Below are 230,686 nucleotides of genomic sequence, written 5' to 3'. Positions count from 1 at the left end.
CTCTTCCACCGAAACGAGAATACCCCAATATGGAACTTGAAATATAGAAAGAAAAGACTCTAAAGGTTTGTTAGGTAGCCATGCCTTTAAAACTTCCTGCATAGATTGCTGTTCAGCTGTTTGTCCTGATGCTAAAAATACAACAACAAGTAAAAGTAAAAGAGGTATAAGTTTTTTCATATACTGACATTAGCATAAAAATGAGGAATTTTCATGTGTGAAATTGTTGTTACAGTTAGCGAGATGGCTATGGTACACTGGTGGTAAGTGAATAATTTTCGCAGGGAAAAGGTGCTAACTTGTTAGCTTAATTTGGGAATTCGGTTAAAATCCGAAGCTGTTTCCGCAACTGTAAATGCTGATGAAATAAGAAAAATACCACTGTTGATTAGTCAATGGGAAGGTTCTTAGAGTAAATGGATGCATGAGCCAGGAGACCAGCCTTTTCTTGAACGTATAGATACTCTTCGGAAGTTAAGGGATTGTACGGCACGTTTCTATTTTTCTTTTTTATTTTCTCGATAAATAGGTATCACGCCGCCCTAATTTGGGTGGCGTTTTTTTGTGCTGTTAACTAACTAAGTATTGTATGCCGGAAAGTTCACAAACGAGAGGAGAGGAGGAAAAAAGATGAAAAAAGATATCCGCTATATTTGTTATCCATTTATGCGTGAGACAGCTTCTACTGTAGATTTTGAAATTCGAACAGATTCATTGACTACACGAATTGGATTAGCGGCATCTTTGACCAAGGATGTACCAAAGGTTTACGAGGATCTAATGTATTTGGCGCCAATGGCTTACCATTTAAACGGGTCCGTTCGAGGTAAGGTTGCTATAACAGAAGGTGATTTACAGTTTCTAAGTGATATGTACGACTTCTATGTGGAGGAAGTAAAAGGAAGAGTAGATATATTTGTACTACCACAAGGAACAACTGCAGCTTGTGAATTACACGTTTGTAGAAGTGAAGCAAAGAAGTCAGTTAGAGCTCTACATAAAGTTTCATTAGAAAGGGAAGTACCTGAGATTTTATTTGACTATGCACAGTTATTGGCAAACGTGTTGTTTGCTATGGCTGTTTATGTTAATAAACATCATGCTGTGGAAGAAATTCAATTTGTCAGTAAGTCGTATCCAATGAGAAAAAAGAAGCAAAAGGAGGAATAATAATATGAAGAAAAGTCATGTATTTAATTGGTTAGCAGTGCTGCTATTTTCGTTCTTACTTGTTGGCTGTTCTGCAGAAGAAACAACAAATGTAGAGAAACAAGAGGAAGTAGTAGATGAAGTAAAAGAATACACAGTAACTGATGATGCAGGTAATGAGGTTGCATTTAAAGAAGTACCCGAAACGATTGTTTCTCTTCAGCCAAGCAATACAGAAATTCTTTTTGCGTTAGGAGTAGGGGATAAAATTGTAGGTGCAACAGAATATGATACATATCCAGCGGAAGCGCTTGAAATTGAACGAGTATCTGATTCAGTTGCATTTAATGCGGAACGAATTACAGAACTGAACCCAGACGTAGTAATCGCTTATACAATCGGTCAAGAAGAGGCTTTACAACTATTAGAGGAAGCTGGATTAAAAGTCTTTGTTATTGAGTCTGCGACTTCTTTTGAGGATGTATACGGAGATATCGAGCAGCTGGCTACAGTAATGGGAGTTGAGGAAAAAGGGCAGGAAATTATTTCTTCAATTCAAACTACTATTCAAGAAGTTCAAGAAAAAGTGGAAACTGCTGCCTCATTAAAAAAAGTATATTATGAAATTAGCCCATCGCCAGATATTTATACAACGGGAAGTAAAACATTCCAGCAAGAAATTTTAGCTGCAGCATCTGTCGACAATGTGTTTAGCGATCAAGAAGGATGGATTAGTGTATCAGAAGAAGATGTTATTGCCAAAAATCCAGAAATTATTTTAACAACTTCAAATTATATAGAAGATGCAACTGGCGAGATTAAATCTCGTGCAGGTTGGGACAAGATCCGAGCTGTACAAAGTGATTCAGTATTTTTAGTAGACGGTGACGTTATATCTAGACCTGGGCCGCGTATTGGTGAAGCAGTAGAACTGGTTGCTAAAACAGTGTACCCGGAATTATTTAAATAACATTTTAAACTTGTCCTAAATTTGCAACAATTTTTTTTAGGAAATGAGAACTATATAATACATGGAAACCCGAGGGATTTGTGCTCCTCGGGTCTTTGTTATTATTTAATCGGTATCCAAATTTCTGAATAACAGTTTGGGCTAGTAGGGTCGTCAGTAGAATATACTTCTAACTCTGGTGTTCCTGCTGGCTCATATGGATTGGATGGAAACCACTCGGAATATATTTGTTTCCATGTATTTTGCATGGCATCTGGCATCGCACCGTGTACCTCGAACACAACCCACTTAGATGCCGGAATTGTAATAGCTGATAAATTTTCTGGTACTTCGCCAACATAATCTGCTGCAATCCAATAATCGATTAAGCTATTCTCTTGATATGCTTCGTCTGCAACGCAAACACCAAGTACACCTTTAATTGCTCCGTTGTTTAATTGGAATAGCAAATCATCTGTTCCGTCCGCATTTACATCATCCCAAAACAAAGGAATACCTTGTGTATTTTCTCCGTTCTTACAATTGTATCTTCTTTTCACTCCAACAGCTTGAAAGCTATCTTTTTCTAAAATTTTGTACTTCATTGGCTCAGCTCCTTTTAAATTTACCTGAATAACAAGGCGGTTATAGGAATTTATTTTCCCTATATTTTTTCGTGCTTCACTAGGCGTTATACCGTGTTGTTTACGGAATGCTTTAGTGAAAGATTCAGGAGTGTCATAGCCGAATTTGTAGGAGACATCGATAATTTTATTGTCTGTATTCAGCAGTTCTTGCGCAGCTAAAGTGAGTCGTCTTCTTCGAATATAGTCTCCGAGGGACATATCCGTTAAGATGGAAAACGTCCGTTGGAAATGAAAAGCAGAAGAATTAGCTTCCTTAGCAATTTGTTCTATTGATAAGTCTTCTAGTAAATGATCTTCCATGTAACTGATTGCTTGTTGAATCGACTCTACCCATCCCATTGGCTTCACTCCTAATATGTATTTTAGTGGAAAACAAAGAGGTAAGCCTGTCATTTTGTGCGGTTATTGGACTGCTTAGACCTCTGTAATTAGCTCGATGATTTCTTTAGGACGTACATCCAGTGAGGATAGATCTTTAATATCTAACCAAATCGGTTCATAACCGCCTCTTTGAGGAGATGAATCTGTATATTCTTCACCGACTCCGGGTCCAAATTTTCCTCCTATTATATCTGCTAGAAAAAAATGTTGAGTACCACTTTGTTCAAGAATCTTAAAAGGACGCTGGATTCTTACATGTACGCCTATCTCTTCATATGTTTCGCGAATCGCCGCTTGCTCTGGAGTTTCTCCTTCTTCTAATCCTCCCCCTGGAAACACATAATACGTCATATGAGGTTTTGTTCGTTTAATGAGTGCTACTTGGCCGTTTTCAATAATTATGGTTGCTCCACGATCTCTAATTTTTCTCACCATCCTACGGAAATAAAGGTATCTTATATTATATAGCGAAATAAGATAAAGAAGTTATAAAAAGGGGTGCTAATATGGAAATTTTAAATATCCAAAATGAATCTGATTTGTTTAATGAATCAGTGGAAATATTTTGGGGGCAATGGGGAAATGAAACGAACTATGATTTTTACAAGGATTGTATTAGACATTCAAGTAAAGATAAGGATGCTATACCAAGATTTTATATTGCTATCGAGGGTAAGGAAATCATTGGTACTTATGCGTTGCTTCGAAATGACATTAATAGCAGACAAGATTTGTTCCCTTGGTTAGCCTGCTTATATGTGAAGCCGGAGTATAGAGGAAGGTCAATTGGTAAAAGTCTCTTAGAACATGGATTGAATGTGAGTGCGCAGCTAGGATATGAGAAACTTTATTTATCTAGTGATTTAGAAGGGTACTATGAAAACTATGGTTGGGTAAATTCAACGATTACTTACGGACCTTCTGGAGGCTCTATTAAAGTTTATGAAAAAACGACTAGTGAAAAAGTAGGTTTAGAAATTTAACTTATTTGAATCAATTTCATAAAGAATATTATATAGTTAAATCCGAACAACGCTGATTTCCGCTCTAGGCGGAAGCTTTCCGCGGGCACGGCTTCAATCTCCTCGTTACTACGAAAACATATGCTCCTGCGGTTACTCGTCGCAAAGACATTGGTCAAACAAAGTTCGACCAATGTCTTTCCTGCGGGGCTTTCAGCTCGCGCTGTTTCCGCTGGAGTCGCCGCCTGCCACTCCAATTTAAATGAAACAAGTAATTATGAAATTGACTCATTTATGAAATTAATTCGTTATTGCCGAAATAAAAGAGAACATGAGGAGTTATTTAAATGATAACTCCTCATGTTTTTTATGATCAATTATCAGTGCAGCTTAAAGGATATTTTCAATATTTGTCTAATAGTATGAGTATGAACTTATTGAAAAGGAGGGATTGGGTGGAGAAGAGTGAACTTCTTGAAAAGAGAATAGAGCAATTAGAAGAACGAGTTCGATTTTTAGAAGAGCAAATACATACTAAACCAAATATCTCTCAACCCGAGCGACTTGTCAAACAGCAACAACAAGTGAAACAGCCTGTTGAATGGGATGTACTAATCTTTCAGAAAATACTTCCTCCCTTATTTATTGTCGTATTTATAATGGGAATAATTTGGGGATTCAAAGCGGTGTCAGATTACGGTTTTTTACAACCGGCCGTAAAAGTAATCATAGGTTATGTCGTTGGTTTTGTATTAATCGCATTAGGTATATGGCAAATTAAAAAAAGTCGTAAGAATTTAGGGCATATGCTCCTTGGTGGCTCTATTCCAATCCTAATGTTGACAACTTTTGCGATGCATCAGCTTTATAATATATCCGGACCTACAGTAGCATTTATTTTCAATCTTATTTGGATTGCATTAGGATTATTTTTTACCTATAAGTATCGCTCACAAGGGATTGGAATTGTAGCTATAGTTGGGGGCGTATTTGTTCCATTTCTGATAAAAAGCACTTTGCCCAATATTCCATTGTTTTCTTTATACGAAACAGTTCTTTTTATAGTATTTCTATGGATCGCCTTAAAATATTCCTACAAGGCACTATATTATATTTCGGTCATTTTCCTACAGGTCGCAATATTAGTTTTCTTTATTTTTACAAATGTACCTGACGCATATAAATGGATCGCAATGCTTCCCGTATTCGCGCAGCATGTTGCTTTATTGGTTAGTCTTTTGAAGACAAAGCAGATGTTAAAGGAACAAGCGTATACGCTATTTTCAATTATGCTATTAACTGTCTTATGGATAGGTATAATATTCACGGACAAAGAAGCAACAGCTTTAATGGTAATTATTACGCTAATTTATGGAATTTGTTATTATGTATATCAAAAGGATTCTATTCGTACACCTATTTTTATCGCGAATGGATCAGTTGCTTTGTTAAATATAATGCAGCTTCAGCTAGATAATTTATTGTTTGAAGGGATAATCGGGTTGAGCTATATATACTTCTTTGTATATAAAAGTTTCAAACATATTTTACATCTAATTCTTTTGAGTATTAGTTATATCGTGGCTTTCTACTATGTGCTATCTTTTTCAATTATGAGTTGGATATCATGGGAAATGCTACACTGGATAGTATTTTTAGTAGGTACAGTTTATGGAGTTTATTTACTATCTAGAATTTTTATAGAGAAAACTGTCATAAATATTGGAGTATCATTTATCGCGAGTATGATTTTATACTTTTTGCATATGGTTGCTACTTTACTTTCAGGGGATATTGGTAGCAATGCCGAGCGAGTCATTACTAGTTCTTTATGGATTATAGTGGCTATCTTATTTATGGTAGTTAGTCGTTTTTCATTGCCTCAAGGTAAGTATGTCGGTGTCAGTATTCTGTTTGTGACGTTAGCGAAAATCATATTGTTCGATATTTCATTTGTATCTGTAGCTATTAAGGCATTCTTATTTATAGTTCTGGGAGTGGTTGGACTACTAGTGTCACGGGCTTATTATAAAAAGTAGTTATCGAAAGGAGTCAGAAAATGGCTAAATATGAAGCAAAGATGAAAGAGACAGATGCTAGTGTAATTGAATTTATAGAGGCAGTCGATAATACGAAGAAACGTGAGGATGCATACAGACTTTTAGAAATTTTTGAGCAGACCTCAGGCTATAAAGCTAAGATGTGGGGACCGAGCATTATTGGTTTTGGGACTTATCATTATAAATACGCTTCAGGTCACGAAGGAGATGCTCCTTTAGTGGGATTTTCACCGAGAAAGGCAAAGATTAGTTTATATATTACGACCGGGGACACGGCACGAGAAGAAGCTCTCAAACGCTTCGGGAAATATTCAGCAGGAAAATCATGCGTATATATAAACAAAGTCGAGGATATTAATGAAGATGTTTTAAAGGAAATGATTACAAAATCGATCGCATTCCTGCATGAATTATACCCAAATCAATAGTATATAAATGGAAGTTAATGTATTTATTTTGCTAGTTTATAAGGGTTTCATGTATAATGTTACAGTATAAAATTTAGCTTAGCGAAAGAGAGTGGGACTTATGGGTCGTAAGTGGAATAATATTAAAGAAAAGAAAGCTTCCAAAGATGCTAATACTAGCCGCATTTATGCGAAATTTGGTCGTGAAATATATGTTGCTGCAAGACAAGGTGAGCCTGATCCTACATCTAACCAAGCGCTTAAAGTAGTATTGGAACGTGCAAAAACATACAGTGTGCCTAAGCATATTATTGATAAAGCGATTGAAAAAGCAAAAGGCGGATCAGAAGAAAGCTTTGATGAGCTTCGTTATGAAGGTTTTGGACCGAATGGTTCTATGGTAATTGTAGATGCACTTACAAATAACGTAAACCGTACTGCATCCGATGTACGTGCTGCATTTGGTAAAAATGGCGGTAATATGGGTGTCAGTGGTTCAGTTGCTTATATGTTTGATGCAACTGCAGTTATTGGATTAGAAGGTAAAACTGCTGATGACGTACTAGAAATTTTGATGGAAGCAGAAGTAGACGCGCGCGACATTTTAGAAGAGGAAGATGCAGTAATCGTCTATGCAGAGCCAGATCAATTCCATGCCGTACAAGAAGCATTAAGAACGGCGGGGGTAACGGACTTCACAGTCGCGGAACTAACAATGCTTGCGCAAAATGATATTGCTTTAGATGCAGACGCTCAAGCACAATTCGAGAAAATGATCGACGCAATTGAAGATTTAGAAGATGTTCAACAAGTCTACCACAATGTAGATTTAGGAGAATGATAGATATGAAGGTTGTTTTAAAGTAGATTTCTGCTTTGAAGCAGCCTTTTTTTAAAATAAAACGTTAGTGGAACAGGGACGAAGTTAGAATGTCCGATATTCTATAGGGGTGATTATTGTTTGAATAGCAAAAAAATAATGCGTGTTGGTATCGTTTTTATTCTTTTTGTCCATATATTATTTCCTATTAAAACATTTGCAGATTGGTCATTTGCATTCGTCGTGTGGGAGGGTTCTGTGTATGTTATCACGGACGAACGGGTCAATGAGGTGGATAAAGAAATTGGACATGTTACAAAGTATTCGGATAAGGAAGGAACCTATTCTGGAAATTTCTCAAATTCCTATCAGAAAGGAACAAAGTATTTTTCTATCCAAGGAATAACCACAGATAAAGCGATTGCTATACAGGAGGAAGTTGGAACATATATTAAGGCCACAAGAGATGGGGAGTATGCTGCTAATAAATTTGGTACAAGAAATATAAGTACCCCAGTTTTTATTGGCTCAATTTTACTGGTTATCCTACTTGCTATTGTAGGAATTAATTATTATGGAAATAAAAGAATGGAATGAATTGGAGGGTACTCTAACAAAAGGAAAACTAATTACGACATCGGTGGTGATTGTTTATTGAATACAGCACTTGTAACTGTAATTCATGACCCAGAAGGGAAAAGTATTGAGCTTTTTAAGGAACATAAAAAAGAATTAGAACAAATTTATTCGAAACTTTTTATTGCTGTTAGTGAAGAAACTTCTAGAGGGTTAATTACAGAAATTGAAAAAAGTAAATTTAACGTTAAGATTATTCCTAAAAAAGGAGTAGCAAATGCAAGAAGGGAAGCATTGAAACTTGCATTTCGGGGGATTAGTGATTTCTATCATTACTGTGATTTTGATAGGATTTTAACATGGGTTAAGTGCTACCCAAAGGAATTAAGAGAAATAGTAGAGGACATACCTACCTATAATTATTTAATACTAGGAAGGACAGAAAAAGCTAAGAACTCCCATCCAATAGAATGGATTGAAACTGAAAAAATAACAAATCATATATTCTCCCTAGAACTAGGAAAAGAAGTCGACATAACTGCTGGTTCATGTGCTTTTTCGCATGGAAGTGCAAAATTTATAAATAGATATTCAAAAGCTATGATGACAGATGCAGAATGGGCAATGATTATTTGGAGAATGGCTAAAAAACAATTAGATTTCCGTGCCGTTGAAGGGTTAGAGTATCATGAAGACATAAATGGTTTGAATGGGAATGTTAGTGAGTCAGATAAATGGTTTAATAGTTTAAAGCTTAGTCTGATTATAAGTGAAACGGCAAGGGAAATAGGTAAGGGGTGAGAAGGAGTCATGAAAGTTCAAATGGGGGAGCTACGATTTCCTGCACTTTTCTCATTTTTTCTATTTAGATCCTCAATGCATCAATGGATTCGAAAACAAATAAACTGCCTTTCCTATTTAACAGGAAAGGCTATTTTCGTATTATATAAGCCAATTTTTAATATGCCTTTATAAATTGATTTATAAAGCTGACTTTTTTCTTCGATAGTTCCATTGTTGAAATTGGAATCGAACGAAACAGCCTATGCAAAACCCTGCTAATGCAATGGATGCAGCTAGACCGACCATAATAGCTGCTGTATTGAAAAGTATTGTCCAATTCAATAGAAAGCTGATGCTAGCTACTAACAAAAAGCTAACAGCAAGCCACTGATTGAACCGAAGTTGCGCATAGTCTTCTTGTATATACTGGTTGGCGGGTTTAGATAAAAACCTTTTGGCCACAACTAGTATAGGGTGGAATCCTATCAATAAACTTGATATATTTGCAACTAATGGGATTAGCAAAATCCATGCAGTTTGAGTTATAAGCGAGATGATTACAGATAATACAATTGTCCATTGATTTATCATCACGAGAGGTTTGGGGATTGTTCTCATATTAAAACCTACTTTTCTTATTAGATTTATTAGATTATAAAGTGATTACCATTGAAAAGTAAACAGGGTAACATACACTGACAAATTTCCCGGGAAATTGCCAAGATAAAATTTAAAACGACAAACTTTGAATAAAATAAAGGCAGTCCCTATGGAGGGGCTACCTTGTAAACTATCCCTTTTTTAATTCATTTATCTTCTTAGTTAATTCGTTAAATTGTACATCTAGCTTGTTATATTTTGGATCCTTACTCTTTAAGAAACTAAGTTCTCCAAGTACGGCCTGTCGTTCTGTTTCTAATGTTAAAAGTTCTTTTTCGAGATGTGATTCATAGTTTTTATGCATCCACTCGTTATAATTCATTTCCAACTTTCGAATTGATTTATTTTCAATTACAAGCAACTTGTTCGTTAGCTTTTCTAAAAAATATCGATCATGTGTTACGAGTAAAATGGTCCCCGGGTAAGTAGAAAGAGTTTTTTCTAGTTGCTCACGGGAAGGAAGATCTAAATGGTTCGTTGGTTCGTCTAACAGTAATACGTCCTTTTGATCGAGCATAAACTCCATTAGCTTCAGCTTCACTCTTTCCCCCATGCTCATAGTTGATATGGATCGCGACCAGTGTTCTTTTGAAAAGCCTAAATTTGTCATGAGTGTTTGGATACGTCCCCTTGCTTTAAAGTCGGTTGGTCCAAAAAATTCAAATGGCGTTTGATCTTCTGGTAAGTCGAAAACAGTTTGGCGTAAATAGCCAATATTCATAGATTCGGTTTTCCAAAGTTCTCCTTGAAAGCTTTCTTCCCCTAAGAGCATGCGAAAAAATGTCGATTTTCCACTGCCGTTTGAACCCAATAATCCTACGCGTTCTCCGGCTAGTATGGTGAATGAAGTATTTTGAAAGAGTGTTCTTTTCTCAAAGTCTTTCCTCAAATCTTTTACTTCTATGACACGTTTACCTTTTTTCTTGTTTCCCTCAATGGAAAACGACACTTCTTTTTCTATACCTGGTTTATCTATAGTATTTTTGGTGAGTTCCAGTTCAAGCCTTTTCTTTTTGGAGCGTATTTGAACGTCCATTTTCTTCGCTTTCACACGATAGTATTCTTTGTTGAATTCTTGCTTGGTGGATTCTGCATGTGCTTTGGAAGACCAGTTTTTCAGCTCGGTAATTTGATTCTCGACCTGCTGTATTTTCAATTGTTGAGCATCATATAGCCTTTGTTGGGTCAGTAGCCGCTCTGCTTTTTTATCCCTATAAGTCGAGTAATTCCCTGTGTATACCGTCAAGTTTTTGTTTTCAACTTCCCATATATAATCTGCTACCTCATCTAAGAAGTAACGGTCATGTGATACTAAAATACATGTGCCACTGTGGGAGAGGATTTGTTTTTGTAAGAAGGATAAGCTATCTTGATCCAAATGATTAGTAGGTTCATCTAGCAATAAAACTTGAGAATTCTCTGCAAACACACGAGAAAGTCTTCTTTTCATCTTTTCTCCGCCACTAAGATGAGCATATTCCCTCTCTTCTGGAACAGCCCATTTACTGAAATAGGATCTTTCATCATGTTCATATTCTGTTTGATCAAATTGCTCTTCTTCCTGCTTGAAGTAGCTGATAGAAGGGGATTTTCCAATCCATTCCACTTTACCAATAGTAGGAAGGGCTTCTTTAAAGAGAACGGTAAGCAGTGAAGATTTTCCTTCTCCGTTTCCACCAACGATTCCAATCACGGCATTTGCCGGTATATCTACATTTACGTTTTGTAATATTTCATTATCCCCAAATGTAATGCTAATATTATTTAGTTTTCCTAATAAAGTCATTCAAACAACTCCTCTATGGAGGAATAAAAAAATCCCTCCGAATTATACGGAAGGATGTTGCTGACCATGTAGAATATACGAAAAAACACTACACATTCACTGCAGTGTAGAGAATATCATTCGTACTTTTTTGAATAATGGGCAGACTAATCCTATTTCCGTTTGCGTTCTAAATATTTTGTTCTGCACGAAGCAGCAAATATTATGCAAGAAATAAGATTATTAAATCATTGTCCACCCATCATCCCTTCGAATTTGTTAATTGAATTGTAGCATATTCCCATTAATTTGTCGTAGAAATGTTACCTGTTAAACTTTGAAGTCCATAATCATCATCTGTTCGACGATGCTGTATGAACCAAATGGCTACAATTAATACTATACCTATTATAGTGGTAGTAATCTCGGGTAAGATAAGCATGATACCTGCTATAAAAAGAATAAATCTTTCCCAAATCTTTGAGTTTCGAATAAAATATCCTATCATCGAACTGCTGATAGCAGCCATACCAATAACCGCAGCAATCGCTGAGAATACTAGCATAACTGGTTCGATTTCTACCATTACTAGAATTGGATTGTAAATGAAAATAAATGGGACGATAAACGCAGCAATCGCTAATTTCACAGCAATCATTCCAGTCTTAAATGGATTTGCACCTGCTATCCCAGCTCCAGCATATGCAGCTAAACATACTGGAGGGGTTATGTCGGCGGCAATTCCAAAATAGAAGACGAACAAATGAGCAGCTATTGGCGCCACTCCGAACTCATTTATAAGCACGGGAGCTGCAATTGTTGCGGTCACAACGTAATTTGCTGTTGTTGGTAGACCCATTCCAAGAACAAGGCATGCAATCATAGTGAAGAATAGAGCAAGAATTAGATAACCATTCGAAAGTTCAATTACTCCAGCTGCAAACTTTGAGCCAAGACCTGTCATACTAACAACTCCTGCAATGACGCCAGCTGTTGCTACAGCAGCTATGACGGGAAGTGCTACTCTGGTACCTTGTTCTAGGACGTTTATAGTCTTTCTAAACGACATTCTTGTTTCTTGGCGAACAAGGCTAACTAAAAATGCAGTAATAATTCCAAAAAGAGCAGCTCGTTGGGGTGTGAAGCCATACATAATCGTTCCGATGATAACAATTAGTGGGAGTAGCATAAACCAGTTTTTTTTCATAAGTTTTCGAAAGGACGGTAATTGAGATTTTGGTAAACCGTGTATTTTTAATTTCTTTGCCTCAAAGTGCGTCCCAATGAAAATTCCAGTGAAATAAAGAATAGCTGGAATAAGTGCTGCCAACATTATTGTTCCATAAGAAACTCCTAGATACTCCATCATAATAAACGCTGCTGCCCCCATCATTGGTGGCATGATTTGCCCACCGGTAGATGCTGCTGCTTCGGTTGCACCTGCAAACTCAGGTTTAAATCCTGCATTCTTCATCATTGGAATCGTAAAGGATCCGGTTGCAACGGTGTTTCCGACAGAACTTCCGGATACAGACCCTTGTAATGCACTTGCTACTACGGCAGTTTTTGCAGTTCCCCCTGTATAGCGGCCGGTTAAAGCGAATGCTAGGTCATTGAAGAATTTTCCGATATTTGTTTGCACGAGCATTACGCCAAAAAATAAGAAGAGGAAAATAAATTTTGCTGAAATCTGTATCGGAGTTCCGAAAATACCACTTTCCTTATACCAGAGAGTGGTTGCTGTTCGATCAACTGAAAAACCTGGGTGTGAAAGAATTTGTGTAGGGACGAAATTTCCGTAAATTGCATACAAGATTGCTGCTGAAGCTACAATTACAATTGGGAGGCCAACTGTTCTTCTTGTAGCTTCAAGTACTAAAAGGATACCTAGTAAGGAAATGATTATATCTAGGGTGTTGTATCCTGAAATACGACTTTGTAGAATCGATTCATAAAAAATAATCTTATGATAGGTTACATACATTGCCAAGAAGGCTAGTGATATATCATACCAGGGAATTCTTTTTTGTACTTTTAGCATCCCTTTTTTAACGGGGTACAAAAGAAATATAACACCAAGGGCGGTACCAAGATGTACGGCCCCTTGCTTCTGGGAGGGAAGAGTGCCAAAATACGCTGTGTATAGATGGAACACAGTAAGAGATACACCTAAAAATGTGACAACCCATGCCCATTTACCGATATTTGTACGGAACTGATTTTCTTTATCGTATTTTTCTAAGATTTCCTGTGCACTAATAGGTTGCTTATCCTGCATTTTCCCACCTCACTTTTAAATTCATTGAGTTAAACTAGAAGTTTTATTTCAAATCATCAAAGCTTTTTATACCAGAATCTTCGCGTGTAACAATTTGAATGACTTCGGGATAAATATGACCAATAAAAGCGGTGTTTGGAACTTTGTGTCCTTCGAATGCAGCCTCCCCATTTATTGCTTGTAATGCTGGTACATGTACTGTCATCCCTAGATCCATATGTCCATCTCGGATACTAGATAAGTTTTCAACAGATGCTCCGGTTTCGGTGTTTGTCACGTTAAAATCATCAATATTTTTATTCCAAATGCTTGCCATTTCACCACCTAAAGGATAGTAAGTGCCACCCTGACTACCGGTACCAAGGATAAATTCGTTCTTGGCATCACTTACATCTGCACTAAGTTCAGCAACTGGGTTTTCTACTGTTAATCCTTGTTCTTCGTAATAGCGTTTAGCTCCAGGATGGATGGGAAGCCCTTCTGAACCTAATAGTGCATTTTCTAAGGTCATTTGTTTAGCTTGAGCATGTGTATTTTCACTTGCTTTTTCAATCATAACTTTTGTTAGATTATAACCAAGTTCTTCATTAATTGTATCTGTATTAGCCATGAGGATTGCATATGCAGTAACAGTTTCGACATCAGACTCGAGAAAATCGTATGTGTCCTTAGGAATTGTATGACGTCTATATCCGCTATTAGCTTCAATATGCTTGATGGCATTATCAGTAAGGCTAATCATCACAACGTCACCAGAGGAGGCTTGGAGGCTTTCAATACTTGCGGCTGGAAGTCCTAGAATTCCAATTGAAATGTCAATGTTTCCATCCTGCACACCGTCAGCAGCATCTCCAAATCCTTCTTGATGCTCATTATAATCTCCTTCTTCGAGACCGTAGGCATCCAAGATAATTTTTGAAACTGAATTTGTTTCACTGGCAGGAGGACCAATTGCAATATTTTTTTTGCTTTCACTACAAGCTGCGAGTAATAATATCATGCCGAGAAGTAAAGCTAAAAACCTGAATTGATTTTTCTTCAACTTTCTCACCCCAAAATAATTATTTCTCCCACTCAATTGAAAGTACCTACAAGAAAAAATGCTTAAAATTGTAGTACTTAAAAATAGAAGATTAATATTATTATATTATTAATCTGATAATTTACAACATGTTCTCTGTATTTTCTGATAATTTGATAATAATTGGTGAAATCTGCATAATACTATCTAGTAAGTTAAAAGTTATCGTGGAAGTTTATCATCAATAATATTTCACTAGCTTCAAAATAACTTACTGTTGGTTAAATTTTGAAAAATGAATTTTAATTCGTGATTTTTAATAAAAATTACTGTAGAATAGATACATATTTGAGGAGGTATGGAGAATGAAACAACTAGATGCAAACGAAATTATTTCATATATTCAGCATGCAAAGAAATCTACGCAGGTGAAAGTATACATAAAAGGAAACGGCATAAATCAGATTTCTTTCGGAGAACATACAAAAGTTTTTGGTGAAGGAAATTCCCTAGTATTATTTGGAGAATGGTCTGAAATCGAATCCGTTTTAAATGAATATAAAGATCAAATTGAAGATGTAGTAGTTGAGAACGAAAGTCGTAATTCTGCTATTCCACTTTTAGATTTGAAGGGGATAAATGCACGTATTGAGCCAGGTGCAATTATTCGAGATCAAGTTAGTATCGGCGATAATAGTGTAATTATGATGGGGGCACTTATTAATATTGGTGCGGTTATTGGAGAAGGTACGATGATTGATATGGGTGCAGTTCTGGGTGGCCGTGCGACTGTTGGGAAAAACTGTCATATTGGTGCTGGTGCAGTGCTAGCAGGAGTAATTGAGCCACCTTCTGCAATTCCTGTCATTATTGAAGATGATGTACTAATTGGTGCAAATGTTGTAGTTCTTGAAGGTTGTAGAGTTGGTAAAGGAGCAGTTGTAGCTGCTGGTGCAATTGTAACGAAGGATATTCCACCGTACTCGGTTGCCGTTGGAGCACCCGCAAAAGTGATTAAAGAAATTGATGATCAAACAAGATCAAAAACGGAAATCATGCAAGAATTACGTCAGTTGTAAGTTGGTAGCTGATGAAAACCTTACAAGATATTCGGAGAGATTTACATCGCATACCTGAATTAGGTTTTGAAGAAGTAAAAACACAAAATTATTTATTGGAGCAAATTCGTACACTTCCACAGGATAGACTGACAATTACTACTTGGAAAACAGGTATAGTTGTGAAAATAGAAGGAACCGAACCTACACAAACGATTGGCTGGAGAACGGATATCGATGGTCTTCCGATAACAGAGGTGACTGGGCTTTCCTTTGAATCCAGTCATCCGGGGAAAATGCATGCTTGTGGTCATGATATGCATATGACTGTGGCACTGGGGCTACTAAGAAAATTAGTAGAAAACCCTATAAAAGATCATGCAGTTATTCTATTTCAACCAGCTGAGGAAAGTCCGGGTGGTGCTCTCCCAATGCGTGAATGGCTGAAAGAAGAGCAACAAGCTTTGGTACCTGATAAAATATTTGCCTTTCATGTAGCACCAGAATTCCCTGTTGGTACTGTAGCTACGCGCCCAGGTTTGTTATTTGCCAATACATCTGAATTGTTTATCAATGTCATTGGTAAGGAGGGGCATGCAGCATTTCCGCATCAAGCCAGAGATATGTCTGTTGCGGCCGCTACGCTACTATTGCAACTTCAGACAATTGTAAGCCGTTCTGTCAATCCAATGGATCCCGCAGTACTTACGATTGGGAAGTTCACCTCTGGAACAGTACAGAATATAATTTCTGGACATGCTAGGTTAGAGGGAACTATTCGTACAATGGATGCAGGAACAATGACAATTATTAAAGAGAAGATCGAGGCATTTTGTCGAGCAGCAGAAATTGCTTTTGAATGCTCTGTTCAAATAAACTATGGTTCGTCCTATTATCAAGTTAAAAATGATGAGGTACTTGCGAACGAGTTTTTGGCATTTGCAGAAGCGCATCCTGCAACTAATGCCATTTTATGTGATGCGGCTATGACTGGCGAAGACTTTGGTTATTTCCTACAAGAAATACCGGGACTGTTATTTTGGGCTGGAGTTGAATCACCTTATGGATTGCATCATCCGAAGCTCAATCCAGATGAAGCGGTGATTGACTATCTTGTGCCATTTATAGATTCCTACTTTCGTGAAATTTCAAGTTAATACAAAAGAAGCTACTCTGTCTAAGGATTGAGTAGCTTCTTTTGTTTATTTTCCCATAATTATTAAGCGAAGATCTAACCTTCTTAACCATTTACTTGCTTTGGCATGCCAGTTACTTGCGTTCATCGGGCAGTTACTTGCTTTAATTCATAAGTTACTTGTGTTCGCTGTTTGTTTACTTGCTCTGGATGATGATTTACTTGCGGAAAGGGAAATTTATCCATCTCACGCATCTCTGCCTAGTTAGGAATACAAATCTCTTGAAGTGTGGCTGGAGTTTTTAATCCACCAGTTGAACATTATATTCCTTAAACCAAATATGCATTTGCACTAGATATGCAAGAAGTTGTGGACCAGACATTAACTGACCGAACCATGGTACTTTAAATGCTTCCCCATTCGATTCAACTAAATCAGCTAGACGTTGCTTTTGGAAAAGCTCATGCAGAATAGAGTTTTTATCTTGCAATTGCTCTTTTAACATATTACTTACAATCCCTGTGTAGACTGGATTATGGGTTTTGGGATATGGGCTTTTTTTGCGATAAAGTACATCATATGGCAAGCTATCTTGAAATGCCTTTCGTAGAATACCTTTTTCCTGATTGCCAACCATTTTGTATTCCCAAGGAATGTTCCATGCATACTCTACCAATCGGTGATCCGCAAATGGCACGCGGACCTCTAAACTAGCACCCATACTCATACGATCTTTTCTATCTAAAAGAGTAGTCATAAACCATGTCATATTTGTATAAAATAATGCTCGTCTTTTTGCTTCTATATCTGTTTCCCCCTCTAGCAGAGGAGTTTCAGCTATAGTTGTATCGTATGCATTTTGTACATATTCTTCTATTTTTAATTTACCTTGCCAACTATCATTTAATAGCTGAAAGCGTTCATTGGTAGATCGTATCCAGGGAAAACCTTTTTCTGCGTTTCCAACCTGATGGAACCATGGATAGCCACCAAAAATCTCATCAGCGCACTCTCCAGAAAGTCCTACTGTAAAATCCTGTTTAATTTCTCTGCAAAACCAAAGTAAAGATGAATCGATATCGGCCATTCCAGGAAGATCACGTACGTGAACAGCCTCTCTTAAAAACTCCGCTAATTTTTGTTGGGTAATAATAGAGAAATGATGTTTCGTTTCTAGATGGTTTGTCACCTTTTGAATCCAAGGGAGGTCGTTTGATGGCTGAAAGGTATTGCCTTTAAAATGATGGTCATTGTCTTGATAGTCAATGGAGTAAGTGTTCAGAGAGGATTTAGAATTATGTGAATAGGATTTGGCAGCGATTGACGTAATGATACTAGAATCCAAACCACCAGACAGAAATGTGCAAAGAGGTACGTCAGATACAAGTTGTCTTTCTACAGCATCAGTTACTAGGAAGCGAACTTTTTCGATTGTTTCGTCTAAAGAATCTGTATGCTCCTTACTTTCTACATTCCAGTAGCGCCAAGTACGGAGTCCTTTACTAGTTAAGCTTAGTGCGTGTGCGGGGCGTAATTCATGTATATCCTTGTACACGCCTGAACCAGGAAGACGAGATGGACCTAAACCAATAATCTCTGCAAGGCCATTTCTATTTATGATTGGAGAAATAGCAGGATGTGCGAAGAGCGATTTTTGCTCAGAGCCAAATAGGAAACCCCCATTTTTCTCAGTATAAAAAAGTGGTTTAACTCCAAGGCGATCGCGTGCAATAAACACTTTTTGTTCCATTTCATCCCAAATTGCAAAAGCAAATATACCGTTAAAGTAGTCAACGCATTTTTCCTTCCATTCAATATAAGAGGTCAATAAAACCTCGGTATCCGAATGGCCAGAGAAGGAATGCCCACGTTTCAACAATTCTGTTCTGAGATCCTCTGTATTATATAGCTCTCCATTATACGTAAGTGTATATTCACTTGATTGATAGTTTTTAGTCATTGGTTGTTTTCCACCAACAGGATCTACCACTGTTAGACGGCGATGTCCAAACACGGCGTGCGGAGAACTCCAAATATTATCGTCATCTGGACCACGCTTATTTAAGGTTTCCGTCATTTTCGAAACCGCTGATAATTCGTTTCGCAAATCTCTTTGAAAATGAATCCAACCAGTAATTCCACACATATATGCATCCCTTCTTTCATCCATTATTTTATGCAAGAAATCAAAAATTGTATCAAAAAAATAATCGCAAGGGTGGATACCTTCGCGATTATTTCTGTGAAATATATTAAGTTGTGACCTTTAAAACGGTTTTGATTTTTTGAATTATTCCCCCACTACTATAAGTTAAAACACTTCGTTTATAGAAGGATAAGCTTAATAGGAATAGAAGAATTACAGTGACGATTAGTATAGCCATGGACAGAATTGGTTCAAATGTGGATATATCTGTTGCTCCAATTCGTAGTGGCATTACCATACCTGACGTGAACGGAATATAAGAGAATACTTTAATCAGCAGCGTATCAGGACTTGCCATACCTGAGATTAAAACGTAAAATCCAATAATTCCTACCATCATCGCAGGCATCATCGCCTGACTTGATTCCTCAACCTTGGAAACTAAAGACCCTAATAATGCACCAAGTATTAAGTATAGAATGATTGTTATCAATAAAAATGCTACTGAGTATCCGATAAATGCAAGGGATAATTCGTTGGCAATTTCCTGGACAACATCCCATTTAGATCCTCCATCAATCAGTGCGAATAACAATCCTTGAACAAGTAATAATCCCGCAATTTGTGTCAATGCTAGGAGAAATGTTCCGGTTAACTTCGCCATAAAATGTGTAGCTGGCTTTACACTAGCGAGTAAAACCTCTAGAACACGTGAACCTTTTTCGGAAGCAACATCAGTTGTAATCATCGATAAAAATGTCATAACAAATGAATAAATTAAAAAGCCTATTAAAAAGGAAGCACCAATTCCTGCAGCCTTCTCATCCTCACTTTTACCTGAGGCAGATTGCTCATCAAGATTTTTCATCGTGATAGTAGTTTCGGATTGAAGAATTTTGTCAGCTTGCTCAGCTGTTAAATTTAGCTGCTGTACTTCATATATTTTCCCTGCATACTGTAGAGTTGAAGAAAGGCTTTGCTGATCATTAAATGTTAGTGGTTCAAAGGTGGCGATTTCTGCTGTCAATGAATTGTCCTGATCCTCAACGAAAATTACAGCGGCAAAGTCCCCGTTGACGACTTGTTCTTCTACCTTTTCTACCTCATCAGTTGGAAAGGTGAATTCTATGTCGTTAGTCGATTCAAATAAAGCCTCGATTTCTATATCTGTTTCGTTGATTAAAGCAATCTGTAAAGCTTCTTCTTGGAAAAACGCTTCTTTAATATCTGACCAGAACATAACTCCACTGATCACTGCAACATATAGTACGATAGAAAATATAAATGATTTCGCTTTTACTTTTTGAACATATAACTGCTTAACTAATAGCCAAAATTTAGACATGTGTACCACCTACCTTATCCTTGAAGATTTCATCTAATGATAAATAATCCAAACTAAATTTCTCTATATATTTTCCATTAGATACATAGTCGAAGATAGACTGCGCATATGATTCATCCTCAAGTGTTAATGTATAATGATCCTTTCCAACTTGAATATCCCTTACACCATGCAATCCAGCTAAGACTTCTCTTGGAATTTCTGTACGTATCGTTAATTTTGTTTTACCGTATTGTTTCTTTAAGTCCAATAAGCTTCCTGAAAACAAGGACACACCACGTTTCAGTAAGCATAAATGATCACAAAGCTCTTCAACATTATCCATTTGATGACTAGAAAATAATATAGTCGTTCCCTTGCGCTTTAAGTCCAGAATTGCTTGCTTTAGTAAATCCATATTAACAGGGTCCAAGCCACTAAAAGGCTCATCTAATATCAAGAACTCTGGTTGATGTATAAAACTAGCGATAAGTTGGACCTTTTGTTGGTTCCCTTTGGACAAGGTTTCCGCTTTTGATTTTCGCTTATCCTCTAATTCAAAACGATTAATCCAGTAATCTACTTCTTTTTTAAGATCTTTTTTTGTCTTCCCTCTTAGCTCTCCGAAGAAGTATAATTGGTCTTCCACTGTCATTGCAGGGAAGATGCCGCGCTCTTCAGGTAAATAGCCTAGAATGTCTCGGTTAATGGAGTTAATCTGCTTCCCATTCCACATAATATTTCCTTCAGTAGTCTCCTGTAAGTCTAAAATCATGCGAAATGTCGTTGTTTTACCAGCCCCATTCTGTCCGATCAATCCAAAGATTTCTCCTTTTTCAATTGTAAAGGACAAACTGTTAACAGCGACGAAGTCTTGGTATCTCTTAGTTACTTGGTTGATTGATAACGTCATATTCAAACTCCTATCTTTTTCTCTTTACACTTTATACGAATCAAATTAAAGAATGTTTCAAAAAAATTGTAACGTTTTTGTAAATAGGCCCGTCAAATGGAAAGAGAAGCAAAAAAAGGAGAGATTTGATGAAGAAAATTTTTGGAGTTTTCGCAATGATTTTAATGCTAGGGCTAGGATGGAGCCAAGGATCAGTATATGCGAAAAGTGACGATGCGAAAATCGAAGCAACTAACTTTGTAAAAGGTTCTGGGATTATAACAAATGTAGAAGAAAAAAAGGACACTGTTACATTGACGGTAGAAACAACTGGCAAAGAGCCACAGATCACTTTTTACACCGTAACGAGCGAAACAATGATATACAATAGCGGTTCAACGAAAAAGATGGAAAAAGTGGGATTCCAAAAAGGGCAACAAATAGATGCTTACTATGGTAAAGATAAACCGATGATCATGATATATCCACCGCAAATTTCTCCTGAATTAATAGTCGTACATGATGCTAAAACTTTCGGTTCCGTTAAAGTAGGGAAGTTTGATGAAGAACTGCGTAGTTTAGATAATAAATTGAATTTGAAAGTAGATGGTAAAACTACTTTCGAAAACACTGAAGGAGAAAAAATAGAACGACAAGACTTAAGTGGAAAAGAGCTTATTGTATTCTATACTGTGGCGACTAAAAGCATTCCAGCTCAGACAGCCCCAACTAAAGTAGTAGCAATTTCACCTGAAAAAGCTGAAGAAGCAGTTGAAGCTTCAAACTTCGTAAAATTTTCAGGTGTCATTACTGATATAACAAACGATAAAAATCAGGTTGCACTAACAGTAGTGACAGAAGAAGATGAGCCAACTACAACTATTTTCACACTAGATAATAATGTCCTTCTTTTAAATGGGACCAATGCTGAAGCGGTTAAAAAAGAATCCTTTCAAGTGGGCCAAAAAATAGATGCTTACTATGATAAAAACAAGCCAATGATCTTAATATATCCAGCAAGAATAACACCAGAGATTCTCATTGTTCAAGATAAAGAAAAAGTTAGCTTCTCGAAAGTGTCGAAGTTTGACCAAGATATGATTAGTTTAGATGGAGAGCTTAAATTAAATATTTCCACAGAGACTGAAATACTTAATGAAAATGGGGAAGTAATAACTAAGAAGGATTTAGAAGGAAAAGAGCTAATTGTTTTTTATAATATCACTACAAAAAGCATTCCAGCCCAAACAGTTCCAACGAAAATTGTTGCTGTAAACTATCTTTCAGCCGATCTGAAACAAATTATTAATAATGATCATTTTATACAAAATGGGGTAAAAATGATTCCGCTTCTTCAAGTGGCTGAACAACTTGGATATAAAGTGGAGTCTTATCCTGCCTCTTCACAAAAGACAGTAACACTTACAAAGGGGAATAGTTCTATTAAGGTTATACGTAACATGAATATTTACAGCTACAATAAAAGTCTGCGATTATTTTTAGAACGACCAGTGCTAAAAGATAAGAAAACATATGTATCAGAAGAAATTCTAGATATATTAAAATAATCATAACCCCATCCTTTTCTAGTTGAGAAGGATGGGGTTTATTTAAAGATAAGGAAGTATATAAAAATGTATCATGAACACTGAGTTTTCGACACTTTTAAGAGTGAATAATAGTGCTGACTTCTGTTTCGAGTGGAGGAACGAAGGATAAGAGTGTCACCTCAAATGGAGGGCAATCTAAATTCGACGCTTCCTGCAATTTTTGACCTTCAATAAAGTAATCTCCATAAATAAAAGGTTGCATATGCTTCCCAACCGGTCCAGTGCTGAGCCAGTTGCATAATTTCAGTCCTCGTAGGTTTAGTCGGTGAGCCAGTTACCTGTTTAATAGCATTATGTAGTCCTACATCATCAATAGGAAAAGCGGAAGGAAATCTTAAACAGCGCATTAATACATAATTAGCGGTCCACGGACCAATCCCTCGGATTTGAGTAAGAATCTTTTCAGCTCTTTTTACATCATTTTCTGCTAAGAGCATTTCTTTTGTCAGTAGACCTTTGTGGATTAAGTTTGCCACATCTATTAAGTACTCACATTTTTTTACGGTCATTTTTAGTCCATTTAAGTCATGTACGGTCAGATTTGCAATAGTATCAGGTGTAGGGAATAACCAATAATCATGACCTTCAAAATGAATAGAATGGCCATAAGTTTCCACTAAGCGACGCTTCAATGTATAGGCATAGGTAAGGTTAATCTGTTGACCTAGGATGCCCCATGTCATTGCCTCAAATAAATCAGGAATACCCATAATGCGTAGCCCTTCAAATTTTTGAGCTGCTTGTGACAATATTGGATCAGTGGAGGCTAATTTATAAAATTCCTGCAAATCCGCATTGAGGTCAAACCACTCAATTATATAGGCTACTATCTCTTCATTGCGATTTTTACCATCGGGACATGTATCATTTATAAAATTAATTGCTAGAATTTGATCTTTGTATTCGCTGATTTCTATTAATAGGTTGCAAGTTCCTATTGGTATTGCTTTTCGGATTTTATTGTTCTGAATATGAAATAAGCACTCATTAGTTGATCTGGAGAGATATTGAAGATTATTAGAAAAGTTAAATCCAGATGGAGTATGTAATAGTATTTTGTCGTCTATTTCTTCCCAAAACAAATTGCGCCACCTCCTTTATACGTTCTTAGTAATATTAGGAAAATGAGTTATGCTAAAAGTATACAAGAAGGAAGGTAGAGATGATACAGTGTGTATTAGACATTTACAAAAGAAAGTAGAGGAAATTACATGGAAATAAGACGAATAAATGAAGCATACCCAATAGAATTATTATTACAGGCAGATCCTTCTAAGAAGCTTATCCAGCAATATCTAGAGCGGGGGAAATGCTACATAGGCGAAGAAGGTGGAGAAATAGTAGGCGTATTTGTACTACTTTCAACTAGACCAGAAACCGTAGAACTAGTTAATATTGCTATAGAGCAGCAATATCGAGGTAAAGGGTTTGGGAAAGCGCTCGTAATAGGTGCTATAAATATGGCAAAGGAACAAGGATATAAAGTCATTGAATTAGGTACAGGCAATTCAAGTATTGATCAGCTAGCTCTTTATCAAAAATGTGGATTTCGAATTGTCGGTGTGGATATAGACTTTTTCACAGCTCACTATGAAGAGGAAATAATCGAAAATGGTATCCCATGTGTAGATATGATTCGCCTAAGGCAGCTACTATAAAAGGAGGGGAGTGCATCCCTCCCTGTGCTTTAGCTAATTCTGTCCAATATCCAAGAGCACTTCGCTTTTGTTATTGTGTATGGAGTAATTCTAAAATACGTTTAAGATCACTCGCTGGGATTTGACCAGGAGCAGATGGTGCTACACCAGCACCGAATGTTGCTGCAGAACCAAAAATTTCTCCAGCTAATCGACTTATGACACCAGTAGAATCCATAGACATGGAGATAATCGGACGGTCTGCATACAATGATTGCATGGTATACGTCGCTTCTAGCAATGTCAGAACATCTGCTGGATTGTTCGGCATTACGGCAATTTTAGTGATATGTGCATCCAATTCTTGCATTCTTCTAAGTCTCCACATGATCTCTTCCTTGGCAGGAGTCTTTTCGAAATCATGATTAGACATAATGGTAACGACATCACTTTTTTTGGCGATCTCCATAATTTCTGTCACTTTGGGTGAAAACAACTCTACGTCTACTAAATCTATTTCATCTGTTTTCATCACTTCCACAAGAAGGTTCTTGTAGTACGAATCTTCAATAGTTTTGTTGCCACCCTCCCGATGGGTTCTAAAAGTGAATAAGAGCGGTATAGAGTGTAGCTCTTTACGAATGATTGAGAGTGTTTGTTTTACCGTAGCCAAATCTTCAATATCCTCAAACAAATCTGCACGCCATTCGACGATGTCTAGGTTTATTTGTTTAATTGTTTTTATTTCCAAAAGGAGCGCTTCTAGAGTATCCCCCATTATTGGGACAATGACTTTTGGTATACCTTTTCCTATATGGATATCTCTGATAGAAACAACTTTCATAAAAGTATCCCCTCCAGCGTTGTTTTAGGTTATATTAACATACAAAGATAAAAGGAGGGCAATTTTATGAATTTTCAGCGTTATGAAAACGTAGATGCATTTGCAAAAATAGTAACACCCTTTTTGGAAGAAAATGAAGATAAATTTAGCCTGTTTCTAGGTGTTTTGAAGGGGATAAAAGCTGGTGCATACGAAAATCCGTACATGGCAACTATAGAAGAAAACGGTCAATTACTAGCAATCTTTCAAATGACTCCACCACATCCTTTAAACATTATATTTGTTGATGAAATTCAAATATCTACGTGCATAGATTTATGTATATCTGAATTAACCAAGCATGCCGTACCGGTAGCATCAATTATTAGTGTGAAGGAATGGGCTGTTCTGTTTGCACAAAAATGGCAGGAGAAAACCGATGGGAACTATTCTTTAATGATGGATCAAGGGCTATATAGACTGGACCAAGTAGAGGAATCACTAGAAATGAGTCCAGGGAAATGGCGTTATGCAACGATTAGTGACGCACAGCTTATAGAGAAATGGTGCAGTCAGTTTGAACAAGATACTGGGTTATCCGTTACAGCTCCAGAAGAAATAAAAAAACGTGTAAAAAATATGTTGGATGGAAAGGAAGTCTTCTTTTGGGAAGACCAAGGAGAGGTTGTATCCATGATGAAAAAGTCTAGGCCAACAACAAATGGGATAACAGTTTCACTTGTTTTTACACCCGCTGAAAAACGAAAAAAAGGGTACGGAAGAACATTGGTTGCAACAGTGAGTAAAGAGTTATTGAAGGAATTCGAGTTTTGTGTACTATATACAGATATGCTCAATCCAACATCGAACAAAATCTATCAAGAAATAGGCTATCAGAAGCTCGTAGATTCTGTTCATTTGAAATTGGAAACAAAATAGTAATACTTTTTTACGGTAAGATAAATGAAAGATACTTTATAAAAGGGGGTAGACGAAGGACGGGAAATAGCAACCCTCTTCATCTACCCTTTAGAATTACTTTATCTTCCTTCACCTTTTTTGTTATCCTCTATTTCTTCTAAAGAGTCTTGGTATTCCTCTTCAATATCGGTTGTTTTGTATATAAAAGGTTCATGGTTAAAGTCAGTCCGTTTTCCATAGCGAAGCATTTCATAAATAATCAGTCCGTTATTCGGCATGCCATTTACTGTTCTCATCGGAATAATATCAAACAAAACATAGTAAAAAGCATAAAATACAAAGCGATTCCAAAACGTTTTATGTTCTTCTAATAACCCGTTTGCTAATAATGCATTTAATAATAGAGCCACAGAAAGATTCATGAAGATCGGACCTGCGTAAAGACATATATATGCTAGCTTACTTTTCCTTTTTAAAGAATCATATGAAAACCAGCTAAATAGGTGATAATATTTTCGAACATCAATTATCCAAAACTTGAAAACCCGTGGTCCAGAACCGATAGTTAGTCTTGGATTCTTCACACCAAAAATCTCACTTGCTATCAAGTAACCTGTTTCTCGCAGAAATACAACTATAGGCAAAATGATAAATGCTGAAATTACCAAAGATAGTAAATCCGAAAATCCAAACATTTTATCGCAACTCTCTATAAATGTGATGTTGTCTATAAAATACCCGATTTATGTACGAACGAACCTTGAAATAATCACCAACTAATATTTACGTGAATTAATGCTAATTTTTGCTCCAACGTAATTTCATATTTCGAATCTAGCGTAACGATGCGGAATCGGATAGACGATTTCTACCGGTAATGTCCCTATTTTATCTTCCCTCATTATTTTCAAGTTTGAAGTAATTCCGAAGTAAGAATGCAACCCATTTGCAACTAGGATAGCTTTGAATATTTTTTAAAAGACCTTCTACTACAGCAGGGCTTAGAGAGGGCTCTAGTATATGTTGCTTTAGCAAGGTAAGCGATTCTTTTTCAAGTGGCTCCTCTACATCTTTTAAATTCTGCTCTAAGATTTCAAGCAGTTGATCAATCGTTACTTCCGTATGGGTCAACCGTTTAAACTGGAAAATTTCTTCGGTGATAAATGGAATTGTAGCGTGTGTCGCAAGCAGGTTTGTTTTTTCCACTAATGATTGCGCGAGCTGATCCAAATCTACTGGGACATTATTGAATAGAATTAATTCCGAATAAATACTGATGAACCCTTTAATACAATATACTAAATCATGTTTTGTGTTTTCGATCTTTTCCCCAAATAACCTTTCCATCAAAGTAAGGATAGTTTTCTCTAGTAATCGGTCATAATAATGAAATTTTATAACAAGCTCCTTATTAAATGATTGGGACTGTTCTTTCATCAAAATCTTTGCAAAATCGGAATGCTTTTGAGTGGATTGGAACATGGTAAAGTAAAATTCATATAATGTTTTCTCATCGTTTTGGGAGGTTGTGACCTGATAGTCAGTATCTGAAATCATTTGACTCATAAATTGGTCGATTAATGCTAATATCAATTCATCTTTTGATTTGAAAGACAAATAGAAAGCACCTTTAGAAATCCCACAGTGTTCAGTGATTTGTTGAACAGAAGTAAGTTCAAATCCTTGTTGTGCAAAAAGCTCTAATGCTTTTTCCATTATTAATTGTTTTTTACCCATCTGAAACTACCGCTCCTAGTTCATATTATTGACAACTGACTAATAAGTCATTATTATAAGTAATTGAGAAATTAAAGTCAATTAGGGGTAGGTGTAAGAGTGAAAGGTTTAGTTAATTTTGTCCTGCACAATAAATTAGCAGTATGGCTACTTACAATTATTATCACAGTATCCGGTATTTATTCAGGGACACGTATGAACATGGAAACAATTCCAGATATTTCAATACCGTATTTAATGGTAATGGATGTCTATCCTGGTGCAACACCTGAACAGGTAATGGAAGATGTATCCATGCCCTTGGAAAAAGTAGTAGAAAACCTTGAGGGTGTAAAATCGGTTTATTCTAATTCCAATTCGAATATGGCAAGTATTCAAGTGGAATATGAATATGGTGAGGATATGGACGAAGCAAATCGTGCATTAAAGTCAGCATTAGAGTCGGTAAAATTACCTGAAGGAGCACAGGAACCAATTGTCACTGCTCTTAGCATGAATATGATGCCAGTTGTAGCATTAAGTGTTAGTAGTAAGACAGAAGACATTGTGGAGTTAACTTCTACAGTTTCAGATCTATTAGTTCCTAAGATTGAGAAAATTGATGGTGTAGCTTCTGCAACTATTGCAGGACAGCATATAGAAGAAGTTAACCTTACGTATAACGAAGAAAAAATGACCGAGCTTGGATTGACAGAAGATGATGTAAAACAAATGATACAAGCAAGTGACTTAGCGGTTTCATTAGGTTTATACGAGTTTGAAGAAGGCGAAGAGGCAGTTTCAGTAGATGGTAAGTTCATGACATCAGATGAACTAAAGGAAATGCTTATTCCGGTAACACCATCCGCAGCGAACCCATCTCCATTTGTGAAACTTAGCGATATTGCTTCTATTGAAGAAGTTGGTAGAGTTCAATCAGTTTCACGTACAAATGGAGAGGATGCAATTTCTGTTCAAATTGTTAAAGGACAGCAAGCAAATACTGTTGATGTTGTTAACAGTGTCAAAGAATTAATCAAAGAAGAGCAGAAAAATATTGATGGTCTTGTTATTGATATATCGCTAGACCAAGGTGAGCCAATTGAAGAATCGGTCTTCACGATGATTGAAAAAGCATTATTTGGTGGTTTAATTGCAGTATTAATCATATTACTGTTTTTACGTGATTTTAAATCAACAGTCATCTCAATCATATCTATTCCAGTCTCTATTTTTATGGCGTTACTACTATTAAACTGGATGGATATTACGTTGAATATTATGACCCTTGGAGCTATTACAGTTGCGATTGGACGGGTAATAGATGACTCCATTGTAGTAGTGGAAAATATTTATCGTCGAATTCATCTAAAAGATGAGAAGTTATCGGGACGTGCGCTAGTACGTGAAGCGACAATTGAAATGTTCAAACCTATTTTGTCATCTACTCTAGTTACGGTTGCAGTATTTGCACCATTATTATTTGTAGGTGGTATGGTAGGAGAATTGTTTATGCCATTTGCTTTAACAATGACGTTTGCCCTTGGAGCATCATTGATCGTGGCTATCACAATCGTTCCAGCATTATCTCACTTCTTGTTTAAGAAGAAATTATATAGTAAAAAGAATGAGAGTAATCATAAAGAGGTTGGTAAACTAGCTAATGGCTATAAGCGTATATTGGAATGGACGCTTAACCATAAAATAATTACTTCTATAGTATCTATCGTTTTACTAGTTGGTAGCCTAGCTTTAACGCCATTAATCGGCTTCAGCTTCTTAGGAAGTGAAGAAGAAAAAGTTATGTATTTAACGTATACACCAGAAGCCGGTGAGCTAAAAGATGATACATTAGCAAATGTTGCCACGGTAGAAGAAGAGTTATTAAAACGTAAAGATATTGATATACTTCAATTATCAGTGACAGATAGTGATAGTGCTGATCCGGCAGTTGCAATGATGGGAGGCGGAGCAGGCGGTGCATTAATGTACCTTATCTTCGATCCAGAAATGGAAGACTTCCCAGGAGTGCGTGAAGAAATTGAAGAGTATGTATTTAATATTGGGCAAACAGGTGAGTGGAAGAGCCAAAACTTCTCCGCTATGTCAATGTCTTCAAATGAAGTTAGCTATACATTCTATAGTGAAGACTTAAACAAACTAAATGAAGCTGTAACAATGGTAGAAGATGTAATGAAGAAAAATGATGGTTTAGAAGACGTTTCTTCTAGTACTGAGGATGCTTATGTAGAATATACATTCAATGTAGAGCAAGATGAGTTACTTCAGTATGGTTTAACAACAGGCCAAATTGTCATGATGTTAAGTTCTTCAGCTACACAAGAAGTATTGACGACAGTTGAAAAAGATGGCAATTCGTTAGATGTAATTGTTCAGCAGGAAAAAGCACAACAACCAAAATCAGTAGATGATATTTTAGCTACAGAAGTACCTACAGCGTTGGGTACGACAATGCCTCTTTCTGAGCTGGTAACAGTAGAAGAAGGAACAACACTTAATACTCTTGCTCGTAGTAAAGGGGAGTACTATGCAACTGTTACTGGAACAATCCTTGGGGATGATATTTCAGTTGCAACATCAGAAGTAGATGAAGCAATTGATAAATTAGACTTGCCAAAAGGTGTTACAGTTGGTGTTGCAGGTGTTGCAGCAGATATGACTGAAACATTTACACAGCTTGGAATAGCAATGCTTGCGGCTATCGCAATTGTTTACTTTATCTTAGTTGTAACATTCCGTGAGGGTGTAGCACCATTTGCTATACTATTCTCATTACCGTTTGCAGTAATAGGTTCATTCGTTGGTTTATTGATCGCGAAAGAAACTATATCTGTATCAGTAATGATGGGTATGCTCATGTTAATCGGTATCGTAGTCACAAATGCGATTGTACTAGTAGACCGAATCATTCATATGGAACGTGATGGTCTGAGTATGCGTGAAGCAATTCTGGAAGCGGGGGCAACTCGTCTTCGTCCAATCCTAATGACTGCAATTGCAACTATTGGTGCATTGATTCCATTAGCTGTTGGTTCAGGTGGTGGCGGTTTAATCTCGAAGGGTCTTGGTATTACAGTAATCGGTGGTTTAACAAGTTCAACGTTGTTAACGTTAATAGTTGTACCGATTGTTTATGAAATCCTATCGAAACTATTCAAGAAAAACCGTAAGGAAATAGAAGAAAACTAATACGTACAAAATAGTAAAGTCCTTCAAGATGATTTGTCGTCTTGAAGGACTTTTTCTTAATTATAAGCTACTACTCTGCTTTTCTTTTCTACCGCTATTTTCCCATTATCCGATGAAAGTCGGACTTTGTTTGTTCCGTTTCCGAAAACAGTTCGAGTATTTTTCTCACCGAACACGCTTATTTTGCCAAAATCTACATTTGCATGAATAGATACGTCCGTTGGCACATTTTCCGTTTCTACTAAAATGCCCCCGTTGTCTGTCTCCAATTCAATCATTCGATCCAAGCTAGCAGTTAGTAACTCGATTCTGCCATTATCAGTTTTTCCTACAATACTTCCGTTTACGTATTGCATCATAATTCTCCCGTTATCTGTTTCCGTGTGAACTTGCTCGGCATCGATATTTCGAAGCTCAATTCTGCCGTTATCAGTTTCAGCAGTGAGCCTATCAGCCTGAATTTTATCCATTTCGATACGTCCATTATCGGTTTTTACTTCTAGAATGGTTGTAGCAAATTCTTTTAATCCAATACTCCCGTTATCTGATGTAGTTTTTATATTCTTCGCGAGTATTTTTTCAGCACGAATTCGTCCGAAAGTAGTTTTCATAATAACGGTTGTATATAGCTTTTTAGGTAGGGAAACGTTTACTCTTAGTTCTTTTATTAAGAACATGAAACTAAAAAGTTTATACTTTTTGGTTTTAAATTGAATGGATAATGTGTCGTTTATTATATCGACGGTCAATTGTAATTTATCATTTTCTCCAACTAGCTCTATAGTTGTTTCGTCTGTTTCCGAAGGAGTTACGTATAAAGAGCCGAATTCTATATCCATCATCACATTTGAGAAGTTCGCATGAGGGACTTTAATGATTTTATTGCCAGTTGTAACTTTCTCTGGAATTTGAACTTGGTTTTCGGAAAGCTCCTTAGCAATATCTCTTGGTGACCCTAAAGAAGCCGCAATTTCACTATCAGATTTTCCATCTTCTCGGCCATTTGAGAAGTACTCTTTAATATCAGAAAGAATATCATATCTCTCTTCAGCTGGAAGCCTCGTTAAAGCAGTTTCTAATTCATTTAAAAATTGTTGTTCAGTCATTTTTTACACCCTCTTCAATTAGATTATTTACACCAGTCGTAAAACTTTTCCATTCTTTCAATTGTTCATGTAAGTAGGAGCGACCTAAATCAGTGAGTTTGTAGTATTTCCGTGGGGGTCCTTCTGTGGACTCCTGCAGATATGTGGTAAAATAGCCTTCCTTTGTCAAACGTCTTAATAATGGATATACGGATCCTTCTGAAATTGAAATCTGATCGGATATTTTTTGTACAAGCTCATAACCATATCGATCTTGCTTATCCAATAAAACGAGCACACATAAGTTTAATACTCCTTTTTTAAATTGAATATTCATCTTTTTTTTCCTCCTTCCACTACTAACTAATGAACAGTACCTTAGATAGAATATATCATATGGTATTATCTTATGCAAGGTACTACATTAAATGCAATTATAATTTTATAAATTGTCAGTTATAATTAGAGGAAATGAAAGGGAGTTACGGGATGAATCCTTTTACTGAAAAAGTAATTCATATTATAAAGTCCATTCCATCGGGAAAAGTGATGACGTATGGACAGGTTGCAAAAGTTGCAGGAAGCCCTCGAGGAGCAAGACAGGTAGTTCGTGTTTTACATTCTATGAGTGCAAAACATAATATTCCTTGGCAACGTGTGATTAATGCGAAGGGCGAAATTGTAATGGCTGATGAAGAATCGGCATACTCTCAAAAAGCAATGCTAGAATCGGAAGGGGTCCACTTTCTTGCCAATGGATGTGTAGATTTAAAAAAGTCCCGTTATGATCCAAATATAATAGAAGAAGAGTGGATATAAGGAGAGGAAGTGAAGGCTGATGTTTAGCTGGAAAGGTGCAGCTGGTATTTGTGTAAATGATCAGAAGGAAGTATTAATGGTACTTCAAGCAGCACCAGGAGAAGATAAGAAATGGACAGTTCCTTCTGGGACGCTTGAAGAAGGAGAAACAATAGAAGAATGCTGTATAAGAGAATTTTGTGAGGAAACTGGATTCATAGTGAAAACGATTGACAAGGTACATAATAAAAGTGGAACTCTCAGTGAACACGGAATCTCTTACGATGTGGACTATTTTTTAGTTATAATAATAAGCGGTGAAATAACATTGCAAGACCCAGATGAATTTATTCACGAAATTGCTTGGATGTCATTCGAGGAAATCCAAGACTTGGATTTAGCTTATCCAGAGGATATCCACATAATCGAGAATGTATTACAAAATGGAAAGGACAAACTTCCAAATTAGTTAGGAGGTTGGAATTATTAAATCCGTATTAATAATAATTTGGGCTATTATTTTTCTTTATTTGTTAAATATCCTCGAAATAGAAAAGAGTTTGTCCAACTATATTATTGCCTTCTTTTTGTTATTGGTTGGTGTCTATGGAATCGATAAAATATACAAAGTGATAGTTAGAAAAAGCTAGAAGGTATGAGCCTTCTAGCTTTTTGTGTAAATAACAATTGCATCTCGTAAAAATTCAGTTGCACCTGATTGTACTTTATCATAATATGCAGTGAATCGTTCATCAGAGACATACATTTCTGCAAGACCTTCATGAGCTTCTTTAGAGTATTGATCCCAGTAAAAGCAAAGCCATTGTTTATGCAAATCTGCCGCTTTTTGAGCCTGTTCTCCGGCGGGATTTTCGGTATCCATTGCTGCTTTTAAATTCATGAACATTTGCTCCTCTAATTTCTGTATTTTCGCATACTCCTCTTCGGTCATGCCCTTTATTTTTACGTTGGATGCATTCACTGTATCTTCACCGTATTTTTTTCGAATTTCTTTTCCGTATTTCTTCTCATTGTCATCAACAAGTTTTTGTTTAAAGCCTTCAAACTTTTCCTTATCTGTCATGCTAATCTTCCTTTCTGTCTGTTTAATTGATTTATCCACGTTATTAATAAGTGCATCAAGTTGCACACGTTTTTCGAGCAGTTTATCACGATGATCTCGAAGCGCTTGTGTACCGTCAAATGCTGGGGATGTCATGATTTCTTTAATACTTTCTAAATTTACTCCAAGTTCGCGGTAAAATAGTATTTGTTGCAGCCGATTTACTTCATTTTCACCGTATATACGATATCCTGATGAATTGATACGTGTAGGTTTAAGTAGCCCAATCTCATCATAATATCGTAGTGTTCTTGCGCTAATACCAGCAAGCTGCCCAAGTTTTTGTACCGTGTATTCCAATTCATCACCTCCTTATATATTCAGCTTAAACCTTTACGTTGCGTGAAGGTCAAGCAATAATTGTTCAATTATTTTAATTTGATTATAATGAAACAATAAGTAAGGGGGAAATTACATGACGACGATAGGGTTTGTAAGACATGGTGTCACTGCTTGGAATAAGGAAGGTAGAGCTCAGGGGAGTACAGATGTGCCACTAGATGAAGAAGGAATTCAAATGGCTAAGCGTGCAGCGCAAAGAATGCAGTTCGAAGAATGGGACGTTATTTATACAAGTCCATTAATTCGTGCAAAGAAAACAGCTGAAATTATTGCTGAAAATCATTCGGGAGTCGACTTTATTCAAGACAAACGTCTTGGAGAAATTGGTGGTGGCTTAATCGAAGGAACGACTGAGGATGAACGAATTGCTAAATGGGGGCTGGATTGGAGAAACCAGGATATCGGCTTTGAATCAGAGGCTGATATTCTTTCTCGTGGGATGTCTTTTATAGAAGAAGTAAAACAAAAACATTTGGGAAAACGAGTGCTCGTAGTTAGTCATGGAGGCTTCATAAGTAGATTATTATATGCACTTGTTCCAAATGGAGAGTTTTCTCGTGATATCGGAAACACTTCCGTTTCAATTGTGGAGCTCAACGATCAAGGTAACAGTTGTCATTTATTTAACTGTATGAAGCATTTAGAAGTGAAGGAAGTGCAATGATATGGCAAACGCCCCTCCGTACTAATTACAGAAGGGCGTTTTAACTATTTCATTTATCTTTTTCAGTTTGTACAGTAACTGCATCAGATTCTTTTTTTGTAGACAGGGCAGTTAGGTCAATTAGCTCTATAACAGAATTACTTTCTTCTGCAGGTCCGCAAATTCCAGTTTCTATATCACATATCATAGCATCTTTATTAGACATAACTATTCCTCTTTTCAGTCGTTTTTATATTATTTTGGTTCAAATAGTACTATATTTGAGAAGTGAAAATATATCAAATATAAAGCTCTTTTTTTAGTTAGATTAAAGGGATATTGGTTAGGCTTATGGAAGTAGGGGTAAGATTATCATTTGTTTGGAGGTTTTATGATGACCAAAAAGGTAGTAATACTTCTTCTAATATTATTTGCAATTGCCGTAGTTGTAATGCTCAAAGATTCTAAGGAAGATAGCGATTCACAAAAGGAAGTGCCGATAGAAGTGTCTTCAGATGCGGAATCCTTTGTATCCCTCTTGTTTGACCTAGCAGAAAAAGGGCAAACGATTAATTCACCTTTTATCGTAGGAGAAACTACCATCCAAAAAGTGCATGAACTATGGGGAGCTCCAGATCGAAAAAGTAAGAATGCTAGTGCCATCTATGAAGAATTTCTATCGAACGATGCAACAGTGGGTCATCAATCTGAAGTTGTTTTTGATATACGGTCCAGTTCACCTGAAATCCAACAAATCCGTCTCGAGGATATTAAATCCATTAAAGGTGAAGCTGATAAAGTTAGAAGCTATCAGGATGACCAAGTAGACCAAACGATTTTTATATATGATGTCACAACAGACTTTCAATTGAAATGGATAATGCCTAAGCCAACGGAAGAAGAGCCAAATCCAGAAGTTCATCACATATCTGTATTCACAGAATTTGAAAAAGACTTCTCTCTTTCCGATTTAAGCCTAGAAGAAAAAGTAGGCCAGATGATATTTGCGGGTATAAAAGGGACGGATATTACAAATGAGACCAAGAAAATCATATCTACACATCAAGTCGGCGGTATTATTTTGTTCAAGGACAATTTAAAGAATGCCAATCAATCTGTTTCCTTATTGAATGCCATTAAACAAGAAAATACTAATAATAAAGTTCCATTGTTTTTAGGAGTTGACGAAGAGGGTGGTAGAATTTCTAGGCTCCCAGAGTTAACTAAGTTACCGACAAACGAAGAATTAGGAAAGCGAAATGATATATCTCTTTCTTATAATATAGGGAAGCTATTGGGGAAAGAACTAAGTGCATTTGGTTTCAATTTAGATTTTGCTCCTGTTCTTGATATAAACAGCAATCCCGATAATCCGATTATTGGAGACCGATCCTTTGGAAAAGATGCGGAGCTAGTAAGTGAGCTGGGGCTACAGATGATGAAAGGCATTCAAAGTGAGCAGGTTATTTCGGTTATAAAGCATTTCCCCGGACATGGCGATACTGCAGTGGATTCGCATAAAGAGCTACCAATAATTCAAAAGAGTTTAGAGGAATTACAAGCTCTTGAGTTAATACCTTTTAAGCATGCGGTAGAGCAAGGTGCGGATGTCGTGATGGTAGGTCATATTTTACTTCCAAAAATTGATTCTACATATCCGGCCTCCATATCAGAGAGAATTATTACCGATGTATTGAGGGAACAGCTAGGCTATGAAGGTATTATCATAACAGATGATATGACGATGAAAGCAATCCTAAATAACTTGGAAATAGGTGAATCAGCCGTATCTGCAGTAAAAGCAGGAAATGACATAGTGTTAGTAGCGCATAACTACGCAAATGTAAAAAAAACGGTAGACGCAATTCTTAAAGCAATAGAAGATGGAGAAATTACGGAACAAAGAATCGATGAAAGCGTGAAACGGATTCTCTCTATTAAGAAGAAATATAATTTGAGTAATAAACAAATAGATGGGGTAAACATAGAAGAGTTGAACCAATCAATTAATCAAACATTAGGGAGATGACTTAATGAAAACAATTAATACCAACATTGCTTACAAAGAGGAAGGCACAGGAGAGGTCCTATTACTCATCCATGGATTTTGTGGAAGCTCTGGTTATTGGGGAAAAGTAATACCAATGTTATCGGAAAAATATAGAGTTATTGCAATTGATCTTCCTGGTCATGGAGAATCTAAAGTGCTCGATAGCGTGAATGATATAGAACAATACGCATTAATTCTAAAAGACTTCTTAGAGGAACTAGGAATAGAGAAGGTGACCATGTTCGGTCATTCACTAGGTGGCTATATCACACTAGCTTTTGCAGAAAAATATAATCAATATTTAAGCGGTTTCTCTTTAATTCATTCCACAGGATTTCCTGATTCAGAAGAAGCTAAGGAAGGAAGAATTGCCTCAGCCGATAAAATAGAAAAGGCAGGAATCGATATATTCATCGATGGTCTTGTTCCAAAACTATTTGCTCCAGAAAATGTAGAAAGTCATAAACAATCGATGGAGGAAGTTAAAAAGATTGGATATGAAGTACAACCTCAAGGAGCTAAAAATGCACTTCTTGCGATGAAAAATAGAAAAGATCGTACGGAAATTTTGGAGAAGACAGAGCTACCAGTACTATTAATAGCAGGAGAAAGTGACCAACTTATCCCAGCTGACAAGACATTCACAGCAAGTGGAGATAATATCAAACAAGTAGTCATAGGGGATGCAGGTCATATGAGTATGTATGAGGCGCCGGATGAACTGGGTAATGCCATTCTCACTTATTTAAATCACGGATAAATAGAAGGGAGCTAAGAAAAGTGATTATGTCACATTTCCTCGCTCCTTTTTTGCTAAACACCATTTTCTTTTAAGCTAATATATAATGAGCCATTCGTTTGTAATTGTGCATAAAACACATCACTAACTGAATCTACTCCATGTTTTCTTAGCTTTTTCATTACCCATTCTTCTGTTAAATCTAATTCTTCCAAGTTCTTTTTTACAATTTTACCGTCGGATATTATTTCAGAGGGTATGAACAAAGGAAGAGTAAGGGGCACTTTAACGTCCTCTTTTGTAGCCTCCTGCAAACCAACCTTTTTCATGACGCTTAGTTCGCCGTTTGTTTCAAGGACTGCATAATGAACATCCTGGATAGAAAAAATAGATTGCTCTCTCAGCATCATTAATACATCATCCATATGTAAACGTGAGGATCTTAAAGACTTCACACTGATTTTACCGTCTCTTATAACAATTGTTGGTTCATCATCAATCCATGTTCGAGCTGTAGGAAATTTCAAAGATATATAACTCATTAATAAAGTGAGGGCCGTCCACCAAATAATTGCAATCAATCCATCTAGAAAAGGTGTTTCATGTTGAGAGGCAATTTCTGCGGCTATAGACCCAACTGTTATACCAGTTATATAGTGGAAAAAAGTGAGCTGGCTTAATTGTTTCTTTCCTAATAGCCTTGCTAATACAAGTAATACGATGAAGGAAAGGGTGGATCTCAAAATCATTTCCCAAAAGTTCATTTCGAAAAAGGTCTCCATATAACTCATATAACCCCATTTCATTATTGACGTATTGCTTAGTGTTGCCATGAACTTTGTTAGTATTCCATTCATAATGAAATACTTTGTCCAATTTGAGCTATAATAACTTTATTGGTGAAAATCTAGAAAGAATGTGAAAATATGTCCAAGTTTAATTCCGTCCATAAAATGGGTAATCCAGTATATCCCATAATGTTTGCTATAGGTGTATGTCATCTATTTAATGATACGTTGCAGGCGGTAATTCCTGCGATGTTTCCTGTTTTAGAATTGGAACTAGGTCTAACGTTTACCCAATTAGGTCTCATCTCATTTGTGTTAAATATTGTTGCATCGGTTCTTCAGCCTGTTGTAGGCTTTATAAGCGATAAAAAACCTATGCCTTATGCGTTACCGCTTGGGATGATGAGTTCCTTTGTCGGAATGGCGGGATTAGCCTTTGCACCGCAGTATTGGATGATCCTTATATCGGTAATATTTTTGGGATTGGGTTCGGCAGTATTTCATCCAGAAGGCTCGCGAGTGTCCTTTATGGCAGCAGGTTCTAAACGAGGTCTCTCGCAATCGATTTATCAAGTGGGGGGGAATTCTGGACAAGCACTTGCGCCTCTTATAAGCGCATTTATATTAGTACCATTAGGTCAAAAAGGTGCAGCTCTTTTCTTAGTAGTTGCTGCGGTGGGAATATTTCTGCTATCGAAGATTTCTGCATGGTATAAAAAACAGTTGGAGTTAGAAAAGCTATCCAAAAGAAAGAGGACGCTTCTTTCTTCACTCCCAGCTTTATCTAAAAAACAAGTTGGCGTCGCCTTAACTCTTTTGATGGTGTTAATTTTCGCCCGCTCTTTTTATGTTACTAATATGACCAACTTTTATATTTTTCATTTGATGGAGAATTACGGTATGACTATTAAAGAAGGGCAGTTAATTATCTTTATCTTTCTGGCACTGGGGGCAGTAGGGACATTTTTCGGTGGACCAATGGCGGACCGAATGGGAAGAAGAAATGTTATTATATTGTCGATGGCGGTTCCAATCCCACTAAGTCTACTACTACCTTACGTACCTGTTTGGGCAATTATATTGTTGCTCATCGCAATAGGATTTTTCATCATGTTAAGCTTTTCGGTAACCGTTGTATACGCACAAGAACTCGTACCGAGTAAAATAGGGACGATGGCTGGGTTAACTGTAGGTTTAGCATTTGGAATGGGAGCAATTGGAGCAGTTGTGATCGGTATATTAATGGATTATGTAGGTGTTTATACGACAATGATTGTTGTGTCGACGCTACCAATAATAGGATTAGTAGGATTGGGATTACCCAAGGACCGTAAAATAACGCTGTCAAATTAATGAACATCGAGTGATTATCCTTTCAGGCGTGCTTTTAATTTAATAAAGTAATAATAAAAAGGAAACTCTAAGAGTTTCCTTTTTTCTATTTATATGCTTTTAAGCTACAACCATCAGGTACTTGAGACGAATCGGTAACTAGGTTATCTTGGATATGAACCTGGTGCATTTTATTGTTATGCATAAACTTGAAAATACCATTATCAAAATCTGTACCAATTTCTTTGAAGAAAATACCTTCTTGGCACATATTCTTCGCACAAGTGAAGGACACTTTATAAGAATCTCCATCTACTACTAAATAAGCACGGACTCCTTTTTCGAAAATGCCATCTTCTTCATCTTTAATGTAGCGGGCAACTGAAACAACATGGAAGTCCACAAAAGGAATTTCTTTTAATAAGACATTCATGAAGGAACCTTTTGTTATTTCTTCCCATCTACTTTGTGCAGTTTGTCCTATAATAATTTGAGTTATATTTAATCCATGGGCAACTTCTTGAATAACTTTTGGTGAAGAACGTTTTTCGTTATCACGAATGATAAACTCTTCAACCTCTAATTCTTCTGCTAAAGTCTTCCACTGTTCGATATACTGGGATTTCTCAGCATCGAATGCATCATATGGAAGTGGATCGACTGTAAGAATATACAGTGGACAATCAAGCATACTTGCCATTTTATGTCCTCGTCTAATTAGCCGCTCTCCATTTGGTCCGTAGTATACGCAGACAAGTATACTTTCATCCATTCGACCTTTTACGCGTTTCACGTTTATACACCTCTTTTTTGTTTTCCTATATATATTTCTCGTGTAATTTTCTATAAATAATGCTTCAAGACACTAAAAGTGTGTTGTACCTTTCTTTCATGTATAATTATTAAATGCATGTAAAGTAGTACAATCACTTCAATTCTATACATAATATGCATTAGCTATTAATACAAGCAAGTTATATATCCTAAATCCTAGTGTATTTTGAAGGGTCTCATATGGAATCCTATTATGCTACTAGTTGTTAGGATAGTCAAGTCTATAGTTTGAAAAAGTAATTTAACCCTCATAACTGTCCAATCCTAATTCTACTTAACCAATAGGAGGTTAAAATTTGTTTTCCGTAAATTTAGTTATATTAATCCCATTTATTGTAGCTGCACTCTTACCTTTTACATATAGGCGATTTAAAAAGACTCATCTCGGTTGGTTTGTATTAATCGTACCTATAGCTTTGTTTGTCATACTTGCTAGGCTAATTCCCTCGGTAGCAAGTGGTAAAACTTATGTCCATACATATGAATGGATTCCCACATTAGATTTTAACTTCACGACATATTTAGATGGTCTAAGTATGATTTTTGCTCTATTAATCACAGGTGTTGGAAGTTTAGTTATTTTATATTCTATTTTTTATCTTTCCTCTAAAGAATCCTTACAGCATTTTTATTGTTATTTATTACTATTTATGGGTGCCATGCTTGGAGTTGTTTTTTCTGATAACTTGATGGTGTTATACGTTTTTTGGGAATTAACGAGTGTTTCTTCATTCCTGTTAATCGCCTTTTGGAATCATCGACAAGCTTCCAGATTTGGAGCGCAAAAAGCTATGCTAATCACTGTAAGTGGTGGTATTGCTATGTTAGTTGGTTTTATCATGTTACATACGATGACTGGTTCTTTCAGTATTCGAGAAATAATTTCGAGTATGAGTGAGTTCAGTGACCACGCGTTGTTCATGCCTGCGATGATTTTAGTATTGCTAGGAGCATTTACGAAGTCAGCACAATTCCCTTTCCACATTTGGCTACCGGATGCTATGGAAGCGCCAACCCCTGTAAGTGCTTATTTACACTCGGCGACGATGGTAAAGGCTGGTATATATTTGGTGGCGCGTTTCACACCAGTTTTTGGTGCGGATGAAGTATGGTTTTGGGTAGTAAGTATAGTTGGGATGATTACTCTATTTTGGGGTTCGTTTAATGCTGTCAGACAAACAGATCTGAAGGCATTACTAGCTTTTTCTACTATTAGTCAGTTAGGACTTATCATGAGTTTGCTTGGTTTAGGTTCGATAGCGCTGCAGTTTGGCTATTCAGCTGATTCAGTTCTGTATACTCAAGCCACATTTGCCGCTTTATTTCACTTGATAAATCATTCAACCTTTAAAGGTGCATTGTTTATGGTTGTAGGGATTCTCGACCACGAGTTAGGGACAAGGGATGTTCGAAGACTTGGTGGATTAATGACCTTCATGCCATTTACATTTACAGTTGCACTAATAGGAAGTTTATCGATGGCTGGTTTACCTCCGTTCAATGGATTCCTTAGTAAAGAAATGTTCTTTGCAGCGACTGTACATATTATGGAGGTAGATATTTTTTCTTTGCCATCTTTAGGAATTATTTTCCCAGTTGTAGCTTGGATTGCTAGTGTATTTACATTTGTTTACTGTGCAGTTATCGTTTTTAAAGCATTTCTTGGTAATCCTCAGCCAGAGAAATTGGATAAACCTATTCACGAAGCTCCAATTGGAATGTTAATATCTCCAATGATTCTTGCCACTTTAGTTGTTGGTATATTCTTCTTCCCGAATCTATTAGGGCACTATATATTACAACCAGCTATGAGTAGTGTTTATCCAACTTTTGGGGAAGCAGTAGATTTGACGCCAAAAGTATCGGCTTGGCATGGAGTAAACCCTGAATTGCTCATGACTATAGGGGTTATTATAGTAGGTGCTATTCTTTTCAAATTTCTTAAATTTTGGAAACCGATTTATGGATTGTTTTCTTCACGTTTCACATTTAATGCACTTTATAGTAACTTATTGGCTTCTTCGGTAAGCAAATCTAACACAATAACTAATCGTTATATGAATGGATTATTACGACATTATTTAATATATATATTTGTATTCTTTATAGTGACCGTGGGTGGTTACTTGTTTTATTCAAGAGCTTTCTCGTTTGATATTTCTACAAATGCATCGTTCAGAGTCTATGAAGTTTGTTTAGTTGCTATTATGGCAGTAGCGGCTATGTCCATGTTATTTGCGAGGTCTCGAATGACAGCGACATTATTGAATGGAGTATTAGGATACTCTATTGCAATCTTTTTTGTCATTTTCCGGGCTCCAGATTTAGCCCTAACACAGTTAGTCGTAGAATCTGTGACTACTGCATTATTTCTACTAGCTTTTTCTCATTTACCGGATTGGGAGAAGGAAAAGCTTCCAAAAGGAACAAAAGTAGTCAACGGAATAATATCAATAGCGGTCGGATTAGTAGTTGTTTTAGTTGGATTATCAGTAGTAGATTTCAATCAGTTTGAACCTGTTTCTAGTTATTTTGAAGATGCTTATGAACTAGCTGGAGGAGCCAATATAGTAAATGCTATATTGGGAGATTTCCGTGGTTTTGATACGATGCTCGAGGTGGTTGTCCTATTTATAGCTGGTTTAGGTGTGTATTCCATGATTAAGCTAAGAACTAAAAAGGAGGATGAAAACATTGAAGATTAATGATGTCATACTCCGGACAATTAGTAGGATTGTTGTATTTATAATTTTGACATTCGGTGTGTATTTATTTCTTTCGGGTCATAATACACCCGGTGGAGGATTTATAGGTGGATTAGTTCTAGCAAGTGCAATTGTATTGCTATATTTGTCCACGGATATTGAAACGGTAAAAAAGAGTCTTCCTTTAGATTTTAAATATGTTGCAGCGATTGGTGTGTTATTAGCTACATCCACAGGTTTTGGGTCAATAGTATTCGGAGTTCCATTTATGTCTCAAACCTTTGCCTATTTTGATTTGCCGGTTTTTGGAAAAACAGAACTGACAACGGTGACTATTTTTGAAGCAGGTGTAGCCTTGACAGTTGTAGGTGTACTAGTAACAATTATTTTAAGCATTAGTGAGGATGGTGGATAAACAATGGAAACATTAATCATTATGTTAATAGGTATTTTAGTTGCTGTTGCCACGTATCTAATCCTCTCCAGAAATATAATTCGAATAATTTTAGGTACTGCTGTGTTTTCACATGCCGTCCATTTGCTCATATTAACGATGGGGGACTTAAAGCAAGGCAATGTTCCCTTGTTAAAAGAAGCAGATGCGCCTTATGCAGATGCTTTACCACAAGCACTAATATTAACTGCTATCGTGATTAGTTTTGCTGTAACAGCTTTCATACTTGTGTTAGCCTATCGTACTTATCAGGATGTTGGTACGGATGATCTCGATGAATTGAGAGGGGCAAAAGATGAATAATTTAATTGTTTTACCGTTGATCATTCCAATTATAGTTGGGATTATACTGGTATTTTTACGCCCATATGTGAAATGGCAACGTGTAATTAGTTTAATAACGATGATTGGTATTGCGGGTATAAGTTTATTTATCTTAAATAGAGTTCAGACAGATGGAATTATACGATTAGATTTTGCGGGATGGAAACCACCATTTGGAATTCTGTTTGTGGCGGATTCCTTTGCGATGTTACTCGTGCTTACGGCAAGTATAGTTACCGCAATTTGTCTAATCCATGCTTTTTCTTCAATAGGAGATAAACATGAGAAAATGTACTTCTACCCATTTGTGTTGTTTTTAGTTGCAGGAGTTAATGGATCGTTTTTAACAGGGGACCTATTTAACCTGTTTGTCTGTTTCGAAGTAATGTTATTGGCCTCATATGTATTAATTACATTAGGGGGGACTAAGCCGCAGCTGAGGGAATCGATTAAATATGTAGTGATAAATGTGCTTGCTTCATGGTTCTTCTTAGTAGCCCTTGCCTATTTATATGGTACTGTAGGTACTTTAAACATGGCTCATATTTCAGAAAGAGTGGCGGAATCAGGACAAGGACCGCTACTTACTACAATAAGTATTTTGTTTTTAATCGTATTTAGTTTAAAAGCCGGGTTGTTGCTATTCTTTTGGCTACCTGGATCCTATTCAGTGCCACCAACTGCGGTTGCCGCATTGTTTGGAGCGTTACTTACAAAGGTTGGAATATATGCTCTTTTCCGTACATTTACACTCATATTCTATCACGAGCCATTAATATCACACGCGGTAATAGGAATAATGGCAGGAATAACACTAATTGTCGGATGTATCGGGGCAATTGCTTTTAAGGATGTCCGGTTAATTGTTTCTTACAATGTGGTAATTGCTGTTGGGTTTATAATGATTGGTCTTGCGGTGGGAACTGAAACTTCTATTGCTGGATCTATATACTACGTAATTCATGACATGATTGCAAAAGCAATGTTATTTTTACTAGCTGGTACGATGATTTACTTAACTGGGAAATCAAAGATAGATGAAATGAGTGGGCTAATTCGAAACTATCCTGTATTTGGATGGATGTTCTTCCTTGTCACTTGTTCATTGGCAGGTATTCCACCATTGAGCGGATTTGTAGGGAAAATACTAGTTGGACAAGGTGCTATTGAATCAGGATCTTACATACTATTAGCGCTGGCCTTTATCTCCAGCATTGTTGTGCTGTATTCGCTTCTTCGAATTTTCTTAAATACTATATTTGGGGAAACTATTATAAGTCTAGAAGATGAAAAACCGATGGAAATGGGAATGATTATTCCCATTGTTTTGTTGGGAATTGCAACGATTTCTTTAGGTCTAGGAGCAGAGGTTATCTCCAGTTATGTCACGGACGCAGCTCATACTCTATCTAATCCTTCCGTGTATATTGATGCAGTAATGGGTGGAAATAAGTGAAGGGAGAGGTGAGAAGTATGCCGGCACAATTTTTACTAAACCTATTCATCGCATTTTTGTGGACAACATTAAAGGACGAAGATGAACTTAAGATGACGACATTTTTTAGTGGTTTCATCGTAGGGATCTTCATAATATTCTTAATGCATCGCTTTTTTGGGACTCAGTTTTATTTGAGAAGATTACTTTCCATTATTAAGTTAATTTTCATATTCATATCAGAGTTGGCTCAGTCGAGTATACTTATAAGTAAACAAATATTAAATCCTCGCTGGGACCTCAAGCCTGGAATTTTCACCTATAGAACAGAACTAAAAGGAGACTGGGAGATTACCACGTTAGCAATGCTGTTAACTTTGACCCCTGGTTCCGTAGTTATGGAAGTAAATCCAGAGGGAGATATGTTTTATATTCATGCAATGGATATAGAGCAGTCTAAAGCCGATGTATTAAGATCAATAACTAAATTTGAAAAAGCAATAATGGAGGTGACTCGATAATGATAGAAAAAATACTGTTGGTTTCTTTAACTTTATTTGCTATTTCAATTGCAATAGCTCTTTTTCGAATCATTAAGGGACCTTCTATGCCCGATAGAGCAGTAGCGTTAGATATGATAGGTGTAAATCTCATATCAATGATAGCCATTATTTCGATTGTATTGAAGACAAAGGCATTTTTAGAGGCGATTCTAATACTAGGTATACTTGCTTTTATAAGTACGATTGCCATCTCCAAGTATATTGAGAGGGGGGCTATCATTGAGCACAAGTCAGATAATTGAGTTCGTAGCGGTTATTATCATTTTTTTAGGGAGTATCATGAGTGTGATTAGTGCCTTCGGTATTATTCGCCTTCCAGATGTCTATACACGTTCACATGCGGCTACAAAAAGCTCAACGGTAGCAGTACTGTTGTCTCTAACTGGTGCCTTTATACATTTTTGGGTAAGTGAGAATTTTATAAGCGTTCGTCTTATACTAGGTATATTATTTGTGTTTTTGACTGCCCCTGTTTCTGGGCACTTGCTAACACGTGCAGCGTATCGTTCGAAAGTGAAGCTTACCGAAAATTCCTCAGATGATGCTTTAAAGGAAGTATTATTTCCAGAGAAGAAATAACAAATGAAAAGCTATATGATTGGATTTTTCTCTAATTGTATAGCTTTTTGTTATATTCAAAATGAAATGAGTTTCATAATAGATTGTTATATAATCAATTTTTGTTAATTACATAATTACCATTTTTATTGGAAAAAGCGAATGTTTAAGTTGTTTATCAACTGATTATTCGCCTTTTTAAATTCGGTTTTTTTTATTGGATTGGGAGAAGGTGAATCCAATGGGAACCTCACGAGCTATATGTACTTTGGTGAACTCTAAAGAACAAAGGCTAAACGTCGCTCCGTGAGTTAACTTTGGCCAATTTTCTTTTGGTCCAAGAAGATTGAAGCAGTGTTGAGCGGAAATCATTCTTCTAGAGAAAAAACAAAGTTGTTCGGATTTTACTATATACTGTGCTTTTATAAAATTGATACATTTGTGAAAATAAAATAAATGTTCAATTAATTTCGTCTAATATATTGCATTCTACCAATTTCCATAGTATTATCAACATTGATATATTGCATACGGCCGTGATTAGAGGAAATCATATGTATAGCATTCATAACAAGCATCGAGAAAACATAAGAAATGATTATTTCTAATATCACAGGAGGAACTACAAGATGAAAAATAAATTATCATTTTCTAATCATTTAGTGATTGGAGTTATGCTATTTGCATTATTTTTTGGTGCGGGGAATTTAATATTTCCAGCAAGTTTAGGGCAAAATGCAGGGACACAAGTTTGGATAGCCACCATTGGGTTTTTACTGACAGGAATTGGCTTGCCGTTTTTAGGTACTTTAGCGATGGGATTCTCGGGAAGTAAAAATTTACAGGAGCTTTCTAGCAGAGTACACCCTATTTTTGCAGTTATCTTCACTTCGCTCCTTTACTTAACAATAGGACCATTTTTTGCTTTGCCAAGAACAGGGGCAGTTTCATTTGAAATTGGAATTCTTCCATTTATTGATCAAAATAATGCTCAACTTGGTTTGTTAATATTTACGATTATTTTCTTTGGAATCACGTTATTGCTTTCTTTGAATCCATCTAAAATTGTAGACAATGTTGGAAAATATCTTTCTCCTGGAATTATAATAGGATTATTATTCTTATTACTGTTTGTTATTATTAGTCCGATGGGAGACTTTCAAGAGCCACAAGGAAGCTATGTAGGAAACGCCTTTATGACTGGATTTACGGAAGGTTATAATACGATGGATGCATTGGCTTCCTTAGTATTTGGGATTATCGTGATTCAAGCTATCCGATCTATGGGTGTAACTTCTACTAAGGGGATTTTAGTTGCCACAGCTAAATCTGGCGGGATAGCAATTTTGTTCTTAGGTTTAATTTATGCTGGGATCGCCTACCTAGGGGCTACTAGTGTGAACATATATGGATTATTTGAAAATGGTGGACCAGTATTAAGTGCTGCTTCAGAGCATTACTTCGGGTCATTTGGAGCTATACTTTTATCAGTTATCATTTTCTTAGCTTGTTTGACAACGAGCATTGGCTTAACTACTGCTTGTGGTGAGTATTTCCACACATTAATGCCAAAGATTAGTTATAAAGCATTTGTTATTTTCTTTAGTGTTTTCACTTGTATTATTGCGAACTTTGGATTATCTAATATTATTACGTATTCCATTCCAGTATTAATGTTGCTATATCCTTTAGCGATAGTATTGATATTCTTAACCTTTTTATCACCATTATTCAATCATGCAAGATTAGTATATGTTAGTGTGATGTTTGTAACCTTCTTAATAAGCTTAGTAGATGGCTTTAAAGCTCTTTGTGGGTCATTAAATATCGAATATTATGGGTGGCTACAACCTATCGTAAGTTTTTACGAGAATGTACTACCTTTTTATAGTGTAGGTTTGGGATGGTTAATACCATTTGTTATAGTAACTCTTGTAACAGGCATCATTTCGAGATCTTAAAAAAAGGAAATCAAATCAGCTTGAGGGTAGGAAATCCAAGTGCAACTTTTAAGTAAAACAGTTTTTAACAGTTGAGGTGTGCTTTGGACAAGCATGATGCTATATTATAATCTTTTGTTTTTTATAGAGGCTGATCGTGACATATCACGATCAGCCTCTATTTCTTACTAATATTATGGAGTTTATCTGCTTGTCGCAGAATCCTCTCCGTTTACCAACTACACAATTCAGGTTTCTATTTTCATCGGTAACTACCAATTTTTTTAAAAGTTTCTTTATCAAGTAAAGTCCATGTTAGTTATACATTTAGAAATAGGATTTTGTTAACTTAACACAAGAAAAAGCTAGTACAATTGGAATTCGTTGTCTTCTAACAAATTCATCTTCACTACTAAAATGTTCCCGCTTTGGTGTGCCTTCACGTAACTCTAGAACTGTAAATCCAGCTTGTTTTAGTGCTGTAAAATAATGTTCGATTGATCGATGATACTTCACCACTATTTGGTCTATCCAGGGCTCTTTTCTTTCTCCCTCATGGAAATAGTCATCGACAATCCAATTACCACGTTTATCTCCAGTTTTCTTACTAGCAAATGACGAGGTTGTCAGTGGATGTTGGATACTAAAAGTAAGCTTTCCGTTTTCTTTAAGTGTTTTATGAATATTTTCAAAGAGATTATCTATGTCTGAAACATAATGGATGGCAAATCGAGATGTAACAATATCGAATGCCTCTAATGGATAATCATAAGATTCCATTGTTTCAAGGTGTATTGTCCCATTTTGTTCAAGCAAGTTTAAGTGTGCAGCTTCAACCATTTGCTTCGAACCCTCTACTCCTGTGTAGCTTTTTGCTCCTAAATGCAAGAGTTCTTTTCCAAACGATGCATCACCACACCCTAAATCTAAGACGCTACTACCTTGAAAGCTCCCGATTAATTCATAGATGATAGGTCCTTCAATGGCGTTATTTGGACTATCATTTCTGTTTCTTCTAGTCATATAATTTTTAAAAAAGTCAGTTTGATCGTAAACACTAGATCCCTTAAACTCCATTGAAACATCTCCTCATCTATAATTTGAGATGTCGGCCGATTCATCGCCAACTACGCAAATTAATGTACTTTATCACATGTTTCCTAGTATTATCAACAAGTAAGGTGTTGGTGTTATTTACATTCTAGCTCATGCTTTTAATATTCCTCAAAATATACCGGTTAGTACGATATGAAAAGCTACTCCATAATCTATAATTAACACCCTTTATTGGTGATATAGTTTAATTACTAACTATTCCAAAAATAAATTTAAAATCGGTACGGCTTTTCTTTTGTCTTTTAAAACCTTCTTTTAAATCTGCTATGACAACTGTCTTACCTATCCAAACTCTGAAATACATTGAATAAAAGTTTATTGGTCCTTTTATTCCTTTCTCTTCATATTCCGTGCCATCTTCAGATTCTGTTTCAGTTCTAATTAACCATGTGTTGCCTAATCCAAATTCAATGAATTTCAAAATGGACACACCCTAATAGCCGGACAATTTAATTGTTGAATTTATCATTGGTAATAATTCATATTCAACTAAAGTGTCAAGGTTTGATATAACTTCACGATAAATCTATTAATCTCTTAATATGCCTTAAAAAGGTGGTCAGGAAGGTTGTGAATATCACTCCTTTCCAGACCACCATATTTGTTTTCGATGAAATGGAGAGTTGGTCACTTCTCACCCTATCTTCTCAAACTACTTTCCTATTAAAATTCTTCGATTGTATAGATCCAATTTGCACGCATTACTTCTGCTAGTTCCTTGGTGTTATTTTCGCGGAATGCACGAATTAGGTTCCCGTGTTGCTCAACAGAATATTCTCGTAAGATAATTTTTTCATAATAAAACAATCTACGTACATGAGCTTGAAGCATTTCTACCATGGAATGTATGTATGGGTTATTGGCGGTGTCTACAATGAGCTGATGAAATTCTTCATCTACTCTTAGAGCAGTAGTAAATTGTTTTTCTTGTAAAGCCTCAGCGAATTCTCTATTCTTTTCTTCTAATAGACTTAGAATCTCTTCATTCATATTAGGACTTGCAAGTTCTGCTGCAAGTGCCTGTAATACTGATAATGGTGGTAGGAGATTATTAATATCTTCTTTTTCTACAGGTGTGACTTGAGTTGCTCTCCCTGGTTGCATCGTTACAAAGCCTTGAGATTCCAAAAGTTGTAAGGATTCTCGAATAGGCGTTCTGCTCACCCCTAATGCTTGTGCAAGTTCAATATCGTTTAATTTTTCATCTGGCTGTAAAGTGCCATCAATAATCCATTGTTGTAACTGGTTAAAAGCGTGCAACTTAGCTGTTGTACGGACAGGCTTAGTGTGATTAACTGGAATAGGCATGAAACGATTTCCCCCCTTTGAATTATCTTAATAATTCCAAAATATTATACAATAAATTATACAATATATCGCATAAAAATGGAAAATAATTATTCTACTAGTAATTGTACGGTAATAGATTTCACATCAATGACCGATTGCTCCTTCATAATTTCCTGCATAATAACTTCTTTAAAATAGTTTATACTAGTTTCTAACGGGATATGAAGAATTTTTCTTAAAGCCGTTTCATACATGTTTACAAATTCAACATCCGTATTTCCACGTTGTAATTCAGCAAAAGCTTCATATACTTGGTCTAGCTTGTCGGCTAACTCAAGTAAACGGCCTTCAATAGTATCATCTTTTCCTTCTTTCATACGGTCAAAAAATACGGGCTGAAATTCTTTTGGTATCTCATCCAATATAAACTTTTCCATCATTTTTTCTTCCACATGTGTTAGCATTTGTTTTAGCTCAGGAGATGCGTGCTTAACTGGTGTTTTAATGTCGCCGATAAAAATTTCTGCAAAGTCATGGTTAATCGTTTTTTCGTAAAGTGATTTCCAATTAATTGTTGCTCCATTATTCTCTTCAAGAGTCGCAAAAAACATAGCGTATTGAGAAACTTTCCATGAATGTGCAGCCACATTATGTTCTTCAAATTTAAAGCGTCCAGGACATCGGATAATTCTTTCTAAATCATTCATACTCATAAAAAATTTGTGTATACCCATTAACAAACACTCCCTTATTATTAATCATACTGGAAAAACAAAAAAATACCATACTAAAACACTCTGAATTGAAGGTGAGATAAAATGATTCACTCTATGATAAGCCAATTAAATTATATCTCAGGTACAATAACACAGTTATTTGATTATATAGACGAAAAGTTACTTTCTAAACGTCCTATTGAAAATAAAATGACTGTTTGGGAGGTTTGTGTGCATCTTGCGCAAATTCCACAGGCAGATTTACTTATTTGCAAAGGATATAACTTAGATGAAATGCGGCTGTATTATGAAGAAAGTAAACCAGTCAATTTACAAGATGCAAAAGAACAATTTTTGGCAGGTATCCAGGAGGTTATGAAGCACATAGAAAAACATACCGAAGAGGCACTCTCAAAGGGTTTTACAACCTATTGGGGGAGTGAATATCGTACAGGAGAGTGGTTTCTGCAAATTATGAATCACTTAGTTCATCATCGTATGCAACTGTATTCGTATTTGCTTGTATTAAAGGTAGATGTGCAAGTTGTTTTATTTCGCTGATTTTTGGGTAATCCTTAAGTAACCCAAGGAGGAATTTAAATGACAAAATACGATAAATTAAAAAATACATTAGAAAAGCGTTTTGAAGAGTTAGAGCACCAGAAGCAAAATGAAGAAGAGTTTGAAACGACTGAGTTATCTAATTATGATAATCACCCTGCAGATAATGCGACGGATTTAACTGATCAACATACTCGGCAGGCATTAAATAGACATTTTGACGAGGAAATGGTAGATATTGAAAAAGCATTAACTGCTATAAAGGATGGTACATATGGGAAATGTACGGAGTGTGGAGAAGAAATTTCACTCGCTCGTTTAGAGGCAATTCCTACAGCTCTGACTTGTGTAGAACATGCTCATCAACAGGTCAATGAAGAAATTCGTCCGGTAGAAGAATCACTCTTAAATTCTACAACAGATCAGCCGGTGGAGGACGAAGACGAAAGACTTCGCGATTATTCCAACAGCTTTGAGATACTAGAAGAGGTTGGTTCATCTGATACACCACAAGACAAGCAGTGAAATAGATAGAGGTGTCCTTAAAGTTCTTACTGGACTTAAGGGCATTTTTTGAGGTAAGTAATATCCGGTGAACACTAGGTTCTTGATACTTGAGTGTATGAATAATACTGTGATTTCCATTACAGGTGGACGCCGTTCTGCAGGCACGGCTTCAATCTTCTTGTCACTACGTTCCTATGGGGCTTTTAGCCCGTGGCTGTTCCTGCTGGAGTCGCCGCCTTGCACTACAATCAATATAATGTGTAGTATGCAGGCAAAAAGATTATGCATAGGCTATCGCTAAGATGATAATAGTGGTCAAAATTAATATAGTGATAAAACGATCTATTTAATCAAAGGTACTATTCTGTTATGAAGTGTGATGAAAGTAGAATTCCTTTTTTACTAGTAGAAATAAAGAGAGATAGTAAGTAGTTACTAAATAAAGAATCGAAATAGCTCACTAAATTGCATTTTTGTGAGCTTGCTCTATGAATAAGAAAGTATCTTTTCTCTAGTTATCCAAAAACGCACTTACCTGTTTCTGAGGGTTGTAAGATTACCGAAAAAAAGGGATGCTGGTTGGTTGTGACGTCCGTCACAACCAACCAGCATCCCTAAAAATTCACTCGGTAAAATGTCTGTCCAAAGCCCTTCGAAAACGATTGAAACAGGTTTTGACCTTTAAGGACAGGTCATCTTTTTTGCCCAGTTTTTTTGTCTTGAGATTGAAATATTTAGTTTATGTAAAGAAAAGATAAAATATTTAGAAAGCCGATTAAGCGCATTTCAGAAGTGATTATAGTACACTAGGGGAAAGGAGTGGAATCCCTGTGCCAGCTATTGTTTTGTTTGATGGAGAGTGCAATTTTTGTGATGCAAGTGTGCAGTTTATAATTAAACGAGATCCAAAAGGTTATTTTCAGTTTGCAGCGCAACAAAGTGATATTGGGGCAAAGTTCAAACGTGAGTATGCTGTACCTGACACTTTGGATAGTATATTAGTTATTGACCAACATAAGGTGTATTACTCCTCAGATGCTGCACTCCAAATTAGCAGACATTTAAATGGACTTTGGAGTTGTTTATATGTGCTAAAGGTAATTCCAAAACCTATACGCAACATAGTATATAAATTCATAGCGAAAAATCGTTATGCATGGTTTGGGAAAAAAGATAGCTGTATGATTCCACCACCTGAGATACGAAATAGATTTCTGTGACAATGCATCATTGTGTACTGTACATCAAATAATATAAGTACAGAGTGAAACTTCAATCAGTTGGGTTTTCTTTATCCTCGCTGATTGTTAGTTGAATCACATGGGCTTTTACGGTCAGTAATCTCCCATTGTTGTTAGTTACTTAGGAAGCGCAAGTCTTACGACGTACAGGACATACTAGTGCTGAGGTTGCTGTAGGACGTGGTGAACTTTAATCGGCCTACCCGTTAATGCGGGATAAATAGTTATGAGGTGAAATGGTATGAATGGTGAATTATACGATGTAACGATTATTGGTGGTGGTCCCACAGGTTTGTTTGCTTCGTTTTATGGTGGGTTACGTGATTTGAAGGTGAAAATTATCGATAGCCTTCCACAACTAGGCGGTCAATTGATGGAGCTCTATCCTGATAAATATATATATGATATTGGCGGACTTCCAAAGATATTAGCAAAGGATTTAGTGGCAAATTTAGAGGAGCAGGCTGCATATAGTAATCCAACCATTTGCTTAGAGGAAACAGCAATAGCGCTAGAGAAACTACCAGATTACTTTGCACTAACAACAGATAAGAATGTGCATTATTCTAAAACTATTCTATTAACTTCTGGGATAGGCTCATTTCAGCCGCGTAAGTTAAACGTTCCAGGAGTTGCCGAGTACGAAGGGAAAAACCTTCATTACAAGGTAAAGAGTTTAGAGGCTTTTAGAGATTCTGATGTTCTTGTATTAGGTGGAGGAGATTCAGCACTCGACTGGTCATTAATGTTAGAGGATGTTGCTTCAAAGGTAACCATTTGTCATCGTAGGGAGCAATTTACTGCACATGAAATGACTATTCAACAGCTTCAAAACTCGTCTGTTGAAGTAAAAACACCATATGGCATAAAAGAAGTAACTGGTGATGGTGAAAAAATTCAAGAAGTCGTGATTGTCAGTAAAGATAAAGCTGAAGAAAGAATCGCAGTAGACCATGTTTTAGTGAACTACGGAAACGTTGCTTCACTAGGCCCTCTAAAGGAATGGGGTCTGGAAATGGAGAAAAATTCTGTAGTAGTCAATGAAAAAATGGAAACAAGTGTTGAAGGAATATATGCTGCGGGTGATGTTTGTACGCATGATGGGAAAGTAAAACTGATTGCCGTAGGGTTTGGAGAGGTTCCAATTGCTATTAGCCATATTAAGGCATTCATAGATCCGAAAGCACGAGTACAACCAAAGCATAGTACGAGTATTTTTGAAGAAGTAAAATAGAAAAGTGTATGCACCTATGTATTGGAAGTCAGTCTAAGTTTGCGACATCGTGTTGAGACGACTGACTGAACCACATCCTGTGGGCCTCCGACAAGCGCTGAAATCCTGAAGCGACTCAGGCGGGCTAGGAGCTGGAGCTAGACAGAGAAAATCCCATGTCCTCTTTTGGAGAACATGGGATTTCATCTTATCTAAAAAATGCTTTGTCGATATTATATTTCGCTTTTTGAGTATTGATTGCATATGTTTCATAAATTTCGCGATCCATTGCCTCTTCTACAATACAAACACTGATTTTGTACACTTCATCTCGATGTTTAATCATCGGAGATACATTGTCTTCAAAGTGTTTTTTTATACGTTGTCTAATTTTACGCGCTTTACCAACGAATAAAAGTTCATCATTCTTATTATAGAAAAAGAATATGCCACCTTTATCACGAGGAATTTGATGGAAGTCGATAAATCCATGAATTGCTGGAATTTCTATGTCGCCTTCTTTTAGTACTTGTTCACGCTGGGTGATCGTTACAGTTGGTTTTGGTAATTCAATTTTAATCATTCGCTCACGTCCTCTTATTGTCTGTCCTTTAGTATATCAGAACTAAACTACAATATCTATTTGAAAGGTATTTTGTTGGTGGCAGGATTATTTATAACAAGTGACGAAATTAATTACATGAGTTAATTTCATAAAAGTTATTAATTAGTGAAATCCGTACAACGTTGATTTCTGCTATAGCCGGACGCTTTCCGCGGGATGGCTTCAATCTCCTCGTCACTAAAACATATGCTCCTCGGATACTCGTCGCAAAGACATTGGTCAAAAAGGTTCGATCAATTTCTTTCCTGCGGAGTTTTCAGCTCGATCTGTTCTCGTTGTAGTCGCCGCCTTCCACTTTTCAATCAACAAGATCGACCTTTTTAGAAAAAGCGAATAAAAAATTGTATTTTTATTTTAAACAGGTAAATATGAAATTGATTAACATAATATTATTTGGAGGAATGAACATGATTAGAAACCTAGAAGATTTTTTAACTGTTTGGCAGCATGAAAGTGATTCAACACTGAAAGTTTTAGAAGCTTTGACAGATATGTCATTACAACAAAGAGTGTCTGAAGACAGTCGTACACTTGGAACACTTGCATGGCATCTTGTTATTAGTATAGATGAAATGATAGGAAGAACTGGGTTGGAGTTTTCTGCCACTCCGCATGAAACACCTCAGCCATTGACGGCGAAAGAAATGGTGGAGGCATATAGACAATCTAGCAATTCTATTGTTAAGGCTATAAAAGAACAATGGACGAACGAAAGCCTTCTAGAAGAACAAGATATGTACGGAGAACTATGGACTGTTGCAACTGTATTGCAAACATTAATCTACCATCAAATACATCACCGTGGGCAGATGACGATACTAATGCGACAAGCCGGATTATCAGTTCCGGGAATGTACGGACCATCAAAGGACGAATGGCTTGCATTTGGTGAAGAGGCGCCTGAGTAAATATTTTGGGGAGGGTAAGATGAAAGTTTATGATTTACACTGTGATGTACTATACAAATTAGCGCAAGCAGAGAATACTATTTCATTTGCCGATTCTCCAAAACTTCAAGCAAGTAAAAAAGCGTTGGAGGTAGGGGGAATTGCGCTTCAAGTGTTTGCAGTATTTGTTTCGGAAGGTTTTCCTAAAGAACAGTTATTCTTGGAGGCAATTCGTCAAATTGAAATTTTCCACAGAGAAATTGTGGGGAAGGATGACAATATTATCCCCATATATGAATGGGAGCAGCTTGGATCACTAAAAGAAGGACAAATAGGAGCAGTCTTATCGATAGAAGGACTGGATATGATAGATGGAGATATGCATAAGCTGAAACTATTACTATCTCATGGTGTGAAATTAGTTGGACTTACATGGAATGGACCAAACAAAGTAGCCGATGGTTCTTCTGAAGAATCTAGTACTGGATTAACACCATTTGGAGAAGAAGTCGTGTCTTTATTGAACGAACAAAATATAATTATTGATGTTTCTCATTTGAGTGAACAATCTTTTTGGGATGTTCTTCCTAAAGCGAAATGGATAATGGCAAGTCATTCCAATGCACAAGCTTTATGTAACTCTCCTAGAAATTTAAACGACAAACAGATTAAAGCATTAATCGCTAAAAATAGTCCTATACATGTTGTATATTATCCTCCATTTATAGGTGATACAAAAAAGTCAGTTGAGATACAGGATTTGTTGAAGCATATCGAGCATATCGAATCCCTTGGTGGTAAGCATTTGATAGGGTTAGGATCAGACTTTGATGGGATAAGTGAGTTTGTCGTAGGTTTAGAAGATGCATCGAAAACACAAAATATAGTAAGAGAGTTATTAGAAAGCTATTCAATAGAGGAAGTCGAAGGGTTTACTTCACAGAATTTTGAAAGATTCGTGATGCGCATTAGTAGGGAGGCGTAGTTTTGGGGAGCTTACCAGATTGGTTTTTTGCAGTAGCAATTGCAGTTGTTATTTGTTTCGTTATTTTAGCGGAATGGTGGACGCGAAGAGGATAAAGAGTGTGCTATACTAGGTAAATGAAAAAACGTATAGGAAGAGGAATCACATGCTAACATTTGAAGAAAAAGAAGCAATTATTCAAGAATTTACGGAGCTAACTCGTAAAGAAGTATCGATGAAGCGAGTTAATTATCATTTCGAAAAGAGTTTATATGAAAAAACAACTGTTGTTTATCATCTTCATCCGAATGGAAATGGCTTTGTTTACGTAGGTGATCTTCCGCAATATGAAGCAGCTGACGATAAAGGGTTATTAAATATTCGGGAAGCTTCTGCTGATGAGCTTAGAAGTATTATTAAAGACTCGATTACTTATCTTTCAACAGAGGAAGAAGAGCCACAGGACGAAGAAGTAGAGGAAGTTTGGAAAAACAAAGAAAATTCTAAGTTAACGCTATTACAAGAAGATACATTATGGAATATCTATCACGGGTATAATTTAGAGGAAAGCTTTGGTTCTTATAGCGAAGCAAAAACTTATCTTTTAGAAGAGGGCTTCCGCCTAGATAGCAAAAGATAAGGAGGTTCTTATAATGAAGGGGAAGTATACTGTAGGAATACTGATTGCTATTGTATTAGTTGCGATTGGTGCGAGCTTTTATTTTATTATGCAGTTTTTTGAGGATAATCCAACTCAACCACAACAACCAACAGATTACATAGAAGGAGTTATTATTGATATCCAAGATACCTCCATTTTAGTAATTGGTGGCTTATCGGTTGGTGAGGCGAAGAATATGTCGGTGGAAGAAGCACTGGAATCTGGTAATGATGCCACCTGGTTTTCTTTGACCATGGATCAGCGTAATTCATTAAAGTCATATGATGAAGTGAAGGTTGGATATACCGAGCTTGATGAATCATATCCTTCTAAAGGAACAGCCAAGACGATTGAAAAGATAAATGAATAATAACAAAAGAACCGAAATAGCGTAGATGACACTCTCGTTACATCGGTTTTTTTACTCTGTTGGGAAGCTTGCATTTTTATTGGCTAAGTGTATCTAATATTAAGGTTCCTTTTAAGAAGAGTATAAATTTTAACTAGTAATTCTAGTTTACGTTTGAGGAGTTTATTGAATAAATAAGTAAACAGAAGATATTAGCCGCCGATTTCCATTGGGTATAAGTTAGCTTTGTTTACTTAAGTGGATAAATCATGTTAATCTATTGCTTATGTATTACTATTGTGGAAGAAAGAGGTATGAGATGACGAACGATCAAAGAAAGAAATTATTTGTATTAATGATTAATATGTTTATAGCGATAGGGAGTTTTGGTATTATTATTCCCATTTTACCAGCCTATTTAAAATCTATTGATCAAGGTGGGATAGCAGCTGGCCTAATGATATCAATATTTGCTGGAGCACAGCTTGTGATGTCTCCAATTGCAGGTAAATGGGCAGATAAATACGGGAGAAGAATTATGATTATTGCTGGTCTGAGTGGACTTGCTTTATCTATGTTTGTATTTTACTTCTCAGATTCTATAGGTATTCTGTATGTTTCTCGTGTTATTGGCGGAGTTGGTGCGGCGTTATTAGTTCCGGCTATTTTTGCATACGTGGCGGATATTACTTCAATGGATCAGCGTGCAAAAGGTAATAGTTTAATATCTGCTGCTATGTCTTTAGGTATAGTAGTAGGACCTGGGATTGGTGGGTTTTTAGCGGAATACGGACTGAAAATGCCCCTTCTCGTTTCTGCATTAGTAGGTGTTGTAGCTGTTATCTTTTCCACTTTAGTTCTAAAGGAAAGTAAGCCAGCGGATGTAAGTGTTCCTGAGGGTAAATCAGAACCGATGGTAAAAGAAATTGCTCAATCATTTAAAAAGCCTTACTTCATCCCGCTCGTTATTACGCTGGTGATGAGTTTTGGGTTACTTGCCTATGAATCCGTTCTAGGTCTTTTTGTAGATGATCAGTTTGCCGCATCCCCACAGGACATTGCCTGGATGATCACGGGAACTGGGATTGTCAGTGTAATTATCCAATTGTTCGTGGTGGATAAAGTTGTTCGTCGTTTTGGGGAAGCAAACGTGTTGAGAATCTTTTTAGGTGTTGCAGCGTTTGGTTTCTTGCTTTCTATTTTAGTATCGAGCTATGCATTTTTCTTTGTCATTACAATGATAATTTTCCTTTCGACTTCAATATTGCGTCCAGTGTTAACAACTTTAATTTCTAAATTAGCTGGAAACGAACAAGGATTTGCAATGGTATGAACAATGCTTATATGAGTATTGGAAATGTATTAGGTCCATTGCTTGCTGGAATATTATATGATGTGAATATTATATATCCTTTCATACTAGGGCTAGTTGTATTAGTAGCGACGACGATTGGTTCTATTATATGGAAGGGTACGAAGAAAATAGCTTAACAGTAGCCACTCCTGGAATAAGGGAGTGGCTTTTTTGGACACGAAATTGTGCTACTATTTAGAAATTTAGCGTAGATTTTAAAATAAAAAGATATATATAATTTAAGAAAGGATACAAAAGGAGGGATTTGATGGTTTATCGTAAAACCAAGTATGCAAACGTAGCGGTTGCTCTACTTTTCCTAGTTTTATCTACCAACTTTCTTATTTATCAATCCACTGTTCAAGACTTTTTTTCTCTACAACTAAATACTGGTGCTGTAGTAGGATCGTTAATCGATTTAGCCATTATCGTGCCGTTTTTAATGTATGCCGCCTTTAAATTATCTATCAAGCAAACTATTGGAATTATCTTAGCTGGTTTATTGATAGCAAAAATACTCATACCTGACGAATTGTTCATTCCGTTTAGTGGAATACTTTACGCTGGCGTCACTATAGAGATACTTCTAATAACTGCAGAACTTGCTTTGATTTTTTTAGTCATTTTGAAAATACCCAAAATTAGATTGCAAATGAAAAAAGTGAATGAAGGAGCATTATTCAGCTTACTCCCCTCAGTTGAAAAAGTAGTGACAAAAAATATATTAGTTCGGGTTGTGATGTCTGAATTTCTAATGATGTATTATGCTTTTTTTACATGGAAGAAGAAAGCTCCTAATCATGCAGGGGTTGTAACAATGCATAAAAAAACGAGTGCAATAGCTCTCCATCTGATGCTGATTCATGCGATTGTCATTGAAACAATTGGAATCCATTGGTGGTTACATGATAAATCACTTGTACTATCAATTGTTCTATTAATGTTTAATATCTATTCGGTGTTCTTCTTTATGGCTGAAATTCAAATTATGAAATTACATCCTTTGGAGATTAAAAACGGCAAGCTATACATTTCGCAAGGACTTACCAAAAGAGTTGTAGTGCCTCTTCATGCGATTAAAGAGATAGAATGGGGAGGAAGAATTCCGAGTAAAGATACAATACGATTTATTTATAAAGATTTTGAGCCTGTTGAACCCCAGGCTGTTATACACCTTGGAAGACCAGTTGAGATGACAATGTTTATGGGGATGAAAAAGAGCATAACCGAATTTGCTATTCGTGTGGATGAACCGGAGCGGCTAAAATTCATTCTTTCATATGAAGAAGAAACTAAACATTTGACCTAGAAATAAGCATCCGTTATAATTATCTCAAATTCAAGATAATTGAAAGGGAGTTATAGCATGAATCATGTTTTTTACAAAGGTGAGGACTCTTCCAGACCGACACTATTACTTTTACACGGCACAGGTGGAAATGAGCATGATTTAGTGGGTCTCGGAAAAGAAATAGATATATCTGCTAATATTTTGAGTGTACGTGGAAATGTTTTAGAAAATGGGATGCCACGATTTTTCAAACGCTTAGCAGAAGGGGTCTTTGATCTAGAAGATTTACAGGTTAGAACGGAGGAATTGAAAAGCTTTATCGATGAAGCAGCAGAAAACTATGAATTTGATCGAGACAATGTAGTGGCAATTGGTTATTCAAACGGTGCTAATATTGCTGCGAATCTTTTATTCGAATATAAAAATGTGCTGAACGGTGCGATTCTACATCACCCTATGGTTCCAAGACGTGGTGTAGAGCTACCAAGGATGTCAAAAACTCCTGTATTTATCGGAGCAGGTAAAAATGATCATATGTGCCCCGCAACAGAATCAGAGGAGCTACAGAACTTATTGCAAGAAGCAGGTGCAATGGTAGAGCTTTACTGGCATGCATATGGTCATCAACTAACCCAAGACGAAGTGCAAGCAGCAAAACAATGGTATCAATTGAAATTCTAAAAACAAAAAACAAAGCCAAGCAGAATTTTCTCTGCTTGGCTTTTTGCGGTGCTTCAGGATAACATTCTGACAGAAGATATTAATGTAGTTTTTTCGCTTTATACGGTCCTTTTCTAAAAGGAAGCCACCAGTTCCATTTGCCGAAAAGCTTCATTAAACTTGGAACAAGTAATAATCTAATGATAGACGCATCAATTGCTACTGCAATTGCTATACCTACCCCAATTTGCTTAACAGGCATTACGTCTGTAAACGCAAAGGCACCCGTAATAACAATCATGATTAAAGCGGCAGAAGTAATAATTTTACTCGTCGAAGTCAAACCATCAACCGTTGCTAATGTATTGTTTTGATGCTTTAAATACTCTTCCTGTATACGAGAGATTAAAAATACCTCATAGTCCATACTTAAGCCAAATACGAGACTAAACACAATAACAGGAATTATTAATGCAATCGTGGTCTCTTCAATTCCAAAATGTCCATATTGGAATATATATACGAGAATTCCAAAGGTGGAAGCTAAACCTATGATATTCATAATAATCGCTTTCAAAGGTATTAGAATAGAACGAAATGCAATCATTAAGATGATAAAAGTAGAGCCTAAAATAATTGCTAATAACCATCCTACTTTATCGAATATTTCATCGAAAATTTCTTGATTAAATTTAGGTTGACCCCCTAGCTTATAGTCGACTCCTAACTCTTTTTCTGACCATTCTCGTACCCAGTCTTGTGCTTCATTAGAAGAACCGTTTAAGTTTAGGGACACAGGTACTAGTAACTTATTGTCTTGAACAAATGTATCCATTAAAGGAGTTAGTTGTACCTCGACTTCTGGCACAGATAGGCTTTGTTCCCATTGCTTTACAGTTGGGATCTCGCTTGCTGTGAAAATAGTGTCAACCGACAAGACATCATTATCTGCAAGTAGTTTGTCTTCTATATTCTTTATGTCCTCTAATCCAGCAGTACTATCCCAACCATCTGGGCGTTCTGCAATCATATAAACCGTGGACTGTTCCCCTAAACCAAACTGTTTGTCCATCAATTCATACGCTTGTCTTGAATCATATGACTCTGGCAGTGAATCCACCTGAGGAATAGTCAATTCCATATTCTTTACGGGAATTATACCAATACCTAACACAATAAGTGCTACAAGTATCAATGTCACGGGACGTTTCATAACGAAAGAAGCGAAATTACGCCATCTAGTTGTAGCACCTGGCTTAACATGAATAATCGTCCATTTGTTTATACGGTCTTTTAATAGCATTAATAAAGCAGGGAGTAGGGTAACAGACGAAAGTACTGCAATCGTCACGACTAGCATTCCGCCGAGTGCGATGTTTTGGAATATCTCTACTTGCATGACAAGCATAGCTCCTAAACCAATAAATACACATAGCGCTGAAAATATAATGGACCTCCCGGCTGTTTGAATAGCAGTCTGTACAGCTTCGGTTATCGAATGATTTGCTAACTCCTCTTTGTATCGATTAATGAGTAACAGGGCAAAATCAATACTTAATGCCAATCCAAGCATTGGAATAATATTCATAACAAAAATGGATAAATCCATCGCTTCACTAAATAAGGTCATCACTCCAAATGCAGAAACCACCGTCACAATTCCTACTGCAAGTGGGATAAAGGCTGCGACGACGCTACCAAAAGCAAGTAGTAATACGACTATAGCTATCGGTAAGCCTATTGCCTCAGCACTAGCTAAGTCTTTTTGACTGGCACTATTAATGTCTTTGTTAATAGCTGCACCACCAGTTAACGTAACGCCTTGCTCTCCGTCAATAGCTTCTCTGATGTCATCAACCGCACTTGTCATATCAGCATCGGAGTCGAAATGAAGCATTGCATAGGCAACATGATCTTTATATAAAGAATCATCCGTTAAAGGAGACTGGATAGATTCTGCAAGTTCCAATTGTTCTATCTCCTTTAACGTATGTTCGATCGTACTATTGGACGTTTGATCAAAAACTACAAATAGGGACTCAGCTGGAAAATCAAATGTTTTCGTTAATTCGTCCATCACTTCGGCATGTTCTCCGTCTGTACTAAATCCATCACCTTCTAATAGGCCAGGTAGTCGAATAGCCAATACAGCTAAGACTGCAAATAAAAGTAACCAAATACCCAAAATCAACTTATAGTGACGTGTCACTATTTTGGACAAGCCTGTCATGAAATTCCTCCTCAAATAAAACCTAGTTACATTGTAAGGCAAAAAGAGTCAAAAATACTAATATAATGATAGAATATGAATAGCAATTCCACAGGAGGGATTCCATTGAAAATAGCTTCACCGAAAATCTCAAAATCATTAGATGTATTAGACGTGCAAAGAGCACTACTAGAAGATAATTATGTATCTAATGGATTAGTTACAACATTAGAATTAGACCGGGAGCAAGAAGAAAAGATTATATTTGACCAAATTCATTTTCAGCATATTTCCTTGGAGGGAGTACGTTTTCATCGGGTGGAGTTTATCGATTGCCTATTCGAGAAATGTGACTTATCTAATGTCGATTTTGGCGATGCGGTGTTCCACCGAGTGGAAATTCGGGGCTCGAAATTATTAGGGGCTAACATCTCACAGAGTAGAATGACCGAAGTGAAAATAGTAGATTCAGTTGCTAACTATGTGAGTATGAGCTTTTCTAAATTGAAAAAAGTCTCCTTCACTAAAATTGCATTTAACCGTGCAGATTTTATAGAAGCCACATTTGATAAGGTCAATTTTGAGGATTGTGAATTAAATGAAGCGAATTTCACAGGCACTGCCTTATCAGGAATCGATCTAAGCTCGAATACATATGAACAACTAACTGTTTCGCTAGATCAAATGCAGAATTGTACGGTTTCCACGGAACAAGCGGTTGGCTTTGCCAAATCATTAGGTTTAAAGATCAAAGAATAGAGTACTTATGAGAGGGATTCTCTGCCAAAAGAGTGAGTGTGACCGCCATGCCTGGCTATAGAGAGAACTCAGCTTCTATACAAGAGAAATCGTTGTTATATGAGAGTACCACATCAATGTAATATAATTACTAACTCCCCAAACAAAAAAATGAACCCTTGTCCTAAAGACAAGGGTTCATTTTTTTATTAAAAGAATAAACTTAGTATTTGGAAAATAACACCTGCCATTGCAGCAGAAATTGGTAAAGTAATAATCCAAGTTAAGACAATTTTCTTAGCAACTCCCCATTTCACGCCTTTCACACGTTGCGCTGATCCAACTCCCATAATTGCGGAAGAAATAACATGTGTAGTAGAAACAGGTAAATGAATTGTAGTAGCCCCGAAAATAATCATTGCAGAAGATAAGTCAGCCGCGGCACCGTTAATTGGACGTATTTTCATAATTTTACCGCCGACCGTTTTAATAATTTTATATCCACCAATAGAGGTGCCGAGACCCATTGCAGTAGCTGCAGCGATACGAACCCATAGTTGAATATCGTCATTCGTTTGCCATTCCGCTGCGATTAAAGCCATTGTAATAATACCCATAGCTTTTTGAGCGTCGTTTGTTCCATGCGTAAAGGATTGAAGAGCAGCCGTACCAATTTGGAATATACGGAACCTTTTGTTTGTCCCATATAAACTCCCATTTTTAAATATGACTTTGAATAATGACATCATTAAAAAGCCGACAGCAAGCGCTAGAAATGGTGAAATGAGTAACGCTTGAATAATTTTAATGAAACCTTCCCAGTTTAAAATCGCAAAGCCAGCAGATGATACTGCTGCTCCGGCTATAGAACCAATCAGCGTGTGAGATGAACTGGAAGGAATCCCGAAATACCATGTAACTAAATTCCAAATAATCGCGGAAAGTAATGCAGCTAAAATGATTAGAGAACCATTTTGCAAGGCAAAAGGATCTACAATATCTTTAGTAATTGTTTTAGCTACTCCGGTAAATGTTAAAGCGCCCACAAAATTCATAATTGCGGCCATTAGAACAGCCACTCTAGGTTTTAGTGCTCTTGTAGAAACCGATGTAGCAATGGCATTAGCGGTATCATGAAACCCATTGATAAAGTCAAATGCAAGAGCGAATATTACTACTAGAATGGTTAATATAAATACTGTTTCCATATGTGTACACCCTACGCGTTTCGCATGATAATAGTTTCCAACGTATTTGCTACGTTTTGACAATAATCAGCGATTTCTTCTAGTTGTTCATATATGTCTTTAAATTGAATAATGCGAATTGGATCTTTTTCATTCAAAAATAACTGTTTAATTGATGAACGAAGTACCTCATCACATTTTCTTTCGTAATCTTTAATAAGGATAGAATGTTCGTGCATCTTTAGAAGCTTCTTACTTGCTAGAAGTCCCATTGCTTTAACGATCTCATCTGTGCTTTTGACAATATAACCTAAGAATGTGCGCATAGATTCATCAATCTCAATTAATGAAAACATTTCCAGGTGTGCAGTGAAATTATCAATGCCATCTAAAATGTCATCCATACGAATCGCAAGTTCAAGGATATCTTCACGTTCAATCGGAGTCATAAAGGATTTATTTAACATAACGATTAATTCATGTATTAATGTATCTCCTGCGGTTTCGTAATTTTTTAAATGTACACTAATTTCTTTTAAATCTGCAGCCGTATTAATACGAAAGTCATCTGCATAATGAGCACTATCACGCACGTTTTCAGCAATTTTTAATAGAGATACGAAAAATGGATCTGGTTTTTTTGAACTAATCATAAAAGCCTCCTGGACTTATTTAATATGTTTACTTTTTCCTAAAATAGCATAACAAAAAATTTACAAAATCAACACAACTTTTACTCTGTATTAGCCAAATTTACAATACTGTAACATTAGAGTTATGTAATTGAACAAATAAGCACTTTATTGTTCGAAAAAAACCGTTTTTTGTCGGAATTTATAGAATTAAAATGCAATTTAAACAAAGATTAATATTATATTTATAAAAAAAGGTAAATATATGAAACTTTCTGAAAGTATCTCCGTATATACAATTAAGATAACTTTTTTCGCGGAAAGGGGTGAGTGATATAGAACAAGTTTTTTTATATGGATTAATCGGTATAGGTTTAATCACTATTTTGTATGTGCTATTTGCTGATGCAATTGATGGAATGGATAGTGGCATTTTCAACCCAACAACGATTCTGTCTTTCTTACTATTTATATGTGCTTCAGGTTTTATCCTATTAAAACTAACAGATTGGGACGAGAAAATTGTTATTCTTGCGGCTCTTATTATTTCTAGTATATTAACTTTCTTACTATACTTCTTTATATTAGTTCCACTCGCTTCTGCGGAGGTTTCCACAGCATATACAAATGAATCTCTACAAGGCCAAGTTGGAAGAGTCATAATTCCCATACCATCGGATGGGTTTGGAGAAATAGTAATTGAAACGGTAAATGGAGTAATTTCTAAACGAGCAGCAGGCTATGACAATGAAGAGATTGAATACGATAAACAGGTACTCATCATTGATTTTGATAATGGAACTTTTTTAGTAAAAGAATATGTACCATTAGTATAGACAAGAGGGGGAAAAGTAATGCAAATGGAAATGTTGATAGTTATTGGGATAGTAGTGTTTGTTATAGTTGCAATTTTAGCTGTTTTTATTACGAAATATCGTACGGTAGGACCTGATGAGGCACTCATTGTAACAGGAAGTTATTTAGGCTCTAAGAATGTGCATACAGACGAATCTGGTAATCGCATTAAAATTATTCGTGGTGGAGGGGCGTTTATATTTCCAGTGTTCCAACAAGCTGAACCGCTTAGTCTACTTTCTAGTAAATTAGAAGTTACTACACCTGAAGTTTATACTGAACAGGGTGTTCCAGTAATGGCGGATGGAACAGCAATTTTTAAAATTGGCGGTTCTATTTCCGAAATTGCTACAGCAGCTGAACAGTTTTTAGGTAAATCAAAGGAAGATCGTGAAAACGAAGCGAAGGAAGTATTAGAAGGTCATCTACGTTCCATCTTAGGTTCGATGACCGTAGAGGAAATATACAAAAATCGAGACAAATTCTCACAGGAAGTACAACGTGTAGCTTCTCAAGACTTAGCAAAAATGGGATTAGTCATTGTATCCTTTACAATAAAAGACGTACGTGATAAAAACGGATATTTGGACTCGCTAGGGAAGCCAAGAATTGCACAAGTTAAGCGTGATGCGGATATCGCAACAGCAGAGGCAGAAAAAGAAACACGTATTAAGCGTGCAGAAGCTTCTAAGGATGCACAAAGGGCTGAAATCGAAAGAGCTACGGAAATTGCTGAAGCGGAAAAGGATAATCAGTTGAAAGTAGCGGAATATCGCCGTGAGCAGGACATTGCTAAAGCTCGTGCCGACCAAGCGTATGAACTAGAAACAGCACGTTCTAAGCAAGAAGTAACTGAGCAAGAAATGCAAATTCAAATTATTGAGCGTCAAAAACAAATAGAGCTAGAAGAAAAAGAGATTCTACGTCGTGAGAAGCAATATGACTCTGAGGTGAAGAAAAAAGCCGATGCAGATCGTTATGCCATTGAACAAAATGCAGAAGCTTCTAAGTCACGTGAGATAGCAGAGGCGGATGCAGAGAAGTATCGAATTGAAGCTAAAGCAAAAGCTGATGCAGAGAAAGTTCGTTTAGATGGTCAAGCAAAAGCAGATTCTCAACGAGCACAAGGGGAATCAGAGGCGGATGTTATTAGACTTAAAGGTCTTGCAGAAGCTGAAGCGAAACGTAAGATTGCAGAAGCTTTTGAAATGTACGGTCAAGCAGCTGTTCTCGATATGATCGTTCATATGCTTCCAGAATACGCTAAACAAATTGCGAGTCCACTTTCAAATATCGACAAAATTACGGTTGTCGACACTGGTAGTGGAGAAGGTGGAGGGGCCAATAAAGTCACTTCATATGCAACGAATTTAATGTCTACACTACAAGAAACGCTTAAAGCATCCTCTGGAATTGATGTGAAGGAAATGCTTGAAAGCTATGCGGGTAAAGGGAATATCCGTCCAAGTATAGAGCGATTAACGGAAGAAATAAAAAATGTGAATGAAACTGCATAACGTTTTACCTCAAAGAACCTATGAAAATATTCATAGGTTCTTTTTATTGTATTTCATTTAAGTTGATTGAATTGTATAATAAAAGCAGATAAAGCTGAATGTTGTCATAGGAATAGGGGGGTAATATATGCTAACAGTTGAACAGATACAAGATATACGAATGAAAGCATATCTACCAAGAGTATTTACAGATCAATCGGTTACTACATACCTTGGAAGTGCAGAAAATATTTCTTACTCTTTATACACATTGTTTCCTAATACAACAACTTGGGTTTATTATAACTCAAATAATTCCGCTGATTTTGTGGAGCGTTATACAATTTTAAATGGTGAACTTGAAATAGATTGGGATGGTCAAAAGTCTACTTTGCATCGTGGTGATGTAATTGATGTAAATAAGTATGGGGGAATAGTAACTTGTAATACAGAATCTCATGTGGAGATTTTATTTGAAATGACTTCTTCGACATTTGAGAAAAGCTTTACTGAGCGTGAGATTATTCAACGAGATGCTAAACGAATTCAAGAGGTGGACGGGTATACTTATCATCATTGTTCGCGAATTCGTGATTATTCTATTGAGCTATGGAAAAGAATGAGACCAAATGGTCAAGGAGTAGCTATTCTCTCAATGGGCTCTTATTTTCATGATATTGGTAAGTTGGCAATTCCTATAGAAATATTGAATAAAACGGGTAAACTAACAGACGATGAATGGAAAGTCATTAAAATGCATACAACTTTGGGTGCAGAGATGATGCGAAATCATGAAATAGAACGAATACGCAAAGCCGCTTTTATTGTAGAAGAACATCATGAAAGGTATGATGGAAAGGGATATCCACATGGCTTAATAGGAAATGAAATTTCTATAGAAGCTTCTATCGTTTCAGTGGTGGATGCATTCGATGCAATGACCACGAATCGAGTGTACCGTAAGGCGATGACGATTGAGGAGGCCATTCAAGAGATGGAAAGTGGAAAAGGCACTCAATTTCACCCGGAGGTAGTGGATGAATTTTTAGCAATGCTAGAAGAAAAACAAAATAAATGGATTTAAAAGGAGCGAGGTTAATGTCTTATCGTATTGAGCACGACTCTATGGGAGAAATTAATGTTCCGGAAGATAGTCTTTGGGGAGCACAAACGCAAAGATCCAAACATAACTTTAAAATTGGTACGGAAAAGATGCCAATTGGCGTAATTCATGGTTTAGCCCTTTTAAAAAAATCTGCCGCAATCGTTAGTCATTCGCTAGGAAATCTATCAGAAGCAAAAAAAGATGCTATTGCAAAAGCAGCAGATGAAATACTAGCCGGAAAACTAGATGCGCATTTTCCGTTAGTTGTTTGGCAAACGGGTAGTGGTACCCAGTCCAATATGAATGTAAATGAAGTTATTGCTCGTAGAGGAAACCAATTACTTGAGGAAAGAGGGAGCGAAGAACGTCTTCATCCAAACGACGATGTAAATAAATCACAAAGTTCAAATGATACGTTCCCAACAGCCCTGCATATTGCTGGAGTGCTTTCAGTAGAGAACCAGCTACTACCAGCAATCGATGTACTAAAGGAAACGCTTGGAAAAAAATCTGAGCAATTTATGGATATTATCAAAATTGGGCGTACACATTTACAAGATGCAACACCTCTTTCGCTTGGGCAAGAGTTTAGTGGTTGGCATAGAATGCTGGAAAAATCAGCGAAAATGATTTCGCAAAGTGTAGAAGATATGAAGGAACTTGCAATTGGTGGTACAGCTGTTGGAACTGGGTTAAATGCACCAAAAGGCTTTGGAGATCAAGTAGCGGCTGAAATTTCTAAGGCACTTGGTATAGAATTTACATCTGCTAAAAACAAATTTCATTCTTTAACAAGCTATGATGATGTTGTTTACGTACATGGAGCAGTAAAAGCATTAGCTGCAGACTTGATGAAAATTGCGAATGATGTACGCTTACTTGCAAGTGGTCCACGTTCTGGAATTGGTGAAATCTCTATTCCAGAAAATGAACCTGGAAGCTCCATTATGCCTGGAAAAGTAAATCCGACGCAAAGTGAAGCGATGACAATGGTTGTTGCACAAGTGATGGGAAATGACACAACTATTAGCTTTGCTGCAAGCCAAGGGAATTATCAATTGAATGTATTTAAACCGGTGATCATTCACAACTTCCTACAATCAGTTGGCTTATTAAGTGATGCAATTCTAAGCTTTAATAATAACTGCGCAGTTGGAATTGAACCTAACCTTGATACGATAAAGCATCACGTAGATAACTCACTAATGCTCGTTACTGCATTGAATCCCTATATCGGATATGAAAATGCAGCTAAGATTGCAAAACATGCCCATAAAAATGGCACAACATTAAAAGAGGCGGCTATTGAGTTAGACTTACTGACTGCGGATAAATTTGATGAAATTGTCATACCTGAAAATATGATTTAAGTGGATGAAAGAAAAGTAACAGAAACCGTCCTGTAAAGGGATGCAAGCGCCTGAGTAAGCACCGACAAGCGCTGGAAGAATTGTAATAAAGGCGATCTTTTCCTTTGTTTGTAAGTCTGAAGCGACTCGAGGTGCTAGGCATCTGAAGCTAGACAGAGAGAAAAGCGCAAGCGCCTGAGTAAGCACCGACAAGCGCTGGAAGAATTGCAATAAAGGCGATCTTTGCCTTTATTTGCAAGTCTGAAGCGACTCGAGGTGCTAGGCGTCTGAAGCTAGACAGAGAGAAAAGCGCAAGCGCCTGAGTAAGCACCGACAAGCGCTGGAAGAATTGTAATAAAGGCGATCTTTGCCTTTGTTTGCAAGTCTGAAGCGACTCGAGGTGCTAGGCGTCTGAAGCTAGACAGATAATAAATAAAAAGGATTGTTTTCTTATATGAAAAAAACATTATTTATTCTACTTGCTTGTATATTATTGTTGTCCGCATGTGGACAGGAAAATAAGAAGGAAAACCATGAAGAACATGAGAATCACGTAGGTCATCTAGAAAATGGAGATTTACAGGAAACAACAGAATCAACAGACATATTGCCTGCTTTCTTAGATACACAGTCTGAGGATATGAAGCTTGTCTATCAAGCTGCTGCAAAGGCCAATGATGTACTCAAATGGATGCCTTGCTACTGTGGCTGCGGAGATAGTGCAGATCACAAAAATAATTTCAACTGCTTCGTCCATGAAATCAAAGAAAATGGAGAAGTCGTTTGGGATGATCATGGAACTCGTTGTGCGGCCTGCCTAGAGACGGCAATCACTTCCATCCAAATGATCCAAGAAGGAAAGTCACTAGTAGAAATTCGCAATACAATTGATGAAACGTATAAAGATGGTTATGCTACTCCAACTGATACGCCAATGCCTTCTTAAATAAAAAACTGCTCCTTTTCACAATCTCTTGTGAAGGAGCAGTTTTTTGTGAGTGTGAGTTTTAAAATCGGTAGAATTAAATAGAAAATCGGTCAAATATCATTAGAATCACTTAATATAATAATCACTGATTAGCTCATCCTTTATGACATCAGTTGGTATCTCAAATGTAATAACCCCCATATAACCAGGAGCGACCTCGTATTTATCAAAAGAAATCGTTAGCTTATGGTCTGCAGTAATAGAAAATGTCTGATCGGGACGAATGGATTCAAAACCAATTTCTTCTTCACTGGCAATCCAATACATGTTCATTTCGTCTTCAGCCATCTGTTTTGTCATTTCTCCTTTAATATAAGTGGAGATTGTCTCGATGTATCCTTGGTCGTCTTTAAATAGACTAGGTAATGTGATGAGTACTTCATTTTTCTTATCGATTGTATCTGTTCTCATAGTAGTTGATGAAGAACCTACTATATTCGCCTCGTAACGGCTAATCGAGAGAATCTCATCTGTATCTGTCACTACTTCATAAGTAGATACGACACCAAGATGGCCGCCACCAACCTCTTTCTGGGCTTCCATCTCTTTTTGAAAGCTTTCATAAAGTGCTTTATTTTCTGCAATATACTTTTCGTTCAAGCTATTTTCTAGCTCTTTATTAGTTAAACCAGTTACATTTGGTACTTTTAAATCTGCGTTGTAAGTGTCTTCATCTATAGTGATTTCCTGTATCGATATGACTTGAACGATGGAGCCAAGAATAGGCACTGTCGACAATGATTGAGCAAGAGCTGGGTTTATATTGACACTCGCTATAAAAATTGCTGCAGCAGCAACAAATCCAATTCCAAACTTTTTGAAAGACGGCATTTTTCTCGATTGTTCCTTTTTTGCATTTTGAATGGATTTACTTACTACTTGCTGCAGTTCTGTTGGGATTTCAATATCATCATACTGTTTTTTAGATTCATGTAACTTACTCATACCTTCACCTTCTCTTCCATATTCGTGCGTAATTTCCTTAAAGCTGCATATAATCTTGTTTTAATTGTATTTTGGTTTACACCAAGTGTTGCTGCAATATCCTCTATTTTCATATCCTCAAAAAAACGAAGTATAATCAGTGTTTTCTGTCTGGGTGTTAAATGATCGATTGCCTCGTAAAGGTCGATATCTGGTACATCCATTTCGTGGGAGGGTAAATGAAAGTCTAAAACTTCATCCTCCACTACAATCATTCGCTTGTTTTTATGAATAAAATCTATGGAAGTATTTATTAAAATACGGTAAAACCACGTTTTCAAATACCCGATTTGCTCAAGGGAATCAATTGATCTTAAAGCTTTCAAAATACTGTCTTGAATAATATCAAGTGCAGATTCCTTATTTTTTACATAGCTATAGGCGAGTCGGTAATGGGCATTTTGGTTTTCAATTATATAGTTTTCCACTAGTTTAAACTTTTCTGATTTTGTCATGACAGAGGTGTGCTCCTTTTTCTAACTATAACGTTCGAACGTATTAAATATTAGACGGGGTTAGGCAGAAGAAAGTTTGACTTTTATTTATTTTATAGGTAATGTACCTGCTTGACGAAAAATACTCCACCTGTTATGGTTATATACATAAGTGTATAACCATATAAGTGATAAGGAGAGAGGTTATTGTAATGAGCACACTTTTCGACCATGACAAACCGATCTATCTGCAAATACGAGAAAAAATTGAAGATCAAATTGTAAACGATCAACTAAAAGAGGGAGAGCAGGCTCCTTCTACGAATCAATTAGTTAGCTTTTACAAAATTAATCATGCAACTGTATCAAAAGGGATCAATCAATTAGTGGAAGAAGGAATATTATTTAAAAAGCGAGGGATAGGAATGTTCGTAGCAGATGGAGCAAAAGGAGTGTTAGTCCAAAATCGGAAAGACGCATTCGTAGATGATTATATTGTGGGTCTAGTGAGAGAAGCTGAGAAATTAGGTATAACTGAAAAAGAAATCGTTCAGCTAATAAGCAAAGTGAAAAGGAGTGATTCAGAATGACTTTAAATGTTTTAGTAAACAATTTGAGCTTAACATATGGTTCTTACCCCGCATTAAAGGATGTTTCGTTTATGTTGAATGAACCAAAAATTTACGGGTTATTAGGAAGAAATGGAGCTGGAAAAACATCTCTACTGTCTATCTTGGCATCGTACCAAGAGCAAACGAGTGGCGCTATCACAATAGGTGGCGAGATTCCATTTGAGAATGCAAAAATTATGCAGGATGTATCTTTCATTTTCAGTAAGGACTATAAGGATGAATCAGATAATGTAAAAGAAGCATTAAAGTATGTAGCACGATATCGTTCACAGTTTGATTTGAAATACGCTGAATATTTAGTGGGAAAGTTTAAACTTCCATTGAAAAAACCGATTAAAGAATTTTCAAAGGGTATGCAATCCGCTTTAAATGTAACGATCGGTTTAGCAAGCAGATCTCCAATCACGATATTTGATGAGGCTTATCTTGGAATGGATGCCCCACTAGAGATATATTTTACCGTGAACTGCTAGAAGATCAATCAAACCATCCACGCATTATTATACTATCTACACATCTAGTATCCGAAATGGATTATTTGTTTGATGAAGTAATCATTTTGCATAAAGGGAGCATCGTGTTGCAAGAGGATTTTGAATCACTAATAACAAAAGGGTCCTCCATAACAGGAGCGGCAGAGGTTGTAGATGAATTTGTACTGTCGATGAAACAGCTTAATACACAACAATTGGGTAATACAAAGTCCGTTATGGTATACGGAGAACTGAATGATCGTGATCGAAAAGTAGCTCAGCAAAAGGGCCTTGAGGTTGGTCCAATTTCACTACAAGATCTGTTTATACATTTGACAGAGGGGGATGATTAAGTTGAAAAAAGCATCGATTTTTTCAAAGGTAGCAACGGACTTATTCTGGGTTCAATTGTTTTGGGCATTCGGCTTCTTGGGAATAATGTTAGCTATTCATGTAGTAAAAGTAGTTTTAGCTATAAACAGTGATAATGATATAGAAGTGTATTTTGTCTCGACATTTGTAGCTGCTAATATATTTATGCTTGTTATAGGAATTATCTCATCTTATGGACTTTTGCCTCACTATGTCAGTAATGGGGTGACGAGAAAAGATTACTTTAAAGGAGCTACGTTTGCTGCTGTAGGCCTTTCTATTGCACTTCCAGTGATTACAAGCATAGTTTCTGTTATTGAATTATTTATCTTGAAAATATTTAATATGTCTACTATATTCACGACCACTTTTGGAGAAAGAGTTAACATGGAAGATGACGGGATAATCGCTGAAATCATTCAATCCATTATTATAGCTCCATACGTCGACCCTCAAAGTAACTGGTTATTAGCGATATTCATTGTTATTTTAAACCTCTTAACGTTTTATCTACTAGGTTGGTTAATAGGTAGTGCATTCTATCGTTTTGGTGTGATAGTCGGTATAGTGTTTATCGGAGTTTCAATTGTCTTGGCACTTTTAGAAAATGCATTATTAAGCATAGGGTTAGGACTGACAGTACCAGACAGATTCTCTTCCTATGATTTTTCGTTACCAATAGCAATACTAGGTGTAGTAGTAATAATTTTCATAGTTCTATGGCTCATTCGCCAGCTTACAAAAAGAGTGGCTATTAAAATATAATAAAGTGATGAAAGTGTACGAAGTGAAAACTTTGTGCACTTTTTTATTTTACAGTATAGTAAACCCCATTATTCTTATGAACACTGGGTTCATGGGACTATGGAGAAGGAATAATCCTACTGATTTCCGTTTCATGTGGACGCTTTCCGCGGGCGAGGCCGAGCCTCCTCGTACCTGTGGGGTCTCGACTTTCTCGCTTATCCCGCTGGAGTCGCCACATTCCACTTCAATCAACAAGTGTGTAGCCTTCCATTATAAGATTGGGCAAAGCCTATCGCTTAGATGGAAAGAGTGGTCCAATTTTATTTATGCTGTCATCTAATGTTAAATGCGGGCAGTAAAATTTCTTTGTAATAGCATCCATTTCACATTATTTATTTCCAATTATATGATGAAATAGTAAGCGCTATTGACTTCAATTATCCGTTTACATCAGGTGCATGGTTAATTGGAGCACAGGACGGCGACTCCAGTGGGAACAGTGCGAGCTGAAGAACCTGGACGGAGCTAGCGAAAATCTTTTTTGCGACGAGCTTGCGCAGGAGCAACGGAAACTGCTGAAGCCGTGCCCACGGAAAGCGTCCGCCCTTCGCTACACTCAACGGCATATATATAGATTTCTGTTTTTAAAGGACAAGAGGAGTCTTTTTATTTGGTTTTTATTAATTTTATTGTTCAGCTGTCAGGCGCTTTCACATTTCACTGTGTCCAGTTCCGGACGCCAGCCTCTCGAGTCGTTTCAGAATGTCGGATAAAGGCAAAGGACGCCTTTACCGTCATTCTTCCAACGCTTGTCGAGTCTATCGGGCATCCTTCACATTTCGGGCTATCTTAAGAATTTCTTCATTTTTATCCTTCTAGAATGTTAAGAAATGGTGGGTACAATGAGTGGAGTAGCGAAATAGGAGGGTCAATAAATGATACATGTTAAGCAAGTGAATCATACATTTCTAATAGGAAAAAAAGGAAAAGAGAAGAAAGTGCCGGTTTTGAAAGGGCTATCGTTCGACGTGAAGCAGGGAGAAATCGTGGCGATTGTAGGGAAAAGTGGCTCTGGTAAGTCTACTTTACTTCATACGATAGCAGGATTTATGAGTCCAGAACAAGGCTCAATTACAGTAAATGGACAAGAAACAGCTAATTTAAATGAAACTGAAAGAGCAGCGTTTCGCTTAAACAATTTTGGCTTCATCTTTCAAAATTTTCAACTGATGCCTGGATTAACAGCTTTTGAAAATGTAGAGCTTCCACTAAAACTAAAGGGTATATCCCCGAAAAAAAGGAAAGCAAGTGTCGGGCAAATGATGGACAAGGTGGGGTTAACGGAGGTTGGAGACCATTATCCCAACGAATTATCTGGGGGGCAACAGCAACGTGTAAGTATTGCGCGTGCCTTAATAACAAACCCACCCATCCTATTTGCAGATGAGCCAACGGGGAGCCTAGATTCCGAAACTGAGCAAGATATTTTATTGCTAATACAAAATTTAAATAAAACACTAGGAGTAACGTTTGTGATGATCACACACGACGAGGAAGTGGCAAGCATTGCACATAGAACCTTTAAAATGCGTGACGGGGAATTAGTGAAGGAGGACGTTCTATAATGTTATTTAAAGATCAGGTCGACTTTGTTCGCCAACATATTAAGAAAAATAAACTACGTGTATTTATGACAGTACTAGCGGCTACTATGGGTTGTGCATTTTTAATCGTATTAGCTTCCATTGGATTTGGTATACAAGACACGATGCGAGAGGAAATCCTACAAGATCAAGCTATCACAGAAGTGGAAGTTTACCCGAATGAAAATGAAGAGTTAAATCTAGAAGAAATTAAAACTGTTCCGTATGTTGGTGCAATCGTTCAAAGAACAAGCATGGATATTATGACAAGCTTTCATTTGGAGAATCGTACAATACAAGGGAATTTGCAGTTAACTGATATAAAAGAGGAAGAACAGTCAAACCTTAAATTATCAGAAGGTCGATTACCGCAAAATGAATCCGAAATAATAGTAGGGTATCACTTTGCGCAGAATTTATGGACAGATGCAGAACGAGCAAAAGTAGAGGAAGTAGGAGAAGAGGAGGATCTACCAAAGGGGTATGAAAAGTCGATTATAGGTAAAACAGTTTCATTATCATTACAACCATATGATTCTGAAGAAGCATTCCCCGAACAATGGGATTTTAAGGTAGTAGGAGTAACTGATAATCCAGCGAAAGATTGGATTGTAGATCAAAGTATTTTAATGGATAAATCCTGGTTACCGGAATTAACGGGAGCTTATGAAGCAAATGAAGAAGGAATTCCCGAAGACTTTACTTATACGACCACAAAAATCTATACATCTAGTTTAGAACATGTGAAATCAGTAACAAAAGATTTAAAGGATATGGGCTATAATGTATATTCTGTTTCAGAGCAATTAGAGCAAATCGATGTGTTCTTTATGGCGTTTAAAATTGGACTAATATTCGTTGGAACTATTGCAATTCTTATATCATCTATTGGTATTTTCAACACAATGACAATGGCTGTAACCGAACGAACTCGTGAAATTGGTGTGATGAAAGCAATTGGAGCTAGCCCAAAGCTGATTCAACGATTGTTCTTAATGGAAAGTGCATGGATTGGAATAATTGGTACTGTGCTGGCGGTCGTTATTTCATACGTAGTGAGTTACCTAGCTAACTGGCTTCTTCCGATGGTTATTGGGGCTGCATTAGGGGAGGATGGACTTGAAGACTTATCTATTACATTTTCATTAATCCCGTGGCAACTAGTAGTTTTAGCGTCTGCTATTAGTATCGGAGTAGCAATGATTTCTGGTTGGAGACCAGCTCGCAAAGCAACTAAGATTGATGTGATTCAAGCATTACGTCAGGAACTATAAAAGAAAGTATATAAAATGTAGTATGAATACTGAGTTCATGGGACTTAAAAGAATGAATAATACTACTGATTTCCGTTTCAGGTGGACGCTTTCCGCGGGCGAGCCTCCTCGTTCGCTACGCTCCTTGAGGGGTCTCGACTTTCTCGCTTTTCCCGCTGGAGTCGCCACCTTCCACTACTATCAATATAATGTGTAGTACTTAACTATAAGATATTGCAAATCCTATCGCTTAGATGATAAGAGTAATCAAAATTAATATAGGGATAAAACCGTCTGTGGAATTAGGAATACTATTCTGTCATGAAGAAGGAAGAAAGTAGATTTTTTTATTCTATTGGAAATACACAGTGAAATAATAAGTGTTCACTAAATAAAGAAGCGAAATAGCGAACGAAATTGTATCTTCGAGAGCTTTCTCTACGAATAGGAAAGTATTTTTTCTCTAGTTACCCAAAAACGTGCTTACCTGTTTCTAAGAGTTGTAGAAGGGCGACGGACAGATAAAGTGAAACTTCAATAAGTGGGGCTTCATCCCCCACTTATTGTTAGTTGAACCATTCGGGCTTTAACGGGCAGTTATCTACTGCCCGTTAATGCGGGACAAAAGCCATTAGATTAATGAAAAAAAGGGATGCTGGATGGTTGTGGCGAACGTCACAACCAACCAGCATCCCTAAAAATTCCCTCGTTAATCATATAGTAAAATGTCTGTCCAAAGCCCTTCGGAAACGATAGAAACAGGTTTTAGACTTAAACTAGACGTCTATTTGCCAGTTTTTCCTATCTGGAAATCGTAAAATAAGCAATAAAAAGTACAAATACAACTCCAGCATTTATTAAATTATATTTAGTCCTTGATATCGTTTGATCAAATTTATTAGACTTATTTATTAACACAATACCAAGATAAGTAACGAAAATTGCCAAGAATAAAGCGAAAATAGGTTGCATTGCATAAACACGAGCATCAATAAAATGCACAACGATTATTGCAATGGCCATAGCTACACCATAAGCAACTTTTTTAATTGTTGGTTCTTTCATCATAAGATCCTCCGGCGGTATAGTATTTCATGCGATATCAATTCAAATAATCCTTCAATTCATTCTCCAAAAACGGCTTTGCATTCAGCATTTGTTTAAATTGCTGATAACTGGCCATTTGTTCAGAAGTAGGTTTTTTGCCCGTCTTATAAGCACGTATCAATATGTTCTTTGGTGTGTTTTCCATATCGATAAACTCAACTAATTGTGCCTCGTATCCAACCATATTCAAAATCTCTGCTCGAATGGAATCCGTTGCTAGAGCAGCAAAACGTTCTTTTATTAGGCCATGTTTTAACATAATATGAAGCCCTGGTGCATCTAGCTGTGTATTTAATTCATGCTGGCAGCAAGGTACACTTAAAATTACGTTTGCATTCCATTTGACAGCTCTTGAAAGTGCCATATCTGTTGCAACATCGCAGGCATGAAGCGTGACAACCATATCGACAGCAGTTTCGTCGTTGTAGTCGTTAATATCTCCTACTAGAAACTCTAACTGATCGTATTCTAAATCAGCGGCAATTTTTGCACACTCTTCAATAACTTCCTTTTTCAAATCAAGTCCAGTAACCCGAATATCAAGCTCTTTTTCGATTTTCAAATAATGATACAATGCGAATGTTAAATAAGATTTACCAGATCCAAAATCGAGAATTCGAACGGTTTTATCTTTTGGCAAGTAGGCTAGTGTATCATCTATAAACTCGATGAACCGATTTATTTGCTTAAACTTATCATACTTTTGCTTTTTGACTTTTCCGTCAGGTGTCTGAACACCTAATCGAATAAGAAATGGGTATGGTGTATTTTCATCCAACAAATAATTCTTTTTACGGTTATGGGATAGGTCTACCGTTTTGGTGTCTATTGCTTTCTCGGATTTCCAAATGACTTTGTTTTTCTTAGAAAGCTGAGCCTGTACTTTTTCCGCTTTGAAATCTATATGAAGTTGACGGAACTGTTCTAAGAGTTCATCTAATTTCTCTGTAAAAGCATTTAATGTGATATTTTCATGCTTTAACACTCGTTCATATTGGTATTCTAGCTGGATATGATAGGTGTTTTTTATCTCAATCGGTTTTAATTTAACACGTTTCACTTCATTTGACTTTGCGCGTGGTTGACTAATGGTTGCGCTGACTAACTGCTTCGTTCCTATTTGCTCAAGCAAGTATTCTTTCATTTCCTGAAATTCCATAATATCGCCTACTTTTTCCGTGATGTACTTGGAAATAGTGTATCATATTGAACTCATTTATTATAAGTTAGTGTTTTACCAGTCAGTCCAAACAATATTGTGAGTACTGGACAAAGCAAACAGAAAAAGGCGAAAGGCAAGTAGTCGATGGTTGATACTGCTAATACATCTGTGATGAAAATTCCACATACACTCCAAGGGACCAGTGGATTTACAACAGTACCTGCATCCTCCATCACACGAGCCAGGTTTTTGTTTGCTAATCCGACTTTTTGGAAATGGGCTTGGAATGTTTCACCTGTCAATAAAATTGATAAGTATTGCTCTCCGATAAGTACATTCACACCAATAGCTGTAAAAGCCGTAGCTGAAATTACTTTTCCGACACTCTTTAGTAAACTCTCCACTTTCCGAAGTAAACTTTGCACGATGCCTAAAGTAAATAAAAGACCACCCATGCTCAGGGCCAGTAAAACAAGAGAGATAGTGAACATCATACTAGTCATTCCCCCTCTAGAAAGTAAGGAGTCAATCGCTGCTATACCTGTTTGGGATGTATAACCACTAAATAGGATGTTTAATACTTCACTTGCAGTAAAAAAATGATGGAAATATGCAACAGCTATTGCACAAGTAGAGGTCAATGCAAGAGCCAAAACAGCTGGTACTTTTTTAAAAGAAAGTACAATAAGTAAAGCTAAAGGCAGCAATGAATACCAATGAATCATCCCAGTTTGAAGTAGACCATCCTTTAGTGTATTTATCTGTTCTAGCTGCTGAATTTCCTTGCTAGGTGAAAGTATTATATAACCGATAATCGCTATAAAAAAAGCGGGAATTGTAGTCCATCCCATGTTTCGGATATGCTCAAATAAATCAACGCGAACAATGGCTGATGCTAGATTCGTTGTATCTGATAAGGGAGACATCTTATCACCGAAAAAGGCACCAGATACAACAGCCCCTGCAGTTATAGCCAATGAAATATCCATAGCACCTGCTATTCCGACAAATGCAACACCTATAGTTGCAACGGTTGTTAATGAACTTCCAATAGATAACCCAATGACGCAAGTAACTAAAAAGACAATTGCAAAGAAAAAATGTGGAGAAATGAATTGAAAACCTATATAAATAAGTGTTGGAATAGTTCCAGCAATCATCCAGCTACTTATTAAAATTCCTATAAAGAAAAAGATGAAAACTGCTCCAAGTCCCGTTTTAGCTCCTTCTATGAGACCTTCTTCCAATAAATTGAATGATACCTTTTTTATGAACCCATAAATGATTAAAAGTAAAATAGCAAATAGAATGGGCATATGAGGTACAGACTTAAATTCTATAATACAAACTGCCATTAAAGTAATGATTAGTAAAATAAGAAATAATGCCTCTTTAAAAGGAGGCGTAATCGTAGATGGAATTCGAAACATTATATAACCTCCTAAATAAATTTATACACTTCGTCAATTCAACGCTTTCAATCGTTAAAGTAATTAGGATTTTACCATGTTTCAACAGACTGTCAATTAGAAAAGGAAATGTCTATTTCATCAGAATTTTATGATAAAATAGAATATATATAAACCTCAAAGGGGTGATTGGTTTGTTAAATGAAAAAACAGTTGGGGAAATTGTTAAAGAAGCAGCAAGAAAATTTCCAGACACAGAAGCCTATGTATACCCAGAACTTGGTATCAGAAAAACTTATAAAGAATTTGATGAAGAAACAGATGAGCTTGCAAAAGCCTTTATCGGTATGGGTATTAAAAAAGGCGAGCATGTGGCAATTTGGTCGGATAATAAGAGAGAGTGGTTACTTAGCCAATTCGCAACTGGCAAAATGGGTGCAGTCCTAGTAACGGTAAACACAAATTATCAAGAGAAAGAACTGGAATACTTATTACAGCAATCTGATGCTACAACTCTCATATTATGCGAATCTTTTAAAGGAACTTCCTATTTAGATATTGTGCGAGCAGTGTGTCCGGAAATCACTACAGCAGAAAAAGGAAATATTCGATCAGAAAAATTACCATATTTTAAACGCGTCATTATAATGAGTGAGAATCATTATAAAGGTATGTATACTTGGTCGGAGCTATTATCTCATGCAGATAAGGTCACGGACGAAACACTAGAGAATTCTTTTAGGTCACTTCAAAATGATGAGGTGATTAATATTCAATATACTTCTGGAACAACTGGCTTTCCTAAAGGCGTTATGCTTTCACATAAAAACGTAGTAAATAACGGACAGCTTGTAGGCGACTATATATATTTGACAGAAAAAGATCGTCTTTGTATTCCAGTACCATTTTTCCATTGCTTTGGCTGTGTAATGGGAACAATCGCATCCGTTACACATGGGACCACAATGGTCGTTATCGAGCAGTTCGATCCAGGTAAAGTACTTCAAATGGTACAGGATGAAAAGTGTACAGCACTGCATGGAGTACCGACAATGTTCATCGCAGAATTGAATCACCCTGAATTTAAACAGTTTAAATTGAATACGCTGCGAACAGGTATTATGGCAGGTTCCATTTGTCCAATAGAAGTCATGAAAAAAGTGATGAATGAAATGGGCGCTACCGAAATAACTATAGCTTATGGACAAACCGAATCCTCACCAGTCATTACACAAACTAAAACGGATGATCCAATTGAGAAACGAGTGTCATCAGTTGGGAAACCACACCCAGGAGTTGAGGTTAAGATTATTGATCCAGTAACTGGGGAAGATACGCCAACAGGAGTTCCTGGTGAACTTTGTACTCGGGGTTATCTAGTGATGAAAGGCTATTATAAAAATGAACAAGCAACTGAGTCCGCAGTAGACAACAGTGGCTGGCTTCACACTGGGGATATAGCAGTCATGGATGAAGATGGATATATCGATATAACAGGACGTATCAAAGATATGGTCATCCGCGGTGGAGAAAACATCTATCCGAAAGAAGTGGAAGAATTTTTATATCAGCACCCTAAGGTCCAGGACGTACAGGTAGTTGGAGTGCCAGATCCAAAATACGGGGAAGAGCTTATGGCATGGGTTATCTTAAAAAATGGTCAGCAATTAACTTCTGATGAATTAAAGGAATACTGCAAAGGGAAAATTTCATTTCATAAAATACCGAAGTATATTGAGTTTATAGATGCATACCCAATGACAGCTTCAGGGAAAATCCAAAAGTTTCTCCTTCGAGAAATGTCGAAAGAGAAAACCGAGGCGTAATTCGAATTATTTCCTGGGAAATCGACAAGCTTATAAGAGAACAAATCCAATAGAAGGAGTAACTCTAAGTGAATGTAACTTTTATAATGCGTTTCAAAGCGTTTATGCTTGATTACTTGCTTATATTTGCCTATTTGGTTGTGCTTGCTATCTTCAATATATTAATATTTTCATCTGTACAAAGTTTATTTAATGGCTCACTTGTATTAGCACAATTTACAGGGTTTCTAATGGTGACTTTACCAGTTTCACTTTACTTTATTATTAGTGATTCAGTGATAGGGAGACAGACGTTTGGTAAGAGAAGAATGGGGATTAAGGTGGTTAATGAAAGAAATGAAACTCTTCCGATATTACATGCAATCTTAAGAACAATCCTGAAATTTCTACCTTGGGAGCTTTCGCATTATCTTGTTTATCGTCTTGTTTACCTCGGAGATGGAGAAGTACCGTTAAATTACTATATCGTTGGTGGAATTATCTATGCGCTTATGTTTGCATATATCCTAACAGCGCTATTTACTAAACGAAAAAGATCCCTTTATGATATTGTTGTCAAGACACAAGTTATTAAGGTTTAATGTTTTAAAAGATGAGAGCATCTGATTTGAAAATCGATGCTCATAACATTTATTGATATACTCATAATATGGGAATTATTGAATGGAGGTTCTACCTTGTATTTGGATCATATCGTTCATAGCGTTAAAAAAGAGCCAGGTGAAGTAGCTGGTGAATGGATCGAAAAAGGAATTCATGCAGCCGTGGGAGGCCAACATACTCAGTGGGGAACATATAATGCACTGCTTTATACAAGAACCAGCTATATTGAGTGGCTTGCTGTTGAGCATGAGGAAATTACAAAAATGGCCAAACACCCTTTAATAGATCTTATGCTCCATGACTTAAATTCGAGTGGAGCAGGGTTTAATACAATTTGCATTCGCACTACGACAATAGATAGTCTTTGTAATCAGCTGGAGGAGCGGGGTATAAAAACATCCGGAGTTCTACATGCTGAAAGGAAGACGACTAGTGGATTAGTACGTAAGTGGAAAATGCTATTTTTACAAGAAGAAATTAGTAATGATTTACCTTTACCGTTCTTTATAGAATGGGAGGAGAGCGATGAGACCAGATACCTTTTGCTTCAAGAGGATGGAACAATCGATAAAAGTAATTTGGAGCTATCTATTACTACTTGTGAGTTTCATGTTGGAAATCCGAGGGAAGTAATGGATAAGTGGAAAAGCTATTTTCAACTGATTGAAAAGGATGAACAAACATTACTTTTAGAAAATACACAATTAGTATTTAAACAAAATCTAAGTGAAACAAAAGAGCGACTTGTAAGCATCAATATCGATGGTTCTAATCTACATAAAGAAGTTACTTACGAGCAAGCAATCTATCGCTTTCTTTAAAGGAGAAATTATATGGATGAATTAATAGAAAAAGCAATACTCGTTGCAGTAAAACTACAAAAAGATGAACATTTTGAGTATGGCTTGGAAGAACTACACAATTTATCAGAGGCATTAGATGTGGAAGTAGTTGGAGAAGTAACGCAAAATCTTGAACGCGTTACCTCTTCCCATTACGTTGGTACAGGTAAGGTAGAGGAAATTAGAAACCTTTATGAAGAAACTGGGGCCAATCTGGTAATTTTCAATGATGAGCTCTCACCATCTCAAATTAGAAACTTAGAACGTGATCTTGACTGTAAAGTTATCGACCGTACGATGCTAATTCTCGATATCTTTGCTCGTCGTGCAAAATCGAACGAAGCACAGATGCAAGTAGATTTGGCACAGCTTCAATACATGCTTCCACGTCTTGTGGGTCTTCGAGCGTCTCTAGGTCGACAAGGAGGAGGAACTGGAGGCGGATTCAAAAACCGTGGGGCTGGGGAAACGAAACTAGAGCTGGATAGACGTAAAATCGAGGATCAGATTGCTAAGCTTAAAAGAGATCTTGAACATGCAAAAGATCAACGAGAAACACAACGGAAGCAACGTAAGAAAAATGCAATTCCGGTGGTGTCCTTAGTAGGTTATACGAATGCTGGTAAGTCGACAATTATGAACCAATTACTCAACAAAGTTGGGCAAATGGAATCTAAGCAAGTATTTGAAAAGGATATGCTTTTCGCGACTCTAGAAACTTCCGTAAGACAAATTAAACTTCCAGACCAAAAGGAATTTTTACTTACTGACACGGTAGGGTTCGTTAGTAAGCTTCCACATCACCTAGTGAAAGCTTTCCGCTCAACATTAGAAGAAGCTCGTGATGCAGATTTACTTTTACATGTTGTGGACGTCTCAAATGACGAGCACCGTTTTATGATGGATGTTACTAATGAGACATTACATGCTGTTGGTGTGGAGGACGTCCCAACTGTATATGTATACAACAAATCTGATTTAGCAGATATGAAATACCCACATGTGGCCGGAGATAGTATTTGGATTTCTGCGAAAGATGGAGCAGGATTAGATGAACTATTGGAGATTATTAGAAAGCATATTTTTTCTAATTATGTACGTTGCTCATTGTTGGTCCCGTTTGAACGTGGAGATATTGTATCTTACTTAAATGAAAATGCATCGGTTTCCTCTACCTCATATGAAGAACAGGGAACTGTTGTTCAAGTAGAGTTGAAAAAGTCAGATTATGATCGCCTACAAGAATTTCTATTTGTCCAATAGATAGAATCACTAGAATGTTGCGGAGAATCGCCAGAATGTAACGAAAAATCGCTAGAATGACGCAGGAAATCGCTAGAATGTAACAAAGAATCACTAGAATGTAACAAAGAATCGCTAGAATGAAGAAAAGATTTAATAGGTTATAAATAAAAAAGTTGTCTCGCCAGTAGTTTTCTACCGGGAGACAACTTTTTGGTTTAATTAGTATTAAACCTCTTGAAACTGTATATTATGCAGTCTAGCAAATATTCCATTCTGTGCCACTAAATCACTATAAGATCCATCTTCCGCAATCCCATCCTCAGTTACTACAAGTACGCGGTCCGCATCACGAATAGTTGCCAGTCTGTGCGCAATAATAAGGGTAGTCCTATTTTCAGCAAGCTCCATTAAAGCCTTCTGGATAAATCTTTCTGTTTCAGTATCAAGAGCTGATGTAGCCTCATCCAAAATTAGAATTGGTGGATTTTTCAAGAACATACGAGCTATCGCTAGACGCTGTTTCTGTCCACCAGATAATTTAAGTCCTCTTTCACCGATTTGTGTATCATAGCCTTCGGGAAGGGAGGCGATCATGTCCTCTAAATGTGCTTTTTTGGCAGCATCTCGAATTTCTTCTTCACTAGCATCTTGTTTACCATAGGCAATATTTTCACGAATAGAGCCTGTGAACAAAAATACATCCTGTTGAACAATCCCGATCTGTGAACGTAAAGACTTCGTTGTAATATCTTGAATGTTCAATCCGTCAACGGAAATGGTACCCTCTTGAACATCATAAAATCTTGGTATGAGCGAACAAATAGTAGTTTTTCCAGCTCCAGATGGACCTACAAAAGCGATAGTTTCTCCTGCTTTAATAGACAAGCTAATATCGTTTAATACGGGTTTATGTTCATCGTAACGGAAACCAACCTTCTCAAAGGTTATATCTCCTTTTAAATGCTGAACTGTAAGTGCATTAGGCGAGTCCTGAATTTCAGGATCCTGCTCAACAAGCTCTAAAAAGCGTTTGAACCCAGCCATTCCTTTAGGATATAGTTCAAGTAGTGCAGTAATTTTATCAACTGGTTTGATTAACACGTTGACATACAGAACAAAACTTACAAGCTCTCCATTACTAAGAGTTCCTTTGTACGTAAACCAAGCTCCTACAACAAGTACGACCAGTGTTACTAGCCTAGTTAACATATAAATACTAGAATGTGTGCCGGCCATTACTTTATAGGCAACAAGTTTTGCTAAACGGAACTGACCATTATCTTCTTTGAAACGAGCAATTTCGAAAGATTCATTGGTAAATGATTGAACGACGCGAACGCCAGATACACTGTCCTCTACTCGAGCATTTACATCGGCAATTTTACCGTACATGTTTTTCCAAGCTTTATTCATCATAATGTTGCCATACGTTGCTACGATGGATAAGAATGGAACCATGACAATTGCGATAATTGCAAGTTCGGGATTGATATTGTACATAATTGTAAATGCCCCAATTACTGTCATAAATGCGATGAACAAATCCTCAGGACCGTGATGGGCAAGTTCACCAATATCAAATAGATCATTTGTGATTCGACTCATAATATGGCCTGTCTTAGTATTATCGAAGAATCGGAATGATTGGCGTTGCACATGAGTGAATAATTGCTGTCTCATATCGGTTTCGATATTTATCCCAAGCTTATGACCAAAATAACTTACAACATACTGTAGAAAAGTGCTGATTATATAGACTACTAACAGCAGGATACTTATTTGTGTAATCATGCTCCAATCCTTAGTAGGTAACAAATCATCGATAAACCGTTGAACTGCTACTGGAAATGCGAGCTCTAAAATTGCGACAAAAACAGCACTACTAAAATCAATGATAAACAGTCGCTTATGCGGTTTGTAATATGAAAAAAACTTCTTGAGCATTTAAATCGCTCCTTCCTTCTGTCATAACGACTATTATAACTAACAATTTCAAAAGTCGAAATAATTAAATTCGATAGAATAAATAAAAATTCCAATTTTCGTCAATTTAGTTGGAGAAAATCATTTGAGAATGTTGAAATTACGCTTTTTCTAATAGTAATCTTCCTAATTGAAATATAAAAGGTTTTTTGACAATTAAAAAAGGGAAGTTTATAATAATTGTCTTGTTAGTTTAAGGTATTAGGTAACTTTTCATATGCTCTAACTATATTAAGTGGAGTTTATTCCTAATATTTTCAAAATTAGAAAAGAGGTAAAAAGAATGGCATCAAGAGAAGAGATTGTAAAATCTGTCCCTCAAAAAGGTTTTTTTGGTCATCCGAAAGGATTACTATCATTGTTTTTCACAGAGTTTTGGGAGCGTTTTTCTTACTATGGAATGCGCGCAATCCTAATCTACTATATGTATTACGAAGTAACACAGGGTGGACTAGGACTAGAACGTTCTACTGCTAACTCAATTATGGCTGTGTATGGTTCACTAGTATACATGTCTGGGATTATTGGAGGATGGATTGCTGACCGCCTATTCGGTACAACGAAAACCGTTTTCTACGGTGGTGTCCTAATAATGATTGGTCATATCGTCTTGGCATTCCCTGGAGGATTGACTACTTTATTTGTGTCGATGGCATTAATCATCATCGGGACAGGCTTGCTAAAACCAAACATTTCAAGCATTATCGGAGATCTTTATTCGAAAGAAGATACTCGCCGCGACTCAGGATTTAGTATTTTCTACATGGGGATTAACATGGGGGCATTTATCGCACCTTTAATCGTCGGGACAATTGGTCTTGAATATAACTTCCATTTAGGATTCGGAATTGCTGCAGTTGGTATGGCGTTAGGGTTAATTGTATTTTTAATCACGAAAAAGAAATATTTAGGATTAGCGGGTACATATGTGCCAAATCCAATGTCTAAAGAAGAACGTAAAAAGGTATTAACGAGAATTGGTATTGCTTTAGTTATTATTCTGGTGGCCGGATTTATATTGATACAACAAGGTATATTAACGATTGATGGTTTCATCATGACTGTCTCTATTCTAGGTATCGTTATCCCTACTCTGTACTTTATAGTTATGTATAGAAGTAGCAAAACAACAGAAGATGAAAAGTCTAGATTACTAGCTTATATTCCGCTTTTTGTTGCGGCTATGATGTTCTGGGCAATTCAAGAGCAAGGTTCGAATATTTTAGCACAGTATGCTGATGAACGCGTAGATTTAATGATGGGATCTTTTGAGATTTCACCTGCTTGGTTCCAATCTTTAAATCCATTATTTATCATTGCATTTGCACCAGTGTTTGCTTGGATGTGGGTGAAGCTAGGAGATAGACAACCGTCAACTCCGAAAAAATTCGCTTTTGGTTTGTTTTTTGCAGGGATGTCCTTTATCGTAATGATTATTCCAGCTTACTTCAATGGAACAGACTCATTAGTTAGCCCTTTTTGGCTTGTACTGAGCTTCTTCCTTGTAGTATTAGGTGAATTATTATTATCACCGGTAGGATTATCTGCAACTACAAAACTTGCACCTGGAGCATTCGCAGCTCAAACGATGAGCTTATGGTTTATGACGAATGCATCAGCTCAAGCTATCAATGCTCAAGTAGTTAAATTTTACACGCCGGAAAACGAAATTATTTACTTCGGTGTTATTGGAGCAGTAGCTTTAGTTATTGGTTTATTACTCTACTTCATGACTCCATTGATCCAAAAATATATGCGTGGCGTTAAGTGATTTCAAAAGAGCAAAAACATGGACGTTTTGTTAAGGTCAATACCTTTTTCTAGCGTGTTTGAAGGGCTATAGTCGAACGTTTTGTTCTATTGTTAACGAGTGAATTTTAGTGATATTGGTGTGGTGTCATTCACAACCAATATCACTTTTTTTTCGGCAATCTATTAATTGAAGTGAAAACTGACGATTCTAGCTTAGATGGAAATCGCAGTATTATTCACTCTTTCAAAATAATGAAACTTTTTAAGTAATCATCCCGTAAAGTAAGTATCTTACTGAGAAGGGATGATATTTTTATGAAAAAATGGACAATGTTATTATCAGTAGCAACATTATCGTTAGGTCTAGCTGCTTGTAACGAAACTGCAACTCCGGTACAAGAAAAAGAGGTAACAGAAACTAGTAAACTCACTTTACAAGAAGTATATGACAAATCAATGGAAGCCTCAGAAGAGCTGAAGAGCGTAAAAGGCACGATAGATATGAAACAGACAATGAGTATTCCAAGTGAAGAAATGACTTTGGATATTAAATCTGTGATGGATATGGAATATATAATAGAGCCGATGCAAATGCACCAAAAAGGTACAACCACTATGATGGGTGTTAGTGAAGGCGGTGAATCTCAAGTGACTGAGATGGAGACTTATATTACAGAAGATGGAATGTATGTGTTTGAAGGAACTACTGCACAATGGATGAAGTTTCCTCAGGAGATGGTAGACCAAATGATGGGTGCTACAAACCAAACTGATCCTGCAACTCAACTGCAGCCTTTACAAGAGTATTTAGAACAAGTGGAATTTGAGCAAGACGATGAAAACTATATTTTAACACTTGAGGGTAGTGGTGAAGAGTTTACGAGTCTTGTAAAAGATCAGGTAGATGAAGCACTTCAAAGTCTCACTACAGAAGAAAATGTTAACTTAGACTTTACTATTCATTCGGTTGACTACCTAGTTCATATTGATAAAGAATCATTCCAAACGAACAAATTAGATATGGTGATAGATATGGATATGACTATGAACGGAGAGATGATCAATTTGAACATGAATGCTAAAACAGATTTCTCTAAGTTCAATGAAATAGATAAAATAGTCGTTCCACAAGAAGTTATTGATGGTGCTACAGCGATTTAATCAAATTATAGTTGTTAAGCATTTAACAGGAGGCTGTTGTAATTGTTGCGAAAAATCAACAATTACAACAGTTTTTTTAAATTAGGGTTAAAGTATAGTAAGATAGAGTAGGACTAAAATACGCTGAAGAGGCATATAGGTGTATTATCAATTGAAAATCATTTTCATTTAACCGTTGACATAAATAGTCAAGGTGCTATAATTGGACTGTGAGTAATTGATAATGATTTTCAATATCGCCCATTCACAAAAAGAATGACGAGGATAGTTATGAAAAAAAGATATCTTATAATTGCACTAGTAGCGCTTTCTCTCTTATCTCTCTTTGTTGGTGTATCAAGTATCTCACCAATGGATTTATTAGACTTTAAGTCGGAAGAGACCGAAATTTTTCTTATAAGCAGACTACCTAGACTAATTGCCATAATACTTGCAGGAGCAGGGATGAGTATTGCAGGTCTAATTATGCAAAGTCTTAGTAGAAATAAATTTGTATCTCCAACTACTGCTGGTACGCTTGATGCGACTCGCTTAGGGATTTTAATCTCGATGCTTGTATTTACAAATGCAACATATATGCAAAAAATTTCCTTTGCATTTATATTTGCTTTAGCAGGAACACTGCTATTCATGCAAATTTTAAATCGGATTAAATTTAAAGATGCAATATTTGTTCCGCTAGTAGGGTTAATGTTCGGAAATATTTTATCTTCTATTGCGACGTTTTTTGCTTACAAATCAGATATTATTCAAAATATGTCTGTCTGGTTACAAGGAGACTTCTCTTTAATATTAAAGGGCAGATACGAATTACTTTACATAAGTGTTCCAGTACTGATTCTTGCTTATATTTTTGCGAACCGCTTTACAGTAGCAGGAATGGGTGAGGATTTTGCAAAAAACCTCGGTCTTTCTTACAACAAAGTGTTGAATCTAGGTTTAGTACTAGTCGCTTTAATATCAGTTACCGTTGTTTTAACGGTCGGAATGATTCCATTTTTAGGATTAATCATCCCAAATATTGTCTCGATTTTTAAAGGGGATCATTTGGAAAAGACATTACCACACACAGCATTACTAGGAGTTATTTTCTTATTGATATGCGATATTATAGGACGGGTAATTATATTCCCTTATGAAATTCCGATTAGCATGACGGTTGGTGTAATCGGAAGTGCAATCTTCCTGTTCATGTTGTTTAGGGGGAAAGCATATGCGTAACAGTACGAAAATGATGATATTAATAGGCATAGTTTTAATTTCAACAGCACTTTATCTATTCCATGGATTGAATGGAAGCTATGATTATGCATTACCACGTCGAGCGATTAAAGTATTGGCAATGGCGCTAACAGGAGTAGCGATTGCATATTCAACTGTTATTTTTCAGACGATTACACATAATAAAATCTTAACGCCGAGTGTTATGGGCCTTGATTCCTTATATATGTTAATCCAAACAATTATTTATTACTTCTTTGGTTCCATGTCCATTTTAGTTATAAATAAAAACTATAATTTTGCTATATCAGTTATTGCAATGATTGTATTTGCATTACTACTATATAAGTTTCTATTCAAGGCAGGAAAACGTCCAGTTTACTTCCTGTTACTTGTAGGTATTATTCTAGGGACGTTCATGGGAAGTATTACAACATTCCTTCAAGTACTCATTGATCCAAACGAATTTACAAGCTTACAGAATAAGATGTTCGCAAGCTTTAATAATGTGAATGGTGATTTAGTCTGGCTAGCATTAGTTATTATCTTACTAACAGTAGTTTATGGCTGGCGAAACATACGTGAACTAGACGTATTATCACTTGGCCGAGATAACGCCATTAACCTTGGTGTGGATTATGACAAAATTGTTAAAACAATGCTAGTATTGTCATCGATATTAATAGCAACTTCAACGGCACTTGTTGGACCTATTACATTTTTCGGACTAATCGTAGCGAACCTATCGTACCAATTCTTTAACACGTACAAGCATACAACGTTAATCATTGGAGCAAGTTTAATGAGTTTAGTAGCTTTAATTGGTGGTCAGTGGGTTGTTGAACGTATATTTACTTTCGATACAACGCTGAGCGTTATTATTAACTTCATTGGAGGAATCTACTTCATCTATTTACTATTAAAGGAGAGTCGAACTTCATGATTCAAGTCAAAGAGGTTTCTAAGTATTTTGCTAAAAAGCCAGTTGTGGATAATGTTAGTGTAAATATTCAGTCGGGTAAAATAACATCGTTTATCGGACCAAACGGTGCTGGAAAATCTACACTATTATCAATGGTTAGTCGTTTATTGGACGCAGACACGGGAGAAGTTCTTTTAGATAAATCAGACGTGAAAAGATGGAAATCCAATGACTTTTCAAAACGCGTTTCCATTTTAAAGCAATCAAATTTTATGAATGTCCGTTTGACTATTCGTGAGCTAATTTCATTTGGACGCTTTCCTTACTCTAAAGGCCGTTTAAATGAGGAAGACGAGAAAATGGTCGACCAAGCAATAGAATATATGAATTTAGGTGATTTACAGGATAGTTATATGGACGAACTTTCCGGTGGTCAACGCCAGCGAGCATTTATCGCAATGGTTATTGCCCAAGATACCGAATATATCCTACTCGATGAGCCTTTAAATAACTTAGATATGAAACATTCTGTTCAAATTATGAAGATTTTACGTAAGCTTGTAGAGGATTTAGGTAAAACAGTTATTATTGTTTTACATGATATTAACTTTGCATCTGTTTATTCAGATTATATTGTAGCCTTAAAAGACGGTCGTGTTGTAAAAGACGGACCAACACATGAAATTATTAACTCTGATGCACTTAAAGAAATTTATGACATGGATATTCCTATCCAAGAAATGAATAGCTGTCGCATCTGTGTATATTTTAACTCATAGGAAAAGAGGAATTAGACAAATGAAGAATTATAAGTTTTTAGCTGTAATGTTTGCTTTACTAGTACTAATTTTAGCAGCATGTGGTGCAGAGGATGAAACAAAAAAAGACTCATCAACAACAGATGAAAAAGCAACGGAAGAAACAAACGGGGCTGAAGAAGCATCTGTATACCCATTAACAATTGCTCAACCTGAAGGATATGCTGAAGTAACGTTAGAAGAAAAACCAGAAAAAGTTGTAGTATTTGACTTTGGTTTCCTTGATACATTAGATGCACTTGGAGTGGATGTAACAGCAGTACCACAAGCTAACGTTCCCTCTTATTTGGATAAATACGCAGATGAAGCGGCATATGAAAATGCTGGTGGATTAAAAGAGCCTGATTTCGAAGCTATCGCTGCAATGGACCCAGATGTTATCTTTATCTCTGGACGTCAAGGGGATGCATATGAAGAACTAAGTAAAATTGCTAATACAGTATTCGTTGGTGTAGATACAACAGATTACATGAATTCTTTTAAAGCTAATACAGAATTAGCAGGTAAAATTTTCGAAAAAGAAGCAGAGGCAACTGCTGCATTAGAAGAAATTGATGCGAAAATTGCTGAAGTAACGGAGAAAACTACTGGTATGGAAGAAAAAGCATTAGTAGTACTTGCCAATGAAGGTGAATTAAGTGCATATGGTGCTGGATCACGTTTTGGTGTCATCCATGATGTTTATGGTTTCCCACAAGCTGATGAAGCAATCGAAGCTTCTACACATGGTCAAAGTGTAGCTTACGAATATGTATTAGAGAAAAACCCAGATATCCTATTCGTTGTAGATCGCGATGCAGTAGTGAGTACAGGCGAATCAGGTACTAAAAAAGCAGTTGAAAATGAAATTGTAAATAAAACGAATGCAGCTAAAAACGGTAAAATTATTTACCTTGATCCAGAAATCTGGTACTTAGCTGGTGGTGGTATTGAATCCGAAAAGGCTAAAGTCGATTCAGTATTAGAAGCACTTAAATAATATACTTAAGTCAATCTAGTCATCGCGGACGGAGAAAAACACTATGTTTTTCTCCGTTTTTTCTTGAAGATTTATAGTACATAGCCCAGAGGGAAGGGAATGCAAGATAGCCCATAACTATGTGTATATCGCCCATAGCCAAGCTACGTATCCTAAAAAACAGGGTGAAAGCCCATAAGTTTTCGAAAATAGCCCAGAGGGAATGCAAGATAGCGCATAACTCTGTGTATATCGCCCATAACCAAGCTACGTATCCTAAAAAACAAGGTGAAAGCCCAAAAGTTTTCAAATATAGCCCAGAGGGAATGCAAGATAGCCCATAACTATGTACATATCGCCCATAATCATGTACAGATGACAGCCTTGTATTTATTGTACATCCACAATTTTCTAGCTTATAATTTTGTTATTGGATAGGAGGGATTTTGTGAAGAAATGGTTTTATCCACTTAGTGTAGTAACATTATTAGGATTTGCTACTCTATTTTTATATTTCAATACGAAAGAAATTGCTCAGTTCGACTATCAGATGTCACAGTTTTTTGGCGATAATAAAGTGATTGGGTTATTTCATTACTTAGGGGAAACTAAATTTATTGTATTTATTACGCTTATATTAATAGTCTATTTATGGTTTCGTTCAAAAAATTATCGTGGAATGCTCTTTGTTGTATTATCTATAGGGTTTGGAAATGTACTTAATCAAATGCTTAAAAAGTGGGTTGAAAGAGAACGTCCTGATGTCCCACAACAGTTAGAGACCTTTAGTTTTCCCTCCGGTCATGCGATGGTAGGGCTTTTATGTTTGTTTACGATTGCTTACTTTTTAACTGAGCATCAGTCCAGTAAACCGAATCGGATCCTAATATGGATAGTTACCATATTTATCACTGTGATGGTCGGGCTATCTAGGGTTGCTGAGCACCGACATTTTGCTTCAGATGTATTAGCTGGATGGATGATTGGTTATTCTTGGTTTGTAATCGTGGCTTTGTGGTATGAATATAGAAACAGAGTTTTTAAAAAGCGTACACAGTAAAAACCTTTCCAGGCTGGAAAGGTTTTTTTAGGAGGAGAGAGACACATGTTCGAAATACCAGAAGAGCTTGTAAAACTAGGGATCGATCGTATAGAGGGATTTCCTGTAGAGGGATTTGTTAAAGGAAAAGGACCAAAAAAACCAAGTATACTGCTGATAGGTGAAGCTCCTGGAGAGAAAGAGGCGATAGGAGGTATACCATTTATCGGTAGAGCTGGAGACGAACTAAATAAGTCATTAGCGAGCATTGGATTGACTAGAGAAGACGTATATATGACAAGTGCAGTTCGTAGTCGTCCATATGTATGGAGGGAAAAGAAGGCTCGAAATGGTGAGTTAATACAAAGAAAGTATAATCGTCCCCCTACTCAATTAGAGGTTGTAGCACATGCACCAATATTAGATTATGAACTGGAAAATATTGTACCTCATATTATTGTGACTTTAGGAAATGTGGGTTTACAACGATTATTGGGAAAAGATGCAAAGGTTTCTGTATTGCATGGCGAGTTACTTCATCGACCAGTGCGCCATTTGAAATCTCTTAGTTCTGCTGAATTTATATGGTCGACTGAAAGCTATATGATTATTCCTACCTACCATCCTGCATCGGTATTTTATCGACCGTCCAATCGTGATTTCCTCGAGCAAGATTGGTTTAATATCGGAAATTATTTAGCGAATAGGAAATATTAACTGAAATCAGATTTATAAAAGATAAGTAAAAGTTTTAAAGAATATTGACTCTTTGTATACATTTGTATACAATTGCATTGAAGTATACAAATGTATACAAAGAGAGGTGTTAATAATGAAAAGTGAATCACATCCAAGAGGTAGACGCGTTCACCGTGACGAGCACTATCGCGGAGGACGAAGTAAAGGTAGAACAGAAGATGTAGAAGGAATAGAAAAAAGACATGGTGCTAAAACGTTTCGGCGAGGTAGAGCACTAGCTTTTTATGATATGATGAATATGAAATCTAGATCGTTAAAGAAACAATTAGAAACACCAGAATTACAATCAATTAATCCAATTATAGTGGGTGAATTGAAGGCGGTAGAAACTCTTATGGAGGAGTTTGCTCAGTTATTTGAATTATATGAAGTAGAAGAAACGACTCAAGAAGTTACAAATGAAGATAAGTCAATTGATAAACAGAGCTGAAAATAGGCATCACAAAGTTATATTTTAATTGGAGGAATGGAAATGTTAGTACAAATTCGTAAATGGACAGTGACAGAAGGAAATGCTGATAAAATTCTTGAACGTTTTAAGAAAAAACCGGATCAAGGGCCATCATTAATTGAGCAACGTGAAGGATTTATTGGGCGTGAGTTATTAGTGAAAAATGTTCGCCGAGGTGAAGAAGAAGTATTAATGATTGTTCGTTGGGCTTCAGAAGAGGCTTGGAAGGCATGGGAAAAGAGTCCAGAGCATATTGCGGGACATAAAAATAAAATTAAAGAGCACGGTGGAAAACCACCACAACCTGAATATGTAATCGCTATGGAGCATGGTAGTTACACTGTGGTGGAATAGAATAATAGCAATCACGTAATTATAAAAGAATATTATATATTAAAATCTAGCATTGGGTTAAGTGTCTTATACACTTTTTCCAGTGCTTTTTCATTTATATGAAGGAGAGATGTAGCGTCGGTCCATTTCAATCGACTTGGCAAAAATATAGGTTAAACCTAGTTAAGTTGGGGAACAAATTGAATGAGGGAGTGTTACTACCCTAACTTGTAGAAAAGGTAATTGTCGAAAAATAAAAAAATAATGTTTTCGTCGGTCAAAAAGAGTTGCGCTAAGGAAACATTTTGCGTATAATAAATGAAAATAGATTAAAAAGAAAGAAGTTGGGTCAATGGATGGAAATGTAGTCTTTGCTTTGTTACTTACATTATTTGCTGGTCTTGCAACTGGGATTGGTAGTTTGCTATCTTTATTGACATCTCGCACAAATACAAAATTTTTATCGGTTGCCCTAGGTTTTTCAGCTGGTGTCATGATTTATGTATCCTTGGTAGAAATATTTGTGAAGGCTAAGGATTCACTCGTAGCAGAACTTGGAGAGACCAATGGCTATTGGATGACGTTAGTTGGTTTTTTCGGTGGGATGTTTGTAATTGCAGTAATTGACCGATTAATACCCACACTTGGTAACCCACACGAAGTTAAAAGCGTAGAAGATATGGATGTCAAATTAAGCAACCCAGAGCATACAAAATTGATGAAAATGGGTGTCTTCACAGCTCTTGCAATAGGAATTCATAATTTCCCAGAGGGAATTGCAACCTTTGCATCTGCTTTACAAGATCCCAATTTAGGAATTGCAATTGCAATTGCGGTAGCTATTCATAATATTCCGGAAGGGATTGCCGTGGCAGTACCTATATACTATGCAACAGGAAGTCGGAAGAAGGCTTTTAAATTATCCTTTTTATCTGGCTTAGCTGAACCAGTCGGAGCGTTCGTTGCTTATTTAGTACTGATGCCATATTTAAATGGAGTAGTATTTGGAGTAGTATTTGCAGCAGTAGCAGGAATTATGGTCTTTATTTCATTGGATGAATTACTACCAGCAGCGAAAAAATATGATGAAACCCATTCATCTATTTACGGAGTAGTTGCAGGGATGCTAGTAATGGCATTAAGTCTAGTATTATTAGCTTAATAAAAGGCAGTGCGACTTCGTTTGAAGGTTGCACTGCCTTTTTAAATTAGGAACGTATAATAATTCTCTATTTTGTGGAAACTTTCTTTAGCGTGCACTCTCTACATCTTTTATCGTAACAACAATACCTGTACGATTCATAGGTACTGCGACCAGTTCAAAATTAGGGAACTGCCCTTTTAAGTTGGAGATAAAATCATCTTCTGCTCCTTTTTCTAAAAGTGAGAGAAGAGTAGGTCCAGCACCACTAATACAAGTTCCATAAGCACCCGCGTGTTTAGCAGCAACTTTAATCTCTTTACTCTGTGGGATTAAATCGAGTCGGTAAGGCTCGTGAAATAAATCCTGTTCCATATAAGTACCAGCCTGTTCAAAAGCTTGTGATAGAAATGCTGCGGTTAACAAGTTTGCAGTCGCACTTGCTTGCGCTGCTTCTTGACGTGTATAGGTATCCGGTAGTACTTGTCTCGCTTTTGCTGTTTTTAACTCAAAGTTAGGAATAAAAAGCACAAATGACGCTTCGATATGATTAGCATGAAATACATTTATCTCGCCACTTTCTGCATTAGAGGAAATGGTAAAACCCCCGTAAATGGAAGCGGCTGCGTTATCTGGATGTCCTTCCATAAGTGTTGCTACTTTTAATTTGTCTTGAGTAGTAAGATGTAATTCCATAATTTGATTGGCTAACTCAATTCCCGCTACAATGGCGGAGGCACTGCTTCCCATCCCGCGTGCTAGTGGAATATCACTCTTCACTCGTACTGTGCACGGAGGAAGTGAAAACCCATGCAACTCAGCAGTTTTTTCGGCAGCTTGGACTATTAAGTGATCCTGTGGATTTGTAACATCTGGAAGATTACCGGATAAATTAATAATTTCCCAGGCAGAACCTAGCTCGACTTCAAGCTCTAAATATTTATCTAGAGCAATGCCAATTGAATCAAATCCCGGTCCAAGATTTGCAGTACTTGCTGGTATAGATATACACCAAACCATTATGCCAGCACCTCCTCTATAAATGCGCTAAGTGCAGATGCATTACTTTCAAGTTTATGTGGTTTAGAAACTTTTACGTCGATTGCAGTTTGCGGATCTTTTAAGCCATTTCCAGTTAGTACTGCAACTACTTTACTTTCTGGTTTTATTTTTCCGTTTTTTACTGAGCGTAATAGTCCTGCGATAGATGCACATGAGCCTGGTTCCGCGAAGATACCTTCTCTGCTTGCGATTAGTTTGTAGGCTTCGATAATTTCATCATCAGTTACAGCTTCAATGACACCATTAGACTCATCCCGTGCTGTTTCTGCGCCTTTCCAGCTTGCAGGATTACCGATACGAATTGCAGTAGCAATTGTCTCAGGGAATTCGATAGGCTTTCCTTGAACAATGGCAGCAGATCCTTCTGCTTCAAAGCCGAAGATTTGAGGTAGACCTGTTTGTTTTTTCTCGTTATACTCTTTAAATCCTTTCCAGTAAGCAGTAATATTACCTGCGTTTCCTACTGGTATTGCTAGATAGTCAGGTGCAGTGCCTAACACATCACAAATTTCAAAGGATGCAGTCTTTTGTCCTTCAATACGATATGGGTTAACAGAATTCACAAGCGTAATAGGAGATGTTTCGCTAATAGCACGGACCATATCAAGTGCTACATCAAAGTTTCCTTCTATTTGAATTACTTCTGCTCCATACATATATGCTTGAGCTAACTTTCCAGCAGCTACTTTTCCTTCTGGTATAACAATAACTGCTCGCATACCTGCACGAGCGGCATAGGCAGCTGCCGCAGCTGAAGTGTTTCCAGTAGAAGCACAAATAACTGCCTTGCTTCCTTCTTCTTTTGCTTTTGCAACCGCAAAAACCATACCTCTATCTTTAAAAGATCCAGTGGGATTTGCTCCTTCTATCTTTACGTATAATTCAATACCTAGTTCTTTAGATAAATTTTCTAACTTAATAAGAGGCGTATTACCCTCAAGTAAAGTTAATTTGGGTGTTTTTTCTGTTACGGGTAAAAACGCTTTATATTCTTCGATTAATCCTTGCCAAGCCATGATGAATTCCACCTCTCTGTTCTCCTTGAGTAAACATATGTATTTGTATAAAGGACATTTTACTCTAATAAAGTGGAAAAAACAAGATAAAATTTTTATTGTAACTTTGATGTTCCAAGCGTATACTAAACAAGTAAACTAAAAACTTTACAGGTGTAAAGACAGGGGAGAAATACACGGCTATGAAAGAACAAAAAAAGATATCGAAAAATAAACTACTAGGAATAGCAGGGCTTGCATGGATGTTCGATGCAATGGATGTTGGAATTCTATCATTTGTAATTGCAGCTTTAGCGGTAGATTGGAATTTATCTCCGGAACAAATGGGGTGGATCGGAAGTGTCAACTCTATAGGGATGGCAGTAGGGGCTCTCGTATTTGGAGTTTTTGCAGATAAAGTAGGCCGAAAAAAAATATTTATGATCACTCTACTGATGTTCTCTATCGCAAGTGGGCTGTCCGCTCTAACGACAACATTAGCTGCATTCCTAATTTTAAGATTCTTTGTTGGAATGGGACTTGGAGGAGAACTTCCAGTAGCTTCAACATTAGTATCTGAAAGTGTGGAGGCAAAAGAACGTGGTAGAGTAGTTGTTTTATTAGAAAGCTTTTGGGCGGCTGGATGGATTATTTCTGCAATAATTGCTTATTTTATTATTCCTGATTACGGCTGGAGAATTGCTTTACTAATCACTGCATTGCCTGCTTTTTATACAATTTATTTACGTTTAAAATTACCTGATTCTCCTAAATATACGGAGAAAAAATCGGAATCTAGAAGTATTATGCAAAACATGAGTGAAGTTTGGACAAAGAAATATGCGAAGCGAACGTTAATGTTATGGATTGTATGGTTTACGGTCGTGTTCTCCTATTATGGAATGTTCTTATGGCTTCCAAGTGTAATGGTCATTAAAGGATTCACTCTCATTAAAAGCTTTGAATACGTATTGATCATGACCATTGCTCAATTACCAGGTTATTTCTCTGCAGCTTGGTTAATCGAGAAGGCAGGACGCAAATTTGTACTAGTTACTTATTTATTGGGTACTGCGGCAAGTGCTTTCGTCTTTGGCTCAGCAGAGACAACTACGTTACTAATAGTTTCGGGAATACTTTTATCATTCTTTAACCTTGGTGCTTGGGGAGCACTATACGCATACTCTCCAGAGCAATATCCAACTGTCATTCGTGCAACCGGTTCTGGTATGGCCGCATCTGTTGGACGTATAGGGGGAATTTTAGGACCGTTGCTGGTTGGAACTCTTGTAATGAGGGGCTATGAAATTGGCTATATCTTTACTATCTTCTGTATTGCAATAGTTATCGGTGTATTAGCAGTAATGTTCCTAGGTACAGAAACAAAACAAGTAGAATTAGAATAAATGCAAAAACCTGTTCCTATGAGAGCAGGTTTTTGTTTTGCCAGCAGAGAAAAACATAGTAAAATGAAGAAGGCCAACAAAGGGGGTAGAGGATGTTTCAGTTAAAACATAAACGTATACTCATCATCGGTTCAAGCGGTGCAGGTAAATCTACATTATCCAAACTACTGTCTGAAAAATGGGATTTGCCTTTAATCCATTTAGATGCACTTTTTTGGAATGAAGGATGGGTGCCTACACCAAAGCCGGAATTTCGTGAAAAAATACAAGCAGAACTTAAAAAAGATAAGTGGATCATAGATGGCAATTTTGACTCGACATTAGAGTTGCGAGCATCCTATGCAGATTTAATTGTCTTTTTGGATTTCTCTAGGTTATTATGCACGTATAGAGTTTTCAAAAGAGCGTGGATCTACCGCGGCAAAACACGCCCGGATATGGCACCAGGCTGTAAAGAAAAAATGGACATAGAATTTGCAAAATGGGTATGGCGTTTTCCGAAGGATGTCCGTCCACATACACTCGACATATTAAAAAAAGTAAAAAATACAGATATATGCGTTTTGCGAAATTCTAAAGAAGTTGAAGGATTTCTAATGACCGCGCCAATTGTTAACTAAAACGAACACCATAGGAGAAGAACATCATGAATAACAAACAGCTAACAGCACAACAAGTAATCGATCTAATTCCTCATAATGCAGACATTATTCTTCCGCTAACGAATGGCGAACCTCATAAATTGTTGGATGTTTTAGAGGACCAAGCACATCAACTAACTAATGTAAAAATACATCAATTGCTTGCCTTACAATCCAGACAGTATATGAATGGCACCTTTCCTGAAAAGCTACACCATGTCTCTTACTTTTTAAGTGGGGCGACGAGAAAACAGTTCCACCAAGGCTTAGTAGACTTAGTGCCAAATAATTTTCATGAAATGCCTCGTATAATAAGAAGCTCTACAAACCTGTCGATGATTATGGCTGTAGCTTCGCCAATGGACGAATTTGGTTACTTTTCCTTAGGAACACAGGCGGATATCGTAAGTGAGTTTATCGGTACAGTCCCGTTTATATTAGAAGTGAACAAACATATGCCTCGCACTTTTGGTCAAAATCAAATTCACATTAGCCAAATAGCTGGATATGTGGAAAATGATCGTCCGTTGTTTGAGGATGTTGCAGTTCCTATTGGCGAGAAGGATATAAAAATTGCTGAGTATGTGACGGAGACGATTAAAAATGGAGATACACTACAAATAGGTATTGGATCTATTCCAAACGCAGTAGTAAGTCTTTTAAAAAATCATCGTCATTTAGGTATTCATACAGAGATGTTTGTTGATGGAATTGTAGATTTAGTAAAGGCAGGTGCCATTGACGGAACACAAAAGTTTACGAATAAAGGTAAAATTATTGCTACATTTGCCCATGGATCAAAGAAAATGTATGACTTCTTAGACAACAATCCTGCCGTGGAGTTTTTACCTGTAAGTATTGTGAATGATCCTCGAGAAATTGCTAAGGAGGAGCGTATTGTTTCGATTAATGCGACGACGGAGGTCGACTTATTTGGACAATGTGCATCTGAAACGGTAGCAGGAAATTACTATTCCTCTACCGGAGGACAAGCAGACTTCGCTCGTGGAGTTCGCTTTGCTAAAGAAGGAAAAGGCTTTGTATGTATGACTTCTACAGCCAAGAACGATGAAATCTCTCGTATAAAACTAAGTCTTACTCCAGGCTCAGTTATCACGACTACCAAAAATGATGTAGACATGATTGTTACAGAGTACGGGGTAGCTAAAATGTTTGGAAAACCAATTTCGGAACGTGCCAAACAACTTATCTCCATTGCGCATCCTAAGTTTAGAGAAGAGTTAACATTTGAAGCGAAAAAAAAGGGTTTTATTTAATATGAAACCAATTGAAGTAACTTTTTTTCAACAACCAACTCTGGAACTTGCACGGCAATTATTAGGTAAATATATTGTTCATGAGCATCCGAGAGGGGTGCTCATTGGTAAGATTGTAGAAACTGAAGCATATATGGGACCAGATGACCGAGCGGCACATAGTTTTGGAAATAGGAGAACAAAGCGGACGGAGGTTATGTTTGGTGAGCCAGGTTTGATATATACATATCAAATGCATACGCATACGCTCATCAATGTTGTCTCGGCACCTACTGATATCCCTAATGCGATATTAATTCGAGCAGTAGAACCTGTGGAAGGATTAGATTTGATGAAGGAATTTCGTAACGATCTTCCGATGAAACAGTGGACGAGCGGACCAGGGAAATTAACAAAAGCTATGGGTATATCCATGGAACACTATGGTTCACATTGGACAGAAAAGCCTTTGTATATGGCGGAAGGGGAACGCGTAGCGTCTGTATCTACTGGTCCAAGAATAGGTATTCAAAACAGTGGAGAGGCCGTCCATTATCCATATAGATTCTGGGAAACAGATAATCCATTCGTATCGAAATCAAGATAACCAGAGATGGCCTGAAAAATAGGTCGCCTCTGGTTTTTATTATGAGAAATATTAGTTTGCGCGGACTTGTGAAATTAGTTGGATATAGGAAGGATTGTTGATTGGTTCGATTAAAATAGGACCCATTGAACCACTAAAACTCATTTTTATTTCTTCTTCTTTGATAGCTGTTAAAGCGTCCATTAAAAAGCTTGCATCAAGTGAAATCTTTAAATTTGTCTCGCCGGTGATTTCTTTAATAGGCTGTGTTTCTTCTATTAAACCTATCTCAGAGAAGTATGATGAAATTTTAATCTTAGTTTTATTTTCTATTTCTAGATGCACGTTGTTGTTTCTCCATTCATTTGCAAAAAGACAGGCTCTATCGACACCCTGTAAAAACTGTTTTGTGTTTAAAGTAATAATCGTTTTAGCATCTTTTGGGAACAATCTCGATGTGTTCGGATAACTACCTTCGATAAGGTTTGAAAAAAGTGTTAGATCATCAGATTTAAATACAATATACTTTCCCGAAAAATAAATAGTAATCAGATGAATTTCATTTTTAATTAACTTAGAAAGCTCACGCAAAATTTTTTCAGAGATAGTAAAGGATTCTTCAAAGTCTGATACTAATGAATATTTTCTTGAAGCTAGACGTTGTGAGTTAGTAGCGATAAATGAAATTTCGTTTGAGGATAATGTAATATTGATACCTGTCAATACTGGTCTCGACATATTTTTAGAAACAGCAAACATAGTTTGTTCTATAATTTCTAACAGTTTATTGCTCGGTATGCTAATGTGTTTTGATAAATCGATGTCTGGAAGAGTAGGGTATTCTTCTGAACTGAAGCCATTTAAATGTATTGTGATTTCTTCCGATTGTATAGTTACCAATTGTTTCTCCAACATTTTAATATGAATGTCATCGGGTAACTTTTTTACGATCTCACTTAAATGTTTTGATGATAACACAAAGCTACCTGTTTCAATAACATCTAATACTATATTGTTATTCAATGTTAATGGAATAACTCTTTCTATAGCTATTTCAGAATTACTTCCACTTAGGATTAAATGATCACTATTAACGACTATCTTAATACCTGATAACACTGGTAAAAGTGCCTTCATTGATACCACTTTACTAACATCTGAAATTGCTTTGGTAAAACAAACCTTATTTATTTTAAACTCCAATATATTCACCCCATCTATTTAACAATTCGACGTAATGCTACAAATTCCTTTTCACAGGAAAAGATAGGAAAAACATACTGGATTTCAAGTGAATACAATTTTAACTTTATCCAAATTAATAGACTTCCAAAATTAAATTTTTGGAAGCCTCTTTAGAAATATGTTAAAACGATTTTAAATTTGTTTTCCCATATAGTATTCATCTACAAATTGATCATGAATGATTAATGCGTTTTTTCGTGTACCCTCTAATTCAAAACCAAGCTTTTTATAGAGCTTTTGGGCATTGATATTTTCTTTAATAACAGTAAGTTCTAGCTTTGAAATGCCAGATTCTTTTGCCCATTTTTCACCTTGCAGCATTAGAGAAGAAGCAATTCCTTTCTTAGAAAAGGCTTGTTTGACCCCAATAACCACAGATGCTCGATGTACAGCACGTGGAGCTGGGCCTCCTATAAACTGTACGTAGCCTGCGTATTGTCCGTTCATAATAGCTAAAAGTAGAATAGAGTTCGGTGAAGTTTTCCATGTATTCATGCTTTTACGGATACTTTGAACCGTTAATTGACGATCAGATTTTCCGAATAACATAAAATCTGTTTCTGCAAATATAGTTTCCTGTAAATTAATAAAAGGACGAGCATCTTCTAAATCTGCCTCGCGAATAATCAAAATGTCCTGAGTGTCCTTATCATCAGATGTCCGTTCATCCGTCTCATGCAAAACACTGTGAAAATGAACTGCTTTTCCAAGATCAACGCTTTTTACGGAATATCCGGAATCTGTCCATGCAAAATAATGGAGCGCAGGTGGCTTAGTTTTTTTCCACCAACTACTACTTAAATACGCAGCGTTTGGAAGAACATGTCCAATAATTGCTTCGATTTCAGTGTATGTTAATGTAATTTCTTTGTTAGTGGATTGTTTAAAAAAGTTAGCCAACGGTATGTATTTGCTCTCGGAGTTTTTGGGCATTAGGCATGTTCACTCATTTCTACTTAAGTATGAATTATATCCTAATTATAACATTATTGTTGATAAGTAAACATAACTTTAAATCTATCTATTAGTAAAATTGTTCCTATATTGAAAAAGTGTTACTTCGTATGGAAGTAACACTTTAACATGGAATTATTAAGCTTTTACTAATTCTAATTGCATTGCCGGTCCGAAGAATTCGAAATGAATATTATCATTTGGAACTCCTAGCTCTAATAAGTGATTGATCATAGCTTCCATAAATCCTGCTGGACCACATACATAAACATCGCCGTTTACAATAGCATGTTCTTTTAGAACATCTTTCGTGATAAAGCCATCGCCACTTTCAGAGTAAAGCGCAACATACTTTGCATCATCCATGTTTTCCATCAAAGAGCGAATATCTTTATCAAATGGATGTAAGTTTTCATTACGGGCACTATAGATAAAGGATACAGAACGACTCGGATTGTTTTTCGCAATCGTCTCGAACATACTCATCATCGGTGTGATTCCAACACCACCACTTACGAATGTTACTGGTGTTGTTTTTAATGGATCCAAAATGAAATCTCCTGCTGGAGCAGTAAGTTCTACTTTGTCACCAATATTTACATTATTATGAAGGTGGACAGATACTTTACCCTCCGGATTATTTTCATCCTCTTTTTTAACAGAAATACGGAAAGATTCACTGTCCGTTGCTTTTGATAAACTATATTGTCTATTCATCAAATACTTTTCTCCTGGAATACTTACACGGATCGTGATAAATTGTCCGGGTTCATAAGATGGTAATATAGAACCATCTGCAGGTTTCAAATAGAAAGAAGTGATATTATCGCTTTCTATTACTTTGTCAGCAATAACAAAGTCCTTGAAGAATCTCCAACCACCTTGTTTAGACTCAGTAGCAGTATACATTTCTTCCTCAATGCCGATAAATGCATCTGCAATGACCCCATATGCTTCTGCCCAAGCATTAATAATATCATCTGTTGCTGCATCACCGAGTACTTCTTTAATAGCTCCAAGTAAATGTTCTCCAACAATTGGATAATGTTCTGGTTTAATACCTAAACTAACATGTTTTTGACCAATTTGTTTTACTACCGGAATGATTGCTGCAAGATTATCAATGTGAACAGCAGCAGCATAAACTGTGTTCGCTAGAGCAGTTTGTTGACGACCTTTTGCTTGGTTGGCGTGATTAAATATATTTAATAGTTCTGGATGAGCCTCGAACATATTTTTGTAAAAAGCAGTGGTAATAGCTACACCGTGTACTTCTAAAACAGGTGCTGTAGATTTTACGATATCGATTGTTTTTTGAGATAACATATATACACACGTCCTTTTCATTTGATTACAAACACAATATACTCCTGTAAAATCTTAAAAGCAATATATTAAATACATCTTTAATAAATCAGACACATTTATACCACAATCTTGTCAAAATCGTTATAATAATGGAAGAATGGCGGTGGCAATATGAGAATGACTATGTATACAGATTTCTCACTACGCGTGTTAATATACCTTGGAGCTCAGGAAAAAAATAAACTTTCCACAATTAAAGCTATATCGGAGGCATATGGTATATCAAAAAACCATCTGATGAAAGTGACCCATGAGCTTGGGAAACTTGGCTATATAGATACAGTTAGAGGAAGAGGCGGCGGTATCCGTTTAGCAATGGAACCAGAAGTTATAAATATAGGACAAGTTGTAAGACATACTGAAGACGACTTTCATCTTGTGGAATGCTTTGATTGTCAAACGAATAGTTGTGCTATTACATCAGTTTGTGGATTACGAGCAGCACTCCGTATAGCGCTGAATGCCTATCTACAAGTACTAGATGGATATACATTGGCAGACTTTCTGCACCAAAAGCATAAATTAGCCGAATTACTTTTCGATGACGCTAAGGATGTATGATAAAATATAGTCGGAAATAGATTTTAGGAGGATTATTCATGGAAAAAGTACTCGTTTTTGGACATAAAAACCCTGATACAGACACAATTACATCTGCTATCGTTTATGCGCATTTAAAAAATCAGATTGGTGTAGAAGCGGAGGCAGTGCGTTTAGGCGATTTAAATAATGAAACAATCTTCGCATTAGAAAAATTTGGTTTTGAAGCACCAAGATTAATAGAAAACGTCTCCACAGAAGCAAAAAAAGTTATTTTAGTCGATCACAATGAAAAACAACAAAGTGCAGATGGTATAGAAGAGGTTCAAGTAACAGAAGTAATCGATCATCACCGTATTGCAAACTTTGAAACAGCCGATCCACTATATTACCGTGCAGAGCCAGTAGGTTGTACAGCGACTATTATAAACAAAATCTATAAGGAAAAAGGCATAGAGGTACCTGCAAATATAGCAGGATTAATGCTTTCTGCTATTGTTTCAGATACATTACTTTTTAAATCGCCTACTTGCACAGATGAAGATATAGTAGCTGCAAGAGAGCTAGAGGGAATTGCTGGAGTGGATGTAGAAAAGTATGGGCTTGCAATGTTAAAAGCAGGAGCAGATTTAAGCGATAAGAGCTTAGAGGACCTACTTACACTAGATGCAAAAGAGTTTGGTATGGGTGAATCGAAGGTAGTCATCGCTCAAGTGAACGCGGTTGATGTCAATGATGTGATGAGTCGTCAAGCAGAACTAGAGGAACTAATCACTCGTGAAATCCAAGAAAAAGAATTGGATCTATTCTTTTTTGTCGTAACAGACATTCTAAATAATGACTCTGTAGCACTAGCATTAGGGAAATTAGCATTAAAAGCTGAAGCAGCATTCAATGTGAAGTTTGAAAACAATACTGCACTTCTAAAAGGTGTTGTGTCTCGTAAAAAACAAGTAGTACCTGCCTTAACAGAAGCATTAGCTGATTAAGAAATACTAAAACGATGCAAATTGCATCGTTTTTTCTCTGCAGAGTGCGGACATGTGCTAATTTCTAAAAGCATTTACTTGCTTTGACATGTCGTTTACTTGCGCTCAGGATGAAATTACTTGCTTTCCTCCCACGTTACTTGCGCTGGATGGCTATTTACTTGCTCAAGAAGGGGGGTTACTTGCGAAAAGGAATATTTATCCAATATGAATGTGCCTCTGTCAATCAATAGATTGTGTTTTTTTCACATATAAAGACGAACCATCTAGACGAACAAGCAGTAATTTTGAATTCAAGATTTAATCCTATTACAATATAGAAGAGGTGATGATGAAAATGAAAATTGAAGTTTGGTCCGATTTTGTATGTCCTTTTTGTTATATTGGTAAAAGAAGATTAGAGGAAGCTTTAGAACAAGCTGGTTTTACTTCACAAGCCCAGGTAGAATTTAAAAGCTTTGAATTAGATCCAAATACACCAAAACAATCAGATAGAACTATGTATGAAGTGCTTGCAGAAAAATATGGTTCTACTGTGGAAGCTGCGAAAACGATGACAGCTGGAGTAGTAGAGCAAGCAAAAACTGTAGGACTAGATTATAATTTTGAAGCAATGAAGCCTGCCAATACTTTAGATGCACATCGATTAGTAAAATGGGCATCTGCACAAGGTAAAGCAAAAGAAGCAAATGAGTTATTGCTACATGCATACTTTATCGAGGGGAAAGAAATTGGAAATAATGATGTACTTCTTGATTTAATCGAATCGCTTGACCTATCAAGAGAAGAAGCAGAAAAAGTCTTAAACTCTAAGGAATACTTAGCTGATGTACGTATTGACATTGCTAAAGCAGGGCAAATCGGTGTCCGGGGTGTACCTTTCTTTGTTATAAATGACAAATATGCCATTTCAGGAGCCCAACCAACAGAAACATTTGTTGGTGCTTTACAAAAAGTTGCGGAAGAAGAAGGATTGTAGGTTAAAATAAAATGATGCCCAATTCAACCAATAGGGGAATCCACTATTGGTTTTTCTTATGGAAAAAAGGGTATAGAAAAAAAGTTAACAAGAAATTGGAGGAGAAACTATGGATTGGATTGGAAGTATGGTGGACTCAGTAAATAATGTTCTATGGAGTAATATACTAATCGCCTTGTTAATCATAGCGGGACTTTACTTTACCATTGGGACGAAATTTGTACAATTTCGTTTGTTTGGAGAGATGTTTCGATTGATTGTAGAAAAGAAAGAAGAGAAGGGTGGAGTTTCACCTTTTCAAGCTTTTACAATTAGTACAGCTTCACGTGTTGGGACTGGGAATATTACTGGTGTAGCACTCGCAATTGGTGTTGGTGGCCCAGGGGCTATTTTTTGGATGTGGGTAATTGCTGTAATTGGTATGGCAACTGCTTTTATCGAAAGTACACTTGCACAAGTTTATAAGGTGAAGGACGGAGATACGTTTAGAGGTGGACCGGCGTATTATATGGAGAAAGCATTAGGTACTCGTAAATTAGCTATTATATTTAGTATTTTATTAACGCTGTGTTTTGGTTTTATATTTAATGCGGTTCAGTCTAATACGATATCGGCTTCCGTAGGAGAAGTATTTAATATTCCTCCATATGTAATAGGGATTTTGTTAGTGTTGCTAACGGCAACAATTATTTTTGGTGGTGTACATAGAATTGTTAAGGTGACTCAAATCATTGTGCCAGTAATGGCTATATTTTACTTAATAGTTGCCATATACGTTGTGGTGACTAATTTCTCAGAAATACCTACAGTACTTAGTTTGATCTTTACGGAGGCGTTTGGTCTTCGAGAAGCAGTAGGAGGCACTTTGGGTGCGGCAATCATGCAAGGTGTACGTCGTGGGTTATTCTCCAATGAGGCTGGGATGGGAAGTGTGCCAAATGCGGCAGCTACGGCAAGTATATCTCATCCAGCAAAACAGGGCTTAGTACAAAGTCTTGGAGTATTTTTTGATACGATTATCATATGTTCGGCAACTGCATTCATTATTATTTTGGCAGGTCTCTATAAGACAGGAGAAAGTGATGGAATTGTGTTAACGCAAAATTCGTTGGCAGAACATGTTGGAAGCTGGGCACCATATTTCGTAGCGATAGCTATTATCTTCTTTGCTTTCAGTTCTATAATAGGGAATTATTATTACGGTGAGACGAATATTGAATTTATCAATACACATAAGGGGTGGATGACTGGTTACCGCGTGTTAGTGTTAGCTATGGTCATGTTCGGATCTCTTGCACATGTACAACTAGTTTGGAACTTAGCAGATCTATTCATGGGACTAATGGCGATGCTGAATATTGCTGTGATACTGCTCCTTGGCAAAACAGCATTCCGTGTGCTCAATGATTACACGAAGCAACGAAAAAAAGGAGAAAATCCGGTATTTTATGCAAAAACAATTCCTGGTCTAAAGAACACGGAGTGCTGGGGGGAAGAGGATCGGTGATTTGAAGCGGAATTACAAATACAAGTCATTCACAAAAAACGTGCAGCTCAAATTGAGCATGCACGTTTTTATTTTCTTTCAAAAGAATAATATCTAGTACCTTGGAAGGTTAATACACCAAGATCATCCTCTGCAAGCATCCCATAATCTGAGCCACTAAGATGCAATTCTAAACGATCGCCACTATCAAATTGAAAAGTAACATAGTAGAACGTGGAAGCTGAGCTATCTCCCGCACCACCACTCGTTTTTGAACGTTTAGTCACTACTTGAGCGGGTACAGATAATTTAGGAGAGTTATTGTTTTTATTCCACTGGGAGAGACTTTTAATAATCGTGAAAATAATAATTCCAAATACTACTAAAAATATAGCACCAACAAATATAGGTATACCACCAGCAAAAAATAAACCAAAATTATCCATGTACATACCCCTTACTAAAAACTGTTTTTCTGTTATACGCAAAATATTGAATAAAGTTTCAACAATAGATAGACACTGTAGAAAAAGGAGGAAATACAATTGTCAGATCAAATTTTACCTAAGGAATCTAAATCCTACTGGAGAGCAACTAATGACTTTCCACTATTCCCTAAAATAAATGATAATATCGAAACGGATATTGTTATTGTCGGTGCTGGACTTACTGGAATTACCGCAGCTTATTTGTTGAGTAGTAGCGGTCGAAAGGTGATAGTAGTAGAGGGGAGTCGAATATTGGTAGGAACTACAGGATTCACAACTGCCAAGGTGACTGCGCAGCATGGCCCTATCTATCAGCAACTAATTACTACCTTTGGGGAAGAGAAGGCACGGTTATACTATGATGCAAATACTGAGGCTAAAGAATTTATCAAACAGACAATCGAGCAACTAGGCATACACTGCGACTATGAAACAATGTCTGCCTATATTTATGCAGATACCGAGGTTGGTATAGAAAAAGTGGAAAAGGAAATGGAGGCATACAACTCTCTTGGCATAGAAGGAGCAACCTTGACGAAGGATACGGGACTACCTTATACAGTGAAGCAAGCGCTTAAGTTAGAAGACCAAGGTCAATTCCATCCAATAAAATATGCAAAGGCATTAATGGATAAAGCAATAGAGAATGGTGTGCAATTTTTTGAGGAGTCTCGCGCTAAAACTATAAAATCGAATACAGTAGAATTGATGGAAGGCCAACTTATACGTGCAAACAAAGTATTAGTATGTAGTCATTTCCCTTTTAATGATGGAGATGGATTATACTTTGCACGAATGCATTCAGAACGTTCCTATGCTCTGGCTTCTATCGCACCGTCTAATTATCCAAAGGGAATGTATATAAATGTGGAGAAGCCCACTAGATCAGTACGAACTGCACTAGGTAATGATGGAAAAAGGTATTTGATGATTGGTGGAGAAGGTCATGTAACAGGTCGATTCGAAGGCGATACAAATGAAAATTATGAAAACCTCGCAGCTTTTGGACGAGAACAGTTTAAAGTGAAAAATTATGATTATCGCTGGTCTGCTCAGGATTTAGTCACTTTAGATCAACTGCCATATGTTGGTGAGATGACTGCAGGAAAGTCAGATGTATTAGTTGCAACAGGATATGCAAAATGGGGGATGACCAACAGTATAGTTGCCGCAAGCATCATGAGTGATCTTGTGCTGGAAAGGGATAACCGATATATAGAACTTTATAATCCAGCCCGTTCTAAACTGAAAAAAGAAGATATAACAAGCTTTGCAAAGACGAATGCAAGTGTTGCAAAGGAACTAGTTAAAGGAAAAACAGAGTTGGTAGATTTAAAGCTAGAGGATATACAATCCGGTAGTGGAGATATAATAATGATGGATGGTAAAAAGGTAGGGGCTTATAAAGACGATCAGGGAAAAGTATACCTTGTTAAACCTGCTTGTACACATATGGGCTGTAATGTTTCCTTTAATAATGCGGAAAGTTCATGGGATTGCCCATGTCATGGTTCAAGATTTAGTTATAAAGGGGACGTACTAGAAGGACCTGCATTTGAACCATTAGAAAAAGTTGAATACGTCGATTAATAGTAATTGGAAGATATGATTCCATAATAGTCTGATCACAGGGGAGTTACCTAAATTATATTGGGTAACTCTTTTACTATTGTTATTAATCGATATATCGATTAATATTATCGATATATAAGGAGTTGTTTTACATGAAAAAACGTAGAGGATTTATTCAAATGGCCATCTTGCATCTTTTGGAGGAAGCACCGATGCATGGATATCAAATAATAAAGGAATTAGAAATTAGGTCGGGAGGACATTATTCTGCCAGTGCGGGAACAGTATACCCGGCACTTCAAGAATTGTTGGAGAAGGAAATGATAGAACTCGAACCTTCCTCCGATAAAAAGACTTATTGCATTCAAGAAAAGGGAAAAATTCGATTGCAGGAGTTTGCAAAAAGTAAAGAAGGTGCATTTTGGAGCAACTGGGAGGACCGGTGGAGCTGGCAAAACTCTGAAGAAGCTATTCGTTTAAAGGAGATTATCGATTTGTGGGAGGTGGAGCTTAGAAAAGCGATAAAGAAAAGCCGAAACACTCCCGAGAATTCGCCAAAACTTATTGCATTTATGAAAGAAATAACAGAGAGATTACAGACAGAGAACTATTAGGGAGTGAGATAATATGAAGTCCTTTAGGGAATTACTTCCTTATGTTAAACCATATATGCTTTTTGCTATTTTAGCACCAATTTTTATGTGTATTGAAGTGGCTATGGATTTATTATCCCCGACAATCATGCAACATATTATTGATGATGGTATTGCTAATGATGACACAGCTTATGTAGTAAAACTTGGTATTTTAATGCTTGTAGCTGCAGTAATTGGGCTGATAGGTGGAGTAGGTTGTACTATATATAGTACTAGAGCAGCAGTAAATTTTGCGGCTGATATTCGAAGAGATGTTTTCAAAATGACAGAGAAGTTTTCAAGTAAAAATATGGACAATATTGGTGTGGGAAAATTAATAACGATTGTGACGAATGACATAACTGCTGTCCAACAAGCACTTATGATGACACTTCGTGTTTTTGTAAGAGGGCCGCTATTATTTATAGGAGCAGTAACGATTGTTTGGTTTACCGCTAGAGAGCTATTCCCTGTACTATTGGTTGTTATTCCCATACTAATTGTGTTAATCTACTTTTTCTCTTATAAAACAGGAAAATTATTTGCAAGAGTACAAAAAGCTATAGACAAAGTTAATACGAAGCTTCAAGAAACGTTTGCGGGTATACGTGTGATTAAAGCATTCAATCGACAAGATTACGAGATAAAAGCATTTAAACGTGTAAATGAAGAGTTAACGAAACGCAATATGTCGGCAGAACAGGTGATTCTTACACTAATGCCCGTTATGCTATTTATCGTTAATATTGGTGTAGTAATTGGGATGTGGATGGGTGCTATAAAAGTAAATGAGGGAACGTTAGAGGTCGGAGTTATTTTAGCGTTCACCAACTATTTAACGATTATTATGAACGGGCTGGTATCTAGTAGTCATGTATTAATGCAAATTACGAGGTCGTTCACATCTGCTGGTCGAATTCATCAAGTTTTGGAAACAAAAATTGATATAACTGATCCTACAACTCCTGTATCGGATAATAATATCGAAGGCGAAGTAGAGTTTAAATCGGTCTACTTTAGCTATAGTAAAAATGGAGAATATGTATTAAAGGATATTTCCTTTCAAGTGAATAGTGGCGAAACTATTGGAATTATAGGACAAACAGGGAGTGGGAAGTCAACGCTCATTAAACTACTTCCTCGATTGTATGACCCAGATTTAGGAGAGGTATTAATCAACGGGATAAATATAAAAGAGTATACTATTGAGAATTTACGAGAGTCAATTGGGTTTGTACCGCAGAATGCAAAGTTATTTGCAGGGTCAATAGCAGAGAATATACGCTTTGGAAAAGAAGAAGCTACCTTAGAAGATATGGAAAAAGCGACAAACTCAGCAGCGGCAAGTGAGTTTATAGAAAAATTAGAAGACCAATTTGCACATGAGCTTATGCAAGGAGCGACCAATTTGTCAGGAGGACAAAAACAACGATTATCCATGAGTCGTGCATTCATACGTCAACCCAAAATATTAGTTTTAGATGATTCAACTTCAGCTATAGATGCAATATCTGAAGTTCAGGTACAGCAAGCGCTTGGACAGTATTTATCGGATACAACTGTATTCATCGTATCATCCAAAGTCTCTTCTATTATAAATGCCGATCGAATTCTTGTAATGGAAGATGGAATGATCGTAGCGAGTGGTACCCATGAAGAGCTGCTTGTAGCGAGTGAGGTTTATCGAAGTATTTATGCAACGCAAAGTGGAAAGGGGGTCCTTTCCTATGAGTAAGGCTTCAGCTAAACCTGTCTCTAGTGCAATAGGCCGTGCAAGAGGCCCAAGAGGCTTTGGTGGACCAGTAGAGAAAGCAAAAGATAAAAAAGGTACGATAAAACGAATCTGGCGATATATGGAGAAACAAAAAATTGCTATCGTATTTTCGATTATATTAGTAATAATATCTACTCTATTAAACTTGTTAGTTCCTTATATGATTGGTGTAACCATTGATGAGTATATAATTCCTAAGGATATGGAAGGAACAATACGCTTCTTAGTAATACTAGCAATTGTGTATACAGCTGCTGCTGCGTTTACTTGGCTACAGAATTTTTTAATGGTCCGAGTATCCTTGAAAACGATTAGGTCATTACGACAAGATTTATATGAAAAGTTTCAAACTCTGTCTTTGCGGTTTTTCGATAAACGTACTCATGGAGATCTTATGAGTCGCGTTACGAACGATATTGAAAGCCTGAATAACGCATTAAGTCAAAGTGTAATTCAAATTATTTCTACTGTAATGATGGTGACAGGTGTAACGATAGCGATGTTTCTGCTTAACTGGGTGTTAGCAATAGTGTCACTGTTAGTAGTACCATTAGTTATTTTCACAACGAAAAAAATTATCACGTATAGTAGTAGCAACTTCATCAAAAGACAACGTGATTTAGGTGAGCTAAATGGTTTTATAGAAGAAGCCATTTCAGGAAATGAAGTAATTACACTTTTTGGGCAAGAAGAAAAGAATTTCAACAAATTCTCGCTTGTCAATGAAAGACTACGGCACTCGGCAACCGCAGCTGATACTGTCTCCGGATTTCTAGGGCCTATCAACAACTTTATCAACAATTTAGGTCTTGCATTAATTATCGGAATTGGAGCTGTGATGACTGTACAAGAATTGGCAACAGTCGGTATAATTGCAGCTTTTGTAAATTATTCACGACAATTCTTTAGACCAATTAATCAGCTTTCAACTTTATTGAATACCTTTCAGTCTGCTATAGCAGGAGCGGAGCGAGTATTTGAAATAATGGATGAGACTCCCGACCTTCAAGATCAGGAGAGCATAATTACAATAGATGCTTTAAAAGGGGACGTTAAATTTTCTAATGTTCATTTTTCATATGAGACTGGAAAACCTATCTTAAAGGATATTAGCTTCGAGACAAAAGTAGGAGAAAAGATTGCCTTAGTAGGTCCAACAGGATCCGGGAAAACAACAATTATTAATTTGCTCATGCGGTTTTATGAGATTAACTCTGGGGAGATTGAAATTGATGGGATATCAATTCGGGATTATCAAATAAGTAAGCTTCGTGAAAAAATTGGTGTTGTTTTACAAGATACCTTTCTATTTTCAGGTTCTATTTTAGAAAATATTCGCTACGGCAGACTTGAGGCAAACGATGAAGAGGTAGTAGAAGCTGCTAAACTGGCATCTGCTCATAGGTTTATCAAGCATTTACCTGATAAGTATGATACGCAAGTTACTGGCAATGGGTCTAATTTAAGCCAGGGACAGCGACAGTTATTAGCGATTGCACGTGCTATTTTAGCTGATTCAGATATATTAATTTTAGATGAAGCAACTTCAAGCATCGATACGAAAACGGAGATAGATATACAGCAAGGACTAAATAGACTTTCGGAAGGCCGTACTAGTTTTGTCATAGCCCATCGCTTAAAAACAATAGAAAATGCGGACAAAATTCTAGTCATACATCACGGTGAACTAATTGAAGCTGGAACGCATAAAGAACTTCTAAATAAACGAGGATTCTATTATGAACTATATGAAAGTCAGTTTAATATTTGAACTAACATAAATAAAGTTTAATATTATATGTATTTATGAAAGTAAGAACAAAAAACATGTTTTAAGTACGCTGTTTAGGTTATACTTTCACACATGAAATATATAGCATTCCGTGTGCTCACATAATACAGTAATAAGTAAGAGGTGAGCACAATGTATAAAATTTTTTCTGTTAAACTATTGTTCGAACATATTTCTTCAACTGATACTATGTCAAACAAAATATATGAAGAGACTATTAATATCATTCGGGCTGTAAAATTAGAGGATGTTGATCGTCTAGTTAAGGCTCACTATAAAGATGTCACCTATAAAAACATCTTTGGTGAAGACACGACGATAAAGCTCGCAATGATTCTTGATGTATTTGAGCTAGTGGATAATATTGAAGAATCCTTGGAGTTTGTAGAGGTATATAGTCAACATATTATACTAGATGAAGAAGTGACGGTTGAATAAGAGATCATAGAGGCAGTTCAATTTAATAATTAAAAACGAGTCCATCTACGGAAGAGGACTCGTTTTTATGTTTCCTAAACCTGTTTCCCAATACGTTTTGGTTAGATAAAATCGCCAACAGAAGTGATTTTTGGCTTGTCGTCTTCTGCAAGATGATTTGAACTCAAAACCGGTAGTGTGAATAGAACGAAACAAAGTAGAACTCCAAATACAACTTTCTTCATGACAATTCCTCCCAACTAGATACTTTTGATTGCTTCAAATGAAAATGAAAACCTAAATCATAGTAAATTGAAGCTTGTTTATATTGTTTAGTTTCAGCTAATCGCTTAGCTAAAACGTGGCAATAAATCATACAATTTTTATAGTCCTGCTTACCACTGAAATAATCCAAAGCTTTCTTAAAAATAGCGATAATCTCTTGTTTCTCCAGTAATATCGCTCCATATACGGAGAAGTGGTTTGTATAAAGATCCTTCTTGCTATTGGATAGGTGCTCGGATATCTCTAGCCCCTTTTGTAGCCATACTAATGCATTCTGTATATCACCGTTTTTGTGATATTCCTTCAAAATAGATAAAATAGTCACAACTTTATCATCAGGGAAATGTTTAGCATCTAAACTATAAAAAAAGTGCTGCAATGCTTGATGAGAATCTTTTTGTAGCGAGTAACAGGAACCTAAATTATGTTCAATCATGCCATTAAACTCAGAGGATTCTATTTTTGAATTGATATCTCTAGCTCTTTCAAAAGTAGCGAGAGCTTCCTTTAAGAGTCCTGTATTCTTTTGTGCAATCCCTAAGATTATTAAACACTCAATCGATCGTTCTATTAAAATCTCTTGATTGAAATATGAAATTGCTTCCTTTACATAATCAATAGCTAGAATGTAGCGGGATTCAGATAAAAGTGATAACCCAGATATGTAATATAGTTCTGCCATCTCCCAGTCGTCCATTCGAAATCCTTTGATCAACTGAAAGACTTCCTTAAAAATTTGAGATGCTTGGCTAAACTGATTATCTTGATAGGCAGTGATACCTTGAATCGTGTAGAGGTAAAATAACTGTTCAATTGTCATTTCTTTTTTGAATTCTTTCAAAATGTGGATATTATTTTTCATATCCAATACCTCAGGAAGCATAACCATTAGGCGAGCTTCTAATAAAAGTAACGTTAGTCGTTCTTCATCTAATGGATGTTCCTCGATATAAAGATGAATTTCGGAAAGAAGCTCTTTAGCAAGCTTTTTGTCTCGTGAATTTAGAATCTGCTTGAACCGTATTTTAAACTGAACAATTTTCTTTTCATTTCGATTACCATTCAACGAGTCTAACGAAATATTCAATCTCATCAGAATATGATGCTTTATGTCTTCACTTGGAATGACTAATCCGTTTTCGATTCTACTCAAATAAGAGGGGACACAAATACCAATAGCCAATGCCTCTTGCTTTATATTCTGTCTCTGCCGCTCTAACTTGATCAATTGTCCTAGGTTCATCTAACCTACACCCCCTTCTAAGCCAAAGAAAAGGAAAACAAATCCAATTATATTACTAATATACCATATTATAGTTATAAAACCATAGAAAGCAAACATTATGAAAGTAGTTTTTAAAAACTACTGAAAATCGACATTTTTTACAAGCTACTTTCACAGATGAAGTATTTAATATGGAAAAGAACAGTTCTTTACATAATTAACTCAGATAATAAAATCCAATTAGGCTAGACAAAATACTCTATAAATTTTTTTAATAGTAAGATTACTTAAATAGCACTATAGATTTCCAATTCACGTGGATGCTTTCCGCGGGTGAGCGGTGAGCTATCGCCGTCACTTTGGTATCTCGTTTGTCACACTCATCCCACTGGAGTCGCCACCTGTAACGAAAATCAATCATTATGTAGTACTCTAAATTAAGACTCTGCATAGCTTATCTCCTAGATAAGATTAGAGAAATTTTAGAGTGTGAAGATTAATGAAAAAAAGAGACTGGTCGTGACGTCAGTCACTATAGAAAAATCCATGTCTCTTCAAAACCTTTTGAAAATAATATAACAAGTTTTTTATTAAAGGACTGGGTACCTTTTTTTGTCTCTAATTTTCCTTAAGTACAACAATATTTGCATATTAGTAATTTCAAGGAACTTTGTACATATATTATAATCTTGGATCCACTGGATCTGACTCCATTGCTAAAGTAGCTAAAACGCATTCATGGACTCGTTCAATTGAGTCACCATTGACGAAACGTTGTACGCCTTCTATACCTAATGCAAATTCCTTTAGTGCAAGTTTTTGTTTTTTTACTGTATTTCGTTTCTTCAATCGCTCTAAGTTTAGAGGACTTAAATAATCCATTCCATAGATGATGTGCAAATATTTGCGACCTCTTACTTTAATAGCTGGCTGTATTAGCTTTCCTCTATATGTTGGTATATAAAACTCAGGCTTAATGACGATTCCCTCATGTCCATTTTTTGTAATTTCTTCCCACCAAGTGGTTACTTCCTGTTCACTCACTGTATCAGAAATAATTTTATATTCAGTTGTCACAAAAAGGGATGAACCTTCAGCAAATTCCTTATTCATTTCCATATGCCATGTATGCGGTTTATGAAAGAATGTTTCATTACTGTGTGCAAGCACATGAAACGGTGCAATTTGAATGGTATCCGTACCTTCAATATCCCAGCAGTACTTTTGAAACACTTCTTTAAACGTCTCTGCATTCTCGAGTTTTCCTTCGTATTCTATTAGCCATTTCTTTACATCCACATGTTCAGAATTACTTAGTTTTTCTACTATTTTCTTTCGATCTAAAATTGCATTTTCCGAAACATGTGCATATTGACTGCTAATCAGTTCTTTCGCTTTTAAATTCCAAGGCATAATCTCTGCATCTAATAGTACATAGTTCGTTTCATACTTGCCAAAGTATCCTTTTCGAGTCAACTCTTCCTTTAACTTCCTTAGAACTTTTTGTTCTGTTAGCTTATCAAAAAATCTCCTACCCTTCCTCGTGTAGATTACCCCATCGATATCCAAACCGATAGACTTTTTCGCTGATTCTTTATCCTTAAACAAAAGCAGTATTGCACGACTCCCCATATGCTTCTTCTCGGCGATCAACGTTTCAATCCCGTGACTCCGATAATACTCAATCGCCTCTTTTGGGTGCTCTAAGAAATCTGTAAGCTTTGAAGTTTCCGGAGTAGGACTCATTGTTGGTGGAATATAAAGTAATTGTTCAATCGGCACTGTATAATGAGATATTGTGTCTATAGCAGACTTAACGATATTTTGAGGAACCTTAATATTTCCTAATTGTTCAGTCTGTACAGAATATCCTTCGATAAACTTCTCAATATTTGGTGCATCAAAACGTTTCTTTTCCCATTCCTTCAAAGGATTATCTATAGCACCAGAATAATTATGTAGAGCTTCAACAGAAATGAATCTCTTTTCTGGATATTGAAACGCCGTAAGCTTCCCACCAAAAACAACGCCTTGATCGATATTAACCGTGTTATTTACCACAAAAGGTTGGGGTTTTGTGTCGTGTCCCCAAATAATAACGATACTTCCTTTATGATGGACAAACCAATCACTCCGGATAGGCTTTCCATTTTCATTCAATTCACTTGAATCTCCATATCGACAAAAGTCTTGGACATCGGGTGATTGTTTGCCAATAAACTCGTCTTTGATACCAGCATGAGTACACACAGCAGTAGGTACACCATTTTTCATTAAAACATAGTGAGAAGGGGCACTTAGAAGGAAATTTTTCAAAACTTCCTTTGTTTGAGTAGTCTTTTCGCTCCCGTAAGCCTTCTCATACTCTTTAAATTCCTGTTCTACCTTCTCGTCCCCATAATTTAAAGTTACACTACGTCCTTCAAGCCAGCGGGCAATTTTCCAACCGTGGTTGCTGTCCGTCATATAGGCTACGCCCTGTTCGACATGTCGTTGGAAAAACAGCATAGTTTTTAATGATTCTGGTCCTCTGCTCATTACATCCCCAACAGACATAAACTTTCTACCATCAGGATGGAGATATAAGGCCTCATCATTTTCCTCGTAACCAAGACTTTTCAAAAGAATAATAAATTCATCATAGCAGCCATGTATATCACCAATTAGATCAATACCATGTTCTACATCGATCAATAGTGGATAATCCATACGTACAAGCTCAATATCTTCATCAGCATTGATGAAATAAGTTGATTTGAATCCTTCTTTTTTTATAAAACGTTTTTCACGCTTTAAATTTTGGTATTGTTGTTTTACTTTTTTCTTTCCACGAGAATTTTCCCGTTGTTCATCACGTTCAAGTAATGTTTCTTGCGGAGTGTCTAAAACAACTGCGACAATTGGTACATGGTGTTTTTGTGCTAAGGCTATATATCTTTTTCGGTCATCTGCGAAAAGATGTGTAGCATCTATAAACGTTAACCTATTTAATCGACATCTTGCTTCGATAACATTATCCATCATATGGAAGGCTTCTTCTGATATTGCATGGTATTGGTCGTAAAGACTATCTGCTTCGTCTTTCGGCCTGCCTGTCCATTGTATAAAATTTGTATCACTTACAACTAATCGATACTCATCAGAACTAATTACTTCAGACGGTTGAATACTTTCTTCACGAATCCAGTTGTTCAATAATGTTGTTTTTCCACTATTAGATGCACCGATTAGGAGGACAATGCCTGAATTGGGTACTGTAATTTTCATGAATGATTCTCCTTCCTGGTAAACGTGCACATTTGAGTAGGGAAACCATACGTTTCATCCTCATTGCCGATCCCTTCGAAAGTTAGTACATAACGTTCAGAGTGATTCATACGCAGACACCATTCCTTAAATTCTTCTCTCGACCATTCAAATCGATGATCATTATGACGCAAGGACTCAGTCATTTCATAAACATGATTGTATTCTTTATTTGGTGTGGTAATGATTATAGAAGATGGATAATATTGTTGTAAAATTAGATCCATTGCTTTCGGTAATCTTTCTTCATCGATATGTTCAATAACTTCGCATAATATGATGACATCTTTGTTTTTCAAGCGTTCATCGAAGTAAAAAAGAGAGCCCCAAATCATTATTGGCTCGACATAACCTTTTTTATCCTTTAACTTTTCAAATCGTTTTTGTGCTTTAGATCTTGCTGTTTCACTTGGTTCAACTGCAAAAATTTCCTGTACCCCTTCAACAAAACCAAGCTGAGCAGATAGTTTGCCTTCTCCTGATCCAAAATCGACAATCGTATTTTTCACAGGTAGTTTTTTAACTAAATCCACAATTTTTTCGTAACGAAGCTCATTGAGTCGTATAGGATGTATTTGCTTATCAGAATTATCTTGTTCTTCCAGTTGGCTATAAATTTCCTTAAAACGTAAGGCTTTTCGAATGATAAATTCTTTCTGTGGATGATCTTCAAGCCATCCCTCGCCATATCGTTTAAGCATTTCAATTTCTGATTCATCTATAAAATAATGTTTATAGTTATCCAACACCGGAATGAGTAAAAATAGTTGTTGGAGGCCCTTTTGAAGTGAGGTGTGACCAGATAATGTGATATAACATGCAGAACTCTTTTCTTTTAGATGAAAGGAATAATCCGTTTCTGCGTATTCTATATTGCCATCATAACCCAACGGCTCAAAAAGGTTACGAGTATCCTGTTCGCTTAACTCAGTTGCAACTGGACCAAAACTAAAAACAAAAGGAAAACGGTGATCCACCCACTTTATATATTCTTCTTTTGGTTGCCCGTTTAATGCAGTGCCAAGGGCGGATCGGATGAGTGATATGAATATGCTGCTAACTGCAAATTCTCGATCGTTAATATAATGAGTGATATCATATGCATTGGAAGAATGATTTACAAGTACCAGTGGATCTGGTGTTAAGAAAATTGTCAGCTCAAGCTCTGTTTCAGTCACTACATTATAAAACATTCTAATGTAATGGCCTTTATGGTTCCGTTCATAAATATTATTGGGATTTTTAGCAAGCAGATATGTAATAACCTCTACATTTTCACCAGTTGCTCTAATTGTTAGTTGCATAATGGCCCTCCATATTAGTTATTAAAACTTTTCTCTCTTGGTTGTTAGTTATAATAACACAGAATAGTTGTGAAACTCGAGTTGTAGAGGCTTATTTGAGTCTTAACGAATAAAACTCCAATGTGCCAAGTCTAATGACTGTGCTCATTGGAGTTTCTAATTCAAGATAGTCCTTGCCCATGTGTAAATTCTTTATATAGTTCGTGTTTGGCAAGAAGCTCTTCGTGTGAGCCACTTCCCGAGATTTTCCCTTGTTCTAGGAAGAATATTTGGTCAGCATGAACAATTGTTGCTAGTCTATGTGCAATGATTAATGTAGTTCGCCCTTTCATGAGACGTTCTAATGCCTCTTGTACGGAAGCTTCTGAGCCACTATCTAAGTTGGAAGTTGCTTCGTCTAATAATAATATTTTGGGATCATGTAAGAGAGCACGAGCAATTGCGATACGTTGACGTTGTCCACCAGAAAGTTTGATACCACGTTCTCCAACGAGTGTATCGTATTTGTCCGGCAATTCCTCTATGAAATCAACTGCGTTAGCTGCTTTAGCTGCTTGGATGATGTTATCCATTGGAGGGGTTTCTGACATGCCATAAGTCATATTCGATAAAATTGTACCGCTCATTAAAGGACTTTCTTGTGAAACATAGCCCATTTTAGAACGCCAAGAGAATAAAGAGAGATCGGTAATTGGTTTTTGATTGAACAGAATTTTCCCTGAATCAGGCTCGTAAAACCTCTCAAGCAATGAAAAAATCGTCGTTTTACCACCACCACTTGGACCGACAAATGCTGTGACAGTACCAAGTCTTGCTTCAAAAGAAATACCATCAATCACTTTTTTATCAGGGCCATACGAAAAGTGAACGTCTTCGAAAGCCACTATACCATCCTCTAATGGCTGTTTAGCTTCTAGTTCTACTGCTTCACTATCCATATAGAATATTTCCTGGATACGTTCCGTTGCTCCAACTGCTTTTTGGAAAGAGGTGAAAAATGTTGCCATCTGTGCAAAGGGAACAATAATATTCACTAAGTAAAAGATAATCGCAACGAGATCTCCAGCAGATAGGACTCCTTTAGATACTTGTAAACCTCCATAGCCTAAAATGACGACTAAAATTGCCATCATAATGAGCGTCATAAAAGGGGAGATGAACGCTTGTATTTTTGCTTCTTTCAAGCCAAATTTATAGAGATTTTGAATGGCTTCGCTACCACTAACAGTTTCCGTTTTCTCAGCTCGGTAAGATTTGACTAACCGTATTTCAGATAGCACTCGTCCTAAAAGTCCGGAAAACGAAGCCATTTCTTTTTGAGTAGCTTTTGAAACTTTATGCATCATTGTACCGAGTGGCATCATGATTGCCATGCTCAGGGGCACACTAATTAGCATAATCAGCGTCATTTTCCAATCAATAAAAAATAAGATAATAACTGAACCGATAATTGTAATAATTCCAGACACGAAATTTACTAAATGATCTGTAATAAGTGATTTCAACGTTGTCGTATCCTGTGTAATACGACTCATCGTTTCACCACTTTCATTTTGATCATAGTAGAGAACAGGTAGATGAAGTACTTTGCTCCATAGTTTCGTACGAAGGTCCGCAACGATAAATTCTCCAATATAGGATAATAAATAAAAAGAGAATCCACCGGAAATCGCCTGCAAGAGGAATACGACCAGTAATACGCCAATCATTTTCCAATTAAAAGCAGTAGTTGTTAACGTATCAACTAAATCTTTTGTTACAAGAGGTACGATTAATCCAATAACTGTGCTTAATAGGGATAGAACAACCGCTATAATTGTTATCTTTACTGGCCATTTTAGACTTTTAAGTAATTGGAAAAAACCTTTGGTAGATGTTTGCATAGTAGGCTCCTATTTCGTTTAGTAGATACCTATAGTGTAATCGATGGACACGTAAAGTTGCGACTGAGAAGAATTGAAGTGAAGTCTTATTGATAAAAAACAATCGTGCAGAATGAAATCAGCACGATTGTTTTACGAAGATATAGTGTTTGTCTCCGTTTTTGAACTTTTTTGTAAATCTAAAATAAGTGGATCTGAGCTTCCTAGTAAGTTTGTTTGTTTCTGCTGGAGATCGATGCGCATTTTTTCAGTTTCTAGTAAAAAGTTATTATATTTGAGTTTTTCTAGTTCAATTTCATCTTTTATAATTGATGATTTCACTTTTTGCGATTTTCGTAGATGTGTTGTCCAAATTGCAGTAAGCGGTATTGAAAACACCATAACAATGGCAACCAATCCTATAAGTTCTTCCATTTATATCCCTCCAAAGCTTTTATATAAGTATATACGAAAATCTAAAATAAAAGTTTCAAAATTTAAAAAACTACTCTGAATAATCTTAGAGTAGTTAAATGCCATCTATCATTCAAAGAGGCTATCCTAAAGCTTAGGATAGCCTCTTGTAATTTAGTCTATTAAGCTGGGTTTAGTTCAAGTTCAACAGTGATTTTGATATCTTCGCCAACTAGAACTCCACCAGTTTCTAATGCTTGGTTCCAAGTTAAACCAAATTCTTTACGGTTAACTTTTGTATCAGCAGAGAAAGCTACTACTTCTTGGCCCCATGGATTAGTACCTTTACCACCATATTCAACATCAAATGTTACTGTTTTTGTAACGTCTTTAATTGTAAGGTCACCAGTTACGTCATACTCACCATCATCTGTTTTCTTAATATCAGTTGCTATAAATTTGATGCTTGGGTAAGTATCTGCGTCAAAGAAATCTCCAGATAGTAAGTGGTTATCACGATCTCCATTATTTGAGTTGATAGATTTTACATCAATGTCAAAGCTAATTGTAGCGCCAGTTAAATCTTCCGCATTCCCATCTAAGTCTGCTGTAAAATTAGTGAAAGATCCTTTTACTTTTGAAACCATCATGTGTTTTACTGAAAAGTCGATTGTAGAATGTGCAGCGTCAAGATTGAATTTTGTCATTGTTAATTTCCTCCTAAGATTCGTTTTTTTTAGTATAAAACAATATTGTTTTGAAATCAAGAGTTTTTATTTCGAAACAATATTATGGAACTATAACTTCCTTTACCTATTTGTTTAAGGGATAAATATTAAGTTACTTTATGTAACTAAATATAAATTAATACATTGGTTACGTCAAGTAATTAAATTACTTTAATTTTACAAACGGAGCTAAAAAGACTATAATAGGAAGCAATAGAGGTGAATCAGATGAAAGAAACGTTATTATGTCCAAGGTTGTCAAAGGCAATGGAATTGCTAGGAAAAAGATGGACTGCCCTCATCGTGCATCAACTAATGGATGGAGCAAAACGATTTAATGAAATTGAGTCGTCACTTCCTATAAGTGGACGGTTGTTATCGGAACGTTTAAAGGAACTTGAAAAAGAGGGAATAGTTCAAAGAACTGTCTTTTCAGAAGTACCTATACGGGTAGAATATAACTTGACGGAGAAAGGTCTTGCGCTAAAAGAAGTAGTTGGCGGAATTGAGACTTGGTCTAAAGAATGGTTATAGTATTTTCGCTTGATATATTATGAGTGAAAATGCATACTATGTAAGGGTAACAGGCTAATGTAGAAAGGATTGTCTCTTTTGAATAAACAAATATGGTTTCAAAGCTTAAACGAAAAACTAAATCCAGAAAATATAAAAATAGATGAAGCATTGAATTTGCACACAGTAACTAAAATGGGTGGTAAGGCAGATTTATTTGTAACGCCTACTACTCAAGACGAGGCGGCCTTTGTTGTTCAATATGCACATGAGCACGATATACCGTTATTACTACTTGGAAACGGGTCAAATATGGTTGTTCGTGATGGTGGAGTTCGAGGAATTGTGCTACGATTAGAAAATTTAAATAAAATTATAATTGATGGAAACCGTGTGATTGCCGAGAGTGGTGCCGATATTATTGATGTGTCAAGGGCAGCGGCACAGGAATCCCTAACAGGCTTAGAATTTGCTTGTGGTATTCCTGGCTCTATTGGCGGAGCCATGGCTATGAATGCTGGAGCTTATGGCGGAGAAATCCAAGATGTAATTGTTCAGTGTACAGTGCTAACTCCGGCTGGAGAAAAGCTTGTTCTTTCAAAAGAGCAATTAGAGCTAGGTTATCGGAAAAGTATAATTACAAAAAAGGGCTATTATGTATTATCGACTGAGTTTTTATTGGAAAAAGGGCATAAGGAAGAGATCGATGCAAAAATAGCAGATCTTACTTTTCAACGTGAATCAAAACAGCCTTTAGAATACCCTTCTGCTGGTAGTGTATTCAAAAGACCCCCAGGATATTTCGCAGGAAAGCTCATTCAAGACAGTGGCTTGCAGGGTAAAGGTTTTGGGGGAGCAGAGGTTTCCACGAAGCATGCAGGCTTTATCGTAAACAAAAATAATGCTACTGCAACTGATTATATTAGTACGATTGAAATGGTGAAAGAAACAGTAAAAGAAAACTTTGGCATCGAGTTAGAGTTAGAAGTGAAAATTGTTGGGGAAAATATAGATTAATACAAGCCTAGACCTATGAATATAATTATTCATGGGTCTTTTTTTGTTTAAATTCAACATATCTGGTCCAAGTGTGAATCCTTAATGTCATACGAGAGCGATATGGTTTTTATACGAGAATATTGCTTATGTAAACAAGAGCGATCCACTGCTATTTAAGAATGATACTTATGCATTATGGTATAGATACATTATCCTGCGATTTCGCTTGTTCTTGGAAGGGAATTTTCTAAAAATGTCGAATAATGTTAAGGATAACTAAGGGGGCTTGGCTTATGAGAAAAGGGTGGAAAATTACTGCCTGGATTTTAGGTATTATTGTTGTATTAGGAGTTATTGTGGTTATTGGGTTGAATATGTATTTGTCTAGCACGAAGGCAATTATTGAAGGGGAACTTGCGATGGAGGTACTGGACTCGGATGTAAAAGTCGTGCGAGACACTAACGGGGTTCCACATATTACTGCACAATCAGATGCTGACCTTTACCGAGCGCAAGGGTTTGTGCAAGCACAAGATAGACTTTTTCAAATGGATTTGGCTAGAAGACAAGCTAGTGGTCGTCTTGCAGAAGTTGTAGGGGAGTCCGCGGTTGATACAGATAAGTTTTTCTTAACCTTCAGCTTACGTGATGCTGCTGAGAAATCTTATGATGGATATAGTGAGGAAGCAAAGGAAGTATTGAAATGGTATGCAGAAGGAGTCAATGATTTCATTGAATTCGCAAAAGAAGAAAATAAATTAAGCTATGAATTCAAATTACTAGGGTATGATCCAGAAGAGTGGACTCCAACTGACTCCCTGGCGATTGGGAAATATATGGCGTATGACTTGGGTGGAAACTGGTCAACACTTGCAATCAGACATTGGGCTTTAAGCGAATTAGATGAAGAAAAGGCGAAGGAGCTTTTTATAACATATCCTGAAAATGCCCAATCTATTATTGAAGCGAATATTAGTAAACCAGTAAATGTAAGTGGTTACTTTGATTCTTCCGTTTTACCGAACGAATTTAATGGTAGTAATAACTGGGTAGTAAGCGGGGAAAAGACAGCGAGTGGGCTTCCATTACTGGCAGACGACCCGCATTTGGGACTGAGTACACCATCCATTTGGTACCAAATGCATCTAAAATCTCCAGAACAAAATGTGAGTGGCGTTATATTTGCTGGTATACCCGGCATTATTCTTGGTCATAACGAAGAGGTTGCATGGGGTGTAACGAATGTAGGACCGGATGTACAGGATCTTTACATCGAAACGCCAAATCCTGATGACCGTACACAATTCTTATATGAAGGGGAATGGGAGCAGGCAGAGGTTCGTAATTCACCTATTAAAGTAAAGGGACAGGATGATTTGCCCTTTGAAGTAGTAGTGACACGACATGGTCCTATTATTTCTGATGTCTTATTTAAAGACGAGAAGGCTTCTGCATTGTTTTCTATGCAGTGGACCGCATTAGAACCTACACTTGAATTACAGGCAATATTGAAAATGAACAAATCGTCTAGCTGGGAAGAGTTTGAAATAGCCTTGGAAGACTTCCATGCACCAGCACAAAACTTTGTGTTTGCAGCTAAAGATGGAACGATTGCATATAAAGCGAATGGTAAGATACCTTTAAGAAAGACAGGAGATGGCCAATTGCCTGTACCTGGAGACTCAGCTGATTATGACTGGGAGGGCTTTGTTCCTTATGATGAACTTCCAATTGTCGTGAACCCAGAAGAAGGCTTTATAGCAACAGCAAACAATGAAGTCGTGGATGATTCCTATCCATATCATATTACTAATTTTTGGGCTCAATCGTATCGATATGAACGAATTGCCGAAGTACTTGAAAGTAAATCAGATATAACAAAAGAAGATATGATGAATTTACAGATGGATCAAACGAATTTATATGCTAAAGAGTTCTTAACACAAATGCTTGGGTCGGTTGAAAAACTAGATGCCAAGGGTGAATATAAAGAAATCCTCTCCTTGTTGAAGCAATGGGATCAAGTTGATGATAAAGACCAAGCAGGTCCGCTTGTATTTCATAAATGGATGAAGGAACTACCTCAGACTCTGCTAGAGGAAGAAATGCCTGAAGATGTATATTCGATGTTACCTGGTAAAGGTAATATTTCAGATCAATTATTACGAAAAGGCTATAATAATGAGCAAAGTGCTTGGTTAGAATCATACGGTGGTGTAGACAAATGGGTATATGAATCATTTGTAGAAGCAACCGAAGAAATATCCGAGGAGTTTGGATCTAACGAAAAGAAATGGAAGTGGGGCGATTACCATCAGCTAACGTTTGATCATCCTCTAGGAGGGGCTTCTCCAATTTTAGCTTATCTGTTAAATCCAACTCCAGTACCTATCGGAGGATCCAATATAACTGTTCAAGCAGCTGGATTCGGGGAAGACGGAAAAGTGGATCATGGAGCGTCTTGGCGATTTGTTGCAGATTTGGCTAATTTAAATGAGGGTTATCATATCGTTGGACCAGGGCAAAGCGGTCACATGAAATCTGAGTGGTATCATAGCCAAGTAGATGATTGGGCAGAAGGAAACTACCATACTACTGTAATAGACGGTAATGTGGAAGAAGGATATGAATTATTATTAAAAGCAAACTAAAAATAAGGCAGCCGAAGACATATTTGTCTTCGGCTGTTTTATTAATTGGAAATATAATCCCTTTAGCAAGTAAGTTGCAATTTAAAGCAAGTAAAGGAGTCTGGAGCACAAGTAAATTCCTCATGAAAGCAAGTACAAAACAAAGGAGAGCAAGTAAAAGATAGGTGAAAGCAAGTAAACAAGAAATAATATCAAAAACATTCAAATAAACATTTGAATAAGTTGCGTTTTGAATTTATTGAACATATACTATTATCAATCAAACGATCATTTGAATGAGGTGAAAATATGCAATCGAAAGACATGTGTGAAGTAACAAAGATAAACGAAGATGTAGTACTTTCCGTAAAGAAGCAAATGCCAGAACTAGCAATGGCTGCTCAAATTTTTAAAGCCCTTGCAGACGAAACAAGACTGAAAATAGCATATGCATTAACGATAGAAGAAGAGCTTTGCGTTTGTGATGTTGGAGAAATTATAGGTTCGTCGACAGCGACAGCATCCCACCATTTACGATTTTTAAGAGATATATCTCTAGCTAAATCACAACGTAAGGGAAAACAAGTCTATTATTCGTTAGCAGACCATCATGTGAATGCGTTAGTAAAGCTCGCATATGAACATGCGATAGAAGAGGGTGAAAAGGATGGGGAAAGCAGCTAAGCAAGAATATCGATTGGAGAATCTTTCGTGTGCCAGTTGTGCCATGAAATTTGAACATAACATTAAAAACCTCCCTGAGGTTGAAGATGCAACGGTTAATTTTGGTGCATCTAAAGTATCCGTCATTGGAAAAGCAACAGTAGAGGAAATTGAAAAAGCTGGAGCATTCGATGGCATAAAAGTGACAACTGTCAAACAGCGTCAACCAGAAAAAATTCCTTTCTTTAAACGAAAAGAAAATGTATTAACGGTTATTTCCTTTGTTTTTTTAGTATCAGGGATTATCGGATCTTTTGTTTATGAGGAATCGCATCCGCTTTCAATAGGATTATTCATCGTTTCTATAGTAGTGGGAGGCTTTGACTTATTTAAAGGAGGGCTAGTCAATTTATCACGTTTTTATTTTGATATGAAGACACTTATGACGATTGCGATTATTGGAGCGGCGATAATTGGGGAATGGCGCGAGGGAGCTGTAGTAGTATTCCTATTCGCGGTAAGTGAAGCGTTAGAGGCTTACTCGATGAACAAGGCGCGTCAGTCAATCAGTCAATTAATGGATATTGCACCGCCAACAGCAACAATACGCAAAAATGGCAAGTTAATAGAGGTTGATACAGACTCTATTCAAATAAATGATGTGCTGATTGTAAAACCAGGACAAAAAATTGCCATGGATGGAATCGTTATAAAAGGTACTTCAGCAGTCAATCAGGCTTCGATTACCGGAGAATCCGTGCCAGTTATGAAGTCGATAGAGGATGAAGTATTTGCTGGCACACTAAACGAAGAAGGGTCTCTTGAAGTAAAAGTGACGAAGCGAGTAGAAGACACGACCATAGCGAAAATCATCCATCTTGTTGAAGAAGCACAAGCGGAGAAAGCTCCATCTCAAAAGTTCGTAGATAAGTTTGCGAAGTATTATACACCTGTGATTATTATGATTGCTATATTAGTCGCTACAGTTCCTCCAATTTTCGGGGCTGATTGGCAAACATGGATATACCAAGGACTTGCAGTCTTAGTAGTAGGCTGTCCGTGTGCATTAGTAGTTTCTACTCCCGTTGCAATTGTAACAGCAATTGGTAATGCAGCGAAACAGGGGGTATTGATCAAAGGTGGAATTCACTTAGAGGAGATTGGTCGACTTCAAGCAATTGCATTTGATAAAACAGGTACGTTAACAAAAGGATATCCAGAGGTAACACATGTAGAAGCAGATGTACCAAAAGAATTCATTCAAAAAGTTATGTCAATCGAAAATTACTCTCAGCATCCACTTGCTCAGGCTATCGTTAAATACGGTGCAAAAGAGCAAATTGATAGTATAGAAATCGAGCAATTCCAATCTGTCACCGGTAAAGGGGCAGAGGGAGTAGTTGAAGGAACGAAATGGTCAGTCGGAAGTGTTAGTTGGATTTCCTCTATAAGTAGTGTTTCATTTGAAGTCACAACTAAAATTGAGCAACTACAAACAGAAGGAAATACAGTCATGCTAGCTTCAGCAGATGGTGTTTATCAAGGGTTTATAGCTGTTGCAGATCCAGTACGTCCAACAAGTAAGATTGTACTAGAAAAACTGAAAAAAGCAGGTATACGTCATACTGTTATGCTGACAGGAGATGACAAACGTACAGCAAACGCAATTGCGATGAAGCTAGGAATGACCGATGTAGAGGCGGGGCTAATGCCAGAACAAAAACTTTCTGCTATAAAATCCTTAATAGGTAAGTACAGGACGGTTGCAATGGTTGGAGATGGTGTTAATGATTCTCCTGCATTAGCAGCAGCAACTGTTGGTATTGCAATGGGTGGAGCAGGAACAGATGCGGCACTTGAAACAGCGGACGTGGCTTTAATGGGAGATGACCTAGAAAAGTTACCTTATACAATCCGTTTAAGTCGAAAAGCATTGCATATTATTAAAGAAAATATTATGTTTGCATTAGGATTAAAAATAATTGCACTGCTCCTCATTATTCCTGGGTGGTTAACTTTATGGATTGCCATCTTTGCAGATATGGGGGCTACATTACTAGTAGTGCTGAATTCTTTGCGTCTTATAAAGGTAAACAAATAGCACATACGGAGGCGGGAATATGAAGCTTACGGAATGGACGATGGAAGAACAAGAGCAGCTAATCCATTTCATGACGACAAATAGTTGGCCGTTTCATGGAAATTCACACCCAGCAAGAGAACTAATAGAAAAAACGATTGAAGAGGGTGGATATCAATCGGATGAAGTGAAAACCTTTTGGATTGAAAACGAATCAAATGAAAAAGTTGGTTTTGTTAAAATTTATGATTTACAAGATGAGATTCCCCTTTTTGACTTGCGCATTGCTGATCATGCTAGGGGTAGCGGCTATGGACCAAAGGCATTAAAACTTGTTGCAGAATATGTGTTTCAATTGCCAGAAGCGAAAATTCGTTTAGAAGGACATACAAGACAAGATAATTTTGCGATGCGAAAAACCTTTGAGCGAGCGGGATTTGTCAAGGAAGCTCAGCTACGTCAAGCTTGGTTCTCCCCTAAAGAGGATTCTTATTATGATGCAGTAACATATGGCCTGACACGAGAAGATTTCTTAAAAGGAACTGCCACACCTGTAAAATGGGATGAAGATTTTCACAAACCTGCACCTGTTAAAGAGGAACTGACCTTCCCCGAGGAATTTTACACAGAGCGTTTGTTGATACGGGCACCTAAAGTGGAGGATGCCGAAGAAATTTGGAAGGCGATAATCAATTCAGATGCAGCTCTAAAAGAGTGGATGAACTGGGCGCAAAAAAAACAATCATTGGAGCAAATCACTACTAATATGCGCCAAGCAGTGGCGGATTTTATAACTCGAAAAGATTTAAGACTTCAGTTATATTTAAGAGATACCGGTGAATTTGTAGGTGCTTCTGGATTACATCGAATTGATTGGGACGTTAGGAAATTTGAAATTGGCTATTGGATTGATAGTAAGTTTGAAGGAAAAGGACTAATGACGGAAGCATGTGAACGTATCACTCAATTTGCATTTGAGGAACTACATGCCAATCGAGTAGAAATTCGATGTGATAGTGAAAATGTCCGAAGCCGCTCTGTTGCAGAAAGAGCTGGATTTACACTGGAAGGCGTCCTGCAAAAAGATTCTTTATCTGCGGATGGGAAGAAGTTAAGGAATACATGTATATATGCTTATGTAAGAGAATCCATATAAAGATATAATAAAAGGTGTTGCCGATTTGGCAACACCTTTCCCTACAGTGATCGTTTTCCGCTGATTAGTTGAACTACGAAGATGATACCTGCGATAATTAATAGTGCGTGAATAAGCCCTCCGCCAATCTTCAATACTAAACCAAGTAACCAAAGTACGATTAATACAACGATGATTCCCCATAAAATTTTACCCATCTGAATATCATCCTCTCTTTTTTTTTATTTACCAGTAATATTGATATTAACAAGTTACCCTTTTGGGTATAGTATTAAACATGCTTCCATTTTTAAATGCATGAAAGGAGTGTTGTCATTGCTTACGAATGTGATGCAAGAAATAGTTCATAGTCTTGTCAGAGTAATGATGAGAGGATCGGAATACCAAACCTTTTGCAAATGTGAACAATGCGAGCGAGATATTATCGCATTGAGTTTAAATACATTGCCGGCACATTACGTTACAACAGAAAAAGGAAGAACAGCTGTTTTCGAACGTTTAAATACAACCGAAAACTTAGAGTGGATCAACAAAAGAATTATTCATTCTATTTATGTTGTGGGGAAATATCCACATCGTCACTAAAAACCTTGTCTTTATTTGATAAGGTTTTTCATATGTTTCGTTACTAAAAGGTGAATGCTGTTCAATCAGCTTCTGTCCAGTTCGAGCGTCTAGCCCATAGAGTCGCTTCAGAATTGCGAATAAAGGTGAAAAGTTCCTTAATAGTAATTCAGCAATTGTTCCAGCGTTCAGCTTGTTGCTGAAGAAAGTTATAGGGGCTGACGTAGATGCTTGGAATTTTCATAAGGTATATAGGAAAAAATATCTATAATTGTGATAGAGTCTTCATTGTAGTAAAATATATAGAGCAGAGATGAAAGGAAGATATATATGCCAACACCAAGCATGGAAGACCATATCGAACAAATTTATTTGTTAATCGAGCAGAAAGGGTATGCTCGCGTGTCTGATATTGCAGAAGCATTGTCTGTATTACCATCTTCCGTAACAAAAATGGTTCAAAAACTAGATAAAGATGGCTTCTTAATATATGAAAAGTATAGGGGACTAACTCTTACCGCAAAAGGAATGAAACTTGGCAAAAAATTGGTGAAAAGACATGAACTTTTAGAAGATTTCTTACGGATCATTGGTGTTAAAGAAGAGAATATTTACAATGATGTAGAAGGAATTGAACATCATTTAAGCTGGAACTCCATCGACCGTATTGCGGATTTAGTATTATTTTTAGAGGAGAACCCAGCATTACAGTCAAAGCTTTTAGAATTACAAGACCCAGATAGTGAGTAATCTTTCGACAATAAATAGTAAGCAATATGAAACAAATCTTGATGTATTGGCTTGGAATCTAGAAAAAATGAAAGAATTACATGGTTTGGATATGTGCATTTTAGAATATAAATAGGGTTATACATACAACCTAAAAAGGGTTGAGTTTTTCTGAGTGTTGTAAAACGTTTTCTTCAGTATTATATGAGGTAATTGATAATAAAGGTTTTTTTCACACTTTAGTGGGGATGCATTTGCATTTGTTGTTTACGATTTAGACGAATCGGTTATAGGGGAAGTAGCACATAATGTTCTTTTGAAAGTTCATGATATAAGGAACGGTAATAAAGCCGCTGTAGTTTGGACAAACATTGTCGGTAAGTTAGGGTGGAGCAGTGTTACAAAAGCTAGATAAAGTATCATTGTTTATCTGAGCTGACAAAGCGTTCTATAAATCTAATGAAACAGGGTAAGATCAGTACCATATTTGGTCAGAAGGAGAGCGGTAATTTTGATAGGAACAGCATCAGGAGAAATAGTAAAGTTACAAGTGAAAGAACAAGACGGATCGAAATGGATTTTAGCATATGATGGAATGGACATTCCGCTAAATGCTTCAGAAGCACCGGAGGACTTAGAAGTTGGTGGCACAATTGAAGCATTCTTGTTTGTGGACAGACGAGGCAATTTATCTGCTACAACGCAGCTTCCATCTATCCAAAAGGGCACATACGGTTGGGCTCGGGTTATTAAAGTAGCTGATAGAGAAGGTGTTTTCGTCGACATTGGTACGTCCAAGGAAGTTCAGGTGAAAGAAGACGATCTACCGAAAATAAAAGAATTATGGCCAGCTGTTGGTGATCATTTATATATGACTCTCCGCACAGATAAAGATGGTGAGTTATTCGGTCGTTTAGCAACAGAAGACCGTGTAGAGGAATTGTATATTGACGCTCCAACGACATTATTCAATCAGAATCTTCAAGCACGTGCATACCGCTTACTTCCTGTAGGTACCTTTTTGTTAAGTTTTCCAGAAAACTATCGAATTTTTGTTCATGAATCAGAACGCCTTAATGAACCGCGATTAGGTGAAGATTTGACTGTTCGCATTATTGATGTGAAAGAGGATGGATCACTGAATGGATCACTACTGCCTCGTAGACATGAACGTTTAGGGGACGATGCAGAATCTATATTCCGCTACCTAAATGATGTCGGCGGTAAAATGCCATTTACAGACAAGTCGTCTCCAGACGAAATCCAAGAAATGTTCAGCATGAGTAAAGCAGCGTTCAAACGCGCCTTAGGTAAACTTATGAAAGATAAAAAAATTGTACAAGAAGATGGCTGGACACAATTGAAAATGTAATTCATACGGAGTAAAGAGAATCGATTAGTCGGAACTTTTTACTCCTGTTTTCGTATTATTGAGGGAATGGAAGAGGAAGGGGTTAATAGAATGAAGAAATTATTGTTGCCATTCATTACAGCGATGTTATTAATTGGTATGATCATTGCACCTACTTATTCATTGGCAGATTCAGATGGCTCCACTGAAGAAGTCGTAAACGAAAAGTTTGGTGCACCTATCGTGGTATATGGTGGAAACCTAACTGCTGAACAAAAAGAAAGTGTAAAGAAAAGTTTGAAAATAACAGATAAATCAGATGTTCAAGAAATAGAGGTAACTGGTAAGGACCTAGCAACGTACTTACAGGATGGAGACGCATCTGCAAGAATGTTCTCTTCTGCTAAAATCACTCGTAAAGATGCAGGGAAAGGTCTAGTGATAAGCATTGTTACACCAGATGATATTACCGAGGTAACTTCTGAGATGTATGCTAATGCAATGCTAACAGCAGGAGTTCAGGATGCAGTAGTAGAAATCGCTGCACCTAAGCCTGTAACTGGCCATTCAGCCCTAGTAGGGATATACAAAGCATATGAGGTTACGGGTGAAAAACTAGATCCAGAACGCACAGATGTGGCAAATGATGAACTTTCAATTGCTACTAATCTAGCAAAAGATGCGGGTATTGATGAAGCAAAAGTAAGTGAATTATTAACAGAAATTAAAAAGCAAATTGCTGAACAAAACCCAGTTTCCCGAGAAGAAGTGGAGAAAATCGTTTCCGAGCAATTAGCCAATCTAAAAATTGAGCTTTCGGATAAAGATCGTCAGCTGCTAATCGATTTAATGGACCGCATTCGTCAACTAGATATCGATTTCAGTCAATGGTCAGATGAACTGAATGATTTAAGTAAAACAATTGAAGACAAGATTGGAGAAATAGTCGACAATGAAGGATTTTGGGAAAGTGTCAAAAACTTCTTTAGCGATTTAATAGATTCTATTCGCTCAATCTTCAACTAATATGTGAGCCCTCCGTCTTAAACAATTGATAGGAGGGCTTTGTTTTGTTCGGTGGAATAATTTGGGGATATGCTCACTCTCGTATAGCCCCTATTCTCTCGCAGGTGGCAATCTTCTAAAGCGAAGCCTATGTGCTATTATTTGCACAAAAAAAGATTACTTGATATTATTAAGTTAATATATCTCGACTTCAAGATAAATTCATTAGGAGGTAGACAAATGAGATTAGCGGGAATCCACCACGTCTCAGCAATAACTGCTGACGCCGATAAAAATCATGACTTTTATACAAGAATATTAGGAATGCGATTAGTGAAAAAAAGTGTAAATCAGGATAACCCGTCATCCTATCATTTATTTTACGCAGATGCGGTAGGTACACCTGGTACAGATATGACATACTTTGACATACCGCAAGCAGGACGAACATATCCTGGTGTATCTAGTATTAGTAACACAGGTTTCCGTGTCAAAAGCGAGAAAGCTCTACAATTTTGGAAAAGTAGATTTGAGAAGTTTGATGTACCACATGACTCCATAACTGAACGATTTGGTCGTAAGACGCTTTACTTTGAAGACTTTGAGGGTGCACGACATATGCTAGTTGTCGATAATGGAGCTGGAATACCTTATGGTGAAGCATGGGTAAGGAAGGAAATTTCAGCTGATAATGCAATTATTGGCTTAGGTCCGATAAAGCTTACTGTTCGAAAATCAGCCGCTACAATAAAAGTATTAACAGAAATACTTGGATTTGAGTTAGCAGGTTCCTATCCTTCCGACATCAAAGAAATGCCACATATCCAAGTTTATACAACAGGTAAAGGTGGTCCTGCTGGAGAGGTTCATTTGGAGACACGAACTGATTTACCGATGGAGCGTCCTGGACGTGGTAGTGTACATCATGTAGCCTTTAGAATTCCTTCGTTGGAGGATTATCCGAAATGGGAGGAGCGTTTACGCGAAAACGGCTTTATGACATCTGGATTAGTGGACCGATACTACTTCAAGGCAATCTATTTCAGAGAACCGAATGGTATTTTATTTGAACTGTCTACGGATGAGCCGGGGTTCGACACGGATGAACCATTGGAGAATTTGGGAGAAACACTAGCTCTACCTCCTTTTTTAGAATCAAGGAGAGTGGAAATTGAAGCAAAGTTGCGTCCGCTATCAATCAATAAATAAATATGCTAAAATTCAGAAAAGGAGTGGTTAAAGATGGAACTTCAACTCAAAGAATTAGGAAATGATGTTTATGCGTATCAGTATATTCAAGAGGGAGAAAGACTTGGGGAAATTACCTGGACCTTACTTGGGGATGTAATGGTGATGGATCACACATATGTTTCTGATAAGTTGAGAGGTCAGGGAGTTGCTAAAAAGTTATTAGATAGCGCTGCTTCTTATGCGAGAGAGCAGGAGCTAAAGATGGAGCCGGTTTGCTCGTACGTAGTAGCGGCTTTCTCGAAATCTGATGAATATGATGATGTAAAAGCATAAAACAAAAAGGCAATCCACTTCTAAATAGAAAAGGATTGCCTTTTTATGATGACCATATTAAATTTGTGTAAAAAATACTAGAATTCCTGTTAATGCCGATGCACCTGCTAACGTATAAAGGAAATCTGACTGGTTAAAAATTAACTTTTTCTCCATGAAATCTCATCCTCTCATTTCTCATTGGTAGTCTATTAGTATTAGTACCCATGTTCATATTTTTTTAAACAAGTTTAATCAGTTTCACGGAGGGGACATTAAAATTATACGAAACTTTTTTAAGTATTTATCGTAGAATTAAAAGGAACATATAAAAATGAGGGGACTGAACTTTATGTCACGTACAGGAGAAATAGCATTAGGTGTCATTAGTGCAATTATGACATTACTTAGTATTATTTTAGTAACAATTTTAGTGGTAACTGGAAGTAACGCAATGAATGATGAATTATTCAATAGTGAATTCCAAGATATCATTGCAGAGGATCCAACCATGACAGAAACGGATTTACAAATTATAAACGATAATATGCCTGCAGTTATTGATGCGTTTAGCATATTTGGTTGGGTATTTGTTTTCATTCTTGTAATTAGCTTAATCTTGAATGTTATTGGAATTATTTCTATTTCAAAAAATAAAAACCCGAAATTAGCAGGAATTATGTTTATCATAGCAGGCTTATTTGCAGGTATACTATCGCCGACATCAATTCTATTGTACATTGCAGCAATCTTGTGTTTTGTCCGCAAACCACCTGTGCAACTAGCGGAGCAAGAAGAATACTATACTACAGAGAAAACACTTTAAATAACAAAAACACCGACCTAATAGGCCGGTGTTTTCAATAGATATACATATTTTGCAGTAGTTAAAGGATGTCCTTCAAAGTATTCATCGAATTCTTCTAAACACTCAAAACCGAAATTTTCATAAAAATGACGAGCGCTATCATTCTCGCTTTCAACGTAAACAAATAGTTGTCGACCAGCTGGCATCTCATTTAGCCCCGCCAATAATAGTTTTTTTCCATAACCAATATGTTTGTACTCTGGCAATACATAAATTGCAGTTAGTTCCGCGTCGCCGTCTTCGTCCACATATGTAAAATTGGCAAAACCAATAGGCTTACCTTCATATTCAGCGACTAAGAAAATAGTTTTTTCTATTCTTTTGACTAGCATCATAGGGGAATAAGCTTTTTCTAAAAAAAGCGTTTGTATGTCAATAGGTATAATGTTTTTATATGTATCGTTCCAACTGACCTTTGCGATCTGTTGAATCATCGAAATATCATCTAACGTAGTCGCCCTAATCATTTGAAATCACCTCTGAATTCTTTTTGTAATCATAACAAAAATAACTCTAATCTTCTACAAATATATAGAATTAATATCAATTAGAAATCAAAATGTAATATAATTGGGTAAACTATTCCTTTTTAGGAATGACAAAGTATAAACCTTCTGAGCCATATAGTAGTGTTTTCGATATTTTAAGATTAAAATCTACTTAAAATTAGGTGTGAATTTATTCATAGTAGGGTATATAGATTATATATAAAACTTGGAGGTTATTATGATGGCAAAAAACAAATCACTTTTATTAGCAGGATTAGCAGCAGGTGCTTATGCTTATTTTAGGAAAAAAGAGAATCGTGATAAAGCAATGGTAGCATTTAATAATACAAAATCTAAAGTGAATGCTTACATAGACTCGCAGAAACACCAAAAATCTGATTTAACGGGAGCGGGACATCCTGATCCTCACGATATACCAGATAACAATATGGTAGATGAAGGGGCTATGACAAGCGTTCAGTACTATAATGAAGAAGTACAGGAAAAGTCGAAGAAGTCTTCCAAGGATATTGAAGATGTAGAAAAGAAACCTAACCTTAATGATCAAATAACATTATAGTGCTAATAAAACAGGAGTGTGTATAACCACACCCTGTTTTTATTATTTCCTCCAGGCAAGTGCCAAAATAGACACGGTAATCAATATGGCTCCTGTCAACGTAAATCCGCCGGTGGCATCTAGTTCCAGAAAACCTGTAATGCTTGATCCTACAACGACTCCAATAGAAAAGAATGCGTAGAAATAGCCATAAGCCTTTCCGCGATATGCCTGTTCACTTGAATCGATTAAAAGTGAGTTTATAGAAGGAAATAGAAACGCAAACCCTATTCCATATAAAGCCATCCAGACATAAAGTATGCTCAGTGGATCTGTATGTCCAAGTAATAGCATACTGATTCCCATGATACACATCCCAAAAGCAAGTGTGTAGACCGGCTTCACTCGGTCGAATATTCGGTTTATCGGAAGTATAAACACTAGAATAGCAACAAAACCAAACGTACTTAAAAGTAACCCACTTGTTTTAGTGTCAAACCCCAGATGTAATACCTTTAGAGGTAGCATATAAGCTAATACCCCTTGAGAGAACATTAAGAAAAACGCACCTGCAAATGACTTTATTATTCCATTCTGTTGAAAAATGGAGCGCACTGAGTATGGTGAGGAATCTACCTTATCCTCCCTTTCTATAGCTATTTTTCTTAACAAAACTAAAGATAATATACTTAATACAAGCATAATGGAACCTGTCATCCCTAAAACAAATACTTCACCTTGTTTGCTAGCGAGTATCCCACTAGTTGCTGGACCTACAATTGCGGCAAGTCCTACAAATGCCCCAGATAGTGCTACCCCTTTGCCACGTTTATCCTTTGAAGTTTTATTGGCCGAATAAGTAAACGCTGCAGGTACAATTAGTCCAGCAACTAAACCATGTAAAAAACGTATAACTAATAACCCAACAGGATCGCTGGCAAATTGGTAAAGGAATAACGAGATGCTCGTCGAAAACAAACCGATGATGAGGATATAAAAGGGTCCTTTTCTATCCGTTAAAAATCCTGAAACAATATTACCAATTGTATTCGAAAGGGAGTACATTCCTACCACTAAACCTGTTACAAAGGGAGTAGCACCAAGCGATTCGGCAAAGGGACTCATAATTGGTAATTGGGAAAATAAGTCGAAGAACGAGAAAAAAATAATAATATATATAAAAAAGTGCATCGCAGCTCCTCATTTCTATAGTGATCTTTACTTAAGTCTAACAGTTATTAATAGTATAAAGGTTTTAATATTATCGAAAAAGGGAATTTGTAACAAACAAAATATGCTAGGAGGAAATCATATGAAGGCAATGTTTATCTATAATCCATCTTCTGGAAAAGCAGATGCAGAGCAGTATAAAGAAACCACTATTAATGTATTAGAAGGATTAGGATATAAAGTTATCATTAAGGAGACAGAAAAACAAAATGATGCAACGGTATTTGCCAAAGAGGCCTGCGCAGAAAAAATAGACTTTTTACTGGCGATGGGTGGAGATGGGACAATAAATGAAGTAGTAAACGGTCTTGCAGAACAACTGCATCGTCCTTTATTCTCATTTATTCCACTTGGCACAGTAAATGATTTTGCACGTGCACTAGGAATTCCATTAGACCCTCACCTAGCCATTGAAGCGGTGAAAATGACTCACACACAAATGGTTGACATTGGTCAGATAGGTGATAAATATTTTATGAATATAGTAGCAATCGGTGAAATAGCTAGCCGTGTAGCAGAAGCAACTGTTGAACAAAAAACAAAAATGGGCTCACTTGCTTATCTTTTAGAAGGTATGAAAGCTATTATATCGGATGAAGAAGTAGAAATGACAATTACACACGATTCAGGTATTTGGAAGGGAACGCCTTTGCTTTTACTAGTGGCGTTAACGAATTCAGTAGGTGGGTTTGAAAAGATGGTAAACTCAGCTGAGGTAAATGATGGAAAGTTACATATTTATATTATAAAACAGGCAGGACTTACTTCTATAGCAAGAATGGGCGCTAAAATATTATTGGGAAATCTAGATAAGGATAATGGAGTTGAAGTGATTGAAACAAGCAGTGTGTTAATAGAATCAGAAAACCCATTGTATTGTAATGTGGATGGGGATGAAGGAGACTGCACACCATTAGAAATTAAAGTATTACCTAAGCATATAAAAATGTTAATTCCTCAAAAAAACTAATACGTAATAGTTGAAATAACTTTTATTTTCCAGGATAATGATATAGGTTGATACAACATACCTAATAGGTTATTATGATTAAAAAGACCTAAAACGAGGAAAATGAGGTACATATGAGGACTGTAGAGAAGCAATTTTTAGAAAATTTTTCCAAAATATATAATAGAGAAACTGGTGTGACAACAAAAGTAGAGGGTTTAGATTTCTTCTTAGAATTAGAAGAACAGCTATTTCAAAAAATGTTTTCCTTTGAATTAACGGAAGCAAAACAAATTTTGAGAAGCATAATAGATATAATAATAGCTAGAACACGTAAAAATATGATTCTAAACGTAAAATATTACTTCATACAACTATCAGCTGTCATGGCGAGAAAATTACACGAAAGTCAAGTACCGACTGATAAGGTTATGGCTTTTAATATTGCATGTGTAGAAACAATTGAGACGAAAATGAGTGATGCACAATTTTTACTATGCGCGGATGAGCTGGTAGAGTTTTTTGTGATGGTAATAACGGAAAGAAAGAAACCGTCATTTGGGCATCAAACAGTAAACAAGGTCATTCTTTATATTAATGATGAAATAGAAAAGAATTTAACAGTAGAGGATATTGCTAAATATTTCAATATAAGTACTAGTCATCTTTCTCGAATCTTTAGAGAGCATACGGGTGTTACTCTTGTGGAATATTTAAATGTTCGTAAAGTAGAAGAATGTCAGTACTTTTTAAGAAATACAAATAAGGCTATATCCGATATTTCGAATAGTTTTCATTTTTGTAATCAAAGCTATTTCACTCGCATATTCAAAAAGTATACAGGACTAACTCCGAAGCAATATCGTGATAACCAAGAATATCCAAGTTTTAATTATAATTTTCCTAATGAACAACAATCGGGTTAAATATTTTGGGTTATATTTGATAAATAGCTTCATAGTAAGGTATACTTCTTTATAGTTTGATGAGTGAAGGTGAATAGACATGAAAAAGAAGATTAGTTTATTTTCTATTCTTATATTTGCGGCATTAGTGCTTAGTGGGTGCTCTGGAGTAGAAAACAAAGAAGGTACTTTTTATAATATTTTTGTTCGACCTTTTGAATTTCTTATACATTTCTTTGGAGAAATGTTCAATGGTAGTTATGGTTTAGCGATTATCGCGATTACTGTACTTATTCGTCTTGTTCTTATGCCTTTAATGCTTAAAAATTATAAAAACCAACAAGGCATGAAACAAAAAATGGACAAGCTGAAACCAGAAATGGACGAAATCCAAAAGAAACTAAAAGAAACAAAAGATAAAGAACAGCAAATGGCTCTACAACAAGAAATGATGGGGTTATATCGTAAGCATGGGGTAAACCCACTAAACATGGGTTGTCTGCCAATGATTATTCAGATGCCTATTGTTATGGGATTGTATTTTGCAATTCTTTATTCAGACGATATTAAAACACATCCATTTTTATGGTTTAACTTAGGTTCTCCAGATATTGCGATGACATTAATTGCTGGAGCAGTTTATTTCATCCAAGCGAAAGTTTCATTATGGACAGTACCAGAGCAGCAGCAGAAACAAATGAAGATGATGATTTATATTTCACCTATTATGATTATGTTTATTTCCTTTAGTTCGATGGCTGCATTGCCGGTTTATTGGGCTGTCGGTGGACTATTATTAATATTCCAAACATATTTGGGGCGTAAATTTTACTCGAATCATCCAGAAAAAGCAGAAGAATCTGTATAACATTAAAACGAAGCGCTTGTTGCTTCGTTTTTTTCTTGAGTGTCCAGACTTCCAGCGCTCTTCATAGGAGGTGTATAGGAATGAAAAGAAATTGGATTTTTGGCCTACTTATCGCAGCGGTCAGTATTTCTGCATTGGTATTTATTATTAAAGGAAATATTAATATGGCTGTCTTATTTATGACGGCAATCTTCGCATTAAGTAATGGCTTCCGAGCGATCAGCTTTAAAGAAAAAGGATTCGTTAAAGAGGCAAAATGGATGAAGGGTATGTCCATATTGTTTATTGTCCTATTTTTTGTTGTGTTATTTCTGCTATTTTTTTAATAAGAAAATAAGAGCGTATTTACCTATCGTGGGTAGATGCGCTTTTACTTATTTAGGAGGATTCAATTATCGAGAAGGATGGTTATAATTATTTTGGTTAGTTTAATTTGAATACGAGAATAGTTATTGGAAAAATGGTAAACTAGAAATAACGTAATAAGAAAGAAGGAAGTCCAAAAATATGCAGTCAAGATATAATTTGTTACAGGAAAAAAAGAAAAAAAAATGGCCATATATTGTTTCTGGAACTATTGCAGGACTACTGATAGGAGTAATTGTAGTTTGGGTAGGGATGAATCAATGGAGTATCGATAAGAGTATAGAGGAACTTCGTAATCTTACAGAGGGTAAACAAACGATAGTTGTAGATAAAACAGAAGAACCTATTATAGAAGAACCTATTGTTGAAGAACCAAAACAGGATGTTCCTGTTAAAGAAGAGCCTGTTATAGAAGAAGTAGATATGTCTGGTGCAAAGGGCTATGTTGGAAATGAAGTATTGCCTCAGGAACCCACAATAGTAAACGGTGTACTAATCGCTAGCAAAAAGTATCCTCTTCCCTCGACCTATGCCCCTGGTGAAAGCAAAGAGGCAAGAGCAGCATTTCAAGAAATGGCTGCTGAGGCAACTTTGTCTGGCTATGACCTTATAGCTTTCAGTACATATCGATCTTTTGACTATCAAACTCAGTTGTATGATCGTTATGTGACGAATGACGGTCAAGATGCTGCAGATCGTTATAGCGCACGTCCTGGCTATTCTGAACATCAAACGGGACTAGCCTTTGATATAGGAGAGCAACACTTTGAGCAACATTTTGCGAAGGAAAGCTTCGGTGAAACGGAGGCCGGGAAGTGGGTGGCTGCCAATGCCCATAAGTACGGATTTATCATGCGTTATCCTAATGGATCAGAAAAAATTACAGGCTATATGTATGAGCCTTGGCACTTCCGGTATGTTGGTGAAGAATTAGCTGTTCAAGTGTATGAAGCAAACGTAACCTTAGAAGAGTTCTTGGATCTCTAAGTGACCAGAATAAGAATATTGAAAAGAGGTTTCCATTTCTGGAAACCTCTTTTTTGGAAGAATAATATTATTTATAAAAATATCATAAGATAATTATGAAGCGACAAGAATGTCCTAAGCATGCTGCTGAAAACGATAGAAACAGGTCTTATTCTTAAAAGGATTTTTCGGTAATTTGTAGTTTTATTAAAGTATTGGTGAAATCAGACGGGCTAATGACTCTTTAAATTTAATAATTCTAGATCTACTTTCGTATACTTCCATAGTCATCTCCGTGGATAACTTCATATCCTCTTCAAATAATTCAGCTAACTGATGAGAAGTTTCACGGTCATATATAAATGCATTTATTTCAAAATTTAATTTAAAACTTCGCACATCAATATTTGCGGTTCCCACCGTAGAAGCCTCATCATCAATAACAATCATTTTGGTATGCAAAAACCCATTTTGGTAAATATACACTTTAGCTCCAGCTTTTATTAAATCCCCAACATATGAATAAGTTGCCCAGTAAACAAAAATATGATCAGGTTTGTTTGGTATCATGATTCTTACATCAATACCAGAAAGACATGCGATTCGTAACGTGTCCATGAAGCTAGCATCTGGGATGAAATATGGAGACTGTATATAAATATATTTTTTAGCCATCATAATTAACTTAAGGTACCCATTTTTTATTTGTTCCCATTCGGAATCAGGTCCACTTGAAACAATTTGTAAACCAACGGAACCTTTCATCGGAATAGCTGGGAAAAATATGTCAGAGTACTCGATATCATGCTCTGTTGAGGCTTGGTTCCAATCGAGAATGAATCGAGTTTGGAGCGGATGGACTGAACTACCTTCAATACGTAAATGCGTATCGCGCCAATATCCAAATTTCTTTTTTAGCCCAAGATATTCATCGCCAACATTAAACCCTCCGATATACCCTATTCTTCCATCAATTACGACAATTTTTCGGTGGTTCCGGTAATTCATACGTGGATTGATTAGTGGGAAGATAGAAGGGAAAAATGCTTCTACACGACCACCCAGCGCAATAAGTTCTTTAAAATGCTTCTTTCTTAAAGAACGCGATCCAGTATCATCGTATAAAATTCTTACTTTTACCCCTTGTTTTGCTTTTTCTAACAATGCCTGATAAATTTGTTGACCAAGTGAATCTAATCGAAATATATAGTACTGAATGTGGATATGATCCTTTGCATGTTCAATATCGCGAATGAGTGCATCAAACTTCTCTCGTCCATCGATGAAAATTTCTACTTTATTGTCTTGAGTTAAGACAGCTTGGTTATTATGTAAATGCATGACGATTAACTCTTTGTAGTGCATAGCATCATCTAAACGAAAATCGAATGAGTCGTCTTCAATAGCTTCCATTTGAAATTCAATGAGCTTATCGATACCGATCTTGTTTTTTCCTTCCCAACGGAATAATGTTTTTTTTCTTAGCTTTCTTCCAAACAATAAGTAAATACCAAAGCCTAAGATCGGAATAAAGAAAAGGACTAGAATCCATGCCCAAGTAGCAGAGGCATCTCGACGTTCTAAAAATATTAGAGCAATCGCCAAAGAAATATTTAAAATTAGAATGCCGGAAACGATAATACCATAAAAACTTGCTATCAAATTTTCACCCCCCCGGTGCCTGTTTATTTATTTCTAGTATAGCCGATTTGTCTCAAAGAAAGTAGGGTAGACATATATTAAGTAGAAAGTAATTCCTACTTGACCAATAGGGATAAAAGTATTATTATATGGTGAGCACAAAAGATGGAGGTCTTTATATGAATTTATTATTTATTATTCTTAACATTGTAGCTTTACTGCTTTTAGTTGGGGTATTAATCATAATGCAAAAAAAACATGTTTCCTTTTCGAAGCGTGTATTTACAGCACTAGGATTGGGTATTTTACTTGGGTTAATATTGAATATTGCCTATGGGGTAGATTCGGAAGTATTAGCAGAAACAGTTCCTTGGTACAATCTGATTGGTACTGGTTACGTAAAATTATTACAAATGATCGTTATGCCATTGGTATTCATCTCTATTTTAGGGGCGTTTACAAAAATTACGATTGGTAAAAACTTTGGTAAAATGGCGGCAATTATTTTAAGTTTCTTAATAGGAACAACTGCCATTGCTGCTGTTATTGGTATTAGCTCTGCGGCATTATTCGATTTGAATGCAGAACAAATCATTCAAGGGGATGCAGAAACAGAACGTGCAGAATACTATGAAGGTCGCTCTGCAGAAGTTGCAGATAAAGCACTTCCAGACCAAATGCTAGACTTATTACCTGCAAACCCATTTTTAGATTTTACAGGAGCACGTCCAACGTCAACTATCGGTGTTGTTATCTTTGCGGCATTTTTAGGCTTTGCTTATTTAGGATTAGCTCGTAAAGAGAAAGAAACTGCAGCTATTATTAAAACTGGCATTGATGCAGTTTACAAACTAATTATGCGAGTAGTAACGCTAGTACTTCGCTTAACTCCGTTCGGAATTTTAGCGATTATTGCAAGAACCGTTGCGACATCAGATTTTGGTGCGATTTATAATTTAGGTAAGTTCGTTCTTGCTTCTTATGTAGCGTTAGCAGTAGTCTTTGCTATCCATTTATTAATCATTACGCTATCTGGATTAAATCCAATTACGTATGTTAAAAAGGCAGCAGAACCATTAATTTTTGCATTCACTTCACGATCAAGTGCAGGAACATTACCGATTAATATTAATGCACAAACGACTAAAATGGGTGTATCAGAAGGAGTTGCTAACTTTTCTGGATCGTTTGGGTTATCTATTGGTCAAAACGGTTGTGCCGGAATTTACCCGGCTATGCTAGCATTTATGATAGCTCCATCAGCTGGTATCAATCCATTAGATCCTATGTTCATCCTAACTGTAGTTGCAGTAGTCGCAATTAGTTCCTTTGGTGTTGCAGGAGTTGGAGGCGGCGCAACATTTGCTGCAATCCTTGTTCTATCTGCATTAAATTTACCGGTTGCATTAGCAGGGCTTCTAGTATCTGTTGAACCGTTAATAGATATGGGACGTACAGCAGTAAATGTAAGTGGTTCAATGACTGCTGGTGTCGCAACTGCGAAAATCACTGGGGAATTAGATAAGGACCTATATAATACACCTTTAAGTAAAATAGTAACTGAAGAAGCATAAAATATTATTAGAAAAGCTATCCTTTCAAAGGATGGCTTTTTTTCCAAGGAAAGCATCCGCCCTTCGCTACAATCAACATCATATCTATAATTCTGTTCTTAAAGTCGGGCGTCTTTTGCCCGTTTTTTTTATGTTTGGCTAAGTTAAAGGGTAGGGTTGTTTTTTTATGAAGCGATGTAGTTTGTGAGATGTTACACTTAAACTAACGAAGCAGGTCAGTCTAATGAGATAACTAAAGGAGTGTTGTTCGTGGAAAATCAATATAAATGTATCTATGATATAGATAAATACAGAGATGCTAGAATTAAAATAAATGGAGATGGTCAAGAACTCGAATTCACATTTATGGTTACATTCGTTTCAGTTCCTCACTTCTTCCATATTCTTTTACAACTTTGGACTGGAAAAGTGAACAAAGCTGAAATAAACGGTTACGGTTTTGCAGTGACATATTATTTAACGGTGGAAGAGAAAAACCTATGTGTTGAAACTCTCACTTTTGGCAATGGTGCTTATAAACCTATTTTCACCAATTATAAATTTGACTTTGAGAGATTTGCCAAAGCATTAGCTAAAGCATTTTCTGATTATTTCCAAGAGCAAAAGAACAAAGGACTATATCCTCTTCCTCTTGAGGTTGATGAATACTGTCATCACTTATCGAATAAAGTAATTGAAAACTATGAAAAATTCTCGACCATCATCAACGAGAGTGAATTGAATATGATTAGACCAGTAGAGGAAAGAAAAGGTAATACTTTGTTAGATGATGTACTTGCGACTTACCTTTTAAAATCCGAAAAGGAAGGTATTGAATTTCTCCTAAAAAACGATTACAAAAAAGTAAATGGTTTAGGTTATTACGTTGTATCATTCCACGGAGAAGGACTAGAAGAAACAGTGTTACAAACTGTATTTGACGATTCAAACGATGCCGTAAATTGTATGGATTTACTGGTACAAAGCTTAGATAATGGTTGCGGTAGAGATATATTAGGTATTTAAAAGAGGAGTAGTTTTCATTTAAACTAACAGATACTTTAGAAAAGAGGAAATCAAATTAAAATGAGCTTGGAGGATTGAACTGCCCCCTGTCAAGTAGACAGTGGAAATAAATAAAAGACATTAGGCGGCTTTAACCCTGTATTCTAAGGGACTAAGGCCGCTTAATCTTTTTTGTAATCTTTCAGTATTATAAAAATGAATATACTCATCAATATCTTCCTTCAACTCTTCAAACGTACTGTACTTGTTTAAGTAATACTTCTCACATTTCAATGTTCCCCAAAATCCCTCCATTGGTCCATTATCAATGCACCTTCCCACTCTTGACATACTCTGTACTATTTCTGCTTTCTCTATTTTCCTTTTAAATGTAGAGGAAGTGTATTGATATCCTCGGTCACTGTGAAGCAGTGGAGTTGCTCCTGTGTTAACTTCCAAAGCTAAATCGAGGGTTTTAAAAACCAATGAATTATTATTGGAAGTACCTAGTACATAGCTCACAATTGATCCATCATATAAATCCAAAATCGCACTCAAATAAGCTTTCTGTGAAACTCCGTATTTCATTTCGGTCACATCAGTTAGCCATTTTTCATTTGGCTTGTCGGAGTTGAATTTCCTGTTCAACACGTTTTCAGCCACATGCCGTGGTGTACTTGATTTATACTTCTTGCGCTTACATCGAATAACCGCCTGGATTCCAGCAATCTTCATCAGTCGGTAAACACGCTTATGGTTAATAGACTTCGATAAGGCACGTCTCAGATTCATCGTTATACGGCGATAACCATATATACCATCCACCTTATTGTGTAGGAGTAATATCTCCTCAAGAATTTCCTCATTCAACTTCTCATTTTCTGAAGGGGCACGATTAAGCCACTTGTAGTAGCCAGAGCGTTGAATTCTTGCAATCCCGCATATTAGCACAATGGAAAATTTCTCTTTCTCATGAAGTTCCTGGATGGCTATATATTTATCGATTAATCGAACTTGGCTTAAAGACGTCTCTTTCAACGCCTCCTTTCTAGTTCCTCCAACTTTTTTAAGAATGCAACTTCTGCACGAAGACACTCATTTTCCCGCTCTAACTTCTTCATATCACGCTGGTACTTCTCATCGGGAGTTAACTCTAGCTCTGCCTTAGTCCGGCCACGCTTGTCTTTAAGACCGTCTTCTCCTTCTTTCTCAAACTTCTTTACCCATTGATACACCTGTTGATAGGAAACATTAAACTGTTCCGATGCCTGATGATAATTTTTTCCATTCTGAAAGTAGTACATAACTATTTCCAAACGTTCTTCAAGTGCAGTGGACCGAACTTTAATCATAGAGTTATTCATCCTTTTCATCTCTTTTAAATCTCTATGATCATTATAAATCTTTATCCACCTTCGTAACACTGATCCACTGGAAATTTCGTACTTGCGTACAATCTCGGCTTGAGAATAGCCATTGGAAAGGTAGTCAAGGACCGCTGCCATTTTTACATCTTTAGAATACCTTTTCCATCCATCGGGATTATTAAGCCCATCCATTCCATATGTTTGAAATTGGTAAATCCATTCTTTAATTGTTTCGTCAGAAACATTGTATTGACGACAGAAGTCACTAATTGAAGTTTTTCTGTCCTCATAAGATACAATTACCTCATACTTTTGTTGTGCAGTAAAAGCACTTTTACCCATAGAAAAAAACCCCCAATAAAGGAAACAGATTTTTTATTATTTCATCTGTCTACCTTATTGGGAGCATATCAGATATCTCCTAGCCCATTTTTTTGTTTTAAATCCACCTCTACCTTTAACATAGCCTTATGTTTAAAATAAATTCTCGAACCCAGCCACTACACTATCTAAATGCGAAATATTTAAAAAACTTTTACATAATATGGTGTAGTAGTTTGCTATAATCGATTTAACTAGGTTGTAAGGAGATGGGAGAATGCTACAAGCAATAAGTCTTTCCAAAAAATTTAAAACAAAGGAAGTTGTAAGAGAAATAAACATGGAACTATTGGCGGGGGAATCAGTTGGACTATTAGGGCCTAATGGTGCAGGGAAATCGACGACTATTTCTATGTTGTCCTCTTTAGTCATACCAACAAGTGGAGATGTTCTATGGGATGATAAGTCCATTTCAAAAAATCCTGAGCCATTGCGTAAAACATTAGGGGTAGTTCCTCAAGAAATTGCCCTATATCCTGAGCTTTCTGCTAGAGAAAACCTGGCTTTTTTCGGAAGAATATATGGGTTGAAAGGGGAACTTTTAGAAACACGGATAACAGAAGTCCTAAAGAAAATTGGATTGTCTGATAGACAAAAGGATATAGTTAAAACCTTTTCAGGTGGTATGAAAAGACGTTTAAACATTGGGGCGGCTCTTTTACACAAACCTTCTATGCTAATTATGGATGAACCGACTGTCGGGATTGATCCTCAATCTAGGACGTATATTTTAGAAACAGTTAAACATTTTGTAGAAGAGGGAATGACACTTTTATATACTAGTCACTACATGGAAGAAGTAGAAATGCTATGTGACAAAATTTATATTATGGATCAGGGCAGAATAATTGCTTATGGTACAAAAGAGGAGCTTAAAGAGCTGGTCTCAGATAACCAAACCATTGAGTTGAAAGCGGACTTATTTACTGCAAATTTTGAAAAGGCTCTAGGTGAACGCTTTCCAAAAGCAACCCTCCGAATAGAAGAAAAGATACTAACGATTTCAATGTCCAAAAGTGAAGAGCCATTAGCTACTATTTTTGCGATTGCTGCTGCAAATAATGTAGTGATAACCTCTGCGATTGTCAAAGTGCCATCTCTGGAAGATGTGTTTTTGCATTTGACTGGAAAAGCACTGAGAGATTAAGAGAGGAGACCTGAGTCATGCTGTTTAGTTTAATTATAAAACAAATGAAAATGCTTATACGAAATAAGCAACCGTTGATTATTTTGTTAGTTATGCCACTCGTTTTAATAACCATTCTTTCAAATGCATTAGGAAGTATGATGGATGGTGGAGAAGAAGTGGCTATTCAAGCAAATTTACTTATAGTAGATGATTCATCCTGGGTTCAAGAGGAAGAAGCAATTAAACTCTTTCTAGAACAAGAGGGAATTACAGGTCCACCTATGGATGCTTTACTTAGTCAACTTAAAAATAGTGATCCAGTCGAATTGTTGAAAAACACCATTTTGACCTCAGATGAAATGAAAAAATATATTGCAACGGACTATAAACAGACAGTCGATTTAAAGGTGACTCGGCAGGATAAAAACATAGATGGCATTTTAAGTATACCATCTAATTTCCGACTGAATTATATTAAATCGGTGTACTTTAACAACGCTGACTTTGCAGAACTATCCTTATACTTAAACCAAGATAATGACATTCGTGCTTCCATAATCGAATCAGTACTAGCTGATTGGAAAAGTGGATATACGCAATCAGCGGCCCTTTTAGATGTAGGTTTATCACCCGAGAAAGTAATGAGTAGTGTCAATAGTGTTGAGAAAATAGAACAGGTTTTAGAGTCTAATGAGCGGAAGATTCCTGCATCTATTTACTACACCGTTGGGATGCTAGTGATGTTTGCGTTATATATTCCTGCTTTTCTAGCAGGCTTTGCTCTGCAGGAAGTGCAGTGGAAAGTATATGACCGTATTTTATTGGCTGGAGTCTCTCCTATTTTATACACACTTTCGATTTTCTTCACAGGAACTCTTGTAGCCTTTATCCAACAAGCTATTATGCTCTTATTTGGTATGTTTGTATTAGGGATAGAATGGATCAGTTTAGAAGGATTGACGGTTATTGTTATTAGTTATAGTGTATTTGTTGGTGCATTATCAGCTTTAATGACAACTCTCCAGTTTCGAACAAAAACAGAAGGTATTGCAAATGTATTCAACGGGATATTCATTACAGTATTTTCTTTCCTAGGTGGATCTTTCTTTAACATTCGAGACATCTCAGAAACACTTGGGAAAATTGGGGATTTAACTCCCAATGGTGCAACGATGTCCGCCATACTATCTATACAAAAAGGTCAAGATTTATCAGTTATTTGGCCATTTATGTTTGCAATATATTTACTGGTCGTTGTGTGCGTATTACTTTCCATTGTTTTCTTTCCGAGAAGAGGTGTAACAGAATGACGGGAATATGGATTGCTAGATTTCAAAACTTAATACGTAAGCCTACCGTTTTAATTATGATGACGGTAATGACCTTGGTGATGGCATATTTGGTAGGTGGCACTAGTAATGGGAAGATGAGTGTATCAGTAGCAGTGGATGACTCTGAGCTGAGTATTGCCGTACTAGAAAGACTAAAAGAAGAGGGAGGATATTCTCTTAGAGAAACTACAGAAGAGGAGTTAAAACAAAAAGCAAAAGAAGATATTCGAATGATCGGAATTGTGTTGAAAGAAGCATCCTACACCATTTTTTCTGCCTCAGATTCAGATAGTGTGAGAAATCTAACTCTTATAGTTGAATCGGCTTATAGCGATGCAAGCTTTAAGCAACAAGTAATCTTGGCAGGTGGAGAGAGTGCATGGTCTGATTTAGAAGTGAGTCTGCAAGAAAAACAAGCATTCCTCCTACAAACAGAGGCAATGGATGAGTCAGAGGTTTTTCGTTACGATAATGCTCTTCAAAGCTTGTTTGGTTTTATGTTATTTTTTGTTTTTTATACGGTGTCTATTAATGTTCAATTTATATTGGATGATAAGCGCACAGGTGTATGGAACAGATTGAAACTAGCATCGATTAGTAGATTCCAATTATACTTTGGTCATCTTTCATTTAGCTATATTATTGGGTTTGTTCAAATGCTGTTAGTCCTGTTCGTTTTCCGCTATGTGTTAGGGACCAATATGTACGATGGTTTTTGGAAAGTAATAATCATTGCTGCTTTCTATGTATTGCTTGTAATGGCGTTTTCTGTTTTTGTTATTTCTTTAGTGAAAACAGTAAGTCAGAGCAGTATTATTATTTCACTTGTAGCAGTAGCCTTTGCAATGATTGGTGGGGCGTACTGGCCTCTAGAAATAGTTCAGTCAGAAGGGTTACTTGCGATGAAATGGATTTCTCCTATTTATTATGCAATGGAGTCTATGAAACGAGTAACGGTATACGAGGGAACTTTAAGTAGTGTTTGGACGTATGTTAGTATGATGGTAGGTATTGCAGTAGTACTATTAGTGGTAGGGATTACTTTATTGGAAAAAAGAACGGAACGCTATCATTCCAGCGAATAGATAGGGGAGATAGGGATGTATTGGTGTAAAATTGCACGTACAGAAAAAGAGTTTGAAGCGATTGCACGACTGAATTATGAAACGTTTGTGGAGGAGATACCTCAACATGAGCCCGATCCTAGTGGAATGCGGGTCGATGCGTTCCATCATGAAAACGTATATGTTATTGTACTAAAGGATCAGGAGCTAGCAGGGATGGTGGCATTTAAAGCTACCCGTCCCTTTTCTTTAGATTTAAAGCTTGGTTCAGTGGAGGAATTTCTGCCAAAGGATGCATTAAACGGACAGCTATGTGAAGTACGATTGCTGGCGGTGGATAAAGCACATCGAAATGGGCGAGTGTTTTATTACCTTGCACGTGCTCTATCCGATTATGCTTATGAAAATGGATATGGAGCAGCGGTAATATCTGGTACGGTAAGGGAACAGAAACTATATAATCAGCTTGGCTTTGAACCGTTTGCAGACCCTGTAGGAACGGAGGAAGCAAAGTATATTCCGATGGTATTAACAAGGGATCGGTTTGAGCTTTCTGTTGCTGCTCGATTTAAACAAAAAAGATATTCTTTTTACCCGGGACCTGTACAGCAGTCTGAAGCAATTCAGCAAGCATTTACAGTTAGGCCTATATCACATCGAACACATGAGTTTAAGGTCATGCTAGAAAGAGTGAAGAAAAACCTACTGTCAATGAGTGGAGCCAAGTATACCCATTTGTTGTTAGGTAGTGGTACGCTTGCAAATGAGGCGATGATTGCACAGATACATGTGTTAGGAGAGAAGGGCTTAATCGTGAAAAATGGTGCCTTTGGTGACCGGTTGGAAAAACAAGCGGAACGTTGGCGTTTATCTTTTGATGTGTCGTCTTTTGAATGGGGAAGCCCACATAATCTAATGTTAATAGAAGAAAAGCTTGCCACAGGTGCTTATAGTTGGCTTTTAATGGTTCATGGCGAAACATCTACTGGTATGTTAAATAGCCTGGAAGAAATGAAGGTCTTATGTAACCGTTATAATGTATTGCTTTGTATGGATTGTGTAAGTTCATTTGGAGCACTTCCATTTAACTTGGAAGGAGTATATCTCGCAACAGGTGTAAGCGGTAAAGCCATTGGAACAATGAGCGGTTTAGCTTTTGTATTTGCAAACACCGAGATAACATCGAGCAGTGATATCCCTTCGTATTTAGATCTGGGACTGAGCGTGAATAATTCGACACCTTTTACGATGCCTTCTCAGTTTGTACATAGTTTAGAAGTTGCGTTAAAGGCCTATGAAAATGGAATGAGGTACAATTTATTGCATAGTCGCATGCAATTTATCGAAGATGAAGTGTACAAGCATGGGATTGAATTACTTTCAGATAATCACTATCCGATGATATTTACATGGAAAGAGGATAATTTTCCACACCTAGCAGAGGACGCAAGAATGTCCGGATTCGATCTTCACTATAAAAGCGATTACTTAATCGCAAAGAATCTACTGCAGGTATCCTGTATTCAACCAGATTTTGAAGTTGCATGGGTGAAGTTTATGGATTGGCTGGACAACTACCGATTATATCACGGTTAACTATTAGGTCTCTTCTAATCTAATAGCTATTAATGAAAGGGCTGCATCTATCAACTAATCGATAGATGCAGCCCTTTTACTATACGAACTTTTCAAACACGTTATCTTTGGGGAAGCATTTTTGTATATTGCGTAAGTATATAAGAAATGAAAGTTCTATAATGAAAGAAGCAATAATAACGATAATCATTAATGGGATACTTATATTCATAGAAATGTTCATAAAAAAAGGCTGGGTTAATGATGTACTAAGCATTATGACCATATACCAGCTGAACATTCTATTAGTTCTAAAAAGCGCTTCGTCTGTAGGAAGTAATTTAGCAACGCCAAGTAGTAAGATGAATAGGTAATAAACGAGCACTATTTTGATTAAAGCTAACAAACTTGGGTAATGTTTAAGCCACTCAATTTGCTGAATCATCTGATCGTTTAAGAAGAAATTAGGAACAGATATAATTACTAAAGCAATGCACAGTACTTTTAGTTTGTCATATGACTGATTTGATAAACTAGCGATTTGCTTTATACCGTTATATATGAAAATGTAGCCAATAAAATCTGGTAACATATCTACAATAATTTGTATTTTTAGAAGGACAAATAAAAAGCCGAGAATGAGTTGCTTGAATCCCTGTCTCATTTATGTTCACCCCTTACTTTCAGGACGATATCATCAATATCCTGATTTAAAAGATTGGGTTCAATTAGTAGAGGGAAAGCATAGGTAAAGGCTTCTCTTGATTCCGTTATGCCCGACCAATCATTAACAACATTTACGTAAGAATCGCTATACTTTGTTTGAAATATTAGTGCAACAGAATCACCTTTCTGAATTTCTAAAGGCCACTCTATATCAGTGTAAAGTGGAGCGGCTATATCCTCCCATTCCTTGTTCAAGAGTTTCTCAACTTGTGCATTAGTGGAGGTATCGGATAATAACTGCACTTTAAGCTCTACCTTATTTATTAGTGAATCTGGTAGTGTAATCTCATCCATCCTAACAGTTTCGGTTGCCTCAAAAAGATTTCCTTGAATCCCTTGGTTGCTTCCAAACCCTGCAGTACTCGAAATGTAATTAGTTTCACTAAGTGGTGTTCGGAAATTTAGCTTCTCCAATTGGACAGGTACAACCTGAACATTTGTAAAACGAGCGTATACCTCATTGGATTGAAACCCTTTTACAATTTGTTTCAATGATTGCTCATCAAATGTAAAACTTGCTTGTTTTAAATATTGATGAGTAAAATGCTGCCTATATGATTGAGCAGTCAAATCCCCAAACCAAGGGAAAAAATTTTGTTCATTGCTATAGGTATATTCACCAGCTATTAAAGTTTCTAACTCGATTACTTCACTGCTATTAGTCAAATAAAATAACGAGAAATTGGTTTTTTCAGAAGATGGAATATCAATGTAAGCATTTAATACGACAGGTTCTTTTAATTGATGCAGTTCAAAGTAAACTATATTAGCAATCCAGCTTATTAAAATAGTAATAACAATACCCCAAAACCAATTTTTCTTCAATAATCTGATCCCCCTATAAACGCATCATTACTTTCTCATGCGTAGTATGGATAAATTTTTTATATGGTGTGTCTGGCATCTTTTCAATGTTGGTCATTGCAACTTTTACAGCAAATACAGCCTTTTCAACTTGGTTTAGTTCTAGATAGCATAATGCAATGTATGCATCCTTTTCATAGAAAATAGATAAATCGATTGGATGGTGGACGACGTCAGGAATTTTCACCTCTATAAATTTCTCCAATGCCTCAGTAACTCTTCCTAATCCGTATAAAGTTTTAGCTCTTTCAAGTTGGAAGTAGTGAGTAAATAAATTTATATTTACCTGGTCAAGTGAGAATTTATGGTATAAAGCATCTGCCTCTATATACATTTTTTTGTATGTATTTAAGTAATGTAGATTAGCATAATGTATAAAAGCTTTAGAATCCTCATCATCCGCAAATTCGCTATAGGCTTCCAGTTTTTTTAAATAATAATCTTTTCTTTCTATGTTTCCTTCCATCATTGCATGTGCTGATGCTAGTCTAAATAGATTATCTATTTGTTTAAATATTTTATGTTCATTGCAATAGAGAATGGCATCATTCATCACTTGAATGGCCTCCTCATTTTTGCCAACTGCAAAGTAAAGTACTGCTTCTAAATAGTCATAATCCATGCGTGATAATGGATCAACCCAAAGTGGATTGTCTTCCAGTTTTTTTCGTTCTTCTAATAAAACATCCAGTGCTACTTGATAGTGATGATTCATAAATGGAATTATTGCAAGATTTCTCCCTATGTCAGCGCTTTTAGTTATCAAGTGCAAGTCTTCATACATTCTTGCAACCTTCTTCAGCAACGCTACAGATTCGTCAGGAGAAGAATAAGCTAAGCATCTTCCGTAAATGTCGAGTAATCGCGTTGCCTCATATCCCTGAGTTAGTTTTGGTATATATGGTTCTATTAGATTTTTTACCTGTTCAATTTCATCTGCAAACTCATAGTTCTTTGTGTTGAGTAATAATTCTGCTTGATCTATTACATTTCGCAACTCTTGTCCGCTTATTTCTTCCAGTAACTCAGTTACTTCAACACCAAGCTGTGAAGCGATATAGTTTAAGCTTTCCATAGAAGGATTTGCTTTGTTGTTTTCTATTAAACTGAGCATGCCTTTAGTTAACTCTGTGCCTGCTAAATTTTCAAGCGTCAGTTTCTGTTGTTTACGTAATGTACGAATGCGTTCGCCTAATGTGGACATCTTTTCACCTCTTATTAAGTTTAATTATATTAAACTTTTAGTTGAATTGAAAGGATAATAATGTTATTCTTTGTTTAATAAAATTAAACTTTTGAATAATTCTTAAAACAAAGGGGTAGGGAAGATGGAAGAAGTATTAAAGCTTAAAAAAGCCACATATCACTTGTGGACGTTTACTATCAGTAAGTTAGTTTCCACTTTTGGTGCACAGGTGTATTCGTTTGCAATCAGCTTTTACATTTTGCAATTAACAGGATCTGCATCTAGTTTTGCATTAAATTTAATTTGTAATATTTTACCAAGGACTCTAGTTGCGCCGTTTGCAGGATACGCTGCAGATAAATATTCTCGTAAAATGATTGTCATCGTATCGCAAATTGCTACGACAATTGCAATTGGTGGATTACTTATTGTGAGCATGACGATGGGTTTATCTTTAATTGCGATTTATAGTACGACAGTGATTTTATCGTTGACTTCTCTATTTTCTGGGGTAACTTTCAGTTCGTCTATTACTGGATTAGTAGATGAAGGGCGAATTCAGAAAGCGATGTCGCTTAATCAAATGTCAATTTCGTTTGCGGCAATTGGTAGCCCGGCGGTGGGAGGACTTCTCTACGGAGCAGTGTCTATGCCTGTATTTCTAATAATGTATATGGCGGCCTCGATTATCGCTGTAGTCTTGGAATCCACGATGGACTTTAATTTATTTGCGAAGCGAAAAGAAGTAGTGGAAGGTGAACCGAAGGAACCAATGCTAGAGAGTATGAAAGCAGGCTTCCGTTACTTAATGAAAAAACCTATTTTAAAAACAATGGTTGTTATCTCCTTATTCATCAACTTTTTGTTTGGTGCCTATCAGGTAGGATACTCATTTATCCTCATTGAAAAATTAAAGATTAGTGCTCAACACTTTGGTTTTACAGAGGGGGCATTTGCAGTTGGGATGCTTCTATTGTCAATTTATTTTTCTGCACGTAAGGAATTGAAATTTCCGTTTCTAGTATCTAAATGGAGCATTGTTTTCATGGGTGTTATTATTGGAGCGGTTTCTATACCGTTGTTGATAGATATGTCCTATACAGTAATAGTTGTATTTTATGTCGCGTTAATGTTTTTCTTTGGAGCATCAATGATTATAACAAACACTCCAATACAGGTGATGATGCAGAAAATGATAGAGGATGATTATAAGGGACGCGTATTCTCGATAATAGAAACATGTGCAATGGCTCTAATGCCAATTGGTATGGTGTTATTTGGATTTTTATATGACGTCTTCCCAGCGGAAGGTATTTTAATTGTTTCAAGCGTTTTGTTGATATTAGTAATTCTATTCTTGGCAAGACCATCTGTAGTTAGAGCCGCACATCCAGAGCTCGGACAGAAAAAAGTAGAGTACTTGAAAACGGAGAGCTGATCAAATTTTGTGATGCGAGAGAGAAATTATCCTATACGAGAAAGAAAACCTCTTATGTGAGAGAGTTCCATGCCTATACGAGAAGCTTGGCATGTGCAAGAACCATTTACGCGGGTGCTTAATTCATAAAAAAACAGGTGAAGGAAACGATTCGTTTTCCTTCACCTGTTTTCATTTCATGCAAAATCTTTCAATGACTTAGTTGACTTGCGGTATGCAAAAATTAAACCTATAGAAAGAATTGCGAGCACTCCGGATAACATGTAAATATTGTCGGGTTGCATTGTAAATAGCCAAGCAAACAATAACGGACCGATAATCCGCCCTAGATTATCCATAGAGTATGACATTCCGGCAGCTGTACCATAGCGTCCACCAGATTCTTTTGTAGTAAGCGAGACAATTGTAGTTCGTGCTAATGCATTTCCTGCGGTGAATATACATAATGAAAGTCCAGCCCAGAAAATACTTTGAGTAAAAACAGTCAAAAATAATCCAACCGCTGTTACAACTTGCGCGTATAATAACCATTTTGTTTCCGTACCATTTTTAATGCGGCGTACGACTCCACCTTGAATTGCTGCATCGACAAATCCACTGAACATAAACAAATAGCCGATTTGTAGTGGAGTAATTTCAATTCTTTCGATCTGGAATAACTGGAACGTTGCTTCAAGACCTGCTAGTAAAAACGTCACCATGAACGAAAATAAGAATAGATATCTAATACGGTAATTCCATAGACTTGAAGCGCCCTTCGGAAGAAGTGCGCGTTTATTCGCTTCACCCGTACGTTCTGGTTCCTTTAAAATGATTAAAGCATAAACAAAAATCACGAGCAATAAAATCGCGGAAGCTGTAAATGGAAGTGCCAAATCTATATGTCCTAATACTCCTCCGATTGCTGGACCAAAAATAAAACCTAAACCAATTGACATGCCAAGGAATCCCATATACTTATTACGGTTCTCTTCATTTGACAAATCAGCTGCAAATCCCGTAACTGCGGTATACAAAGCACCGGAAAATAATCCTCCCACTACACGAGATAGGTAAAGCATGAAAAGCGAATCAAAAAATAATGAAAACAACCAAAAACTTAAACTGAATCCTACTAAACCAACTAAAATAAGCGTTTTTCGTCCAATACGATCTGATAGCATTCCCCATAATGGAGCCGTGAAGAAGGAAGCTAACGAGTAAACCGTCAATAGACCACCTACGTGGATTTCATTATAATCTTGCTCTAAAATAACCTCTGGCAGTACGGGAATAATAATTCCAAAGCCGAGATAAACTAAAAATTGGATAGACATTAGTATAAATATAATCTTATTCATGCATCGAACCTGCTTTCTGCAATTCTTCTATCCTATATATTACACGTTTTTATTATGTTTGACACGTTGTAATCGGGTAGTAGGAATTATGACAGAAACCGGGGTAAATGAATTTGCTGTACTACTAATCGATATATGGAGAAATATAAAAAGCCATCCTGATTTAGGATAGCTTGTGTGTTTAGAATTACCGTGGTTCGGATATACTTTCCATAGCATTTGAAATTTCTTGGACATGTGGGAAAGGAAAAGCTAAATCCGCTAAAGAGACAAAGCCTACGAGATTACCATCCTCCATTACAGGAAGTCGCCGAACTTGATTGCGCGCCATAACAATAGAAGCATCGGCTGTAGAATCTTCAGGGGAGACGGAGATAACGGTCTTGGTCATAACATCCTCCACCTTGCTTTTTATATCCTTGGCTACCGACCTTGTCACGATATCTCGATCCGTAATCATTCCAACTAATTTTTTGTTACTGACTACAGGTAAACAGCCTATGTCCAACACTCGCATCTGATCTGCTACTTCGCTCACATAGTCCTGAGGGTTACAGGTTACTACTTCTTTACTCATTACATCTTTTATATTCAAACCATTCACTCCTTTAGGAATTAGCATGGTTTACAAGTCCATAATATATGTAACAAAATTGAAAGATTCAACTTAGGTAAAAAGTGGTATAATAAAATAAATTAAATTAGTTTTAAAAAGAAACTTTTTTTAAAGAAAATCGTAATTATTAGATAGAAGGACGAGGTGGATTCAATGGCAAAGGAAGTTGATTTAAAGAAAATTGTTAGTAATCTTTCAAAGCTTGGTGTTACTGTTACAATGACGAAATCTAGACTTGACCTACTTAAAGCTTTAGCACCACCAGCGCAAAGTCCTCACGCACAAAACTAAAAAGAAGGTGACTTGAAACTTCATTACGAAATGAAGTTAGAGTCACCTTCTTTTTATCTAGTCCAAGGCCAAGACCAAGACCAAGACCAAGACCAAGACCTGCTGTAACGCGAAATACAATTAACCTCTTCTAATCGGTATCACTTTCCAATAAGTAATTATCCTCCATATCCATTCTAGAGGTCCCATTTTAAAGAACTGTAGCCATACCATACTGAAAGCTAGTTGTATAGCGTAAATGGTAATGCATATTAGTAGCGTATCTATATAGCTGAGTTGAGGTGTGATGAATAACTTTCCTGCTATTAAGATAAAGATCGTTTGTCCTAAATAATTTGTTAATGCCATACGCCCGTAATATTTTAATGGTGATAATAGTCGTTGGAATACTTTAAATCGCAATAGTAATAACAGTAGCCCAACGTAAAAAGCTGATAATAAAGGACCAATAGTTATGCCTATTCTTAAAAATGTACTTGCTTGATCATAAGTACCATCAGCCTCCATAAATATCATGTTGATGAATGGTTGCGAGGGTATACTTTGATATTGAATATAAAAACCAATAACACTAGCTGCTAGAGTAAGAATCGTAAAAAGCATTATTTGTTTTGTTTTAGATACAAGGTTTTCGAATACACGGTATTGACCACAAACTAACCCTAATAACATTAGTGGAATTATTAAGAGTATTTTAGTTGCCAGAACTGCAAATACTATTAATAATACAAGACTAATTACTAGGTTTATTTTTTTATTTACTTTATAAAACGGTAGTATAATAATACCGATAATTGCGTAAAACAATAATGCTTCTCCTGGATGGAACATTGAATGGACTACTCCCAAAATCAACAATATTACTAATCTTCGTGTAAAAAGAATGTATGCTTTCTCACCTCTGGCAAATGAGCGAGAAATAAATAGATAAAAGCCTAGCCCAAATAGAAATGAAAATATTGTAAAAAATCGTCCTTCTACAAATAAATATAAAAACTTCTGGTAGCTTGCGTCTAACGTATTTGGTTCTGGAATACCTATGTTTAGTAGTGCAAGTATATTAACTAGAATAATCCCTAATAATGCAAAACCCCTTATGTAATCAAGTTCATCAATTCTTTTCTCTCTTATTACTTCCTTCATTTCCATAATCATCCTCCTGAGTATAATATTAAACGTTATGATTAGAGAAAGGTTTCTGTAGCAACAAAAAAGCGAGTAGAAATGGTGTAAACCAATTTTCCACTCGCACTATAATCAATCGTCTTCGTTTTTTGCAAACATATAAGTCCGATGATGAAACTTCATACTAAATACTAAACCAATGGCTAACATATTCCCCATGAGCGAACTACCACCGTAACTTATAAATGGTAGAGGTATACCTGTGATCGGCAATAATTGAATAGTCATGCCAATATTTTCGAATACATGGAATGTAATCATTGCGATGATTCCAGCGCAGACATAAGTACTGTATGCATCTTTTAATTGAAGTGTAATTTTCGTCAAATGAAAAATAAGTAGGAAGTAAAGACTAACAACAATACTTGCCCCTACGAAACCGTATTCCTCTCCAATAACGGCAAATATGAAGTCGGTATGATTTTCTGGAACATACACAATACGTTCTCCATAACCTTTACCGAAAATCTCTCCAGAGCCGATGGCATTTAAAGAAGTGATTAAATGCATTCCTTCATCTGATGCATAGGAATAGGGGTCTAACCAAGAATATATACGAGCGAATTGATATGGGTCGAATCCAAACTTATCCTCTAGAAAATCTTGCATATAGACGGCCATCCACAATAGGAGACCACCAATTCCTATACCACCTATAAAGAAGGGGAGTATTATTTTCCATGCAATTCCAGCTACTATAATAAGTGCTATCGTAATTGCCAAGAACACTAAAGAGGTACCTAAGTCAGGTTGTGTAAGGATAAAAGCTAGGGGAATAATTAATGTTACTCCAATTTTAACTAGCAAAATTAAATCTGTCTTTACTGTCTTGATTTGATTCTTCTCATTATGAATCGTGATTAACCGGGCAAGTCCTAATATATAAAAGGTTTTCATAAATTCAGCAGGCTGAATATCACCAACAGGTAAGTGAAACCAACTCTTCGCACCATTTCTCGGCTCAACTAAAGCTAATGAATCAGGGAGTATGAAAAGAACAAGAAGTAAAAATACGCCAATTGCGTATATATACCAGGATAATTTTTTATATTGCTCTGGTTCAAAAAACATGACAAACCCAATGATAATGGAACCGACAACATACCAAAATAGCTGTTTGGGTATAAAGTTTGTTGCATATTGTCCAGAGGTTTGTGCTGACGAAATAGCAAGTAAGCTAATGATAAGAAATAATAATATAATAAAAGCAAGTGTCCAATCAAAACGATCAGCAAAGCCTTTTTTGTTCTCCATGTAAGTCACCTATGTTTCCTTCAAATTTCCTTCACCTATTATAACGTATATTAATACTTTTTGCTTGCTGGTTTAATAGAGACGTGAAAGGGATTAAAGATGTTTCCTTGTATAAATCGTGCTATTATTATGAACAGATAAAGGAGTGATTTTAGTGGCAAAGAAAGAAGTGAGAGATATGGATGAGTATTTCACACATTTATATGTTCACGTAAATGAGGTAGAGCATTTTGCTCTGTTTAGCGGAATAACGGTTCAACAGTTTATAAGGAATTTCTCTGACTTGTCTGCTCTTTTGTTGCTAAAACATAGCTATGATGATGCTTCTTTTAATATGCATACGCAGCTTGAATTTATAGTTCCTGAGCAATACAACCATTTCGTAAAGGATTTTACTGAAGGGCCTTTTGAAGTTTGCTTCATGGATTTTGAAGATGAGCGCAAATTAAATATGCTCTCTCCTCAAGAACAAGCAGAGCTACTATACATAGCACATAAAAAAGAAGCTTTTCGATCGCCCTTCTATCATCACCTACAAAATAGATTTGTCTATCTATCGGATGAAGGTGAGAAAATTACAAAAATCTATTTCCGAGATATGGAAGACTTTAACCAATTAGTTGCAAATGTGGTTACAGGGCTAATTAGTAATAAGTCTAAGTCAACAGCTTTTTGGCGTAAAAAGAACAATATCGTCCTACCAAGATTGTCTGCTGAAAAAGTAACCGAACACAACGAGCTATTTGAAGATGGTGTGTTAATGTCGTTATTCAAAACAGATAAATCTCATTATGGTATAGAAATTCGTATTCTTCCTGAGAATATTTTTCCGGATGAAGTTTTGGAGGATTTGAAATTACATATAGCTAAACCGGTAGATGTACTAATAGAAGTATAAAGAGAACGCTTTTGCCAAGTGAAAGAGGCAGGGGCGTTTATTATGTGGTGAGGTGAAAAGCATGGCCTGGATATTATTAATAATTGCAGGATTAACAGAAATAATATGGGCAATTGGTTTAAAAGAGGCCCATGGCTTTACGGAGCTCATTCCTTCTATTGTAACGATTATATTTTTAATCGTGAGCTTTTTCCTATTTGCTAAAGCTATGAAGACGATTCCGATAGGTACAGCATATGCTATATTCACAGGTATTGGAGCAGCAGGCACGGCTATTGTAGGAATTATTTGGTTTCAAGAAGAAGTAAGTGCTGGAAAGCTATTCTTTTTATTTGTTCTCCTTTTTGGGATCATCGGTCTAAAATTGGTGGATGATGAAGAGGAGGTGGCCTGATGGAGTGGTTTTTATTAATAATTGCTGGTTTATTTGAAGTGGCTTTTGTTATTAATATGAAGTTATCGGATGGTTTCAAAAATGTTAAATATACGATTCTCACGGTCATTTCTGCTTCTTTAAGTTTCTTTTTATTATCATTAGCCTTAAAGGATATAGCGGTCGGTACTGGTTATGCAGTATGGACAGGAATTGGGGCTGCGGGAAGTGTACTTCTCGGGATGTATTTATTTCAGGAGAAAAAAAGTAGAAAGAAATTGTTTTTTCTAAGCTGTATTATCATGGGAGTAGTGGGTCTTAAATTGTTCGGTTAGATACTCAACTATTAAGGCTGTCCGTGATAAACTAATAATATCCAAAACATGGAGGTAATTTTAACTTATGAAAATAAAAGTAGGCTTATTATATGGTGGGAAATCTGCAGAGCATGAGGTGTCACTACTTACTGCTAGAGCAGTTTCACAAGCGATCAATTTTGAAAAATATGAAGTATATCCAATTTTCATCACTAAAACAGGTGAATGGAGAAAAGAAGGTCAGTTAACTGCGCCGGTAGAGTCAATAGAATCTCTAAAATTTGGCAATGAAATAACAACTCCTAATACCATTTCTAGTTTCCTTCCACAACAAGGAGACGATACCACTCAACTAGATGTTATTTTCCCTCTTTTGCACGGACCTAATGGGGAAGATGGAACGGTACAAGGATTGTTAGAAGTATTGAATTTACCGTATGTAGGTAATGGGGTATTAGCATCTGCTGCAGGAATGGATAAAGTGGTTATGAAGCAATTATTTGCGCAAGCTGGCTTATCACAAGTTCCTTATGTCTATTTCATAAGTAAAGAGTGGAAAAAGAATCAGGATGCATTACTACAAAATATAGAAGAAAACTTAAAGTGGCCTTTATTTGTAAAGCCTGCCAATCTTGGATCAAGTGTTGGAATTAGTAGAGTTACAAACCGACAAGAACTTATTAAAGCGGTTGAATATGCCTTTAAATATGACCGTAAAATTATTGTGGAACAAGGGATATTTGCTCGTGAAATTGAAATGAGTGTTCTGGGAAATGATGAACCAAGATGCTCAGTAGCGGGAGAAGTACTACCAACTAAGGATTTTTATGACTACGAAGCAAAATATGAGGACGGTACGACGAATTACGCAATCCCTGCTAATATTTCTGAAAAGCTTCAAGATAAACTAGAGGATGCTGCAATTCGTGCATTTAAAATTTTGGATTGTTCGGGACTTGTCCGGGCAGACTTTTTTGTAACGGATCAAGAAGAGGTCATTATCAATGAAGTAAATACAATGCCAGGCTTTACACCAATCAGTATGTATCCAAAGCTTTGGATGGAATCGGGACTTTCTTATCCGGGTCTAATAGAAGAACTTATCCATTTGGCAATTGAACGCCATGAAGAAAAACAGCAGCTTGAACACTCGAAAGACGGGAAGTGACCGAGTGAAAAAAACATTAGCAAATATAGCAGAATGGTTACACATTCAAAAGAAAACAGACGATAATCCGGTCGTTACGGGAGTTTCGATAAATACAAGAACAATTAAACCAGGCGATTTGTTTATCCCGTTTCGTGGAGAACAAGTAAATGGGCATCGGTTTGTTCAAGATGCTTTTGCAAAAGGAGCAGCAGCATCGCTTTGGTTGAAGGACGAACCGGATCCACCTAAGGGCGTTCCGCTTTTGTTCGTGGAAAGTGGCGAAGAGGCACTCCAGCAAATGGCACGGGCTTATCGAGCAGAATTAAACTCTGTGTTTATCGGCATTACTGGGTCGAATGGTAAAACATCCACAAAAGATTTAGTAGCAGGTATGCTGTCGCCTTATTTTAGTGTGAAAAAGACAGAGGGTAACTTTAATAATGAACTAGGATTACCATTAACTATTCTTTCTCTAGAGGAAGATACAGAGTTTGCAGTGCTCGAAATGGGTATGAGCTCCTTTGGAGAAATCGAGTTTTTATCAAATTTGGCTAAGCCAAAATATGTAGTCATTACAAATATTGGGGAAGCTCATATGCAAGATCTTGGTTCTCGAGAAGGTATTGCAAAAGCAAAATTTGAAATCATTGCAGGATTAGATGCCACTGGTCAATTATTCTATGATGGGGATGAGCCATTACTTCGACCATTTGTGGAGAAAAATCCCAATGTACAGGCGAAATCATTTGGTGTTCAGGAACAAAATGATTTACGTATTGCTGAAGTAAACTTTACTGAGCAAGGAAGTGCCTTCCGTGTTGAAGGAGAGCTAAACGAAACAATGTCTATTCCTGTGTTAGGTGAGCATCAAGTAAAAAATACACTTGCTGCACTGCTAATCGGAAAAGAAGTTGGATTAACTGCAGAGCAGATGCGTAAATCTTTAAAACAAATAGTTTTGACTGATATGCGTATGCAGGTGATCGAAGGAGTAAATGATGCAATTTTCATAAACGATGCTTATAATGCGGCTCCGACTTCCATGCTTGCTGCAATTTCATTCCTTGAAAAGTCATCTATTAAAACTGATAAGTGGCTTGTATTAGGTGATATGCTAGAGCTTGGAGACAATGAGCGGCAATATCATGAAGACATAAGCAAATCTATTTCAAATAAGAGATTTGTGGGAGTGTGTTTATATGGACCACGGATGGAATGGCTGTATAACAAACTTGTAGATCAATTTACAGACGAACAACTCATTTGGGTCAATGACGACACAGAAAAACTTGTTGCGTTTTTAAGAAATAAAATTAATGACCGCTCTATTGTTTTAGTGAAAGGTTCAAGGGGAATGCAATTAGAAAGAGTTATTGAGCCGTTCCAAAAATAATAAGACGGGTGTGGGGACAATGAAAACAGGCGTATTAGGTATTCACGGTTTTACAGGTGGACCATATGAGATTCAACCATTTGTTGACTATTTGAAAGTTCATACAAACTGGGAAATTGTTGTCCCCACATTACCTGGTCATGGAGAAACGCTGGAACTAAAGAATTTAACCGCAGAATCGTGGATGATGACAGCGGAACAGTCTCTTAGGCAAATGCAAAAGGAAGTAGACCGTGTAATTATTGTAGGTTTTTCGATGGGTGGAATTATTGCGATGTACTTGGCGAATCGTTATCCAGTATATAAGCTTGTTTTATTAAGTGCTGCAGCGAAGTACATATATCCGGCACAGCTTTTACAAGATATAAAGGATATAGCCAAAGAAGCAGTGGTAGGTAGGCTCGAAGAAAACTCTTTATATAAACAATACAGTTACAAAGTGAAAGGAACTCCAATTCCTGCGACGTTAGAATTTATGCGATTAGTACGTATAGTTCAGCCCTATTATGGTCAAATTACAGTACCAGTCTATATAGTTCAAGGCAAAAAAGATGGTATTGTACCTTACGCGACTGCCCAGTTTATCTACGATGAAATTGGATCTTTGAAAAAGGAAATAGTCTATTCGGAATCAGGGAAACACCATATTTGTTATAGCGAGGACTGCGAAGATTGGTATAACACTGCTTTAAAATTTTTAAAGGAAGAAGAGGAGGAAGAGACTACAAGTAATTAACTAATAATTATAACAGTTGCTTATTCATTGCAACTGAGTTTGTTGCATGATATACTACGTTTAGAGCAATGGATACATTTTGTGTGAAGACTCTTCAGCGTTTATTGAAGAGTACTTTTTTTTGAACATAACGGTTTGTTGAAGTAGTATTGCACGATCACTCATTAACAGACCGCTCGGCAAAAGACCGGGCTTTCCCTTTATATAAGACCCCTCTGATCTAAAACCACAGAGAATTTTAAGTAACGGAAACGTTCCTCGTATAGGCTCGAATTTGCCGCAATTTCATCTGAAAATGTAACCATTTGTCAAAACAAACAAAAAGGAGATTAAAATTTTGACAAATTTTTCAGAATTAAATATTAGCGCTTCTACATTAAAGTCCGTACAACGTATGGGGTTTGAAGAAGCTACACCAATCCAAGAAGGTACTATTACACATGCTATGGGTGGACGCGATGTTATCGGTCAAGCACAGACAGGTACAGGTAAAACTGCTGCATTTGGTATCCCTATGATTGAAAAAATTGATACTAAAAACCCGAATATCCAAGCGTTAATCATCGCTCCAACACGTGAACTTGCAATCCAAGTTTCGGAAGAGCTTTATAAATTAGGATATGACAAAAAGGTTCGTCTATTATCTGTATACGGTGGACAAGAAATTGGTCGTCAAATCCGTGCACTAAAAAACAAACCTCAAGTTATTGTTGGGACACCTGGTCGTATTCTTGATCATATCAACCGTCGTACTTTGAAGCTTGATCAAGTTCAAACACTTATCTTAGACGAAGCAGATGAAATGCTTAACATGGGATTCATCGAAGACATCAACACAATTTTAGAAAGCGTACCTCCTGAGCGTCAAACATTATTGTTCTCTGCTACAATGCCAGGACCAATTCGTAAAATTGCTGATCGCTTCATGAAAGATCCAGTTGAAGTAAAGATTAAGTCGAAAGAAATGACTGTTGAAAATATTGAACAGTACTACGTAAAAGCTACTGAGCGTGAAAAATTTGATGTTCTTTCAAGAATTTTAAATGTACATCAACCAGAGCTTGCGATTATCTTTGGTCGCACAAAACGTAGAGTAGATGAATTAGCACATGCACTAAGCATTCGTGGTTACCTTGCAGAAGGAATTCATGGTGATTTAAGCCAAGCGAAACGTATGTCTGTATTAAAACAATTCAAATCAAATAAAATTGATATTCTTGTTGCAACGGATGTAGCAGCACGTGGATTAGATATCTCTGGCGTAACACATGTGTATAACTTTGATATCCCACAAGATCCTGAAAGCTATGTTCACCGTATAGGTCGTACAGGACGCGCAGGTAAAAGTGGTATCGCTACAACATTCGTAACACCAAGAGAAATGGGATACTTACGTATCGTTGAGAATACAACGAAAAAACGTATGGAAGCTTTAATCCCTCCAAGCTCAGATGAAGCACTAGTTGGACTTAAACGTGTAGCAGTAGAATCTTTATCTGAAATTGTAAACAAAAATGATTTAGGCGATTATCGTCCATTAGCACAAGAAATGCTTGAAAAATTTGAAGCAGTAGATGTAATTGCTGCAGCTTTAAAATCAATGACGAAAGAACCGGATGATACTCCGATTTCTCTTTCTGAAGAACGCCCACTACCTGCTCGTAGAGAACGTAGCGGTGGAGGCGGTTCTCGTTCTGGCGGTGGTTACAAAGGTAACCGTAGTAGTGGTGGAGGACGTAGTTCATCAGGTGGTCGTGGCGGAAGCGGCGATCGCGGACCACGTTCAGGTGGCGGTTCACGTCCAAGCTCTAGTGGACGTCGTAGCAGTGGTCCACGTGACGGCTCGACTCAACGCAGCACAAGAACTCGCTCATCACGTAGCGAAAACTAAATTGAAAAGCATAAGCACCTATGCAGCTCAGATAAGCGCTGTAAGGATTTCGCATAAAGGCGTCCTTTGCCTTTATCGAAATTCTGAAGCGACTCGGGGAGTTAGGTGTTGAAGCTAGACAAAATTTCAAAGGATGAACTTACATTTCGATGTAAGCTCATCCTTTTTCTTTTTAAGATATATGGTCTGGTCTCGCACTAGTAACCATTAGACTTCATCTAAATGGATGTGTAGAAAATTGTAAGATACTGAAACATTTTAGGGTCTGTTTCGTATACAATGATAAAAGAGGGGGTTTAATATGAGACAAGAACCAATTAATCGATTATCTGAAAAAGGATTACGTGTATGGAGGATTTATGGAATATTTCAAACCTTGGTTGCCTTATTAGTAGGTATAGGGGCTGGAGTTATCAATTATTTCACGGGACAATATATATGGCTATACATAGTAGATGGAGTAGTGATATTACTCATTGGATATTTATTAATTTATTTATTCCCGAAAATTAGGTGGACTCGTTGGCGATACGAAGTGCGTGAGCAAGAAATCGAGTTGCAGCATGGTTTGTTTATCGTCAAAAGAACGCTTGTGCCAATGGTTCGTGTACAGCATGTAGATACTGAACAAGGCCCGATATTGAGGAAACATGATTTGTCATCAATTACTATTTCAACTGCTGCAACTAGTCACACAATTCCTGCCCTCATAACTGCGGAAGCAGATGAACTTCGTGGTAGAATTTCTGTACTTGCAAGGGTGGCGGAAGATGATGTCTAAGGAAAAATTTACATTACATCCTATATCTGCAGTTATTAATTTCGTAAAAGTTTTAAAGGAAATGATATTACCTCTAATAGTAGTTATTGCAGTAAATGGATTTGGAGGAAGAGGAGAATCTGAAGGTTGGAGCTCCTATATAGTCTATATTATTTATGCAGTGTTATTAATCGCTATGTTGGTTAGCGGAATCATAAAATGGAAGAGGTTTCGTTACTGGTTCGAAGAGGAAGAGCTTCGCATTGAATATGGTCTTTTCGTAAAGAAAAAAAGGTATATTCCATTTGAGCGTATTCAAAGCTTAAATTACACTGAAGGAATCTTTCATAGACCTTTCGGATTGGTAAAGGTGAAAGTAGAAACGGCTGGTGGGGGAGCAACGAAAGAAGCGGATGCAGAGTTGACTGCAATTTCTAAAGAAGCAGCCGAACAAATAAAAAAAGAAATGAGTCTCGCCAAGAATAAGGAGTTAAATATACTTAATGAAGCGTTACAATCAGAAAATCAGGTAGTAGAGCAGCGGAAGCCTTTATTCCGGATGTCTCAAAAGGATTTACTAATTTTAGCTAGTACATCTGGTGGAGTTGGAGTCTTTTTCTCTGGTTTAGCTGTGTTTGTCTCGCAGATCTCAGAATTAATCCCATATGAAACTATTTATAATGAAATTATTATGTTTATTAGGTTTGGAGCTCTACTAATAGCTTTAGCTGTATTTTTTGTACTACTTGTTGCCTGGATGGTATCAGTTGCAATAACGTTTATAAATTACTATGAGTTTACTATTCGGGTAGAAGATGAGGAAATTATAATTACTAGAGGATTACTAGAAAAGAAAAAGGTAACGATTCCTTTATCGCGCATTCAAGGAGTGCGTATTGTGGAAAACCCTCTCCGCCAGCTTACAGGGCATGCAGCTGTCATCGTAGACAGTGCAGGGGGCTCATTAGCAGAGAAGGACGAGAAAATCAGATTAATTCCACTTATTAAAAAGAACCGAATCAATCCTATTCTTGTCCAAATTTTCCCGGATTATCATTTTGAACCTAACTTTACGCGAGTTCCTAGGCGCTCCAGAAAGTTCTTTTATCGCTTAGACTTTCTATGGATGATCCCGGTTGCGGCAAGTGTTAGTTATTTCTTTTATCCATTTGGATTGATGTCTCTATTGCTATTGCCACTAAGTTTTCTTTTGGGGGCATGGCAGCATAAAACGGCTGGATATTGGAAGGACGAAAAACAACTTGTTGTACAGTACCGTCTATTTAGTAGAGTATCTCTATGGATGGAAAAGAAACGTATTCAGGCTATGACAGAACGTACTACGTATTTTCAAAAAAAAGCTGATGTTTCTTCTATTGTAACTACTATTAAGTCGGGTGTTACTGGATCTGCTACTACTATCCCATCAATAGAAAAAGCTGATGCAGAAAACCTTATGGAATGGTATGAACCAACTAGAAAAGAACCTATAGATAGAGAAAAAGAACAGCCTTTATAGGGGCTGTTCTTTTTTTAGAAAGTATTAAGTTCAGATATTCCATGTACTTTGAAGAATATACTACTGATTTCGGGTCAAGGGTGGACGCTTTCCGCGGGCGGGTGTAGCTTCAGTCTTCTCGCTTCGCTATGGGGTCTTCACCTAACGCTTCTCCCGCTGGAGTCGCCTCCTTTCACTTCTATCAATTAAGCAGTGCCCAACTTTAAGAATTAACCAGCCCATTGTCAGATGATAGAATTAGTTCAAGTTAATGAACCGATAGAAGTATCCTTATAATCGCTATAAAATTAGGGAAGCTAGTGATCATGTGATTTTAATGTCATTTAATTGACATTTACTGAAAGCTTTTCTTCACTTATACAGATTTAAGCTTACGTTGTCGTTTCTTCCAAGTAGCTATACGCTTAGGATGGAAGTATACCATTCCTAGTATAAAACCGGTTATCAACCCTGCTATATGGGCAGTGACATTAATCTGTGGCTGTAAGAATGTCATAATGACCCCGATTACAATAATAGGAATAATGATTTGTTTTAGCTGTGGCATAAAATTTCTCGTATAATAAACTAAAGCTCCAAAAGCACCGAAAATACCGTAAATGGCTCCACTTGCACCAACACTAGTGTAATTCCAGTCATGTATCAGGTAGGTGGCAACATTACCGACTAATCCCGCTAACATATAAATAGTTAGGAAACGAGCTTTCCCAGCTAATTGTTCCAATTCTGGTCCAAATATGTATAAGGAGAACATATTAAATAATAAATGAGAAAAAGAAGCGTGCAAAAATATGGGAGTAAGTAAACGCCAATATTCGCCTTCACTGATTAATAAGTTAAAATGAACGCCGAAACTAAAAAGTTGTGATCCAAGTATAGGAATTAGCGTTAACAAATGAATAACTATATTTAATGCAAGTAAAGAAGAGACAACTGGATATAGTTTTATGTATTGTTTGAAATTTTCTGTTCTACTAAACATTATTTCACCTCAAGTTTTCTACTATTAGTATATCCTGTAAGGAGGATATTTGGAAAGGAGAAACATTCATGATAATTGGAATTGGATTAGATATAACTGAAATTGAAAGAATTAAATCAATTCAAGCTAAAACTCGTAAATTTGAAGAGCGTGTACTTACCAACAAAGAGAGAATTCAATTACACGAATTGTCAGAGGAGAGACAAATAGAATATTTAGCAGGAAGATTTGCAGCAAAAGAAGCATTTTCTAAAGCTCGAGGAACTGGAATAGGAAAAGAATGCAGTTTTCAAGATATTGAAATTCTTAAAGAACCTTCCGGTAAGCCAATCCTGTACTTTAAGGGAATAGAAGTTAACGGATTTGTTTCTATAACTCATACAAAAGTTTATGCGGCTGCTCAAGTAATTCTACAATCATAACCGGTCGTCCATCTACATACAATGAATGAACGCAGTGATAATAGAAAGGATGGACTGATTGAAGAGCCGAGTGGCTAAACTATTATTTTTATTTTTAACAATCTTAGTACTATCTGCATGTGGGGCCGATTCGAAAGAAGACGTTGTAAAAAAACTGAGTAACAAGTGGGTGGATTCAAAGGGGTATGAGCTCACAGCGGAGATGAGCATTTTAACTGGTGATGAACCAAGAGTGTACGGTGTGGAAGTTTGGCATACAAAGCCAGATTTTTACCGAGTAGAAGTGTCGGATACAAATGCTGAAAATACACAAATGATAATTCGTAACACAGAAGGTGTATTTGTCGTAACACCAGCACTGAACAAAACGTATAAATTCCAAAGTAAATGGCCAACTGAAAATAGCCAAGCGTATCTAATCGGATCGCTAGCAAACGACATAAAAAATGATAAAACAGCAACCTTCAAAGAAGAAGGAGACAATTATGTCTTTGAAACAAAAACTAGTAATAACCACAAAAACATGCTGCCTTATCAAAAAATTTATATCAACAAAAAGACATTACTACCAACGGATGTTTCTATCTTAAATGAAAACAAAGAAGAACAAATTCATATTACATTCGATAAAGTATCACTAGGAAAATCACATGCAGCAGCTGAGTATAAGGTTGAACAAAGCCCTACTGGTAAAGCAGAGGACACAGAAGAAACAGTAGAGGCATCAGCAGAGATTGATGATACTGAATTTGAAACGTATTATCCAATGTTAAAAGGGTGGGAACAAGTTCATAACATTGATGAAAAATTAATGGAAGTGGACGGAGAAAAGAGAGTTATTTTAACATATAGTGGAGACAAAGAATTTACAATTATTCAACATAGAAGTGTACAAGGCGATTCTTCTATCATTCCTGTATTTTCACCTGGTGACCCAGTTGACCTAGGGGTTGCAATTGGTGCCATAACAGACCAATCTCTTTCTTGGGAACAGGATGGAATGTCATTCTTTATTGCTTCATCAACTTTAACAAAAGAAGAGATGATTGAAGTTGCAGCATCAATGACTACTGGTGGTTTAAAGTGATTAGGGTTGACTACTTCATTACACTAGTAGGATAATCGGTGTAAACTGATTAAAAGAGGGAACTATATGTCGCTACAGCATTACCGACCAACGTTCATAAAAGTAAACTTACAAGCTATACAAAATAATATAAAAAGACTCCAGGAAACACTTCCGGAAAATACTGGGGTAATAGCCGTTGTTAAGGCAAATGGATACGGCCATGGAGATATTGCTGTTGCACAAGCTGCATTAAAAGCAGGAGCTAATCTTCTGGCTGTTGCCACCCCGGAAGAGGCATTGCACTTAAGGGAAGCTGGTATTCAAGCGGATATACTTTTATTAGGTACATCTCCGCTCTCTTTCTTAGAAGAGGCTTCCAAACATAACATTACACTTACAGCATATTCATATGAGTGGCTAAATGCTACTCGAGATCTCCATAGACCTTTGAAACTTCATATAAAAATTGATAGCGGTATGGGTAGAATTGGTTTTACGGAAGAAAAAGAGTTAAAGCAGGCACTTACTTTTATTCAAGAAAGAAATTGGTTACATGTTACAGGAGTTTTCACGCATTTTGCAACCGCAGATGAGCAAGACCAAACACTATTCAAACAACAAGTTTCAACATTTGAAAAGTTATTAAATATATTTGAGCAAATACCTGCCTTAGTGCACACCTCTAATAGTGCGGCGGCATTGATATATCCTGACCAACACTGGAATGCTGTGCGTTTTGGTATATCTATGTATGGGATACCACCGTCTCCTTGGGTAAAAGGAGAACTTCCATTTTTGTTAGAAAAAGCACTTACGGTACACACAGAGGTTACCCATATAAAAAAGGTTCCGAAGGGCTCAACCATTGGCTACGGGGCTTCTTATGTAGCTTTATCAGACGAGTGGATTGCAACAATTCCGATTGGTTATGCAGATGGCTTATTAAGAAAACTACATAATCAATCAGTGTTGATAAAAGGAAAGAAAATGCCAATCGTCGGGAAAATTTGTATGGATCAATGCATGATTCGTCTCGATGAAAAAGTAAAGATTGGTGAAAAAGTAGTATTAATAGGTAAGCAAGGAAATGAAGAGATTCTAATAGAAGAATGGGCTGAAGCATTGCAAACTATCCCTTATGAAGTTTGCTGTACTTTTTCTGACAGAGTTCCTAGGATATATAGCAAATAGACTTTCGACAAAATTTAAGAATATATGCATAATTTGTCTAACGATTTCTCGTAATGTCTTTTATTTCAGCTAGAGAAATGGTAAGATGAAGTATATTGTCATATAGGGAAATGTTTTGTCGGAGGTGTTTGCTGTGGTAAGTGATAAAAAGAAAAAGGAAGCTATTATTCAGCTTCCAAATCAATTGGTTAATGAAGGAGTAAAAACCGTAAAACAATCATTAACTGGCGTAGAAAGTTTCGTTCGTGTCCAAGCAAATGAATATGTAAAAAATGGTCAGGCAAATCTTATAAGAGAAGCGATGATGAAAGGCTATGTTGAGATGTCTCATATAAATCTATCCATTTGTACGGAGTGTTTACATGCAGAATACGAAGCTCAACATACGACAGAGCGACTCGTAAGTGGAGGATGAAAATTTGATCGTAAAACGTGGAGACGTTTTTTTTGCGGATTTATCACCAGTAATCGGGTCTGAGCAAGGTGGAACCAGACCCGTTTTGGTGATACAAAATGATATCGGTAATAGATTTAGTCCAACTGTCATTGTGGCAGCTATCACAGCTCAAATTCAAAAAGCTAAGTTACCAACGCATGTAGAGATAAATGCAAAAGAATACGATTTTGAACGTGACTCGGTTATTTTATTGGAACAGTTAAGAACAATTGATAAATCTCGACTCACTGATAAAATCACCCACCTAGACGTAGACGTGATGGAAGATGTTGATCATGCTTTAGGGATTAGCTTAGGTATCGTTAAATTTTAATACATAGTAAGAACACAATGTGTAACCGACAAAGACACATTGTGTTTTTTAATAGGGAGAAAGTTTGTGTTAGCTTGTAAATATATAGAAGGTTTGATTAACCGTGTTTTAAAGTGAGATTTAAGTGGTGGAAGTAATTACCGATTGTATTTGCTCTACGAAGAAGAACGTTGTAATAGCAGTAAGGAATAACTGCTTTTTTTTATGTGGACAAGTATTAATGATCACGTAATTATGTATAAAAGGTGTAAAGTAAGATGAAATTCTGTACAATATAATTACTAATATTCAACAAGGAGATGTATGGGAAACAATGAATAAAAGAATTGCTTCGTATATTCACGAAAATATTGATGAAATTTTAGAAAACTGGAGAGTCAAAATGGAAGAAGAGAAGGATGATCGTTTCTTCCAAATTATGTCGGATAAAGTTGTTGATAATACTGTTCGTGAATTCGGAGAGTTGATGATTTCGAGTATAACGGAAGAAAAAGCGACATATACAGCAAAATTAAATGATTTTTCCGTTCAAATTGTACGTTATGGATGGTCTATTTCTTTTGTATTAAAGGCGCTAACCAACTTTACGGAAGTAATTTATGAAAAAATGGACGAAGCGGAGTACTTAGATGAAGGTTTCCAATCTCATAGAGAAATATTAACTAATTGGATCACGCCTTTAAACCATAGTATTGTGGATGCTTATTCTGTGGTGTGGGAAAAAACAGTGAGCTTACAAAAAATTGCTTTACAAGAACTATCTGCTTCATTAATTCCTGTTTTTGAAAAAATTTCGGTAATGCCTTTAGTTGGTACAATTGATACGGAACGAGCAAAACTAATAATGGAAAACCTGCTACAGGGAGTTGTAAAGCATCGAGCAGAAGTAGTATTACTAGATATTACAGGAGTTCCTGTAGTAGATACGATGGTTGCCCATCATATTATTCAAGCGGCTGATGCTGTGCGTTTAGTAGGAGCCAAATGTATGCTAGTTGGAATCCGTCCAGAAATTGCACAAACTATTGTCACACTAGGTATAAATTTAAATGATTTCACAACAACAAGCACTTTACAAAAAGGGATGGAACAAGCCCTAGCAATGACAAATCGTGCAATAGTAGAGGTGGATATATAATGATGTCAAGAATACCTATTTTAAAATTGAGAGATTGTTTAATTGTTTCTATCCAGTGGGAATTAGATGATCAAACTGCTCTTGCATTTCAGGAAGATTTGCTTGATAAACTTCATACAACAGCTGCAAGAGGAGTAGTACTTGATCTAACGCCGATTGACTTTATCGATTCTTTCATCGCAAAGGTACTGGGCGATGTTATAAGCATGTCTGGTCTAATGGGTGCGAAGGTAGTGATTACGGGCATTCAGCCTGCGGTAGCTATTACCCTCATTGAATTAGGCATTAGGCTAGAGAATGTAGTCACGGCACTAGACTTAGAAAATGGATTGGAAAAATTAGAACGAGAATTGGAGGACTAATCCATTATGAATTTAAGGTCTTCTGTTGATATAATAACTGAGTGGGATATCGTTGCTGCAAGGCAACTTGGAAGAAATGAAGCGAAAGACGTTGGCTTCGGTACAGTTGACCAAGCGAGAATTACAACAGCGATTAGTGAACTTGCTCGAAATATATATTTATATGCAGGTAAAGGTAAGATAGAAATTAGACAAATTACAGAAGGTAATCTTAGAGGTCTATTAGTAATTGCATCTGATAAAGGCCCAGGGATTGTAGATGTTCGTAAAGTTATGGAAGATGGCTATACAACATCAGGCGGATTAGGTGCCGGTCTACCAGGTGTAAAGCGACTAATGGATGACTTTAAGATAGAAACTGTAATAGGGGAAGGTACTACAATTAGCGCATCTAAGTTGCTAAGATAGGAGGTAAGTTAAAGTATGCCTCAAGAGTTTAAGAGACAATACAAAGAAATTTTGGAACAATATACGCTGAGACAAACAGAACATAATTTGTATGAGGGCCAAAATATCAGTAGACAACTTATTCAAAAGAACATTTCTCCAGAAGAAGTTATAAGTATACATAAAGCTTCTTTAGAAGAGATTTTGCCTGAGCTACCTAATGATGTTTGGCATTCTTTTGATTTATTAATAGAAGTGATGATTAGATATGGACTAGCATTAAAAGAACATGAAGCGTTAATTCAAAAGCAGGAAAACTTTAGAATGGAAATGGAGCTTGCAGCCAATGTTCAGCAAACCTTGTTGAAAACAAAGGTTCCAGATATGCTTGATTTGGATATCGGAATGATTTCTGTTCCTGCAAAAGAAATGAATGGTGATTATACGCATTTTCTCCATGATGATACAACCGTAGGTATAGCTGTTGCTGATGTGATCGGAAAAGGAATTCCTGCTGCTCTATGCATGTCCATGATTAAGTATGGGATGGATAGTTTGAATGGAGCAGAAACTGAACCTACCATTGTACTAGACGTTATTAATAGAATAGTTGAGAAAAGTGTAAGTGATTCGATGTTTATATCAATGTTCTATGGGACCTATGACACTTCTAAAAGTTTATTTACATATGCATCTGCTGGACATGAACCGCCTTTATTTTATTGCGCTGAATCTAATAGCTTTTCAGAATTACAAGCAAAGGGGTTATTATTAGGGGTTATTTCCAATGTTAAATATGAACAACACTCTATTTCCTTAGAAAAAGATGATTTTATCGTTATGATGACCGACGGTGTAACTGAATGTCGTTCAAAAGATGGATTCATTGACCAAAATACCGTGATGGATATTATCGAAAGCGTAAGAGATCAGTCCGCCCAAGATATGGTGGAATATGTGTTTCATAAGCTGGAGGAATTACAGGAGTTTGAACAACGAGATGACTTTACACTCGTTATTTTCAAAAAGAAGTAATTTAAGGTTTATCAAAAGCTAGTTGGTGGTATACAGACTAAATATAGCGAAAACGGGGGAATAGTAAATGAATATTTCAGTTGAACTAAATACATTAGATGAGTTGCACATTAAAGGATTTATTGGTGGAGAGATTGATGCTTTTACAGCACCGATCCTTAGAGAGAAACTTTCAGACATAACCTTACTAGAAAAAATACATGTTGAGTTGAATTTAACGGACGTTTCATATATGGATAGTACAGGGCTAGGTGTTTTTGTTGGTTTTTATAAAAGTGTAACTGCTGCAAATGGGCATTTGGAGTTAACGGGACTTTCATCTAGATTGAAACGTTTATTCGATATAACTGGTCTAGTAGAAATTATGGATATCCAGGCTACAGATAAAGAGGTGAAAATAGATGAAACCGTTTGATTATGTGGAAATCCGGGTGCCTGCGAAACCTCAGTACGTTAGCGTTGCCCGACTCACAATTTCTGGTTTGGCAAATCGCATTGGGTTTACGTATGACGATATAGAAGACTTGAAAATTGCTGCAAGTGAAGCCATTACAAATGCTGTACAGCATGCATATGCGGATAATGAGGAAGGCGAAGTGGTCATTGGCTGCGCATTATACGAGGAAAAAATGGAGATAATGGTAGCGGATCATGGGAAAAGCTTTAATTTTGAAGAAACAAAAGCAAAAGTAGGACCATACCATGAATTGGAAGAGGTATCCTTTTTAAGAGAAGGCGGTCTTGGTTTATATTTAATCGAGACGTTAATGGATGAAGTTAAAGTCCATCACCAAGAAGGTGTTACTGTATTTATGACGAAACATGTCGGAGTAGAGCAGGTGGATGAAAATGTCGAACACGTCCCTTCCTAATAAAGAATCGAAAGAGAAAATATTGGAATGGATCAAAGAATATCAAGAGACCGAAAGTGAAGAGGCTCAAACAAATTTAGTACTAAATTATACTAGGTTGGTTGAATCTATTGCTCGAAAATATTCTAATGGTAAATCGCATCATGAGGATATTGCGCAGGTAGGTATGCTTGGTCTGCTTGGAGCAATCCGTAGATATGATCCATCTTTCGGTAAAAACTTCGAAGCTTTTGCAATTCCGACAATTATCGGTGAGATTAAACGCTTTTTGAGAGATAAAACTTGGGCTATTCATGTTCCAAGAAGAATAAAAGAACTAGGACCACGTATTAGAGCAGCAGTTGAAACATTAACAGTGGAATTTCAGCGCTCACCTATTATCCCAGAAATAGCTGATTTCCTTGGGGTAGAAGTGGAAGATGTACTAGAAGCTATGGAAATGGGTAAAAGTTATCAAGCACTATCTATGGATCATTCACTTGAATCGGATTCAGATGGTAGTACGATTACGCTGTTTGATGTAATTGGTAAAACAGATAGTGAGTATGAGAAAACTGATCAACGTTTACTTGTAGCCAACGCACTTAATGTTTTGTCTGAACGAGAGAAAGAAATAATTCAACTTACATATATGGAGCAGCTGAGTCAAAAAGAAACGGGAGATCGTCTCAATATATCCCAAATGCACGTATCTAGAATTCAACGCAAAGCTATAAAGAAATTACAAGAGGCCATTTTATCGTCAGGTGGAGTAGGGAAATGATAGATTTTTCAGATGACAAAGTAGACTTATTTGTATACCAAGAAGCCAAAAGTGGAAATTTAGAATCTGGAGATACTTATTATATTACAAAGACAGACGATTTTATGCTTTGTGCTATAGCAGATGGATTGGGAAATGGACCAGTAGCTAAAGAGTCTGCTGATATTATCCCAGAAATTTTAGAGCAATATAAAGACGAAACGTTAGATGAATTATTATTACGCTGCAATGATTTAATGATTCAAAAACGAGGTGCAGCAGTTGCGCTAGTAAAAATAGATTATAAAAGCCAAACTATTTCTTACAGCTGTGTAGGGAATGTGAAGTTTTATATGTACAAACGGGCTACAGATAAAATGATTTATCCTTTACCAGTAATGGGTTACTTATCCGGGAGAAAACAAAGGATTAATACGCAAACATACGCTTGTGAAAAAAATGACTTGTTTATGTTGCACTCGGATGGTGTTGTGATGAATAGTCCAAAATCAACCATTAAAGTTGCAGCGAATGCTCGATGTCTCTATGAAACAGTCTTTAAAGAAATCGAACATGGCGACGACTCTACATTTATAGTTGGAAGCTTACTCTAATATTGAGTAAGCTTTTTTGTTTGTCTTTTTCTAGATGGCGCCAGATATGGTAAAATGAGTACTATATAGAAAGGACGTGTTTGTTTTGGAAATAAAGAAGATGCTCCATCTTGTTTCAAAAGATACGGGTGTTAAGTCATCGCAAGCGGAACAGGTTATAAAATTACTAGAAGAGGGAAATACGGTTCCCTTCATTGCCCGATATAGAAAAGAACAAACAGGATCTTTAGATGAAGTTCAAATTAAAGCAGTCGAAGATCGTTATAACTACATACAACAGTTAGAACAAAGAAAAGAAGAAATCCTTCGCTTAATTGATGAGCAAGGTAAATTGACCGAAGAGTTAACAACTTCTATTAATAATGCGACAGTACTTCAGCGAGTAGAAGATTTATATCGTCCTTATAAGCAAAAACGCAGAACGAAAGCTACCATTGCAAAAGAAAAAGGTTTGGAACCTCTAGCTACTCTAATAATGACTTTCCCTAAGGAATCCGTAGCTATATTAGCAGAAGATTTTCTTAATGAAGAATTAGAAGTCTTATCTGTGGATGACGCTTTACTAGGAGCTAGGGACATTTTGGCAGAGCAATTCGCAGATGATGCCAAAATACGAGAGCAAATTCGGAATATTACCCGTACAGATGGTAAGATTGTTGCGTCTGTAAAAAAAGCAGAGCTAGACGAAAAAAACGTATTTGAGATGTATTATGAGTATGAAGAACCTGTGAAGAAGATTGTTCCTCATCGTATATTAGCGTTAAACCGAGGAGAAAAAGAGGATATATTAAAAGTAGCTCTTCAGATTCCAATGGAAAAAACAACTAATGTGATGAAAGCACAGTGGATTAAATCTTCATCTAGTGATGCAGTGGAACAGATTGAGTTGGCGGTAGAAGATTCGTATAAGCGACTAATTCAGCCTTCAGTAGAGAGAGAAATTCGAGCAGAGCTTACTGAAAAAGCAGAAACACAGGCTATTCATATTTTCTCTGAAAATCTGCGTAATTTACTATTACAACCACCATTAAAAGGAAAAGTAATTCTAGGTGTCGATCCAGCTTATCGTACAGGATGTAAGCTAGCGGTTGTAGATGATACAGGAAAACTTTTAGAGGTCTCTGCTATTTATCCACATGCCCCAAAAATGGATGTGGAAGGCTCAAGGAATAAAGTGCTTGGTTACTTAAAGAGCTACCCTATTTCTTTGATTGCCATTGGAAATGGAACAGCCTCTCGTGAAACAGAGCAATTTATCGTGGATTGTTTGAAAGAAGCAGAGGGGGAAGTAGCTTATGTAATAGTGAATGAAGCAGGTGCCAGTGTGTACTCAGCTTCTGAAACTGCGCGCAACGAGTTTCCAGATCTACAAGTAGAACAACGTAGCGCAGTATCCATTGCAAGAAGACTACAGGACCCTCTGGCAGAACTAGTGAAAATAGATCCAAAAGCAGTAGGAGTAGGACAATACCAGCATGATGTTTCACAAAAGAAATTATCGGATTCCCTATCCTTTATAGTAGAAACTGCAGTTAACCAAGTAGGTGTAAATGTAAATACAGCATCTGCATCGTTATTACAATACGTTTCAGGACTTTCGAAAACAGTGGCAGAAAACGTTGTGAATATGAGAAATGAGCAGGGTAGGTTTACTTCTAGAGCGCAGCTAAAGAAAATTCCACGCCTTGGGGCCAAAACATATGAACAAGCAATTGGATTTTTACGCGTACCAGATGCGAAAAATCCATTTGATGCAACGGGCATTCACCCTGAAAGCTATAAAGGAGCAGAGCAAGTGCTAGAAATTGCCGGTCTTAAGAAGACACAGATAGGGACAAGAGAAGCAGAAGAGGCACTAAAGAAAATTTCAATAGAAACAGTTAGTAAAGAATTAGAAATAGGTGAAATCACACTAAAAGATATAGTAGATACATTGATCAAGCCAGCTCGTGATCCTCGTGAAGCATTTCCGCAGCCAATCTTGAAAAAAGATGTACTCAAATTAGAAGACTTAAAAACAGGGATGGAATTACAAGGTACCGTGAGAAATGTAGTTGATTTTGGTGCATTTGTAGATATCGGTGTTAAACAGGATGGTTTAGTCCATATTTCTAAACTTAAAAAAGGGTTTGTCAAACATCCCTTAGATGTTGTTTCACTAGGAGATATAGTGACTGTATGGGTTGAACAGTTTGATGCCAATAAAGGAAGAATTGCATTAACAATGCTGCCTCCAGAACAGCAAGTGTAACTTATAGAGGTGTCCAATGAGATATGTCATTGGACAACCTCTTTTCAAATAGGGGTGATTAATATGACAGATGAAAAATTGTATGAACTTGTATGCCGTGTATCAAAAGAAGCTTTTGGGAAAGACTTTAAACATCAAGCGTATTTTAATAAAAGGCTTAGAACTACTGGTGGAAGGTATATGTTGAGGTCGCATAATATAGAAGTAAATCCGTTAGTATTTGAAAAATATGGAATGGATGAATTGGTTGGCGTTATCAAACATGAGCTTTGTCATTATCATTTACATATAGAAGGAAAAGGATATCAACATCGGGATGCTGACTTTCGTGAGCTACTCAAAGCAACAAATTCACCTAGATTTTGTTCTACGCTAGTAGAGGGAAAAGGAAGGAAGGCAACAAAAAGGTATACGTATAAATGTGCAAAATGCTCCATTTCCTATAATCGAAAAATTCGTTTAAACACGAAGAAATACCGTTGTGGCAAGTGTTGCGGAGATTTAGTGTTAGTTTATTTTGAGAATCTGAAATAAATTTTCGAAAAGTAGTTGACGTTTTGCAAAACCCTCTCTATAATAGAAAAAGTCGAGTAAAACAAAACGACAAAAATTATTCCGAAGTAGCTCAGTGGTAGAGCAATCGACTGTTAATCGATCGGTCGTAGGTTCGAGTCCTACCTTCGGAGCCATTATGGCCCCTTGGTCAAGCGGTTAAGACACCGCCCTTTCACGGCGGTAACACGGGTTCGAATCCCGTAGGGGTCATTACCATTTATTATTTAATATTTTCAACGGTCCCGTGGTGTAGCGGTTAACATGCCTGCCTGTCACGCAGGAGATCGCCGGTTCGATCCCGGTCGGGACCGCCATGTTGGGGTATAGCCAAGCGGTAAGGCAATGGATTTTGATTCCATCATGCCCTGGTTCGAATCCAGGTACCCCAGCCATTTTTGAGCCATTAGCTCAGTTGGTAGAGCATCTGACTTTTAATCAGAGGGTCGTAGGTTCGAATCCTACATGGCTCATCAAATTGTTATTGACATTTAAGGTGTAAGAGAGTATAATCAACCTTGTCCTATTAATTACTAAGCGGTCGTGGCGGAACGGCAGACGCGCTAGGTTGAGGGCCTAGTGGGGGATAACCCCGTGGAGGTTCAAGTCCTCTCGGCCGCACCAGTCAAATAACAGTTTAACATAATTTAATGCGGGTGTAGTTTAGTGGTAAAACCTCAGCCTTCCAAGCTGATGATGAGAGTTCGATTCTCTTCACCCGCTCCATTATTTAATACCATAGAATATTGAACATTGAAAACTGAACATGCAAAACGTTAAGACATACAGCTTATCAACTAACATTGTTAGTCTGATAGCAAAACAATTTTGACATCATTTAATGATGATGCCAGCAAAACAAAATGAGCTTTTTAAGTTCTCTATTATGGAGAGTTTGATCCTGGCTCAGGACGAACGCTGGCGGCATGCCTAATACATGCAAGTCGAGCGAATGACGAAGAAGCTTGCTTCTTCTGATTTAGCGGCGGACGGGTGAGTAACACGTGGGCAACCTGCCCTGTAGATTGGGATAACTCCGGGAAACCGGGGCTAATACCGAATAATCCATTTCCTCACATGGGGAGATGTTAAAAGACGGCATCTCGCTGTCACTACAGGATGGGCCCGCGGCGCATTAGCTAGTTGGTGAGGTAACGGCTCACCAAGGCGACGATGCGTAGCCGACCTGAGAGGGTGATCGGCCACACTGGGACTGAGACACGGCCCAGACTCCTACGGGAGGCAGCAGTAGGGAATCTTCCACAATGGACGAAAGTCTGATGGAGCAATGCCGCGTGAGTGAAGAAGGTTTTCGGATCGTAAAACTCTGTTGTGAGGGAAGAACAAGTACGAGAGTAACTGCTCGTACCTTGACGGTACCTCATTAGAAAGCCACGGCTAACTACGTGCCAGCAGCCGCGGTAATACGTAGGTGGCAAGCGTTGTCCGGAATTATTGGGCGTAAAGCGCGCGCAGGCGGTCCTTTAAGTCTGATGTGAAATCCCACGGCTCAACCGTGGAAGGTCATTGGAAACTGGGGGACTTGAGTACAGAAGAGGAAAGCGGAATTCCAAGTGTAGCGGTGAAATGCGTAGAGATTTGGAGGAACACCAGTGGCGAAGGCGGCTTTCTGGTCTGTAACTGACGCTGAGGCGCGAAAGCGTGGGGAGCAAACAGGATTAGATACCCTGGTAGTCCACGCCGTAAACGATGAGTGCTAAGTGTTAGGGGGTTTCCGCCCCTTAGTGCTGCAGCTAACGCATTAAGCACTCCGCCTGGGGAGTACGGTCGCAAGACTGAAACTCAAAGGAATTGACGGGGGCCCGCACAAGCGGTGGAGCATGTGGTTTAATTCGAAGCAACGCGAAGAACCTTACCAGGTCTTGACATCCCGCTGACCGGCCTAGAGATAGGCTTTTCCCTTCGGGGACAGCGGTGACAGGTGGTGCATGGTTGTCGTCAGCTCGTGTCGTGAGATGTTGGGTTAAGTCCCGCAACGAGCGCAACCCTTGATCTTAGTTGCCAGCATTCAGTTGGGCACTCTAAGGTGACTGCCGGTGATAAACCGGAGGAAGGTGGGGATGACGTCAAATCATCATGCCCCTTATGACCTGGGCTACACACGTGCTACAATGGACGGTACAGAGGGTCGCAACCCCGCGAGGGTGAGCAAATCCCATAAAACCGTTCTCAGTTCGGATTGTAGGCTGCAACTCGCCTACATGAAGCCGGAATCGCTAGTAATCGTGGATCAGCATGCCACGGTGAATACGTTCCCGGGCCTTGTACACACCGCCCGTCACACCACGAGAGTTTGTAACACCCGAAGTCGGTGGGGTAACCCTTACGGGAGCCAGCCGCCGAAGGTGGGACAGATGATTGGGGTGAAGTCGTAACAAGGTAGCCGTATCGGAAGGTGCGGCTGGATCACCTCCTTTCTAAGGATAATATCGGAATACGAATCTTTATTCGTATCTTAACGTTTTGCAGTTCAGTTTTGAATGTTCATTTTTATATGAAGATTCGATACTTGTTCTTTGAAAACTGGATAAAACGACATTGAAACAATAAACAACAAGAAATTCTGTTGTGATTATTTACGTAATCACAACGTGTAAGACTTTTTAACTTTTAGGTTAAGTTAATAAGGGCGCACGGTGAATGCCTTGGCACTAGGAGTCGACGAAGGACGGCACTAACACCGATATGCTTCGGGGAGCTGTAAGTGAGCTTTGATCCGGAGATTTCCGAATGGGGAAACCCACTGTTCGTAATGGAGCAGTACATTTGCGTGAATACATAGCGCATCTGAGACACACCCAGGGAACTGAAACATCTAAGTACCTGGAGGAAGAGAAAGAAAAATCGATTCCCTGAGTAGCGGCGAGCGAAACGGGAATAGCCCAAACCAAGAGGCTTGCCTCTTGGGGTTGTAGGACACTCTACATAGAGTTACAAAGGAATGAGTTAGACGAAGCGATCTGGAAAGGTCCGCAGGATAGGGTAAAAGCCCCGTAGTCCAAAATTCATTCTCTCTTGAGTGTATCCTGAGTACGGCGGAACACGTGAAATTCCGTCGGAATCCGGGAGGACCATCTCCCAAGGCTAAATACTACCTAGTGACCGATAGTGAACCAGTACCGTGAGGGAAAGGTGAAAAGCACCCCGGAAGGGGAGTGAAATAGATCCTGAAACCGTGTGCCTACAAGTAGTTAGAGCCCGTTAATGGGTGATAGCGTGCCTTTTGTAGAATGAACCGGCGAGTTACGATTACATGCAAGGTTAAGTTGAGAAGACGGAGCCGCAGCGAAAGCGAGTCTGAATAGGGCGAATGAGTATGTGGTCGTAGACCCGAAACCAGGTGATCTACCCATGTCCAGGATGAAGGTAAGGTAACACTTACTGGAGGTCCGAACCCACGCACGTTGAAAAGTGCGGGGATGAGGTGTGGGTAGCGGAGAAATTCCAATCGAACCTGGAGATAGCTGGTTCTCTCCGAAATAGCTTTAGGGCTAGCCTCAAACGTTAGAATCTTGGAGGTAGAGCACTGTTTGGACTAGGGGCCCATCCCGGGTTACCGAATTCAGACAAACTCCGAATGCCAATGATTTATGTTTGGGAGTCAGACTGCGAGTGATAAGATCCGTAGTCAAGAGGGAAACAGCCCAGACCACCAGCTAAGGTCCCAAAGTATTTGTTAAGTGGAAAAGGATGTGGCGTTGCTTAGACAACCAGGATGTTGGCTTAGAAGCAGCCATCATTTAAAGAGTGCGTAATAGCTCACTGGTCGAGTGACGCTGCGCCGAAAATGTATCGGGGCTAAACAAATCACCGAAGCTGTGGATTGATACCTTTGGTATCAGTGGTAGGAGAGCGTTCTAAGGGCGTTGAAGTCAGACCGGAAGGACTGGTGGAGCGCTTAGAAGTGAGAATGCCGGTATGAGTAGCGAAAGACGGGTGAGAATCCCGTCCACCGTATGACTAAGGTTTCCTGAGGAAGGCTCGTCCGCTCAGGGTTAGTCGGGACCTAAGCCGAGGCCGATAGGCGTAGGCGATGGATAACAGGTTGATATTCCTGTACCACCAAACCACCGTTTGAGTAATGGGGGGACGCAGAAGGATAGGGTAAGCATGCTGTTGGTTATGCATGTCCAAGCAGTAAGGTGTGAATGTAGGCAAATCCGCATTCTGTAACATTGAGCTGTGATGGCGAGGACGTATGTCCGGAGTTCCTGATTTCACACTGCCAAGAAAAGCCTCTAGCGAGGTGATAGGTGCCCGTACCGCAAACCGACACAGGTAGTCGAGGAGAGAATCCTAAGGTGAGCGAGAGAACTCTCGTTAAGGAACTCGGCAAAATGACCCCGTAACTTCGGGAGAAGGGGTGCTCTTTTGGGTGCATAGCCTAGAAGAGCCGCAGTGAATAGGCCCAGGCGACTGTTTAGCAAAAACACAGGTCTCTGCAAAACCGTAAGGTGAAGTATAGGGGCTGACGCCTGCCCGGTGCTGGAAGGTTAAGAGGAGTGCTTAGCGCAAGCGAAGGTGCGAATTGAAGCCCCAGTAAACGGCGGCCGTAACTATAACGGTCCTAAGGTAGCGAAATTCCTTGTCGGGTAAGTTCCGACCCGCACGAAAGGCGTAACGATCTGGGCACTGTCTCAACGAGAGACTCGGTGAAATTATAGTACCTGTGAAGATGCAGGTTACCCGCGACAGGACGGAAAGACCCCGTGGAGCTTTACTATAGCTTGATATTGAATTTTGGTGCAACTTGTACAGGATAGGCAGGAGCCTTAGAGCCCGGAGCGCCAGCTTCGGAGGAGGCGTCGGTGGGATACTGCCCTGGTTGTATTGAAATTCTAACCCATACCCGTAACCCGGGTAGGAGACAGTGTCAGGCGGGTAGTTTGACTGGGGCGGTCGCCTCCTAAAGTGTAACGGAGGCGCCCAAAGGTTCCCTCAGAATGGTTGGAAATCATTCGAAGAGTGTAAAGGCAGAAGGGAGCTTGACTGCGAGACCTACAAGTCGAGCAGGGTCGAAAGACGGGCTTAGTGATCCGGTGGTTCCGCATGGAAGGGCCATCGCTCAACGGATAAAAGCTACCCCGGGGATAACAGGCTTATCTCCCCCAAGAGTCCACATCGACGGGGAGGTTTGGCACCTCGATGTCGGCTCATCGCATCCTGGGGCTGTAGTCGGTCCCAAGGGTTGGGCTGTTCGCCCATTAAAGCGGTACGCGAGCTGGGTTCAGAACGTCGTGAGACAGTTCGGTCCCTATCCGTCGTGGGCGTAGGAAATTTGAGAGGAGCTGTCCTTAGTACGAGAGGACCGGGATGGACACACCGCTGGTGTACCAGTTGTTCTGCCAAGAGCATCGCTGGGTAGCTATGTGTGGACGGGATAAGTGCTGAAAGCATCTAAGCACGAAGCCCCCCTCAAGATGAGATTTCCCATTACGCAAGTAAGTAAGATCCCTCAAAGACGATGAGGTAGATAGGTTCGGGGTGGAAGCGTGGCGACACGTGCAGCTGACGAATACTAATCGATCGAGGACTTAACCAAATTTGTTTAACGTAACAATGTCGTTTATCCAGTTTTGAGTGAACAAACACTCTATTTATTATGAGGGTTTCAAGACACGAGTAATTCGAGGAAACAATTGAGAGAGGAAAGGAACATACTAACGTATGTGACTGACCGAACAAATGAAGTTGACGAAGAAGTACGATGTGTATTGAAAGCCGAATCAGTCTAGTGATGATGGCGAAGAGGTCACACCCGTTCCCATACCGAACACGGAAGTTAAGCTCTTCAGCGCCGATGGTAGTTGGGGGTCTCCCCCTGTGAGAGTAGGACGTCGCTGGGCACAAAAGAGAAAGTCGTTACCGAGTAATTGGTAACGACTTTTTTGTATTAACAAATAATATGCCGTAGGCAGTCTATCTCTATAAGAAAGTATGCGAGAAAGTAGAGGGGCAAAGAGTTCGAGGAAGCAAGTGAGAGAGACTCGGAGCGTATAACATACGTGAGAATATTGAACGAGTGCGGCTGACAAAGAAATCTGCCGACCATTCGCTTTCGCAGCCCGGACACGGAAGTTAAGCTCTTGCGCTGATAGTAGTTGGGAGTCTCCCCCTGTGAGAGTATGACGTGGGACCAATGAAAGTCGTTACCGAGTTATCGGTAGTGGCTTTTTTTATAGGTACAGCAGCCTTTTTAACGGAACTAACCAGATTCCTAGTTTTATAAAAAATTCACAGGGTAAAGAAATAATATTACTATCACCTAAGGAGATGTAGCAATGAGCATCAAAGCGCTAGTTTTAAATTGTAGTTTAAAAGACAGCACACAGAAATCGAATACCCGTGCGCTGATTAACGAGATTGTAAAAATCTTTGATGAAAATGGAGTGGAGACGGAAGTGCTCAGGGTGGCTGATTATAATATCGGCTTTGGAGTTACCCATGAGGCAGTGAATGAAAAGGATCAATGGCCAGAGATTTTTGAAAAAGTGAAGAAAACGGATATCCTTTTACTTGGCTCGCCGATTTGGCTTGGTGAACAGAGCAGCCTGGCCACTTTGGTTGTTGAAAGATTGTATGGTGGAAGCAGTCTTACGAACGAAAAAGGCCAGTACATTTACTATAACAAAGTGGGCGGAGTGGTTGTTACCGGGAATGAAGACGGTGCGAAAAACGTCTCAAGCTACCTAATTTACGCATTGTCGCATATTGGGTTTACGATTCCTCCAAATGTGGATACCTATTGGGTGGGGGAAGCGGGTCCTGGCCCATCCTTTATTGAGGCAAACGGCAAAGAGAACAATTTTACGATGCAACACGCAAAAATAACTGCTTACAATTTACTGCATTTTGCCCGGTTATTGAAAAAGTATCCGATTCCTGCAGAAGGAAATGTGAATGAAAGTCAATAGTATGGTGGCTTGATAAGATTGAATTTAAAAATCAAATAACAAGCTAAACTAGCAGTCCTATTCAAATAGAGTTGATAGCTTCTTTTATTGAAAAAATCGGACCCTATTATTAGTTTCATAAAGTTAATAAAATTTTCCATATATATTCTAAATTACCATCAAACGTTATTGAACTAACGAGCCGCGTTAGTTCATTATTACAACAAATTTAAATGTATAGTTGTCAGACTTGATGCTTAGCATTAAACTGTTATTTTCTCTTTCAATTCAATCTATTATTTACTATACTTCGATTGAATTATACAAATTTCTTATGGGTCATGAGAAAAATGAAACCATGGGGTTCTACTCTCAGTTAAACGGAGGTTAAGGAAGGAGTATTATCAGAAGTACTTTTAAATATAAAAGAAGCAACGTCTTAAATGACGTTGCTCCTTTTGACTAATTGCCTGTAAGTTGATTAAGTTACTTTCTTCATGTATCAAATGGAATTAGCGATAAATTATTTTCCATTTTTAATGAAATTTAAGAGGGTTTTCTTATTTGAGTGTAGAAAAATATATGTGCAAATAAAACACAGGAGGCTACAATGACTAATTTAATTTCACATATCGCTACACTGGAAATACCTGTTACTAATTTAGAAGAATCTATAGAGTTTTATATCGATATCCTTGGTGCTGAAGTCCACTTTAAAGGTGAAAAAAATGCTATGCTTACTATGAAATCAAAAGGAGTTCCAACGATTTTCTTGGTTGAAACTGAAGAAATTAATGGATTATCATTCAGAAATACAAATACTAATATCGTTCATAGCATAATTGACTTTTATACTCCTTCTTTAAAAGAATTATATGAGTGGCTTGAAGGAAAACAAGTAGAAGTTGGTCCTTTAAATTTAAAAGGTGAATTTGGTGGTTTTGGATTTAAAGATCCTTCTGGAAATTGGCTAAGTGCCTGCAATATCCTTCACCCTGAACAATAAAAAATTCTTTTACTATTTAAGTACAGGCGTAATTTTTTACGCCTATTTTTCTATTACATACTATGTGTCAAATGCTATATGAAAACTCCCGTACACCTCTTGAAAGAACCTGCATCGTTATTTTAAGTCCATACGTTCTCAATCTTATATTTACTTTAATAGAAGTATCTTGCGTCAATATCATATACCGAAACACATTTTCCACTGATTAATGACTGATCAACCTTTTATTATTACAGAGCAAATAAGGTAATACATTACTTCCTCTATAGTATGTTGGTTTACATAATTAGAATAGAATTAAAACATTAATTATGGGGAATATAAGATTTATATATCAAAAGTAAACTTATAAAAGAATTTCAAAATACGCTTGCAATAATGATTTATAGATGGTATAGTTATCAAGTTGTCATTTTTATTAATGATTTACACGAAAAACAAAATAAAAAAAGTTGTTGACAACAATATCGAAATTTGTTATGATAATAAAGTCGTCAAAACGACACTGCAACAACATGAACATTGAAAACTGAACATGCAAAACGTTAAGACATATAGCTTATCAACTAACTTTGTTAGTTTGATAGCAAAACAATTTTGACATCATTTAATGATGATGCCAGCAAAACAAATGAGCTTTTTAAGTTCTCTATTATGGAGAGTTTGATCCTGGCTCAGGACGAACGCTGGCGGCATGCCTAATACATGCAAGTCGAGCGAATGACGAAGAAGCTTGCTTCTTCTGATTTAGCGGCGGACGGGTGAGTAACACGTGGGCAACCTGCCCTGTAGATTGGGATAACTCCGGGAAACCGGGGCTAATACCGAATAATCCATTTCCTCACATGGGGAGATGTTAAAAGACGGCATCTCGCTGTCACTACAGGATGGGCCCGCGGCGCATTAGCTAGTTGGTGAGGTAACGGCTCACCAAGGCGACGATGCGTAGCCGACCTGAGAGGGTGATCGGCCACACTGGGACTGAGACACGGCCCAGACTCCTACGGGAGGCAGCAGTAGGGAATCTTCCACAATGGACGAAAGTCTGATGGAGCAATGCCGCGTGAGTGAAGAAGGTTTTCGGATCGTAAAACTCTGTTGTGAGGGAAGAACAAGTACGAGAGTAACTGCTCGTACCTTGACGGTACCTCATTAGAAAGCCACGGCTAACTACGTGCCAGCAGCCGCGGTAATACGTAGGTGGCAAGCGTTGTCCGGAATTATTGGGCGTAAAGCGCGCGCAGGCGGTCCTTTAAGTCTGATGTGAAATCCCACGGCTCAACCGTGGAAGGTCATTGGAAACTGGGGGACTTGAGTACAGAAGAGGAAAGCGGAATTCCAAGTGTAGCGGTGAAATGCGTAGAGATTTGGAGGAACACCAGTGGCGAAGGCGGCTTTCTGGTCTGTAACTGACGCTGAGGCGCGAAAGCGTGGGGAGCAAACAGGATTAGATACCCTGGTAGTCCACGCCGTAAACGATGAGTGCTAAGTGTTAGGGGGTTTCCGCCCCTTAGTGCTGCAGCTAACGCATTAAGCACTCCGCCTGGGGAGTACGGTCGCAAGACTGAAACTCAAAGGAATTGACGGGGGCCCGCACAAGCGGTGGAGCATGTGGTTTAATTCGAAGCAACGCGAAGAACCTTACCAGGTCTTGACATCCCGCTGACCGGCCTAGAGATAGGCTTTTCCCTTCGGGGACAGCGGTGACAGGTGGTGCATGGTTGTCGTCAGCTCGTGTCGTGAGATGTTGGGTTAAGTCCCGCAACGAGCGCAACCCTTGATCTTAGTTGCCAGCATTCAGTTGGGCACTCTAAGGTGACTGCCGGTGATAAACCGGAGGAAGGTGGGGATGACGTCAAATCATCATGCCCCTTATGACCTGGGCTACACACGTGCTACAATGGACGGTACAGAGGGTCGCAACCCCGCGAGGGTGAGCAAATCCCATAAAACCGTTCTCAGTTCGGATTGTAGGCTGCAACTCGCCTACATGAAGCCGGAATCGCTAGTAATCGTGGATCAGCATGCCACGGTGAATACGTTCCCGGGCCTTGTACACACCGCCCGTCACACCACGAGAGTTTGTAACACCCGAAGTCGGTGGGGTAACCCTTACGGGAGCCAGCCGCCGAAGGTGGGACAGATGATTGGGGTGAAGTCGTAACAAGGTAGCCGTATCGGAAGGTGCGGCTGGATCACCTCCTTTCTAAGGATAATATCGGAATACGAATCTTTATTCGTATCTTAACGTTTTGCAGTTCAGTTTTGAATGTTCATTTTTATATGAAGATTCGATACTTGTTCTTTGAAAACTGGATAAAACGACATTGAAACAATAAACAACAAGAAATTCTGTTGTGATTATTTACGTAATCACAACGTGTAAGACTTTTTAACTTTTAGGTTAAGTTAATAAGGGCGCACGGTGAATGCCTTGGCACTAGGAGTCGACGAAGGACGGCACTAACACCGATATGCTTCGGGGAGCTGTAAGTGAGCTTTGATCCGGAGATTTCCGAATGGGGAAACCCACTGTTCGTAATGGAGCAGTACATTTGCGTGAATACATAGCGCATCTGAGACACACCCAGGGAACTGAAACATCTAAGTACCTGGAGGAAGAGAAAGAAAAATCGATTCCCTGAGTAGCGGCGAGCGAAACGGGAATAGCCCAAACCAAGAGGCTTGCCTCTTGGGGTTGTAGGACACTCTACATAGAGTTACAAAGGAATGAGTTAGACGAAGCGATCTGGAAAGGTCCGCAGGATAGGGTAAAAGCCCCGTAGTCCAAAATTCATTCTCTCTTGAGTGTATCCTGAGTACGGCGGAACACGTGAAATTCCGTCGGAATCCGGGAGGACCATCTCCCAAGGCTAAATACTACCTAGTGACCGATAGTGAACCAGTACCGTGAGGGAAAGGTGAAAAGCACCCCGGAAGGGGAGTGAAATAGATCCTGAAACCGTGTGCCTACAAGTAGTTAGAGCCCGTTAATGGGTGATAGCGTGCCTTTTGTAGAATGAACCGGCGAGTTACGATTACATGCAAGGTTAAGTTGAGAAGACGGAGCCGCAGCGAAAGCGAGTCTGAATAGGGCGAATGAGTATGTGGTCGTAGACCCGAAACCAGGTGATCTACCCATGTCCAGGATGAAGGTAAGGTAACACTTACTGGAGGTCCGAACCCACGCACGTTGAAAAGTGCGGGGATGAGGTGTGGGTAGCGGAGAAATTCCAATCGAACCTGGAGATAGCTGGTTCTCTCCGAAATAGCTTTAGGGCTAGCCTCAAACGTTAGAATCTTGGAGGTAGAGCACTGTTTGGACTAGGGGCCCATCCCGGGTTACCGAATTCAGACAAACTCCGAATGCCAATGATTTATGTTTGGGAGTCAGACTGCGAGTGATAAGATCCGTAGTCAAGAGGGAAACAGCCCAGACCACCAGCTAAGGTCCCAAAGTATTTGTTAAGTGGAAAAGGATGTGGCGTTGCTTAGACAACCAGGATGTTGGCTTAGAAGCAGCCATCATTTAAAGAGTGCGTAATAGCTCACTGGTCGAGTGACGCTGCGCCGAAAATGTATCGGGGCTAAACAAATCACCGAAGCTGTGGATTGATACCTTTGGTATCAGTGGTAGGAGAGCGTTCTAAGGGCGTTGAAGTCAGACCGGAAGGACTGGTGGAGCGCTTAGAAGTGAGAATGCCGGTATGAGTAGCGAAAGACGGGTGAGAATCCCGTCCACCGTATGACTAAGGTTTCCTGAGGAAGGCTCGTCCGCTCAGGGTTAGTCGGGACCTAAGCCGAGGCCGATAGGCGTAGGCGATGGATAACAGGTTGATATTCCTGTACCACCAAACCACCGTTTGAGTAATGGGGGGACGCAGAAGGATAGGGTAAGCATGCTGTTGGTTATGCATGTCCAAGCAGTAAGGTGTGAATGTAGGCAAATCCGCATTCTATAACATTGAGCTGTGATGGCGAGGACGTATGTCCGGAGTTCCTGATTTCACACTGCCAAGAAAAGCCTCTAGCGAGGTGATAGGTGCCCGTACCGCAAACCGACACAGGTAGTCGAGGAGAGAATCCTAAGGTGAGCGAGAGAACTCTCGTTAAGGAACTCGGCAAAATGACCCCGTAACTTCGGGAGAAGGGGTGCTCTTTTGGGTGCATAGCCTAGAAGAGCCGCAGTGAATAGGCCCAGGCGACTGTTTAGCAAAAACACAGGTCTCTGCAAAACCGTAAGGTGAAGTATAGGGGCTGACGCCTGCCCGGTGCTGGAAGGTTAAGAGGAGTGCTTAGCGCAAGCGAAGGTGCGAATTGAAGCCCCAGTAAACGGCGGCCGTAACTATAACGGTCCTAAGGTAGCGAAATTCCTTGTCGGGTAAGTTCCGACCCGCACGAAAGGCGTAACGATCTGGGCACTGTCTCAACGAGAGACTCGGTGAAATTATAGTACCTGTGAAGATGCAGGTTACCCGCGACAGGACGGAAAGACCCCGTGGAGCTTTACTATAGCTTGATATTGAATTTTGGTGCAACTTGTACAGGATAGGCAGGAGCCTTAGAGCCCGGAGCGCCAGCTTCGGAGGAGGCGTCGGTGGGATACTGCCCTGGTTGTATTGAAATTCTAACCCATACCCGTAACCCGGGTAGGAGACAGTGTCAGGCGGGTAGTTTGACTGGGGCGGTCGCCTCCTAAAGTGTAACGGAGGCGCCCAAAGGTTCCCTCAGAATGGTTGGAAATCATTCGAAGAGTGTAAAGGCAGAAGGGAGCTTGACTGCGAGACCTACAAGTCGAGCAGGGTCGAAAGACGGGCTTAGTGATCCGGTGGTTCCGCATGGAAGGGCCATCGCTCAACGGATAAAAGCTACCCCGGGGATAACAGGCTTATCTCCCCCAAGAGTCCACATCGACGGGGAGGTTTGGCACCTCGATGTCGGCTCATCGCATCCTGGGGCTGTAGTCGGTCCCAAGGGTTGGGCTGTTCGCCCATTAAAGCGGTACGCGAGCTGGGTTCAGAACGTCGTGAGACAGTTCGGTCCCTATCCGTCGTGGGCGTAGGAAATTTGAGAGGAGCTGTCCTTAGTACGAGAGGACCGGGATGGACACACCGCTGGTGTACCAGTTGTTCTGCCAAGAGCATCGCTGGGTAGCTATGTGTGGACGGGATAAGTGCTGAAAGCATCTAAGCACGAAGCCCCCCTCAAGATGAGATTTCCCATTACGCAAGTAAGTAAGATCCCTCAAAGACGATGAGGTAGATAGGTTCGGGGTGGAAGCGTGGCGACACGTGCAGCTGACGAATACTAATCGATCGAGGACTTAACCAAATTTGTTTAACGTAACAATGTCGTTTATCCAGTTTTGAGTGAACAAACACTCTATTTAAATGAGGGTTTCAAGACACGAGTAATTCGAGGAAACAATTGAGAGAGGAAAGGAACATACTAACGTATGTGACTGACCGAACGAATGAGGTTGACGACGAAGTACGATGTGTATTGAAAGCCGAATCAGTCTAGTGATGATGGCGAAGAGGTCACACCCGTTCCCATACCGAACACGGAAGTTAAGCTCTTCAGCGCCGATGGTAGTTGGGGGTCTCCCCCTGTGAGAGTAGGACGTCGCTGGGCACAAAAGAGAAAGTCGTTACCGAGTAATTGGTAACGACTTTTTTGTATTAACAAATAAGCCGTAGGCAGTCTATCTCTATAAGAAAGTATGCGAGAAAGTAGAGGGGCAAAGAGTTCAAGGAAGCAAATGAGAGAGACTCGGAGCGTATAACATACGCGAGAATTGAACGCGTGCGGCTGACGAAGAAATCTGCCGACCATCTGCTTTCGCAGCCCGGACACGGAAGTTAAGCTCTTGCGCCGATGGTAGTTGGGGGTCTCCCCCTGTGAGAGTAGGACGTCGCTGGGCACCAAAGAGAAAGTCGTTACCGAGTAATTGGTAACGACTTTTTTGTATTAACAAATAAGCCGTAGGCAGTCTATCTCTATAAGAAAGTATGCGAGAAAGTAGAGGGGCAAAGAGTTCAAGGAAGCAAATGAGAGAGACTCGGAGCGTATAACATACGCGAGAATTGAACGCGTGCGGCTGACGAAGAAATCTGCCGACCATCTGCTTTCGCAGCCCGAACACGGAAGTTAAGCTCTTGAGCCGATGGTAGTTGGGGGTCTCCCCCTGTGAGAGTAGGACGTCGCTGGGCACCAAAGAGAAAGTCGTTACCGAGTAATTGGTAACGACTTTTTTGTATTAACAAATAAGCCGTAGGCGTTCTATCTGTTAGTATGCAAGAAAGTAGAGGGACAAAGAGTTTGAGGAAGCAAGTGAGAGAGACTCGGAGCGTATAACATATGCGAGAATTGAACGCGTGCGGCTGACAAAGAAATCAGCCGACCATCTGCTTTTGCAGCCCGGACACGGAAGTTAAGCTCTTGCGCCGATGGTAGTCGGGGGTCTCCCCCTATGAGAGTAGGACACACGTAGCTGGGCACCAAAGAAAAGTTTCGGCACACTGAAAAATTTCTGTTAATTAACGCTCATTCATTAATGCATGTGTATTTCCTTCGGTATCTTTAAAAAATACCATCCATGTCTCTGTATCTCCAACCTTTGCTACCATATGTGGTTCATCTATGAAAGTGGCTCCTGCACCCTTCATTCTAGAAACCTCACTGTTCAAATCATCAACTTGAAAATACAAGACGGAGCTTGGATGATTGAATTCTTCCTTTTCAGCTAGGCTTAAAAGAAGTCTTGTATCTCCACATTGAAAAAAAGCTAGACCATCCATTTCAAATAATAAAGATAATTTAATAACATTCTTATAAAATGAAACAGCCCGTTCTACATTTATAACATTTACCGCAACTTGACCTAATTTCATAAATCATTTCCCTCATTTCTTATACATATATATTCTCCACTCATTTATAAACTCCTTTTTAAATACTTATGTATATCTAAATAACTTAACGGTAATGGAATTCCAGATTAAACTAGACAATTTCAAAACGGTATTATATACTACATTACAACACTAATGTACTAATTTTGATTGAGAGGAGATTAACCTCAGGTGATTATAAATACCAATAGTACAAAACCGATATATGTACAAATTGCGGAGTGGCTGGAGAATGAAATTATAGCCGAGCGTTTTACGGATGACCAAAAAGTATATTCACAATATCAGTTGGCAGAGCTTTTCAATATCAATCCAGCTACAGCTGCTAAAGGCTTAACGATACTAGTAGAGGAAAAAACTTTGTATAAGAAGAGGGGACTTGGGATGTTCGTAGCACCAGAAGCCAAAAAGATGATTCTGGAAAAACGGAGAAATGAGACACTAACAAAAATGGTAGCTGACATCGTTTTAGAAGCAAAAAGGTTATCGGTAACAAAAATGGAACTAATACAACTCATCCATAACTGCGAGGAGGAGATCTAATGAATGTGATAGATTGTCAAAAAGTAAGTAAGGGTTTTCGACGAACTAGTGCTCTAGAAGATATAACGTTTGAGCTAACAGAACAAAAGATTACAGGGCTTATTGGACGCAATGGAGCTGGAAAGACTACTTTACTAAAAATACTAGCAGGCTTAACTAAGCATAAGTCGGGTGAAGTGAGTGTTTTTGGAAAAAATCCTTATAATAACTTAATGGTTTCTGCAAACAGTATTTTAGTGGATGATCAAATGACTTTTCCAGACTCCCTTACCTTAGAAGAAATATTGAGAAGTGCACCAGCTTTTTATCAAAGGTGGGATGCAAAACTTGCTAGTCGGTTATTTCAATACTTTAAGTTGGATTCCAAGCAACAGCATTCTAAGCTATCCAAGGGTGCAAGGGCTACATTCAATATGATTTTTGGATTGTCAACTCGCTGTGAGTTAACGATGTTTGATGAGCCAACAAACGGAATGGATGAAGCAGTTCGTACAGATTTTTATAGAGCTTTACTAAAGGATTATATAGCACATCCTCGCTCTATTTTAATCTCTAGCCACCATTTAACAGAAATTGAGCATTTATTAGAGGATATTCTATTGATTCATAATGGGAAAGTTGTATTACATCAATCTCTAGATAAAGTGAAGGAATATGCGGTAGCTGTTCAGGGATCAATTGCAGATGTGGAAAGATGGACAGTGGGGGAAAAAATTCTTCATTCAAAAAGAGTTGATGAGCAAAGGCAGTATGTAGTAGTTAAGAATAACTCTAAGTTGGAGAGAGCTCGTTTAGAGGGAGCCATCATTCAAACGATTCCTGCAAGTGAAGTATGCATGTATGTGACGAGTGAGACGAAAGGAGGAATCGATGATGTTTTTAAGTAATAGCAGTCTAACAAGTGTAGTTCTATCTCAGGTGAAGTTTAAGCTCAATGCTTATAATGGATTGGTTTATTCGCTAATCATTTTGCAGATACTGGGGATATTTTTTGCAGGCGAAGCAGGAGGTAGTGGAACTTCTTTTAATAGTACTTCTATTAGTATAAATATATCTTCTATTGATATTGGTTTTCTTTTTGTGTCATTACTAGCTATTTCAGTGGGAAACCTAATAACTACTAAAGCGTATCGATATGATGACTTTTCGTTTGTGGCAACTCGTCTTAGTAGTAATTTAGCTAATTGTATTGTCTTATTAATTTTTAGTTGCTTTGCGGGTGTAACTACTTTCCTATCAGGTTATCTAATGCGTATCTTTTTAACTTTCAATAGTAATAATGAAATTGTAGAAGGTTCTACTATTCTAGAGAATCCTATTAATTCTCTACTAACTATTCTAGCGATGATAACTCTTTTATGGATGTTCAGCTCAATAGGATATATAGCTGGCATTTTGTTTCAAAAGCATAAGCTATTGTTTTTTGGTGCAATAGTAATTATTGTTATGTTGTTAATGACAGGTATTTGGATTAGGATATCAGAATCTATTTTTGTTGAGAACGGTTCATTGCTGATACTTATTATGAAGATTTTCGTCATAACGATATTGCTCTTTGCGACATCCATTGCAATCTCAAATCGTTTGGGGGTTAGAACATGAGTAATACATGGCTGATTCTATTTATTGGATTAATACCTATAGTCATCGGAATAATCATTGTTCTTTATCTAACGAAAAAAGTAAAATATAAAGGGAACTTACGTCTAAATAAAATTATTATAACTGTCTATGTCGGTATATTAATCGCTTCAGGTGTTGTATATGAACTTTTACCAAAAGAAACTATGTTAGAAAAATTATCCGTTGAAGAATTAGTACAATTACAAACGGAAAATAATTCTTTTCAAAAATCTTTACTTAAACTAGAAGAAAACAAATTCAATCAGAAGTTTCTTAAGGAAGAATGGTCACATGAATTGAGTGGAAATATATTATCTCTCGAGTATAAAGGAAATGATCCATACTCAACAAAAGTGGTAGTGGAATGGATTGACTCTACAGATTTTAAAGTAGAAGGGATAGAATATAGAACTCATATAAATGTATATGGACTAAAAATTGAGGACAGAATTCCACTTAATGAATTGGACTGGAATCGAGATCAGTTAGTTATTCATGAGCCTTCAGAGAAGGAGCTTAATTTAGAATTGTTTTCAAATGAATTGTATTCTTTAAAACAGTCATTACTTGATGAGGAGATCAGAATGGTAACAGGTTTCACATATATTCACTTAAAAGTCCCAAAACATATAGAGGTTGTAGACCCATTAGGACTGCAAATGTATTAGTAAAAAGTAAAGTGCCTGCTATATGCAAGGCACTTTATTTTAATTTCACATCGAATAGGAATTTTAGTCTTCCCATTAAAAGCTTTGAGGGGATAAAAGGGAATAAAAAATCACGAACTCTGGCGAGTGGGCGAAACTTGATTTGAGCGGTTGCCCCTATTTGACGAGAAAGACGGATTACTTTTGCAGTTCTTGCAACTCGTTTTTGTTCATAAAATGCTAACACATTCTCCACATGTTCAAATTGTTTGAAGCCATTTCCAAGGACAATGGCATCTTCAATTGCTTGCCCAGCTCCTTGTCCCATATTGGGTGTGGTGGCATGAGCCGCATCCCCAAGAAGAACCACTCTGCCAAAAACAAATTGTCGCAGCGGTTTAATATCAGAAATATCATGATGTAGAATATTTTCTGGAGGTGTTGTAGATATTATGTTATTTACAACTTCAGGAAAGTGGTCAAATAAGTTTCCGATATCCTGAGAAGCGAGATGCTGAAATTGTGGATTCCTTGCAGATGTATTAATACAAGCGAACCAATATACTAATTCATCCTTCATAGGAGCCATACCAAATCGTCCTTTAGTAGACCATAATTCGGTAGAGGTGTATTTATCAATTCTGCCTTTGTTTTCTGTAATGCCTCTCCAGCATGTATAGCCAGAGTATCTAAGAACAGAACCTGGAACTAGCTGTTGACGTATAGAGGAGTTTATACCGTCTGCGGCTATTAGTAAATCTACGCTTACTGTTTCTCCATCTTCGAAATGGATGGTTGCTTGAGTATCGTTTTGGTCGACAGATATGCATTTTTTATTGAAATGGAGTGTATTAGGCTGAAGTGCTTTCAGAAATGTCCTGTGTAAATCAGCTCGATGAATAGTAATATTTTCTTGGCCATAAAGTTCCTTTAGTACAGTAAAATCAATCGTATTCAGTGTCTTCCCTAGTGCATCCTGAAAGACCTGTGTATGAAGGGCATGGCCATTTGCAAATACATCCTTACCGACACCAATTTCCATAAGTGCCTGCAAAGCGTTGGATCCTATTCCAATACCAGCGCCTACCGGATGAAAAGTTGCATTTGATTCGTATACCTGAACAGAAAAACCTTGTTTTTGTAAGGTTACAGCAGCACAGAGCCCCCCGATACCTCCACCAATTATTGCTATTTTCATTTGGCAATACCTCCTCCTCTTGTGATATGCTGATTAAAAAGGGGTGAAACTCATGACTAGGCTTACTATATATAATGACGATTATAGAAAATCGTTAGAGAATTATCCGTTATCTGAAGAGCATCTTTCATTTACTGGTCATCCGTTAGAATTATTAGAACGTGCTCAAGTTAATGTAACGTATACTCCCATTATTATAACGGAAGACGATCAGGTTGCTGGTTTTTTTGTGCTAGATACTGGTGAGGATAAATTCCATTATACAGATATCCCGGAGAGTATTTTACTAAGAGGATACTCCATACATCCTGCTTACCAGGGGAGGGGAATTGCTCAAAAGTCTATGAAGCTACTGCAAACTTTTGTAGCTAAGCATTTTTCAGATATAAATAGAATAGTACTTGGGGTGAATGAAGCAAACAAGGCGGCACAAACTGTGTATGCAAAATCGGGTTTTATCGATGAAGGGAGACGGTTTAATGGAAGATCGGGTATACAAATTGCTATGGCGCTTTCATTAGATATAATTGAGGTTCGCATGGCACAGGCTGGTGATGAACAGGGAATAGTTGATGTTTGTATAGCTGCTCAATGGAATACGTACAAAGATTTGTATTCGAATGATTACATAGAAGGAATTATAGCAAAATTTTATACAGTGGAAAGAATTTCGAAGGAAATTAAAGATACAAATCGAAGCTGGAATGGTTATTTTGTTGCGCAGTTAAATGAGGAAATTGTTGGTGCAATCGGTGGGGGAGTAGATGAAGATGGAGTAGCTGAAGTTTATGTTCTTTACTTGCATCCAGCAAAAAGAGGTCAAGGTATCGGTACAAAATTACTAAGTTACTTAACAGAGATTCAACGAGCTGAATATGGAGCACATGAACAATGGGTTTCTGTCACCAAAGGAAATCAATTGGGCATTCCGTTTTACGAAGCACGAGAATTCACTTTTCAATATGAGCAACAGGCGTATGAAAGCGAAGCGGAAGATAATGCTGTTTCATTAAAATATAAAAGATCCATTTAATCCTCCTGAAAAGGAGGATTTGTTTTGAATCGATATCTCCCGACTTTTATTTTATCCTATACAGCACGTCATCGTCCTCACCAGGTGTTCCGCGTCCGTCGGTATTATTAGTGATGAAATAAAGCGATTCTCCATCGGAGAATACATCACGTACTCGTCCGAATCCTGTAATCGAATGTTCCACTTCGCCAGTTTCTACATTCATCACTTTAACAGACTCTCCACGAAGTGTTGCTACATATAGTTCGCCTTTATGAAATGTAATGCCAGATGGTGCCCAGGTTTCGTCACTACCAGAAGTAACAATAGGAGTTTCAAGCCCTTCTTCACTTTTCTCCCCCTCGATAATTGGATAGCCATAGTTTTTACCTTGTTCGACTAAATTGATTTCGTCGTTAGCTGACTGGCCATGCTCAGCTTCGTATAGCGTTCCATCTGCGGCCCAAGCAAGTCCCTGTGGATTACGGTGCCCCATGGAGAATATTTCAAATGAGCCATCGTCTTCCATGCGAAGAATTTTCCCATTTAGTGAAGTTGGGTCTTGTGCATTACTAGGATTACCTGCGTCTCCAACGGTCACATACAACGAACCATCTGGTCCAATCTCCAAACGCCCCCCATGATGAATGTTGCCGGTCGGTATGCCGTCCAAATGAATCGCAGTTTCTTGCCATTCGTCTTCTCCTCGTTTGAGAGTCACGACTTTGTTAAAGGACTCTCCGTTTATATCATACGTATAGTAAGCAAATGCTTCACCTGTTTCTTCAAAGTCAGACTTCAGCACAAAGCCGAGTAATCCAGCTTCAGAGATAGCTGCAAGATTATCCGAAAGTCGAACTGGTTCATGTACAACAGAACCACCTTGTATACGTGCAATCGTTCCGACTCGTTCTGATATATAAAAGGTATTATTGTGTAAATTGATAGACCATGGAATATTTAAATTAGTAGTGATCTTCTCTGCAATTGGACCCTGAGTGGGTAACTTTACAGCCTCCTCTGTACAACCAAATAATACTAGTGAAATAACTAATAACCATTTCTTCATGAAATCCCTCCTTATATTACTACTTCCCTTAAGAGTACTAATAATCCTTTCAAAGATGATAAGTTTTTCATATGCAAAACGATAATAACTATCGAATTTACTTATGATAGGAGTCAAGGTATGCTAAAAGAACAAAAGTGGTTTTTGAAAGAAGGCATTTAAATGGAGTTTTTAATCTTTTTCATCATAGGAATTGTGGGGAATGTAGTAGGCACATTAGTAGGTGGGGGAGGTCTTATAAGCTTGCCGATGATGCTATTAATGGGACTGCCAGTGCATTCTGCCATTGGGGCAAATAAAGTGTCCAACACTGTCAGCTCGCTTTCAAGTTTTCTAGTGATTTTCACTAAAAAGGAAGTAACCGGAAAAGAGGCACTTTCGGTATTGGTATTTTGTTTAGGAGGAGGAATAATAGGAGGGCTCATTGCATCTTTTCTAAGTGGAGAGGTACTAACGATAATTGCTATTATTTTACTTAGCTTCGCCTTTGTTACATCCTTTATGGGAAAAGGGAACTTTGGGGGAAAGGAAACCTTTCAACTGAATAAAAAAACAGTTCCAGCATTATTAGGAATTGGTATGTACGATGGCATGTTCGGCCCTGGGAGCAGCACACTTGCTCTATACTTGTATGCGAGTGAAAAAATAGCCTACATTCGAGCTGTTGGGCTTGCTCGAATTGGTGTATTCTCTAGCTGCTTTGGAGCATCGATTACGTATATTTCTACTGGAAAAATAATATGGCCAGTGACACTAGCATTAATGCTAGGTGCAATAATAGGTGCCCAGCTTGGACTTCGCCTTGCACGAAAGTTAAAGGCAGAGCATGTTAAGCCGTTATTACGAGTGGTCACTATATTACTTTTAGTGCAAATTGTTGTGGATTATTTGAAATAGGGAGGAATTAGTATGAGGATACGTTGTGCTATTCTAGATGATTATCAGCAAGTTGCCTTAAAAATTGCCGACTGGTCAACTATTACAGAGAAGGTCGAGATTGTATCGTTTTCTAAGCACTTTTATGATGAAAATGAACTAGTAGACTACATTAGTGATGCAGAGATAGTAATTGTTATGCGCGAGCGCACACCTTTTGGAGTCACACTTTTTGAAAAACTACCTAAACTTAAATTGCTGATTACATCTGGAATGAGAAATACATCGATTGACCTTGTGGCTGCAGCTGCTCATGGAGTAACTGTTTGTGGAACTGCGAGTTCTTCAGAGCCACCAACAGAATTAACATGGGCCTTAATACTGAATTTGGCACGTAATATTATGAAGGAAAACACTGATCTACGTAGTAATGGATTATGGCAGAGCACGGTTGGGTCGGATTTATATGGCAAGCGTTTAGGTCTCCTAGGGCTGGGGAAAATAGGTAGTCGAATGGCAACTATAGCGAAAGCCTTTGGAATGGATATAATTGCTTGGAGTCAAAACTTAACGAAGGAGCAGACGGATCAGTTAGGTGTTCAGTTGGCAAGCTCAAAAGAAGAGTTGTTAGAAACAAGTGATTACGTTTCTATTCATCTAGTGTTAAGCGACAGAACTAGAGGTCTTATCAGTGAAAATGACTTACAACTCATGAAAAGCTCAGCCTATTTGGTTAATACATCTCGTGCTGCTATAGTTGACCAGCAAGCTCTCATAAAAGCTATCCATGAAAACTGGATTGCAGGAGCAGGATTAGATGTATTCGATATCGAACCGCTTCCAGTGGACCATCCATTCCGTACAATGCCGAACGTATTAGCAACTCCACATTTAGGGTATGTAACAGAAAGAAATTACACTACATATTACCGAGAAGCAATTGAAGATATTCAAGCGTACTTGGATGGAAGAGTGATTCGTTCCTTAATTTAATAAATAGATAAGAGAAAGGCTATCCGAGTTCACTCTCAGATAGCCTTTTTCAAATGAAAGCACTAACCTGTACCTTGAGTTGTAGGAGGGTGACGGACAGTTAAACGCCATAAGATTTCCGAAAAAAGAGATGCTGGTCGTGACCGCAGTCACAATCAGCATCCTCCCGGTTATTCTATTATTATTTTAATGCCTCTAGCTTTTTAGCAAGCTCTTGTACAGCAATGATTTCTTCAGCTGTAGTTTTTTGCAGTAGTGCTTTCTGTCTTTCAAGTGCCTCATTCAGAGAGGCTAGTTCTGCGGATATATCGGCATCTTCTTGTCCACTTTTTTCGATTAATGCGTTGATTGGATTGAATAGATTTTCGTGGCCAACAATTCTACCATCACCCCACATAAGTTTTTCCTTAGGAGCGTCTAGCACATAGTTTGTGAAATAATCGAATACCTCTTTCTCAAAATCGTAAGCATACCAGTTATTGTCAATAGCCCATAGGTATTCATCAATCGCAGTAGTTATATCTCCTTTATTTAAGGCATCAATAGCTAGTGTAAGATTTGTAATATTATTTTGAGCATGTTCGTGTGGGAATATTTGATCATCCTCCCATGTTAAGCGAACGAATTGATCTTCAGCGTATTTGAATGCAGAGAGTAGACCACTATTCAATTCACGGCTATCTTCATATAATTTTTGTGCCTTATCTGTATCTTCTTCAGTTAAAGCGGTTAGGTAATTGTCATTAACTTTTAAAACTTTTGTATTAACTTCTTCTGCAAGCGCAATTGCTTTGTCAATCTCCGCAACTAATTGGTCGGAAGAAACTTCAGCTTGACCAAAAATATCAGCATCAATTACTTTTTTCATTTCTGTCAAACGCGTTGTGAAATCCAATGGAACAACCGCTGTTTGATCGTAATGCATCGAAAGTAATCCGTATAGATTCAAATGGAACTTCAGTGCATCAGCATTATAGGTGTCCTCGTTATCAAATTGGGAATGATAATGAGTGCGCATGAAATCACTATCTTGGAAATCATTCCGAAGAGCTGGAACACCAGCAATTCCAAATGAAAAATCATCGGACCAAGTACGAAGTGGAGAAACAACGGAAATGCCGTCTTTATAGACACCATCTACGCTTGGTACAGTTTTAGCAAATTTAGTTAAATAATTATTCAATTCGTAGACAGAACGAATTTCATCCTGTGTTGTATGCTCATACGCTGGAAGCTCGAAGTTCATATTGGCAAATGCTTTTCCAACCCATTCAGGATGAATATTGAATATTTGGTTGTAAGCTCCGGTTGACCAGTCATAGCGAGAATTAGAAACTCCCCATTCCTCAGCAGCAAGTGCATTAAAAATAATCGTTTTTTCTGGTTGATACCCACTATCTACTAATCCTTTAGCAACACCCATCATTAACCCGATTGCTGCATGGTCGTCCTGGAATCCTGTGAAGTAAGAATCGTAATGAGCAGATAAAATGATATAGGACTCAGGGTCTTTACCGATAATTTTTCCGTAATAGTTATACGACTTTCCATCCATTTTCACAATAGATTTAGCATCGAATTTTACAGTCATCGTCCCATTTTCACTAGATTCTAAAGCTTTCTTAAGTTGATTGGCATCTGTTTGGGACATAGAAAATGCAGGAGCATCATCTGGTCCACAGATATCCTGTGCATTAAGCGCGTCTTCATCTGTTTCTGCATATCCAGCTTCCTGAACTGCAATAACTGCAGCAGCTCCTTTTAAATGAGCTTGATAGGCAGGGTAGTTAATCCACCATTCCTCGCGTTGATTTATGTCAATTAAAACTAACTTACCTTCGACATCAAGATTTGCTAAATCATTAGCAGTACCTTTGCCTCCGTATACAATCTCAAGCTCCTTTACACCATTCGTATCAAAATTTACTTGGTAAGCCCCTAAAACTGCTAAATGTTCCTCGCCGTTTTCATCAACGAAAGTTAGGTCAGCCTTTTCAAATTCCCATGTGTCTAAGGTAAACTCGTCCTTTGTTACTTCAGTAAGTCCAATTTCTTTCATTTCTTCAGCAATTTTTTCCCCAGTTTTCAGCTCTGCCACTGATCCAGCAGTTCGGTAACCAAGTTTTTCATTCGTTTTAAATTCCTCTAGGCTCTTTGTGAACTCAAAAGCATAATCGACATCGACGGCTGATAAGTAATCTTTATTCGCATCCACTAAATCTTTTACAAGCGCAACCTCTTCTTTTACATCTGTCGACTCTTTAGGTGCACAGGCCCCCAATGTCATACCGATTAACATGGAAAATGCTAATCCTCCTATAAACTTGTTCATTTATCACATTCCTTTACAAATTTTTTTAACAACTAGAATATTAAACGATAAAACATAAATAATTACAAGATTATTTTTCATTATTATTCATTCCCTATTAATAAAAGAAAAAACACTAAATCTATTGTCTACTTTACACTTTTAGTGTAAAATTACACTAAATAGAAAGAGTATTCATTATAAAGGGGCATTTTATGGATAAAGAATATGTAATTCAGCTTATTTCTGTGAGGATTCGAATGGTTCGACTTGAAAAAGGATATTCACAGGATAAAATGGCAAGCATTATGGGAATTTCGAAGAAAACGCTTGTCCAAATAGAGAAAGAAAGAGTGCTAGCTGGTTGGACAAATATAATTGCTGTATGTGCGTTGTTTCGAGATAGTGAAATTTTGCATTCTGTGTTAGGAGATGAGCCATTGGAAGTGATTGAAACAATTGCTCATGATGGCATTGATCGCCCAAAGGACAAATCGATGGGTGGTCATGTGTGGTGGAAGGAAGTAAGTTCAAAGGGGAATTTCCGAATGCAACAAAATGTTATCAGCCAACATTACCGCATTTTAGACGATAAAAATTATCGTTGGTTCAGTTCTTTTGATGAAGAGGAAACAAATATTCGTCTAAGCGAACTATTCAAAACAGAGTAACCACAGGGGGAATTGGGATGAAAGTAGAGTCGAAAATTGGAGGAGTAATACTTTCTATTTTTGCTTTGATTGGGATGGTGTTCTTTGTATTCGTTGGTTTGTTTTTTGTACTTATAATGGGGGGAATAGATTATATTGCATTGCTTATAACTGGTGGAGTTGTATTATATGTGTTGTTTGTGTTTAATATATTTCACTTTTTTCAAACGAAAAAGCGGAAAATCATATTTGGTAGTTTAGCAGGAGCAGCAATATTAATCAGTGCGATTGCTCCCATAAAAGATATATATACTCATTTAATACCGACAGTAGATGCTGAAGTAGATATAGCTAAGTACGAACCCTTTTCACAATTTGGCAATGTAACAACTTTAAATGAGAAAGCGACACTTCAGCTTACTGATGATCTACCAAGATTGGACGGTGCAACTGCGCTTTATCCGTTATACGCGGCAATTGTAGAAGCAACTTACCCAGAAAAATCCTATCCATCATACAATAGTGAAGTATTGGTGAGTACTACACCATATGCTTATGAGAATCTATTCAGTGGAAAGGTTGATATGATCTTCGCGGCAGCTCCCTCCGAATCACAAAAGAAAATTGCAGAGCAAAAAGGATTAGAGCTTACAATGACACCTATTGGTCGAGAAGCATTTGTCTTTTTTGTCAATCAAAAAAATCCAGTTGATAACCTTACTGTAGATCAGATAACAGATATATATACGGGGAAAGTGTCTAGCTGGGAGCAGCTAGGGGGGAAAAATGATCCAATTCGTGCTTTTCAACGACCAGAAGACAGTGGGTCACAATCTGCGCTTCAATCTCTGATGAAGGGAATGCCACTTATGGATCCACCTTCAAAAGATATCGTTACAGGAATGGGAGGAATCATAAATGAGGTATCTCAATATAGAAACTATAAAAATGCAATTGGCTTTACATTCCGCTTTTATTCTACAGAAATGGTCGGTAATGATCAGATCAAGCTGTTAGAAATAAATGGAGTTGCCCCAACGAAAGAAAATATTCGAGCAGAAACCTATCCTATAACATCCGAATTGTATATTGTGACAGCTGGAACGGATAATTCCAATGTGGAGCCGTTAATTGAGTGGATTTTATCGGACCAAGGGCAAGCACTTGTGGAAAAAGTAGGTTATGTACCAATAAGTGAATAGAGATCACAGTTAGAGAAGGGGAAATCCAATAAGATTACTGAAAAAAGATGCAGTCCATGACGTTAGTCAAGAACTGCATCTCTTTAAAATTTACCGGTAATAATAGAATCAGATTTTGTTCTTAAAGGATTGTCATCACCAATCCTTAATATTATTAGATTCTAATCACGTACAAAAAAGTCAAAGCCAAGGGAGGTTGCAACACCAAATACAATTGCCCAAGCACCTATACTTATTGTTGACCAAACGAGTGTTTTTACTTTAGATGCACCAAGTGTCATCCCAATAAATGCAGCAATATGAGTCCCGATTAAAATAGGTCCAAGTAATAGCATCCCCGGTAGTCCATATTTGTTCCAAAGCTCTTTTGCACGTTCACTTCGCTTAGATGCTTTTTTCTCTTTTCCTTCATTTCGTTTGGCAAGCCAAAGTTTAAATTTATCGTAGCCAATAATTAGCGCAATGACCGTGACCATATTCCCTATAAAACCGAAGATAATCACTGCTACAGGATTCATCCCCGAAATAATTCCAAGTGGAATGACTAGCGCTAATTCTAGCCAAGGGATGGCAGCTCCCAAAAATACTAAAAAGTAATCCATGATCCATACACTTCCTTCCGTTCCTTTAGTTACGATGTAAGTGGAAGATAAGTTTCATTTTATAGCAGTTCAAGCTCATCGTTCAGTTTTTTTACTTGCCGCTTAAAATATAAATAAAAGCTAGCCCAAATAACTAAATAGACTACTAGGAATAATCCCATCGCTGTTAAAAAACTAGGGACGTTAAAAGGCACCCAGCCTATCCCAAAGGCAAGTAAAAAGTAGAGAATAACAACCGTCACGAAATGGAGAATTGTTTGTTGCCATAATTGGAGCATTTTATTTTCGAAGTATAAAGGACTTACAGTGAAAAACCATCCACAAAATACAGATCCTAGTGAGTTTTTCAGAAATAGCGCACCATCTAGTGTATCTTTCTCACTAAATAAGACAACTGAATTGGTCAGTATAACTGCGATAAACGCTCCAAAGAAAATACCAATCATACTTCTAAATAGGAAGGTTTTCATCCGTTTTTCCTCCTGTTCATTTTCAACGCATCTTTAATAGCACTAACGTAGGTACGGGAAACATATTCCTTTACACCGGATTTAAAATACACGCATAAAGTTCCGTTAAATGATGCCTCAAACCTACTTAATTCATGTAAATTGGCAATGACTGATTTTGAAAGTCGTATAAACTTATTAGAGGGAAGAATATCTTCAAGTTCGTACAGCTTTTCCTTCAATTTATAGGAACCGTTTGCGTTGACTGCTAAAACGGAGTCATTTTCGGTATGAAAAAAATGGATGTCTTGAGGCTTTAGTATATGTTGCATCTCTTCCACTTTTCCGACCAAAAATTCTGTATCTCTCCCCTTTATAAAATCTAACACCTCTTGCACAGAGGCATCTAATGTAGGCGTCTCTATTATTACTTTTGTTTCTTTATAATCACGATCGATATCTAGTAAAACCTTCAACTCAAACTCACACTCCTCTTTCATTTAAGTGTAATAGTTTCACTGAGGGGTGGCTATCCTATTTTTCGTTTATTTTGAATATGGAGGCATATCAACGCTACCATTACAAGTAATGCTAAGTATCCACTAGAGAGAAGTGTCTGTGAGTCCAATGAAAACTGGCCGTTCCAAATAGCGATGAAAAGATTGTTCATATGATACAGAGGGTTAAAGTCTGCAACTACTTGTATAAAGTTGGGCATTAGTCGTATAGGCATAGCTAAGCCACCTGTGAAAATAACCACTTGAAAAATAACTATAGAAAACACCAATGCACTGTTCATACGTTGAAAGAAAGAGTAAATAGCTGAAGCTAGGATGAGCAAAACTGCATTCAATAGGATGAAAAATCCGTATGACAATATGACACTCCAAAATCTAAGTTGTAAATCATACATTAGATAACCAATAACAGAAATTAGCACAAAACCAAAGCTAGTCATAAGAATAGCGCGAATAATACTAGAAAGGAGCAGTATTTTTTTTGAAACTGGAGAGATGCTGATTCGTTTTTCCACTCCTGTTGTACGCTGCATTACTTGATCGAACCCAAAGGCAAAAAATACAACCGTAAACGTGATAACTAGTATGAAGGATGGTGTATATGTTTCTGCGTAATTTAAATTACCGGCATAAGTTTGTTCCCCAAATAATTGCCCCATGAATAAATACGTAACTGGTGGTACGACGATTGTGAATACTAAGTAAAATAATTCTCTTGAAAACATTAGTAAGTCATATTTCAATTGAGTCATTAACATATGATTTCCTCCTATATCGTTACTTTCTGAAGATAAAATTCATGGACAGATGGAAAACCAGAAGCTAGGATTCCGGAGGTCGTATCAAAAACTTCGTTAATCCCATTATTGATGAGCATTACTTTGTCACAGTACATCTCAATTTCCTCCATATTATGAGTAGTCAATATGACTGTTCCACCGGTACGAGTATTGTAGTTTGTAATATAGGTCCAAAGCATGTTACGCATATGCGGATCTAACCCAGTAGTTGGTTCATCCAAAATCAGTAATTTTGGTTCAGATAAAAAAGCAATCGCTAAACTCACTATTTGTTTCCAACCGCCTGAAAGGTTATCAAAATATTTCTTACGGTGTGGCTCTAATTGGAAGTCCATTATAATCTGGTGAATCTTTATATTTGATCGATAATAGGCCTTGAATAATTTCAAAAGCTCTTCTACTTTTAGTGTTTTATAAAATTGAGTAGGTTGAAGGACCACTGAGATTTGCTTTCGAATTTGGTCTAAATTACTCTCTTGAATATCTTTTTGAAATAGAACTACATGACCGCCATCATAATCTTTGATAGTCATTAATATCTCTAAAAATGTAGACTTCCCAGCTCCGTTCTTTCCAATCACTCCAATTATTTCTCCAGCCTGTGCTTGAAAGTTTAACCCTCTTAAAACCTGATTAGAGCCATAAGACTTTTCTAAATTGTGGACTTCCACTATATTCATGTCTGTTCCTCCCGTAACTTCTTTGTACACCAAGTGTATGACAATAAGGGGTTCAAGGTCTGCCGTTTCAAGGTGAGATGTATAAATAGCAGAGCAACTTGTAGATTAGGGGAGGTCAGTTGCAGCGGAAGCAGAAAAACCATATGGCGGAAAATTTTAAAGAGTGCGATAATATGTTTCAAAGTAATTTTGAAAGGAGGAGTAATGTGGTTTATTTAAGTATGGTGTTATTTCAAGTGGTTGCTCCTATTTTAATAATGCTTGTGATAGGAGCAATCCTACAACTTAAGTTCCGTTTTAACTTAAAAGCGTTATCTAATCTAATCACATACTGCTTAATGCCAGCAGCGGTGTTTATTAATATTTATGAGACGCAAGTAAATGCAAAAGTCCTAAGTAGTATTATCGTTTATTTACTTATTTTTAGTATTTGCCTTATGATGATTAGTTGGTTATTTAGCAAATTATTAAAGCTTAATAGAAGCCAGGCAGCAATTTTTAATAATAGTATTGTTTTGATAAACTCAGGCAATTATGGGATCCCGGTTAGTCAAATGCTATTTGTGGCAAATCCGCTTGGAACATCGATTCAAGTAATCATTGTTATATTCCAAAACATTATTACCTATACATATGGTTTATATAATTTAATCTCCTCAACCAAATCAGGTTTGGACATACTTCGCAGCTTACTACGTCTGCCGATTGTTCATGCATTAATCATTGGTGCAATAATGAACTTTTGGAATATAGGCCTTCCTATTACATTTAGAATTCCGATTGAGTACTTAGCGAATGCTTTTATATCAATAGCGCTTATTACATTAGGTGCTCAGCTGGCGCAGATAGAGTTAAAAACAATATTTAACAAGGTAATTTTCACTAGCACAGTTGGTCGATTAATAATTGGTCCTACATTAGCTTTGGGGTTAATCCTATTAATGGGGTTTGACGGAGTAGTAGCTCAATCACTGTTTATAGCAAGTGCATTTCCAACATCTCGTAATAGCTCTACATTAGCGTTAGAGTATGATGTGGAGGCAAACTTGGCCGCACAAATTGTCTTGTTTTCTACTATTATGAGCTGTATAACGGTTACTATTGTAATTTATATTTCTACTATTTTATGGGGATAGAGAGTGATAAGCATGAAAAAGAAATCGTTACAATCTCGTATTTTTTTAATTGGTGCTGTATTTGTATCGCTTGTTGCAATTATAATAGGAATTTCTTTTTACTTTATCGTTTCAGATGCAGTAGAACAACAAGTAGGAGAACGGGCTCTTAGTATTGCGAAAACGACTGCAGAGCGGCCTGATATTTTGGCAGGGTTTCAATCAGAAAACCCTACAGAAATACTTCAGCCAATTGCCACTGTTATAAAGGAGAAAACAGGAGCGGAGTATGTAGTAATAGGAAATGAAGAGGGGATTCGCTACGCCCATCCAGTATCAGAAAGACTAGGCAAGAAAATGGTCGGTGACGATAATGAACAAGCACTTATTCATGGGAAATCATATATATCCGAAGCAACCGGTACATTGGGGAAAGCTTTACGTGGAAAGGCACCTGTTATAGATGAAAATGGACAAATTATTGGTATAATTTCGGTTGGTTTTTTAAAGGATAATATCGCTACAATCTTTTCTCAGTATATAAATAACATTGCGTATATCGTACTAATTGCTATTTTACTAGGTATTATTGGGTCGAGTATATTAGCACGCAATATTAAAAAAGAATTGTTTAACTTGGAGCCATCAGAGATTGCGAATCTATTTACTGAGAGAAATGCATTGATAGAGTCTGTCCGGGAAGCGATTATTACAGTAGATGCTAATGGAGTTATTAGAATGGTAAATAACGCGGCATATGAGATTTTATCGCTACCTACCTATACAGAGTTAATCGGTCGAAACATTTGGGATGTTATTCCGAATACAAGCCTACCACAGGTCATGGAATCGGGTGAGGGGCAGTTAGACCGACCAATGGAAATACGAGGTAAAAAAGCAATAGTTAATCGAATACCGATACGGATGGGAGATAAAATTGTCGGAGCAGTATCTAGCTTTCGTTTACAGTCTGATTTTGATCGCTTGGCTGAGGAGTTATCACAAGTGAAACAATATACAGAGGCGCTGCGTGCCCAAACGCATGAATACAATAACTCTTTATATACAATTTCAGGTCTTATCCAATTGCAGTCATATGAAGAGGCACTAGAATTGATACATATAGAAACTGCTGAGCACCAATCACTTATCCAATTTATGACGAAACGGTTGCAGGATCCTTTCCTCGGAGGGATAGTAATAGGTTTTTTCAATCGTGCAAAAGAATTAAAGATACGATTTATCTTAGATGAAGATAGCAATTTAGAACGATTACCAAAACACCTTCAAAAAAACTTATTGGTTTCAATCATAGGAAACTTAGTAACAAATGCATTTGAAGCAGTTGATAATTTTCCAGAGGAACAACGGATTGTTCGCATATTAGTAGTGGAGACAGAGGAAGAAATAGTAATAGAGGTGGAAGATTCAGGTGAAGGAATTGCAGATAATTTATTTGGAAGAGTATTATTGGAGAAAATTTCGACTAAAAGCGAAAATGATCGAGGATATGGATTGCTTAAGGTTCAGGAAAATGTAAGTGATTTAGGTGGAGTGATAGCAATAGAATCTGGTGATTTGGGTGGGGCATTGTTTATCGTGTCGATACCAAAAGGGGGGTACTTATATGACAGAGCAAATTGAAATACTAATCATAGAAGATGATAATAGAATTTCGGATATACATCGACGATTTATTGAGAAGCTTGATGGTTTTCAAGTAATTGGAACAGCAAACACAGCTGAAGAAGCGAAGGATTGGATTCTATCCTACAAACCAGATTTAATACTACTGGACGTTTATTTACCAGATGCACTTGGGACAGATTTATTAGCAATTATTCAATCACATAGTCCAGAAACGGATATTATCTTTATAACAGCAGCAGCAGAATCAGAAATTGTAAAAAAAGCATTTCGAAGTGGGGTTGCAGACTATATTTTGAAGCCTTTAACCTTTGAAAAATTTAAGGAAAGCCTACTTGGATATAAATCTAAAAGAGAAATACTAGCAGCAGAGGGAAGTGTCGAGGAAGATTTGATCAAGTCTCTATGGAATAACACGATGTCTTCGCCAACATTTTCAGAGATAACACCACCCAAAGGAATAGATCCAATAACAAAAGAGAAGGTAGTAGACTATATAAAAAAAATAGAGGATGGCATCACTGCTGAGTCTCTTGGAGGAGCAGTAGGGATAAGTCGTTCCACGGCGAGACGCTATTTAGAATACTTAGCTTCTGAAAAACTTGTTTACGCCGAATTAATATATGGAACTGTTGGTAGGCCGGAACGGAGATATTTTACCAAATCATTGTGAACTTTATGAACAAAATGCACTTTAAAATCATTATCTAACTTATTACCAAAAACATCGAATATGGGGAATGTTTTGATAAATTATGTATAGGCGTTTGAAAGCGCTATCAAACATATGGTATGAGGGGGATTAATAAATGTGGAAGAAAATCACTACGGTTGCTTTTGCGGCAACTTTGGCATTAGGGTTAGCTGCTTGTTCATCAAGTGATAGTGATGGTGCATCGTCGGATGGATCAGATTATCCCAAAAATAATATTACAATAGTTGCTCCGTCGGGTGCAGGCGGTGGATGGGATTTAACCGCACGCTCGGTTGCTAAAATTATGAATGAAACAAAGTTAGTGGAAAAAGCAATTACCGTGGAAAACAAAGCTGGTGGCGGTGGAGCAGTATATATGGCGGAATTTGCTACGAAAGAAGTAAAGAACGATTATGTACTAATGGTAAAATCTCCACCTATCCTAATAAATAATAATAAAGCTGAAGGTAACAGTCCTTATGGTTACAAGGATACGACACCGCTTGCACAGTTGACTCGTGACTATGGTGCAATTGTTGTGAAAAATGATTCAGCATTCAAATCGTTAGAAGATGTTCTTGATGCTATTAAAAAGGATCCAACAACAGTTACATTAGCAGGTGGATCTGCTCCTGGTTCAATGGACCACTTAGTAGGGGTACTGCCAGCATTTGAAGCTGGAATTGATCCAAAATCTGTGAAATACGTTTCATACGACGGTGGGGGAGAAGCAATAGCAGCGCTTTTAGGTAATAATGCGGATGTCATTGCAACGGATGCTTCTACGATTGCAACATATGTAAAATCAGGTGACGTACGTGTGTTAGCGGTTAGTTCGGCAGAGCGTTTAGAGGGAGAACTTTCTGAAGTGCCAACTTTTAAAGAATCGGGCATCGATGCAGAGTTTACAATATGGCGTGGTATTTTCGGACCGAAAGAAATGTCTGATGATGCTAAAGAATATTGGAATGAAAAAATTGGTGCAATGGTTGAAACAGACGAATGGAAGACAGAGCTTGAGAAGAACGGTTGGGCAAGTGAATACCGCAATGGGGAAGAATTTACTACTTATTTAGAAGAGCAGGATAAAGTTATAGTCGAGTTATTAACAGCGCTTGGAATGCAGAAATAATAGTTTGTAGGCGGCTATCACGGTCGCCTTTTCTGTTAGGAGGAATAACCATGAACAAAAAATTTGATAGAGTCGCAGGAATTGCTTTTTTATTAATTGGTATACTTTTTTTCATTGAGAGTCAAAAAATTTCGGACAGTGCATATGGATCATCTGTCGGTCCGAAGATATTCCCAATGGGCCTTGGACTTATTTTGACCCTGCTAAGTATTCGCTTATTATATGAAACTTTTAAATATAAAACAGAGGATTCTACAAAAGATAAACTGCAGTATAAGAAGTTTTTTATTATTTTTGGGAGTGCTCTTTTATATGCATTTTTCTTAGAGAAAATAGGATATGTCGTTTCTACATTTCTATTTTTACTAATTGCTTTCCAAACATTAGAACGAGGTAAAGTAATCTATTCGATAATTATTTCTACTGTTTTTTCTGTTGGTATTTATTATATGTTTTCGGAGCTTCTGGGTGGTTCGTTACCAGGGTTTCCACTGTTTTAGGGAAGGGGTTTAGCAATGGACACATTACAATTTTTAGCGGATGGATTCGGTGTTGCGTTTCAGTGGCATAATATTCTGTTCGCATTAATCGGAGTTATTATTGGGACAGCAGTCGGTGTCTTACCAGGTATCGGTCCAATGAGTGGTGTCGCTCTCCTTATTCCTGTAACAGCAACGATTACTTCGGGAATGCCAACGGGAGCAGCGGCCGCTAGCTCAATTATTTTACTAGCAGGAGTATATTACGGAGCCATGTATGGTGGATCCACTACTTCAATTTTACTTAACACACCAGGAGAATCATCCTCGGTCGTGACGACTTTAGATGGATATCAGATGGCGCAGCAAGGGAGAGCGGGAGCTGCACTTGCTATCTCAGCAATTGGGTCATTTGTGGCGGGTATCATTTCCCTTATCGGATTAGTACTTCTAGCAGAGCCGTTGTCCAATGTTGCGATAAAGTTTGGACCTGCGGAGTATTTTTCCCTCATGTTATTAGGCCTAGCTGCGGTTAGTGGTTTAGCGGGAAAATCGATGACAAAGGCAATAATGATGACAGTATTCGGACTTATGTTGGGGACGATCGGAATAGATGCAGTTTCAGGTATTGCTCGATTTACATATGACCAGCCTATTCTATTTTCCGGGTTGGAGTTTTTAACAATTGCTGTTGGATTATTTGCACTTGGTGAAGTTGTAAAAACAGTTTTAGAAAAAGACGAGGAAACAGGTAGTATAGCAAAGATTAATCGAATATTACCAACAAAACAGGATATGAAAGATAGTACAGTCCCAATCGTTCGTGGATCATTACTCGGTTTCTTTATAGGGGTTTTACCGGGAGCAGGAGCAACACTAGCATCATTTTTCTCGTATACTACGGAGAAAAAGTTAAGTAAGAACCCTGAAAAATTTGGAAAAGGGCATATTGCGGGAGTAGCAGGGCCAGAATCAGCAAATAATGCCGCTTCTGGTGGTGCAATGATTCCACTACTAACTCTAGGGATACCAGGGTCCGGAACAACTGCGATATTGATGGGTGCACTTATCATGTATAACATCCAGCCTGGCCCATTATTATTTGATGAACACCCTGAGGTTGCTTGGGGGCTTATAGCTAGTATGTTCATCGGGAATTTGATGCTACTTTTGCTGAATATGCCATTAGTTCGGGTCTTTGCAAAAATTATTCAAACACCGAAAAAGTATTTATTGCCAATGATAATTGCCATTTCTTTTTTTGGAGTATATGCGGTACAGTATACGACATTTGACCTCTATTTATTGTTAGGATGTGGAGTGTTAGGTTATTTACTCTCAAAGAATGACTACCCAGTTGCACCTTTAGTGCTGGCTCTTGTATTAGGACCAATGATTGAGAACAATATGCGTAGGGCGTTAACGATATCCAATGGCGACTTTAGTATATTTGTGACAAAGCCATTATCGCTACTATTTATCCTTGCTGCAGCGGCTTGGTTATTAGTCCCGTTATTGTTGAAACTTAAAGGACGTAAGATTATTATCAATGAGGAAGATTAATAAAAATGCAGACTTCATTGTTCACGAAGTCTGCACTTTTTGGTTATTATTTTATATCCAGTGGGATAGTAAGGTTTTGATTGATACCTAAAGAATGTAGAGCTTGCTTAACTGTAGACTTGGTAGGAATGGAGTCTAGCTTATAATCTAACTGTATTGCCGTTAGAGCCAATTGTGGTCTTAACCCTGTAATAATTGAACGTACACCAAGCAAGGAAAGGACGTTATTAATCTTAAATAGATAATCTGTCACAACACTGTTTAATGTATACATGCCAGAAAAATCAATGATTAAGAAATTAATGTCTTGTTCTTGTACTTTAAATGGTACTTCATCTAGTAGTTGTTTTGCTCGATCCTCATCAATTGAACCCATTAAAGGCAATATAGCGATTCCATTTAATACAGGAACCAGTGTAGCTGATAATTCATTGATTTCTTTCATAATTTCATGTTGCTTCAATTCTTTTTCTTTACGCTCGGTAATATCTCTAACATACGTTTGTATTGCTTTTGTCTTCCCAATTTGAACGGGATGACAATATAATTCAACTTCTACAGTAGTCCCATCCATTCGGTAAATTGTTTCTTCAATAACTTTGGCTGGTTGTTGGTAGGCAGATTCTATTCTTTTTTCAATAGCTAATTTAGAAGCTTCCTGAAAAATATCTAAAGGACTTGCTCCAATGATTTTATCTTTGGTTGCTCTGAAAAAATCTACCGCGACATGGTTCACGTCAATTATTTTAAGGTTAGTATGAATAATTAACGGATCACGTGAATACTCCATTATCTCACGGTAATCTATTTGAGATAAGCTTTCGTTCATATAAAGAACTCTCCTTAACAACTATGTATTACATATTTCATGAAATAATAGAAGGTGTATTTTAAACGAATTATATACAGATTTTGTATCATGTAATGTGATTAATCATTATTCATTCTAAAAATTGTAGCAGTTTATTTATTCATCATACCACGCTTATAAGGATAAATTCTATGTAGTTGGATAGTTTGTAGGCTAGCTGTTTAAATTGTTTTTCATTTATTAATCATTTCATTGGACAAATCCCAAAATGTGTTATATAGTTAGGACAATAATTAAATTGCTTAGTATAGAAACAATGAATTCACATATTACAAAAGGTAATCGTGAGTCTTCGGTAGCTTTTTGCAATATGTGAATTTTTTTATTCACCAAAATGGAGGTTTTTTACATGACACAAGGTACAGTAAAATGGTTTAACGCAGAAAAAGGTTTTGGATTTATCGAGGTTGAAGGTGGAAACGACGTATTCGCTCATTTCTCAGCAATCCAAGGCGAAGGATTCAAATCTCTTGACGAAGGTCAAAAAGTTGAATTTGACGTTGAAGATGGTCAACGTGGACCACAAGCAGTAAACATCGTAAAACTTTAATTCTTAAGAATTTTAAGTAAAGATAATACTGTATAAAGAGATGCTCTTTCGAGAGTGTCTCTTTTTTGTTGGCTTAAAAACTTGTAACGAGCAAATTGTAATTTTGGTAAACTATTAGTAACTTATTATTTAAAATAGACTCTGTAATTTAGGGTGATTAGAAACAGAACAAACTGAAGGAAGTGTAAAAATTGTCCAATACTACACATAATCTACGCGCTGACTGTGAAAACTGCTTTGCTTTATGCTGTGTGGGACTCCATTTTGCTGCATCAGTAGACTTTGCTGCTGATAAACTAGCTGGTACACCGTGCACGAATCTTCAAACAGACTACCGTTGTGGTGTACATAAAAAGCTTAGGCAAGAAGGATATAAAGGCTGTACAGTATTTGAATGCTACGGGGCGGGGCAAAAGGTTTCGCAAGTTACTTTCAAGGGAGTAAGCTGGCGAGAGAGTCCAGAAATAGCGAGGGAAATGTTTGACGTTTTTCCAATTATGCAGGAGCTTCATGAAATACTTTCATATCTTACAGAGGCTCGTACAAAGGAAGAAACGATTACTATTCATAAAGAACTTAATCATGCAATAGATGAAACCGAAAGACTTACGTTGCTTAGCTCTGATTTGCTCTTGGAGTTAAACATTCCAGTGCATCGTGCTAGGGTGAACCTCTTACTCGCAAAAACAAGTGAACTAGTTCGTAAAGATAAAGGTTCAACTAGTAATAGGAAAAAAGATCGTAGCAGAGCAGATCTTCTAGGAGCTAATTTACGAGGAGTAGATCTTAGAGGTGTAAATTTTAGAGGTGCTTACCTAATTGCTGCAAACCTTCAAAATGCTGATATGAGACATGCAGATTTAATTGGGGCAGACTTCCGAGATGCTAATCTAAGTGGAGCGGATCTGACGGGAGCAATATTCCTCACACAAGTTCAGGTTAACTCTGCTAAGGGAAATGACCAAACTAAGTTGCCATCAACTGTTATGCGACCAATGCATTGGACATAAAAATTCATCAGAGGAAGAGAGGGTTAAGGATGAAGAAACTACTATTAACTGGATTTGAACCATTTTTATCATTCACGGTGAATCCGACCATGAAAATTGTAGAGGAATTAAACGGAACAAAAATAGGGAGATATGAGGTGATGAGTAGGGTTCTATCAGTTGACTTTTCACAGTCTGGAGACCAGCTTATTCATTATCTAAAGGAGTTAAAACCAGATGCAGTTATCTCTTTGGGATTAGCTGGAGGAAGATATAAAATTACTCCAGAACGTGTTGCGATCAATGTGAAAGATGGAGCCGCAGACAATCAAGGCCAAATACCATTGGACGAAACAATCCAAATTGATGGAGAACCTGGATACTTTTCTACGCTGCCTATCCGTTCGATGGTCGATGAACTTATAAAAGAAGGTCTCCCTGCTGCAATATCGAATACTGCAGGTACATACCTGTGCAATAACGTCATGTATGAAGCTTTACATTATGCAAAAATGAACAATCTAGACGTACCCTCGGGATTCATTCATATACCAGCTTCTCATGAGTTAGCCATCCAACATGGGAAAATACCAAGCTGGTCCCACGTTGATTTAAAACGATCGATAGAGATTTGTATAGAAGTGTTAGGTAAGTAAT

At 37.3% G+C, this 230,686-nt stretch carries 217 protein-coding genes, 7 tRNA genes, 6 rRNA genes, 2 pseudogenes and 1 riboswitch (1 of these 233 only partly in view); of the genes and pseudogenes, 162 read left to right on the top strand and 70 right to left on the bottom strand.

The window, feature by feature from the left end; all coding sequences use genetic code 11:
* Window positions 1-180 carry the beginning of a VanZ family protein gene (locus MKY60_RS19010; RefSeq protein ID WP_093495715.1) on the bottom strand. 294 nt of this gene lie to the left of the window's left edge, so 180 of the gene's 474 nt are visible here — the first part of the coding sequence; its start codon is at window positions 178-180; its stop codon lies off the left edge, out of view.
* Window positions 181-272: 92 nt separating this feature from the next.
* Window positions 273-460, top strand: a riboswitch (cobalamin riboswitch).
* A 170-nt stretch (window positions 461-630) separates the two neighbouring features.
* Here MKY60_RS19010 and MKY60_RS19005 point away from each other — a divergent pair.
* Entirely contained in the window at window positions 631-1,170 is a 540-nt protein-coding gene (locus MKY60_RS19005) for a hypothetical protein (RefSeq protein WP_241598064.1), read from the top strand.
* Window positions 1,171-1,174: 4 nt separating this feature from the next.
* A complete protein-coding gene (locus MKY60_RS19000) occupies window positions 1,175-2,119 on the top strand; it encodes an ABC transporter substrate-binding protein (protein ID WP_093495713.1) in 945 nt (314 codons plus the stop codon).
* A 101-nt stretch (window positions 2,120-2,220) separates the two neighbouring features.
* Here MKY60_RS19000 and MKY60_RS18995 read toward each other — a convergent pair whose 3' ends face one another.
* Together MKY60_RS18995 and MKY60_RS18990 are read right to left on the bottom strand one after the other, a co-directional pair.
* On the bottom strand, window positions 2,221-3,084 hold the full coding sequence (locus tag MKY60_RS18995) for an AraC family transcriptional regulator (RefSeq protein WP_093495712.1): 864 nt from the start codon (window positions 3,082-3,084) through the stop codon (window positions 2,221-2,223).
* Window positions 3,085-3,159: 75 nt separating this feature from the next.
* Complete coding sequence (locus tag MKY60_RS18990; RefSeq protein ID WP_093495711.1) at window positions 3,160-3,561, bottom strand: NUDIX hydrolase; 402 nt, start codon at window positions 3,559-3,561, stop codon at window positions 3,160-3,162.
* Window positions 3,562-3,632: 71 nt separating this feature from the next.
* Between MKY60_RS18990 and MKY60_RS18985 the strand changes: the two genes are divergently transcribed.
* From MKY60_RS18985 to MKY60_RS18960, 6 genes are all read left to right on the top strand, one after another.
* Window positions 3,633-4,109 (top strand): GNAT family N-acetyltransferase, encoded by a 477-nt coding sequence (locus MKY60_RS18985; protein ID WP_340930920.1) that lies wholly within the window; start codon window positions 3,633-3,635, stop codon window positions 4,107-4,109.
* Between the two features lie 326 nt (window positions 4,110-4,435).
* Window positions 4,436-6,127, top strand: a complete 1,692-nt coding sequence (locus MKY60_RS18980) for a DUF2339 domain-containing protein (protein WP_340930919.1) — start codon at window positions 4,436-4,438, stop codon at window positions 6,125-6,127.
* Window positions 6,128-6,147: 20 nt separating this feature from the next.
* The gene (locus MKY60_RS18975; RefSeq protein WP_241598060.1) at window positions 6,148-6,576 is read left to right on the top strand and encodes a DUF1801 domain-containing protein; all 429 of its coding nucleotides are present in this window, start codon (window positions 6,148-6,150) and stop codon (window positions 6,574-6,576) included.
* A 100-nt stretch (window positions 6,577-6,676) separates the two neighbouring features.
* The gene (locus MKY60_RS18970) at window positions 6,677-7,396 is read left to right on the top strand and encodes a YebC/PmpR family DNA-binding transcriptional regulator (protein ID WP_093495707.1); all 720 of its coding nucleotides are present in this window, start codon (window positions 6,677-6,679) and stop codon (window positions 7,394-7,396) included.
* A 120-nt stretch (window positions 7,397-7,516) separates the two neighbouring features.
* On the top strand, window positions 7,517-7,972 hold the full coding sequence (locus tag MKY60_RS18965; RefSeq protein WP_269915795.1) for a hypothetical protein: 456 nt from the start codon (window positions 7,517-7,519) through the stop codon (window positions 7,970-7,972).
* A gap of 57 nt (window positions 7,973-8,029) precedes the next feature.
* On the top strand, window positions 8,030-8,752 hold the full coding sequence (locus tag MKY60_RS18960; RefSeq protein ID WP_340930918.1) for a hypothetical protein: 723 nt from the start codon (window positions 8,030-8,032) through the stop codon (window positions 8,750-8,752).
* Between the two features lie 180 nt (window positions 8,753-8,932).
* Here MKY60_RS18960 and MKY60_RS18955 read toward each other — a convergent pair whose 3' ends face one another.
* The 4 genes from MKY60_RS18955 to MKY60_RS18940 all read right to left on the bottom strand — a co-directional run bounded on the left by MKY60_RS18955 (window position 8,933) and on the right by MKY60_RS18940 (window position 14,488).
* A complete protein-coding gene (locus tag MKY60_RS18955; protein ID WP_093495705.1) occupies window positions 8,933-9,352 on the bottom strand; it encodes a DUF4395 domain-containing protein in 420 nt (139 codons plus the stop codon).
* A gap of 172 nt (window positions 9,353-9,524) precedes the next feature.
* Window positions 9,525-11,180: a ribosomal protection-like ABC-F family protein gene (gene abc-f / locus MKY60_RS18950; RefSeq protein WP_340930917.1), complete on the bottom strand. Its 1,656-nt coding sequence runs from the start codon at window positions 11,178-11,180 to the stop codon at window positions 9,525-9,527.
* 283 nt (window positions 11,181-11,463) lie between these two features.
* Entirely contained in the window at window positions 11,464-13,437 is a 1,974-nt protein-coding gene (locus MKY60_RS18945) for a TRAP transporter permease (RefSeq protein ID WP_340930916.1), read from the bottom strand.
* A gap of 43 nt (window positions 13,438-13,480) precedes the next feature.
* Entirely contained in the window at window positions 13,481-14,488 is a 1,008-nt protein-coding gene (locus MKY60_RS18940) for a TAXI family TRAP transporter solute-binding subunit (RefSeq protein WP_418939818.1), read from the bottom strand.
* A 335-nt stretch (window positions 14,489-14,823) separates the two neighbouring features.
* On the opposite strand from MKY60_RS18940, the gene dapD reads away from it, so the two are divergent.
* Together dapD and MKY60_RS18930 are read left to right on the top strand one after the other, a co-directional pair.
* A complete protein-coding gene (gene dapD / locus MKY60_RS18935) occupies window positions 14,824-15,537 on the top strand; it encodes a 2,3,4,5-tetrahydropyridine-2,6-dicarboxylate N-acetyltransferase (RefSeq protein ID WP_340930915.1) in 714 nt (237 codons plus the stop codon).
* Window positions 15,538-15,548: 11 nt separating this feature from the next.
* Window positions 15,549-16,673, top strand: a complete 1,125-nt coding sequence (locus MKY60_RS18930) for an N-acetyldiaminopimelate deacetylase (RefSeq protein WP_093495701.1) — start codon at window positions 15,549-15,551, stop codon at window positions 16,671-16,673.
* A 280-nt stretch (window positions 16,674-16,953) separates the two neighbouring features.
* Here the strand turns inward: MKY60_RS18930 and asnB are convergent, their stop codons facing one another.
* The 3 genes from asnB to MKY60_RS18915 form a co-directional block, all read right to left on the bottom strand.
* Window positions 16,954-18,798: an asparagine synthase (glutamine-hydrolyzing) gene (asnB, locus tag MKY60_RS18925; RefSeq protein WP_340930914.1), complete on the bottom strand. Its 1,845-nt coding sequence runs from the start codon at window positions 18,796-18,798 to the stop codon at window positions 16,954-16,956.
* Window positions 18,799-18,904: 106 nt separating this feature from the next.
* Window positions 18,905-20,143 (bottom strand): ABC transporter permease, encoded by a 1,239-nt coding sequence (locus MKY60_RS18920; protein ID WP_090566068.1) that lies wholly within the window; start codon window positions 20,141-20,143, stop codon window positions 18,905-18,907.
* Window positions 20,136-21,035, bottom strand: coding sequence for an ABC transporter ATP-binding protein (locus MKY60_RS18915; RefSeq protein ID WP_093495699.1), 900 nt, complete (start codon window positions 21,033-21,035; stop codon window positions 20,136-20,138). The genes MKY60_RS18920 and MKY60_RS18915 overlap by 8 nt, the downstream gene beginning before the upstream one ends.
* A 128-nt stretch (window positions 21,036-21,163) precedes the next feature.
* On the opposite strand from MKY60_RS18915, the gene MKY60_RS18910 reads away from it, so the two are divergent.
* The gene (locus tag MKY60_RS18910; protein WP_340930913.1) at window positions 21,164-22,582 is read left to right on the top strand and encodes a stalk domain-containing protein; all 1,419 of its coding nucleotides are present in this window, start codon (window positions 21,164-21,166) and stop codon (window positions 22,580-22,582) included.
* 209 nt (window positions 22,583-22,791) lie between these two features.
* Here the strand turns inward: MKY60_RS18910 and MKY60_RS18905 are convergent, their stop codons facing one another.
* On the bottom strand, window positions 22,792-23,706 hold the full coding sequence (locus MKY60_RS18905; protein WP_340930912.1) for a DNA-3-methyladenine glycosylase 2: 915 nt from the start codon (window positions 23,704-23,706) through the stop codon (window positions 22,792-22,794).
* 129 nt (window positions 23,707-23,835) lie between these two features.
* On the opposite strand from MKY60_RS18905, the gene MKY60_RS18900 reads away from it, so the two are divergent.
* Window positions 23,836-24,282, top strand: a complete 447-nt coding sequence (locus MKY60_RS18900; protein WP_241598049.1) for a GNAT family N-acetyltransferase — start codon at window positions 23,836-23,838, stop codon at window positions 24,280-24,282.
* 70 nt (window positions 24,283-24,352) lie between these two features.
* On the opposite strand, the gene aroD is transcribed toward MKY60_RS18900, so the two are convergent.
* Window positions 24,353-25,105, bottom strand: a complete 753-nt coding sequence (aroD, locus tag MKY60_RS18895; RefSeq protein ID WP_093495695.1) for a type I 3-dehydroquinate dehydratase — start codon at window positions 25,103-25,105, stop codon at window positions 24,353-24,355.
* 66 nt (window positions 25,106-25,171) lie between these two features.
* Here aroD and MKY60_RS18890 point away from each other — a divergent pair, with 66 nt between their 5' ends.
* Entirely contained in the window at window positions 25,172-26,023 is an 852-nt protein-coding gene (locus MKY60_RS18890) for a GNAT family N-acetyltransferase (protein ID WP_340930911.1), read from the top strand.
* A 101-nt stretch (window positions 26,024-26,124) separates the two neighbouring features.
* Here MKY60_RS18890 and MKY60_RS18885 read toward each other — a convergent pair whose 3' ends face one another.
* A complete protein-coding gene (locus MKY60_RS18885; RefSeq protein WP_093495694.1) occupies window positions 26,125-26,700 on the bottom strand; it encodes a hypothetical protein in 576 nt (191 codons plus the stop codon).
* A gap of 193 nt (window positions 26,701-26,893) precedes the next feature.
* The gene (locus tag MKY60_RS18880) at window positions 26,894-27,742 is read right to left on the bottom strand and encodes a TetR/AcrR family transcriptional regulator (protein ID WP_340930910.1); all 849 of its coding nucleotides are present in this window, start codon (window positions 27,740-27,742) and stop codon (window positions 26,894-26,896) included.
* A gap of 99 nt (window positions 27,743-27,841) precedes the next feature.
* Here MKY60_RS18880 and MKY60_RS18875 point away from each other — a divergent pair, with 99 nt between their 5' ends.
* Window positions 27,842-30,931 (top strand): efflux RND transporter permease subunit, encoded by a 3,090-nt coding sequence (locus MKY60_RS18875; protein ID WP_340930909.1) that lies wholly within the window; start codon window positions 27,842-27,844, stop codon window positions 30,929-30,931.
* Window positions 30,932-30,987: 56 nt separating this feature from the next.
* Here MKY60_RS18875 and MKY60_RS18870 read toward each other — a convergent pair whose 3' ends face one another.
* Together MKY60_RS18870 and MKY60_RS18865 are read right to left on the bottom strand one after the other, a co-directional pair.
* Complete coding sequence (locus MKY60_RS18870) at window positions 30,988-32,037, bottom strand: DUF4097 family beta strand repeat-containing protein (RefSeq protein WP_340930908.1); 1,050 nt, start codon at window positions 32,035-32,037, stop codon at window positions 30,988-30,990.
* Complete coding sequence (locus MKY60_RS18865) at window positions 32,030-32,353, bottom strand: PadR family transcriptional regulator (RefSeq protein WP_090566098.1); 324 nt, start codon at window positions 32,351-32,353, stop codon at window positions 32,030-32,032. Before MKY60_RS18865 ends, MKY60_RS18870 begins: the two co-directional genes overlap by 8 nt.
* A 152-nt stretch (window positions 32,354-32,505) precedes the next feature.
* Here MKY60_RS18865 and MKY60_RS18860 point away from each other — a divergent pair, with 152 nt between their 5' ends.
* On the top strand, window positions 32,506-32,835 hold the full coding sequence (locus tag MKY60_RS18860) for an MGMT family protein (protein ID WP_093495690.1): 330 nt from the start codon (window positions 32,506-32,508) through the stop codon (window positions 32,833-32,835).
* 19 nt (window positions 32,836-32,854) lie between these two features.
* Window positions 32,855-33,283 carry an NUDIX hydrolase gene (locus MKY60_RS18855; RefSeq protein WP_093495689.1) on the top strand — a complete coding sequence of 143 codons (429 nt, stop codon included), beginning with the start codon at window positions 32,855-32,857 and terminating at the stop codon, window positions 33,281-33,283.
* Between the two features lie 195 nt (window positions 33,284-33,478).
* Here the strand turns inward: MKY60_RS18855 and MKY60_RS18850 are convergent, their stop codons facing one another.
* Window positions 33,479-34,237, bottom strand: a complete 759-nt coding sequence (locus MKY60_RS18850; RefSeq protein ID WP_241598042.1) for a MerR family transcriptional regulator — start codon at window positions 34,235-34,237, stop codon at window positions 33,479-33,481.
* A 115-nt stretch (window positions 34,238-34,352) separates the two neighbouring features.
* Here MKY60_RS18850 and MKY60_RS18845 point away from each other — a divergent pair, with 115 nt between their 5' ends.
* A complete protein-coding gene (locus MKY60_RS18845) occupies window positions 34,353-34,943 on the top strand; it encodes a histidine phosphatase family protein (protein WP_093495687.1) in 591 nt (196 codons plus the stop codon).
* A 49-nt stretch (window positions 34,944-34,992) separates the two neighbouring features.
* Here the strand turns inward: MKY60_RS18845 and MKY60_RS18840 are convergent, their stop codons facing one another.
* Window positions 34,993-35,148, bottom strand: a complete 156-nt coding sequence (locus MKY60_RS18840; protein ID WP_241598038.1) for a hypothetical protein — start codon at window positions 35,146-35,148, stop codon at window positions 34,993-34,995.
* Window positions 35,149-35,313: 165 nt separating this feature from the next.
* Between MKY60_RS18840 and nagZ the strand changes: the two genes are divergently transcribed.
* The gene (nagZ, locus tag MKY60_RS18835) at window positions 35,314-36,951 is read left to right on the top strand and encodes a beta-N-acetylhexosaminidase (RefSeq protein WP_340930907.1); all 1,638 of its coding nucleotides are present in this window, start codon (window positions 35,314-35,316) and stop codon (window positions 36,949-36,951) included.
* Window positions 36,952-36,955: 4 nt separating this feature from the next.
* Window positions 36,956-37,732, top strand: coding sequence for an alpha/beta fold hydrolase (locus MKY60_RS18830; protein WP_241598036.1), 777 nt, complete (start codon window positions 36,956-36,958; stop codon window positions 37,730-37,732).
* A gap of 53 nt (window positions 37,733-37,785) precedes the next feature.
* On the opposite strand, the gene MKY60_RS18825 is transcribed toward MKY60_RS18830, so the two are convergent.
* Entirely contained in the window at window positions 37,786-38,493 is a 708-nt protein-coding gene (locus MKY60_RS18825; RefSeq protein WP_093495734.1) for a YetF domain-containing protein, read from the bottom strand.
* Between the two features lie 144 nt (window positions 38,494-38,637).
* Here MKY60_RS18825 and MKY60_RS18820 point away from each other — a divergent pair, with 144 nt between their 5' ends.
* Window positions 38,638-39,852, top strand: coding sequence for an MFS transporter (locus MKY60_RS18820; RefSeq protein WP_241598034.1), 1,215 nt, complete (start codon window positions 38,638-38,640; stop codon window positions 39,850-39,852).
* Between the two features lie 85 nt (window positions 39,853-39,937).
* On the opposite strand, the gene MKY60_RS18815 is transcribed toward MKY60_RS18820, so the two are convergent.
* Window positions 39,938-40,624, bottom strand: a complete 687-nt coding sequence (locus tag MKY60_RS18815) for a universal stress protein (RefSeq protein ID WP_090566122.1) — start codon at window positions 40,622-40,624, stop codon at window positions 39,938-39,940.
* 337 nt (window positions 40,625-40,961) lie between these two features.
* Between MKY60_RS18815 and MKY60_RS18810 the strand changes: the two genes are divergently transcribed.
* The 8 genes from MKY60_RS18810 (at window position 40,962) to brnQ (ending at window position 48,665) form a co-directional block, all read left to right on the top strand.
* Window positions 40,962-43,370, top strand: a complete 2,409-nt coding sequence (locus tag MKY60_RS18810) for a Na+/H+ antiporter subunit A (protein WP_340930904.1) — start codon at window positions 40,962-40,964, stop codon at window positions 43,368-43,370.
* Window positions 43,360-43,785, top strand: a complete 426-nt coding sequence (locus MKY60_RS18805) for a Na(+)/H(+) antiporter subunit B (RefSeq protein ID WP_090566129.1) — start codon at window positions 43,360-43,362, stop codon at window positions 43,783-43,785. Before MKY60_RS18810 ends, MKY60_RS18805 begins: the two co-directional genes overlap by 11 nt.
* Window positions 43,786-43,788: 3 nt before the next feature.
* Window positions 43,789-44,127 carry a Na(+)/H(+) antiporter subunit C gene (locus MKY60_RS18800; protein WP_090566132.1) on the top strand — a complete coding sequence of 113 codons (339 nt, stop codon included), beginning with the start codon at window positions 43,789-43,791 and terminating at the stop codon, window positions 44,125-44,127.
* Entirely contained in the window at window positions 44,120-45,604 is a 1,485-nt protein-coding gene (locus tag MKY60_RS18795) for a Na+/H+ antiporter subunit D (protein WP_340930903.1), read from the top strand. Before MKY60_RS18800 ends, MKY60_RS18795 begins: the two co-directional genes overlap by 8 nt.
* A 17-nt stretch (window positions 45,605-45,621) precedes the next feature.
* A complete protein-coding gene (locus tag MKY60_RS18790) occupies window positions 45,622-46,104 on the top strand; it encodes a Na+/H+ antiporter subunit E (RefSeq protein ID WP_090566137.1) in 483 nt (160 codons plus the stop codon).
* Entirely contained in the window at window positions 46,104-46,388 is a 285-nt protein-coding gene (locus tag MKY60_RS18785; protein WP_090566139.1) for a Na(+)/H(+) antiporter subunit F1, read from the top strand. Before MKY60_RS18790 ends, MKY60_RS18785 begins: the two co-directional genes overlap by 1 nt.
* Window positions 46,366-46,725, top strand: coding sequence for a Na+/H+ antiporter subunit G (locus MKY60_RS18780; protein ID WP_090566141.1), 360 nt, complete (start codon window positions 46,366-46,368; stop codon window positions 46,723-46,725). Before MKY60_RS18785 ends, MKY60_RS18780 begins: the two co-directional genes overlap by 23 nt.
* 608 nt (window positions 46,726-47,333) lie before the next feature.
* Window positions 47,334-48,665, top strand: a complete 1,332-nt coding sequence (brnQ, locus tag MKY60_RS18775) for a branched-chain amino acid transport system II carrier protein (RefSeq protein ID WP_340880608.1) — start codon at window positions 47,334-47,336, stop codon at window positions 48,663-48,665.
* Between the two features lie 306 nt (window positions 48,666-48,971).
* Here brnQ and MKY60_RS18770 read toward each other — a convergent pair whose 3' ends face one another.
* From MKY60_RS18770 to MKY60_RS18755, 4 genes are all read right to left on the bottom strand, one after another.
* Window positions 48,972-49,721, bottom strand: a complete 750-nt coding sequence (locus tag MKY60_RS18770) for a class I SAM-dependent methyltransferase (RefSeq protein WP_340930902.1) — start codon at window positions 49,719-49,721, stop codon at window positions 48,972-48,974.
* Between the two features lie 223 nt (window positions 49,722-49,944).
* Window positions 49,945-50,181 (bottom strand): DUF3977 family protein, encoded by a 237-nt coding sequence (locus MKY60_RS18765; protein WP_090566151.1) that lies wholly within the window; start codon window positions 50,179-50,181, stop codon window positions 49,945-49,947.
* Between the two features lie 242 nt (window positions 50,182-50,423).
* The gene (locus MKY60_RS18760) at window positions 50,424-51,068 is read right to left on the bottom strand and encodes a GntR family transcriptional regulator (protein WP_241598021.1); all 645 of its coding nucleotides are present in this window, start codon (window positions 51,066-51,068) and stop codon (window positions 50,424-50,426) included.
* A gap of 89 nt (window positions 51,069-51,157) precedes the next feature.
* The gene (locus MKY60_RS18755) at window positions 51,158-51,784 is read right to left on the bottom strand and encodes a YfbR-like 5'-deoxynucleotidase (protein ID WP_090566156.1); all 627 of its coding nucleotides are present in this window, start codon (window positions 51,782-51,784) and stop codon (window positions 51,158-51,160) included.
* 84 nt (window positions 51,785-51,868) lie between these two features.
* Here MKY60_RS18755 and MKY60_RS18750 point away from each other — a divergent pair, with 84 nt between their 5' ends.
* The 4 genes from MKY60_RS18750 to MKY60_RS18735 all read left to right on the top strand — a co-directional run bounded on the left by MKY60_RS18750 (window position 51,869) and on the right by MKY60_RS18735 (window position 55,309).
* Complete coding sequence (locus MKY60_RS18750) at window positions 51,869-52,327, top strand: DinB family protein (protein WP_093495675.1); 459 nt, start codon at window positions 51,869-51,871, stop codon at window positions 52,325-52,327.
* Between the two features lie 39 nt (window positions 52,328-52,366).
* Complete coding sequence (locus MKY60_RS18745) at window positions 52,367-52,852, top strand: TraR/DksA C4-type zinc finger protein (protein WP_340930901.1); 486 nt, start codon at window positions 52,367-52,369, stop codon at window positions 52,850-52,852.
* An 812-nt stretch (window positions 52,853-53,664) separates the two neighbouring features.
* Window positions 53,665-54,054: a thiol-disulfide oxidoreductase DCC family protein gene (locus MKY60_RS18740; protein ID WP_093495673.1), complete on the top strand. Its 390-nt coding sequence runs from the start codon at window positions 53,665-53,667 to the stop codon at window positions 54,052-54,054.
* Between the two features lie 262 nt (window positions 54,055-54,316).
* Window positions 54,317-55,309, top strand: a complete 993-nt coding sequence (locus MKY60_RS18735; RefSeq protein WP_241598019.1) for an NAD(P)/FAD-dependent oxidoreductase — start codon at window positions 54,317-54,319, stop codon at window positions 55,307-55,309.
* Window positions 55,310-55,496: 187 nt separating this feature from the next.
* Here MKY60_RS18735 and MKY60_RS18730 read toward each other — a convergent pair whose 3' ends face one another.
* Window positions 55,497-55,871, bottom strand: a complete 375-nt coding sequence (locus tag MKY60_RS18730) for a nucleotide excision repair endonuclease (RefSeq protein WP_093495671.1) — start codon at window positions 55,869-55,871, stop codon at window positions 55,497-55,499.
* 449 nt (window positions 55,872-56,320) lie between these two features.
* Here MKY60_RS18730 and MKY60_RS18725 point away from each other — a divergent pair, with 449 nt between their 5' ends.
* The 7 genes and pseudogenes from MKY60_RS18725 (at window position 56,321) to MKY60_RS18695 (ending at window position 62,100) form a co-directional block, all read left to right on the top strand.
* Complete coding sequence (locus MKY60_RS18725) at window positions 56,321-56,821, top strand: DinB family protein (RefSeq protein ID WP_241598017.1); 501 nt, start codon at window positions 56,321-56,323, stop codon at window positions 56,819-56,821.
* A gap of 19 nt (window positions 56,822-56,840) precedes the next feature.
* Entirely contained in the window at window positions 56,841-57,785 is a 945-nt protein-coding gene (locus tag MKY60_RS18720; RefSeq protein WP_093495669.1) for a dipeptidase, read from the top strand.
* Window positions 57,786-57,930: 145 nt separating this feature from the next.
* A complete protein-coding gene (locus tag MKY60_RS18715; RefSeq protein WP_093495668.1) occupies window positions 57,931-58,404 on the top strand; it encodes a hypothetical protein in 474 nt (157 codons plus the stop codon).
* Window positions 58,405-58,417: 13 nt separating this feature from the next.
* Window positions 58,418-58,795 (top strand): DUF3221 domain-containing protein, encoded by a 378-nt coding sequence (locus MKY60_RS18710; protein WP_093495667.1) that lies wholly within the window; start codon window positions 58,418-58,420, stop codon window positions 58,793-58,795.
* A 298-nt stretch (window positions 58,796-59,093) separates the two neighbouring features.
* A pseudogene (locus tag MKY60_RS18705) lies at window positions 59,094-60,265 on the top strand (MFS transporter).
* Window positions 60,266-60,396: 131 nt separating this feature from the next.
* Window positions 60,397-61,437, top strand: a complete 1,041-nt coding sequence (locus MKY60_RS18700; RefSeq protein WP_241598013.1) for a beta-carotene 15,15'-monooxygenase — start codon at window positions 60,397-60,399, stop codon at window positions 61,435-61,437.
* Between the two features lie 57 nt (window positions 61,438-61,494).
* Complete coding sequence (locus MKY60_RS18695) at window positions 61,495-62,100, top strand: alpha/beta hydrolase (protein WP_090566193.1); 606 nt, start codon at window positions 61,495-61,497, stop codon at window positions 62,098-62,100.
* A 79-nt stretch (window positions 62,101-62,179) separates the two neighbouring features.
* On the opposite strand, the gene MKY60_RS18690 is transcribed toward MKY60_RS18695, so the two are convergent.
* A complete protein-coding gene (locus tag MKY60_RS18690) occupies window positions 62,180-64,309 on the bottom strand; it encodes an MMPL family transporter (RefSeq protein ID WP_340930900.1) in 2,130 nt (709 codons plus the stop codon).
* A 105-nt stretch (window positions 64,310-64,414) separates the two neighbouring features.
* Between MKY60_RS18690 and MKY60_RS18685 the strand changes: the two genes are divergently transcribed.
* On the top strand, window positions 64,415-65,047 hold the full coding sequence (locus MKY60_RS18685) for a pentapeptide repeat-containing protein (protein WP_093495662.1): 633 nt from the start codon (window positions 64,415-64,417) through the stop codon (window positions 65,045-65,047).
* Between the two features lie 188 nt (window positions 65,048-65,235).
* Here the strand turns inward: MKY60_RS18685 and MKY60_RS18680 are convergent, their stop codons facing one another.
* Together MKY60_RS18680 and MKY60_RS18675 are read right to left on the bottom strand one after the other, a co-directional pair.
* Window positions 65,236-66,234: an inorganic phosphate transporter gene (locus MKY60_RS18680; RefSeq protein WP_090566201.1), complete on the bottom strand. Its 999-nt coding sequence runs from the start codon at window positions 66,232-66,234 to the stop codon at window positions 65,236-65,238.
* 11 nt (window positions 66,235-66,245) lie between these two features.
* Complete coding sequence (locus MKY60_RS18675; protein WP_090566204.1) at window positions 66,246-66,866, bottom strand: DUF47 domain-containing protein; 621 nt, start codon at window positions 66,864-66,866, stop codon at window positions 66,246-66,248.
* A gap of 305 nt (window positions 66,867-67,171) precedes the next feature.
* Here MKY60_RS18675 and MKY60_RS18670 point away from each other — a divergent pair, with 305 nt between their 5' ends.
* The 5 genes from MKY60_RS18670 (at window position 67,172) to MKY60_RS18650 (ending at window position 72,596) form a co-directional block, all read left to right on the top strand.
* On the top strand, window positions 67,172-67,681 hold the full coding sequence (locus MKY60_RS18670) for an NfeD family protein (RefSeq protein ID WP_093495661.1): 510 nt from the start codon (window positions 67,172-67,174) through the stop codon (window positions 67,679-67,681).
* 18 nt (window positions 67,682-67,699) lie between these two features.
* The gene (locus MKY60_RS18665; protein WP_093495660.1) at window positions 67,700-69,217 is read left to right on the top strand and encodes a flotillin family protein; all 1,518 of its coding nucleotides are present in this window, start codon (window positions 67,700-67,702) and stop codon (window positions 69,215-69,217) included.
* Between the two features lie 127 nt (window positions 69,218-69,344).
* On the top strand, window positions 69,345-70,280 hold the full coding sequence (locus MKY60_RS18660; protein WP_093495659.1) for an HD-GYP domain-containing protein: 936 nt from the start codon (window positions 69,345-69,347) through the stop codon (window positions 70,278-70,280).
* A 14-nt stretch (window positions 70,281-70,294) separates the two neighbouring features.
* A complete protein-coding gene (gene fumC, locus MKY60_RS18655) occupies window positions 70,295-71,671 on the top strand; it encodes a class II fumarate hydratase (protein ID WP_093495658.1) in 1,377 nt (458 codons plus the stop codon).
* Between the two features lie 433 nt (window positions 71,672-72,104).
* A complete protein-coding gene (locus tag MKY60_RS18650) occupies window positions 72,105-72,596 on the top strand; it encodes a PCYCGC motif-containing (lipo)protein (protein WP_093495657.1) in 492 nt (163 codons plus the stop codon).
* A gap of 108 nt (window positions 72,597-72,704) precedes the next feature.
* Here the strand turns inward: MKY60_RS18650 and MKY60_RS18645 are convergent, their stop codons facing one another.
* On the bottom strand, window positions 72,705-73,583 hold the full coding sequence (locus MKY60_RS18645; RefSeq protein ID WP_093495656.1) for a DUF3298 and DUF4163 domain-containing protein: 879 nt from the start codon (window positions 73,581-73,583) through the stop codon (window positions 72,705-72,707).
* On the bottom strand, window positions 73,580-74,077 hold the full coding sequence (locus tag MKY60_RS18640) for an RNA polymerase sigma factor (protein ID WP_093495655.1): 498 nt from the start codon (window positions 74,075-74,077) through the stop codon (window positions 73,580-73,582). The genes MKY60_RS18645 and MKY60_RS18640 overlap by 4 nt, the downstream gene beginning before the upstream one ends.
* Window positions 74,078-74,268: 191 nt before the next feature.
* Between MKY60_RS18640 and MKY60_RS18635 the strand changes: the two genes are divergently transcribed.
* From MKY60_RS18635 to MKY60_RS18615, 5 genes and pseudogenes are all read left to right on the top strand, one after another.
* A complete protein-coding gene (locus MKY60_RS18635; RefSeq protein WP_093495654.1) occupies window positions 74,269-74,646 on the top strand; it encodes a GntR family transcriptional regulator in 378 nt (125 codons plus the stop codon).
* Window positions 74,643-75,514, top strand: a pseudogene (locus tag MKY60_RS18630) (ATP-binding cassette domain-containing protein). The gene MKY60_RS18635 and the pseudogene MKY60_RS18630 overlap by 4 nt, the downstream one beginning before the upstream one ends.
* Before the next feature lies 1 nt (window position 75,515).
* Window positions 75,516-76,298 (top strand): hypothetical protein, encoded by a 783-nt coding sequence (locus tag MKY60_RS18625; RefSeq protein WP_340880606.1) that lies wholly within the window; start codon window positions 75,516-75,518, stop codon window positions 76,296-76,298.
* Window positions 76,299-77,215: 917 nt separating this feature from the next.
* Window positions 77,216-77,905, top strand: a complete 690-nt coding sequence (locus tag MKY60_RS18620) for an ABC transporter ATP-binding protein (RefSeq protein ID WP_340930899.1) — start codon at window positions 77,216-77,218, stop codon at window positions 77,903-77,905.
* Window positions 77,905-79,197 carry an ABC transporter permease gene (locus MKY60_RS18615; RefSeq protein ID WP_340930898.1) on the top strand — a complete coding sequence of 431 codons (1,293 nt, stop codon included), beginning with the start codon at window positions 77,905-77,907 and terminating at the stop codon, window positions 79,195-79,197. The genes MKY60_RS18620 and MKY60_RS18615 overlap by 1 nt, the downstream gene beginning before the upstream one ends.
* Window positions 79,198-79,977: 780 nt before the next feature.
* On the opposite strand, the gene MKY60_RS18610 is transcribed toward MKY60_RS18615, so the two are convergent.
* The 3 genes from MKY60_RS18610 to nhaC are packed head-to-tail and all read right to left on the bottom strand — an operon-like array spanning window position 79,978 to window position 82,875.
* A complete protein-coding gene (locus MKY60_RS18610) occupies window positions 79,978-80,244 on the bottom strand; it encodes a hypothetical protein (protein ID WP_340930897.1) in 267 nt (88 codons plus the stop codon).
* A gap of 34 nt (window positions 80,245-80,278) precedes the next feature.
* A complete protein-coding gene (locus tag MKY60_RS18605) occupies window positions 80,279-81,442 on the bottom strand; it encodes a class I SAM-dependent methyltransferase (protein WP_093495648.1) in 1,164 nt (387 codons plus the stop codon).
* A gap of 53 nt (window positions 81,443-81,495) precedes the next feature.
* Window positions 81,496-82,875, bottom strand: a complete 1,380-nt coding sequence (gene nhaC, locus MKY60_RS18600; RefSeq protein WP_093495647.1) for a Na+/H+ antiporter NhaC — start codon at window positions 82,873-82,875, stop codon at window positions 81,496-81,498.
* A gap of 173 nt (window positions 82,876-83,048) precedes the next feature.
* On the opposite strand from nhaC, the gene MKY60_RS18595 reads away from it, so the two are divergent.
* The 4 genes from MKY60_RS18595 (at window position 83,049) to hflX (ending at window position 87,388) form a co-directional block, all read left to right on the top strand.
* A complete protein-coding gene (locus MKY60_RS18595) occupies window positions 83,049-84,680 on the top strand; it encodes an AMP-binding protein (protein ID WP_245402408.1) in 1,632 nt (543 codons plus the stop codon).
* Between the two features lie 68 nt (window positions 84,681-84,748).
* Entirely contained in the window at window positions 84,749-85,261 is a 513-nt protein-coding gene (locus MKY60_RS18590; protein WP_340930896.1) for an RDD family protein, read from the top strand.
* Window positions 85,262-85,357: 96 nt separating this feature from the next.
* Entirely contained in the window at window positions 85,358-86,104 is a 747-nt protein-coding gene (locus tag MKY60_RS18585; protein WP_340930895.1) for a VOC family protein, read from the top strand.
* A gap of 12 nt (window positions 86,105-86,116) precedes the next feature.
* Window positions 86,117-87,388: a GTPase HflX gene (gene hflX / locus MKY60_RS18580; RefSeq protein ID WP_241597994.1), complete on the top strand. Its 1,272-nt coding sequence runs from the start codon at window positions 86,117-86,119 to the stop codon at window positions 87,386-87,388.
* Window positions 87,389-87,595: 207 nt separating this feature from the next.
* Here hflX and MKY60_RS18575 read toward each other — a convergent pair whose 3' ends face one another.
* Entirely contained in the window at window positions 87,596-89,314 is a 1,719-nt protein-coding gene (locus MKY60_RS18575; RefSeq protein ID WP_093495643.1) for an ABC transporter ATP-binding protein, read from the bottom strand.
* A gap of 322 nt (window positions 89,315-89,636) precedes the next feature.
* Here MKY60_RS18575 and MKY60_RS18570 point away from each other — a divergent pair, with 322 nt between their 5' ends.
* From MKY60_RS18570 to zupT, 11 genes are all read left to right on the top strand, one after another.
* Window positions 89,637-91,124, top strand: a complete 1,488-nt coding sequence (locus MKY60_RS18570; protein WP_241597992.1) for a peptide MFS transporter — start codon at window positions 89,637-89,639, stop codon at window positions 91,122-91,124.
* A 296-nt stretch (window positions 91,125-91,420) separates the two neighbouring features.
* Window positions 91,421-92,266, top strand: a complete 846-nt coding sequence (locus MKY60_RS18565; protein WP_241597991.1) for a DUF6612 family protein — start codon at window positions 91,421-91,423, stop codon at window positions 92,264-92,266.
* Window positions 92,267-92,536: 270 nt separating this feature from the next.
* Window positions 92,537-93,487, top strand: a complete 951-nt coding sequence (locus tag MKY60_RS18560) for an ABC transporter permease (RefSeq protein ID WP_093495640.1) — start codon at window positions 92,537-92,539, stop codon at window positions 93,485-93,487.
* The gene (locus MKY60_RS18555) at window positions 93,480-94,430 is read left to right on the top strand and encodes an iron chelate uptake ABC transporter family permease subunit (protein ID WP_093495639.1); all 951 of its coding nucleotides are present in this window, start codon (window positions 93,480-93,482) and stop codon (window positions 94,428-94,430) included. Before MKY60_RS18560 ends, MKY60_RS18555 begins: the two co-directional genes overlap by 8 nt.
* A complete protein-coding gene (locus MKY60_RS18550) occupies window positions 94,427-95,188 on the top strand; it encodes an iron ABC transporter ATP-binding protein (RefSeq protein WP_090566279.1) in 762 nt (253 codons plus the stop codon). Before MKY60_RS18555 ends, MKY60_RS18550 begins: the two co-directional genes overlap by 4 nt.
* Before the next feature lie 19 nt (window positions 95,189-95,207).
* Window positions 95,208-96,206 (top strand): siderophore ABC transporter substrate-binding protein, encoded by a 999-nt coding sequence (locus MKY60_RS18545; protein WP_241597989.1) that lies wholly within the window; start codon window positions 95,208-95,210, stop codon window positions 96,204-96,206.
* Between the two features lie 427 nt (window positions 96,207-96,633).
* The gene (locus MKY60_RS18540) at window positions 96,634-97,245 is read left to right on the top strand and encodes a phosphatase PAP2 family protein (RefSeq protein ID WP_241597987.1); all 612 of its coding nucleotides are present in this window, start codon (window positions 96,634-96,636) and stop codon (window positions 97,243-97,245) included.
* 45 nt (window positions 97,246-97,290) lie between these two features.
* Entirely contained in the window at window positions 97,291-97,941 is a 651-nt protein-coding gene (locus MKY60_RS18535) for a uracil-DNA glycosylase (protein WP_340930894.1), read from the top strand.
* 115 nt (window positions 97,942-98,056) lie between these two features.
* Entirely contained in the window at window positions 98,057-98,413 is a 357-nt protein-coding gene (locus MKY60_RS18530; protein ID WP_340880598.1) for a hypothetical protein, read from the top strand.
* 42 nt (window positions 98,414-98,455) lie between these two features.
* A complete protein-coding gene (locus tag MKY60_RS18525) occupies window positions 98,456-98,788 on the top strand; it encodes an antibiotic biosynthesis monooxygenase family protein (protein WP_090566294.1) in 333 nt (110 codons plus the stop codon).
* A gap of 331 nt (window positions 98,789-99,119) precedes the next feature.
* On the top strand, window positions 99,120-99,929 hold the full coding sequence (gene zupT, locus MKY60_RS18520) for a zinc transporter ZupT (protein ID WP_090566297.1): 810 nt from the start codon (window positions 99,120-99,122) through the stop codon (window positions 99,927-99,929).
* 87 nt (window positions 99,930-100,016) lie between these two features.
* Here zupT and thrB read toward each other — a convergent pair whose 3' ends face one another.
* On the bottom strand, window positions 100,017-100,928 hold the full coding sequence (gene thrB, locus MKY60_RS18515; RefSeq protein WP_340930893.1) for a homoserine kinase: 912 nt from the start codon (window positions 100,926-100,928) through the stop codon (window positions 100,017-100,019).
* The gene (gene thrC, locus MKY60_RS18510; protein ID WP_340931119.1) at window positions 100,928-101,986 is read right to left on the bottom strand and encodes a threonine synthase; all 1,059 of its coding nucleotides are present in this window, start codon (window positions 101,984-101,986) and stop codon (window positions 100,928-100,930) included. The genes thrB and thrC overlap by 1 nt, the downstream gene beginning before the upstream one ends.
* Before the next feature lie 182 nt (window positions 101,987-102,168).
* Between thrC and MKY60_RS18505 the strand changes: the two genes are divergently transcribed.
* The 4 genes from MKY60_RS18505 (at window position 102,169) to MKY60_RS18490 (ending at window position 105,875) form a co-directional block, all read left to right on the top strand.
* Window positions 102,169-103,371, top strand: a complete 1,203-nt coding sequence (locus tag MKY60_RS18505; RefSeq protein ID WP_241597972.1) for an MFS transporter — start codon at window positions 102,169-102,171, stop codon at window positions 103,369-103,371.
* Between the two features lie 92 nt (window positions 103,372-103,463).
* The gene (locus tag MKY60_RS18500) at window positions 103,464-103,991 is read left to right on the top strand and encodes a DNA topology modulation protein (RefSeq protein WP_340930892.1); all 528 of its coding nucleotides are present in this window, start codon (window positions 103,464-103,466) and stop codon (window positions 103,989-103,991) included.
* 26 nt (window positions 103,992-104,017) lie between these two features.
* On the top strand, window positions 104,018-105,289 hold the full coding sequence (locus MKY60_RS18495; RefSeq protein WP_241597968.1) for an acetyl-CoA hydrolase/transferase family protein: 1,272 nt from the start codon (window positions 104,018-104,020) through the stop codon (window positions 105,287-105,289).
* Window position 105,290: 1 nt separating this feature from the next.
* Window positions 105,291-105,875, top strand: a complete 585-nt coding sequence (locus MKY60_RS18490; protein ID WP_241597966.1) for a DNA-3-methyladenine glycosylase — start codon at window positions 105,291-105,293, stop codon at window positions 105,873-105,875.
* Between the two features lie 51 nt (window positions 105,876-105,926).
* On the opposite strand, the gene dnaN is transcribed toward MKY60_RS18490, so the two are convergent.
* The 3 genes from dnaN to hmpA form a co-directional block, all read right to left on the bottom strand.
* Window positions 105,927-107,057, bottom strand: coding sequence for a DNA polymerase III subunit beta (dnaN, locus tag MKY60_RS18485; protein ID WP_340930891.1), 1,131 nt, complete (start codon window positions 107,055-107,057; stop codon window positions 105,927-105,929).
* A 174-nt stretch (window positions 107,058-107,231) separates the two neighbouring features.
* A complete protein-coding gene (locus MKY60_RS18480) occupies window positions 107,232-108,032 on the bottom strand; it encodes a GNAT family N-acetyltransferase (protein ID WP_340930890.1) in 801 nt (266 codons plus the stop codon).
* A 159-nt stretch (window positions 108,033-108,191) separates the two neighbouring features.
* Window positions 108,192-109,379 (bottom strand): NO-inducible flavohemoprotein, encoded by a 1,188-nt coding sequence (hmpA, locus tag MKY60_RS18475; RefSeq protein ID WP_340930889.1) that lies wholly within the window; start codon window positions 109,377-109,379, stop codon window positions 108,192-108,194.
* 153 nt (window positions 109,380-109,532) lie between these two features.
* Here hmpA and MKY60_RS18470 point away from each other — a divergent pair, with 153 nt between their 5' ends.
* The 4 genes from MKY60_RS18470 (at window position 109,533) to MKY60_RS18455 (ending at window position 113,436) form a co-directional block, all read left to right on the top strand.
* Window positions 109,533-109,982 carry an RrF2 family transcriptional regulator gene (locus tag MKY60_RS18470; protein WP_090566562.1) on the top strand — a complete coding sequence of 150 codons (450 nt, stop codon included), beginning with the start codon at window positions 109,533-109,535 and terminating at the stop codon, window positions 109,980-109,982.
* A 38-nt stretch (window positions 109,983-110,020) separates the two neighbouring features.
* Window positions 110,021-110,950: a manganese-dependent inorganic pyrophosphatase gene (locus tag MKY60_RS18465; RefSeq protein WP_340930888.1), complete on the top strand. Its 930-nt coding sequence runs from the start codon at window positions 110,021-110,023 to the stop codon at window positions 110,948-110,950.
* A 337-nt stretch (window positions 110,951-111,287) separates the two neighbouring features.
* Window positions 111,288-111,929, top strand: a complete 642-nt coding sequence (locus MKY60_RS18460) for a DsbA family oxidoreductase (protein ID WP_241597956.1) — start codon at window positions 111,288-111,290, stop codon at window positions 111,927-111,929.
* Window positions 111,930-112,038: 109 nt separating this feature from the next.
* Complete coding sequence (locus tag MKY60_RS18455; RefSeq protein WP_241597955.1) at window positions 112,039-113,436, top strand: alanine/glycine:cation symporter family protein; 1,398 nt, start codon at window positions 112,039-112,041, stop codon at window positions 113,434-113,436.
* Between the two features lie 68 nt (window positions 113,437-113,504).
* On the opposite strand, the gene MKY60_RS18450 is transcribed toward MKY60_RS18455, so the two are convergent.
* On the bottom strand, window positions 113,505-113,861 hold the full coding sequence (locus tag MKY60_RS18450) for a DUF2500 domain-containing protein (protein ID WP_340930887.1): 357 nt from the start codon (window positions 113,859-113,861) through the stop codon (window positions 113,505-113,507).
* 99 nt (window positions 113,862-113,960) lie between these two features.
* Here MKY60_RS18450 and MKY60_RS18445 point away from each other — a divergent pair, with 99 nt between their 5' ends.
* The 5 genes from MKY60_RS18445 (at window position 113,961) to MKY60_RS18425 (ending at window position 120,114) form a co-directional block, all read left to right on the top strand.
* On the top strand, window positions 113,961-115,493 hold the full coding sequence (locus tag MKY60_RS18445) for an FAD-dependent oxidoreductase (protein WP_340930886.1): 1,533 nt from the start codon (window positions 113,961-113,963) through the stop codon (window positions 115,491-115,493).
* A 134-nt stretch (window positions 115,494-115,627) separates the two neighbouring features.
* The gene (locus MKY60_RS18440) at window positions 115,628-116,089 is read left to right on the top strand and encodes a PadR family transcriptional regulator (protein WP_340930885.1); all 462 of its coding nucleotides are present in this window, start codon (window positions 115,628-115,630) and stop codon (window positions 116,087-116,089) included.
* A 13-nt stretch (window positions 116,090-116,102) separates the two neighbouring features.
* Window positions 116,103-117,845 (top strand): ABC transporter ATP-binding protein, encoded by a 1,743-nt coding sequence (locus MKY60_RS18435; protein ID WP_340930884.1) that lies wholly within the window; start codon window positions 116,103-116,105, stop codon window positions 117,843-117,845.
* Window positions 117,838-119,655: an ABC transporter ATP-binding protein gene (locus MKY60_RS18430; RefSeq protein WP_340930883.1), complete on the top strand. Its 1,818-nt coding sequence runs from the start codon at window positions 117,838-117,840 to the stop codon at window positions 119,653-119,655. Before MKY60_RS18435 ends, MKY60_RS18430 begins: the two co-directional genes overlap by 8 nt.
* A gap of 153 nt (window positions 119,656-119,808) precedes the next feature.
* Window positions 119,809-120,114 (top strand): DUF4288 domain-containing protein, encoded by a 306-nt coding sequence (locus MKY60_RS18425; RefSeq protein WP_090566344.1) that lies wholly within the window; start codon window positions 119,809-119,811, stop codon window positions 120,112-120,114.
* A 101-nt stretch (window positions 120,115-120,215) separates the two neighbouring features.
* Here MKY60_RS18425 and MKY60_RS18420 read toward each other — a convergent pair whose 3' ends face one another.
* From MKY60_RS18420 to MKY60_RS18390, 7 genes are all read right to left on the bottom strand, one after another.
* A complete protein-coding gene (locus MKY60_RS18420; RefSeq protein WP_276517589.1) occupies window positions 120,216-120,338 on the bottom strand; it encodes a hypothetical protein in 123 nt (40 codons plus the stop codon).
* Entirely contained in the window at window positions 120,335-121,621 is a 1,287-nt protein-coding gene (locus MKY60_RS18415; protein WP_340930882.1) for a helix-turn-helix domain-containing protein, read from the bottom strand. The genes MKY60_RS18420 and MKY60_RS18415 overlap by 4 nt, the downstream gene beginning before the upstream one ends.
* Before the next feature lie 663 nt (window positions 121,622-122,284).
* Window positions 122,285-124,870 (bottom strand): polynucleotide kinase-phosphatase, encoded by a 2,586-nt coding sequence (locus MKY60_RS18410; protein ID WP_340930881.1) that lies wholly within the window; start codon window positions 124,868-124,870, stop codon window positions 122,285-122,287.
* Complete coding sequence (locus MKY60_RS18405; RefSeq protein ID WP_340930880.1) at window positions 124,867-126,213, bottom strand: methyltransferase domain-containing protein; 1,347 nt, start codon at window positions 126,211-126,213, stop codon at window positions 124,867-124,869. The genes MKY60_RS18410 and MKY60_RS18405 overlap by 4 nt, the downstream gene beginning before the upstream one ends.
* 161 nt (window positions 126,214-126,374) lie before the next feature.
* A complete protein-coding gene (locus tag MKY60_RS18400) occupies window positions 126,375-128,096 on the bottom strand; it encodes an ABC transporter ATP-binding protein (protein ID WP_340930879.1) in 1,722 nt (573 codons plus the stop codon).
* Between the two features lie 132 nt (window positions 128,097-128,228).
* The gene (locus MKY60_RS18395) at window positions 128,229-128,510 is read right to left on the bottom strand and encodes a hypothetical protein (RefSeq protein ID WP_093495621.1); all 282 of its coding nucleotides are present in this window, start codon (window positions 128,508-128,510) and stop codon (window positions 128,229-128,231) included.
* Between the two features lie 161 nt (window positions 128,511-128,671).
* Window positions 128,672-129,196: a YceI family protein gene (locus MKY60_RS18390; protein ID WP_090566355.1), complete on the bottom strand. Its 525-nt coding sequence runs from the start codon at window positions 129,194-129,196 to the stop codon at window positions 128,672-128,674.
* A gap of 249 nt (window positions 129,197-129,445) precedes the next feature.
* Here MKY60_RS18390 and MKY60_RS18385 point away from each other — a divergent pair, with 249 nt between their 5' ends.
* The 6 genes from MKY60_RS18385 to MKY60_RS18360 all read left to right on the top strand — a co-directional run bounded on the left by MKY60_RS18385 (window position 129,446) and on the right by MKY60_RS18360 (window position 137,258).
* Window positions 129,446-129,751: a winged helix-turn-helix transcriptional regulator gene (locus tag MKY60_RS18385; protein WP_090566358.1), complete on the top strand. Its 306-nt coding sequence runs from the start codon at window positions 129,446-129,448 to the stop codon at window positions 129,749-129,751.
* A gap of 78 nt (window positions 129,752-129,829) precedes the next feature.
* Entirely contained in the window at window positions 129,830-130,747 is a 918-nt protein-coding gene (gene murB / locus MKY60_RS18380) for a UDP-N-acetylmuramate dehydrogenase (RefSeq protein ID WP_093495619.1), read from the top strand.
* A 275-nt stretch (window positions 130,748-131,022) separates the two neighbouring features.
* Window positions 131,023-133,380, top strand: coding sequence for a penicillin acylase family protein (locus tag MKY60_RS18375; RefSeq protein ID WP_340930878.1), 2,358 nt, complete (start codon window positions 131,023-131,025; stop codon window positions 133,378-133,380).
* Between the two features lie 288 nt (window positions 133,381-133,668).
* Window positions 133,669-134,043 (top strand): ArsR/SmtB family transcription factor, encoded by a 375-nt coding sequence (locus tag MKY60_RS18370; RefSeq protein WP_340880582.1) that lies wholly within the window; start codon window positions 133,669-133,671, stop codon window positions 134,041-134,043.
* Complete coding sequence (locus MKY60_RS18365) at window positions 134,027-136,123, top strand: heavy metal translocating P-type ATPase (protein WP_340930877.1); 2,097 nt, start codon at window positions 134,027-134,029, stop codon at window positions 136,121-136,123. Before MKY60_RS18370 ends, MKY60_RS18365 begins: the two co-directional genes overlap by 17 nt.
* Window positions 136,124-136,142: 19 nt before the next feature.
* Window positions 136,143-137,258 carry a GNAT family N-acetyltransferase gene (locus MKY60_RS18360; RefSeq protein ID WP_093495615.1) on the top strand — a complete coding sequence of 372 codons (1,116 nt, stop codon included), beginning with the start codon at window positions 136,143-136,145 and terminating at the stop codon, window positions 137,256-137,258.
* A 41-nt stretch (window positions 137,259-137,299) separates the two neighbouring features.
* Here the strand turns inward: MKY60_RS18360 and MKY60_RS18355 are convergent, their stop codons facing one another.
* Window positions 137,300-137,455 (bottom strand): lmo0937 family membrane protein, encoded by a 156-nt coding sequence (locus MKY60_RS18355; protein WP_139175992.1) that lies wholly within the window; start codon window positions 137,453-137,455, stop codon window positions 137,300-137,302.
* Between the two features lie 109 nt (window positions 137,456-137,564).
* Between MKY60_RS18355 and MKY60_RS18350 the strand changes: the two genes are divergently transcribed.
* The 7 genes from MKY60_RS18350 (at window position 137,565) to MKY60_RS18320 (ending at window position 143,236) form a co-directional block, all read left to right on the top strand.
* Complete coding sequence (locus MKY60_RS18350) at window positions 137,565-137,843, top strand: late competence development ComFB family protein (protein ID WP_333474083.1); 279 nt, start codon at window positions 137,565-137,567, stop codon at window positions 137,841-137,843.
* 309 nt (window positions 137,844-138,152) lie between these two features.
* Window positions 138,153-138,572: a transcriptional regulator MntR gene (gene mntR / locus MKY60_RS18345; RefSeq protein WP_241597944.1), complete on the top strand. Its 420-nt coding sequence runs from the start codon at window positions 138,153-138,155 to the stop codon at window positions 138,570-138,572.
* A gap of 490 nt (window positions 138,573-139,062) precedes the next feature.
* On the top strand, window positions 139,063-139,923 hold the full coding sequence (locus tag MKY60_RS18340) for a CvfB family protein (protein WP_090566380.1): 861 nt from the start codon (window positions 139,063-139,065) through the stop codon (window positions 139,921-139,923).
* Between the two features lie 90 nt (window positions 139,924-140,013).
* Window positions 140,014-140,928: a DUF1002 domain-containing protein gene (locus MKY60_RS18335; protein ID WP_093495614.1), complete on the top strand. Its 915-nt coding sequence runs from the start codon at window positions 140,014-140,016 to the stop codon at window positions 140,926-140,928.
* A gap of 219 nt (window positions 140,929-141,147) precedes the next feature.
* The gene (locus MKY60_RS18330) at window positions 141,148-142,116 is read left to right on the top strand and encodes a ring-cleaving dioxygenase (RefSeq protein ID WP_340930876.1); all 969 of its coding nucleotides are present in this window, start codon (window positions 141,148-141,150) and stop codon (window positions 142,114-142,116) included.
* A gap of 33 nt (window positions 142,117-142,149) precedes the next feature.
* On the top strand, window positions 142,150-142,431 hold the full coding sequence (locus MKY60_RS18325; protein ID WP_093495612.1) for a GNAT family N-acetyltransferase: 282 nt from the start codon (window positions 142,150-142,152) through the stop codon (window positions 142,429-142,431).
* 331 nt (window positions 142,432-142,762) lie between these two features.
* On the top strand, window positions 142,763-143,236 hold the full coding sequence (locus MKY60_RS18320; protein ID WP_241597932.1) for a DUF4064 domain-containing protein: 474 nt from the start codon (window positions 142,763-142,765) through the stop codon (window positions 143,234-143,236).
* Window positions 143,237-143,253: 17 nt separating this feature from the next.
* Here MKY60_RS18320 and MKY60_RS18315 read toward each other — a convergent pair whose 3' ends face one another.
* A complete protein-coding gene (locus MKY60_RS18315; protein ID WP_093495611.1) occupies window positions 143,254-143,745 on the bottom strand; it encodes a GNAT family N-acetyltransferase in 492 nt (163 codons plus the stop codon).
* A 259-nt stretch (window positions 143,746-144,004) separates the two neighbouring features.
* Here MKY60_RS18315 and MKY60_RS18310 point away from each other — a divergent pair, with 259 nt between their 5' ends.
* Window positions 144,005-144,346, top strand: coding sequence for a hypothetical protein (locus MKY60_RS18310; protein ID WP_340930875.1), 342 nt, complete (start codon window positions 144,005-144,007; stop codon window positions 144,344-144,346).
* 42 nt (window positions 144,347-144,388) lie between these two features.
* Here MKY60_RS18310 and MKY60_RS18305 read toward each other — a convergent pair whose 3' ends face one another.
* Window positions 144,389-145,516, bottom strand: a complete 1,128-nt coding sequence (locus MKY60_RS18305; RefSeq protein ID WP_093495610.1) for an MFS transporter — start codon at window positions 145,514-145,516, stop codon at window positions 144,389-144,391.
* Window positions 145,517-145,637: 121 nt separating this feature from the next.
* On the opposite strand from MKY60_RS18305, the gene MKY60_RS18300 reads away from it, so the two are divergent.
* The 5 genes from MKY60_RS18300 (at window position 145,638) to MKY60_RS18280 (ending at window position 149,630) form a co-directional block, all read left to right on the top strand.
* Window positions 145,638-146,525: a diacylglycerol/lipid kinase family protein gene (locus MKY60_RS18300; RefSeq protein WP_093495609.1), complete on the top strand. Its 888-nt coding sequence runs from the start codon at window positions 145,638-145,640 to the stop codon at window positions 146,523-146,525.
* Window positions 146,526-146,638: 113 nt separating this feature from the next.
* A complete protein-coding gene (locus MKY60_RS18295) occupies window positions 146,639-147,430 on the top strand; it encodes an AraC family transcriptional regulator (RefSeq protein ID WP_340930874.1) in 792 nt (263 codons plus the stop codon).
* 79 nt (window positions 147,431-147,509) lie between these two features.
* On the top strand, window positions 147,510-148,277 hold the full coding sequence (yidC, locus tag MKY60_RS18290; RefSeq protein WP_090566410.1) for a membrane protein insertase YidC: 768 nt from the start codon (window positions 147,510-147,512) through the stop codon (window positions 148,275-148,277).
* Between the two features lie 80 nt (window positions 148,278-148,357).
* Complete coding sequence (locus MKY60_RS18285; RefSeq protein ID WP_090566413.1) at window positions 148,358-148,603, top strand: hypothetical protein; 246 nt, start codon at window positions 148,358-148,360, stop codon at window positions 148,601-148,603.
* A gap of 181 nt (window positions 148,604-148,784) precedes the next feature.
* Window positions 148,785-149,630, top strand: coding sequence for a M15 family metallopeptidase (locus tag MKY60_RS18280; protein WP_241597928.1), 846 nt, complete (start codon window positions 148,785-148,787; stop codon window positions 149,628-149,630).
* Window positions 149,631-149,816: 186 nt separating this feature from the next.
* On the opposite strand, the gene cls is transcribed toward MKY60_RS18280, so the two are convergent.
* Complete coding sequence (cls, locus tag MKY60_RS18275; RefSeq protein WP_241597926.1) at window positions 149,817-151,271, bottom strand: cardiolipin synthase; 1,455 nt, start codon at window positions 151,269-151,271, stop codon at window positions 149,817-149,819.
* A 158-nt stretch (window positions 151,272-151,429) separates the two neighbouring features.
* On the opposite strand from cls, the gene MKY60_RS18270 reads away from it, so the two are divergent.
* Window positions 151,430-152,824: an L-cystine transporter gene (locus MKY60_RS18270; RefSeq protein WP_093495606.1), complete on the top strand. Its 1,395-nt coding sequence runs from the start codon at window positions 151,430-151,432 to the stop codon at window positions 152,822-152,824.
* A gap of 249 nt (window positions 152,825-153,073) precedes the next feature.
* On the top strand, window positions 153,074-153,829 hold the full coding sequence (locus MKY60_RS18265) for a hypothetical protein (RefSeq protein ID WP_340930873.1): 756 nt from the start codon (window positions 153,074-153,076) through the stop codon (window positions 153,827-153,829).
* Between the two features lie 120 nt (window positions 153,830-153,949).
* On the opposite strand, the gene MKY60_RS18260 is transcribed toward MKY60_RS18265, so the two are convergent.
* Window positions 153,950-155,517 (bottom strand): IS3 family transposase gene (locus MKY60_RS18260; RefSeq protein ID WP_340930872.1). Its coding sequence is split into 2 segments (ribosomal slippage): window positions 153,950-154,866 and window positions 154,866-155,517, totalling 1,569 coding nucleotides; the frame shifts between segments, so codons are not numbered across the junction.
* Between the two features lie 256 nt (window positions 155,518-155,773).
* On the opposite strand from MKY60_RS18260, the gene MKY60_RS18255 reads away from it, so the two are divergent.
* The 4 genes from MKY60_RS18255 to MKY60_RS18240 are packed head-to-tail and all read left to right on the top strand — an operon-like array spanning window position 155,774 to window position 160,676.
* The gene (locus MKY60_RS18255; protein ID WP_241597924.1) at window positions 155,774-156,703 is read left to right on the top strand and encodes an ABC transporter ATP-binding protein; all 930 of its coding nucleotides are present in this window, start codon (window positions 155,774-155,776) and stop codon (window positions 156,701-156,703) included.
* A gap of 17 nt (window positions 156,704-156,720) precedes the next feature.
* Window positions 156,721-157,995, top strand: coding sequence for an ABC transporter permease (locus MKY60_RS18250; RefSeq protein ID WP_340930871.1), 1,275 nt, complete (start codon window positions 156,721-156,723; stop codon window positions 157,993-157,995).
* The gene (locus MKY60_RS18245) at window positions 157,992-159,101 is read left to right on the top strand and encodes an ABC transporter permease (RefSeq protein ID WP_340930870.1); all 1,110 of its coding nucleotides are present in this window, start codon (window positions 157,992-157,994) and stop codon (window positions 159,099-159,101) included. The genes MKY60_RS18250 and MKY60_RS18245 overlap by 4 nt, the downstream gene beginning before the upstream one ends.
* A 15-nt stretch (window positions 159,102-159,116) precedes the next feature.
* Entirely contained in the window at window positions 159,117-160,676 is a 1,560-nt protein-coding gene (locus MKY60_RS18240) for a GNAT family N-acetyltransferase (protein WP_340930869.1), read from the top strand.
* A 79-nt stretch (window positions 160,677-160,755) separates the two neighbouring features.
* Here the strand turns inward: MKY60_RS18240 and MKY60_RS18235 are convergent, their stop codons facing one another.
* Genes MKY60_RS18235 through MKY60_RS18225 form a run of 3 tightly spaced genes read right to left on the bottom strand, consistent with a single transcriptional unit; the run spans window position 160,756 to window position 163,449 of the window.
* The gene (locus tag MKY60_RS18235) at window positions 160,756-161,319 is read right to left on the bottom strand and encodes a hypothetical protein (RefSeq protein ID WP_269922538.1); all 564 of its coding nucleotides are present in this window, start codon (window positions 161,317-161,319) and stop codon (window positions 160,756-160,758) included.
* Window positions 161,316-162,206, bottom strand: coding sequence for a hypothetical protein (locus tag MKY60_RS18230; protein WP_340930868.1), 891 nt, complete (start codon window positions 162,204-162,206; stop codon window positions 161,316-161,318). The genes MKY60_RS18235 and MKY60_RS18230 overlap by 4 nt, the downstream gene beginning before the upstream one ends.
* A 13-nt stretch (window positions 162,207-162,219) precedes the next feature.
* A complete protein-coding gene (locus tag MKY60_RS18225; RefSeq protein ID WP_340880573.1) occupies window positions 162,220-163,449 on the bottom strand; it encodes a helix-turn-helix domain-containing protein in 1,230 nt (409 codons plus the stop codon).
* Between the two features lie 124 nt (window positions 163,450-163,573).
* On the opposite strand from MKY60_RS18225, the gene MKY60_RS18220 reads away from it, so the two are divergent.
* Window positions 163,574-164,869 (top strand): MFS transporter, encoded by a 1,296-nt coding sequence (locus MKY60_RS18220; RefSeq protein WP_093495599.1) that lies wholly within the window; start codon window positions 163,574-163,576, stop codon window positions 164,867-164,869.
* Between the two features lie 176 nt (window positions 164,870-165,045).
* Here the strand turns inward: MKY60_RS18220 and MKY60_RS18215 are convergent, their stop codons facing one another.
* The gene (locus MKY60_RS18215) at window positions 165,046-166,209 is read right to left on the bottom strand and encodes an MFS transporter (protein ID WP_241597919.1); all 1,164 of its coding nucleotides are present in this window, start codon (window positions 166,207-166,209) and stop codon (window positions 165,046-165,048) included.
* 187 nt (window positions 166,210-166,396) lie between these two features.
* On the bottom strand, window positions 166,397-166,804 hold the full coding sequence (locus tag MKY60_RS18210) for a CBS domain-containing protein (protein ID WP_090566449.1): 408 nt from the start codon (window positions 166,802-166,804) through the stop codon (window positions 166,397-166,399).
* Window positions 166,805-166,978: 174 nt separating this feature from the next.
* Between MKY60_RS18210 and MKY60_RS18205 the strand changes: the two genes are divergently transcribed.
* Window positions 166,979-167,116 carry an Lmo0850 family protein gene (locus MKY60_RS18205; RefSeq protein ID WP_211895692.1) on the top strand — a complete coding sequence of 46 codons (138 nt, stop codon included), beginning with the start codon at window positions 166,979-166,981 and terminating at the stop codon, window positions 167,114-167,116.
* Between the two features lie 120 nt (window positions 167,117-167,236).
* On the opposite strand, the gene MKY60_RS18200 is transcribed toward MKY60_RS18205, so the two are convergent.
* Window positions 167,237-168,259 carry a DUF418 domain-containing protein gene (locus tag MKY60_RS18200; protein WP_340931118.1) on the bottom strand — a complete coding sequence of 341 codons (1,023 nt, stop codon included), beginning with the start codon at window positions 168,257-168,259 and terminating at the stop codon, window positions 167,237-167,239.
* Between the two features lie 114 nt (window positions 168,260-168,373).
* Window positions 168,374-169,555 (bottom strand): FtsW/RodA/SpoVE family cell cycle protein, encoded by a 1,182-nt coding sequence (locus MKY60_RS18195; RefSeq protein ID WP_093495597.1) that lies wholly within the window; start codon window positions 169,553-169,555, stop codon window positions 168,374-168,376.
* 154 nt (window positions 169,556-169,709) lie between these two features.
* On the opposite strand from MKY60_RS18195, the gene MKY60_RS18190 reads away from it, so the two are divergent.
* The 9 genes from MKY60_RS18190 (at window position 169,710) to MKY60_RS18150 (ending at window position 178,592) form a co-directional block, all read left to right on the top strand.
* Window positions 169,710-170,453 (top strand): hypothetical protein, encoded by a 744-nt coding sequence (locus tag MKY60_RS18190; protein WP_241597917.1) that lies wholly within the window; start codon window positions 169,710-169,712, stop codon window positions 170,451-170,453.
* Window positions 170,454-170,514: 61 nt separating this feature from the next.
* Complete coding sequence (locus tag MKY60_RS18185) at window positions 170,515-170,847, top strand: DMT family transporter (RefSeq protein WP_093495596.1); 333 nt, start codon at window positions 170,515-170,517, stop codon at window positions 170,845-170,847.
* Window positions 170,847-171,161, top strand: coding sequence for a DMT family transporter (locus MKY60_RS18180; protein WP_090566459.1), 315 nt, complete (start codon window positions 170,847-170,849; stop codon window positions 171,159-171,161). The genes MKY60_RS18185 and MKY60_RS18180 overlap by 1 nt, the downstream gene beginning before the upstream one ends.
* Window positions 171,162-171,228: 67 nt before the next feature.
* Window positions 171,229-172,311, top strand: a complete 1,083-nt coding sequence (locus MKY60_RS18175) for a D-alanine--D-alanine ligase (RefSeq protein ID WP_340930867.1) — start codon at window positions 171,229-171,231, stop codon at window positions 172,309-172,311.
* Between the two features lie 4 nt (window positions 172,312-172,315).
* Entirely contained in the window at window positions 172,316-173,686 is a 1,371-nt protein-coding gene (locus tag MKY60_RS18170; protein WP_093495594.1) for a UDP-N-acetylmuramoyl-tripeptide--D-alanyl-D-alanine ligase, read from the top strand.
* A gap of 19 nt (window positions 173,687-173,705) precedes the next feature.
* Window positions 173,706-174,422, top strand: a complete 717-nt coding sequence (locus MKY60_RS18165; RefSeq protein ID WP_093495593.1) for an alpha/beta hydrolase — start codon at window positions 173,706-173,708, stop codon at window positions 174,420-174,422.
* A gap of 337 nt (window positions 174,423-174,759) precedes the next feature.
* Window positions 174,760-176,313 carry a DEAD/DEAH box helicase gene (locus MKY60_RS18160; RefSeq protein ID WP_093495592.1) on the top strand — a complete coding sequence of 518 codons (1,554 nt, stop codon included), beginning with the start codon at window positions 174,760-174,762 and terminating at the stop codon, window positions 176,311-176,313.
* A gap of 301 nt (window positions 176,314-176,614) precedes the next feature.
* The gene (locus MKY60_RS18155; RefSeq protein ID WP_093495591.1) at window positions 176,615-177,094 is read left to right on the top strand and encodes a PH domain-containing protein; all 480 of its coding nucleotides are present in this window, start codon (window positions 176,615-176,617) and stop codon (window positions 177,092-177,094) included.
* The gene (locus MKY60_RS18150) at window positions 177,084-178,592 is read left to right on the top strand and encodes a PH domain-containing protein (RefSeq protein WP_340930866.1); all 1,509 of its coding nucleotides are present in this window, start codon (window positions 177,084-177,086) and stop codon (window positions 178,590-178,592) included. Before MKY60_RS18155 ends, MKY60_RS18150 begins: the two co-directional genes overlap by 11 nt.
* Window positions 178,593-178,947: 355 nt before the next feature.
* Here the strand turns inward: MKY60_RS18150 and MKY60_RS18145 are convergent, their stop codons facing one another.
* Entirely contained in the window at window positions 178,948-179,574 is a 627-nt protein-coding gene (locus MKY60_RS18145) for a rhomboid family intramembrane serine protease (RefSeq protein ID WP_093495590.1), read from the bottom strand.
* Window positions 179,575-179,642: 68 nt separating this feature from the next.
* Here MKY60_RS18145 and acpS point away from each other — a divergent pair, with 68 nt between their 5' ends.
* The 30 genes from acpS to rrf (MKY60_RS17995) all read left to right on the top strand — a co-directional run bounded on the left by acpS (window position 179,643) and on the right by rrf (MKY60_RS17995) (window position 204,536).
* Window positions 179,643-179,996, top strand: a complete 354-nt coding sequence (gene acpS, locus MKY60_RS18140) for a holo-ACP synthase (protein ID WP_340880570.1) — start codon at window positions 179,643-179,645, stop codon at window positions 179,994-179,996.
* Between the two features lie 58 nt (window positions 179,997-180,054).
* Window positions 180,055-181,083 (top strand): LolA family protein, encoded by a 1,029-nt coding sequence (locus MKY60_RS18135; protein ID WP_093495588.1) that lies wholly within the window; start codon window positions 180,055-180,057, stop codon window positions 181,081-181,083.
* 66 nt (window positions 181,084-181,149) lie between these two features.
* Window positions 181,150-182,256 carry an alanine racemase gene (alr, locus tag MKY60_RS18130; protein WP_340880569.1) on the top strand — a complete coding sequence of 369 codons (1,107 nt, stop codon included), beginning with the start codon at window positions 181,150-181,152 and terminating at the stop codon, window positions 182,254-182,256.
* 133 nt (window positions 182,257-182,389) lie between these two features.
* Complete coding sequence (locus MKY60_RS18125) at window positions 182,390-182,671, top strand: transcriptional regulator (protein WP_241597902.1); 282 nt, start codon at window positions 182,390-182,392, stop codon at window positions 182,669-182,671.
* Between the two features lie 4 nt (window positions 182,672-182,675).
* The gene (locus MKY60_RS18120; protein ID WP_090566493.1) at window positions 182,676-183,026 is read left to right on the top strand and encodes a type II toxin-antitoxin system PemK/MazF family toxin; all 351 of its coding nucleotides are present in this window, start codon (window positions 182,676-182,678) and stop codon (window positions 183,024-183,026) included.
* A gap of 313 nt (window positions 183,027-183,339) precedes the next feature.
* Complete coding sequence (locus MKY60_RS18115; RefSeq protein WP_090566496.1) at window positions 183,340-184,164, top strand: STAS domain-containing protein; 825 nt, start codon at window positions 183,340-183,342, stop codon at window positions 184,162-184,164.
* Window positions 184,164-184,526 carry an STAS domain-containing protein gene (locus MKY60_RS18110; protein WP_090566499.1) on the top strand — a complete coding sequence of 121 codons (363 nt, stop codon included), beginning with the start codon at window positions 184,164-184,166 and terminating at the stop codon, window positions 184,524-184,526. The genes MKY60_RS18115 and MKY60_RS18110 overlap by 1 nt, the downstream gene beginning before the upstream one ends.
* 6 nt (window positions 184,527-184,532) lie before the next feature.
* Window positions 184,533-184,934 carry an anti-sigma regulatory factor gene (locus MKY60_RS18105; RefSeq protein WP_090566502.1) on the top strand — a complete coding sequence of 134 codons (402 nt, stop codon included), beginning with the start codon at window positions 184,533-184,535 and terminating at the stop codon, window positions 184,932-184,934.
* Window positions 184,935-184,949: 15 nt separating this feature from the next.
* On the top strand, window positions 184,950-185,948 hold the full coding sequence (locus MKY60_RS18100) for a PP2C family protein-serine/threonine phosphatase (RefSeq protein WP_090566505.1): 999 nt from the start codon (window positions 184,950-184,952) through the stop codon (window positions 185,946-185,948).
* 67 nt (window positions 185,949-186,015) lie between these two features.
* The gene (locus MKY60_RS18095) at window positions 186,016-186,363 is read left to right on the top strand and encodes an anti-sigma factor antagonist (RefSeq protein ID WP_090566509.1); all 348 of its coding nucleotides are present in this window, start codon (window positions 186,016-186,018) and stop codon (window positions 186,361-186,363) included.
* On the top strand, window positions 186,350-186,820 hold the full coding sequence (rsbW, locus tag MKY60_RS18090; RefSeq protein ID WP_090566512.1) for an anti-sigma B factor RsbW: 471 nt from the start codon (window positions 186,350-186,352) through the stop codon (window positions 186,818-186,820). The genes MKY60_RS18095 and rsbW overlap by 14 nt, the downstream gene beginning before the upstream one ends.
* Window positions 186,798-187,583 carry an RNA polymerase sigma factor SigB gene (gene sigB / locus MKY60_RS18085; protein WP_093495584.1) on the top strand — a complete coding sequence of 262 codons (786 nt, stop codon included), beginning with the start codon at window positions 186,798-186,800 and terminating at the stop codon, window positions 187,581-187,583. Before rsbW ends, sigB begins: the two co-directional genes overlap by 23 nt.
* Complete coding sequence (locus tag MKY60_RS18080) at window positions 187,580-188,176, top strand: PP2C family serine/threonine-protein phosphatase (RefSeq protein ID WP_093495583.1); 597 nt, start codon at window positions 187,580-187,582, stop codon at window positions 188,174-188,176. The genes sigB and MKY60_RS18080 overlap by 4 nt, the downstream gene beginning before the upstream one ends.
* An 85-nt stretch (window positions 188,177-188,261) precedes the next feature.
* The gene (locus tag MKY60_RS18075) at window positions 188,262-190,427 is read left to right on the top strand and encodes a Tex-like N-terminal domain-containing protein (protein ID WP_090566521.1); all 2,166 of its coding nucleotides are present in this window, start codon (window positions 188,262-188,264) and stop codon (window positions 190,425-190,427) included.
* Between the two features lie 63 nt (window positions 190,428-190,490).
* Complete coding sequence (locus MKY60_RS18070) at window positions 190,491-190,961, top strand: SprT family protein (RefSeq protein WP_340930865.1); 471 nt, start codon at window positions 190,491-190,493, stop codon at window positions 190,959-190,961.
* 80 nt (window positions 190,962-191,041) lie between these two features.
* Window positions 191,042-191,116, top strand: a tRNA-Asn gene (locus MKY60_RS18065).
* Between the two features lie 4 nt (window positions 191,117-191,120).
* Window positions 191,121-191,192 (top strand) — tRNA-Glu (locus MKY60_RS18060).
* A gap of 28 nt (window positions 191,193-191,220) precedes the next feature.
* A tRNA-Asp gene (locus tag MKY60_RS18055) sits at window positions 191,221-191,296 on the top strand.
* Window positions 191,297-191,299: 3 nt separating this feature from the next.
* Window positions 191,300-191,374, top strand: a tRNA-Gln gene (locus MKY60_RS18050).
* A gap of 5 nt (window positions 191,375-191,379) precedes the next feature.
* Window positions 191,380-191,452 (top strand) — tRNA-Lys (locus tag MKY60_RS18045).
* A gap of 64 nt (window positions 191,453-191,516) precedes the next feature.
* Window positions 191,517-191,603, top strand: a tRNA-Leu gene (locus MKY60_RS18040).
* 28 nt (window positions 191,604-191,631) lie between these two features.
* Window positions 191,632-191,705, top strand: a tRNA-Gly gene (locus tag MKY60_RS18035).
* A gap of 157 nt (window positions 191,706-191,862) precedes the next feature.
* A 16S ribosomal RNA gene (locus MKY60_RS18030) occupies window positions 191,863-193,417 on the top strand.
* Window positions 193,418-193,613: 196 nt separating this feature from the next.
* A 23S ribosomal RNA gene (locus MKY60_RS18025) occupies window positions 193,614-196,542 on the top strand.
* A gap of 188 nt (window positions 196,543-196,730) precedes the next feature.
* Window positions 196,731-196,846: ribosomal RNA gene (gene rrf / locus MKY60_RS18020) — 5S ribosomal RNA — on the top strand.
* The 16S, 23S and 5S rRNA genes sit together here with 7 tRNA genes alongside, the layout of an rRNA operon.
* A 435-nt stretch (window positions 196,847-197,281) precedes the next feature.
* On the top strand, window positions 197,282-197,914 hold the full coding sequence (locus MKY60_RS18015; RefSeq protein ID WP_340930864.1) for a flavodoxin family protein: 633 nt from the start codon (window positions 197,282-197,284) through the stop codon (window positions 197,912-197,914).
* A 589-nt stretch (window positions 197,915-198,503) separates the two neighbouring features.
* The gene (locus MKY60_RS18010) at window positions 198,504-198,899 is read left to right on the top strand and encodes a VOC family protein (RefSeq protein WP_241600774.1); all 396 of its coding nucleotides are present in this window, start codon (window positions 198,504-198,506) and stop codon (window positions 198,897-198,899) included.
* Window positions 198,900-199,553: 654 nt separating this feature from the next.
* Window positions 199,554-201,108, top strand: a 16S ribosomal RNA gene (locus MKY60_RS18005).
* A 196-nt stretch (window positions 201,109-201,304) separates the two neighbouring features.
* Window positions 201,305-204,233, top strand: a 23S ribosomal RNA gene (locus MKY60_RS18000).
* 187 nt (window positions 204,234-204,420) lie between these two features.
* A 5S ribosomal RNA gene (gene rrf, locus MKY60_RS17995) occupies window positions 204,421-204,536 on the top strand.
* A 905-nt stretch (window positions 204,537-205,441) separates the two neighbouring features.
* Here the strand turns inward: rrf (MKY60_RS17995) and MKY60_RS17990 are convergent.
* Complete coding sequence (locus tag MKY60_RS17990; protein ID WP_340880566.1) at window positions 205,442-205,795, bottom strand: VOC family protein; 354 nt, start codon at window positions 205,793-205,795, stop codon at window positions 205,442-205,444.
* Window positions 205,796-205,987: 192 nt separating this feature from the next.
* Here MKY60_RS17990 and MKY60_RS17985 point away from each other — a divergent pair, with 192 nt between their 5' ends.
* The 4 genes from MKY60_RS17985 to MKY60_RS17970 are packed head-to-tail and all read left to right on the top strand — an operon-like array spanning window position 205,988 to window position 208,650.
* Complete coding sequence (locus MKY60_RS17985) at window positions 205,988-206,359, top strand: GntR family transcriptional regulator (RefSeq protein ID WP_340880565.1); 372 nt, start codon at window positions 205,988-205,990, stop codon at window positions 206,357-206,359.
* On the top strand, window positions 206,359-207,246 hold the full coding sequence (locus MKY60_RS17980; protein ID WP_340880564.1) for an ABC transporter ATP-binding protein: 888 nt from the start codon (window positions 206,359-206,361) through the stop codon (window positions 207,244-207,246). The genes MKY60_RS17985 and MKY60_RS17980 overlap by 1 nt, the downstream gene beginning before the upstream one ends.
* A complete protein-coding gene (locus MKY60_RS17975) occupies window positions 207,230-207,961 on the top strand; it encodes a hypothetical protein (protein ID WP_340930863.1) in 732 nt (243 codons plus the stop codon). The genes MKY60_RS17980 and MKY60_RS17975 overlap by 17 nt, the downstream gene beginning before the upstream one ends.
* A complete protein-coding gene (locus MKY60_RS17970) occupies window positions 207,958-208,650 on the top strand; it encodes a hypothetical protein (protein ID WP_340880562.1) in 693 nt (230 codons plus the stop codon). The genes MKY60_RS17975 and MKY60_RS17970 overlap by 4 nt, the downstream gene beginning before the upstream one ends.
* A gap of 34 nt (window positions 208,651-208,684) precedes the next feature.
* Here MKY60_RS17970 and MKY60_RS17965 read toward each other — a convergent pair whose 3' ends face one another.
* Window positions 208,685-209,827 carry an FAD-dependent monooxygenase gene (locus MKY60_RS17965; RefSeq protein WP_340930862.1) on the bottom strand — a complete coding sequence of 381 codons (1,143 nt, stop codon included), beginning with the start codon at window positions 209,825-209,827 and terminating at the stop codon, window positions 208,685-208,687.
* Between the two features lie 52 nt (window positions 209,828-209,879).
* Between MKY60_RS17965 and MKY60_RS17960 the strand changes: the two genes are divergently transcribed.
* The gene (locus MKY60_RS17960; RefSeq protein ID WP_340880561.1) at window positions 209,880-210,860 is read left to right on the top strand and encodes a GNAT family N-acetyltransferase; all 981 of its coding nucleotides are present in this window, start codon (window positions 209,880-209,882) and stop codon (window positions 210,858-210,860) included.
* Window positions 210,861-210,906: 46 nt separating this feature from the next.
* Here the strand turns inward: MKY60_RS17960 and MKY60_RS17955 are convergent, their stop codons facing one another.
* Complete coding sequence (locus tag MKY60_RS17955) at window positions 210,907-211,908, bottom strand: PQQ-dependent sugar dehydrogenase (RefSeq protein WP_241600156.1); 1,002 nt, start codon at window positions 211,906-211,908, stop codon at window positions 210,907-210,909.
* Window positions 211,909-212,070: 162 nt separating this feature from the next.
* Between MKY60_RS17955 and MKY60_RS17950 the strand changes: the two genes are divergently transcribed.
* On the top strand, window positions 212,071-212,805 hold the full coding sequence (locus MKY60_RS17950) for a sulfite exporter TauE/SafE family protein (RefSeq protein WP_093495884.1): 735 nt from the start codon (window positions 212,071-212,073) through the stop codon (window positions 212,803-212,805).
* A 12-nt stretch (window positions 212,806-212,817) separates the two neighbouring features.
* Window positions 212,818-213,777 carry a D-2-hydroxyacid dehydrogenase family protein gene (locus MKY60_RS17945; RefSeq protein ID WP_340930861.1) on the top strand — a complete coding sequence of 320 codons (960 nt, stop codon included), beginning with the start codon at window positions 212,818-212,820 and terminating at the stop codon, window positions 213,775-213,777.
* 181 nt (window positions 213,778-213,958) lie between these two features.
* Here the strand turns inward: MKY60_RS17945 and MKY60_RS17940 are convergent, their stop codons facing one another.
* The gene (locus MKY60_RS17940; protein ID WP_340930860.1) at window positions 213,959-216,109 is read right to left on the bottom strand and encodes a M28 family peptidase; all 2,151 of its coding nucleotides are present in this window, start codon (window positions 216,107-216,109) and stop codon (window positions 213,959-213,961) included.
* A gap of 194 nt (window positions 216,110-216,303) precedes the next feature.
* Between MKY60_RS17940 and MKY60_RS17935 the strand changes: the two genes are divergently transcribed.
* Both MKY60_RS17935 and MKY60_RS17930 read left to right on the top strand, forming a co-directional pair.
* Entirely contained in the window at window positions 216,304-216,759 is a 456-nt protein-coding gene (locus tag MKY60_RS17935) for a helix-turn-helix transcriptional regulator (RefSeq protein WP_093495887.1), read from the top strand.
* A gap of 17 nt (window positions 216,760-216,776) precedes the next feature.
* On the top strand, window positions 216,777-217,940 hold the full coding sequence (locus MKY60_RS17930) for a PstS family phosphate ABC transporter substrate-binding protein (RefSeq protein ID WP_241600153.1): 1,164 nt from the start codon (window positions 216,777-216,779) through the stop codon (window positions 217,938-217,940).
* A gap of 161 nt (window positions 217,941-218,101) precedes the next feature.
* On the opposite strand, the gene MKY60_RS17925 is transcribed toward MKY60_RS17930, so the two are convergent.
* The 5 genes from MKY60_RS17925 to MKY60_RS17905 are packed head-to-tail and all read right to left on the bottom strand — an operon-like array spanning window position 218,102 to window position 220,989.
* Window positions 218,102-218,542, bottom strand: coding sequence for a small multi-drug export protein (locus MKY60_RS17925; RefSeq protein WP_245402519.1), 441 nt, complete (start codon window positions 218,540-218,542; stop codon window positions 218,102-218,104).
* Window positions 218,543-218,601: 59 nt separating this feature from the next.
* Window positions 218,602-219,012: a DUF3021 domain-containing protein gene (locus MKY60_RS17920; RefSeq protein WP_093495890.1), complete on the bottom strand. Its 411-nt coding sequence runs from the start codon at window positions 219,010-219,012 to the stop codon at window positions 218,602-218,604.
* On the bottom strand, window positions 219,009-219,467 hold the full coding sequence (locus tag MKY60_RS17915; RefSeq protein WP_093495891.1) for a LytTR family DNA-binding domain-containing protein: 459 nt from the start codon (window positions 219,465-219,467) through the stop codon (window positions 219,009-219,011). The genes MKY60_RS17920 and MKY60_RS17915 overlap by 4 nt, the downstream gene beginning before the upstream one ends.
* A 53-nt stretch (window positions 219,468-219,520) precedes the next feature.
* Window positions 219,521-220,267, bottom strand: coding sequence for an ABC transporter permease (locus tag MKY60_RS17910; protein WP_093495892.1), 747 nt, complete (start codon window positions 220,265-220,267; stop codon window positions 219,521-219,523).
* Between the two features lie 11 nt (window positions 220,268-220,278).
* Window positions 220,279-220,989: an ABC transporter ATP-binding protein gene (locus tag MKY60_RS17905; protein WP_093495893.1), complete on the bottom strand. Its 711-nt coding sequence runs from the start codon at window positions 220,987-220,989 to the stop codon at window positions 220,279-220,281.
* 206 nt (window positions 220,990-221,195) lie between these two features.
* Between MKY60_RS17905 and MKY60_RS17900 the strand changes: the two genes are divergently transcribed.
* The 6 genes from MKY60_RS17900 to MKY60_RS17875 all read left to right on the top strand — a co-directional run bounded on the left by MKY60_RS17900 (window position 221,196) and on the right by MKY60_RS17875 (window position 227,619).
* Window positions 221,196-222,125: an AEC family transporter gene (locus MKY60_RS17900; protein WP_093495894.1), complete on the top strand. Its 930-nt coding sequence runs from the start codon at window positions 221,196-221,198 to the stop codon at window positions 222,123-222,125.
* A gap of 12 nt (window positions 222,126-222,137) precedes the next feature.
* A complete protein-coding gene (locus MKY60_RS17895) occupies window positions 222,138-223,748 on the top strand; it encodes an ATP-binding protein (RefSeq protein ID WP_241600150.1) in 1,611 nt (536 codons plus the stop codon).
* Complete coding sequence (locus tag MKY60_RS17890; protein ID WP_340930859.1) at window positions 223,732-224,424, top strand: response regulator; 693 nt, start codon at window positions 223,732-223,734, stop codon at window positions 224,422-224,424. The genes MKY60_RS17895 and MKY60_RS17890 overlap by 17 nt, the downstream gene beginning before the upstream one ends.
* A gap of 136 nt (window positions 224,425-224,560) precedes the next feature.
* A complete protein-coding gene (locus MKY60_RS17885) occupies window positions 224,561-225,577 on the top strand; it encodes a tripartite tricarboxylate transporter substrate binding protein (RefSeq protein ID WP_090568661.1) in 1,017 nt (338 codons plus the stop codon).
* 50 nt (window positions 225,578-225,627) lie between these two features.
* Window positions 225,628-226,077: a tripartite tricarboxylate transporter TctB family protein gene (locus MKY60_RS17880; RefSeq protein ID WP_090568663.1), complete on the top strand. Its 450-nt coding sequence runs from the start codon at window positions 225,628-225,630 to the stop codon at window positions 226,075-226,077.
* Window positions 226,078-226,092: 15 nt separating this feature from the next.
* On the top strand, window positions 226,093-227,619 hold the full coding sequence (locus MKY60_RS17875) for a tripartite tricarboxylate transporter permease (protein ID WP_241600144.1): 1,527 nt from the start codon (window positions 226,093-226,095) through the stop codon (window positions 227,617-227,619).
* A gap of 46 nt (window positions 227,620-227,665) precedes the next feature.
* Here the strand turns inward: MKY60_RS17875 and MKY60_RS17870 are convergent, their stop codons facing one another.
* On the bottom strand, window positions 227,666-228,448 hold the full coding sequence (locus MKY60_RS17870) for a PAS domain S-box protein (RefSeq protein ID WP_093495895.1): 783 nt from the start codon (window positions 228,446-228,448) through the stop codon (window positions 227,666-227,668).
* 391 nt (window positions 228,449-228,839) lie between these two features.
* Here MKY60_RS17870 and MKY60_RS17865 point away from each other — a divergent pair, with 391 nt between their 5' ends.
* From MKY60_RS17865 to MKY60_RS17855, 3 genes are all read left to right on the top strand, one after another.
* Entirely contained in the window at window positions 228,840-229,040 is a 201-nt protein-coding gene (locus MKY60_RS17865) for a cold-shock protein (protein ID WP_090568674.1), read from the top strand.
* A gap of 191 nt (window positions 229,041-229,231) precedes the next feature.
* On the top strand, window positions 229,232-230,050 hold the full coding sequence (locus tag MKY60_RS17860; RefSeq protein WP_093495896.1) for a pentapeptide repeat-containing protein: 819 nt from the start codon (window positions 229,232-229,234) through the stop codon (window positions 230,048-230,050).
* 29 nt (window positions 230,051-230,079) lie between these two features.
* Window positions 230,080-230,685, top strand: a complete 606-nt coding sequence (locus MKY60_RS17855; protein WP_093495897.1) for a pyroglutamyl-peptidase I — start codon at window positions 230,080-230,082, stop codon at window positions 230,683-230,685.
* Window position 230,686: the final 1 nt, after the last annotated feature.

Source organism: Psychrobacillus sp. FSL K6-1415 (assembly GCF_038003185.1).
GTDB classification, from domain to species: domain Bacteria; phylum Bacillota; class Bacilli; order Bacillales_A; family Planococcaceae; genus Psychrobacillus; species Psychrobacillus psychrodurans.
Note: the sequence above shows the minus strand (reverse complement) of the source record. Positions and strands in the feature narration are given on the sequence as shown.

Excerpts from the sequence above, each read along its gene's own strand:
- MKY60_RS19005 (WP_241598064.1), top strand. The coding sequence starts at position 631 with ATGAAAAAAGATATCCGCTATATTTGTTATCCATTTATGCGTGAGACA.
- MKY60_RS19000 (WP_093495713.1), top strand. The coding sequence starts at position 1,175 with ATGAAGAAAAGTCATGTATTTAATTGGTTAGCAGTGCTGCTATTTTCG.
- MKY60_RS18995 (WP_093495712.1), bottom strand. The coding sequence starts at position 3,084 with ATGGGATGGGTAGAGTCGATTCAACAAGCAATCAGTTACATGGAAGAT.
- MKY60_RS18990 (WP_093495711.1), bottom strand. The coding sequence starts at position 3,561 with ATGGTGAGAAAAATTAGAGATCGTGGAGCAACCATAATTATTGAAAAC.
- MKY60_RS18985 (WP_340930920.1), top strand. The coding sequence starts at position 3,633 with ATGGAAATTTTAAATATCCAAAATGAATCTGATTTGTTTAATGAATCA.
- MKY60_RS18980 (WP_340930919.1), top strand. The coding sequence starts at position 4,436 with ATGATAACTCCTCATGTTTTTTATGATCAATTATCAGTGCAGCTTAAA.
- MKY60_RS18975 (WP_241598060.1), top strand. The coding sequence starts at position 6,148 with ATGGCTAAATATGAAGCAAAGATGAAAGAGACAGATGCTAGTGTAATT.
- MKY60_RS18970 (WP_093495707.1), top strand. The coding sequence starts at position 6,677 with ATGGGTCGTAAGTGGAATAATATTAAAGAAAAGAAAGCTTCCAAAGAT.
- MKY60_RS18955 (WP_093495705.1), bottom strand. The coding sequence starts at position 9,352 with ATGAGAACAATCCCCAAACCTCTCGTGATGATAAATCAATGGACAATT.
- abc-f (WP_340930917.1), bottom strand. The coding sequence starts at position 11,180 with ATGACTTTATTAGGAAAACTAAATAATATTAGCATTACATTTGGGGAT.
- MKY60_RS18945 (WP_340930916.1), bottom strand. The coding sequence starts at position 13,437 with ATGCAGGATAAGCAACCTATTAGTGCACAGGAAATCTTAGAAAAATAC.
- dapD (WP_340930915.1), top strand. The coding sequence starts at position 14,824 with ATGAAACAACTAGATGCAAACGAAATTATTTCATATATTCAGCATGCA.
- MKY60_RS18930 (WP_093495701.1), top strand. The coding sequence starts at position 15,549 with ATGAAAACCTTACAAGATATTCGGAGAGATTTACATCGCATACCTGAA.
- asnB (WP_340930914.1), bottom strand. The coding sequence starts at position 18,798 with ATGTGTGGAATTACTGGTTGGATTCATTTTCAAAGAGATTTGCGAAAC.
- MKY60_RS18920 (WP_090566068.1), bottom strand. The coding sequence starts at position 20,143 with ATGTCTAAATTTTGGCTATTAGTTAAGCAGTTATATGTTCAAAAAGTA.
- MKY60_RS18915 (WP_093495699.1), bottom strand. The coding sequence starts at position 21,035 with ATGACGTTATCAATCAACCAAGTAACTAAGAGATACCAAGACTTCGTC.
- MKY60_RS18910 (WP_340930913.1), top strand. The coding sequence starts at position 21,164 with ATGAAGAAAATTTTTGGAGTTTTCGCAATGATTTTAATGCTAGGGCTA.
- MKY60_RS18900 (WP_241598049.1), top strand. The coding sequence starts at position 23,836 with ATGGAAATAAGACGAATAAATGAAGCATACCCAATAGAATTATTATTA.
- aroD (WP_093495695.1), bottom strand. The coding sequence starts at position 25,105 with ATGAAAGTTGTTTCTATCAGAGATATCCATATAGGAAAAGGTATACCA.
- MKY60_RS18890 (WP_340930911.1), top strand. The coding sequence starts at position 25,172 with ATGAATTTTCAGCGTTATGAAAACGTAGATGCATTTGCAAAAATAGTA.
- MKY60_RS18885 (WP_093495694.1), bottom strand. The coding sequence starts at position 26,700 with ATGTTTGGATTTTCGGATTTACTATCTTTGGTAATTTCAGCATTTATC.
- MKY60_RS18880 (WP_340930910.1), bottom strand. The coding sequence starts at position 27,742 with ATGGGTAAAAAACAATTAATAATGGAAAAAGCATTAGAGCTTTTTGCA.
- MKY60_RS18870 (WP_340930908.1), bottom strand. The coding sequence starts at position 32,037 with ATGACTGAACAACAATTTTTAAATGAATTAGAAACTGCTTTAACGAGG.
- MKY60_RS18865 (WP_090566098.1), bottom strand. The coding sequence starts at position 32,353 with ATGAATATTCAATTTAAAAAAGGAGTATTAAACTTATGTGTGCTCGTT.
- MKY60_RS18860 (WP_093495690.1), top strand. The coding sequence starts at position 32,506 with ATGAATCCTTTTACTGAAAAAGTAATTCATATTATAAAGTCCATTCCA.
- MKY60_RS18855 (WP_093495689.1), top strand. The coding sequence starts at position 32,855 with ATGTTTAGCTGGAAAGGTGCAGCTGGTATTTGTGTAAATGATCAGAAG.
- MKY60_RS18845 (WP_093495687.1), top strand. The coding sequence starts at position 34,353 with ATGACGACGATAGGGTTTGTAAGACATGGTGTCACTGCTTGGAATAAG.
- MKY60_RS18840 (WP_241598038.1), bottom strand. The coding sequence starts at position 35,148 with ATGTCTAATAAAGATGCTATGATATGTGATATAGAAACTGGAATTTGC.
- nagZ (WP_340930907.1), top strand. The coding sequence starts at position 35,314 with ATGATGACCAAAAAGGTAGTAATACTTCTTCTAATATTATTTGCAATT.
- MKY60_RS18830 (WP_241598036.1), top strand. The coding sequence starts at position 36,956 with ATGAAAACAATTAATACCAACATTGCTTACAAAGAGGAAGGCACAGGA.
- MKY60_RS18825 (WP_093495734.1), bottom strand. The coding sequence starts at position 38,493 with ATGGAGACCTTTTTCGAAATGAACTTTTGGGAAATGATTTTGAGATCC.
- MKY60_RS18820 (WP_241598034.1), top strand. The coding sequence starts at position 38,638 with ATGTCCAAGTTTAATTCCGTCCATAAAATGGGTAATCCAGTATATCCC.
- MKY60_RS18800 (WP_090566132.1), top strand. The coding sequence starts at position 43,789 with ATGGAAACATTAATCATTATGTTAATAGGTATTTTAGTTGCTGTTGCC.
- MKY60_RS18795 (WP_340930903.1), top strand. The coding sequence starts at position 44,120 with ATGAATAATTTAATTGTTTTACCGTTGATCATTCCAATTATAGTTGGG.
- MKY60_RS18790 (WP_090566137.1), top strand. The coding sequence starts at position 45,622 with ATGCCGGCACAATTTTTACTAAACCTATTCATCGCATTTTTGTGGACA.
- MKY60_RS18785 (WP_090566139.1), top strand. The coding sequence starts at position 46,104 with ATGATAGAAAAAATACTGTTGGTTTCTTTAACTTTATTTGCTATTTCA.
- brnQ (WP_340880608.1), top strand. The coding sequence starts at position 47,334 with ATGAAAAATAAATTATCATTTTCTAATCATTTAGTGATTGGAGTTATG.
- MKY60_RS18770 (WP_340930902.1), bottom strand. The coding sequence starts at position 49,721 with ATGGAGTTTAAGGGATCTAGTGTTTACGATCAAACTGACTTTTTTAAA.
- MKY60_RS18760 (WP_241598021.1), bottom strand. The coding sequence starts at position 51,068 with ATGCCTATTCCAGTTAATCACACTAAGCCTGTCCGTACAACAGCTAAG.
- MKY60_RS18755 (WP_090566156.1), bottom strand. The coding sequence starts at position 51,784 with ATGGGTATACACAAATTTTTTATGAGTATGAATGATTTAGAAAGAATT.
- MKY60_RS18750 (WP_093495675.1), top strand. The coding sequence starts at position 51,869 with ATGATTCACTCTATGATAAGCCAATTAAATTATATCTCAGGTACAATA.
- MKY60_RS18745 (WP_340930901.1), top strand. The coding sequence starts at position 52,367 with ATGACAAAATACGATAAATTAAAAAATACATTAGAAAAGCGTTTTGAA.
- MKY60_RS18735 (WP_241598019.1), top strand. The coding sequence starts at position 54,317 with ATGAATGGTGAATTATACGATGTAACGATTATTGGTGGTGGTCCCACA.
- MKY60_RS18730 (WP_093495671.1), bottom strand. The coding sequence starts at position 55,871 with ATGATTAAAATTGAATTACCAAAACCAACTGTAACGATCACCCAGCGT.
- MKY60_RS18725 (WP_241598017.1), top strand. The coding sequence starts at position 56,321 with ATGATTAGAAACCTAGAAGATTTTTTAACTGTTTGGCAGCATGAAAGT.
- MKY60_RS18720 (WP_093495669.1), top strand. The coding sequence starts at position 56,841 with ATGAAAGTTTATGATTTACACTGTGATGTACTATACAAATTAGCGCAA.
- MKY60_RS18715 (WP_093495668.1), top strand. The coding sequence starts at position 57,931 with ATGCTAACATTTGAAGAAAAAGAAGCAATTATTCAAGAATTTACGGAG.
- MKY60_RS18710 (WP_093495667.1), top strand. The coding sequence starts at position 58,418 with ATGAAGGGGAAGTATACTGTAGGAATACTGATTGCTATTGTATTAGTT.
- MKY60_RS18700 (WP_241598013.1), top strand. The coding sequence starts at position 60,397 with ATGGTTTATCGTAAAACCAAGTATGCAAACGTAGCGGTTGCTCTACTT.
- MKY60_RS18695 (WP_090566193.1), top strand. The coding sequence starts at position 61,495 with ATGAATCATGTTTTTTACAAAGGTGAGGACTCTTCCAGACCGACACTA.
- MKY60_RS18690 (WP_340930900.1), bottom strand. The coding sequence starts at position 64,309 with ATGACAGGCTTGTCCAAAATAGTGACACGTCACTATAAGTTGATTTTG.
- MKY60_RS18680 (WP_090566201.1), bottom strand. The coding sequence starts at position 66,234 with ATGGAAACAGTATTTATATTAACCATTCTAGTAGTAATATTCGCTCTT.
- MKY60_RS18675 (WP_090566204.1), bottom strand. The coding sequence starts at position 66,866 with ATGATTAGTTCAAAAAAACCAGATCCATTTTTCGTATCTCTATTAAAA.
- MKY60_RS18665 (WP_093495660.1), top strand. The coding sequence starts at position 67,700 with ATGCAAATGGAAATGTTGATAGTTATTGGGATAGTAGTGTTTGTTATA.
- MKY60_RS18660 (WP_093495659.1), top strand. The coding sequence starts at position 69,345 with ATGCTAACAGTTGAACAGATACAAGATATACGAATGAAAGCATATCTA.
- fumC (WP_093495658.1), top strand. The coding sequence starts at position 70,295 with ATGTCTTATCGTATTGAGCACGACTCTATGGGAGAAATTAATGTTCCG.
- MKY60_RS18650 (WP_093495657.1), top strand. The coding sequence starts at position 72,105 with ATGAAAAAAACATTATTTATTCTACTTGCTTGTATATTATTGTTGTCC.
- MKY60_RS18645 (WP_093495656.1), bottom strand. The coding sequence starts at position 73,583 with ATGAGTAAGTTACATGAATCTAAAAAACAGTATGATGATATTGAAATC.
- MKY60_RS18640 (WP_093495655.1), bottom strand. The coding sequence starts at position 74,077 with ATGACAAAATCAGAAAAGTTTAAACTAGTGGAAAACTATATAATTGAA.
- MKY60_RS18635 (WP_093495654.1), top strand. The coding sequence starts at position 74,269 with ATGAGCACACTTTTCGACCATGACAAACCGATCTATCTGCAAATACGA.
- MKY60_RS18620 (WP_340930899.1), top strand. The coding sequence starts at position 77,216 with ATGATACATGTTAAGCAAGTGAATCATACATTTCTAATAGGAAAAAAA.
- MKY60_RS18615 (WP_340930898.1), top strand. The coding sequence starts at position 77,905 with ATGTTATTTAAAGATCAGGTCGACTTTGTTCGCCAACATATTAAGAAA.
- MKY60_RS18610 (WP_340930897.1), bottom strand. The coding sequence starts at position 80,244 with ATGATGAAAGAACCAACAATTAAAAAAGTTGCTTATGGTGTAGCTATG.
- MKY60_RS18605 (WP_093495648.1), bottom strand. The coding sequence starts at position 81,442 with ATGGAATTTCAGGAAATGAAAGAATACTTGCTTGAGCAAATAGGAACG.
- nhaC (WP_093495647.1), bottom strand. The coding sequence starts at position 82,875 with ATGTTTCGAATTCCATCTACGATTACGCCTCCTTTTAAAGAGGCATTA.
- hflX (WP_241597994.1), top strand. The coding sequence starts at position 86,117 with ATGGATGAATTAATAGAAAAAGCAATACTCGTTGCAGTAAAACTACAA.
- MKY60_RS18575 (WP_093495643.1), bottom strand. The coding sequence starts at position 89,314 with ATGCTCAAGAAGTTTTTTTCATATTACAAACCGCATAAGCGACTGTTT.
- MKY60_RS18570 (WP_241597992.1), top strand. The coding sequence starts at position 89,637 with ATGGCATCAAGAGAAGAGATTGTAAAATCTGTCCCTCAAAAAGGTTTT.
- MKY60_RS18565 (WP_241597991.1), top strand. The coding sequence starts at position 91,421 with ATGAAAAAATGGACAATGTTATTATCAGTAGCAACATTATCGTTAGGT.
- MKY60_RS18560 (WP_093495640.1), top strand. The coding sequence starts at position 92,537 with ATGAAAAAAAGATATCTTATAATTGCACTAGTAGCGCTTTCTCTCTTA.
- MKY60_RS18555 (WP_093495639.1), top strand. The coding sequence starts at position 93,480 with ATGCGTAACAGTACGAAAATGATGATATTAATAGGCATAGTTTTAATT.
- MKY60_RS18550 (WP_090566279.1), top strand. The coding sequence starts at position 94,427 with ATGATTCAAGTCAAAGAGGTTTCTAAGTATTTTGCTAAAAAGCCAGTT.
- MKY60_RS18545 (WP_241597989.1), top strand. The coding sequence starts at position 95,208 with ATGAAGAATTATAAGTTTTTAGCTGTAATGTTTGCTTTACTAGTACTA.
- MKY60_RS18535 (WP_340930894.1), top strand. The coding sequence starts at position 97,291 with ATGTTCGAAATACCAGAAGAGCTTGTAAAACTAGGGATCGATCGTATA.
- MKY60_RS18530 (WP_340880598.1), top strand. The coding sequence starts at position 98,057 with ATGAAAAGTGAATCACATCCAAGAGGTAGACGCGTTCACCGTGACGAG.
- MKY60_RS18525 (WP_090566294.1), top strand. The coding sequence starts at position 98,456 with ATGTTAGTACAAATTCGTAAATGGACAGTGACAGAAGGAAATGCTGAT.
- zupT (WP_090566297.1), top strand. The coding sequence starts at position 99,120 with ATGGATGGAAATGTAGTCTTTGCTTTGTTACTTACATTATTTGCTGGT.
- thrB (WP_340930893.1), bottom strand. The coding sequence starts at position 100,928 with ATGGTTTGGTGTATATCTATACCAGCAAGTACTGCAAATCTTGGACCG.
- thrC (WP_340931119.1), bottom strand. The coding sequence starts at position 101,986 with ATGGCTTGGCAAGGATTAATCGAAGAATATAAAGCGTTTTTACCCGTA.
- MKY60_RS18505 (WP_241597972.1), top strand. The coding sequence starts at position 102,169 with ATGAAAGAACAAAAAAAGATATCGAAAAATAAACTACTAGGAATAGCA.
- MKY60_RS18500 (WP_340930892.1), top strand. The coding sequence starts at position 103,464 with ATGTTTCAGTTAAAACATAAACGTATACTCATCATCGGTTCAAGCGGT.
- MKY60_RS18495 (WP_241597968.1), top strand. The coding sequence starts at position 104,018 with ATGAATAACAAACAGCTAACAGCACAACAAGTAATCGATCTAATTCCT.
- MKY60_RS18490 (WP_241597966.1), top strand. The coding sequence starts at position 105,291 with ATGAAACCAATTGAAGTAACTTTTTTTCAACAACCAACTCTGGAACTT.
- MKY60_RS18480 (WP_340930890.1), bottom strand. The coding sequence starts at position 108,032 with ATGCCCAAAAACTCCGAGAGCAAATACATACCGTTGGCTAACTTTTTT.
- hmpA (WP_340930889.1), bottom strand. The coding sequence starts at position 109,379 with ATGTTATCTCAAAAAACAATCGATATCGTAAAATCTACAGCACCTGTT.
- MKY60_RS18470 (WP_090566562.1), top strand. The coding sequence starts at position 109,533 with ATGAGAATGACTATGTATACAGATTTCTCACTACGCGTGTTAATATAC.
- MKY60_RS18465 (WP_340930888.1), top strand. The coding sequence starts at position 110,021 with ATGGAAAAAGTACTCGTTTTTGGACATAAAAACCCTGATACAGACACA.
- MKY60_RS18460 (WP_241597956.1), top strand. The coding sequence starts at position 111,288 with ATGAAAATTGAAGTTTGGTCCGATTTTGTATGTCCTTTTTGTTATATT.
- MKY60_RS18455 (WP_241597955.1), top strand. The coding sequence starts at position 112,039 with ATGGATTGGATTGGAAGTATGGTGGACTCAGTAAATAATGTTCTATGG.
- MKY60_RS18450 (WP_340930887.1), bottom strand. The coding sequence starts at position 113,861 with ATGGATAATTTTGGTTTATTTTTTGCTGGTGGTATACCTATATTTGTT.
- MKY60_RS18440 (WP_340930885.1), top strand. The coding sequence starts at position 115,628 with ATGAAAAAACGTAGAGGATTTATTCAAATGGCCATCTTGCATCTTTTG.
- MKY60_RS18435 (WP_340930884.1), top strand. The coding sequence starts at position 116,103 with ATGAAGTCCTTTAGGGAATTACTTCCTTATGTTAAACCATATATGCTT.
- MKY60_RS18430 (WP_340930883.1), top strand. The coding sequence starts at position 117,838 with ATGAGTAAGGCTTCAGCTAAACCTGTCTCTAGTGCAATAGGCCGTGCA.
- MKY60_RS18425 (WP_090566344.1), top strand. The coding sequence starts at position 119,809 with ATGTATAAAATTTTTTCTGTTAAACTATTGTTCGAACATATTTCTTCA.
- MKY60_RS18420 (WP_276517589.1), bottom strand. The coding sequence starts at position 120,338 with ATGAAGAAAGTTGTATTTGGAGTTCTACTTTGTTTCGTTCTATTCACA.
- MKY60_RS18415 (WP_340930882.1), bottom strand. The coding sequence starts at position 121,621 with ATGAACCTAGGACAATTGATCAAGTTAGAGCGGCAGAGACAGAATATA.
- MKY60_RS18410 (WP_340930881.1), bottom strand. The coding sequence starts at position 124,870 with ATGAAAATTACAGTACCCAATTCAGGCATTGTCCTCCTAATCGGTGCA.
- MKY60_RS18405 (WP_340930880.1), bottom strand. The coding sequence starts at position 126,213 with ATGCAACTAACAATTAGAGCAACTGGTGAAAATGTAGAGGTTATTACA.
- MKY60_RS18400 (WP_340930879.1), bottom strand. The coding sequence starts at position 128,096 with ATGCAAACATCTACCAAAGGTTTTTTCCAATTACTTAAAAGTCTAAAA.
- MKY60_RS18395 (WP_093495621.1), bottom strand. The coding sequence starts at position 128,510 with ATGGAAGAACTTATAGGATTGGTTGCCATTGTTATGGTGTTTTCAATA.
- MKY60_RS18390 (WP_090566355.1), bottom strand. The coding sequence starts at position 129,196 with ATGACAAAATTCAATCTTGACGCTGCACATTCTACAATCGACTTTTCA.
- MKY60_RS18385 (WP_090566358.1), top strand. The coding sequence starts at position 129,446 with ATGAAAGAAACGTTATTATGTCCAAGGTTGTCAAAGGCAATGGAATTG.
- MKY60_RS18375 (WP_340930878.1), top strand. The coding sequence starts at position 131,023 with ATGAGAAAAGGGTGGAAAATTACTGCCTGGATTTTAGGTATTATTGTT.
- MKY60_RS18370 (WP_340880582.1), top strand. The coding sequence starts at position 133,669 with ATGCAATCGAAAGACATGTGTGAAGTAACAAAGATAAACGAAGATGTA.
- MKY60_RS18365 (WP_340930877.1), top strand. The coding sequence starts at position 134,027 with ATGGGGAAAGCAGCTAAGCAAGAATATCGATTGGAGAATCTTTCGTGT.
- MKY60_RS18360 (WP_093495615.1), top strand. The coding sequence starts at position 136,143 with ATGAAGCTTACGGAATGGACGATGGAAGAACAAGAGCAGCTAATCCAT.
- MKY60_RS18355 (WP_139175992.1), bottom strand. The coding sequence starts at position 137,455 with ATGGGTAAAATTTTATGGGGAATCATCGTTGTATTAATCGTACTTTGG.
- mntR (WP_241597944.1), top strand. The coding sequence starts at position 138,153 with ATGCCAACACCAAGCATGGAAGACCATATCGAACAAATTTATTTGTTA.
- MKY60_RS18335 (WP_093495614.1), top strand. The coding sequence starts at position 140,014 with ATGAAGAAATTATTGTTGCCATTCATTACAGCGATGTTATTAATTGGT.
- MKY60_RS18330 (WP_340930876.1), top strand. The coding sequence starts at position 141,148 with ATGAGATTAGCGGGAATCCACCACGTCTCAGCAATAACTGCTGACGCC.
- MKY60_RS18325 (WP_093495612.1), top strand. The coding sequence starts at position 142,150 with ATGGAACTTCAACTCAAAGAATTAGGAAATGATGTTTATGCGTATCAG.
- MKY60_RS18320 (WP_241597932.1), top strand. The coding sequence starts at position 142,763 with ATGTCACGTACAGGAGAAATAGCATTAGGTGTCATTAGTGCAATTATG.
- MKY60_RS18315 (WP_093495611.1), bottom strand. The coding sequence starts at position 143,745 with ATGATTAGGGCGACTACGTTAGATGATATTTCGATGATTCAACAGATC.
- MKY60_RS18310 (WP_340930875.1), top strand. The coding sequence starts at position 144,005 with ATGATGGCAAAAAACAAATCACTTTTATTAGCAGGATTAGCAGCAGGT.
- MKY60_RS18305 (WP_093495610.1), bottom strand. The coding sequence starts at position 145,516 with ATGCACTTTTTTATATATATTATTATTTTTTTCTCGTTCTTCGACTTA.
- MKY60_RS18300 (WP_093495609.1), top strand. The coding sequence starts at position 145,638 with ATGAAGGCAATGTTTATCTATAATCCATCTTCTGGAAAAGCAGATGCA.
- MKY60_RS18295 (WP_340930874.1), top strand. The coding sequence starts at position 146,639 with ATGAGGACTGTAGAGAAGCAATTTTTAGAAAATTTTTCCAAAATATAT.
- yidC (WP_090566410.1), top strand. The coding sequence starts at position 147,510 with ATGAAAAAGAAGATTAGTTTATTTTCTATTCTTATATTTGCGGCATTA.
- MKY60_RS18285 (WP_090566413.1), top strand. The coding sequence starts at position 148,358 with ATGAAAAGAAATTGGATTTTTGGCCTACTTATCGCAGCGGTCAGTATT.
- MKY60_RS18280 (WP_241597928.1), top strand. The coding sequence starts at position 148,785 with ATGCAGTCAAGATATAATTTGTTACAGGAAAAAAAGAAAAAAAAATGG.
- MKY60_RS18270 (WP_093495606.1), top strand. The coding sequence starts at position 151,430 with ATGAATTTATTATTTATTATTCTTAACATTGTAGCTTTACTGCTTTTA.
- MKY60_RS18255 (WP_241597924.1), top strand. The coding sequence starts at position 155,774 with ATGCTACAAGCAATAAGTCTTTCCAAAAAATTTAAAACAAAGGAAGTT.
- MKY60_RS18250 (WP_340930871.1), top strand. The coding sequence starts at position 156,721 with ATGCTGTTTAGTTTAATTATAAAACAAATGAAAATGCTTATACGAAAT.
- MKY60_RS18245 (WP_340930870.1), top strand. The coding sequence starts at position 157,992 with ATGACGGGAATATGGATTGCTAGATTTCAAAACTTAATACGTAAGCCT.
- MKY60_RS18240 (WP_340930869.1), top strand. The coding sequence starts at position 159,117 with ATGTATTGGTGTAAAATTGCACGTACAGAAAAAGAGTTTGAAGCGATT.
- MKY60_RS18235 (WP_269922538.1), bottom strand. The coding sequence starts at position 161,319 with ATGAGACAGGGATTCAAGCAACTCATTCTCGGCTTTTTATTTGTCCTT.
- MKY60_RS18225 (WP_340880573.1), bottom strand. The coding sequence starts at position 163,449 with ATGTCCACATTAGGCGAACGCATTCGTACATTACGTAAACAACAGAAA.
- MKY60_RS18220 (WP_093495599.1), top strand. The coding sequence starts at position 163,574 with ATGGAAGAAGTATTAAAGCTTAAAAAAGCCACATATCACTTGTGGACG.
- MKY60_RS18215 (WP_241597919.1), bottom strand. The coding sequence starts at position 166,209 with ATGAATAAGATTATATTTATACTAATGTCTATCCAATTTTTAGTTTAT.
- MKY60_RS18205 (WP_211895692.1), top strand. The coding sequence starts at position 166,979 with ATGGCAAAGGAAGTTGATTTAAAGAAAATTGTTAGTAATCTTTCAAAG.
- MKY60_RS18200 (WP_340931118.1), bottom strand. The coding sequence starts at position 168,259 with ATGAAGGAAGTAATAAGAGAGAAAAGAATTGATGAACTTGATTACATA.
- MKY60_RS18195 (WP_093495597.1), bottom strand. The coding sequence starts at position 169,555 with ATGGAGAACAAAAAAGGCTTTGCTGATCGTTTTGATTGGACACTTGCT.
- MKY60_RS18185 (WP_093495596.1), top strand. The coding sequence starts at position 170,515 with ATGGCCTGGATATTATTAATAATTGCAGGATTAACAGAAATAATATGG.
- MKY60_RS18180 (WP_090566459.1), top strand. The coding sequence starts at position 170,847 with ATGGAGTGGTTTTTATTAATAATTGCTGGTTTATTTGAAGTGGCTTTT.
- MKY60_RS18175 (WP_340930867.1), top strand. The coding sequence starts at position 171,229 with ATGAAAATAAAAGTAGGCTTATTATATGGTGGGAAATCTGCAGAGCAT.
- MKY60_RS18165 (WP_093495593.1), top strand. The coding sequence starts at position 173,706 with ATGAAAACAGGCGTATTAGGTATTCACGGTTTTACAGGTGGACCATAT.
- MKY60_RS18155 (WP_093495591.1), top strand. The coding sequence starts at position 176,615 with ATGAGACAAGAACCAATTAATCGATTATCTGAAAAAGGATTACGTGTA.
- MKY60_RS18150 (WP_340930866.1), top strand. The coding sequence starts at position 177,084 with ATGATGTCTAAGGAAAAATTTACATTACATCCTATATCTGCAGTTATT.
- MKY60_RS18145 (WP_093495590.1), bottom strand. The coding sequence starts at position 179,574 with ATGTTTAGTAGAACAGAAAATTTCAAACAATACATAAAACTATATCCA.
- acpS (WP_340880570.1), top strand. The coding sequence starts at position 179,643 with ATGATAATTGGAATTGGATTAGATATAACTGAAATTGAAAGAATTAAA.
- alr (WP_340880569.1), top strand. The coding sequence starts at position 181,150 with ATGTCGCTACAGCATTACCGACCAACGTTCATAAAAGTAAACTTACAA.
- MKY60_RS18115 (WP_090566496.1), top strand. The coding sequence starts at position 183,340 with ATGAATAAAAGAATTGCTTCGTATATTCACGAAAATATTGATGAAATT.
- MKY60_RS18110 (WP_090566499.1), top strand. The coding sequence starts at position 184,164 with ATGATGTCAAGAATACCTATTTTAAAATTGAGAGATTGTTTAATTGTT.
- MKY60_RS18105 (WP_090566502.1), top strand. The coding sequence starts at position 184,533 with ATGAATTTAAGGTCTTCTGTTGATATAATAACTGAGTGGGATATCGTT.
- MKY60_RS18100 (WP_090566505.1), top strand. The coding sequence starts at position 184,950 with ATGCCTCAAGAGTTTAAGAGACAATACAAAGAAATTTTGGAACAATAT.
- MKY60_RS18095 (WP_090566509.1), top strand. The coding sequence starts at position 186,016 with ATGAATATTTCAGTTGAACTAAATACATTAGATGAGTTGCACATTAAA.
- rsbW (WP_090566512.1), top strand. The coding sequence starts at position 186,350 with ATGAAACCGTTTGATTATGTGGAAATCCGGGTGCCTGCGAAACCTCAG.
- sigB (WP_093495584.1), top strand. The coding sequence starts at position 186,798 with ATGTCGAACACGTCCCTTCCTAATAAAGAATCGAAAGAGAAAATATTG.
- MKY60_RS18080 (WP_093495583.1), top strand. The coding sequence starts at position 187,580 with ATGATAGATTTTTCAGATGACAAAGTAGACTTATTTGTATACCAAGAA.
- MKY60_RS18070 (WP_340930865.1), top strand. The coding sequence starts at position 190,491 with ATGACAGATGAAAAATTGTATGAACTTGTATGCCGTGTATCAAAAGAA.
- MKY60_RS18015 (WP_340930864.1), top strand. The coding sequence starts at position 197,282 with ATGAGCATCAAAGCGCTAGTTTTAAATTGTAGTTTAAAAGACAGCACA.
- MKY60_RS18010 (WP_241600774.1), top strand. The coding sequence starts at position 198,504 with ATGACTAATTTAATTTCACATATCGCTACACTGGAAATACCTGTTACT.
- MKY60_RS17990 (WP_340880566.1), bottom strand. The coding sequence starts at position 205,795 with ATGAAATTAGGTCAAGTTGCGGTAAATGTTATAAATGTAGAACGGGCT.
- MKY60_RS17980 (WP_340880564.1), top strand. The coding sequence starts at position 206,359 with ATGAATGTGATAGATTGTCAAAAAGTAAGTAAGGGTTTTCGACGAACT.
- MKY60_RS17975 (WP_340930863.1), top strand. The coding sequence starts at position 207,230 with ATGATGTTTTTAAGTAATAGCAGTCTAACAAGTGTAGTTCTATCTCAG.
- MKY60_RS17970 (WP_340880562.1), top strand. The coding sequence starts at position 207,958 with ATGAGTAATACATGGCTGATTCTATTTATTGGATTAATACCTATAGTC.
- MKY60_RS17965 (WP_340930862.1), bottom strand. The coding sequence starts at position 209,827 with ATGAAAATAGCAATAATTGGTGGAGGTATCGGGGGGCTCTGTGCTGCT.
- MKY60_RS17960 (WP_340880561.1), top strand. The coding sequence starts at position 209,880 with ATGACTAGGCTTACTATATATAATGACGATTATAGAAAATCGTTAGAG.
- MKY60_RS17955 (WP_241600156.1), bottom strand. The coding sequence starts at position 211,908 with ATGAAGAAATGGTTATTAGTTATTTCACTAGTATTATTTGGTTGTACA.
- MKY60_RS17950 (WP_093495884.1), top strand. The coding sequence starts at position 212,071 with ATGGAGTTTTTAATCTTTTTCATCATAGGAATTGTGGGGAATGTAGTA.
- MKY60_RS17945 (WP_340930861.1), top strand. The coding sequence starts at position 212,818 with ATGAGGATACGTTGTGCTATTCTAGATGATTATCAGCAAGTTGCCTTA.
- MKY60_RS17940 (WP_340930860.1), bottom strand. The coding sequence starts at position 216,109 with ATGAACAAGTTTATAGGAGGATTAGCATTTTCCATGTTAATCGGTATG.
- MKY60_RS17935 (WP_093495887.1), top strand. The coding sequence starts at position 216,304 with ATGGATAAAGAATATGTAATTCAGCTTATTTCTGTGAGGATTCGAATG.
- MKY60_RS17930 (WP_241600153.1), top strand. The coding sequence starts at position 216,777 with ATGAAAGTAGAGTCGAAAATTGGAGGAGTAATACTTTCTATTTTTGCT.
- MKY60_RS17925 (WP_245402519.1), bottom strand. The coding sequence starts at position 218,542 with ATGGATTACTTTTTAGTATTTTTGGGAGCTGCCATCCCTTGGCTAGAA.
- MKY60_RS17920 (WP_093495890.1), bottom strand. The coding sequence starts at position 219,012 with ATGAAAACCTTCCTATTTAGAAGTATGATTGGTATTTTCTTTGGAGCG.
- MKY60_RS17910 (WP_093495892.1), bottom strand. The coding sequence starts at position 220,267 with ATGTTAATGACTCAATTGAAATATGACTTACTAATGTTTTCAAGAGAA.
- MKY60_RS17905 (WP_093495893.1), bottom strand. The coding sequence starts at position 220,989 with ATGAATATAGTGGAAGTCCACAATTTAGAAAAGTCTTATGGCTCTAAT.
- MKY60_RS17895 (WP_241600150.1), top strand. The coding sequence starts at position 222,138 with ATGAAAAAGAAATCGTTACAATCTCGTATTTTTTTAATTGGTGCTGTA.
- MKY60_RS17890 (WP_340930859.1), top strand. The coding sequence starts at position 223,732 with ATGACAGAGCAAATTGAAATACTAATCATAGAAGATGATAATAGAATT.
- MKY60_RS17885 (WP_090568661.1), top strand. The coding sequence starts at position 224,561 with ATGTGGAAGAAAATCACTACGGTTGCTTTTGCGGCAACTTTGGCATTA.
- MKY60_RS17880 (WP_090568663.1), top strand. The coding sequence starts at position 225,628 with ATGAACAAAAAATTTGATAGAGTCGCAGGAATTGCTTTTTTATTAATT.
- MKY60_RS17875 (WP_241600144.1), top strand. The coding sequence starts at position 226,093 with ATGGACACATTACAATTTTTAGCGGATGGATTCGGTGTTGCGTTTCAG.
- MKY60_RS17870 (WP_093495895.1), bottom strand. The coding sequence starts at position 228,448 with ATGAACGAAAGCTTATCTCAAATAGATTACCGTGAGATAATGGAGTAT.
- MKY60_RS17865 (WP_090568674.1), top strand. The coding sequence starts at position 228,840 with ATGACACAAGGTACAGTAAAATGGTTTAACGCAGAAAAAGGTTTTGGA.
- MKY60_RS17855 (WP_093495897.1), top strand. The coding sequence starts at position 230,080 with ATGAAGAAACTACTATTAACTGGATTTGAACCATTTTTATCATTCACG.